The sequence below is a fragment of the Bacillus sp. SIMBA_074 genome (assembly GCF_046534555.1).
Taxonomy (GTDB): Bacteria; Bacillota; Bacilli; order Bacillales; family Bacillaceae_G; genus Bacillus_A; species Bacillus_A mycoides.
The window spans coordinates 1-162373 of record NZ_JAWRYM010000011.1 but is presented as its reverse complement, the minus strand read 5'-3'; the positions used below and the strand labels follow the sequence as shown (position 1 = coordinate 162373).

166 protein-coding genes, 10 pseudogenes and 4 other annotated features are annotated in these 162373 nt (G+C 34.6%); of the genes and pseudogenes, 128 read left to right on the top strand and 48 right to left on the bottom strand.

Features of this window, described 5'->3' with window-relative positions:
* Positions 1-72 precede the first annotated feature (72 nt).
* The 11 genes from SB773_RS14795 to SB773_RS14745 all read left to right on the top strand — a co-directional run bounded on the left by SB773_RS14795 (position 73) and on the right by SB773_RS14745 (position 11182).
* Positions 73-1428 (top strand): glycoside hydrolase family 1 protein, encoded by a 1356-nt coding sequence (locus SB773_RS14795; RefSeq protein ID WP_410590613.1) that lies wholly within the window; start codon positions 73-75, stop codon positions 1426-1428.
* Positions 1429-1686: 258 nt separating this feature from the next.
* Positions 1687-2541, top strand: coding sequence for a 3-hydroxyacyl-CoA dehydrogenase family protein (locus SB773_RS14790; protein WP_410590611.1), 855 nt, complete (start codon positions 1687-1689; stop codon positions 2539-2541).
* Between the two features lie 18 nt (positions 2542-2559).
* Entirely contained in the window at positions 2560-3339 is a 780-nt protein-coding gene (locus tag SB773_RS14785; protein ID WP_410590609.1) for an enoyl-CoA hydratase/isomerase family protein, read from the top strand.
* Between the two features lie 15 nt (positions 3340-3354).
* The gene (locus tag SB773_RS14780) at positions 3355-4533 is read left to right on the top strand and encodes an acetyl-CoA C-acetyltransferase (protein ID WP_410590607.1); all 1179 of its coding nucleotides are present in this window, start codon (positions 3355-3357) and stop codon (positions 4531-4533) included.
* A gap of 108 nt (positions 4534-4641) precedes the next feature.
* Entirely contained in the window at positions 4642-6198 is a 1557-nt protein-coding gene (locus SB773_RS14775) for a class I adenylate-forming enzyme family protein (RefSeq protein WP_410590605.1), read from the top strand.
* A gap of 20 nt (positions 6199-6218) precedes the next feature.
* The gene (locus tag SB773_RS14770) at positions 6219-6635 is read left to right on the top strand and encodes an acyl-CoA thioesterase (protein WP_410590603.1); all 417 of its coding nucleotides are present in this window, start codon (positions 6219-6221) and stop codon (positions 6633-6635) included.
* Between the two features lie 55 nt (positions 6636-6690).
* Positions 6691-7920, top strand: a complete 1230-nt coding sequence (locus SB773_RS14765; RefSeq protein WP_410590601.1) for an FAD-dependent oxidoreductase — start codon at positions 6691-6693, stop codon at positions 7918-7920.
* A 55-nt stretch (positions 7921-7975) separates the two neighbouring features.
* Positions 7976-8533: a hypothetical protein gene (locus SB773_RS14760; protein WP_410590599.1), complete on the top strand. Its 558-nt coding sequence runs from the start codon at positions 7976-7978 to the stop codon at positions 8531-8533.
* An 80-nt stretch (positions 8534-8613) separates the two neighbouring features.
* A complete protein-coding gene (locus tag SB773_RS14755; protein WP_410590596.1) occupies positions 8614-9558 on the top strand; it encodes a fumarylacetoacetate hydrolase family protein in 945 nt (314 codons plus the stop codon).
* Positions 9555-10055, top strand: coding sequence for a DinB family protein (locus SB773_RS14750; protein WP_410590595.1), 501 nt, complete (start codon positions 9555-9557; stop codon positions 10053-10055). The genes SB773_RS14755 and SB773_RS14750 overlap by 4 nt, the downstream gene beginning before the upstream one ends.
* A gap of 14 nt (positions 10056-10069) precedes the next feature.
* A complete protein-coding gene (locus SB773_RS14745) occupies positions 10070-11182 on the top strand; it encodes a cupin domain-containing protein (RefSeq protein WP_410590593.1) in 1113 nt (370 codons plus the stop codon).
* Positions 11183-11256: 74 nt separating this feature from the next.
* On the opposite strand, the gene SB773_RS14740 is transcribed toward SB773_RS14745, so the two are convergent.
* Positions 11257-13200 (bottom strand): GTP-binding protein, encoded by a 1944-nt coding sequence (locus SB773_RS14740; protein WP_410590591.1) that lies wholly within the window; start codon positions 13198-13200, stop codon positions 11257-11259.
* A gap of 264 nt (positions 13201-13464) precedes the next feature.
* On the opposite strand from SB773_RS14740, the gene SB773_RS14735 reads away from it, so the two are divergent.
* From SB773_RS14735 to SB773_RS14725, 3 genes are read left to right on the top strand one after another with little or no spacing between them, the layout of a single operon-like run.
* Complete coding sequence (locus tag SB773_RS14735; RefSeq protein WP_098767572.1) at positions 13465-13893, top strand: MarR family winged helix-turn-helix transcriptional regulator; 429 nt, start codon at positions 13465-13467, stop codon at positions 13891-13893.
* Between the two features lie 18 nt (positions 13894-13911).
* Complete coding sequence (locus SB773_RS14730; RefSeq protein ID WP_410590588.1) at positions 13912-14550, top strand: nitroreductase family protein; 639 nt, start codon at positions 13912-13914, stop codon at positions 14548-14550.
* A 44-nt stretch (positions 14551-14594) separates the two neighbouring features.
* Complete coding sequence (locus SB773_RS14725; protein ID WP_410590586.1) at positions 14595-14888, top strand: putative quinol monooxygenase; 294 nt, start codon at positions 14595-14597, stop codon at positions 14886-14888.
* 140 nt (positions 14889-15028) lie between these two features.
* On the opposite strand, the gene SB773_RS14720 is transcribed toward SB773_RS14725, so the two are convergent.
* Entirely contained in the window at positions 15029-16489 is a 1461-nt protein-coding gene (locus tag SB773_RS14720; RefSeq protein ID WP_410590584.1) for an IS1182 family transposase, read from the bottom strand.
* 304 nt (positions 16490-16793) lie between these two features.
* Here SB773_RS14720 and SB773_RS14715 point away from each other — a divergent pair, with 304 nt between their 5' ends.
* From SB773_RS14715 to colA, 13 genes and pseudogenes are all read left to right on the top strand, one after another.
* On the top strand, positions 16794-17069 hold the full coding sequence (locus SB773_RS14715; protein WP_410590582.1) for a TIGR04197 family type VII secretion effector: 276 nt from the start codon (positions 16794-16796) through the stop codon (positions 17067-17069).
* A gap of 40 nt (positions 17070-17109) precedes the next feature.
* A pseudogene (locus SB773_RS14710) lies at positions 17110-17401 on the top strand (DUF3958 family protein).
* Positions 17398-19164 (top strand): cytoplasmic protein, encoded by a 1767-nt coding sequence (locus SB773_RS14705; protein WP_410590580.1) that lies wholly within the window; start codon positions 17398-17400, stop codon positions 19162-19164. The pseudogene SB773_RS14710 and the gene SB773_RS14705 overlap by 4 nt, the downstream one beginning before the upstream one ends.
* A gap of 28 nt (positions 19165-19192) precedes the next feature.
* Positions 19193-20440, top strand: coding sequence for a PoNi-like cognate immunity protein (locus tag SB773_RS14700; protein WP_410590578.1), 1248 nt, complete (start codon positions 19193-19195; stop codon positions 20438-20440).
* Between the two features lie 195 nt (positions 20441-20635).
* Positions 20636-20899, top strand: a pseudogene (locus SB773_RS14695) (hypothetical protein); the annotation flags it as partial.
* Between the two features lie 341 nt (positions 20900-21240).
* The gene (locus SB773_RS14690) at positions 21241-22173 is read left to right on the top strand and encodes an AAA family ATPase (RefSeq protein WP_410590576.1); all 933 of its coding nucleotides are present in this window, start codon (positions 21241-21243) and stop codon (positions 22171-22173) included.
* On the top strand, positions 22170-23279 hold the full coding sequence (locus tag SB773_RS14685) for a DUF58 domain-containing protein (protein ID WP_410590574.1): 1110 nt from the start codon (positions 22170-22172) through the stop codon (positions 23277-23279). Before SB773_RS14690 ends, SB773_RS14685 begins: the two co-directional genes overlap by 4 nt.
* A gap of 15 nt (positions 23280-23294) precedes the next feature.
* Positions 23295-24029 (top strand): signal peptidase II, encoded by a 735-nt coding sequence (locus tag SB773_RS14680; protein ID WP_410590572.1) that lies wholly within the window; start codon positions 23295-23297, stop codon positions 24027-24029.
* A 329-nt stretch (positions 24030-24358) separates the two neighbouring features.
* Positions 24359-24865: a DUF3902 family protein gene (locus tag SB773_RS14675; RefSeq protein WP_410590570.1), complete on the top strand. Its 507-nt coding sequence runs from the start codon at positions 24359-24361 to the stop codon at positions 24863-24865.
* 424 nt (positions 24866-25289) lie between these two features.
* Positions 25290-26456, top strand: coding sequence for a serine hydrolase domain-containing protein (locus SB773_RS14670; RefSeq protein ID WP_410590568.1), 1167 nt, complete (start codon positions 25290-25292; stop codon positions 26454-26456).
* Positions 26457-26824: 368 nt separating this feature from the next.
* A complete protein-coding gene (locus SB773_RS14665) occupies positions 26825-28579 on the top strand; it encodes an adenine deaminase C-terminal domain-containing protein (RefSeq protein ID WP_410590566.1) in 1755 nt (584 codons plus the stop codon).
* Positions 28580-28692: 113 nt separating this feature from the next.
* Positions 28693-29199, top strand: coding sequence for a hypothetical protein (locus tag SB773_RS14660; RefSeq protein ID WP_410590564.1), 507 nt, complete (start codon positions 28693-28695; stop codon positions 29197-29199).
* A gap of 500 nt (positions 29200-29699) precedes the next feature.
* Positions 29700-32336 (top strand): collagenase ColA, encoded by a 2637-nt coding sequence (gene colA, locus SB773_RS14655; protein WP_410590562.1) that lies wholly within the window; start codon positions 29700-29702, stop codon positions 32334-32336.
* A 217-nt stretch (positions 32337-32553) separates the two neighbouring features.
* Here the strand turns inward: colA and SB773_RS14650 are convergent, their stop codons facing one another.
* Entirely contained in the window at positions 32554-33933 is a 1380-nt protein-coding gene (locus tag SB773_RS14650; RefSeq protein WP_410590560.1) for a catalase, read from the bottom strand.
* Positions 33934-34234: 301 nt separating this feature from the next.
* Here SB773_RS14650 and SB773_RS14645 point away from each other — a divergent pair, with 301 nt between their 5' ends.
* On the top strand, positions 34235-35452 hold the full coding sequence (locus tag SB773_RS14645) for an aspartate aminotransferase family protein (protein ID WP_088292127.1): 1218 nt from the start codon (positions 34235-34237) through the stop codon (positions 35450-35452).
* Between the two features lie 303 nt (positions 35453-35755).
* Positions 35756-37207 carry an MFS transporter gene (locus tag SB773_RS14640; protein ID WP_012261183.1) on the top strand — a complete coding sequence of 484 codons (1452 nt, stop codon included), beginning with the start codon at positions 35756-35758 and terminating at the stop codon, positions 37205-37207.
* 68 nt (positions 37208-37275) lie between these two features.
* On the opposite strand, the gene SB773_RS14635 is transcribed toward SB773_RS14640, so the two are convergent.
* Genes SB773_RS14635 through SB773_RS14625 form a run of 3 tightly spaced genes read right to left on the bottom strand, consistent with a single transcriptional unit; the run spans position 37276 to position 40449 of the window.
* Positions 37276-38385 carry a DUF4018 domain-containing protein gene (locus SB773_RS14635; protein WP_410590558.1) on the bottom strand — a complete coding sequence of 370 codons (1110 nt, stop codon included), beginning with the start codon at positions 38383-38385 and terminating at the stop codon, positions 37276-37278.
* Positions 38357-39523, bottom strand: a complete 1167-nt coding sequence (locus SB773_RS14630) for a DUF58 domain-containing protein (RefSeq protein WP_410590556.1) — start codon at positions 39521-39523, stop codon at positions 38357-38359. Before SB773_RS14630 ends, SB773_RS14635 begins: the two co-directional genes overlap by 29 nt.
* A complete protein-coding gene (locus tag SB773_RS14625; RefSeq protein WP_410590554.1) occupies positions 39520-40449 on the bottom strand; it encodes an AAA family ATPase in 930 nt (309 codons plus the stop codon). Before SB773_RS14625 ends, SB773_RS14630 begins: the two co-directional genes overlap by 4 nt.
* Positions 40450-40653: 204 nt before the next feature.
* On the opposite strand from SB773_RS14625, the gene SB773_RS14620 reads away from it, so the two are divergent.
* Both SB773_RS14620 and SB773_RS14615 read left to right on the top strand, forming a co-directional pair.
* Entirely contained in the window at positions 40654-40971 is a 318-nt protein-coding gene (locus SB773_RS14620; protein ID WP_044438207.1) for a PadR family transcriptional regulator, read from the top strand.
* 7 nt (positions 40972-40978) lie between these two features.
* Entirely contained in the window at positions 40979-41515 is a 537-nt protein-coding gene (locus SB773_RS14615) for a DUF2812 domain-containing protein (RefSeq protein WP_410590552.1), read from the top strand.
* A 104-nt stretch (positions 41516-41619) separates the two neighbouring features.
* Here the strand turns inward: SB773_RS14615 and SB773_RS14610 are convergent.
* Positions 41620-41915: pseudogene (locus SB773_RS14610) on the bottom strand (hypothetical protein).
* Between the two features lie 189 nt (positions 41916-42104).
* On the opposite strand from SB773_RS14610, the gene tnpB (SB773_RS14605) reads away from it, so the two are divergent.
* Entirely contained in the window at positions 42105-43226 is a 1122-nt protein-coding gene (gene tnpB, locus SB773_RS14605) for an IS200/IS605 family element RNA-guided endonuclease TnpB (protein WP_410590550.1), read from the top strand.
* 207 nt (positions 43227-43433) lie between these two features.
* On the opposite strand, the gene SB773_RS14600 is transcribed toward tnpB (SB773_RS14605), so the two are convergent.
* Positions 43434-43682: a hypothetical protein gene (locus tag SB773_RS14600; RefSeq protein WP_000433610.1), complete on the bottom strand. Its 249-nt coding sequence runs from the start codon at positions 43680-43682 to the stop codon at positions 43434-43436.
* A gap of 282 nt (positions 43683-43964) precedes the next feature.
* Here SB773_RS14600 and SB773_RS14595 point away from each other — a divergent pair, with 282 nt between their 5' ends.
* Genes SB773_RS14595 through SB773_RS14580 form a run of 4 tightly spaced genes read left to right on the top strand, consistent with a single transcriptional unit; the run spans position 43965 to position 45842 of the window.
* Positions 43965-44348 carry a VOC family protein gene (locus tag SB773_RS14595; RefSeq protein ID WP_002084828.1) on the top strand — a complete coding sequence of 128 codons (384 nt, stop codon included), beginning with the start codon at positions 43965-43967 and terminating at the stop codon, positions 44346-44348.
* Between the two features lie 15 nt (positions 44349-44363).
* Entirely contained in the window at positions 44364-44906 is a 543-nt protein-coding gene (locus tag SB773_RS14590) for a GNAT family N-acetyltransferase (protein WP_410590547.1), read from the top strand.
* Entirely contained in the window at positions 44906-45490 is a 585-nt protein-coding gene (locus tag SB773_RS14585; protein WP_410590620.1) for a kinase, read from the top strand. The genes SB773_RS14590 and SB773_RS14585 overlap by 1 nt, the downstream gene beginning before the upstream one ends.
* 40 nt (positions 45491-45530) lie before the next feature.
* Positions 45531-45842, top strand: coding sequence for a hypothetical protein (locus tag SB773_RS14580; protein ID WP_002190010.1), 312 nt, complete (start codon positions 45531-45533; stop codon positions 45840-45842).
* Between the two features lie 42 nt (positions 45843-45884).
* Here SB773_RS14580 and SB773_RS14575 read toward each other — a convergent pair whose 3' ends face one another.
* Together SB773_RS14575 and SB773_RS14570 are read right to left on the bottom strand one after the other, a co-directional pair.
* Complete coding sequence (locus SB773_RS14575) at positions 45885-46100, bottom strand: helix-turn-helix domain-containing protein (RefSeq protein WP_000974615.1); 216 nt, start codon at positions 46098-46100, stop codon at positions 45885-45887.
* Positions 46101-46110: 10 nt separating this feature from the next.
* Positions 46111-46593: a DUF2975 domain-containing protein gene (locus tag SB773_RS14570; protein ID WP_289404097.1), complete on the bottom strand. Its 483-nt coding sequence runs from the start codon at positions 46591-46593 to the stop codon at positions 46111-46113.
* Positions 46594-47100: 507 nt separating this feature from the next.
* Here SB773_RS14570 and SB773_RS14565 point away from each other — a divergent pair.
* The 7 genes from SB773_RS14565 (at position 47101) to SB773_RS14535 (ending at position 54498) form a co-directional block, all read left to right on the top strand.
* Positions 47101-47889 carry a DeoR/GlpR family DNA-binding transcription regulator gene (locus SB773_RS14565; protein WP_107886701.1) on the top strand — a complete coding sequence of 263 codons (789 nt, stop codon included), beginning with the start codon at positions 47101-47103 and terminating at the stop codon, positions 47887-47889.
* A 161-nt stretch (positions 47890-48050) separates the two neighbouring features.
* A complete protein-coding gene (locus SB773_RS14560; RefSeq protein WP_002200097.1) occupies positions 48051-48917 on the top strand; it encodes a carbohydrate ABC transporter permease in 867 nt (288 codons plus the stop codon).
* Between the two features lie 10 nt (positions 48918-48927).
* The gene (locus SB773_RS14555) at positions 48928-49746 is read left to right on the top strand and encodes a carbohydrate ABC transporter permease (RefSeq protein WP_002110514.1); all 819 of its coding nucleotides are present in this window, start codon (positions 48928-48930) and stop codon (positions 49744-49746) included.
* Positions 49747-49771: 25 nt separating this feature from the next.
* Entirely contained in the window at positions 49772-51133 is a 1362-nt protein-coding gene (locus tag SB773_RS14550; RefSeq protein WP_131247961.1) for an extracellular solute-binding protein, read from the top strand.
* A 75-nt stretch (positions 51134-51208) separates the two neighbouring features.
* Positions 51209-52636, top strand: coding sequence for a CehA/McbA family metallohydrolase (locus SB773_RS14545; protein ID WP_410590542.1), 1428 nt, complete (start codon positions 51209-51211; stop codon positions 52634-52636).
* Positions 52629-53336 (top strand): HAD family hydrolase, encoded by a 708-nt coding sequence (locus SB773_RS14540; protein ID WP_131247956.1) that lies wholly within the window; start codon positions 52629-52631, stop codon positions 53334-53336. Before SB773_RS14545 ends, SB773_RS14540 begins: the two co-directional genes overlap by 8 nt.
* Positions 53337-53397: 61 nt before the next feature.
* A complete protein-coding gene (locus SB773_RS14535; RefSeq protein ID WP_410590540.1) occupies positions 53398-54498 on the top strand; it encodes an ABC transporter ATP-binding protein in 1101 nt (366 codons plus the stop codon).
* 477 nt (positions 54499-54975) lie between these two features.
* On the opposite strand, the gene SB773_RS14530 is transcribed toward SB773_RS14535, so the two are convergent.
* Positions 54976-55566 carry a hypothetical protein gene (locus SB773_RS14530; RefSeq protein ID WP_410590538.1) on the bottom strand — a complete coding sequence of 197 codons (591 nt, stop codon included), beginning with the start codon at positions 55564-55566 and terminating at the stop codon, positions 54976-54978.
* A 649-nt stretch (positions 55567-56215) separates the two neighbouring features.
* On the opposite strand from SB773_RS14530, the gene desA reads away from it, so the two are divergent.
* Positions 56216-57247 (top strand): Delta(5) desaturase DesA, encoded by a 1032-nt coding sequence (gene desA, locus SB773_RS14525; protein WP_131247950.1) that lies wholly within the window; start codon positions 56216-56218, stop codon positions 57245-57247.
* Positions 57248-57723: 476 nt separating this feature from the next.
* Here desA and proC read toward each other — a convergent pair whose 3' ends face one another.
* Complete coding sequence (gene proC / locus SB773_RS14520) at positions 57724-58542, bottom strand: pyrroline-5-carboxylate reductase (RefSeq protein ID WP_410590535.1); 819 nt, start codon at positions 58540-58542, stop codon at positions 57724-57726.
* 339 nt (positions 58543-58881) lie between these two features.
* Positions 58882-59092: a binding site (T-box leader), on the top strand.
* A gap of 144 nt (positions 59093-59236) precedes the next feature.
* On the opposite strand from proC, the gene proB reads away from it, so the two are divergent.
* Both proB and SB773_RS14510 read left to right on the top strand, forming a co-directional pair.
* Positions 59237-60340 carry a glutamate 5-kinase gene (gene proB, locus SB773_RS14515; protein ID WP_410590533.1) on the top strand — a complete coding sequence of 368 codons (1104 nt, stop codon included), beginning with the start codon at positions 59237-59239 and terminating at the stop codon, positions 60338-60340.
* A 105-nt stretch (positions 60341-60445) separates the two neighbouring features.
* Complete coding sequence (locus tag SB773_RS14510) at positions 60446-61693, top strand: glutamate-5-semialdehyde dehydrogenase (protein ID WP_410590531.1); 1248 nt, start codon at positions 60446-60448, stop codon at positions 61691-61693.
* A gap of 77 nt (positions 61694-61770) precedes the next feature.
* On the opposite strand, the gene SB773_RS14505 is transcribed toward SB773_RS14510, so the two are convergent.
* Positions 61771-62964: a NupC/NupG family nucleoside CNT transporter gene (locus SB773_RS14505; RefSeq protein WP_002084844.1), complete on the bottom strand. Its 1194-nt coding sequence runs from the start codon at positions 62962-62964 to the stop codon at positions 61771-61773.
* 214 nt (positions 62965-63178) lie between these two features.
* Positions 63179-63375, bottom strand: a pseudogene (locus SB773_RS14500) (helix-turn-helix domain-containing protein); the annotation flags it as partial.
* Between SB773_RS14500 and SB773_RS14495 the strand changes: the two are divergent.
* Positions 63332-63481: a hypothetical protein gene (locus SB773_RS14495; RefSeq protein WP_165497923.1), complete on the top strand. Its 150-nt coding sequence runs from the start codon at positions 63332-63334 to the stop codon at positions 63479-63481. The pseudogene SB773_RS14500 and the gene SB773_RS14495 sit on opposite strands and share 44 nt — an antisense overlap.
* 389 nt (positions 63482-63870) lie before the next feature.
* Here SB773_RS14495 and SB773_RS14490 read toward each other — a convergent pair whose 3' ends face one another.
* Positions 63871-64362, bottom strand: coding sequence for a DinB family protein (locus tag SB773_RS14490; RefSeq protein ID WP_410590528.1), 492 nt, complete (start codon positions 64360-64362; stop codon positions 63871-63873).
* A 355-nt stretch (positions 64363-64717) separates the two neighbouring features.
* On the opposite strand from SB773_RS14490, the gene SB773_RS14485 reads away from it, so the two are divergent.
* The 5 genes from SB773_RS14485 to SB773_RS14465 all read left to right on the top strand — a co-directional run bounded on the left by SB773_RS14485 (position 64718) and on the right by SB773_RS14465 (position 68681).
* The gene (locus tag SB773_RS14485) at positions 64718-65761 is read left to right on the top strand and encodes an ArsR/SmtB family transcription factor (protein WP_410590526.1); all 1044 of its coding nucleotides are present in this window, start codon (positions 64718-64720) and stop codon (positions 65759-65761) included.
* A gap of 57 nt (positions 65762-65818) precedes the next feature.
* Positions 65819-67033, top strand: a complete 1215-nt coding sequence (locus SB773_RS14480; RefSeq protein ID WP_410590524.1) for an MFS transporter — start codon at positions 65819-65821, stop codon at positions 67031-67033.
* A gap of 97 nt (positions 67034-67130) precedes the next feature.
* Positions 67131-67457 (top strand): heme-degrading monooxygenase HmoA, encoded by a 327-nt coding sequence (hmoA, locus tag SB773_RS14475; protein ID WP_002084853.1) that lies wholly within the window; start codon positions 67131-67133, stop codon positions 67455-67457.
* A 184-nt stretch (positions 67458-67641) separates the two neighbouring features.
* A complete protein-coding gene (locus SB773_RS14470; RefSeq protein ID WP_002084855.1) occupies positions 67642-68064 on the top strand; it encodes a VOC family protein in 423 nt (140 codons plus the stop codon).
* 197 nt (positions 68065-68261) lie between these two features.
* A complete protein-coding gene (locus SB773_RS14465; protein WP_044438236.1) occupies positions 68262-68681 on the top strand; it encodes a VOC family protein in 420 nt (139 codons plus the stop codon).
* 138 nt (positions 68682-68819) lie between these two features.
* Here the strand turns inward: SB773_RS14465 and SB773_RS14460 are convergent, their stop codons facing one another.
* Positions 68820-69422, bottom strand: coding sequence for a hypothetical protein (locus SB773_RS14460; RefSeq protein ID WP_410590521.1), 603 nt, complete (start codon positions 69420-69422; stop codon positions 68820-68822).
* A gap of 233 nt (positions 69423-69655) precedes the next feature.
* Here SB773_RS14460 and SB773_RS14455 point away from each other — a divergent pair, with 233 nt between their 5' ends.
* On the top strand, positions 69656-70438 hold the full coding sequence (locus SB773_RS14455; protein ID WP_410590519.1) for a class I SAM-dependent methyltransferase: 783 nt from the start codon (positions 69656-69658) through the stop codon (positions 70436-70438).
* 166 nt (positions 70439-70604) lie between these two features.
* Here SB773_RS14455 and lsrF read toward each other — a convergent pair whose 3' ends face one another.
* The 4 genes from lsrF to SB773_RS14435 are packed head-to-tail and all read right to left on the bottom strand — an operon-like array spanning position 70605 to position 74276.
* Entirely contained in the window at positions 70605-71387 is a 783-nt protein-coding gene (gene lsrF, locus SB773_RS14450) for a 3-hydroxy-5-phosphonooxypentane-2,4-dione thiolase (RefSeq protein ID WP_002032842.1), read from the bottom strand.
* A gap of 6 nt (positions 71388-71393) precedes the next feature.
* Positions 71394-71756 (bottom strand): cupin domain-containing protein, encoded by a 363-nt coding sequence (locus SB773_RS14445; RefSeq protein ID WP_410590517.1) that lies wholly within the window; start codon positions 71754-71756, stop codon positions 71394-71396.
* A 25-nt stretch (positions 71757-71781) separates the two neighbouring features.
* Positions 71782-73344: an autoinducer-2 kinase gene (lsrK, locus tag SB773_RS14440; RefSeq protein WP_410590515.1), complete on the bottom strand. Its 1563-nt coding sequence runs from the start codon at positions 73342-73344 to the stop codon at positions 71782-71784.
* A complete protein-coding gene (locus SB773_RS14435) occupies positions 73344-74276 on the bottom strand; it encodes a sugar-binding transcriptional regulator (protein ID WP_410590513.1) in 933 nt (310 codons plus the stop codon). The genes lsrK and SB773_RS14435 overlap by 1 nt, the downstream gene beginning before the upstream one ends.
* Before the next feature lie 197 nt (positions 74277-74473).
* On the opposite strand from SB773_RS14435, the gene SB773_RS14430 reads away from it, so the two are divergent.
* From SB773_RS14430 to lsrB, 4 genes are read left to right on the top strand one after another with little or no spacing between them, the layout of a single operon-like run.
* Positions 74474-75967: a sugar ABC transporter ATP-binding protein gene (locus SB773_RS14430; protein ID WP_002032838.1), complete on the top strand. Its 1494-nt coding sequence runs from the start codon at positions 74474-74476 to the stop codon at positions 75965-75967.
* Positions 75964-76932: an ABC transporter permease subunit gene (locus tag SB773_RS14425; protein WP_113735809.1), complete on the top strand. Its 969-nt coding sequence runs from the start codon at positions 75964-75966 to the stop codon at positions 76930-76932. Before SB773_RS14430 ends, SB773_RS14425 begins: the two co-directional genes overlap by 4 nt.
* Positions 76929-77927, top strand: a complete 999-nt coding sequence (locus SB773_RS14420) for an ABC transporter permease (RefSeq protein WP_410590510.1) — start codon at positions 76929-76931, stop codon at positions 77925-77927. The genes SB773_RS14425 and SB773_RS14420 overlap by 4 nt, the downstream gene beginning before the upstream one ends.
* Positions 77924-78967, top strand: a complete 1044-nt coding sequence (gene lsrB, locus SB773_RS14415) for an autoinducer 2 ABC transporter substrate-binding protein LsrB (RefSeq protein ID WP_410590508.1) — start codon at positions 77924-77926, stop codon at positions 78965-78967. The genes SB773_RS14420 and lsrB overlap by 4 nt, the downstream gene beginning before the upstream one ends.
* Before the next feature lie 63 nt (positions 78968-79030).
* On the opposite strand, the gene SB773_RS14410 is transcribed toward lsrB, so the two are convergent.
* Positions 79031-80533 carry a malate:quinone oxidoreductase gene (locus SB773_RS14410; protein WP_410590506.1) on the bottom strand — a complete coding sequence of 501 codons (1503 nt, stop codon included), beginning with the start codon at positions 80531-80533 and terminating at the stop codon, positions 79031-79033.
* Positions 80534-80953: 420 nt separating this feature from the next.
* Here SB773_RS14410 and SB773_RS14405 point away from each other — a divergent pair.
* Together SB773_RS14405 and SB773_RS14400 are read left to right on the top strand one after the other, a co-directional pair.
* A pseudogene (locus SB773_RS14405) lies at positions 80954-81999 on the top strand (DUF2332 domain-containing protein).
* Positions 82000-82110: 111 nt separating this feature from the next.
* Positions 82111-82647, top strand: coding sequence for a DinB family protein (locus tag SB773_RS14400; protein ID WP_060750451.1), 537 nt, complete (start codon positions 82111-82113; stop codon positions 82645-82647).
* A 263-nt stretch (positions 82648-82910) separates the two neighbouring features.
* Here the strand turns inward: SB773_RS14400 and tnpB (SB773_RS14395) are convergent, their stop codons facing one another.
* Together tnpB (SB773_RS14395) and SB773_RS14390 are read right to left on the bottom strand one after the other, a co-directional pair.
* Complete coding sequence (gene tnpB / locus SB773_RS14395; protein WP_410590503.1) at positions 82911-83039, bottom strand: IS66 family insertion sequence element accessory protein TnpB; 129 nt, start codon at positions 83037-83039, stop codon at positions 82911-82913.
* Positions 83020-83502, bottom strand: a complete 483-nt coding sequence (locus tag SB773_RS14390; protein WP_410590501.1) for a hypothetical protein — start codon at positions 83500-83502, stop codon at positions 83020-83022. Before SB773_RS14390 ends, tnpB (SB773_RS14395) begins: the two co-directional genes overlap by 20 nt.
* A 131-nt stretch (positions 83503-83633) precedes the next feature.
* On the opposite strand from SB773_RS14390, the pseudogene SB773_RS14385 reads away from it, so the two are divergent.
* Both SB773_RS14385 and SB773_RS14380 read left to right on the top strand, forming a co-directional pair.
* Positions 83634-83773: pseudogene (locus SB773_RS14385) on the top strand (sigma-70 family RNA polymerase sigma factor); the annotation flags it as partial.
* 90 nt (positions 83774-83863) lie between these two features.
* On the top strand, positions 83864-84409 hold the full coding sequence (locus SB773_RS14380; RefSeq protein ID WP_410590499.1) for an NADPH-dependent FMN reductase: 546 nt from the start codon (positions 83864-83866) through the stop codon (positions 84407-84409).
* A gap of 100 nt (positions 84410-84509) precedes the next feature.
* On the opposite strand, the gene SB773_RS14375 is transcribed toward SB773_RS14380, so the two are convergent.
* Both SB773_RS14375 and SB773_RS14370 read right to left on the bottom strand, forming a co-directional pair.
* Positions 84510-84995: a GNAT family N-acetyltransferase gene (locus SB773_RS14375; RefSeq protein ID WP_410590497.1), complete on the bottom strand. Its 486-nt coding sequence runs from the start codon at positions 84993-84995 to the stop codon at positions 84510-84512.
* 52 nt (positions 84996-85047) lie between these two features.
* Positions 85048-85428, bottom strand: a complete 381-nt coding sequence (locus SB773_RS14370) for a VOC family protein (protein WP_410590495.1) — start codon at positions 85426-85428, stop codon at positions 85048-85050.
* Between the two features lie 261 nt (positions 85429-85689).
* Between SB773_RS14370 and SB773_RS14365 the strand changes: the two genes are divergently transcribed.
* The 3 genes from SB773_RS14365 (at position 85690) to SB773_RS14355 (ending at position 88966) form a co-directional block, all read left to right on the top strand.
* Positions 85690-86181, top strand: a complete 492-nt coding sequence (locus tag SB773_RS14365; protein WP_002168155.1) for a hypothetical protein — start codon at positions 85690-85692, stop codon at positions 86179-86181.
* 216 nt (positions 86182-86397) lie between these two features.
* Positions 86398-87792: a cell wall-binding protein EntB gene (gene entB / locus SB773_RS14360; RefSeq protein WP_410590492.1), complete on the top strand. Its 1395-nt coding sequence runs from the start codon at positions 86398-86400 to the stop codon at positions 87790-87792.
* A 499-nt stretch (positions 87793-88291) separates the two neighbouring features.
* On the top strand, positions 88292-88966 hold the full coding sequence (locus SB773_RS14355) for a hypothetical protein (RefSeq protein ID WP_060750454.1): 675 nt from the start codon (positions 88292-88294) through the stop codon (positions 88964-88966).
* Positions 88967-88995: 29 nt separating this feature from the next.
* On the opposite strand, the gene SB773_RS14350 is transcribed toward SB773_RS14355, so the two are convergent.
* On the bottom strand, positions 88996-89499 hold the full coding sequence (locus SB773_RS14350; protein ID WP_060750455.1) for a kinase: 504 nt from the start codon (positions 89497-89499) through the stop codon (positions 88996-88998).
* Positions 89500-89719: 220 nt separating this feature from the next.
* Between SB773_RS14350 and SB773_RS14345 the strand changes: the two genes are divergently transcribed.
* A complete protein-coding gene (locus tag SB773_RS14345) occupies positions 89720-90259 on the top strand; it encodes a GNAT family N-acetyltransferase (protein WP_044438253.1) in 540 nt (179 codons plus the stop codon).
* Positions 90260-90301: 42 nt separating this feature from the next.
* Positions 90302-90826: a cysteine hydrolase family protein gene (locus tag SB773_RS14340; RefSeq protein ID WP_410590489.1), complete on the top strand. Its 525-nt coding sequence runs from the start codon at positions 90302-90304 to the stop codon at positions 90824-90826.
* A gap of 245 nt (positions 90827-91071) precedes the next feature.
* Here the strand turns inward: SB773_RS14340 and SB773_RS14335 are convergent, their stop codons facing one another.
* Positions 91072-91509 carry a YndM family protein gene (locus SB773_RS14335; protein ID WP_410590487.1) on the bottom strand — a complete coding sequence of 146 codons (438 nt, stop codon included), beginning with the start codon at positions 91507-91509 and terminating at the stop codon, positions 91072-91074.
* 150 nt (positions 91510-91659) lie between these two features.
* Between SB773_RS14335 and SB773_RS14330 the strand changes: the two genes are divergently transcribed.
* The 11 genes and pseudogenes from SB773_RS14330 (at position 91660) to SB773_RS14280 (ending at position 108701) form a co-directional block, all read left to right on the top strand.
* Entirely contained in the window at positions 91660-95172 is a 3513-nt protein-coding gene (locus SB773_RS14330; RefSeq protein ID WP_410590485.1) for a DUF4020 domain-containing protein, read from the top strand.
* Between the two features lie 108 nt (positions 95173-95280).
* Positions 95281-95517: a binding site (T-box leader), on the top strand.
* Between the two features lie 54 nt (positions 95518-95571).
* Positions 95572-95806: a binding site (T-box leader), on the top strand.
* A 194-nt stretch (positions 95807-96000) separates the two neighbouring features.
* A complete protein-coding gene (locus tag SB773_RS14325) occupies positions 96001-97077 on the top strand; it encodes a bifunctional 3-deoxy-7-phosphoheptulonate synthase/chorismate mutase (protein WP_002013433.1) in 1077 nt (358 codons plus the stop codon).
* 9 nt (positions 97078-97086) lie between these two features.
* Positions 97087-97306 (top strand) — a binding site (T-box leader).
* A 53-nt stretch (positions 97307-97359) separates the two neighbouring features.
* Positions 97360-98532, top strand: a complete 1173-nt coding sequence (aroC, locus tag SB773_RS14320; RefSeq protein WP_410590483.1) for a chorismate synthase — start codon at positions 97360-97362, stop codon at positions 98530-98532.
* An 18-nt stretch (positions 98533-98550) separates the two neighbouring features.
* The gene (hisC, locus tag SB773_RS14315) at positions 98551-99651 is read left to right on the top strand and encodes a histidinol-phosphate transaminase (RefSeq protein ID WP_410590481.1); all 1101 of its coding nucleotides are present in this window, start codon (positions 98551-98553) and stop codon (positions 99649-99651) included.
* Positions 99644-100744 carry a prephenate dehydrogenase gene (gene tyrA, locus SB773_RS14310; RefSeq protein ID WP_002084896.1) on the top strand — a complete coding sequence of 367 codons (1101 nt, stop codon included), beginning with the start codon at positions 99644-99646 and terminating at the stop codon, positions 100742-100744. Before hisC ends, tyrA begins: the two co-directional genes overlap by 8 nt.
* A 16-nt stretch (positions 100745-100760) precedes the next feature.
* Positions 100761-102050: a 3-phosphoshikimate 1-carboxyvinyltransferase gene (gene aroA, locus SB773_RS14305; RefSeq protein ID WP_044438257.1), complete on the top strand. Its 1290-nt coding sequence runs from the start codon at positions 100761-100763 to the stop codon at positions 102048-102050.
* A gap of 17 nt (positions 102051-102067) precedes the next feature.
* Entirely contained in the window at positions 102068-102574 is a 507-nt protein-coding gene (locus tag SB773_RS14300; protein ID WP_410590479.1) for a SpoIIAA family protein, read from the top strand.
* 290 nt (positions 102575-102864) lie between these two features.
* Positions 102865-104028: pseudogene (locus SB773_RS14295) on the top strand (GNAT family N-acetyltransferase).
* A gap of 185 nt (positions 104029-104213) precedes the next feature.
* Positions 104214-104780, top strand: a complete 567-nt coding sequence (locus SB773_RS14290; protein WP_410590477.1) for a TetR/AcrR family transcriptional regulator — start codon at positions 104214-104216, stop codon at positions 104778-104780.
* A gap of 183 nt (positions 104781-104963) precedes the next feature.
* A complete protein-coding gene (locus tag SB773_RS14285; protein WP_410590475.1) occupies positions 104964-108080 on the top strand; it encodes an MMPL family transporter in 3117 nt (1038 codons plus the stop codon).
* A 339-nt stretch (positions 108081-108419) separates the two neighbouring features.
* Positions 108420-108701 carry a hypothetical protein gene (locus SB773_RS14280; protein ID WP_113735837.1) on the top strand — a complete coding sequence of 94 codons (282 nt, stop codon included), beginning with the start codon at positions 108420-108422 and terminating at the stop codon, positions 108699-108701.
* A gap of 399 nt (positions 108702-109100) precedes the next feature.
* Here SB773_RS14280 and SB773_RS14275 read toward each other — a convergent pair whose 3' ends face one another.
* Positions 109101-109595: a tyrosine-type recombinase/integrase gene (locus SB773_RS14275; protein WP_410590473.1), complete on the bottom strand. Its 495-nt coding sequence runs from the start codon at positions 109593-109595 to the stop codon at positions 109101-109103.
* Between SB773_RS14275 and SB773_RS14270 the strand changes: the two genes are divergently transcribed.
* From SB773_RS14270 to ltaS, 10 genes are all read left to right on the top strand, one after another.
* Positions 109572-109823: a hypothetical protein gene (locus SB773_RS14270; RefSeq protein ID WP_410590471.1), complete on the top strand. Its 252-nt coding sequence runs from the start codon at positions 109572-109574 to the stop codon at positions 109821-109823. The two genes, SB773_RS14275 and SB773_RS14270, sit on opposite strands and share 24 nt — an antisense overlap.
* 344 nt (positions 109824-110167) lie before the next feature.
* Positions 110168-110431 (top strand): hypothetical protein, encoded by a 264-nt coding sequence (locus SB773_RS14265; protein ID WP_410590469.1) that lies wholly within the window; start codon positions 110168-110170, stop codon positions 110429-110431.
* Positions 110432-110486: 55 nt separating this feature from the next.
* A complete protein-coding gene (locus SB773_RS14260) occupies positions 110487-110717 on the top strand; it encodes a hypothetical protein (RefSeq protein ID WP_002185618.1) in 231 nt (76 codons plus the stop codon).
* 43 nt (positions 110718-110760) lie between these two features.
* Positions 110761-111054 carry a hypothetical protein gene (locus tag SB773_RS14255; RefSeq protein WP_113735840.1) on the top strand — a complete coding sequence of 98 codons (294 nt, stop codon included), beginning with the start codon at positions 110761-110763 and terminating at the stop codon, positions 111052-111054.
* A gap of 11 nt (positions 111055-111065) precedes the next feature.
* On the top strand, positions 111066-111473 hold the full coding sequence (locus SB773_RS14250; RefSeq protein ID WP_410590466.1) for a hypothetical protein: 408 nt from the start codon (positions 111066-111068) through the stop codon (positions 111471-111473).
* A gap of 32 nt (positions 111474-111505) precedes the next feature.
* The gene (locus tag SB773_RS14245) at positions 111506-111706 is read left to right on the top strand and encodes a hypothetical protein (protein ID WP_002129884.1); all 201 of its coding nucleotides are present in this window, start codon (positions 111506-111508) and stop codon (positions 111704-111706) included.
* 289 nt (positions 111707-111995) lie between these two features.
* Entirely contained in the window at positions 111996-112532 is a 537-nt protein-coding gene (locus tag SB773_RS14240) for a CopG family transcriptional regulator (RefSeq protein ID WP_410590464.1), read from the top strand.
* A 5-nt stretch (positions 112533-112537) separates the two neighbouring features.
* Positions 112538-112666 (top strand): hypothetical protein, encoded by a 129-nt coding sequence (locus tag SB773_RS14235; protein ID WP_410590462.1) that lies wholly within the window; start codon positions 112538-112540, stop codon positions 112664-112666.
* A 211-nt stretch (positions 112667-112877) separates the two neighbouring features.
* Entirely contained in the window at positions 112878-114503 is a 1626-nt protein-coding gene (locus SB773_RS14230) for an ABC-F family ATP-binding cassette domain-containing protein (RefSeq protein WP_131247686.1), read from the top strand.
* 951 nt (positions 114504-115454) lie between these two features.
* A complete protein-coding gene (ltaS, locus tag SB773_RS14225) occupies positions 115455-117428 on the top strand; it encodes a lipoteichoic acid synthase (RefSeq protein WP_289404072.1) in 1974 nt (657 codons plus the stop codon).
* Positions 117429-117475: 47 nt separating this feature from the next.
* Here ltaS and SB773_RS14220 read toward each other — a convergent pair whose 3' ends face one another.
* On the bottom strand, positions 117476-118924 hold the full coding sequence (locus SB773_RS14220; protein WP_113735843.1) for a DHA2 family efflux MFS transporter permease subunit: 1449 nt from the start codon (positions 118922-118924) through the stop codon (positions 117476-117478).
* Positions 118925-119097: 173 nt separating this feature from the next.
* Here SB773_RS14220 and SB773_RS14215 point away from each other — a divergent pair, with 173 nt between their 5' ends.
* Together SB773_RS14215 and SB773_RS14210 are read left to right on the top strand one after the other, a co-directional pair.
* Positions 119098-119643, top strand: coding sequence for a TetR/AcrR family transcriptional regulator (locus tag SB773_RS14215; RefSeq protein WP_113735844.1), 546 nt, complete (start codon positions 119098-119100; stop codon positions 119641-119643).
* Between the two features lie 108 nt (positions 119644-119751).
* The gene (locus SB773_RS14210; protein WP_113735845.1) at positions 119752-120177 is read left to right on the top strand and encodes a WapI family immunity protein; all 426 of its coding nucleotides are present in this window, start codon (positions 119752-119754) and stop codon (positions 120175-120177) included.
* 44 nt (positions 120178-120221) lie between these two features.
* Here SB773_RS14210 and SB773_RS14205 read toward each other — a convergent pair whose 3' ends face one another.
* Positions 120222-121049 carry a peptidoglycan-N-acetylglucosamine deacetylase gene (locus SB773_RS14205; protein ID WP_113735846.1) on the bottom strand — a complete coding sequence of 276 codons (828 nt, stop codon included), beginning with the start codon at positions 121047-121049 and terminating at the stop codon, positions 120222-120224.
* A gap of 218 nt (positions 121050-121267) precedes the next feature.
* Here SB773_RS14205 and SB773_RS14200 point away from each other — a divergent pair, with 218 nt between their 5' ends.
* The 15 genes from SB773_RS14200 to SB773_RS14130 all read left to right on the top strand — a co-directional run bounded on the left by SB773_RS14200 (position 121268) and on the right by SB773_RS14130 (position 132466).
* A complete protein-coding gene (locus tag SB773_RS14200; protein WP_113735847.1) occupies positions 121268-121936 on the top strand; it encodes a hypothetical protein in 669 nt (222 codons plus the stop codon).
* A gap of 148 nt (positions 121937-122084) precedes the next feature.
* Complete coding sequence (locus tag SB773_RS14195; RefSeq protein WP_113735848.1) at positions 122085-122768, top strand: DNA alkylation repair protein; 684 nt, start codon at positions 122085-122087, stop codon at positions 122766-122768.
* A gap of 16 nt (positions 122769-122784) precedes the next feature.
* Entirely contained in the window at positions 122785-123486 is a 702-nt protein-coding gene (locus SB773_RS14190) for a nucleotidyltransferase domain-containing protein (protein ID WP_113735849.1), read from the top strand.
* A gap of 15 nt (positions 123487-123501) precedes the next feature.
* The gene (locus SB773_RS14185; RefSeq protein ID WP_289404069.1) at positions 123502-124047 is read left to right on the top strand and encodes a GNAT family N-acetyltransferase; all 546 of its coding nucleotides are present in this window, start codon (positions 123502-123504) and stop codon (positions 124045-124047) included.
* A 33-nt stretch (positions 124048-124080) separates the two neighbouring features.
* Complete coding sequence (locus tag SB773_RS14180; protein WP_113735851.1) at positions 124081-124581, top strand: GNAT family N-acetyltransferase; 501 nt, start codon at positions 124081-124083, stop codon at positions 124579-124581.
* An 86-nt stretch (positions 124582-124667) separates the two neighbouring features.
* Positions 124668-125606, top strand: a complete 939-nt coding sequence (locus tag SB773_RS14175) for a DMT family transporter (RefSeq protein WP_289404068.1) — start codon at positions 124668-124670, stop codon at positions 125604-125606.
* Positions 125607-125667: 61 nt separating this feature from the next.
* Positions 125668-126093 carry a GNAT family N-acetyltransferase gene (locus SB773_RS14170; RefSeq protein WP_113735875.1) on the top strand — a complete coding sequence of 142 codons (426 nt, stop codon included), beginning with the start codon at positions 125668-125670 and terminating at the stop codon, positions 126091-126093.
* Positions 126094-126192: 99 nt separating this feature from the next.
* The gene (locus tag SB773_RS14165; RefSeq protein ID WP_113735853.1) at positions 126193-126801 is read left to right on the top strand and encodes a hypothetical protein; all 609 of its coding nucleotides are present in this window, start codon (positions 126193-126195) and stop codon (positions 126799-126801) included.
* Positions 126802-126821: 20 nt separating this feature from the next.
* A complete protein-coding gene (locus tag SB773_RS14160; RefSeq protein WP_131247662.1) occupies positions 126822-128069 on the top strand; it encodes a glutathionylspermidine synthase family protein in 1248 nt (415 codons plus the stop codon).
* A gap of 187 nt (positions 128070-128256) precedes the next feature.
* Entirely contained in the window at positions 128257-129057 is an 801-nt protein-coding gene (locus SB773_RS14155; RefSeq protein WP_410590617.1) for an AAC(3) family N-acetyltransferase, read from the top strand.
* 12 nt (positions 129058-129069) lie between these two features.
* Positions 129070-129765 carry a phosphopantothenoylcysteine decarboxylase domain-containing protein gene (locus tag SB773_RS14150; protein ID WP_113735856.1) on the top strand — a complete coding sequence of 232 codons (696 nt, stop codon included), beginning with the start codon at positions 129070-129072 and terminating at the stop codon, positions 129763-129765.
* A gap of 173 nt (positions 129766-129938) precedes the next feature.
* Positions 129939-130412 (top strand): tetratricopeptide repeat protein, encoded by a 474-nt coding sequence (locus SB773_RS14145; protein ID WP_113735857.1) that lies wholly within the window; start codon positions 129939-129941, stop codon positions 130410-130412.
* Between the two features lie 12 nt (positions 130413-130424).
* Entirely contained in the window at positions 130425-131474 is a 1050-nt protein-coding gene (locus SB773_RS14140; protein ID WP_289404067.1) for a hypothetical protein, read from the top strand.
* 231 nt (positions 131475-131705) lie between these two features.
* Complete coding sequence (locus SB773_RS14135) at positions 131706-132233, top strand: ribonuclease FAU-1 family protein (RefSeq protein WP_002013419.1); 528 nt, start codon at positions 131706-131708, stop codon at positions 132231-132233.
* A 140-nt stretch (positions 132234-132373) separates the two neighbouring features.
* Positions 132374-132466 carry a putative holin-like toxin gene (locus tag SB773_RS14130; protein ID WP_001289318.1) on the top strand — a complete coding sequence of 31 codons (93 nt, stop codon included), beginning with the start codon at positions 132374-132376 and terminating at the stop codon, positions 132464-132466.
* Positions 132467-132694: 228 nt separating this feature from the next.
* On the opposite strand, the gene SB773_RS14125 is transcribed toward SB773_RS14130, so the two are convergent.
* Positions 132695-133516 (bottom strand): HNH endonuclease, encoded by an 822-nt coding sequence (locus tag SB773_RS14125; protein WP_060749009.1) that lies wholly within the window; start codon positions 133514-133516, stop codon positions 132695-132697.
* Positions 133517-133665: 149 nt separating this feature from the next.
* Between SB773_RS14125 and SB773_RS14120 the strand changes: the two genes are divergently transcribed.
* A complete protein-coding gene (locus tag SB773_RS14120; RefSeq protein WP_289404066.1) occupies positions 133666-134751 on the top strand; it encodes an AI-2E family transporter in 1086 nt (361 codons plus the stop codon).
* A 394-nt stretch (positions 134752-135145) separates the two neighbouring features.
* Here SB773_RS14120 and SB773_RS14115 read toward each other — a convergent pair whose 3' ends face one another.
* The 7 genes from SB773_RS14115 to SB773_RS14085 are packed head-to-tail and all read right to left on the bottom strand — an operon-like array spanning position 135146 to position 136304.
* Positions 135146-135286, bottom strand: coding sequence for a YrzI family small protein (locus SB773_RS14115; protein ID WP_002013395.1), 141 nt, complete (start codon positions 135284-135286; stop codon positions 135146-135148).
* Positions 135287-135313: 27 nt separating this feature from the next.
* Positions 135314-135454, bottom strand: coding sequence for a YrzI family small protein (locus SB773_RS14110; protein WP_000672237.1), 141 nt, complete (start codon positions 135452-135454; stop codon positions 135314-135316).
* A gap of 26 nt (positions 135455-135480) precedes the next feature.
* Positions 135481-135624, bottom strand: coding sequence for a YrzI family small protein (locus SB773_RS14105; protein WP_002120145.1), 144 nt, complete (start codon positions 135622-135624; stop codon positions 135481-135483).
* Positions 135625-135650: 26 nt separating this feature from the next.
* Complete coding sequence (locus SB773_RS14100; protein WP_002120145.1) at positions 135651-135794, bottom strand: YrzI family small protein; 144 nt, start codon at positions 135792-135794, stop codon at positions 135651-135653.
* A gap of 26 nt (positions 135795-135820) precedes the next feature.
* A complete protein-coding gene (locus SB773_RS14095; RefSeq protein WP_410590452.1) occupies positions 135821-135964 on the bottom strand; it encodes a YrzI family small protein in 144 nt (47 codons plus the stop codon).
* A gap of 28 nt (positions 135965-135992) precedes the next feature.
* Entirely contained in the window at positions 135993-136136 is a 144-nt protein-coding gene (locus tag SB773_RS14090) for a YrzI family small protein (RefSeq protein ID WP_000142704.1), read from the bottom strand.
* A 27-nt stretch (positions 136137-136163) separates the two neighbouring features.
* Positions 136164-136304: a YrzI family small protein gene (locus SB773_RS14085; RefSeq protein ID WP_000156202.1), complete on the bottom strand. Its 141-nt coding sequence runs from the start codon at positions 136302-136304 to the stop codon at positions 136164-136166.
* A gap of 441 nt (positions 136305-136745) precedes the next feature.
* Between SB773_RS14085 and SB773_RS14080 the strand changes: the two genes are divergently transcribed.
* From SB773_RS14080 to SB773_RS14055, 6 genes and pseudogenes are all read left to right on the top strand, one after another.
* Positions 136746-137339 carry a DUF4825 domain-containing protein gene (locus tag SB773_RS14080; protein ID WP_131247646.1) on the top strand — a complete coding sequence of 198 codons (594 nt, stop codon included), beginning with the start codon at positions 136746-136748 and terminating at the stop codon, positions 137337-137339.
* A 170-nt stretch (positions 137340-137509) separates the two neighbouring features.
* Positions 137510-137890: a GntR family transcriptional regulator gene (locus tag SB773_RS14075; protein ID WP_131247644.1), complete on the top strand. Its 381-nt coding sequence runs from the start codon at positions 137510-137512 to the stop codon at positions 137888-137890.
* Positions 137887-138759 (top strand): annotated as a pseudogene (locus SB773_RS14070) (ABC transporter ATP-binding protein). The gene SB773_RS14075 and the pseudogene SB773_RS14070 overlap by 4 nt, the downstream one beginning before the upstream one ends.
* Entirely contained in the window at positions 138756-139427 is a 672-nt protein-coding gene (locus tag SB773_RS14065; protein ID WP_289404063.1) for a DUF4052 family protein, read from the top strand. Before SB773_RS14070 ends, SB773_RS14065 begins: the two are co-directional and overlap by 4 nt.
* Before the next feature lie 35 nt (positions 139428-139462).
* Positions 139463-139942 carry a CcdC family protein gene (locus tag SB773_RS14060; protein WP_410590448.1) on the top strand — a complete coding sequence of 160 codons (480 nt, stop codon included), beginning with the start codon at positions 139463-139465 and terminating at the stop codon, positions 139940-139942.
* A 117-nt stretch (positions 139943-140059) separates the two neighbouring features.
* Positions 140060-140560 (top strand): 2'-5' RNA ligase family protein, encoded by a 501-nt coding sequence (locus tag SB773_RS14055; RefSeq protein WP_410590446.1) that lies wholly within the window; start codon positions 140060-140062, stop codon positions 140558-140560.
* A 24-nt stretch (positions 140561-140584) separates the two neighbouring features.
* On the opposite strand, the gene coaW is transcribed toward SB773_RS14055, so the two are convergent.
* The 8 genes from coaW to SB773_RS14015 all read right to left on the bottom strand — a co-directional run bounded on the left by coaW (position 140585) and on the right by SB773_RS14015 (position 146540).
* Positions 140585-141406 carry a type II pantothenate kinase gene (gene coaW, locus SB773_RS14050; RefSeq protein ID WP_410590444.1) on the bottom strand — a complete coding sequence of 274 codons (822 nt, stop codon included), beginning with the start codon at positions 141404-141406 and terminating at the stop codon, positions 140585-140587.
* Between the two features lie 27 nt (positions 141407-141433).
* Positions 141434-141832: a 3-hydroxyacyl-ACP dehydratase FabZ family protein gene (locus tag SB773_RS14045; RefSeq protein ID WP_372489280.1), complete on the bottom strand. Its 399-nt coding sequence runs from the start codon at positions 141830-141832 to the stop codon at positions 141434-141436.
* Positions 141833-141887: 55 nt separating this feature from the next.
* Positions 141888-143087, bottom strand: coding sequence for an LL-diaminopimelate aminotransferase (locus SB773_RS14040; RefSeq protein ID WP_410590441.1), 1200 nt, complete (start codon positions 143085-143087; stop codon positions 141888-141890).
* A 179-nt stretch (positions 143088-143266) separates the two neighbouring features.
* Positions 143267-143629 carry a hypothetical protein gene (locus SB773_RS14035; protein WP_107886746.1) on the bottom strand — a complete coding sequence of 121 codons (363 nt, stop codon included), beginning with the start codon at positions 143627-143629 and terminating at the stop codon, positions 143267-143269.
* A gap of 179 nt (positions 143630-143808) precedes the next feature.
* Entirely contained in the window at positions 143809-144111 is a 303-nt protein-coding gene (locus SB773_RS14030) for a hypothetical protein (RefSeq protein ID WP_410590439.1), read from the bottom strand.
* Positions 144112-144275: 164 nt separating this feature from the next.
* Positions 144276-145478 carry an MFS transporter gene (locus SB773_RS14025; RefSeq protein ID WP_410590437.1) on the bottom strand — a complete coding sequence of 401 codons (1203 nt, stop codon included), beginning with the start codon at positions 145476-145478 and terminating at the stop codon, positions 144276-144278.
* A gap of 305 nt (positions 145479-145783) precedes the next feature.
* On the bottom strand, positions 145784-146218 hold the full coding sequence (exsC, locus tag SB773_RS14020) for an exosporium protein ExsC (protein WP_113735871.1): 435 nt from the start codon (positions 146216-146218) through the stop codon (positions 145784-145786).
* A 169-nt stretch (positions 146219-146387) separates the two neighbouring features.
* Entirely contained in the window at positions 146388-146540 is a 153-nt protein-coding gene (locus tag SB773_RS14015; RefSeq protein WP_078176551.1) for a YqbF domain-containing protein, read from the bottom strand.
* A gap of 475 nt (positions 146541-147015) precedes the next feature.
* Between SB773_RS14015 and SB773_RS14010 the strand changes: the two are divergent.
* The 10 genes and pseudogenes from SB773_RS14010 to SB773_RS13965 all read left to right on the top strand — a co-directional run bounded on the left by SB773_RS14010 (position 147016) and on the right by SB773_RS13965 (position 153041).
* Positions 147016-147354 (top strand): annotated as a pseudogene (locus SB773_RS14010) (hypothetical protein).
* Positions 147355-147567: 213 nt separating this feature from the next.
* A complete protein-coding gene (locus SB773_RS14005; protein WP_044438130.1) occupies positions 147568-148353 on the top strand; it encodes a class I SAM-dependent methyltransferase in 786 nt (261 codons plus the stop codon).
* Positions 148354-148422: 69 nt separating this feature from the next.
* Positions 148423-148611, top strand: coding sequence for a DUF3970 family protein (locus tag SB773_RS14000; protein ID WP_410590434.1), 189 nt, complete (start codon positions 148423-148425; stop codon positions 148609-148611).
* A gap of 77 nt (positions 148612-148688) precedes the next feature.
* A complete protein-coding gene (locus SB773_RS13995) occupies positions 148689-149654 on the top strand; it encodes a nucleoside hydrolase (RefSeq protein ID WP_410590432.1) in 966 nt (321 codons plus the stop codon).
* A 124-nt stretch (positions 149655-149778) separates the two neighbouring features.
* Positions 149779-150021 carry a GlsB/YeaQ/YmgE family stress response membrane protein gene (locus SB773_RS13990; RefSeq protein ID WP_002013368.1) on the top strand — a complete coding sequence of 81 codons (243 nt, stop codon included), beginning with the start codon at positions 149779-149781 and terminating at the stop codon, positions 150019-150021.
* Positions 150022-150113: 92 nt separating this feature from the next.
* Positions 150114-150509, top strand: a complete 396-nt coding sequence (locus SB773_RS13985) for a hypothetical protein (protein WP_002084959.1) — start codon at positions 150114-150116, stop codon at positions 150507-150509.
* A gap of 151 nt (positions 150510-150660) precedes the next feature.
* Positions 150661-150807, top strand: a complete 147-nt coding sequence (locus SB773_RS13980) for a hypothetical protein (RefSeq protein ID WP_016091580.1) — start codon at positions 150661-150663, stop codon at positions 150805-150807.
* A 46-nt stretch (positions 150808-150853) separates the two neighbouring features.
* Positions 150854-151351, top strand: a complete 498-nt coding sequence (locus SB773_RS13975) for a hypothetical protein (protein ID WP_410590429.1) — start codon at positions 150854-150856, stop codon at positions 151349-151351.
* Between the two features lie 149 nt (positions 151352-151500).
* A pseudogene (locus SB773_RS13970) lies at positions 151501-152345 on the top strand (aminopeptidase).
* Positions 152346-152369: 24 nt separating this feature from the next.
* On the top strand, positions 152370-153041 hold the full coding sequence (locus SB773_RS13965) for a YjgB family protein (RefSeq protein WP_241875642.1): 672 nt from the start codon (positions 152370-152372) through the stop codon (positions 153039-153041).
* Between the two features lie 14 nt (positions 153042-153055).
* Here SB773_RS13965 and SB773_RS13960 read toward each other — a convergent pair whose 3' ends face one another.
* Positions 153056-154261 carry an MDR family MFS transporter gene (locus SB773_RS13960; RefSeq protein WP_002127807.1) on the bottom strand — a complete coding sequence of 402 codons (1206 nt, stop codon included), beginning with the start codon at positions 154259-154261 and terminating at the stop codon, positions 153056-153058.
* 62 nt (positions 154262-154323) lie between these two features.
* Between SB773_RS13960 and SB773_RS13955 the strand changes: the two genes are divergently transcribed.
* The 5 genes from SB773_RS13955 (at position 154324) to SB773_RS13935 (ending at position 159891) form a co-directional block, all read left to right on the top strand.
* A complete protein-coding gene (locus SB773_RS13955) occupies positions 154324-156093 on the top strand; it encodes an SgrR family transcriptional regulator (protein WP_410590615.1) in 1770 nt (589 codons plus the stop codon).
* Positions 156094-156251: 158 nt separating this feature from the next.
* Positions 156252-156875, top strand: coding sequence for a YhbD family protein (locus SB773_RS13950; protein WP_131247618.1), 624 nt, complete (start codon positions 156252-156254; stop codon positions 156873-156875).
* Positions 156876-156888: 13 nt separating this feature from the next.
* Positions 156889-157599, top strand: a complete 711-nt coding sequence (locus tag SB773_RS13945; RefSeq protein WP_131247616.1) for a polymer-forming cytoskeletal protein — start codon at positions 156889-156891, stop codon at positions 157597-157599.
* A gap of 25 nt (positions 157600-157624) precedes the next feature.
* Positions 157625-158332, top strand: a complete 708-nt coding sequence (locus SB773_RS13940; RefSeq protein ID WP_131247614.1) for a polymer-forming cytoskeletal protein — start codon at positions 157625-157627, stop codon at positions 158330-158332.
* Positions 158333-158355: 23 nt separating this feature from the next.
* Entirely contained in the window at positions 158356-159891 is a 1536-nt protein-coding gene (locus SB773_RS13935; RefSeq protein WP_410590425.1) for an MDR family MFS transporter, read from the top strand.
* A gap of 54 nt (positions 159892-159945) precedes the next feature.
* Here SB773_RS13935 and SB773_RS13930 read toward each other — a convergent pair whose 3' ends face one another.
* On the bottom strand, positions 159946-160266 hold the full coding sequence (locus SB773_RS13930; RefSeq protein ID WP_002032538.1) for a hypothetical protein: 321 nt from the start codon (positions 160264-160266) through the stop codon (positions 159946-159948).
* A gap of 255 nt (positions 160267-160521) precedes the next feature.
* Here SB773_RS13930 and SB773_RS13925 point away from each other — a divergent pair, with 255 nt between their 5' ends.
* On the top strand, positions 160522-161301 hold the full coding sequence (locus SB773_RS13925; RefSeq protein ID WP_410590422.1) for a BC_2878 family exosporium-associated protein: 780 nt from the start codon (positions 160522-160524) through the stop codon (positions 161299-161301).
* A gap of 266 nt (positions 161302-161567) precedes the next feature.
* On the top strand, positions 161568-162299 hold the full coding sequence (locus SB773_RS13920) for a GNAT family N-acetyltransferase (protein WP_410590420.1): 732 nt from the start codon (positions 161568-161570) through the stop codon (positions 162297-162299).
* Positions 162300-162373: the final 74 nt, after the last annotated feature.

Below are 162373 nucleotides of genomic sequence, written 5' to 3'. Positions count from 1 at the left end.
CTTTCTCATTAACATAAGAGAATAGTAACGTGCTTTTAAGTTTAAGAATAGTCTAAATCCTTAAGTTGATGGATGTGGGGAGCTTCCACAAGTGCTTACCAAGTAGAAGGGGCCTATAATGAAGATGGAAAAGGCCTTTCTGTTCAAGATGTGAAAGTTATTCCTGAAGGTACGTCAGATTTTACAGTTTGTAGTGATCATTATCATCATTTTAAAGAAGATGTGAAGCTTTTTTCTGAATTAGGGCTAAAAGTATATCGCTTTTCAATAGCTTGGACTCGAATTCTCCCAAATGGTACGGGAGAAGTGAATGAAAAAGGTATTACATTCTATAGCAATCTTATTGATGAATTGCTGAAGCATGATATCGTACCGTTAATAACGATGTATCATTTTGATTTGCCGTATGAATTAGAGAAAAAGGGTGGCTGGAGTAACCGTGCTACTATCGATGCTTTTGTTACATATTGTGAAATCCTTTTTGAACGTTTTGGAGATCGGGTAAAGAATTGGTTAACAATTAATGAACAGAACATGATGATATTACATGGACAGGCTGTTGGGACATCGATAGTATCTCAAAAAGAGCTATATCAGCAAAATCATCATATGCTTTTAGCAGAGGCAAAGGTAACAAACTTATGTCACGAGATGATACGTGATGCGAAAATTGGTCCAGCACCAAATATTAGTTATGTGTATCCGAAAACATGTAAGCCGAATGACATTATTGCAGCTCAAAATTGTAACGCAATTCGTAATTGGTTATATCTAGATATGGCTGTATATGGACGATATAACAACATAGCGTGGAATTTCATGAAAAGCAAAAATATCGAACCAGTTATTCTAGAGGGAGATATGGAGATTCTAGCTAGTTCAAAACCAGATTATATAGCTTTTAACTATTATTCTTCTATTACTGTTAGTGAATATGATGAAAACTTTGTAATTGATGATGCTGGTGATCAACAAATTGAAGTAGGTGAAGAAGGATTCTTCATGGGTGACGATAATGAATTCCTAGAATTAACCGATTTCGGTTGGGAGATTGATCCAATTGGCTTCCGAGCTACATTAAGAGAAGTGAATGATCGTTATCACTTGCCAATTATCATTACAGAGAATGGAATAGGTGCTTACGACAAAGTAGATGAAGATGGATTAGTGAAAGATCATTACCGAATTGATTATTTGAAAAAACATATTGAACAGATGGAATTGGCAATTGCAGATGGAGTGGATGTAATAGGTTACTGCCCTTGGGCCGCAATCGATTTAATTTCTACGCATCAAGGTTTCAGAAAAAGATATGGTTTTATTTATATAAATCGTGATGAAGACGATTTAAAAGATTTAAAAAGAATAAAGAAACAGAGCTTCTATTGGTATAAAGAAGTTATTTCATCAAATGGAAAAGAACGATAACATATAGTTTTGAATTTTACATCATAGAGTGCGTACTTCAAGAAAACATTATTTCTTTTGAAGTGCGCACTTTTTGTATGAAAAATAACTGTACTTCTCACTAAATGGAAGATAAAGCGGTTTGAACCGAAATGAATACCATCAAAATGTACGAAAGAAATATATGTATTTCCTACACTGTGTATATACAAAAACTTTTTGAATATAGATATAATTTATTTACAGAACATTTAAAAATTTATTCAAGGAGGTAGCAAAATGACAATTCAAACAATTGGCATTGTCGGTGCAGGATCTATGGGTTCTGGCATTGCAAATCTAGCTGCATTAAATGGGTTTACAGTTATTTTACATGATATTGAAGAGCGTTATTTAGATAGTGCAATGCAACGTATGAATGGTTTTATGACTAAGAGTGTTACAAGAGGAAAGATGACGGAAGAAGATAAAGAAAAGGCACTTGACCGAATGCGGCTCACTACAACTTTAGAAGATATGAAAGATGCGGATGTAGTTATTGAGGCCGTGTTAGAGAAGTTAGATTTGAAGAGGGAAGTGTTTGCAGCTCTAGATCAAATCGTTCCTGAAGGGGTTATACTTGCAACAAATACTTCATCTATGTCGATAACAGAGATTGCTTCAGCAACGAATCGTCCAGAACGTGTGGCAGGTATGCATTTCTTTAACCCTGCACAACTTATGAAACTTGTAGAAGTTGTTCGCGGCTATAAAACGAGTGATGAAACAGTCGAAGAATTGAAAGCGCTATCTAAAAAACTTTCGAAAGAACCAGTTGAAGTAAAGAAAGATTCACCTGGATTTATTGTAAATCGAATTATGATTCCGCAATTTATTGAAGCAATTAAATTGCTTGAAGATGGAGTTGCATCTGCAGAAGATATCGATAAGGCTGTTACACTTGGCCTCAATTATCCGATGGGGCCGTTTACACTACAAGATTTTGCAGGTGTAGATATTGGGTATCACGTGATGGAGTACTTCAAAGAAGAACTAAATAATGATCAATACGCGCCGCCGCTTCTTTTAAAACAGCTAGTTAGAGCAGGTAGACACGGCAAAAAAACAGGTGCAGGTTTTTATGATTATGAATAAAGAATGGGGGATTAAGTTATGAATTATGAGTTTTTAATTTGTGAAATTGAAAATAGAGTTGCGATCGTTACAATTAATCGACCACCTGTAAATCCATTGAATACACAAGTGTTTCATGAACTTTCCGGTCTATTTGGTGAACTAGAGGCAAATGAAGAAGTACGAGTAATCGTTCTTACAGGAAGCGGAAGGAAGGCATTTGTTGCAGGCGCTGATATTAACGAAATGGCAGCACTTGATCTTGTCGGTGTAACCCAAATGAATAAGACTTCACGAACGGTATTTAGCAAAATTGAAAATATGTCAAAACCAGTTATTGCTGCGATAAATGGATTAGCTCTTGGTGGTGGTTTTGAACTTGCACTCGCATGTGACTTACGCATTTGTTCGGATCAAGCAAAATTCGCCTTTCCAGAAGTAGGACTCGGAATTATTCCTGGGGGCGGAGGTACACAGCGTCTTCAAAAGATTGTCGGCCAAGGTATAGCGAAAGAATTACTTTACTTCGGAGATATGTTTGATGCAGAGCGTGCTTTCGATTTACATATTGTTAACAAAATAGTACCTGCGGAAGAGTTGTTTGAGTTTGTAAAGGAATGGGCGTATAAATTGGCAAAAAAACCACCAGTAGCACTTCAAATGTTAAAAACGGCGGTAAATGTAGGCAGTAATGCTGACCTTGAAACAGGCTTAATAATTGAAAGTACCTGTTTTGGAAATGCGTTCGCAACAGAGGATCGTAAAGAAGGATTACAAGCATTCGTTGAAAAAAGAAAACCAGTTTATTTAGGGAAATAATGAGGTGAATGGGATATGAAAGAGATTGTTTTATTGGAGGGAGCTAGGACTCCATTTGCTGAAATTTCGGGATCGTTCCGAGGCGTGAATGCAACAGATTTAGGGGCGATTGCCGCTAAGGAAGCAATACGAAAAGCTTCTATATCCGCAGAAGATATTAATCAAGTTGTATTTGGTAATGTTCAGCAGTCTAGTAAAGATGCACATTTATTGGCAAGGCATGTTGGATTAAAAGCCGGAGCGCCTATTCATGTTCCCGCTTTGACGATTAATCGTCTTTGCGGAACTGGTGTTGAATCTATTTTAACGGCAGCTCGTTATATTCTATGCGGAGAAGCAGACGTTGCACTTGCCGGAGGAACGGAGAACATGAGCCAAGTTCCACATGTAATACCTGGAATGAGATGGGGAAGTCCACTCGGCGGTCCGGCTATAGAAGATTGGTTATGGGATGGTCTGTATGATACGTATGGTAAATGTACGATGGGAGAAACTGCAGAAAATTTGGCTGCAAAATATAACTTAACGAGAGAAGAAGTAGATCAGCATGCACTCTCTAGCCATGAACGGGCTCTTTTAGCAAGGGAAAAAGGATATTTAAAAGAAGAGATTGTTCCAGTAACAGTGAAAGGAAGAAAAGGAGAACAGCTTATACATGAAGATGAGCATATCCGTCATACGAGTCTAGAAAAATTAGCGAAATTAAAACCCCGTTTTGCTGAAAATGGTGTCGTAACTCCAGGTAGTGCAAGTGGGATGGTGGATGGTGCAGCGGCAGTTGTTTTAGCATCTAGTGATTATGCAAATGATAGAGGATTAAAACCGATTGCTAAGCTCATTTCTTGGGCTGTTGTTGGAGTAGAACCGAAGTATATGGGGATTGGACCGGTTCCAGCTATTCAAAGTGCATTAGAAAAAGCGAATCTAACTTTAGCAGACTTAGACTTAATTGAAATTAATGAAGCATTTTCTGCGCAGTACTTAGCTTGTCAAAAAGAATTAGGATTCGATCTTAATAAAGCGAATGTAAATGGCGGGGCAATTGCGATTGGACATCCACTTGCTGCGAGTGGAACAAGAATTTCTCTATCCTTAATTTATGAATTAAGAAGAAGAAATAAAAAATATGGGGTATCCGCTGTTTGTATTGGCGGAGGGCAAGGAATTGCAGCGATTTGGGAAGCGTTGTACTAGAAAAACCAGGGAGAGTCCTTCCTGGTTTTCCTACATCGTTTGTCCTGCTATAAGTATGGGATAAAAAACGCGAGCTAGTAGGTAAGACGATAGAAAGTGAGTGAGAGAATGAAAAAGAATAGGAACTTATTAGCGGTGTATGAGCTGTTAGAATCTGTTACTTCATCTTATGGTGAAAAAGAAGCGATATATGATTTAACGAGACGAATTACATACAAACAATTGAAAAATGAAGTAGATTGTTTGGCTACTGCATTTAAGAGACTAGGAGTAAGTAAAGGAGACCGTATCGCCGTATCTCTACCAAACTGGTCCGAAACAGTAGTAATTTATTTTGCAGCAGCAAAATTAGGAGCAATAATCGTTCCTTTTAATCCAAAATATAAATCATATGAAATTGAATTTATATTAAAAAGTTCAGCTCCGAAGCTATTAATAGCATCCGGAGAATTTGAAAAGAATGTTGGTTTTGAAAAAGTACTTACTATGGTACAAAAAGCTATTACAGTACGGTTTCCGCAAGAGAATCTCAGTTCGTATGAGCAGTTAATGCGTACAGAAACAATAGATATTGAACAAGTAAATATAAATGTGAATGAAGATTTGTTTTGTATATTATATACGTCAGGAACGACGGGAACCCCAAAAGGTGTAATGGTTACACACCGTGCTGTTGTACAATCTGCACAAACGATAGGAATAGAGCTGCATTGTACACAAGATGATGTATTTATTATTTCAGCACCACTGTTTCATATTTTTGGTATGGCAATTAATATGCTTTGTGCAGTAGCGATGGGAGGACGAATGATACTACAAGAAAAATTCCGTCCGCGAGAAACTTTACAATTAATTGAACAAGAAAAGGTAACCATCCAAAAAGGCGTACCAACAATGTTTATAAAAGAACTAGAATTAGAGGATTTTAATAAATATGATTTATCTTCATTGCGTGCTGGATTAGTTGGAGCTGCACCTATTCCGGCAAAAACAGTGACGGAGATACGAGACCGTATGGGCATTAACCTTTGTCAATCATTTGGGATAACTGAAACGGTTTCTATTACGATGACCTCGTATGGTGATACAAAGCAGAACATAACAGAAACTCTTGGAAAGGCTATCCCAGGAGTAATATTGAAAATTGTCGATGAAAATAGAGTGGCGCTTCCGCCCGGGGAAGTGGGAGAAATCGCAGTTAAGGGATTTGGAGTAATGAAAGGTTATTATAATATGCCTGAACAGACAAAACAGGTTTTGGATAATGAAGATTGGTATTATTCAGGAGATTTAGGTACCCTTGATCATCAAGGATATTTAAGGTTTGTAGGGAGAAAGAAAGAGATGATTATAAGAGGTGGCTTAAACGTTTATCCACAGGAAATTGAAGCAGTCATTATGAAACATCCAAAAGTAATCGAAGCAGCAGTTGTAGGTCTTCCAGATAAAGTGCTTGGGGAAGTTGCGTGTGCGGTCATACGATTAAAAAATGGAGAAGTAAGTTCAGAAGAAGAAATGAAATTCTACCTTAAAGAGAAAATGGCAATTTATAAACTACCAGAGAAAGTGATCTTTACTGATGAATTCCCTGTAACAGCAAGTGGGAAAATTCAAAAGTTGAAATTGAGAGAACAAGTATCTTCAAATATTAGTCCAACAGTTTGATAGATAGGAGGGAAGGCATAATGGAAGAATATACTTTTCAAGTAAGGTGGGGAGACACAGATGCTGCAGGCATTGTGTACTATCCTAATTTTTATAAATGGATGGACGAAGCAACTCATGAATATTTTAAAAAAATTGGTTTTCCTTCCGCCGAACTTTACGAAGAACAACAAATTGGTTTGCCCTTACTAGAAGCAAAATGCCAATTTAAGTCACCTCTCCGTTTTGAAGATCAAGTAGTTGTGAAAAGTACTGTGAACGAATTGCATAATAAAGTTTTTACAATTCAGCATGTTTTTGTAAAAGGGGAACGGGTTGTAGCAGAAGGTTATGAAACTCGTGCATGGACTTCTTTCAAAGAAAAAGCGAAAGCGCATCCAATACCTGAGGATATTCGGAAGAAGATGATGCCGGAGATAAAAACTGTAGAGGGTTAAAGAAGAACGAGTGAGGATAGCGTAATGGGAAATTGTTAATAAAGGGGAGATATTGATGGGAAAAGAAAAAAAATATGATGCCATTGTTGTTGGTGCGGGCCCGGTAGGACTTGTAGCAGGACTTATATTACAAAAGAAGGGGATATCAACTTTAGTAATAGAGGGAGATTCATTTGGAAGACCACGTCCAGGAAGTAGAGCAATTTATTTACACAGTGCTTCGTTAAAACTACTGGAGGAGACTTCAGAAGGCCTCGGTTTCACACTTGCTCATAACGGAATTATTTGGCCTGTAAAACGAACGTTGTATAAAGGAAAAGAAGTATATGTACGAAATTACGGTAAAGATGAAAATCTTAAGTTTAACCGATTGCCTCATTTCACAGCTCTTCATCAAGATGAGATCGAAAAGCATATGTATGAGGCGTGTATAAAAGCGGGCGTTGAATTCCTTTGGGATGCTCCAGTTAAAAATTTACACATTACAGACTCTGGAGTAGAAGTAACAATCACAAATGACGAAATCTTGAAGGCGCAGTATGTAATTGGATGTGATGGAGCTCGTTCAATTGTAAGAGAGCAAGCGGGATTAAAGTTTGAAGGCCCACGCACGGCAGATACTTTTATTGTCGTGGATGCAAAAGAAGATGAAACGGATCCACTTCCTTTAGAAAGAATATTCCATTACCAGCATCCAGCTATGGAGGGAAGAAATGTAATGTTTGTTCCATTTAAAGGCGGATGGCGTATCGATTTACAACTACTTGAGTCAGATAACCCAGACGATTATACAAATATTGAAAGTGTTAAGAAATGGTTGCCAAAAGTAATGGATGCTAAGTACGCAGAGAGGATTACGTGGGTGTCTTCCTACCGTTTCCATCAAGTAGTGGCAAATTCATTTACTGATGCAAAACATCGTATTCTTCTTGCTGGAGAAGCTGCGCATTTATTTGCCCCATTTGGTGCACGGGGATTGAATTCTGGTATTCCAGATGCTGTTCTCGCTGCGAGAGGTATTGAGAAGGCGCTACAATCTAACTCTGAAGAAGAGCGGATAAACGCGATTGAAGCAGCTGCAAACGAACGCCGAATTGCAGCTAAATGGAACCGTGATGCTTCAACTACTGCGCTTCATCACCTTCAGGGGAACTCTCCTGAACTGAACATGAAACGCGACATTGCTGCTTCAATGGTATCTATCGTTCCAAGGCTTGGAAGATGGCTTGATGAGGGGCCATACGGACCGAAATTTGGACCTCCTGAACTGACAACAAAATATTAAAAGTATAAAAATACTTAGATGGGTAACATGAACGATATGAAAGGAGCGATAAGAAATGGCTTTGTCTCAATTCATGAATGAAGAAAAATATGGTTCTCATGCACGTTCTACAAATGGAATGATTGAACGGTTAATGACGATGAACTGGTATTGCAACATTGGACAGCAAAATGTAGAGGCTGAGAAGAAAATTGATCAATTTATGAGTTCTCTAAACATTAGTGAATATGAAATCAAATGGATTTCAAGAAAACAATTAAATGAAACAATTGAGCGGATTTCATTTGAAGATAACGATTTATGGGGGGCACTAGCAGCAGTGCCTGATCAATTGAAAGAAAAAATTGTAAGTGTAGGTAACGAGAAACTTCTTGTAGATGTAGTAGATAAAGTACCAGAAGCAATCTTTCATGGTGTTTATAAAGAAGCTTTCAAGCATGTCGGAGAGGAAAAAACAGTGAAATTTCTCGTTGGGCATGCGATGTACATAAGTGTTGTTGCATGTGCTGCTGAATTAGCTGAAGAAAAAAATGTATTTCTCCCAATTATAGAGTTAATAGAAATGGGACATGTACCACTTGGCCCAGAAGGAAATACTTTTTATCTTTTATAACAAAGAGTAGGGCCGGAAAGTTATACGTTACTATCGTTCAAGGTAGAATTTTCATTCATTTAAAGGAAAGGGAGATTACTATGAAACTTGTTACTTTTACACGTAATGGAGAAACGAGAATTGCTGCGTTAGAGAACGGGAATTTGATTGATTTGCATGCTGCTTTTAAAGCGAAATTGACAAGCGAAGGAAACCTTAGGGCCGCTCAAATTGCAGAGGCGTATATACCAAAGGATATGAATGGATTTCTACAAGGTGGAACAGCGAGTATGAATCTAGCAAAAGATGCTATCACTTATGCACTTATGAAAAAACATGAAGATAAATTGGTATTTGAAGAAGGTGAAGTGAAAATAGAAGCTCCAGTACCTGCGCCAGGAAAAATTATATGTGTAGGTCACAATTATCGTGAACATATTTTGGAAATGAAACGCGAATTACCTGCATTTCCGGTCATCTTTGCGAAGTTTGCCAATACAGTAATCGGTCCAGAAGACGATATTCCGTTTTACCCGATTTCTGAGCAACTAGATTACGAAGCTGAATTTGCTTTTGTAATCGGAAAGCGTGCTCGAAATATTTCAGAAGGAGATGCCCTCCAATATGTAGCTGGTTACACAATTGCGAATGATATTACTTATCGTGATATTCAGCGCCGTACCATTCAATGGCTTCAAGGGAAGACAGTTGAAGGAAGTGCTCCAATGGGACCGTGGTTAATTACATCAGATGAATTAACGAATCCGTCTGGCTTGGATATTGTCTTAACAGTGAATGGAGAGAAACGTCAACAATCTAATACTGCTAATCTAGTATTCTCGGTACAATATCTCGTTTCGTTTTTATCCGGTTTAATGACACTAGAGCCAGGGGATGTCATTTTAACAGGTACGCCAGGTGGTGTAGGTGTTGCACGTAATCCGCAAGTATTTCTTAAAGATGGAGATATCGTTCGTATTGAAGTTGATGGAGTAGGCGTACTTGAAAATAAAGTAAGACAAAAGTTAGAGGTGCCAGTACTATGACGAAAAGCTTGCAAGTCCACGCAGCCGAATCTATTTATGAATCAATCGATAAGATCAAGACTATTGTTAAGTCTTTGCCAGAGGAAATCATCTATTGGAAACCTTCAGAAGATGAATGGTCAATTATGCAAATTATTACACATGTAGCGGAAGCTATTCCGTATTGGGCAAAAGAAATTAACAATATTAAATTAAATCATGAAAACTTATGGGGCCGCGGTTTAACTGATGAAGTGCGCCTACAAGCAGTTTCAGAAGAGAATATAAATGACAAATCTGTAGAAGCAGTCATTCAGCAGATTTCTACTATACCAATCATCATAGAAGATGTACTGAGCACATTAACAGACGAAGAGTTGAAAATTCAGGCTCCAAGTCGCAATCCTCGTTTCAACAATAAGCCAATTGACTTTATCGCTAATCACCTTATCGTAGAACATACAGAAAAGCATTATAAACAAATCGAGCGGAATTTATCTAAATTTAATGAGCAATAAAGGAGGCAAATAAAATGGCGGAAAAAAATGCTTTTTTTGAAAGTACACTCGTACAAGATTTCAATCGTGATATAGAACAATATCATCTCGGACCACTTTGGAGCGCGATCCCAGATTTAATGAAACATACACCTGAGCCTCATGCACAAGCGTACCTTTGGAAAGCGGAATTGCTTCAAAAGAAGTTAACAGAGGCGACGCAAATATTTACACCAGACCGTGGTGGAGAACGCCGGGCCATCTATTTACAAAATCCAGGACTTAATTATAGAAAACCTTGGGGATGGGCATCGACTACACAAACGTTATATGCTGCGGTTCAATTAATACAACCTGGAGAAACTGCTCCGTCACATCGGCATGTTCAAAATGCGTTACGTTTCGTCATGGAAGGAGAAGGGGCTTACTCAATTGTGCAAGGAGAGCGTATTTTCATGGAACGAGGAGACTTCTTAACAACTCCAAATGGACTGTGGCATGGACATGGCCACACTGGTGACAAACCGATGATTTGGATGGATTGCCTTGATATTCCGACTATTTATTATCTGGGTGGTACGTTCTTTGAGCCGTATCCAGAGAAAATTGAACAGCCAAATGTGCCAGATAATTATACTGCTCAGCGTTATGAAGGTGGAATGGTTCGACCGGTTTCGGACCGATATACAAAGAAAGCTCCTCTTAGTTCCTACAAATGGGCAGGAACGGAAGCAGCGCTTAATGGATTAAGTCGTTTTGAGCCAGATGTTTACGATGGTTATGCTGTTGAATATATAAATCCATCAAACGGTGAGACAGCATGTCCAACGATTGCAGCTTGGATGCAGAAGCTACCGAAGGGATTCAGAGGAAAAGCACATCGCCATACACATGCATCAATCTACCATGTGCATGAAGGGGCAGGATATACAATTATTAATGGTATTCGCTTCGACTGGTCTAAAGGAGACTTCTTTGTTGTACCAAACTGGGCATGGCACGAACACGTTGCGCTTGAAACTAGTTATGTATTTTCAACAAATGACCTTCCGATTTTAGAAAAATTCGGGTTAGAGCGGAAACAGGAATATGAGAGCAATAATGGATTTCAAACAATTACAGGAGAGTTTGAACCAGCTTTACCTTAAGATTGTATATAAAAAGGCGCCCTCTAGTAAGGAAAAGTATCATACAAGAGGGCGCTTATTACTAGTTGTTTGGATTAATAAGCCTTCAGTACATGAAGCAAATAATCCTTCCGATTCAGCGGATTAAAGTCAACGCGCTTTCGAGTAGGAAAAGGAGCCGTAAGTTTTGTGAAACCACCTGGCTTCGTTGTGAAGATACCTTCTCCTTCAGTAAATGAATGGAGCATTCGCTTAAAATTCTCTGTTTTCGCAACAGGTAATGACCCTGTTAAATGGTAAGAGTCATTATGCAATGTAGGCTCTGCAAAAGTCGCTGGGATGGCAGCTAGTTTATACATTGCGGTACTAATCGCATGCTCTGGTACAGTTAATTCAAATTCGTTTAATGGCTCATATACATATGTTCCAGCTTGCTTTAAAGCATCCATTAATACGAGCGGTGTTAAGTTTCTAAAGTCACTCGCTGTTGTAACCGGGCTTGCGTATCCGGTATGTGTTAACGTGACGATAATGTCCGTAACTTCCCATCCGTATAAACCTTGTTTTAACGTTTGAAATAAAGTATCTTCAATCGCTTTATGAAATGCTAAAGGTAGTGATCCAAGTTCAACACCTAAGTTGTACGTTATGCCAGAGTTAAGCACGCCACGTTCAACTTTGAACCCAATTGTTGCGTAAAAAGGATTTTCTTTTTCACCCATTACTTCAACGCTATTCCCTAAGTCAATTGGTTTTTCAATACATACAACTCGCGTGTTTGAAAAGGTAACTTGTAGACGGTATTTTTCATAAAGTGTTGTTTCAATAACTTCTTTTTGCACTTCACCGAAAAGGCGAATGTATAGTTCATTATGAACATTGTCTTTCCAAACCTTAATGAGAGGATCTTCTTCGCATAGTTCCATAAGTGCAGCGTATAAATCATGAATTCGCTCTTTTGCTACTACATCAATAGCAGCTTCCATTTGTGGTTCGGCAAAGTGAATGTCTTTTATATAATCCGTCCGTTCACCGATAATATCACCAATTTTAATATCACTCAGTCCCCACACTTTACAAAATTCTCCGTTATGAACGGTAGAAGTTTGTACGGCATCTCCATTATGAAACATGCACATTTTTTTAATCTTTTCTTTATGGGGTAGAGACTTACTACGCTGAATATCAACAAATTTTCTAACGTGTAAACTACCAGAAAAAACTCTTACATAAGCAATTTTTTCTCCGGAGGGTTCACGTTCAATTTTAAAAACAACACCAGATAACGTTTCATCTTCTGCCGATGTATTAGCTAGAATTAGGGATGAAATATTCTCAAGTAGTTTAGTTACTCCTATACCTGTCATTGCTGAACCGAAAAAGATTGGGTACACATTTGCTTGATGTATTTGTTTTTCTAATTCTTTTCTTAAAAATGCGTCTGGTATTATTTCATTATTTACATATGATGCAAGCAATGACTCGTTATATGGTGCTAAAAGTTCCATACAATCGTCATATGATTTATAGTCAATAATACGAGCTTCCTTTGTTCCTTCGTTCTCTACAGAGTAGAAGGGAAAGACTTCATTTGAAAGAATCTCTTTTATTTGCTTTACAACTTTTTCAGTATTTGCGCCACTACGGTCTATTTTATTAACGAATAATATAGTCGGTATGTTTAGTTTCTGTAATGTTCGCATTAAAATTTTTGTTTGTGCTTGCACACCTTCAACGGCAGAGATAACTAAAATTGCACCGTCTAAAACGCGGAATGATCGCTCCACTTCAGCGATAAAATCAGCGTGTCCAGGTGTATCAATGACATTTACTTTTAAGTCATTTATAAAGAAAGAAACGACAGAAGCTTTAATCGTAATTCCGCGTTGTCTTTCCAATTCCATTGAGTCAGTTTGCGTATTACCACTATCTACTCGGCCAATTTCTTTAATCACATTCGTTTCATAAAGAATACGCTCAGTCAAACTCGTCTTGCCAGCGTCTACGTGCGCTACAATCCCTATATTTATTGTTGTCATATATGAATATCCTCATTTCGTTTTCCATTTTTATTTCCTCATTTCTATTTGTGTATTGCCGCATTACAATCACTCTCCAGTCATTTAAATTATTACTATTATAATGTAATTTACATTTTTTGTAACGCTACAAAGCGCCTTAATTTGGAAAAATAGGAATGAAAACAAAATGCTTGCATTCTAAATCGATATAGATTATATTAATTGACATATCAACTATTGATGCATCAAATGTTTTTGATTTGGATGTAAAGGAGGGGTAATTTGACAAGTTCATGCTCAAAAGAAGCGATTATTTTATATAAATTACACTTTCTAAATAAAGAAGTAAGTTCGAAGTTTGAAGGGTGTACGGGTATGAGCCAGTCTCGATTAGAGCTTATACTTCAGTTATTTGAAGTAGGTGAAATTAGTCAAAAAGCACTTCAGCAAGAAGTGAATATTGATAATGCTGCGATTACGAGGCATTTAAAACAGCTAGAAGCAAACGGAATGATTACAAGACGTAAAAATCCAGATGATAACAGAATTACGTTAGTTTCTCTTACTGAAGAGGGGCGAAATAAAATTCAAGCGTTTCAAGAGGAAAAAGAACGTTTTGCAGCATCTGCATTTAAAGGATTAAGTGAGGAAGAACGCGATAATCTTTTAAATATGTTAAATCACATTCAAGAAAATATAAAAGAATTATAAAAAAGGGAGAATACAACTATGACTAACTCAGTAAAAACAAATGATTTTAACGAAATTTTAACAGGACGTCGTTCAATTCGTAAGTACGATCCTTCAGTAAAAATTAGCAAAGAAGAAATGACAGAAATTCTTACAGAAGCAACACTTGCACCATCATCTGTAAACATGCAACCATGGAGATTCCTTGTTATTGAAAGTGACGAAGCAAAAGCAACACTTGCGCCACTTGCGAAATTCAATCAATCTCAAGTAGAAACATCTTCAGCGATGATTGCTGTATTTGGTGACTTAAACAACTTTGATAACGCAGAAGAAATTTACGGTACAGCAGTTGAACGTGGTTTAATGCCAGCTGAAGTAAAAGAAGATCAAATGAAAAAACTTTCAGGTTACTTCTCAATGGTTACACCAGAAGTAATGAAAGATACTGTACTAATTGACGGTGGTCTTGTAGGGATGCAATTTATGTTAGCAGCTCGCGCTCACGGTTATGACACTTGCCCAATTGGTGGATTTGAAAAAGACCAAATCGCAGAAGCATTCGGATTAGATAAAGAACGCCACGTACCAGTTATGTTAATTTCAATCGGAAAAGCTGCTGACAGTGGTTATCCATCAGTACGTCTTCCAATTGAAAAAGTTGCTGAGTGGAAGTAGTTTTATAAAAAAAGAAATAAGTGGAATATGAGAGGGGAAATACCATGATTATTATTCACGCAATATTTCAAGTAAATCCAGAAAAACAAAAATCATTTTTAGAACAAATTCAGCCACTACTTCATGGTTCAAGAGAAGAAAGTGGAAATGTGTCTTATGATTTATATAAAGATACAGAAAAAGAAAGTGTTTATACGATGGTAGAAGTATGGAAAGATGAAGCGGCAGTTGCGAGTCATAATACGAGTGAACACTTCACATCTTTCGTTAGTAAAGCACCACAATTTTTAACTGCTCCGCTTGATATAAAAGTTTATAATGGAGAGTTAGTAAAATAATAAGGTAGAAAAAGATGACTTTAGCGTATGGCGAGGCCACTGAAAAACTTACGTTTTTCAATCCATAAAACATATGTGAAACGAAAAAGGCGACTTTCCGTTCAATTTTGAACGGAAAGTCGCCTTTTTCTTATGCTTTTTTACTTCTTTTCTTTCATTAATGTCATGATTCGTTTTAAATTAACTGCGAATATAGCCATCGCTCCTTGCATTTGCATACCAATCAGACCCGAGGAAGATGCCACATCATACCCGTGTCTATGCTTTAGTTCACTATTTTTTGCCTCGATTTTATAACTCTCTTTTGTTTTTTCTTTAAACAGCTCGCTTTCTTGAAAATCTTTTTGTTTACTATGTTCTGTTGAGTGGATAGTGACTGAATATGTTTTTGATTTTGCGTCATTTTTATAACAGCCTTCTTTGAAAGGGCATCGTTTACATTTTTCTATATCAAAGTAATAGGTATCTCTCTGATTTCCACCTGTATTTTTCTTTCCTTCTCGTGCTTTGCGAATGGCCAAATGCCCAGCTTTACACACGTACATACCAGCGTCCTTATTAAACTCAAATTCATCTTCTTTTTGACGTGTACCTTGTGTAATATTGGGGTTTAATTTCGATACTAATTGTAATTTATGTTCGTTCGCATATTGAATATTTCCCTTCTCTGAATAAGCAGTATCTCCAATAATCGTATCGATTTCCATTCCTGTTTCACGACTTTTCCCAACCAATGTTTGAAGGTATTTTCCATCGCTTTTTTCACCAGTTGTAATCACCGCAGCCGTAATGATACGTTCTTCGTTCATCGCAATATGTGTTTTATATCCAAAGAAAGGGGAATCGGATGTTTTATGCCCAATTCGTGCATCAGGATCTTGTGAAAATTGAAGGTGTTCTTGGTGATCTTCCACAATTTCTTTCAAATAGTTAAGTTTTTCTTTCACATTTGGATAGTTACGGATGATTTCTTCTTTTTCTACCGCTTCAATAACTTTTTGACAGTATTCTAGTTCGTCATCTAAGTCATTCGTTGTTGTTTTAGCAGGGAATTTGTCTTTCATTCCTTCATCAATTCGATAAACCGCTTTACGGAGTAGTTTGGATTTCTCCATTAAAAATTCTTTTGGTGATTTTTGATTGAAGCGTGCTTTTGTATGCGTAGCGTCAACAATAATAGATTTACTTTGAATCAAGTTCTTATCGAGCGCAATTTCCACTGTTTTTTGGATGAGCATGTCAAGCAAACCTACATCTTTTAAACGAAGCTTACGAAATTTCGTTAATGAACTTGGATCAATCACCATATCTTCTGGTGCCATATCTAAGAAATATTTAAAAGACATGTCATATTTTGAGCGTTCTACAACATCTACATCAGATAAATCAAAAATAGATTTTAACAATAAATATTTGAACATACGAACAGGCGGTACTGCATTACGACCGTTATCGAGACAATATTTATCTTTTAACTCTTCAAAAACAAAAGAAAAATCAACCATTTCATTAAATTGACGAAGCATATTGTCTTTTGGCACGACGATATCGTAAATCGCCATGAAAGGGCTAAACTTAAAAGATTGTTGATTTGAAATCATCCGAAACACCACCTAGAATTAGTACAACCATTATTCATAAAAAAAATGAAAATTATACATAAAAAGTGAAAGCTTCTTCGATTTAATCGAAGAAGCTTTCACTTTTTCAGTGGCCTCGCTTATGGCTGAGGTCATCTTTTTTTGTATAAGTGGGATCTACTATCGACACAGTTATATTGAAATATAAGTGTTTCTCTTATTTTCAGTAATAGTAGTGAATTGTATACCGAGTCTAAAAATTCGGTTTATTAGAATATTTTTCCGTGGTATAATTTTGTTGGAAATAAAAGGTAGGTGGTAAGTGATGGGAGAATTTCAAAGTAATTTGCATACGGCAACGCAACTTGCAACGAAAATGAGAAATGCTTCGGATAGAATGCAAAGTGCTACTAGTTGCTCTATAAATAAGGCAACGCGTACTACGCTATCTGTGAACTTCAAAGCACAAGAAGCAAATCAACAAAATTTACACATTACGAAACAATTTTGCGCTGCTTTTCAACAGACGATTGATAATATCCATTCCGTAGCAAATGAATTTGAGAAAATGGATAACGGACTTCAAAAGACTTTTCAATAATGTAACGGCCTACGTAAAGGGGAAAAGGTAGGGAGAAAAGATGAGTCAAGAAATTGAAACGAGAATCAGTCAATGTAATCAAAAATTACGAAGTATATTTGAAGAACAAAATGAAAACCGAATTGAGCTGCAAAATCAAGAACGAGCTGAGGCTAGTTTTCATGAGTGGAAAAATCGAAGCAATCGTTTATTTAACAGAATACTAGAAACTTGGCATGGTGACAAAGAAGTATTTCACCTTTTTACGAATATGCGGCAAGAGATCGGACAGTATGAAAGAAAACGACCTTTCCTATGAACAGCAGCAACTACAAAGGGAGGTCAATACATGAGTTTAAACATGTATTTGGGAGAAGTACAAAGTCAAACTCAAAGTATGAACGCTATATGTAATGCTACGATTCAAAGTATGGAACAAGCTATTCAATCTATTGATGCCTTTGCGATAGATACAGTTTTACAAGGACAAACATACAGTAGTGCAAAAGCCTACCTTGTCCAAACATTTCGGCCATTAGCGCAAGGAATCATATGTTTATGTGAAGAATTAATTCGCCAAAATGATGCATTCCCAAACGAGTTCCAAGCAAAAGTTGCTTCGACAGATGTGATCGAACAAGAAATAAGAGAACAAATACGGGGAATTAATCAATCGATTACAAGTATAGAAGCAATAGAAGTACTTACACCGATGCCCGGAGTAGGTGCAATTGTAACGGTATTAGGTGCAATGAGAAAAAAACTGGAAGAAAAACTAGAACATTTATATGAATTCAATCATACGTCCAGCAACAACTACAGTATCGCCCTTCAATTAGCAGCTAGCATCACAGCCGGTCTCGCTGAAGTGCAGAGCGGGAAAGGATTTAGTCCTATAAGTGGTACGTTTAGTACACAAGGGTTGAATATGGATTGGGTGAGTTCTATTCAGGGGATTATAGAAGAAACAGCCCGAAAAAACGGTCAGTCAATTAAGGATATAGAAACAAATAACATAATTGAGGAGAAATCTCTGGTTAGAAATGCTTGGGACGATACGGCAGACAGTATAGTTGGCATATTTGAAATAGTGAAAAAGATGTGGGAAGGTACTCAAAGAGGATCTGGGAAAGCTATTGGAGATGAAATCGAGTCTGCAGTAGCTTTAAGTAATATGGACATAGGAACTTTTATTAATGTCACCTATGCACTTTTCCATTTGGATGAAACTGCAAAAAATATGTGGCATGCATTTTCAAATAAAATAAAACGAGATATGATAGATGGAGATGCAGAGAGCCGTACTGAATTGTCTACTTATGTATTAACGCAAGTAGCTACCGCATTTTTGGGCGATAAGGGACTAAATAAAATAGGTCATATCGCAACAGGAGCAAAAGCATCAAGTGGAATAAGTACAATTGCTAATGCAGCAAAACTAGCAAAAGAATTGAAGCCTACGCTTGAAATGTTACAATCTTTTAAGAGAGATGCTTCATATGAATTCTCTAGTGTTGGTGGAACAATCATAACCAAAATACCTCAAGGCGAATTGATAGAAGCTTTTTATAAGTTTGCGAAGTCTAAAGATGGGGGTAATGGTAAAGCCAGCAGTAGCAAAAATACAAATATAGCTGATTTTGATGCAAAAACAGCTACAAATAAGCAAAAAGGTAATTATGGTGAAATAAAATCAAGTGACAATTTATTAAATAATGAAAGTTTAAAAGATGCTGGATTTGATCTAAAGCCAGTCGGAAAAAGTGCACCATCAGGCATAAATGATAAAATAGTAAAAGGGATTGATGGATTATATGAAAATACAAATCCAAACTCAAATATTAAATATGTTATTGATGAAGCTAAGTTTGGTAGTTCACAATTAGGAAAAACTAAAGATGGACGACAAATGTCAAATGATTGGTTGAATGGTGCGAAGACCCGAAAAAGTAGGGTATTGAAAGCTGTTGAGGGAGATGCAAAATTAGCATCAAAGATTACGAAAGCATTACAAGATAATGAAGTTGAAAGAGTATTATCAAAAGTCGATAGTAGTGGAAATGTGAAAACATTTAGGATAGATGTAAAGGGAGACATAATTGGAGAATGGCCATAATTTAAGACACTAGGAGGAATTGAATGGTATGAGAGATCATTTATGTATAGAAGAAAAATGTAGAGAAGGAATAGAATATAATAAAGAGTTTATTGAAGAAAATAGAGAGGAGATTAAAAGTTTCGCAGAAGATGAAAGGAATGGTATTCAAAGAAAGCCTAAAGATAATAAAAGCCTTATAGAAGGAAGATATCTATTAAATTTTAATTATGAGTTGGAGGATATTAACGCAAAATACTCCTTAGGAGAAGCTATCCATACAATAGAAGGAGATTTTGACAACGCTCTTATTGATTTGGGGCATATAGGGGAAAGAGAAGTTGGATATTTAAATCTAATTTGGATGATATCTCTAGGAATTTTATTAGAGACGGAGAAAAAGAATCTTCTAAGTTTAGCCAAGCTAGTTGAGAAGGAAAATATGAACGACGCAGTAATTGATTTCCTCTTATGCGCTAGTGATATCGGATACACAAAAATGACGAACAGGTATTATAAAGAAAATCCATATGCAAAAACAAGAGAGATTATAGAACTTGCAGAAACAGATAAGAAAGAAGCATCAAAAAGATTAAAAACATATATGGAGAAAGAATGGTTTAAAGGACATTATGATTATGAATGGAAAAATGCGCATAAAGAACCTGGATATGTAGGGTATTGGAGTTTTGAAACAGCAGCGCTTGCGAAAATTTTGGAACTTGATGATACGAGTTTAAAAGATAATAATCACTATCCTTATGATTTGGCACATTACAAGAATGAAATGAAATTCAAGCATATAGACCTAAGTGAATATCACTATGAGGATGAGACAGAAGAAATCGAGGGAATAGTAGAAGGAATTGAAAATAATCCTGCATTGGAAAACATTATTCCGCCCAAATGGCATTCATTGGTCAATGAATTAATACATGATTATAAGAATATGGATGATGGTAGTTTTTATGAAAAATATAAAAAAACGATAGGAATAGGTCAAGTGTGGTTTTTACCACAAGAGTATGAAGAAGAAAACGAGCAAAAAGATCTCTTAGGAAGTTTAATTGTGTTCGCCCTTACGGTAAGAGATTATATTTTACAATTGGACTATAAAGAGGATTTAGAGGACTACATTGATAATCTTAAAAATTTCTGGAATAGTTCAGAAACAAAGTTAGTTCAATTTATTTTAGAGAATGATCAAAATTATTATGCATGGGTACCGAAAGAAGTAAATATTCCAAATATGTATGAAGTGAAAATAGATAGTGTCGATGTAGAGGAAGTTCTATAACGAACAAATTAAAATATTGTGCATCATGAGTAACGCTGAAAAACTAAATTATACGGAATTTAATGAATTAATAGATTGGAAATAGTGGTAGTTTGGAGAATCCAACTGCCACTATTTTTGTGTTTGCGAATGGTTTTGTAAGTTAAGTAGAGTATTTTAGAGTTTGTATATTATGTAGGAGAAGTAAAAAAGTTAAAGGCACTAAATAAAATAGGTCATATCGCAACAGGAGCAAAAGCATCAAGTGGAATAAGTACAATTGCTAATGCAGCAAAACTAGCAAAAGAATTGAAGCCTACGCTTGAAATGTTACAATCTTTTAAGAGAGATGCTTCATATGCATTCTCTAGTGTTGGTGGAACAATCATAACCAAAATACCTCAAGGCGAATTGATAGAAGCTTTTTATAAGTTTGCGAAGTCTAAAGATGGTGGTAAGGGTACGGATAAAACAATATCTAAAAAGAAATCAATACCCGATTTTGTGAAAAAACAATGGGAAGCAGGAAATAGATTTAATAAGGAAAATCGTCCTCGATATCCTTATAATGAAGTTGATTTAGAGAAATGGGAAATAAATGAAAAAAGATGATGTATTTATATAAGGGATTAAATAGCTAATATGAAAATTCCGGGAGTTAAGCACTTCATTGTCAGCATACGACAATAGGTGCTTTTTTACATGTAGCGAAGAAAAAATATAAGTTTCCTTGTTACTCTATTTCATCTTCACATTACATGTTATAATTTGGAAAATGTATATTTGTAATTTTTAGATAATTAAAAGGTGGTAGATACTAGATGAGTACATTAAAGAAAATCACTAATAATATTTCAAAGGTCATTATAGGAAAAGATGAAGCGATTGAACTCGCAGCAATAGCTCTTATAGCAAGAGGACATATTTTATTAGAAGATGTACCTGGGACCGGAAAAACAACTTTAGCGAAAAGTTTAGCAAAAAGTGTGGACGCTAAGTTTCAAAGAATTCAATTCACAGCTGATACTTTGCCTGGAGATGTCATTGGCCTCGAATATTTTGATGTGAAAGAATCGGAATTTAAAACGAGGTTAGGGCCTATTTTTGCAAATATTGTATTAGTTGATGAAATTAATCGAGCTGTACCGAGAACACAATCTTCGTTACTTGAAGTTATGGAAGAACGTACTGTTACGATTGCGAAACAGACACATTCATTACCAGAACCTTTTTTAGTTATTGCAACGCAAAATCCTCTTGAATCGGCTGGTACATTTCCATTGCCAGATGCTCAATTAGACCGATTTTTACTTACTATACGCCAAGGTTATCCTACGAGAGAAGCAGAAAAGGAAATGATGAATCGGTTCCAAACGAATGATCCGTTAGAAACGTTACACTCTATTATTTCGAGTGAAGAAATTATTACGGTGCAAAAACGTGCAAGAGAAGTGTTAGTAGGGAACGATGTGCAAGAGTATCTACTTGAAATTATTGAGGCAACTCGTAAACATGAGCTAATTGAAATTGGTGTAAGCCCGCGGGGGACATTGGCATTTATGAGGGCGATTCAAGCACGGGCGATATTAAATGAAAGAGATTATTGTACGCCAGATGATATAAAGACGCTTGCTGCAGCTGTGTGTGCTCATCGGTTAACGCTAACGATTGAAGGGGAGATGAAAACGACAAAAGAACAAATCATGAAAGAGATTCTTCATACGATTAGTGTGCCAGTGGAGAATGTACGATGAAGCAACAGTTTGTGTATACACCATTAGCGGATCCTGTCGTAATAGGGGGTATATCAGTTGTAGCCGTTATTTTATGTGTATTTTCAAGTAATCTACTAATTTTATCTCTCGTATTTTTATATTTAATTTTAATGAGTGCTACGCATGTATACATACGGAAAGTATCTCGCGTTAACTGGGAATACGATCAAGGAAATTCGAACGTTTTTATAGGTGAAACGAATACGTGCAAAATAAAAATTTCAAACAACTCGATATTTCCTATTTTCAATATCGTATTTCGATTTAAATGTGAAAATAAGCTAACTTGGAATCATGATGAACTAAACAAAAATCATAGTACTGGTTCAAATTATTATATGAATTTCAATATAAAAGGCGGAGAGACTGTTTCATTTGATTTACAAGCAATAGCGTTAAAAAGAGGCATCGCGAAATGGAAAGAAGTTGAAATTGTTATTGCGGATCCCTTTGGATTCATAACGAACCACATAACATATAGTCATGTTGATACACCGTCCTATTTAGTTTTGCCAGCTGTTCCGAAAATGCTAGTTCCTGAATTACAAGAATGGTCACGCGGATTTCGAAAAGCAATGTCTTCTCCGCTATATGATGAAACGAAAGTAATGGGAGTGAAATCTTATGAAAATGAAGATTTTCGTTCTATCCACTGGAGTGCAACAGCAAAAACAGGGACGATAACCGCGAAAAAATACGAACGAACACAATCGGATAAATACGCGATTTATCTTAATTTACAAAATAAAAGTGGCGTTTCTTTAAGAAATGATATTGAAGAGCTTATTGAATTAACCGCAGGTATATGCAAACAACTGCTTATGCAAAACTGTTCATTTGAAGTATGGATCAATAGCGTAAAAGATAATGGATTGTTGCATATAAAGAACGGCGATAATCGAAAACATTTGCAGAATGTATTAAAGGTACTTGCCTCGATATCGGACCAAGATACCCCTGTATCTTCTTCTTATTTTTACACAGCAGGCTTTCGTCGAAAGGAATTGGATGCGGTTCCTTTAATTCTTGGTACTTCACCAAGGAAATATAGCAGAACGAATAAATGGGTTGTAATTAAAGAATAAGAAAGGGCTTATGTCATGTTGAATAAAAAGCAGCATACGAAAGTGAAGTTTTGGAGTGTAAAAGCTTTAATCATACTTTTCTTTGCGATTAGTGCGATAGCGTTATCACAAGGTGTTGTGCATGTACAAAACATAGTAAAAGAGCGTTTTTTTAGTGAGGAAAAATCTGAAAAAAATTATAAGGAAACAATAAACAATGAAGATAATGAAGATTATGGCACACCTTTGGAAGATACAAAAGTAGGAGATAATGGGAATAGAACGACAACGGGTAAAAAGTTTAAAGGTTTTGAAAGGGAAAGTTCATGGAGTGACGTATTTTCTGTTCTTTCAGATACATGGATTACTATAGTTTTTTATATAGTTATTGCAGTGGTAATTATATACGTTCTTTATAAATCAGTTAGGAAAAAGTTAACGAAATCAGAAATAGAACAGGAGAAACAATCGGTTACAAAAGAGAATTCAGTAAGAAGCGTAAAGAATGAAAAAGTCATTAATCAGTTAGAGCAGTCATTGCCTGCAGATACGATAAGGAAAACGTTAGTTGAATGGGAAAGAACTTTACCATTTCACGAACAGCGAAGGTCTTATGAAACGATGCAACAGTGGTTAAGCAGAATTTGTAGAACGCGAGATATTATTCCGATATATGAGTCTGTTCGTTATGGTGAAAAGACGTATACGGAGTTAGATATTGATAAGACTATGCGGTGGATAGAGCGGGATGGAAAAGGGCTACATGAATAGCAGAATGTACTATATCAAAATAAAAAAGATGGCTGAGTTAATCTGAATATAAAAATTATATAAGTAAATAAAATTAATTGTAAATTAATTTTATTTACTTATATTTAATTGCATGTTAATGTATACTTAATTTTTTAATATCTATACCAGTGGAAAAAGAATATACAAGCTATATGGAACTCTTTGTAGAGTATTGCTTCTTTAATTGTTCATGAGTGTATCTTTGTTTCATTAATATAGAATGAAAAAAGGATACATTAGAGCTAAACGATTAACGGGTAGCATGCTAATAAAAACTTATAATTTATTTTTAAGGGTGTGAAAATATAATGAAACTGGTATTGAAAAGCATACTTATTTCCTTTGCTTTTTCTGCAGTAGGGATGTGTTGGTTGCTGTTCATGTTATTTAGAGGGGGGGGAGACTGGTTATTGTCTTGGGTAGGTGTATTAATGGCATTTTTATCTTTATACACTTTAATAGATTTATATTGTAAGTATACATACGAAAAAACATTAAATAAATTGCTTATAAAATCAACAGTTACTACCTTTAGTTTTGGAGTATTAGGAATCACATTTGGTATAATACACGAGCTATTAACACCATGGAGTCTCAGTTTAATGGTTTGGTATTGGTTGCTAACTCTACTTTTATTTTTAACGACCATAATATTATTAGTTATTTTAGTATTTGTAAATCGTAAAGATCAAAATTTCCCCAGGGTATATAGATTACTTATACTTCTAAATTTACTTCTTACGTTAGGACCAGTATTGTGGTCACTATTTCTTACTATTATTGGAAATGGCATGAACGCTAGTGCAGGATGGTAAAAGTGAATGAAATAAAAAGTTGATATAGGGTTTTAAGTATGTAAGTGAACGTGTTCTGATAAATTGAAAACACGTTCTTTTTTATTGTTAATCTTAATATGAACTCCTTAAATTTATAAGATAATTCGATTGGGAAAAAGATATGTTACTGGAACAAACATATATGTACCTTTGAAACGAACACAATTAATGAATCATCTTAAAAATAATAAAGACGAGGTGAAATGAAAATAAGGGCAGTTAAGTGGCTGTCCTTATTTTATATGCCCTTTTTATTTTCATGCATAGCTCTTTCTCAGTTTATCGTATCAAAATTTGAACGTAAGTATTTCGTAAGGAATGGATAAGAAAAAAGAGAGTTTTATCATATAGGATTAAAGTATAACTTGAATTAATCCTATATTAATAGAGGAGAGGGAGCCTTATGAAAAAATGTAATTCAATTAAGTTAGCAAGTTTGGCAGTTTTATTAGCGGGTACTACTCTATTCACACCAGGTTTTACTGTGAAAGCAGAGTCTGTTCAAAATTTATCTAGTCCGTCACAATCACATGATCAAAAGAATCGGAATGGTTGGAAACAAGTAATGCAGGAAACAGTACAGCTTGGAACCCCAGGAATATTAGCGAAGACGTCTAACAATGGAAAGATTAGTAGTTATACTGCTGGCGTCGCGGATTTAAATACAAAGAAAACAATGAAATCGGATTATCGTTTTCGGATTGGGAGTGTGACGAAGACTTTTACCGCTACGACTGTTCTTCAATTAGTAGGAGAAAATCGCGTGCAACTTGACGATCCAATTGAAAAGTGGCTACCGGGTCTCATTCAAGGTAATGGGTATGATGGCAATCAAATTACGATACGTCAACTTTTGAATCATACGAGTGGTATAGCTGAATACTTAAAGTCAAAAGACGCTGATATTATGAATTCGAAAAAAACGTATACAGCAGAAGAAATAGTGAAAATAGGACTTTCTCTACCCCCAGATTTTTCGCCAGGTAAAGGATGGGCGTATTCAAACACAGGATACGTAATATTGGGAATGCTTATTGAAAAAATAAGTGGCAATAGTTATGCAGAAGAAATTGAAAAACGAATTATTGAACCTTTGGATCTGTCAAATACGTTTTTACCAGGGAATTCACCCGTTATTCCAGGAAAGGATCATGCTCGTGGGTATATGAAAATAGACGGAACAAGCGAGTTGAAAGACATAACGTATTATAATCCGAGTATAGCTAGTTCAGCTGGAGATATGATTTCTAATGCGGACGATTTAAATAAATTCTTTTCATCTTTACTTGGAGGTAAGTTACTGAAGGAAAAGCAGCTAAAAGAAATGCTTACTACAGTTCCTACAGGGATCAAAGAACTTGGCCATGGATATGGTCTTGGAATCTATGAGACTAAGCTTCCAAACGGTGTTTCAGTTTGGGGGCATACAGGAGGGATTCCTGGATTTACCACTTTTGCTGGGGGAGCAATTGGAGGCAAACATACATTGGCTATTAGTATTAACTCTTTAGGTGCGATTGATATTAATACGCAGTTTAATAAAATGATGCAAATTGAATTTAATAAATAGATGAAAAGAAAGCGAATGCGATCCTGCTTTAGTTGTAAATAAAAGAGATGCTTTTTAATTTCGCAGATAAGGACAGTATTAGCATTCATGGTATGGCAGCAATCAAGTATATGTAGAACATAAATACGGATACAAGTGTAATTCAATCTTATAGTTTAGTATAAAAAAGGATGTCGGTTATAAGACATCCTTTTTATTGAGGATCAAAGAGGTATGTTTATAAATTTTGAAAATTGTTATTTTTGTAATCATTCCATATAATAAAGGGTATAGGGGATATACAGGGGAGTTATGAATGGAGAATACTTTAGTTAGTTAATTATTTTTGTTTTAATAAATAAAAGTAAATTGATGTGGAGTGAAATACATTGGGACAAAATCAGTTTAGATGGAGTAACACACAATTACGAGAACATGTTGAAGTAATAGATGGCACAAGAAGCCCGCACATTTTATTCAAGAATGCAACATATTTAAATTCCTATATGCACGAGTGGGTGCAAGCAAATATTTGGATCTATGATGACCGCATTATATATGTAGGAGAAAAACTGCCAGAGCAACTACACGAATGTGAAGTCATTGATTGTGATGGAAAGTATGTAGTTCCTAGTTACATAGAACCGCATGCACATCCATATCAATTATATAATCCTGAAACTTTAGCAAATTATGCGATGCAGTTTGGGACAACGACTTTTATTAATGATAATTTAACTTTGTTTTTCACGTTACAACGTGAAGAAGCATTTCGTTTGTTAGATGAATTTAAAAAGATTCCAGCAAGTATGTATTGGTGGTGTCGTTTTGATGGACAGACTGAACTGCAAAATGGGGAATCTTTATTTAATAGTGAAGAAATAATGGAGTGGCTGAAGCATGAAGATGTTCTTCAGGGCGGCGAGTTAACAGCATGGCCAAAACTATTAAATGGCGATGATGAGATGTTAAATTGGGTACAGGAAACAAAGCGGTTACAGAAAAAAGTAGAAGGTCATTTTCCGGGAGCATCTGAATCAACGTTAGCGAAGTTAAAGTTACTAGGTACGGATTGCGATCATGAAGCGATGACGGGGCAGGAAGCATTAACACGTCTTATGCAAGGTTACACCGTTACTCTTAGAAACTCTTCTATCCGTCCAGATTTAGAAGTTTTACTGAAAGAATTGCTGGAATTAGGTGTCAAGAAATTTGATAGATTCATGTTCACAACAGATGGTTCACATCCGTCATTTTATGAAAACGGAATGACGAATAGGATGATAGAAATCGCGATAAAGCAAGGAATACCAGTAATTGATGCCTATAATATGGCAAGCTATAACATTGCTCGTTATTATAATATGGAGCATTTACACGGCGCGATCGCGACAGGAAGAATTGCAAATATTAATATTTTGGAAAGTAAAGAAAATCCGATTCCAATAAGTGTAATTGCAAAGGGGAAATGGATGAAGCGTGACGGAATAAACAAAAATGCATCATTACATATAGACTGGAGTAAATTCAAAGTAACTCCATTATCATTAGACTGGTCTTTAAAGAAAGAAGATATGATTTTTTCTGAAACAACAGGTATAAAATTATTAAATGATGTTATTTCAAAACCATATGTAACTGAAATCGACTTAAACGGTGAAGAACTTTCTATTGAGCATGATGAATGTTTCCTTATGATGATTGCTCGTGATGGCACTTGGCGAGTGAATACAGTTGTGAAAGGTTTTGCGAATGGATTAGGAGGTCTTGCTAGCTCTTATTCCGGTACAGGTGACATCATTCTTATTGGAAAAAGGAAAGAAGATATGCTTACAGCTTTTCATAGAGTAAAAGAGCTTGGCGGGGGAATGGTAATAGCGGAAAGAAATGAAGTGTTACACGAAATTGCATTACCATTGCTCGGGATTATGTCTAATTTGAAAATGAGTGAATTAATACAGAAAGAGAAAAAAATGGTGGAATTACTACAAGAGCGAGGATACACCTATAATGATCCAGCATTTACGATTTTATTCTTTTCTGCGACGCACTTGCCTTTTATACGGGTAACACCTATAGGATTATATGATGTGAAAAGTAGTAAGGTACTTGCTTCGCCGGAAAATTTAATAAACCAATATTAAAAGGAAAGGTCCTATAAAAAGTATATTTTATAGGACCTTTCACATTACTAGCATAAGAATATCTTAAGCCTCAAATAATATAGTATCTAAATTACTTGAAGTGATGTTTAAATATGAAAAAACTATTGTATGTTTTAAGTATATTTATTTTGTGTGTATCTATTCAACAGGTTGTACATTCTCAAACAGATGTACCAAGGCTTTCTTCGGATTGTCTGGAAGAAAGTAAAATACGTGATGAAAAGTATGTGAGAAATATAATGAAGGATATTCAATCCGCTTTTAATTTGAAGATTGATGAGAGTGGGTTTATGGAAGTCAGTAAAAGAGATTTAGACGCTGCGCACTTCATGTATGGTGGACGGGAAAATGATACTTATTATAATTCGTTAACTAAAGCTTTTGAAAGTGGTGGATATAGAGGAGAGCCTAGGTTGTTTGTAAAGCCGCTTGAAGCATTTTTACTTTATAAAGAAATAGACGATACAAATGTTATGAAACGCTTAAACCTTGAAAAAGGGGAGTGGATCGTTACCGAAACGAAAAAGAAGCCAGGAAAAATAGTGGAATACAAACCGTTACAATGTGAAAAAGATTATCTGAAAAAGAGAAATGAATAACAAAATACTTATTAATGCTGTTTTTATCCAACGATATTTTCTGTTGATTTGAAATAGGAAAAGGTAAATAAACATATTAGCTTTATGTAATATGTTTGTTTACCTTTTTTTGAGAGATTTAAAAATTTGGGATGTTGTTAGTTGAAAATTATTTACTGGCTAATGAACATAACATTCAATGAATTTATTCTTCATAAAAATTAGATTTTGTGTCAAAAGATTTATACAGTGCTGAACCATCTATGTATATTTTATTCTACAGTATTAATAAAAGAATGTTGGCTATTTATAAGAAATAGCATTGGCACAGTTTTTGCTTATATTAAATGTAAGGAAGGGGAATTGTATGTAAGGAATCTGTATTCGTAATAGTATAAAACAAGCTACTATTGCATCATTGATCATACTTGTATTTATAGCGGAACTGTAAATACATACAAATAAGTATGTTCTAGTTTTAATATTCTGAATTTTATTTAAAATAATTAGGGGGCAATGGTATGGTTAAATATTCGAAAATTTCTAAGCTGATTCTTGGTGTGGGACTAGTGACAATATCATGTAATGGTTTGCAAATTCAAGCAGAGACAAAAGAGAAAAATGTGAAGAGCGTATTACAAATGGAGCCGGTAGGAATACAAAAATCTGTTGATGAGTTGGCGCACTCTTCAACAGTACAAGAAAATGCATCTTTTACAAAACGGTTAAAGTTATCGGATTTATCGCAGCGTCCGCTAGCACCAAACAAGGATGTTAAACCGTTAGCTGAAGAAAAAAAGTATTCGATGGCTGAGTTAAATCAATTAAGTAACAAACAATTAACTGATCTTCTTGTGACAATTAATTGGTATCAAATTCCGGAATTATTTCAGTTTAATAGTGATAGTCTCAAATTCTATCAAGATGATAGCCGAATGCAAGCGATTATTAATAAACTAGCAGAACAAGGACAAGCTTATACGAAAGATGATTCAAAAGGGATTGAAACATTAGTAGAAGCTCTACGTGCAGCATTTTATTTAGGTTTTTACCATGATGAATTAAGCAAACTAAATGAGCGTAGCTACCATGATAAATGTTTACCGGCTTTAAAAACAATTGCAAAAAATCCGAATTTCAAACTTGGTACATCAGAACAAAATAAAGTTATTTCATCATATGGAAAATTAATTGGAAATGCATCGGCTGATGTTGAAACGGTTTTATATGCAGGTGAAATTTTTAAACAATATAACGATAATCTTGCAACTTTCATTGAAGACCGAACGAAAGGAGACGCTATTTATGAGTTGATGAAGGGAATTGACTTTGATATTCAGACGGATATGTACACGACTGGAAAAGAGCCAAAAGATACGATGTGGTATCGCAATATTGATAACTTTATTAATGAAGTAAATCGTTTTGCACTAATTGGCACTGTAACAAATAAAAACGGATGGTTAATTAATAATGGAATTTACTATGCTGGTCGATTAGGCAAGCTTTATAGTACACCAACAAAAGGCCAGCAAGTTGTTACAGAAGCGATGCGGATTTATCCACATTTAGGGGAGCAATATTTTGTTGCAGCAGAACAAATTACTACAAATTACGGAGGAGTAGATGCGAACGGAAAAACAATAAGTTTAGATCAAATTCGAGAAGAGGGTAAAAAGAAATATTTACCGAAAACGTATACGTTTGATGATGGAGCTATTGTCTTTAAAACAGGGGATAAAGTTAGCGAAGAGAAAATTAAACGTCTATACTGGGCTGCAAAAGAAGTACGCTCTCAATTTTATCGTACAGTTGGTAGTGATAAACCACTTGAAAGTGGACATGTTGATGATGTGTTAACGATGGTTATTTATAATAGTCCAGATGAATATCAATTTAACCGTCAATTGTATGGATATGAAACGAATAATGGTGGAATGTACATTGAAGGAACGGGAACTTTCTTTACATATGAGCGTACACCAGAGCAAAGTATTTATAGTTTGGAAGAATTGTTCCGCCATGAATTTACGCACTACTTACAGGGAAGATACGAGGTTCAGGGATTATGGGGCCAAGGGGAAATGTATCAAAATGAACGTTTAACATGGTTTGAAGAAGGGAATGCAGAGTTTTTTGCAGGTTCAACGCGATTAGATAGTGTAGTACCACGAAAAAGTATAATTGGTGGATTATCTTATGATCCTGCAAAACGTTATACAGCAGCACAAACATTAAATGCGAAGTATGGAACGTGGGATTTTTATAACTATTCGTTTGCATTGCAATCATATATGTACAATAACCGTCCTGAAATGTTCGATAAAGTGCATGATTTAATTCGTGCAAATGATGTTTCAAGTTACGACGCATATCGTTCTACATTAAGCAAAGATAATAAATTAAATGAAGACTATCAATCTTATATGCAAATGCTTATTGATAATCGCGATAAGTATACAATTCCACAAGTATCAGATGAGTACTTAGCGCAGCATGATCCAAAATCGATTTCGGATGTTACATCAGATATCACAAATGAAGCAAAGTTAAAAAATGTGAAAGTAACAAAAAATAAATCACAATTCTTTAATACATTTACACTACAGGGGACATATACAGGAAGTGCGGCAAAAGGAGAAATTGAGGACTGGAAAGTGATGAACCAAGCAACAAATGATATGTTGAAACGTCTTTCAGGAAAAGAGTGGACTGGTTATAAAACATTGACTGCTTATTTTGTAAATTACCGTGTTAATAATGCTGGACAATTTGAATATGATATTGTATTTAGCGGAGTGAATACGGAAGAAGGTACGGCTGTAGAAAAAGAACCGAATAATTCATTTGATACAGCGAATCCACTATCTTTGAACACTTTATTAAGAGGAAACTTAAGCGATCAAGATCAGGGGGATAAATTTGTTATCGATGTAAAGGATCAAAAAGATTTACAGATTTCTGTTACGAACGAACAAAACCTTGGAATGAACTGGGTATTATATTCTGAATCAGATCTAAATAATTATGTAGCTTATGCAACTAAACGTGATGGAAACAAATTGCTTGGAAATTATAATGCGAAGCCAGGGAAATATTACTTAAGTGTATATAAATATGGCGGGGGAACAGGGAATTATACAGTGGAAGTAAAATAGTTCACTATAGTTGGTTTGAGAGGCTGCTAGTTATATTTTTTAGCGAAGTAAAGTATTTAATGTTAAATATTAAACTACTTCAATATACCCCTGTTCTATAATTAGAACAGGGGTATATTGGTTTTATATTTTTAAATTATATAACCTCATTGGATTTTGACAAGAAAATAATTAATATAGATTTGAATTCTCATTCGTAAAGCATGTTTTAATCTTCTTAATGCTCTTTCATTTTTGTCCCAATGCTTGTTTTCAAATCAGTTGATACTTGATCGAAATACCCCAAAACTATCTTCCTAATATCATCGGATATAACGTTCAAATCACTAGCTAAATTTTCAGCAAGGTGTTCTTTCTCTATTTGTGTTAACTTTTCATAAAATTCACCAGCCTGCCCAAAGTCATCTTGCTTAGTTACAGAAGTTCTTTCAAGTGTGCCCTCAACATATCTTCCGTCACCGCTTGTTACTTGATTAGCAGGTGTCCAATCTTGCTGCTGGTTAATCGTTAATTTACGAAATTCAGGACCAATTCTTCGTCTTTGAGAATCGCTATAAATATTAGCGCGGCCTTGCAACATTTTATCGTCAGATAGTTCTGCACCATCTAGTAAATTAGAAGGAGAGAAGGCGACTTTTTCTACTTGTTCCATATAATTTTCAGGATTTTTATTTAATACCATTTTACCGACTGGTATGAGAGGGTACGCCTTTTCGTCCCATACTTTTGTATCATCTAAAGGATCATAAGAAAGATGTGCTTCATCTTTTGGATCCATGAGCTGGACGTATAAACCATACTCCACTGATTTACCAGCCTCAATTACATCATATAAATCTTTCCCACTATAATCCGGATTTTCAGCAGCTAGTTTATTAGCTTCCTCACTAGTAATGAATTGTACACCTTCAAAAGGATACCAATGATACTTTACGTACTTTCGATTGCCTTCAGCATTTCTCCAAACGTATGTATTTACACTATGTCCTGGAATGTGGCGAAGACTCTTTGCCGTACCGGCATCAGAGTATAAACGGACAACAAAATGAATTGATTCGGGTGCTCTAGCGACAAAACTCCAAAATCTATCCGGATCTATTAAGTTATTTTTAGGTGAAGGCAACAACGCTTTAATCGTTTCAGGGAAACGCATCGGATCACGAACAGAAAAGACAGGAATGTGATTACATAAAAGATCGAAAATGCCTTCTTTTGTATAAAATTTTGTAGAAAAGCCGCGTACATTTCTAGAAGTATCTGGTGTTCCTTTCGTACTAACAGCTAACGAAAACCGTACCATAACAGGAACTTTCTCATTTGAATGTTGTAAAAAACTCAGCTTTGTATGTTCAGACATCGGATATATCGTTTGAAAATAACCGAATGCCCCAAAACCTTTTACATGAACAGGTCTTTCTACAATTTTTTCATGAATAAATTCTTGTAACGTTTCGTGTAGTACACTATCTTGCTTGAGAACAGGTCCACGTGAACCGACAGTTTGAGAGTGAAGTTTAGCTGGTTCATTAAGTTCTCGATGTTTATTTAAGTCTTCTCCTAATAAAGATTGCCTCTGTTTATCATATTTTTCATTCATCGATATAGCCTCCAAATTTTTTTCGTCGATTGTTACTAAATATGATTCTTTAGTCTTGATTATGTATTACATACAAAGTTCAAAGTAGTAACATACCGCTAGATGAAAAAAACGTATATGTAGTGGACCTGTTGAAATAGAAGAAATTATGGAAAAATGAATATCGGAAAGAGAAATAACACGTTTTAGTAAAAAGGTGGAAGAGAACCACTATTAAAATTTCAATCTTAAAATTAATTTAAAAATGACTTTATAGATAATGAACATGAAAAATAGGGAAAATAATTAGGAGGAATTTAACATGTCGGATTGGTTTCAATTAGATAAAGAATATATGATGCCTACGTATTGTCGTACGGAGGTTGCGATAGAAAGAGGAGAAGGTTGTAAACTGTATGATGTGGAGGGTAAAGAGTATTTAGATATGTTTTCTGGTGTAGGGGTAAACGTATTAGGATACAATCATCCTAAAATTGTGCAAACGACCATGGAACAAGTTACGAAATCTCTGCATCTCCCATTTCATTTTTTAAACCCAGTTGCGATTGAGTATGCAAAGAAATTAGTTGATTGCTCTTTAAAAAATGGAAAAGTATTTTTTACAAACTCTGGTACGGAAGCGACAGAAACAACGTTAAAATTAATTGATAAATATAGAGCTAATACGCATGAGGAACGTGAAGGAATCGTAGTGCTGAAGAATAGCTTCCACGGGCGTACTTTAGGGGCACTTCATTTTACGAGACAAGCAAGTGTATATCAAAATTTCCCTAAAACATCGATTCCTGTATATGAAGTAGAGCGCGAGAATATAGAGCAATTAGAAGAAACAATTGTTAAAGAAAATCCAATTGCGATTATGCTAGAGCCTGTATTAGGTAGCGGGGGGATATACCCTTTATCAAGTGAATATTTACATGGTGTTCAAAACTTATGTGATAAATATAATGTCATTCTTATCGTTGATGAAGTACAAAGTGGTATGGGCAGAACTGGAAAACTATTTGCTTATCAAAATTTTAATATTACACCGGATATTATTCAAATAGGTAAAGGAGCAGGAGGCGGGATACCGCTTGGCGGAATTATTGTAGGTGAAAAGTTATGTGATGTATTTGCACCAGGAGATCACGGCACAACGTTTGCTCATTCTTCAATGGGAACGGCTTTAGGGTTAACGGTTTTAAATACATTGATTGACGATGGTTTAATGCAAGAAGCGTATGAAACATCACACTATCTAAATGATAAATTGCAAGAAATTCAGAAAGAAAATTCTTATTATATTCAGGAAGTACGTCATGCTGGAATGATGTTTGGAATTAGTTTGAATGATAAGAATGAAAATGTTAAGAAATTACAGGTGGAGCTAATGGAGAAAGGAATGTTAGTTGATGTTACACAAGGGAACATCATCCGTTTACTTCCTCCATATATAATTACTAAAGAAGAAATTGATGCATTTATTTATGAGTTTATCTCCTGTATTCATAGCTTATCAGCTATAGCGAGTGTTTAAAAAACTTTATAAAAAAGTACCTTATTTTTAATTCAAATAAGAAGAAAATAGGGGTGAAAAAAATAAATTTACGTATTAAAATAAAAAGCTGAAAAAGGTACTCGTATAGCGCCTTCTTCAGCTTTTTAAAATAGTAAATTACTTAACATAGGAAGCATCTCATTGGACAAATAATTAATTATATGAAACAATAATAACAGATAAGGAGACGTTGCTTTTCCTTAAGTGCTTCGTATTGAATTTATTCTAGTAAGAGAAGGTGTGCTTAAAGAAGTTAAATTAAATAAGGAGCTGTTTTACTATATGCAACAAAATAATGATTTAAATTTTGAACCTCAAGACGTTAATATTGTCAATTCTAAACAAGCGAAAAAAGCAGTTATTGCTACTGGCATTGGGAATGCAATGGAGTGGTTTGACTTTGGATTATACGCGTATTTAGCGGTAATTTTAAGTCAATTATTCTTCTCAGGTGTGGATAATAGTGGTTTGCAACTTGTACTTACATTTGGTACATTTGCAGCGGCCTTTCTCGTTCGACCAATCGGAGGTATTTTCTTTGGTAGAATAGGAGATAAGTATGGCCGAAAGATTGTTTTAAGTACAACTATTATTTTAATGGCACTTTCTACATTATTCATCGCATTACTACCAACCTATGAACAAATTGGTGTATGGGCACCAATACTACTTTTAATTGCTCGAATGATTCAAGGCTTCTCTACAGGCGGCGAATATTCAGGAGCGATGGTTTATATCGCAGAATCTTCTCCAGATAAAAAGCGTGGTATACTCGGTAGTGGTCTTGAAATTGGAACACTCTCAGGTTACATTGCTGCCTCGGTAATTGTTACCATTTTGACGTTATTATTAACAGATGAGCAAATGCTCAGCTGGGGATGGCGTATTCCTTTCTTAATTGCTGCACCAATCGGTTTGGTCGGTTTATATTTACGACGTCATTTAGATGAATCTCCAATCTTTCAAGAGATGGAAAAAGCACAAGAGGAATCTGAAGACAACGAACAATTTTCATTTATGGATATATTAAAATATCACAAAAAAGACTTCTTATTAAGCACAGTAATTGTTGCCTTCTTTAACATTACAAACTATATGATCCTTTCGTATATTCCTTCTTATTTAACACAAGTACTAAAAGTCAAAGAAACAACTGGCTTATTAATTATTTCAATCACGATGGCACTTATGATTCCACTGGCACTTTATTTCGGTAAATTAAGTGATAAAGTAGGTAATAAACGCGTAGTGCAAATTGGTTTACTTGGTTTAGCATTATGTTCAATTCCAGCATTTTTATTAATTGGTAACGGACATATTGTAGCCATGTTTGCGGGTATTTTTATTTTAGGTTTCTTCCTTAGTGTATATGAAGGAACATTGCCTTCGTTATTACCAGCACTCTTTTTCACCGATGTACGTTATCGTGCGCTTTCTATCTCCTTTAATATTTCTGTATCTATATTTGGCGGGACGACACCGCTTGTATGTTCATACTTAGTTCATGCTACTGGTAATCCACTGGCACCAGCATTTTATTTAACAGGTGTAAGTGTAATTGGATTAATTGTGTTTAGTGTACTGTTTGTCACAACATCAGGACGTGCACTAAAAGGTTCTTACCCTACTGTAGAATCGAAAAAAGAAGCACATCAAATTGCTAAAGAGGATCCTGAAGAAACACTTTGGTGGCATGAAGAATCTTTAGAAATTGAAGCAGGAAAAAAAGCATAATTTGTGAAAAGCAACGTGGACTTTTACACAAAAAGACTCCTAGTTTAATAGGAGTCTTTTTGTATACATCATTTTCTCTTCTTCTTTAAACTCTTCTGATACGCATAAAGCTTATGAACCTCTTCCTTAAATTCATGCAGAAGTATAGTATCTTCGCGATTTGAATAACGTACTGCATTATACGCATCTATAATAATATGACTCTTAATATTTACATCTTCTTCATGTTTTATTCTTTCTAACCAAGCCTCAACAGTTTCTCCTCGTTCACGGTTTAAAGGAGGGGATAGTTTACTCTCCAGTTTGAAAATTTCTCTTCGAATTTCGTTATGTGGTGGTTTATTCCGCTTCATTCGTTTTTGACTAATTCCTTCTTTATCAGTAATGATTGTAGATTCAAAGACAGGCATATTTGGTAAACTTAAATGTTTTCGTTTTTTTACTATTTTCCAAACGACATAAATAGCGATAGTTGTGCAGACCAATATTGTAATGCTATTTATGAGTATTGGGTCAAAATCAGGAAGTTTTTTCCCGTCTTCAATTCGTGGTTTTAAGAGATGTCCTTTATTTGCCCAAACACCTTCAGTATCTTTTGCTTCCGCTGCTTTAATTAATGGTATTAGAGCATAGCCGACTCCTAATGCGATAACTTCCGTCATAAAACCAAAAATAAGTCGAATAAAAGGAAACACTTGAACAATTAATATACTTATTACGCCAATCGTAATAATAGAAGCAAAACGTAATAGTTGTTGTTTGCGATTTGCCCCGGTTAGCCAAAATGTAATCATAAGATGTAAGGCTAACATTAATAATTTCCATAACGGTGGAAAGGGTGCATAAAATATAGCTGAAACGACAAACCATACAATACCACCTAGCGATTTTTGAACTGGATATCCAGGTCCGACCGCTTGTACGATAAAGAAAAATAGTGGTAATATGATTGTGCCAAAAAGAGAAAAAGGTAGAAATAAAGAAAAACCGACTATTTGAAGAACTAACAGTATTACAAATCCTGTTGTTTTTTTCTTCATTAATTTATGAATAAGAAATACTCCTACATAGCCTGTTGTTAAAAATATAGCAATACCAATTAGTTCATCTCTTTCTGTTAATAATGAAAGCAGGAGGAGCAGAATGAAATCATGAATGTGATATAGCCAAGTTTTCAACTGGTTCCACCATCCCTTCATTATTAATGAGAAACGTAGGTTGTGTTAGAAGAGGAAGCTCATTCTTCTGCAAACCAATGTATATCATTGTAGACGAGCGCTCCCTCTTTCTCGTTACATAGTGAAGAAATCCTTGTTTCGGAAGTAGCGTACTATCATCTGAAATACGTGCCAATTCCTCTAATGCCTTCCCGTAATGCGCTTGTCCTTCGTTTAATGGTAAGTGCAGAGGGCCACCTTCTGCTAATACACTAATAAACAATTCAAACGGTATTTGATGCTTCGTTGCGTATTGGCAAATGTATGTGGTAAATGAAATAAGGTCTTCTATATTCTCTTTCCAACCGAATCCTCGATCAGCAGCTAAAGAAAGACAAATCGTCCAACTATAATTTTTTACAGGCTCATATTGCTTTGCTTGTAATTCCTGCATTTTAGCAGATGCTTTCCAATGGATAGAGCGGAAAGACTCACGTTCATATCTTTTTACACCGATAATAGATGTTTCATCATTGTAAAAAGAGAAATTCGTTCGATAAGAACCGTTTAATAGTTGCTGAAGTTCTTGCAAACCGGCTACCTCTTTAGGTGAAGGATACACAATAATTTCAGTTCTTAATTTATCAAAGACAGGTAAATGTACAGTTAAAAGATGAAAAGGATCTTTTAATACACATTCGAACTGTTCAATTTGAAATACACCACGCTTCGTTGCAGTTAATGTTAAATCCCATTTTTGCGCCGAATGGGCAGGTTGAGAAAATGGGAAAGAAAATAACGTTTTTGATATTTGTTCAATCCCTTGATCCTTATGCGGTATAAGGGACGAATTTAAATGGAAATAACAAACACCATTAACGAGTGGTATATTTGCCCCATTTTTTAAATGAATAAAAAACTGTCCAGATTCATCAGGGAAAAGCCGAGTTGTTTGTTTTTCATTTATAACTTGAAATCTTTTCTCTATGTAAGCGACATATTTATAAATGAAAATCGCAAATAAATAGTAGAAGAAAAAGAGAAACATAATAATTCGTTGCGGCAGAAAAAATGTAAAAAGTAAAGCGATGGGCACAGTTAATTGAATAATATGGAGTTGAAAAAATAAAGGTACAGTTACAACGCGCTGTCCATTCATGCTTGCTCTATCTCCACAGGTACGTCAACTTCTTTTAATATCCTTTGCATTAATTCATTTTTTGTCGTACGTAAAGCTCCTTCCATTGACAAGACGATACGATGATTCCAAATGGAAGGAACTAAAAATTGTATATCTTCAGGCGTGCAATATTCTCTGCCGCGTAAAAAGGCTAGTGCTTGAACTGCGCGTACTAAAGCTAATGTGGCACGCGGGCTTACACCGTTAGCAATGTAATCGTGATTTCGAGTAGCTTGCGCAAGTTTAATAATGTAGTGTTCTAGCGCCTCTGATACAAATACTTCTTTCACTTGTTTCTGCGTCTCTAAAATGTCTTCTAAAGAAATAACAGATTTGACGCTTTCTAGTGGTGCATTGTTACGAAAACGACGCATCATTTTTAACTCATCTTCAGGAGACGGATAGCCAATTGAAATCGTCATTAAAAAGCGATCAAGCTGTGCATCTGGAAGAGGGAAAGTTCCTTGTGATTCAATCGGGTTTTGCGTCGCAATAACAAAAAACGGTTTCGGAAGAGGAGTAGACTGCTTTTCAAGCGTTACTTGCCGTTCTTCCATCGCTTCTAACAAACTAGACTGTGTTCTCGGCATCGCACGGTTAATTTCATCCGCAAGTAATATGTTTGTCACGACTGGTCCAAGCCTTAACTCGAATTCACTAGTTTTCGGATTGAAATATTCAATACCTGTTACATCACTCGGAAGTACATCAGGGGTAAATTGAACGCGAGAAAAATTACCACCAATGCTTTTAGAAATTGTTTTTGCTAGTAATGTTTTTCCAGTACCAGGTACGTCTTCAAGCAGTACATGTCCATCAGCAAGCAGTGAAACGAGGAGTAAATCAATTACATTTTCCTTACCGACAAAAACAGATCCTATGTTTTCTTTTAATTTATTTATCATATGTATCATTCCTTTCAAAATAAAAGTGGATATTTCTATATTTTAACAAATTATTCAGAAAATTGGTATGATTTTTTAATCTGAAGAAATAGATATTTAATTTTAATATTACACTTGTATATTTTGGAATATGATTATACAATATCGTTATACGATGTATCGTAAGTCGATATATCATGAAGCGATGTATCGGAGGTAGTTATAATGAATGCGAAAGCGCAAAAATACATTCCATTAACTGAGGCGACATATTACATATTGTTGTCACTTGTAAAGCCAATGCATGGTTATGGAATTATGCAAATGGTAGGAGAGATGACAAATGGGGAAGTAAAGCTCGGTCCTGGTACTTTATACGGGAATACTACGAAGTTATTAAAAGAGAAATTGATTGTTGAAGTTGCCTCTACAGACAGAAAGAAGTGCTATGAGTTAACACCGTTTGGGAGAGAAGTGTTAGAGCTAGAGTATAACAGGTTACAGAGATCTGTAAGGAATGGAAACAGTATATTAGGGGAGTGAATGGAAGATGGAGACAAAAAGGGTATTTAAATTTTACGCGGGATGGAGTTTAGAAAAAGAAGAAGCGTTTTTAAGAAAAATGCATCAAAAAGGTTGGGCATTACAAAAATATAATATAATGTATACGTTTAAGAAAACTGAGCCGAAAGATGTAATATATAAAGCAGATTTTAGATTGGATTATAAAGATTCAAAAGAAAAACAAAAAGAGTATATTGATATATATGAAATGTGTGGGTGGAAACATGTAACGAGTTTTGCGAAATGGAATTATTTTTGTAAAGAGGTAGAAGATGATAATGAGTTACCTGACATTTACTCAGAAAAAGAGACGAAGGTACAAAAAATGAAGGAATTACTACAATTTTTTGCATTTATTTCAATAACTATATTACCCTCAATGTATAATGCATTTTTAAGTTCAACAGAATCAAGAGTGCCAATTTGGGCGAAAGTTATGCTGGGGTTTGTTGGCTGTATGTATATGTATCTCTTTATAAGGCTCTCTTGGAAAATTAAGAAATTGAAAAACGAAATATTATAACAAAGAGTGGATTTTTAAAGAAGATGATTATTGGAATCATCTTCTTTAATTTTTATGTAATTCTATTTTGTTCGTTCTTTTTTACACAATAAAAAACTATATATTTAAGGCATAGAATTAGCAGTTACAAAGTAATCCCAGTAACAATACCTAAAAAAATCATAAATGAAGAAGAAACGATTAATAATAATGAACTACCTATTAATACAATTTTATTAGTGTTCTGATGTTTAAAGTGGTAATAAAGTAAAAAGCCGCAAACAGTAGAAACAATCCATATAGGTAGATCGTAAGGAGTTGTTATCTTCTTCCAATCGAAAATCCAAAAGTAGAGTATGATCATGTGGCAAACTAATAGTAGTAATGCGGATGGAATCATTAATCTGTTATTAAATATCATTTATCATTTTAGCCAAGAAGACTCCTTCCTCAAGGAACGCGAAGTGAGTAGGTGGGAGATGAATTGGCTTCGGACAAGGGATGGCAGAAAGCCATATTAATTGTTCGACATACATAAACTGTTACTTCACTATCCACCGAATGTATGTTTGTTATATAATAGAACTATATCGAAATGGGGGTGAAATGAATGATGATCAATAAAGCATATAAATTTCGTATCTATCCAAATAAATCACAAGCGACACTAATCAATAAAACGATTGGTTGTTCTCGTTTTGTATTCAATCACTTCCTATCTCTATGGGATCATGCATATAAAGAAACAGGAAAAGGTTTGACATATGGGACATGCTCTGCCAAACTTCCTGCCTTGAAGAAAGAGTTTGTTTGGCTAAAAGAAGTGGATAGTATTGCGATTCAGTCGTCTGTTCGCAACCTTGCGGATGCTTATACACGCTTTTTCAAAAAACAAAACAGTGCCCCGCGTTTCAAATCTAAGAAGAACAACGTACAATCTTACACCACAAAACAAACAAATGAAAACATTGCCGTTGTAGGAAACAAAATGAAATTGCCAAAACTAGGTCTTGTTCGATTTGCCAAAAGTCGTGAAGTAAAGGGACGTATTTTAAATGCTACGGTTAGACGGAACCCTTCTGGTAGATACTTTGTGTCATTGTTAGTTGAAACAGAAGTGCAAGAACTTCCGAAAACAAATTCTTACATTGGAATGGATGTGGGACTAAAAGATTTCGCCATTTTGTCAGATGGAACAACCTATAAAAATCCGAAGTTTTTTCGATCGTTAGAAGAGAAGTTGGCAAAAGCACAGCGTGTTCTTTCTAGAAGAATGAAAGGATCTTCTCGCTGGAATAAACAACGAGTAAAAGTAGCTAGAATTCATGAATACATGGCAAATGCTAGAAAAGATTACTTGGAAAAAATCTCGACTGAAATCATCAAAAACCACGATGTTATTGGTATAGAGGATTTGCAAGTATCGAATATGTTAAAGAATCATAAGTTAGCAAAAGCGATTAGTGAGGTATCATGGTCACAATTTCGAACCATGTTGGAATATAAGGCAAAATGGTACGGCAAACAAATCATTGTCGTATCGAAAACATTTGCTTCAAGCCAATTATGTTCTTGTTGTGGATATCAAAACAAAGACGTTAAAAATCTAAACCTACGTAAATGGGATTGCCCTTCTTGTCATACACATCATGATAGGGATATTAACGCAAGTATCAATCTAAAGAATGAAGCAATAAGGCTTCTAACCGCAAGGACTGCGGGGTTAGCCTAATAAATTAGAGTTCGATAGAACTCTTTACTTAGGAATCCCCCACTTCTAAACGAAGTGAAAGTGGGGGTAGTTCAATTCACCTCTCTTATGTAAATATTACCAGAAGAGTATGGAGTTTAAAATAAGGAAGAAATACGTTTTGTACTACCTCATTAAAAGGAAAAATCCCTTAAAGAAAATCTATTTCTATAAGGGATAGTAATGATTTTATGAGAAAGACTGATTTTGCGCAGGTTTTATAAATTGTTCTGGGTTTTCAACAAGCCCACATACAGCACATTGGACGCGGTAAGTAGGTCCTTGATAAGCCATATGAAAAGCGTTCATCGTTTCATTTGTGTATTCTTCTTCTACTTGACCAGTTTGTGGATTTAACTTTACTGGTTTTACTTGTTGCTCAAGAATATTAAAGCGCGTTCGGTTCGTTTTACAGCTTGGACATAGCATTGGTTCCATATGTATACACCTCCATTTGTAGCATTTCTTAAGCGGTATGATTTTATGCAAGTAAAAAAACTTTCTCAATATAAATAGGTGTTTATTATATTTAAAATTCAGAAAAAATAAAATATAATAAATGTAAGAACTGGTTATGTCCAAACCAAATCTCCTGTTTTATGCCAATAAGCTGGGGGGCCGAGAAATCGGCCTCATTTTTTTGTGCTCATCTCAATAAGGTACAAGGTTTTTAAAAACATTTGTCGAATTTTTAGAGGTGAAGGTAAAGGGGGAATAATTATGAACTTAAAAATGAAATACATTATTTTATATGTAGAAAAGTTTGAGCAATGTCTTCAGTTTTATAAAGAAATTTTAAGATTGCCAATAAGAGCAGAGCACGGTACATATATTGAATTTGAAACAGGAGCAACAATTTTAGCGATGAATACACGAGAGGATGTTAAGGAGTTAACGGGACTACCTCTTACAGAAGGTGTACTACAATCCTCTCATTTTGAGTTAGGGTTTGTTGTAGAGGATGTAAAGGAAACGATTGAGAAATTAAAAGAACAAGGGGTGAAAGTTCTAGTTGAGCCAATCGTAAAACCGTGGGGACAAACAATTGCTTACATTGCCGATCCAGACGGTAATTATATTGAAATTTGTAGTTCATTAGAATAGAAGGAGAAAAAGAGGATGGGGTTTCCAAAATTAGAGACAGAACGTTTACTATTAAGAGAACTTACACTGTTAGATGCAGAAACGATGTTCCATTATTTTTCAAAAGAATCCGTTATTCGTTATTTTGGGATGGATGCTTTCGAAAATATTGAGCAAGCGAAAACGACAATTCAAACGTTTAGAAAGCGTAATGAAGAGGGAAGCGTATTTCGCTGGGGAATAGAGAAGAAAGGAACGGATCAATTAATTGGTACGTGTGGATTTCATTTAATTAACAATCATCATAAACGGGCTGAAATTGGTTATGAGCTAGATGATACATATTGGGGGCAAGGATACGCAACAGAGGCACTGCAAGCAATACTAGCTTACGGATTTGAAACGTTGCACTTTATAAGAATTGCAGCTGTCGTATATATAGAAAATGAAGCTTCCCGTAATTTATTAAAAAAAATCGGATTTCAAGAAGAAGGATTACTTCGGAAATATATGATTCAAAATGATGTTGCTCATGACACGGTCGTTTATTCATTATTAAAAGAAGATTGGCAAAAGTAATGAGCACAAATGAAATAATGAAGGTTATTAAGGGACATAAAGATAAGCAATTTATAATAGGTATAGACGGACTAAGTCGTTCGGGTAAAACAACATTGGTTAAAAAATTAGAAGGAAATATGAAACGAAATGGAATTCCGTTTCATATTTTTCATATTGACGATCATATTACCGAGCGTAACAAGCGATATAATACTGGATTTGAAGAGTGGTATGAGTATTACAACTTTCAATGGGATATCGATTGGTTGCTGCGAAACCTTTTTCAAAAGTTACAAAGCGCTATTGAATTAGAATTACCTTTTTATCATGATGAAACAGACTCATGTGAAATGAAAGAAATACAGCTTCCTTTAGTAGGTGTAATAATTATAGAAGGAGTTTTTCTGCAGCGAAAAGAATGGAGAGATTTTTTTCATTATATGGTGTATTTGGATTGTTCAAGAGAGACAAGGTTTCTACGTGAAAGTCCAGAAACGCAGAAGAATCTTTCAAAATTTCAAAGTAGGTATTGGAAAGCTGAGGAGTATTATTGGGAAGCGGAATCACCGAGGGATAGGGCGGATTTAGTAGTTACAAAATGAAGCTAAGTATAAAGAAGTGCATGAAAAATTTGATAGTAAGATGAAAACCGAAATAGTTCCCAAAAAGAAGTACAGTATAATAAGCTATATATCTTTACTCATCGGAATTATGTGTTTTTTATTCGTTTTTATAACTCCGACGAGAATAGCGAATGCGGGAAATATAGTTGGAGATTATGTAACGATTGCTCTTACAGGTGTAGGTATTATACTTTCAATAATCACAATGACGAAAAAAACAGAGAAGAAGGGGATAGCTATTATTTCATTAGTACTGTCCTCATCATTTTTTATATTTTGGATCATCGCAATTATTTTAGTTTTGACGGGTCAAGTTAGCTTCGCGCCGTAATGAGCAATAAAAAGAGTCCTTCATTAATAGAAGGACTCTTTTTTATTCGGTATCTTCAGGTTGATATTCTAAAATATCCCCAGGTTGGCATTCTAATGCTTTACAAATAGCATCTAAAGTTGTAATTCTAATTGCTTTTGCTTTTCCATTTTTTAATATAGAAAGGTTAGCCATTGTAATTCCAACCTTCTCCGAAAGCTCTGTTACACTCATTTTTCTTTTAGCTAACATTACATCAATATTAATTATTATTGCCATGTTATTCACCTCAGACCGTTAAATCATTTTCTGATTTTATATCTATCGCATCTTTTAAAAGTCTTTGGAGAACGGCAGCAAAGACTGCGATAACCATTGAAGCAAAGATTAGGAGCATGCCAAGTATAATAATACCTGGTGCATCAGCTCTCTCCGCCACAAGATAGAAGAGTGGCATGCCTGCAACATATAAAATACTAATTGTTACTGCGTAGTGTTTTATCTTCTTTAAAGCTCTAACAGATAATTTCGAGAAAGCGTTACCCTTGTCAATGAAGCTTACAAGTTTAAAAGCTTGATACAGAGCAAAATAAAAAGGTAGCACCGTTGCATACAGATTGATTAAAATAAGATATTTTATATATGCAATATCGGGATACAATTCCGCTGCATAATTCCCTATGTTAGGAACTAAAAATATACATAAAGCAAGAACAGGGATTCCAATCAGAATAATAGCTGTCTTTAAAAAGAGTGTTGATCCTTGTTTCATATAAAGCACCTCATTTAAATATTATCTATTTAATCTAACATGAAATTTATCGTTTAACAATAAACTTTTATTTATTTTAATCTTGTTTTTATTGTTAAGTAAATTTAAATTTTAGATGAAAATAAAAAGTACTACTCTTTATAAAAAAGGGCGCCAAACAAATAGACTTCCTGTAATAAAAAAGTATGGTGAATATGGTGATATATATCATTGTTCCTTTGACGAAATATAGTAAAGATAATCGTTCCTTCTTTCTGTAAATGATGTTATGTTAAAAGTAACGATTAAGTCTTTCTTATCCCGCTATTTGTGGGCGGTAAGACTCCCACCTCAAAATTCGGCTGGGCAAAGAAGTTAGGTAGGAATCGGGCTGCTCGTAAAAGCCCGATTGGTGTGGGCTAATAATCAGTGGGGAATGAACAAAACCCCCACTGATTAAAGTTTCACTTTATAATAAGAGTTTTTAGAAAATCAATATTTTACGTAATTTGACGAGGTGTTAATGAAATGAAATCGTACACACAATTTGAACGAAGAAAACACATACTAGATGAGTTAGAAAAGTACAACCGGGTTATGGTGAATGATTTAGCGAAGGTATTAAATGTTACAACAGAAACGATACGAAGAGATTTAGATATGTTGCACAAGGAAGGGCAGCTTACGAAAATACATGGTGGTGCAATTAAGAAAAAAGATCAGACACTAGAATTTCATTTTAATAAGCGCCGAGCTGAAAATATTGAAGAAAAACGAAAAATTGCAATGGAAGCAAGTAAACTCGTAGAAGATAATGATATTATCGCAATTGAAATTGGGACAACCACAATGCAAATTTTGGATTACATACACGATAAAAAGAATTTGACGATTTTAACAAACTCGATACCAGCTGTAAATAAAATTATTGAGCTTAAAGAACAATATGATTCCTTTGATTGCAGGTTAATAGTCATTGGAGGAATATTGAATACAAATTCATTAGCATTGTCTGGAGAAATGACGTTAAACTATCTTGACCATTTCACTGTTAATAAGTTATTTGCTTCGTGTGATGGAATTTCTTTAGAAAAGGAACTAACATGTTCGTATATTGAAGATGCACAAATATATAAGCAGTTAAAGCATAATGCAAAACAAGTTGTAATGATGGTAGATGAGTCAAAGTTTAATTTAACAAAGTTTTATAAAAGCGGGAATTTTAGTGATATAGATGCATTATATACAAACGCTAAGCTCGATGAGGCGTGGCAAAATGTGTTAACAAGTAATGGGGTAGAAGTAATAACAGTATAGAAAAACAAAAAGAAGACTATTTCTTAGTAAGTTGAGAAATAGTCTTCTTTTGTTTATGTGTTGTTTTATTTTGTTTATTTGTTGTTTTTACAATTAGTTAACAAATTAACAACATTGTGTTAATAATATACTCGTACAATATGAATTAGGAGGTGGCAAGAATGCAAATAAAACTATCAAAAGCTGTGTTCTTTTTGATACCAGTTGGAATACCTCTAATATTATTTTGGATTATTCCGAATTTCATTAGTTTAGGTATTAGTTTTACTGATTGGGATTTTATGACGAATGATTTTAATTTTGTTGGTTTAGAAAACTATTTCAATTTATTTACACAAGATTCTTTTATGCAAGCATTGCTAAATACGTTTTATTTCGGAATTGGAACAGTGATTCCAACGATTGCATTAGGTTTAGGATTCGCATTATTCTTCCGAAAAAAATTCAAAGGTTCTGCATTGTACCAATTAATGATCTTTTCACCTTGGGTAACGCCAACAATAGCTGTATCCATTGTGTGGTCACTCTTATATGAACCTCAATTTGGAGTTATTAATAAAGTTCTAAACTTTTTCGGGATACCAGGTTTGGACTGGCTTCAAAGTAGTCAAACAGCGATGTTAGCAGTCATTATTGTGACAGTTTGGAAATTAGTTGGTTGGACGATGATCTTCTATATCGGCGCATTAGAGAAAGTTCCAGATAGTTTATATGAAGCAGCTAGTATTGATGGAGCAAATTCATGGCAGAAATTTCGATATGTAACACTGCCTATGGTTTCATCAACAACGTTCTTCTTAGTTGTTGTCAATACAATTTCTTCAGTGCAGGCTTACGATCAAATAAAAATTTTAACACAAGGTGGACCTAGTGGTTCGACGCGTACGTTACTTTATTTATTCTTCCAACAAGGGTTTGAACAATTTGATATGGGATCTGCAACAGCAATCGCATTTATCATACTAATCATTACAATACTACTATCTGTTATAAACAAAATAATAGGTGACAAGTGGGTGAACTATTAAGGTGAATAATATGAAAAAAGGTCCATTAATCGTAAAGCATCTCTTTCTAGCATTATCAAGTATACTATTTATTTTTCCATTCATATGGATGGTGCTTGGTTCGTTTAAAACATCTAGTGAAGTATTACAAGGAGGTTTTTGGCCTAAAGAATTTCACTGGGAAAATTATCAGCAAGTATTAGATATACTTCCATTTAGCACATATTTATTTAATAGTTTCTATACTTCTTTCATCATTACTATATATGTACTTGTTTCGTCAGCGCTTTTTGCTTATATGTTGGCATTTTATAAGTTTAAAGGCAAGAATATTACGTTTAGTGTTGTGATGGCAACCTATATGATCCCTGGAGCTGTATCGTATGTTCCTGTATATGTAATGTTAGGGAAATTTGGTTTGCTTGATTCACATTTTGGATACATGATTTCTATGGCTGTTAGCGTATTCGGTATTTTCTATTTGAAACAAACGTTCCACAAAGTTGGTTTTGAAATAGTAGAAGCAGCCAAAATTGATGGAGCGAGTGATTGGCGTATTCTTTGGAAGATTATTTTTCCAATGACACGATCATCATTTGTAACATTAGGATTGGTCACATTTATTGGTAACTATAATAATTACATTTGGCCAGCTCTTATTTTGAAAGATAATACACAAAAGTTAATTACGAATGGAATTGCTGATTATTTCATTAATAGTTCTTTAGGACGAGATTGGTCACACATTATGGTTGCAAGTACAATCGCAACGGTGCCGCTCTTAATCGTATTTTTAATTCTACAAAAATGGTTCTTATCTGGTGTTACTGATTCAGGAATAAAGGGGTAATTAAATATTAAAGGAGATATGTGGGATGAAAAAACTATTCATGCTTCTAACAGTTTTAACATTGTTTGTTAGTGCACTTGCGGGTTGTTCAGGTGGAAAAGGAAGTACGGTTAAAGCAAGTAAAGAAGGCGAGAAGGTTGTTGTTCCATTCATAAATGGAGTGGGTGGTTCTCTTGCAGATCGTGTAGACAAGATCGTGGAAGAATACAATAAAAGTCAGGACAAATATGTAGTGAAAACGACGAAAGCGGGTAACTACGATGAGTCTTATCAAAAGCTACAAAGTGGATTTGCAGCGAATAACCAAGAAGCAATCGCATTACTAGGTTCAGACGTCATTCAAGAATATGTTAAAAAACAGTTAATCGTACCTTTAGATGAATCTGTTAAAAATGATAATAATTTCAAAAAAGAAGATTACGGAAAAGGTTTTATGGAGCAAGCAACAATTGACGGAAAGTTATATGGAATTCCGTTTTACGGTACAACACAAATCTTTTATTACAATAAAAAAGCATTAGCGGAAAATGGCTTTACAAAAGAGGATTTAAAGACGTGGGAAGGTGTAGAAAAGGTAGCAAAAACAGTCGCAAAACGTGGTGAAAACGGAAATGTTTCATATGCTGGCTGGATGCCAATGTGGGGGACATCAAACTTAATTGATGTAGTCCGTAGTGCTGGTGGCAATGTATTAAGTGAAGATGGTAAAAAAGTATTAATTAACGATGATACTTGGGTTACGGTATGGGAGAAATTCCGCACATGGCTTCATGAAGATAAAATTATGAAAATACATTCAGGTGGTACTGGATGGGAATATTGGGATAAAACGGTAATTGATTTAGTAGAAGGCAGAACATTAGGGTTTACAGGATCATCTGGTGACCAAGGATTTGTTTTCAAATCATTAGGTAAAGGAATGACGGAAGAAGAACGTCTTAACACGTTTGACGCATTGCCACAACCAGCTTGGGATAATAATAAACCAGCACCAAAATTAGAAACATATTTATTCACATTAACGAGAAATATTGATCCAGAAGTAGCAAAAGGTGCATATGACTTTATGAAATTTGCGACAAGTACGGAGAAAACGGCTGAATGGTCAATGGCAACAGGCTATATTCCTGTTCGTAACAATGTAACAGAGTACGGTCCATATGCTGAATTTGTTAAAAAACAACCACAAGCATTAGTTCCGTTAGAACAAGCCAACAATAATGGAGTGGGACCATTTGTAGATCCAACGGGCGGAAAAATCAATGACGCTTTAAATGTAGCAAAAGATAAAGTAGAGATTGAAGGGGTTCCAGCAAAGAAAGCATTAGATGAAGCAGCTAAAGTTGCGCAAGAAGAATTAGATAAAGTTCTGAAAAAGAAGAAATAAACCTGTTTGTAGTATGAACGTGAGGTGCTTTTGAAGGAAGTGCCTCTAAAATTCACTTAAAAAGGTGTGAGAACTATGATCGAAATAACAAGTACGATAACACTTTCTCCATTCGTAAAAAATAAACACTGTTTCCAAATGGATGAAACTAATATTGCAAACTTTACATTAACAATTGATCAAGGGGATAGCCGGAAAATTCCGCTTTTACTAATCTTGAGAGATCCTAACGGTTGTGTGCGCATACAATATCAAACTCCAATTGTAAATGAAAAACTAGTCATTTCGAAAGATTCAAAGTTTTGTTCTGCTGGTTGTATTGGAGGAGACATGCAGTCAGGTAATTGGGAATTAGAAGTCGTATATATCCCTCATTGTGCAAAGAAAGTAGTGAAATTTACTGGGGAAAAAGTTGACTATACAGTAAATATAGAAGTGAATGATCAGTTGGAACGAAAGTATAATAGAGAGCATTTTTGTAAGGGCAATGTTTTTATCGATGAAGACCGTTTTAATAAGGTAGTAAATGAAGAGCATCGCTGGTACAAAGGGGATTTTCATGAACATACAGATTTAACAGATGGCGAGATAGATGATGAACTTGGAATGCAAGTATGTGAAAAACAAGAATTAGATTTTTTATATGCGACGGAACACAATATTGTTATGCCATCTTATGAAAAAGGAAACACATTAATTATACCATCTATGGAACTTACAACTCCTTACGGCCATTACAATATATTTGGTATAAGAGAATTCATTGATTTTACAGAGTATGTAGATGAATCATTTAGTGCTGAAAAAATGAATGCATTATTTTCACTCATGAAAGAAAAAGGTTATTTAGTGAGTGTGAATCATCCATTTATGAAGCCTTGGGCGAACCAAGTTAATATTAACCTAGAAAATGTTCATACGATGGAGATTATGTGTGATCCAACTTATAAAAAAAGTAAATCATCTACTTTAGAAGCTTTGCGTTGTTTCGATCAAATGTGGTCAAATGGTCTTAAAATCTGGGGAATAGGAGGAAGTGATTCTCATTTACATCCATCTAAAACATTCCCAGGATCAAAAGACCCATCCATTTACGGTGATCCAGGAACATATGTATTATGTAACGGTTTATCAATTAAAAACTTGAAATTTGCGATCAAAAACGGAAGAATTTATTTCTCTCGATTTAGAAAACTAACGATAGATATTCAAAACGAAGGTGAAACGATTGCTGTCGGAGATGAGGCTAAAGGAAATATTATTTATAACGTTCAAGCAGATAAACCGTGTGAGTGGAGATTACTTATAAATGGAAGAACGATTGAAAAAGAATACGGAAGCGATGTAACCTTTGCATTCTCTTTAAATGAAGGGGCGTACGCTAGAGTTGAGGGATGGGAAGAGGACGAATTAGTAGTATTTATTAATCCTATTCATAATAAAGTTCAGAATAAAAATATAAAAACATGGAATGAAGTTATAGGGGGAATAAAAGGTGAATAAAGCGATTATTTTTGATAAAGATGGAACATTAATACAGTTAGATTCAGTTTGGTACAAAATTGTGCATCGTGTGTTAGATGATATATTTCAAACGTATCCAAATGAAAAAAGTAAACGAGATGACTACTTAACGATTATTGGTATGAATGATAACGATTTTGAGAGTACGAGTTTACTAGCTTGTCGCACAAATTACTTTATTGCGGCTGCATGGTATTCGTTGTTAGAAAATCAACATGTGAATAAAGAGGATTTTATTCAAAATGTATGTCTTCTATTCAAAAAGTACTCTACTGCAGATGATCTTGTATTTACAGAAGTGGAAGGTGCAAAGGAAACGTTACGATATTTAAAAGACAATGAATATATTATTGGGGTTGTTACGGCAGACGATGTTGATGCAGCTATTCATTCTCTGAAAATGACTGAGTTATATGATTATGTAGATTTTTTAGGTGCAGATGATGGTGTGAATAGGACAAAACCTGAAAGTGACTTTTATCATATGTTTAAAGAAAAATTTTCACTAACTGAAGAAGATGTGCTTATGGTAGGTGATACATTAACAGACGTTACATTTGCGAGAAATAGTAACATTAAAGTAGTGGGCGTTTTATCGGGTGCGAGCAGGAAGGAAGATTTAGAAGGAAAAGCGGATTATATTTTAAACAGTATGAAGGATATTTCGAAGATTTTATAATTCATGTCATCATAATTTTTAACAATATCTATAAATATAGCTCGAATTCTAGGAGGATATTATGGCTCAACTATCATTCAAAAACATTTACAAAAAATATGATCATGATGTGACAATCGTAAAAGATTTTAACCTAGAAGTAAATGATGGAGAATTTATCGTTTTGGTTGGCCCTTCAGGGTGTGGGAAATCTACAACATTACGTATGATTGCAGGACTTGAGGAGATTTCAGAGGGCGATTTTTATATTGACGGAAAACGTGTAAATGATATTACACCGAAAGATAGAGACATTGCAATGGTATTTCAAAACTATGCACTTTATCCGCATATGAGTGTGTATGAAAACATGGCATTTGGATTAAAACTACGAAAGTATAGTAAAGAAGAAATTGACCAGCGTGTGCAACATGCAGCAAAAATTCTTGGACTTGAGCAGTATTTAAGCCGGAAGCCAAAAGCACTTTCAGGTGGGCAGCGCCAGCGTGTTGCCTTAGGCCGAGCGATTGTTCGAAATGCAAAAGTATTTTTAATGGACGAGCCTTTATCAAACTTAGATGCGAAATTACGCGTTCAAATGCGTGCTGAGATTACAAAATTACACAAGCAGCTGGAAACAACAACTGTGTATGTTACACACGATCAAATAGAAGCGATGACGATGGCAACGCGATTAGTTGTATTAAAAGACGGGATTGTACAACAAGTCGGTACACCGAAAGAAGTGTATGATAATCCAGAGAATGTATTTGTCGGAGGATTCATTGGTTCTCCTGGAATGAATTTTTTCAAAGGAGTATTAATAGATAATGCAGTTATGATTGATAAGTGGAAAATTGAAGTGTCAGAAGAGAAGAGGAAAGGCTTGCGAAATAAGGGATATACGAATAAAGAAATCATAATAGGAATACGTCCAGAAGACTTTTATTATGGAAAAGAAATCGAGGATTTACCATATAACACAAAAGTAACAGTACCGATTGATGTAGCAGAATTAATGGGAGCAGAAACATATCTATATTCTAATATTAATGGACAATCCTTTGTTGCACGTGTGGACACATCTTTAGATGTGCAAAGTCAATCTAATATAGATCTAGTTTTGAATATGGATAAAGTTCATTATTTCGACTCTAAAACTGAGAAGCGAATTGTTTTATAGATAATAATTAATATGATTATACCTTTAGAATTTCTTCAACTACTACAAATAAATGAATAGTAACACGGCCGATTATCCTTTAGATTACAGGAAATCGGTTTTTTTATATAAAAGATCGCTTAGCGTACGAAAATCGCTTTTTGTTGGCAGTGCCCTGTCACAATCAAGCTGAGAAAAACAAATAATCCAAAACGAGAAAATTCTTAAGTTGATGGATGTGTTATGCTACTCCTATGTTAAGGTTCAAGTCATTTGAAACAGCAACCTCTATATTGAGTGGCGTTAAAGCGATCTATATGATAAAAAAGATGTATCGCTTGTAAAAAAATTGCATCACCTTGAATGAGCTAATACGACAAGAATTCGTGTCGGGCCTAATTAGGGAATACAGTACAGATCAGTATATAGTATACAAGCATTCCCTTTCTATAAATACGGTATGTTTTTAATATAATTAAAAGAAAATCTTTGTGTTCTTTAATATGATGTGACATAATACCAGCTTTTTTCTATTTTTGTGATTTCTTTATATTCATTATTAAAGTCGTATTTGTTTGGTCTAGTATCATTTGGTGTGTAAATAAATCCTGAAAAATTATCTAATATACCACGATAAGTAAAAAAGAAAACAGAAATACCATTTTTATTTTGTTGAATAATTACATCCCCACCGTTTTTGGAAGTGGATGCAAACTGTTTAGGTAAATGAATTTGTTTACTATCATAATGAACATTAGGAGTTAACTCTTTATGTTCTATAAGTGCTATAACTTTTTCACGATCTTCTTTATAGATAATAAAATCTAAATTTATATAAATCTCATTAAATGGTATACATATCCAAGTAATTACTATGATTAGTTGAATAATTAACGATTTCCAATTTTTGTATTTAATGAGATGTATGATTGTGAAAATTAATATTAAGAAAAACAATCCATGAACTATTATTGAAAGAAATGGCATAACAAATGGGGTAAGGAATTCAACTAAATACCATTTAAAAAAATGATAAAGTATAAGAGCGATACCGTTTATTAATGTAATTTTGGTTAAATTCTTATTCAAATTTTGAATCTCCTTTCTATACTAAAAACTATGTGATTTTAGTATGAATATAAAATATGTTTTTTCATAAATTTCCCTTGTTTTCATTTTATTAACTTTGTGTGATTAATATTTTGAATATATCATAGATTTGAAATTAAATAAACGGACGTTAAATTTTTATATTTTATATAGAATAACAGTTAAATAAAAGTGAGGGAAGTTTTCAAAATAGACTAGTTTTTTATTTTAAAAGTAATTTGATTTGTTCATGAAATAGATCCAGTTCCGGTAAAATCAGTTGCAACAAGTGAACATTACGTATATCGATAGAATAAGGTGAAACTAAGAGGAGCATATCAAAGTCGGTGACACCGACTTATGGGACAGTTCACTTCTGATTGTGGAAACGGGGCAGTACAGAAGTGAAAAAAATTCTGTGTTTCTTTTTAATTAATATATTTATTGGGAAAAACTTCGGAATTTCCGGCACAAATGCTCTTTCTTTCCTATAATAGAAGCTATTCTGGACGTAAGCAATTTGTAAGGAATGAGTAAGAAAAAAGAGATTTTCATAGTATAAAATATTTATTATACCTGCGTATAACACCTACTACTAATAATGTGTTATAATACGAATTAGCAACATAAAGGAAAGGAATTAGAAAAAATGACCTTACAAAATACTAAAAATTTAAAAAAACAAGTTGCTCCTTTTGAAAAATCAACGGCAAAAAAAAGTGTTTGGCAAATCATCAATACGGTAGTGCCATTTATTATCTTATGGTACCTTGCTTATAAAAGTTTGTCCGTTTCTTATTGGTTAGCATTAGTTCCAGCTGTGTTAGCCGCTGGATTTATGACACGGGTTTTCATTATTTTTCATGATTGTACCCATCATTCTTTCTTTAAAAGTCGTCGTGTAAATAGAATAGTAGGGACATGTATGGGTGTTTTAACTTTATTCCCGTTTGATCAATGGGGGCATGAGCATTCCGTTCATCACGCTACAAGTGGTAATTTGGATAAGCGAGGTACAGGAGATATTTGGACCCTTACAGTGAATGAATATTTGGCAGCGCCATTTAGACTCCGTTTAGCATATCGTTTATATCGCAATCCATTGGTTATGTTTGGGTTAGGTCCGATTTATGTTTTCCTACTTAAAAATAGATTTAACAGAAAAGGTGCTAGAAAGAAGGAACGCATGAATACCTATTTGACGAATGTTTTAATTGTTGCTTTAGTAGGATTACTTTGCTGGGCAATCGGATGGCAATCGTTTCTTTTAGTACATGGTTTCATATTCTTAATAGCAGGTTCAATAGGTATTTGGCTGTTTTACGTACAGCACACATTCGAGGATTCTTATTTTGAAGAAGATAAAGAGTGGGAATATGTGAAAGCAGCAGTGGAAGGAAGTTCTTTTTATAAACTTCCCAAAATCCTGCAATTTCTAACTGGTAATATTGGGTATCATCATGTTCACCATTTAAGTCCAAGAGTACCTAATTATAAATTAGAAGAGGCACACAATAATACGCTTCCTTTAAAGAATGTACCAACGATTACTCTTGCTACAAGTTTGCGATCACTCCGTTTCCGTCTTTGGGATGAGCAAAACAACAATTTTGTTAGCTTTAAAGAAGTTAAAAATTTAGTGAAAAATAATGTTTCTATTCCAGTGAAATCAGAACTATAACTTCATCAAATATGACTGACTCCCCTTAATCATTTTCGATTTAAGGGGAGTTTTTGTTTAACTAGTAGATGCACGGTATGGAGAAAACTTAAATGATTTAAATTGTAATGGAGGTGGATTAGGAAATAGTAGGTATTAATATAAGGAGACGATAAATTATTATGTTAACAATTTGAGGCGATTGATACCACAACCTTTTTTAATGGATATTATGCTTAGTCCCTGAGAATATTTCAATAGACATGAAAATGATGTTACCTTAATAATAAAAGGGCATTACGCTATGAAATAAATGATAATAAGAACAGGGGAATTATTTTAGGATAACAAAATACGAAACGGACAAACTCAATTATTCATGAATTTGTCCGTTTATCTTTTAGTGGAAACAGGGGAGTATGTAAATCACATGTGCATAAAGTGTAAAGCTGTTTAAAGATTTGTGTATTCAGCTAATCTGGTCTTTTTTGCAGTTGTTACTTTTTAGTTTGACCGGATAGTTCAACAGACTTTTGCGTACAACGCTGCATAGCTGAAATGATGGCTGTTCGTAAGCCTTTTTCCTCTAATGTTGCTACAGCTTCTATTGTTGTTCCGCCTGGAGAACAAACCATATCTTTCAATGCACCTGGATGTATTCCTGTTTCTAGTACCATTTTTGCAGAGCCTAATACAGCTTGAGCTGCGAATTTATATGCTTGATTTCTTGGCATACCATCTAGTACGGCAGCATCTGCCATCGCTTCTATAATCATATATACGTATGCTGGCGAAGAACCACTTACAGATGTTACAACATCCATTAATTTTTCACTTACTATTTCTGTTTGACCAAAACTATTGAAAATGTTTAGTACATCTTCTAAATCCCTTTCTGTCACCATTTCATTAGGACATAACGCAGACATTCCTTCTCCAACAAGAGCAGGTGTATTAGGCATTACTCTTACAACCCTTAACTTTTTATGAAAAGCATCCTCAGTACTTTTAATGCTTTTTCCTGCAGCGATCGTTACGACGATAACATCGTTTTTTATCACTTCTTTTATTTCGTTAATTATTGATGCGTATAGGTCTGGTTTAATTGATAAAATTAAAATATCAGCATTTTTAGCTACTTCATTGTTGTCAGTAGTTGTAGTAAGTCCATATTTTTCACTAGCATTTTTTAAATTCGTAGTGTTTAAATCTGAACAAATGATTTTATTTGAAGACACTATATTTTTGTTTATCATCCCGCCAATCATAGCCATTCCCATATTTCCGCATCCGATGAATCCAATTTGTTTGTCCATAATAACTCAATCTGGCTCCTTTTATCATAAATTATATCGGTCTGATATTATTATTTTAAAATAATAATGATATCTCCATGCAATATAAAGAAACATTCTAAGAGAATATATTCCTTTTTGCAACACCAAAAGTTGAAAATCAATTATATTCGACATTATGTAAATATATACACTTTAATTTTAGGTTTTATGTTGATGAATATGAGTTAAACTTATATCGATTTGTATTTTCATTCAGTAGGGTAATAATTTCATACAAGTAACTTGCCGCTCTATTTATTTTTAAAAATACTTCTTGACACCAAATCACATTATATCGCATAATATAAAAAATTAAATTGAAAATCGTTGAAGGGAACTAGTACATATGTCTTCTTACGAAAGAGAGTGGAATTCACCGGCTGAAAGATTCCTCGTATAGAATGTATCGAACCTATCCCCGAGTCTTAAATGAAAGTTTAGGCGTACGCCTGCGTTATAGGCGCCAAGTGGATATCTATGTATATCAATTAAGGTGGTACCGCGGAACAATGACCGTTTCGTCCTTTTTATTTTATTAAGGGCGAAGCGGTCATTTTTATTTTGCCCTTTAGTACTATAGGTGCAGCATTGATGAGGATAGACATAGCTGCAAACTGTATAAATAAAAGTGTAATTTATTAAAACTTTGATTTTAGACTTGGGGGATAAAAAAGTGAAAAAACAACGAATTATTGTAAAGATTGGGAGTAGTTCCTTGGCAGCGAGTCATGGAGGCATCTGTAAAGAACAACTTTCAGATCACGTTGCCGCATTGGCACGAATGAAAGAGGAAGGGCATGAAGTTTTACTAATTACATCTGGGGCCGTCGCTGCAGGTTTTTCTGCTCTAGGGTATCCTAGCAGACCTGTGACAATTAAAGGGAAACAGGCTGCTGCCGCTGTCGGGCAAAGTTTATTAATGCAGGCATACACGGAGGAATTCCGTAAATATGGTATCGTTACTGCACAACTTTTACTAACGAGAAGTGATTTTTCTAGAAAAGAACAATACAGTAACGCTTACGCTACTTTAGGAGAGCTACTAAACCGTTCTGCTCTTCCTATAATCAATGAAAATGATTCCATTTCTTTAGAAGAGCTAACGTTCGGTGATAATGATATGCTGTCAGCTTTAGTAAGCGGACTTGTGTCGGCAGATATGCTTATGATTTTTACCGATGTGAATGGCTTATATGACAAAAATCCTCAAAAAAATACGGATGCGAAAAAATATTATTTTCTTCCTGAAGTTACGGAAGAAATCGCTTCTCTTGCTGGAGATGCTGGCTCAAAACTTGGGACTGGCGGTATGAAATCAAAAATCGATGCCGCAAAGACGGCACTATCTCTTGGGGTGAGTGTATTTATCGGAACAGGACGTGGACAGGAGAAGTTTTTAGATGTTTTGAAGGGCAAAGGTGATGGAACGTATATCGGGAATGCTCCTCAAAAAGTGATTAAGATGAACAAGCAATGGATCGCCTTGCATTCGCTTGTTAGCGGACAAATTGAAGTAGATGCCGGGGCAGTTACTGCCATCATTCAGCATGGAAAGAGCCTACTTCCTGCTGGCGTTACAAATGTGACAGGATTTTTCCAAGCGGGCGAAGTCGTAGAAGTAATCACGCAACAAGGACACGTAATAGGAAAAGGACAATGCACATATAGTGCAGAGGAACTAAAGGGTCTAAAAGGTATGCAGAGCCATGATATTCAAGCAAGAGGCGAAAGGCATAATTATGAAGTCATCCATAGAGATCATTGGGTTTCATTTTAAGAAAAGAGAGCACGCAAATTTTAATGGGCAGGAAAGATTTAGATACTCGTGTTAAATGGTCCTCAAATAATAAACTGATTAACCTTTAAAAAGGAGGAAATGAAAATGAATGAAGTGTTGGTAAAGGGACAAAAAGCGAAAAAAATCGCTAGAGAACTTGTGCTTAAATCTACAAATCAAAAAAACGAAGCACTTGCTGCGATTGCTGATCAGCTGATAGTAGAAAAAGCTTATATTTTAGAGGAAAACAAACAGGATATCGAAGAAGGGAAGGCAAAAGGGTTTTCTGATTCTCTTCTTGATCGTCTTATGCTGAATGAACAGCGTATCATTGATATGACTGAGGGAATTAAGCAGCTAATTGATTTACGTGATCCTGTTGGAGAGCGTGTTAGTGCATGGGAACGACCAAATGGATTATCTATTCAGGAGATGCGCGTACCACTTGGTGTTGTCGGAATGATTTACGAGGCAAGGCCGAATGTGACAGTGGATGCTGCTACAATTTGCTTAAAAACAGGAAATGCAGTAATACTACGTGGTAGTTCTTCTGCTATTCATTCTAACAAAGCCATCGTTAGCGTTATTCACAGGGCGCTCAAACAAACAAGTTTGCCTCCAGAAAGCGTACAGCTCATAGAAGATACAACGCGCGATAGTGCAAAGCAGTTGTTTACATTGAATGAGTACTTGGATGTTCTTATCCCAAGAGGCGGCAAGCAGTTAATAGATACTGTAGTGAGAGAAGCATCTGTTCCAGTACTTGAAACAGGTGCGGGGAATTGTCATATTTTCATTGATGAAACAGCGGATAAACAAATGGCATTTAATATTATTATAAACGCAAAAACGCAGCGTCCATCTGTATGTAATGCAATTGAAACGATTATACTTCATGAGAATTGGGCGCAGCAATTTGGTAGCGAGCTGTTTTCTTCCTTGAAGGAAAGAGGCGTGGAGCTACGTGGTGATAATAAAGCATTGGCAATTGATTCTTCTATTGCATTAGCTTCAGAAGAAGACTGGGAAACAGAGTTTTTATCTCTCACACTGGCAGTTAAAGTGGTTTCCACTACGGAAGAAGCGATTCATCATATAAATACGTATGGATCCATGCATTCCGAAGCGATTATTACAGAGAACGAGGAAAACGTCAGCAAATTTTTCACATCTGTTGATGCCGCGGCACTTTATCATAATGCATCGACTCGTTTTACGGATGGATCTGAATTCGGATTCGGCGCAGAAATTGGCATCAGTACACAAAAGCTACACGTAAGGGGACCTATGGGGCTACCTGCATTGACTTCCACAAAATATGTGATTCGTGGAAATGGACAGATTCGGAGATAAGAATTATAAAAGAACAAGTAATAAGATGAAGACACCCAATTCAGTTTAAGTGTCTTCATCTTATTACAATTATTCATTTACCATACAAAAAGCCCCACAAGCATAGCACTTAATAAGGAAACAGCCATTCCGCTAACAAGAAGCTTCCAAACATTTTTACCGATTATTGATGATTTTTCCCCGCCAAATAATGAATTGTAAGTTCCATAAATCATACCTACTGTACTAAAGTTAGCAAAAGAAGCTAGAAATGTAGTTGCAACCGCAATCGTATGCGGCTGTAAAGACTTTAGGTTTGATTTTAAATCCATCATTGCAACAAATTCATTCGTTGTTATTTTTATCCCCATTAATTCAGCTACATACATAGCATCTTTTCCTGATAAACCGAGTAAAAAAGCAAAGGGGCTAAAGATAATAGAGAAGATTTTTTGAATTGTTAAGCCTGTTACAAAAAAGCTCAAAATACCATTTAAACATGCTGTTAATGCTACATACCCAATTACCATCGCTAAAATAACAATAACCATATTCATCCCAACTAACATACTGTTTGAAATAGTAGAAAAGAAATCTTTTTTTTCATTTTTTGAAGGTGAATAAATAACATCCTCTTCTTTAGTAACTTCTACAGGATTTAAAACATTAGCCAAGATTAATGCGTTAATACAGTTTAAAGGAATAGCGCTGAAAATATATGTTGCTGGAACCATTGATAGATAAGCACCAAGAATGGATCCGCTGACGCTACTCATACTCATAATTCCAAAAGTCAACAAACGATTTTCTTTTAACACAGATAATTGATCACGAACAACTGCAAGTGCTTCCGTATTTCCTAAAAACATCATTTGAATGGAAAAGAAGCTTTCTAACTTTGGTAAACGAGAAATCTTTGAAATGATTGCACCAACTTTATCAATAATCCAAGTTAAGATTCCAAAATACGAAAGAATATCAAAGAAAGTGATAACAAAAATGATAGGAAGTAAGGCGCTAAAGAAGAAATCAACTGTTTGATTTTCCATAGCTGAAGGAAATACAAATCGAATTCCTTCATTCGCACATGATAGTAGCCAACTGAAAAATGACGCAATTTTATTAATGATAATACTGCCCAATTTCGTGCCTAACATAAACCACGTAATAAAAAGCTCCAATATTATTAGAATAACAATTGGTCTCCATTTTATTTTTCTTTTATTAGGCGAACATAGGAAAACGATTAATATTACAACGAAAATCCCTAACATATTTAATATGAAATGCATGTCAACAACTCCTTGAGGCTTATTATTTGTATATAAAAAAGCCTCTATTCTTCCAAATTTGGATTATGATCAGAAGTTATGAAGAATTTAAATTATGTTTGGGATTAGTCTATTTCAATTTATGTACTAAAAATTAATGTTTTTTCGCTTTATAAAGGATATGTATAAATAAGGTAAAGCAACAAAATAAATCTATTGGTAGAACGAAGGACAATTAATAGCTGCATCCATTTTTAAATTGTTTAGGTGAAATACCAGTATATTTTTTAAAGATCTTTGTAAAATGACTTTGGCACGCTGAATATATTGATTTAGAGAAATTCTAACTTCCTTTTTGAAAAGGGAAGATAGATAACTAAGGTTTAATGTGACTATTTCTGCTAGATGGGATAGTGATGCTTCTGAAATGATGGATGATATGCCATTACGAGCATTAGTGAACTTTAGCGCAGGTGCTTTTACAGAAGAAATGTTGAGTGAAATAATTGGGCTATTGAACGATGCACAAATGAATTAATAAGCGGTGAATGCAAGGAAGTAAGGCGGGAGATAATGGCCCGTAAATGCCTAATTAAAGTTTTACTTTATCCATTGAACATTCTTTGTTGAATTTTAATTAAGCTTAATAAATCATTGCAGGACGTTTCTCCAGCATGCAAAAAGGCAAATGAGAGTTAGAATCTCATTTGCTTTTTTTGTACTTATTCTGCTAAATGTAGAATCATATGCTTGTCTATCATCTTTAATCATTGCTTATCCCACTATTTGTGGGCAGTAAAACTCCCACCTCAAAATTCAGGTGGAGCAAAGAAGTTAGGTGGGAGATCAACTCTCCGTAAACGCCCGATTGGTGAGGGCTAATAATCAGTGGGTATGGAAAAAACCCCCACTGATTAAAGTTTCACTTTATAAATATGAACGATGAGATGGCCATGAACCTTGGAGTTTACGAAGTTGTATAATTTGACCTGTATGATATGCATCGTGCAATAGGATATTCATATATTGTTGCCAAACTGGTAGAGACGGACTTGGTTGATCCAGTTCTGCTTCTTGAAGGGATGTTAATGAAGATTGTAAGGCATCATGTACTTGGAGCGTTCGCTTCACTGTTTGTTGCCAAGCATCATCATCATTAGGTCCATCTTGGACAAACGTGTCATCATTATTTTGTGGAGCAACAAATGTGTCATCTTGATGTAAGCGGGACAGTAAGCGTTCTTTAAAGGTTAGTAAATGGTTTGCATTTTCCCAAATCGTATTACTGGCCTTTCCTTCTGGGTGCCAACATGCTTGTGCAGCAGTAAGATTCTTTAACGCTTCTGATATCGGTGGATACCATTCTTCTTCGTAAAAAACTTGCTTGACCCCATTTTGTAATATTTCTTTTTTACCCATTCGTATAGCCTCCTTAACTATGAGATAGACCAACAATAAGTGTTAGATAAATTAGGTAGAAACGTACCTACTTATCATCTGATTGATGTTTGGAAGTTTCTAAAAGAACAATACGGCGCCGTTGTAGTAATTGCAGAAATAAACCTATGCTTTCCAAATCATTTTTATAAACGTAATAAATTCTCCTTTCTCTTCAATAAACCTGCCTCATAGTTGAACAAGAAAATTAACTGCAGCTTAAATTTAAAAACTTGTAGCAATATAAAGTTTCAGAAAGTTTTAAAATTCTAAAAAAATAGAAGGTATAATTCGATAAATATAGAATTTAATACATAGCAAATAAGGAGGGGATAAAATGGAAGTCTTTCACGTGACGAGTAGAAAAAGGGAAACATACAACGTTCAAATGAAGTATTCGATACTTTTCGAATGCGCACTTGGCATTGCGGCAATTACTCATAAGAGGTTAATCGATACTCTTGAAAAGACTCAAAGTGAATGGGAAGAAATAAGAGAATCATTATCGGTAGAGATGAGAGAGCATTTACAGTTTGTAGAAGAAAATAATACATGGAAAGCATTGCTTCAGTTATTGTATGAGGGAGATTTTCAGGATCTATCACAGTTTATTGCAAATATCGATTCATTTTCAGAAGAAGATTTAAAGTATATATGTTTACCGTTTTTAGGAGAAGTGTATCAAGCGAAAAGACGTTTAGCCGCAAGCGGAGAAGCATCTGTAATACACGAACTAAAGGAACTGACACATGATCACCAGTTTTTCTCTACTTATATTGGCTTTATATGTGATGCAGATGTACAAGAACTAAAGGGTCATTTAATCGCGGTTATGACAGGGTGGTATGAGGGTGTTATTAAGAAAGAAGAGGAGCAACTGCTCTCTATATTAAAGCGAGATTATGAAGCGAAAAATGAAATGAATAAAAAGATGAAACCGGAAGAGTTTGTCGAGTGGGCTACAGGTGGCGTTATATATATGCCAGAGCCAAGTGTTCATCACGTACTTCTTATCCCACAAATTACGTACAGACCGTGGAACATAGAAGCTGATATTGAAGATACGAAAGTGTTTCATTATCCGGTCGCAAATGAAAGTATACATCCGGAAGATCCATATGAGCCGAGTTATTTTTTAGTTCATAAACATAAGGCGCTCGGGGATGAGGCAAGATTGCGTATTGTAAAACTACTATTTGAACAAGAGCGTACACTGCAAGATATAACGGAAAGATTACAACTAGGAAAATCGACAGTACATCATCATTTGAAACTGTTACGTGCAGCGAAGTTAGTTGATATACATGACGGAAAGTATGTATTGAGGAAGAAAGCAGTGCAGTCTTTAGCGAAAGAATTAGATGCATTTTTGAATAGATAATATACAACGAGAATGTACATAAAGGGAGGAATTTAATAGAAAAGTTGGTGAGCTATAGTGAATAGTGTATTGAAAAATCGTTCATTCTTTTTTATGTGGATTGGCAGTGCAATTTCAGAATTAGGCGGGGCTTTCGGGACGTTATGTAATTCAATTCTCGTTTATGAATTAACAGGATCAAAAACAGCATTAAGTAGCATGTGGCTATTATATTTTATCCCGTCACTCATGCTGCAACTAATAAGCGGACCATTTATTGATAAATGGAACCGAAAGTGGATTATGATTTTTTCGCAATGGATGCGGGCCTCTGTTTTCTTACTACCTTTAGTCATGTTAGTTACTAGTAGTATAGAAGTTTGGCACGTGTATGTCGTTCAAATTATAATTGGGCTCATCACGCCGCTTTATACACCTGCAAGTCAAGCAATTATACCGAGCATTGTAAGTAAAGAGCACCTTCAAGATGCAAATGGATATATTGATGGGATGACTCGTCTTATGATGTTTCTTGCGCCAGTATTAGGTGGTATCGTTATTAAATTCATTGGAATCAAATTAACAATGTTGTTCGTATGTGTTTGTCTATTTATTAGTGGAGGATTCTTACTTTTCATAAAAGAGGAAAGGGTAAAACAAGAACTTCGAAAAACGTGGCTACAACAGTTCCTTCACGGTTTTACATACTTTTTCACAAAACCAGTTATCGTTTGGCTTGGTATCTTTCTAACATTCGTTCAATTTGGAGTAGGAGTAACGATGGTTACGAATCTTCCTTATATTAAAGATGAACTATCGGCAGGGTATGCTGAATACGGTTATTTTATGGCAGGATTCCCACTTGGCTATGTAGTTGGTTCCATGTTAGTTGGGAAAGTGAAGTATAGAAGCCGTAGATTACTTATGCTTGGGGGATTATTCGTAGGGGGCCTTACTTACATTTCACTAGGTTTAAATAATAGTATTATTATTGCGATTGTAATCGAGGTAATTGCTGGTATATGTATTGCATTTTTCAATGTTCATAACACGACGATATGCCAACAAACTGTCCCAAATAATATGATAGGAAAAGTATTTTCAGTGCGATTATTTTTCATACGATCGGCAATGCCATTAGGTGTGTTTCTTGGGGGAATACTGAGTGAAATGTGGGGAGTGAGAGTATTATACTTTATCATCGGTTCGATTATATGTGTTACTTCTTTAATAGGAATATTGCTTCCGTATTTCAAATTTTTAGATGAGGCGATTGAGGAGAAGTCAGCATAATTATAAAGATTTGAAACTTTATAATTGAAAATAATTATCATAATCAATTATAATAGAAGAATACTAGCATTCGTATTACAAAGAGGGAGTGGAATATATGTTTATCGAAACGAAGACATTTACAGTAAAAGAAGGTACATCAGATATAGTTGTAGAGCGTTTCACAGGAGAAGGAATTATTGAAAAATTTGAAGGATTCATCGACTTAAGTGTTCTCGTTAAAAAAGTAAGACGCGGAGACGAAGAAGTTGTAGTTATGATTCGGTGGGAATCAGAAGAAGCATGGAAGAACTGGGAAACGAGTGAAGAGCACTTAGCTGGACATAGAGCGGGCCGCGGTAAGCCAAAACCAGATCATATCATTAAGGTTGAGCACGGAGTTTATTATGTGAAATCATCGAAATCGGCTTATCAACAGTCGTAAAAATACATTTGTTTAATTATATTCTTTCGAATAAATAACCATCTATCTGCTTACTGATAGATGGTTATTTATATTGAATAAAGAGAATGATTCGCATGTGATGTAAGAAGAATTAACGGACAGGTTAAAACTAGAAATGTTATAATATAAACTCGATCAGTGAGTAAGATTAGGAGGGACAATAATGGTTCAATCGATAGTTCATATTGCATTAGTAGTAAAAGACTATGACGAGGCAATAGAGTTTTATACAAAGAAACTAAATTTCACATTAGTTGAAGATATTTATCAGCCAGAAGAAAACAAACGGTGGGTAGTGGTATCTCCTCCAGGTTCAGTCGGCACAACAATATTACTAGCCAGGGCATCTAAACCTGAGCAAGAGCCCTTTATTGGTAACCAATCAGGCGGTAGAGTATTTCTTTTCTTAAATACTGACGATTTTTGGAGAGATTATAATGAAATGATTTCAAGAGGAATAGAATTTGTGAGAGAACCGAAAGAGCAATCATACGGAATTGTTGCAGTATTTAAGGACTTATACGGGAATTTATGGGATCTGTTGCAACTAAAAGATGATCACCCAATTGCACAAAGAATTAAGTAGATTACTACGATTGACAGCCTTTATCGGTAAATCGAGATTCCGTGTCGAATCGTTCATATAATTTCATTCATTGTATTCCAAATGTTGCATTTTAAAAAACGTTCTAGACTATACGGAACACTTGAATATCTTTCCTTACATATGTAAGTGTTATTAATATGAGTATATATACCCTCTGCTTAAAAGGAGATGAGTGAATGAAGTTGAATCATTTAAATCTATGTGTTGATGATTTATCAGAAGCTAGACATTTCTTTGAAACATTTTTTGATTTTCAATTTTTGGAGCAAAAGGGAAAGGCACTTGTAGTAATGAGTGATGAGAGTGGATTTATACTTGTGCTAAGTGATCCAAAAGCATTTAAGGGGAATAAGGAAGTTATGTATCCTGAAGCTTTTCATATTGGTTTTTTAGTGGAAACTTCAAGTGAAGTTGATCAATCATATAATCGTTTAGTAGCTGGTGGCATTGAAATAGACAAGAAACCGTATTCAATGAGAGGTAGTAGTTATGGTTTTTATTTTACAATGTTTAATGGATTGTTAATTGAAGTATCTTGCCTTGACTATAGAGATGGTAAGAAAGTCTCAAAACTGAATGGCACTCATCAAGAATAATTCTTTGAAGGTGTATATATAGCCCCTTATCCAGTTTGGAAAGGGGCTTGATCATTTTATTCGCTTATTTAATGGAACACCAAAGTAAAAAATAAGCATCTTTTAGTCAAAAGCCCGATTGATTAAAGTTTCACTTTATTAATCTAACCGAATTTCAAATTCAAGCATAGCTTGATCTTTCATAAATGGCATACTTTGTTCTTTAAATAATAAGCTAATTTCAGAGAGATTATTAGGAAGAGTAGGGGAAACTACAAATTGGTAGCTCACATGTCCATCTGTTCCAGTCCAACCTTCTGGCCAGCAATCATATGTATCATTTATCGATAATTCAACAAGGCTATGTGTATTATTCTCATTAAGTGTATTGTTTTTCGGATCCCATTCCTTATATAAATTAATTACACTAGCATTAGAATATTGACGAATAAAGGTTACAGTATACACAGTTTCTTTATGTTCATAAGTTTTTAAAACGGGTATATGTTTTTTAAACTTAGTCGGTTCGACGCGAGGTTTAAACTCATCTTCGTCCATCATAGATGAGAATAATGAATTTAAATAATCGGGATATAATCCGTTCTGCTTTGCCCAATTAGAAATGGCTTCATCTGGTGGGAAACCCGGATTCCCATTCGAAAGTTCTTTCCGTTCTTTTAATAAAGAGCAAATTTTTTCATCAATAGAAGATAATCGTTCATCATAATGATCAGTAGGGCGTTCAAAAGGCATTCGTTGCATAATCATTCCTCTTTTCCTTTATTTTGTTTTCATATTTTATTATAACTGAAACAATTATCATTTTTTACAATACAATCAATTAATTTAAATATTTAGAAAAACAGGATGTTTATGTGTTAAAATAAATATAGAAAACCATTTATTAACTATCGGCAGGTTAATAGAAAAAGGGTGTAAATAGTTAATAATGTCACAATTAAAATGCAACTAGATAGTTAGGAGGAATGATTATAATGGATACTACACAACAAAACAGTAATGCATGGGATAAGAAGGTTGAAGAAGGTTCTAGATACACTCAACCTGTAAGTAGTGAGGTTATTGAAAAAAGTAAATCAGGTGAATGGGAAATCACAGTCACCACAGAAAAATCAGTTCCTAGAGATTGGTTTCCAAAGTCATTAGAGGGATTAAAGATACTTTGTTTAGCATCAGGTGGAGGGCAACAAGCACCAGTACTGGCTGCTGCTGAAGCAGATGTAACAGTTACTGATATATCTAAGAAGCAATTGGAACAAGATGAAATGGTAGCGGAACGGGATGGATTAACTTTAAAAACAGTACAAGGAGATATGTCAGACCTTAGTGATTTTGAAGATGAATATTTTGATATTGTCGTAAATCCTGTTTCTAATTTGTTTGTAAAAGATGTTCATCTTGTATGGAATGAGATTTCAAGGGTTTTAAAGAATAAAGGTATTCTTATTTCTGGATTTACAAATCCTTTACTATGGATTTTTGATGACAACCAAGAACAAAAAGGTATTTTGGATGTTAAACATTCAATACCTTCATCAACATTGGATTATTTACCAGAGGATGAAGTTCAAGATTATATTAATTTAAATCAAACAATAGAATACGCACATACTCTAGAAGATCAAATCCAAGGTCAAGTTGAAGCTGGTTTTGTTATAACGGGTTTTTACGAGGATGATTTTGGTGGAACAAGGATATTAGATAAGCATATTAAAACTTTTATTGCTACAAAAGCTATAAAGTTAAAGGTTGATTAAAATTTTTGGCTCGTTAGTCGAAGAAGGAAACTTGAAAACAGTAAAAGTTCAATGTATGTCAAAAAGGATGGCACTTGCCATCCTTTTCCTTGTGTAGTTTGAGTGTCAAAACAAGTTTTACTCCTCTTAACTGAACCCGTTATAATAAATAGTCCATCTTTTTACATTAATTTTTCACATCATTATATAATTCCAGCGCCTCTTTCACATTCAATCTATTTTTTACAATGCCATGAATCGCTTGAATCATCGCAGTTGGATGTTCGGATTGCCATATGTTTCGGCCCATGTCTACTCCGATTGCGCCTTCTTGCAGCGCATTGTACGTAATGTTTAATGCGTCTTCGATTGAATCTAGTTTCGGTCCTCCCGCGATTACGACTGGAGCAGGGCATGTGCTTGTGATTTTTTCGAATCCTTCGCAGTAGTACGTTTTAATAATATCAGCTCCCATTTCAACACATACGCGGGAGGCGAGTGCTAGAAAGCGAGCTTCACGTTTTTGTAGTTCTTTCGCAACGGCGGTAATACCGAGTACTGGCAGGCCGTAATCGTGAGCTTCAGAGACTACGTTTGCGAGATTTGAAACAGTTTGTGTTTCATAGTCTGATCCAACAAAGACAGAAACGCCGACGCCAATTGCGTTTTGTTTTACTGCTTCTTTCACAGGTGTAACAATTGTTTCATTCGCTAAATCTTTGCCTACTACAGTTGCCCCGCCTGATACACGCATAACCATCGGTGTGTTGCAGTTTTCAGGAATACAGGAACTTAATACGCCTCGTGTTAAAAAGAGGGAATCAGTATATGGGAGCAAGTTTTTAACTGTTTCTAACGGTTGTTCAAGTCCATGAATTGGCCCTAAAAAGTAGCCGTGATCTATCGCTAACATAACCGCTCTGCCGTCAGGTAAAATTGTGTTTAATCGATTTTTAAATCCCCAAGTCATTAGGAATCACTCCTTCGTTAATGTTGGATTTTCAGTTTGTACAGTATCTTTATTTGGTAAATGTGGTGACTTTATAAAAACAGCTTTAAAAGGCTTATCAGAATGGTTAATAAGATAATGGGATTCATGAGGTCGAACTTGCAAGACATCACCTTGTTTGATCGGAACTCTCTCGTTATTCACATAGAAATCTATTTCGCCTTCTAACGCATAGAAGACTTCTTCGCACGTTGTATGATAGTGATTTTGAAAATCTTGCCCAGGCTGAATGACGACAAGCCCAAGATCAATATTCGGACCTTGTATTAAATATTTCGGGCCGTTATCACCGAAGCGATAGGAGAAATCATTTTCATTCGCTTTTAACATACATTTCACTCCTTTATGTAATGTGTTACAGAGCACCGGGTGCAATCCACATATGTGAGGTGAGCCCTTTATCGGCTAAAGCGAGCTGACTGTTATACACAGTTTTCCATGTTTCATAGAATTCCTTATATAGTTCATGATTTTCAGTGACTGGCTCAAATGTTTTTTCCCACTGTACAAACTGTTCGGCAGTCGCTGCCATAGATGAATATATGCCAGCACCAACCCCAGCAGCAATTGCAGTTCCTAAAGCTGCCGCTTCTTTTACAACTGGTACTTTCACTGGGATTCCAAGAACGTCTGAAAGAATTTGCGGCCAAAGTTTTCCTTTAGCAGCGCCGCCAGCAAAAATCACTTCAGAAGGAAAGTTACCTGTGAGAGCCTCTATTAATTTCAAGTTGCCGAATGTAACGAAGGCGGCATTTTCTTCTATTGCCCGGAACATTTCTTTCTTCCCACATTTATCAGCATCTAAGCTCAAATTTAAAAAGGATGGTGCAGCATGTCGCCAAGAAATATAATTCATTACATTTGAAAAAGTGGGGATTATGCCATGTGAGCCTACAGGAACTTCTTTCGCTTGTTCTTCTAGTAATTCATAAGCATCTACACCGAGTTTTTCAGCGAGCCGTTTTTCTTCATGGCAAAAGGCATCTCGAAACCACCTCATAACAAGGCCAGGGAAGAAAGCGATTGTTTCGTATTGCCATAGGTTAGGAATGACGTGGCAATTAACACGAATCGCCGCATTTGGATCAGTTTCTGGTTTTGTTATATTTACTTCTTGTTGCCAAAAACTGCCTCCGCATATAAATGTTTGTTCAGGCTTTACAACTCCAGTTCCAAGCGATGCCATTTGTGCATCTCCGCCGCCAGCAACGACCGGTGTTCCTTCATGTAATCCTGTTAACTCAGCACTTCGTTTTGTGATATTCCCGATAACTGTACCAGCTTCATTTACTTTTGGAGAAAAGGCTAGAGTAAGACCGCATTGCTCAGCAACCCAGTTATCCCAAGCTCTATTTTGTAAATCAAATATACCGGACGTACATCCATTTGAAGAATCAATTTGCAGTACGCCGCACAATTTATATAAAATCCAATCGTTTAACATCGTGAAAGAATGAATGTTTCTGTACACGTCTGGTTCATGCTTTTTTATCCAAAGTAAGCGAGGTAAAGCACCTAACGAAAAAGTTTGACCGGATTTTTTATATAAATCTTCTTCAATTTCGGAACGAATTTGTTTTAGTTCACTAACTTCCGCTGACGCGCGACCATCAACATTTGCACAAGCCCATATTTCCTGCCCGTTTTTATCGTATAAAACAAAGCCTTCACGCATACTCGTTGCACTAATACCTTTAATAGAAGAGGAGGACGTATTACTTTTTTGAAGAACCTCTTTCGTACATTGTTGAACGAGCTGCCAGTTTTCAGTTACATCAAAATTCATAGAACCAGGGTAACGACTATCTGATTTATGAATCCATTCTTTTTGACTAACAGCAAGTTGATTACCGTTTAAACCAAAAAGAACTGCTCGAATGCTCCCTGTACCAGCGTCGTAAGCTAATAGAGTAGACATTAAGAGTCACCTTCCTTTCTTGATAAGGAGAGGGCAGTTTCTTCATCCGTAATTAATGTATGAATGAACTTTCCTTTTAAGGCGCCGTAAATTGCATCTATCTTTTCCGTACCGCCAGCTACACCAACGACATGTTTCATATTTTGAAGAACAGAGAGTGGTGTGCCGATAAGACGATTATGATGAGGAAGTTCTAATTGTTTTCCGTTAGTATTATAAAATTGCCCTAAAATATCTCCGGCCCCGTTTTGACTACGTATATAAGTCATTTCACGTAGCGTTAGTTTTTCTTCTTTCACAATTGTGGCGTCTTGAGATAAGCTTCCAATGCCAACTACTGCTGTATGAGCGAGTGAAGCGACGTGAAGCATATCTTTCACGCTTGGTTCGGATAGAATAATTTGCGTCATTTCGTTTGTAGATGTAAGAAAAGGGGTAGGAATAATATGGAGGTCACCTTGCATGTAGTTTAAATAGCTTTGATTTCTTGGAATATAGTGATTTACGCCTCCTGTAAGAGTAACGATTGAAAGATTCATAGAGCTATCAAAATGAATGTTTTCTAGCATTTTACTTATCGTCTCTCCCCAGCCAATCCCAAGTAAATCTCCTTGTTGCAGATGAGTTTCTAAATATTGTGCGGCAGCTTTTCCGAGTGAAAATGCATAATCCTCAGTTGGCGTTGGAATAACGAAAGCATCTTTTAGATGGAATTTTTTCATAAGGTCACGTTCAATGCTTAAACAGTGCAATCCAGTACCTTTTACGTGAAATGTGACGACACCTTCCGTCCGTGCTTTATCTAACAACCGAACGACTTTATTTCTTGAAATGTGAAGAAGTGAAGCGATTTCTTGCTGGGTTAATTGATCTTTATAATAGTACCAAGCTACTTTTGTTAACAAATTGTCTTCAAAGTTCAGCTGTGACATGCTCTTCATCCCTTTCAACAATTGACCACTGCTTAAACATATGTGCTCGTTATTTTGTTTATTCCAGTTGAGGCGATAAATAGCCCAGTGAAAAAAGTGTTCTAGATATGAAAAAAGAAATATACAATGCTACAAAACAAGTAGAACAAAAAATCATTTTCTCAAAAAATGTTCTGCATAAAGGCAGGTGACAACATGTGGAGAGCGTGCCCTTATTACAAGTTACAAAGATGAGTAAATCATTTGCAGATCAACTCGTATTAAAAGAAGTCAATTTACAATTAGAGCGTGGAGATATATACGCTTTAGTTGGAGGAAATGGTGCCGGGAAATCAACGTTAATGAAAATATTAACGGGTTTGTATTCATACGATGCTGGCAAAATGTATGTGAAGGGGGAAATACAAAAGTTTTCAAACACAGCAGAGGCGCATCAACATGGTATTTACTTAATACCACAAGAGCCGCTCATCTTTCCTCATATGACAATTGAAGAGAACATTTGTATCGGAATGAAAGCGAAAAAGAAAGAGCTTCGAAATAAAATTAAAAAGTTGCTAGAAGACTTAGGGTGGAACATTCAACTTCGAGAGCTAGGGGTATCGTTATCCATCGCCCAGCAACAATTAGTAGAAATATTGAGGGGATTAATAAGAGAAGCTGAGATTCTTATTTTAGATGAGCCAACATCGACATTAACAACTCACGAAATTAAGAGTCTTTTTGTGTTGATGAAAAGTTTAAGAGAAAAAGGAATTGGCATGATTTATATTACGCATCGTTTTCCAGAAATCTTTGAAATTGCGAATAAAGTAGCAATTTTACGTGACGGAATGATTGTAAGTCAAGGTGATGTATCAAGGTATACATATGACATGCTAATGGAGGGGTTATTACCGAAAGGATATAAATTTGAGGAGAAAAAAGAGATCATACAAGAGGAAACAGAGCATTCGGAAAAACTATTAGATGTCACGAATGCGTCAAGCTATGCGTTTCAAAATGTATCATTTACTGTACACGCTGGAGAAGTTGTTGGGATTGCTGGAATCGTTGGATCAGGTAGGACTGAACTAGCTGAATCGTTATGTGGATTAAAGCCTTTGAAATCAGGTTCTGTTTTATTAGATGGGAAATCCATTACAAAGTATTCGGTACATAAGCGAATAAAGGAAGGTATGGTGTATGTACCGGAGGATCGAGCAGGGAATGGTATTTTTTCAATTGCGTCTGTTAAGGAAAATATAACATCTGCATCTTTAAACAGTATGAGTAGCTTCTTTTTAAATAGCAAAAAAGAAAGCGCTTTATCCGAATTGTATATAAAACAGTTTAGAATTGTTGTCCCTCATATGAATGAAGAGCTGACGTCTTTATCAGGTGGAAATCAACAGAAGGTCGTGTTAGCGAAATATCTTGCCTGTAATCCGAAAGTGATTATTCTTGATGAACCGACCCGCGGTATTGATGCGAAAGCAAGATTAGAAGTATACGAAACGATACAAAGTTTGAAGAGAAAGGGACTTGCGCTCATATTAATTTCTTCAGATATGGAAGAAATCGCTCAATTAGCGAATCGTGTTTATGTGATGAGAAACGGAGGATTCGTCTCTCATTTGGAGAAGAAGGAAATTTGTATTGATGAAGTTACACGCCTTGCGTACGGAGGAAAGGGAGGTGTAACGGAGTGAACCGTTTATTTAAAATGCATGAGACGTCTATTATTATTTTATTACTTCTTTACATAGCCTTCGTTGGAGTAATGAATCCTAGTTTTGTTCAGTTTAGCTCTTTATCTTTAATTATGAAATCAAGCGTTATTTTAGTTATTTTGGCAATTGGTCAATCTTTCGTATTGTTTACGAAAAATATAGATGTATCAGTAGGATCTATTATGGGATTAAGCGCTGCGGTTTGCGGGATGTTGTTAACAGATGGATACAGTGCCTTTATTTCAATATTTGCGGCAATTATACTTGGTGCTCTTATTGGTATGGTAAATGGAATTGGCGTTACGAAATTTCGAGTGCCAGCTATCATTATGACATTAGGAATGCTCGGTATTATTAGAGGTGCAATGTTACTATTCACAGGCGGAAAGTGGATTGAAGATATTCCGAATGAGTATAAACAAATTTCTTCTATTATGATGTTAGGCATTCCGGTAACGGTATGGACCGTTCTTATCATATTACTACTACTATATTTCTTTTTAATGAAAGTACAAATTGGAAGATATTTTTATGCTGTCGGTGATAATGAAGATGGTGCAAGGCTTATTGGAATACATGTAGATAAAGTGAAAATATACGCGTTTATCATATCAGGCATAAGCGCTGGGCTCGCTGGATGTATATTCGTAATGAATATTGGATTCGTTCCAAATCAAACAGGTACAGGGATAGAATTGCAAGTTATCGCCGCTGCTGTTTTAGGTGGTATACATTTAAAAGGAGGAACAGGTTCTATATTTGGAGCGGCATTAGGTGCATTTTTTTTAGAAGTTATAAGCAGTTCACTCGTCTTTTTAAAAATACCTGCATTTTGGAATAGTGCTATTTCAGGATTTTTACTTTTACTCATCATCATATTAGATAGTGTCTTAAAAAAATGGAAGAAACTCCGGCAACTAGAAGAAAGAAGGGTGAATCTATGAGGGGAATACGTAGTTTGTATAGATGGGAAGGGATTCTTTTCTTATTGCTTCTCGGAGAATTCATTTTCTTTAGTTTCATAAATAGTGATTTCTTAAACATTAGTAACCTCCTTTTTAGCATGAACGATTTCCTCATTATTTCAATTGCGGCTATTCCGATGACATTTGTCATTGTAACTGGCGGAATTGATGTATCAGTAGGATCTATTATGGGGCTTACTTCGATTCTTATCGGCGTACTTTGGATGAATGGTATGCCTATACTGTTGGCAGTTATCATTGTGCTCGTAGTAAGTTGTATAGCCGGCGGATTAAATGGACTTATTATAAAAATGACAGATGTAGAACCTCTTGTTGTTACACTTGGAACGATGTTCTTATATGCAGGAATCGCCCTTGTTATTTCAGGTGGTTCGGGGGCAGCGGGTTATGAAGGAATTAGTGGTTTACCAGATTCGTATGTGCAATTGGCAAATGGTAGTTTTATCGGTATACCTAATTTATTATGGCTCCTTGTCATTTTAACGATAGTATTTACGATATTGTTTCACCATACAACATACGGTCGTCACGCAAAACTAACTGGCGCAAATGAAAGTACGGCGAAATACTCCGGGATTCGAACGAAGAAAGTAGTGATTATTGCATACGTACTTTCTGGGTTAGGAGGTGGATTAGGAGGAGCTTTCTTAACAGCGTATTTCGGTTCAGCTCGTGCAGATATTGGAAGTGAAACGATTTTGCCAGTAATTACGGCAGTTGTATTAGGCGGCACACTTATTACAGGCGGAAAAGGGAGTATTATTGGGACAGTACTAGCGAGTATTTTTATAGGACTCATGCAGTACGGTTTACAAATGACGGGCTTAACGAATGAACAATCTAATGTAGTAATAGGTATTATCCTTATTGTTTCTGTTATTATGAGACATTTCAAATTACAACGATTCACTACGGGGAAAAGAAGGAATTTGCATAAGGGGGAAATGTCATGAAGAGAAAACTGGGGATTGTTATTATTATGTGTATTTGTTTAATCGGTTTAATTGCTTGTTCTAGCCAAACAGCGGACAAGAAAAAAGCAGATGATGTGAAATTTGCATTCATTCCGAAATTAACGGGAGTTGGCTTCTTTACATCAGGCGGTGAAGGTGCAAAAGAGATGGGAGATAAGTTAGGGGTACAAGTGAAGTACGATGGACCGTCTGAGGCAAGTGTATCAGGGCAAGTAAAATATATAAACAATTTTATTAACCAAAACTACGATGCAATTATGGTTTCATCTACGTCAGTTGATGGTCTCTCGCAATCATTACAACGTGCAAAGAAAAAGGGGACGACTGTATTAACGTGGGATTCTGATGTAAATCCGAAAGACCGTTCATTTTATATTAGCCAAGGTACACCAGACCAACTTGCAAATTTATTAATTGAAATGACTTCTAAGCAAATTGGGGATAAAGGAAAAGTAGCATTCTTTTATTCAAGTCCGACTGTAACAGATCAAAATCAATGGGTAACGAAGGCGAAAGAAATTATTAAAGAGAAATATCCGAATTGGGAAATTGTAACGACGCAATATGGTGAAAATAATGCACAAAAATCTTTATCAGTAGGGGAGAGTATTTTAAAAACGTATCCGGATATTAACGCAGTAATATGTCCAGATGCAACGGCACTTCCAGCGATGGCGCAAGCGGCTGAGAACTTAAAAATGGATAAAAAAGTAGTCGTAACTGGGTTTTCAACGCCGAACGTTATGCGTGATTATGTAAAACGAGGAACAGTAGAGCAATTTGGTTTATGGGATGTTAAACAACAAGGTGCACTCGCAACGTTTGTCGCAAATGAAATTGTTGTAAAAGGGAAGAAGTTAAAAGTAGGGGATAGCTTTGAAGTAAAAGGGATCGGAAAAGTGAAAGTAGAACCAAACTCTATTCAAGGGTATGACTATGAGGCAGAAGGAAATGGTATTATCGTATTGCCAGAACGAGTTGTATTTACGAAGGATAATATTGATAAGTATAATTTCTAGTAGAAAATAAAAACGTCCGAATATATCGGACGTTTTTATTATGTCGTTTTTTTAGTCTATTCATTAATTGTGAACAGCTTCTTTTTCATTTAACCCAAGTGTGCGTCCTGTTGAAGCGTGAAGCTCTTGGAACAGTCTTGGATTTTCCGTAAGTGACACGCCGTAAGAAGGGACCATTTCTTTTATCTTTGGCTCCCATTCTAGTATACGTTCTGGGAAGCATTTTTCTAATACTTCAAGCATAACGTGAACCGCAGTAGAAGCACCTGGAGAAGCACCAAGTAACGCAGCGATTGATCCGTCATTTGCACTAACAACTTCTGTACCAAATTGAAGTGTTCCTTTACCACCTGCATCAGTATCTTTAATTACCTGCACACGTTGTCCAGCAACGACAGTATCCCAATCTTCACTTTTAGCGTTCGGAATAAACTCACGTAATTCTTCCATACGCTTTTCATGTGATAACATAACTTGTTGGATTAAGTATTTTGTTAATCCCATTTCTTTTACACCGGCTGCTAACATCGTTAAGACGTTATTCGGTTTTACAGAACCAATTAAATCAAGGTTTGAGCCAGTTTTTAAGAATTTAGGTGAGAAGCCTGCAAATGGTCCAAACAGTAAAGCTTTTTTATTGTCTATATATCTCGTATCAAGGTGAGGTACAGACATTGGTGGAGCACCAACTTTAGCTTTTCCGTATACTTTTGCATGATGCTGCTCTACAATTTTTTGGTTTTTACATACCATAAATAGTCCACTTACTGGGAATCCTCCAATATGTTTTGACTCAGGAATACCAGTCTTTTGAAGTAGAGGTAGACTACCGCCACCGCCGCCGATAAAGACGAATTTTGCAGTATGATGTTCGATTTTGCCACTATTCATATCATGTACTTTTACTTCCCACAAACCATTCTTCGTGCGTTTAATATTTTCAACACTATGTTTGTAGTTTAGCTCAACATTTTTAGTTTTTAAGTAATCAAATAACATGCGCGTTAACGCACCGAAGTTAACATCTGTTCCAGAGTCAATTTTCGTTGCAGCCATCGGTTCATTAGAGTTACGGCCTTCCATAATGAGTGGAAGCCATTTTTTTAATGTTTCAGGAGCATCAGAAAATTCCATTCCTTGGAATAGCGGATTTTTTGAAAGCGCTTCAAAACGATTTTTTAGAAACTCTACATTTTTTTCCCCTTGCACTAAACTCATATGAGGTAGTGGCATAATAAAATCTTGTGGATTACGAATTAAGTTTTTCTTTACAAGATACGCCCAAAATTGTCTTGAAAGTTGAAATTGTTCATTAACTTTTACAGCTTTACCAATATCTATAGACCCGTCAGATTTTTCGGATGTATAGTTAAGCTCACATAGCGCAGAATGTCCTGTACCGGCATTATTCCATTCGTTAGAACTTTCTTCTCCGGCATTTGCGAGTTTTTCAAATACTTTAATTTCCCATTCAGGTGCCAATTCTTTCAGTAATGATCCTAACGTTGCGCTCATAATTCCTGCGCCAATTAAGATAACGTCTGTTTTTTGCTGCATGTTGCTCATGATAATCTCTCCATCCCCTATATTGGCAAAAAAGAGTAGGTGTTTTTATATCTAAGCCGTAAAAAGAAAACACCGCCTAGGCCCCACCTAGGTACTTACCTTTTTTGTCTCAATTATATAACCATCTCATAGTCTATTATAATAATTAATAGACTAAAATATCTAGTGTTATCTGATAATTTTAAACTATTTAACGTTTTATTTCATAGAATTCTTCTGTCATAAGGGTAAAAAGCATAGTAGTAAAGCGGGATTTGGAGAAGAATTCCAGTTTGATGTTATGTCAAAAAAACTTCTATTTTTATGTTTTATCTTTGGAAACTAGTAAAATTCTATTTTCGTGACATCTAATTTGAAAAAATAGAGTAAATAACAAATAAATGATAAGATTATTCTGAAAATAATTAAGGAGGGATACCAATGCTTACAAAAGAACAAGTCGCAAACTTATTTCGAAACTTTTCTGTGAATGAATGTAAAGGATCTAGTGACTTATACGAATATTTATCAATAAAAATTTCTGAAGATGAGGAAGTTCTTACGTTAGCTTCCTACGCACAACCTGGTCAACCAGTCCCAAACTTATTATTAGGTGCAGTCCATTATTTATTGTTAAAAGGAAAAGAGCACAGTTTAAAAAACTATTATCAAAGTTTAGTTGAAAATGCTGATATAAATTTTGAAAATGCCTTTTACCAATTTAAAGATTTTTGCCATGTATATCGAGAAGAAATTATCTCTTTATTACAAACGAAACTTGTTCAAACGAATGAAGTAAGACGATGTGCCTATTTATATCCAAGTTTCTGTTACATATTTAATAAAGTGAACAAACCATTGGCGTTAATAGAAATTGGTACAAGTGCGGGATTACAACTATTTTGGGATCAATATCGTTATTCATATGGAACGGAAGAAATGTATGGAAATAGACAATCAAATGTTCATTTACAATCAGAAATAAAAGGGGAGAAGAAGCCCTCCTTTTTAAAACAAAGTCCACCTGTTATGGAAAGAATCGGACTAGATTTACATGTGAATAATTTAAATGATGAAGAAGATTATTTATGGTTACGCGCGCTTATTTGGCCAGAACATAAAGAAAGACTTGAACTATTCGATCAAGCAGCAACGCTTGTAAAAGAAAAATCAGTACAATTAATTGAAGGGGACGGTGTAGCACTTTTTCCAGCCATGCAAATCAAATAAGGGAAGATGCTGTAATCTGCATTTTCCATACACACGTCGCAAATCAAATACCTGAAAATGTAAAACATAAGCTAGAAAAAGAAATTAAAGAAATAGGTGCAAAACGTGATGTATTCCACCTATATAACAACATGTGGGACCGGGACCTTCATATTGATTATTATATTAACGGAAACGAATATTGTGAAACTGTTGGGGAAACGGAAGGGCATGGGAGATGGTTTAGTTGGAAGCTGGGAGATAAGCCGCTTTGTTAATGTAATCCTATAGGATGGGGACATTTTGTTTTAAAATTAATTTTTTTTGATTAATATGATAATAATTTATGATAAGTTGTATATAAGGATAAAATAAAAAGGATGATAAGCATGCAAAAGAGACCAGAGGCAAATGAATATAACCCGTATTATTCAACGTACATAAACTTAATACCAGATGGAGATATCATACATATTCTAGAGCAACAAATGAAGGAAACGAATCTTTTATTGAAGGATATTTCTGATAGTGAGGGACATTTTAGATATGCTCCTAATAAATGGAGTATAAAAGAAGTAATCGGTCATATTGCGGATACTGAACGTATCATGGCGTATCGATTGCTTTCCATAGCAAGAGGCGAGACAGCAGAACTTCCTGGATATAACGATGATATGTATGTTCTTAGAGCAGCTTTTGATAAGCAATCTATGCAAGATCTTCTTGAGAATTTAATAGTTGTTCGCCAATCTACTATGCATTTGCTTAAAAGTTTAGATAAAGAAGCTTGGTTACAAAGGGGAATTGCGAACAATTCTGAAGTCACGGTTCTTGCATTAGCAAACATTATTGCTGGTCATGAGCTTCATCATCGTCAACTTATAAAAGAACGTTATTTGGGTTCTAATGCATATCCAGCATGTTAAAATATGAAAATAAAAAGAGAATGATTCATAGGGAATTTCTGAATTATTCTCTTTTTATTTTTCTGCGTATCAGTGGAATTATAAATGTTTTTTTACAAGGTCTATTCCTTCTCGTTGATGCTAATAGGGGGCACTATACATGCCCATCAAGTTAAGAGTGGGTATTGGGGTTTGTGTAGCAATGAAACCAAATCACGCAATAAGCATTAGCGAACATTAGAAATAGTAAAAATGCCACTTTTTCCTGTTAAAACAGGGTGATTTTAAATTTCAAATTCTTTTTTTACAACAGTCGCTAGTCCATCAATTGATTTACGTAAATCTGTTTCCCCTTGTGCAAGATATACTTTTTCTATTGTGATTTCTGACGGCTTATTTATTAGTAAATTCATCAGGAGTCCAAGTAGCGATTTTATTACCAGGTGCAGCAACTACTAGCCAATCCTCAAATTGGACCCCAGCTTGCCAGCATTCATAATAGTCATGAAAACCATTTACAAACATGATTTGCCCGTTCTCAAATGTTATAAATAAATGCGGAGATTCATTAGCAAGTTGTATGTTTGTAACTTTTTGTCTTCTTACATCAAAAATTCTCTTATATTCTTCCTCCTCAGTATAATCGTCAAATTCATCCTCATTAGAAGGGTACTTTTCTGGTGGAGTATTAAATAAAAACCATTTCGATTCGATGTTGACATATAATTGCCCATCATAATCAACTGCAGCTTCAAAATTTGTAAAATGAATTTTTATAGTTGTTGGAGAAATACCAAATTGCAATCCATCAACTTGTGCTCCTATGAAGAGATGTTTTAATACATTTTCAGCATAAAGTTTGTCTTCTTTGTTCATTATACGAATCCTCCTTTCTGTAAAATATATAGTATGTCTTTATTGTAATAAATAAATTTTTTATGTAAAATGAACCTTTTGTGAGAAACGGGCGAATATAGTGTGAAAGCTCATGAGAGGGGAACGTAATTTTGGATGAAGTAGAATTAAAAGAATGGCTGTATAAAATGGAGTCTGGGGACCAAGAAGCCTTTCGAGTTATTTATAAATTAACAAGTAAAGATATTTATAGACAGTAGTATTTTTATTAGGGAATCAAAAGCAAGATGTCAAAATTGATGAATGTACAGCTTGTTAAATAGTTCAATATTTTTGATTTTTCTCTGACTGCATAAGTATGATGTTTGTAGGAGGGGATCATATGAGTATACACAAAAAAATCATAGCGATTTCAGGAAGTATTAGGGAAGGATCATTCAACACAAACATATTAAAAACTTTAGCAGCATTTATTCCAGAAGGTATAGATTACACTATTTATAATGGGATAGAGGAACTACCTCATTTTAATCCGGATGTAGATCGAGTTGGAGCACCGGTTGTTGTTGAAGAATTTCGAAAGACATTAAGTGAAGCACATGCACTTATTATTTGTACGCCAGAGTATGCAAAAGGTATTCCAGGAGTTTTAAAAAATGCGTTAGAATGGCTTGTTTCATCAGCGGAACTATATAAAAAACCAGTGGCTATCATAACAGCTTCTCCGTCGATTGCTGGAGGGGATAAAGCCCATGAATCTTTATTGCTTACACTAGGTATGCTAGATACAATTGTCGTTCAAAATGGCTCGCTATTAATCCCATCTGTGCGCACTAAATTTGGTGATGATGCAAAAGTAACAGATGAGGATACAAAGAAAGCTCTTATCTCTTTAGTTCAAAGTGTAGTAGACGAGATAAAGAAATAATGATTTAGTTCGTATTAAAGTGAAAATGGGACTTTTATAATAAAAAAAGATAAAAGCAATGCTACGGTTAGTTCAAATGTAGCATCGCCTTTTTATATAGTTAAATATATTTACTCAAAATCTCCCCAGGTAATCCATCAATCTCACAAACTTTATCTGATGTAAAACCAACGTTTATTAAAATTTTTCGAGAGGGGATATTGTTTGGGTCAATGATTGCTTTTAGTACTTTTATATCTGTTTGCTTCGCTATATCCATTAATTCTTCTGCAATCCCGCTACCGTATCTTTTTCCCCAGTGCTCCGGCAATATCATATAACCAAGTTCAGCTTCGTTTGTAGCATCCTCATTTACTGTTACATGTCCAAGTCCGATAAATTCATTTGTAATAGAGTCATACACTTTGTAGGAGCCGAATAATCTATGTTTTTTATTACGCTTTAACAATTTTTTATAGTCGTTTTGCGCCTCGCCTAACGGAATGGTACGTTCCGTAATTTGTGCCATCACTTTTTCATTTGATACGAGCTGAAAGTATTGATCGAAATCTGTTGCTTCAAATTTTTTGAAATGTAGCTTATGCATAGTATTCCTCCAAACTAATTTTCATTTGTTCTTCAGAAAAGATAAACGATAGTTAAATCGTGATCTCTATTTGATTGCCTTCTGGATCGCTTATTACACTTTCGTAATAGCCATCTCCAGTGAAACGTGGTCCATTTAATAAAGAATGGCCTGCTTCTTTTAACGTTTTTGTTAGTTCATTTACACGTTCTTCATTACCAACAGAGAAAGCCATATGTGCATAGCCAGTGATATTTAGGTTAGGCTCGTTTTCTATGCCTTTCTTACGCATAATTTCAAGGCGCGCTCCAGATTCGAACGTAATAAAATAAGATTCAAAGTGTTTCGCTTCATTATGATATAAAGAGTTTGCTTTACCGTTAAAGTACTTTGTATAGAAAGTACGCATTAATTCTAAATCATTTACCCAAATTGCTATATGTTCGATTTTCATTCGTTTCACCAATCCATTCTTTATGTAAATTTAAAAATATGTACTCTGTAATAATTAGCGAAATTCAACAACACTAATTAGATGTTCACTTTATTAAATTTGCATGCATATTGCAAGAAATAAGAATGGACGTTAGGAAAAAGCGGATTGTAATGAAAAAATTTTATTAATGGTATTAGATAATTTTTAAGTCATAACATGCATATAATGTCTAATTAAGTGAATTACGTACGTCAAAATTTCAAATAAGGAGGGACATTTGTGGGGCAATTTGAACAAATGGTGATTGTCGGTATTTCCATGTCTTTTATACTGTCTATTATGATATTAGGGTCTACATATTATAATCCTCGCCTTTGGTTAAATGATTATCCGAAAGATATTCAAAAAGTAGTTTTGCCAAAATCGATAAATGAAAAAAAACAAACATTTTATTTCGGAATTATTTACAATATTATTCTCTTCGGAACGCCTTTAGTTTCTACATATATACTACATCACCATGGAAAATTATTGTATATTGAGGCCTATTTACATACTTTTGGGATTGTAATGATTTTCAATTTAGTAGATTTATTAATAATCGATTGGCTTATATTTTGCTGGATTACTCCAAGATTTGTTGTTATTCCTAGTACTGAGGAAATGAAAGGATATAAAGACTATAAGTTTCACTTAAGAGGTGCAATAGCTGGAACGCCATTTTTAGCAATTGTAAGTTTATTTTTGGCAGGAATTGCGACAACTATCTAGTGTGAAGTAGAAGGTCATGAAGAGTTTATAGAAGATAAGTAGATTTATAATGTATAGAATTAGAAATGAAAATTTGATAATATTGGAGTAGAAAGTTTTAAAAACAGTATATTAAGTGGTATTAATATACTGTTACAAATGTTTTGATACTCTGTGGAATTCCCTAATTTTATGGAAGCATTTGATAGAACTCAAAAAAACGCAATGGAGGCTAATATGAAAAAAATAATTGGCGCAGCAACAGCAACAGTTCTTGGATTGGGGGCTTTTACCACATCTGCTATCGCAGAAACTATCGTAACAGCGGATGTACTCAACGTACGTGAAAAGCCAACTACGGAATCAAAAGTTGTCGAAAAAGTAAAAGAAGGACAAAAGTTAAAGGTCATACATACTGAAGAAGGATGGTCAAAAATTGATTTAAATGGTAAAGAATTGTTTGTAAGTTCGGAGTATACAAAAGATATTTATCATGTAACAGCAAACCTATTAAATGTACGTACTGAAGCAAACACAGAATCAGAAATTCTTGGCAGACTGAAACAAGATGATGTAATTGAATCAACACATCAAGTAAAAGATGGATGGCTGCAATTTGAGTATAAAGGAAAAACAGCCTATGCAAATGTTTCTTTCCTATCAAGTACAGCACCAATTGAAAAGAAAGTTGAAGAGAAAACGAAGCGAGTAGCGAAAGTACAAAAAGCAGTTAAAGCAAAGGAAGAAGTAAAAACGCAGAAAGAAGAAAAAGTACAAGAAATAGCAAAAGCGAAAGAAACAACAAAAGAGCAGAAAGAAACGAAAGCAGAAGAAATAGCAAAGCCTAAAGAAGAAGCGAAAGTAACAGAGAGAGTAAAAGTTAAGGAAGAAACGAAAGCAGAAGAAATAGTAAAGCCTAAAGAAGAAGCGAAAGTAACAGAGAGAGTAAAAGTTAAGGAAGAAACGAAAGCAGAAGAAATAGCAAAGACCAAGGAAGAAGCAAAAGTACAAGAAATAGAAAAAGAAATAGAAATAGAAAAAGTAAAAGAAGAAGAGAAAGCGCAAGAAATAGCAAAGGCTAAGGAAGAAGCAAAAGTACAAGAAATAGCAAAGACCAAGGAAGAAGCAAAAGTACAAGAAATAGAAAAAGTAAAAGAAGAAGAGAAAGCGCAAGAAATAGCAAAGGCTAAGGAAGAAGCAAAAGCACAAGAAATAGCAAAAGCTAAGGAAGAAGCAAAAGCACGAGAAATAGCAAAAGCAAAAGAAGAAGCAAAAGCAAAAGAAGCAACAAAGACACAAGAAGTATCTAAAAATAACACACAGTCTGCTAAACGTGAATTAACGGTAGTAGCGACAGCATATACTGCTGATCCAAGTGAAAATGGTACATATGGTGGACGCGTTTTAACTGCGATGGGTCATGATTTAACGGCAAATCCTAATATGAGAATTATCGCAGTGGATCCGAAGGTAATCCCATTAGGATCTAAAGTATGGGTAGAAGGTTATGGAGAAGCTATTGCTGGTGATACTGGTAGTGCTATTAAAGGAAATCGTATTGATGTTTTAATGGATTCAAAAAGTAAAGCTATGAACTGGGGAAGACAAACTGTTAAAGTAAAAGTTTTATAATAATGGTTATCCAAATAGAAGTCAGTTCTCTTTATTGAGACTGGCTTTTATTTTTTACCTTAATGTGATTTATTGGAAAAATTTGAATGATATATAAAATAATAAAACCTTAATTTTGCTGCTGAGTACCGTGAGCAGTAAAAGTAACCCTATTGAATTATATAATCCTTATTTGTATTTCTGACAACCATATTGTTCTTCTATCACTATTAAAATACAATTAGATAAATAGGAAAAAATATTCATAAAATAGTAATTGTTTTATTTAGTCTTATACTAGGGTTTATAACGTTCCAAATCCCTATAGTGTCAGAATGGATACAGAACTCAGTCTTCTTGTAAATTGTTATTATTTTATTATCGTATTCATACCAAAAAGATAACGGTGATAAGAATGAGAAAAATGATGATTAGCAACAATAAAAAATGTTTTATGTACCGAAAGTTATTAAAAGATTAGTATCGAGGATTACCTTTATAAGCGAGAAGAGGATAGAATATGACAATGGAATTATATGGCGAACATTGGGATGGAATAAAAGGGTATAGAGTAATGGAAGGGAAAGATTCATATAATCATTATTTCGGTGGTCAAGATTGTGAAGTACCATTGTGTAAGTTATGCGGTGAGAAAATGCATCAAATTTTTTGTTTTGATTTGAAAGATGAGAAACTTGCTGAACTTAAAAATGATGAATTGATTGTATTACCATTCATCTCTTGCTTGAATTGTGCGATGGTGTGGGAGCCGCAATATTTTCAATTAAGTAATGGGGGCAAAACGGTACAAATAATAAAACAAGACAATACGGAAGAGTGGATTATGGAAGCTGAGTATAAGCTACCGGTCAATCTTCCAAAAACTAATGTAAAGCTAACGAATATGAAAAAAGAAGATATACCTACTGATGAAGATAGTTACTGGGAAGCTTTTGACTTATTCGGTTCGGAATATGTATGTAGATTGTTAGGAGCGCCCCTATACGATGATGTTCCAGAAGATTTAGGATGTCCAACTTGTTCGAAAGAGATGAAATATGTTGCTACAATTACACAAGATCTTGAAGAACGGGAACTTATTTCAGTAGTTGATTTTCTGTTCGGTGAGATGAATATATATTATTACTTATGTAAAGATTGTTCCGTTATGAAAACTGAAATACAAGGAACATAATAAAATAAGACTGACAAAAAGAGTCAGTCTTATTTTTGTATCGTAATATCAGTAATAATCGCATGAAATATATCTTTTTGCGTGAAATCATCTGTAAAAACAGTCTCTCTATTAACCTCAATTGTATCGTGTGGGTTATACCATTTACTCAATAAATCTTTTCCAAATTCAAGTCGTTTTTCTCTAGTATTATGCCGTCTAATCGTTTCTTCAAGTGATAAGTCAAAATAATATGTATAAGCGTTTCCTTCGAAATAATGTATTAATTCTCTTAACATTTCACCGTACCTACGACTGTTTAGTATTCCTTCTAAAATAACAAATTCACATTTTCCTTTTCCGTACTTCGTAATTTCAAATAGTAAATCATGAGATAAGTTACCCATTGTATCGTGAACTTTTAGCATATCTCTGCGCACAACGTCTTGTGAGACTAGAAGTGTTCCTTGCCCGAAATGCTCTTGCAGTTCTTTTGCGATAGTTGTCTTGCCGCTTGCGGAGTTTCCTCGAAGAATAATTAATGTTGATTTCAAAGTCTCATCTCCAAATTGTTTTAGTTTTTTAGGTCCTGTTACAAAAGAACTTCATTATGGGAAACATTCTTTTAGTTAGTTAAATAATAGTTTATGATACTCAGTGTAGGTTGAACAGAATAATTTCTTATTGTGGGATTATGCAAGTAAAGCTGTTTGAAAAATTTACTATCCGCATATAGAAAAGTTATTATAAGAGTAACTAATAAGGAGGTGACCTATGTTATTCCAAAAGGGACAATTATTAGTTAGATACGTAATAAAAAACGATGCACCTATCATTTCAAAATGGCTAACAGATCCAGAAGTCCTGCAGTATTACGAAGGACGAGATAATCCGCAACCTGTAGAAAAGGTACTTAATCATTTTATACATCATCCAAACGGTCATGAAAAAAGATGTTTAATAGAATTTGATGCCGTTCCAATCGGTTACATTCAAATGTATCCAGTTGATTCTGAATGGAAAGCGTTATATGGATATGAAGAATCACAAAATGTATGGGGAATGGACCAATTTATCGGTGAACCGATCTTTTGGGGAAAAGGAATTGGAACAAAACTTGTTCAAGCAGCTATTACATACATTATGGAGAAATTGGGTGCGGAAGCAATCGCGATGGATCCTAGAGTAAATAATGAACGTGCGATAAGCTGTTATGAAAAATGCGGATTTAAAAAGGTGAAGATATTAAAGAAACATGAACTGCATGAGGGGAAATTAGAAGATTGTTGGATGGTAGAATATAAACAATTATAATAAATATGCAGGGGCTTATAAAAATAAAGGGAGCTGTGTGAAATGAAAAAGGCATTACTAGTTATTGATGTGCAAGCGGGTATGTATACAGCAGGAATCCCAGTACATAATGGGGAAAAGTTTTTAGAAACGTTGCAAGAGCTCATTGGGGAATGTCGTTCAAATGGTATTCCGGTTATTTATGTACAACATAACGGGCCAAAAGATCATCCGTTAGAAAAAGGTACAGATGGCTGGAAAGTGCATGCGGCGATTGCTCCGCAAGAAGGGGACAATATCGTTGAAAAGACGACGCCAGATTCATTCCATGAGACGAACTTAAACGAAGTGTTACAAGAAAAAGGCATTGAACACGTTATTATTTCAGGAATGCAAACAGAGTACTGTGTTGATACGACAACGCGAAGAGCGTTTAGTGAAGGGTATAAAGTAACATTAGTAAGTGATGCACATAGCACATTTGACACAGATGTATTACGCGCTGAAGATATTGTAAAACATCATAATGTTGTATTTGGATCATTTGCAGATGTTATTACGTTAAAAGATTTAAAAGTAAAAGCGTAATTACAGAAGTTGCTGTCTCTTAATGGGGCAGATTTTTTATTTGAAGATAGGCTATCAAACGTTGTCGATAAATCGATATTTCTTGTCGAATCGTTGATATAATTAGAGTTACGATAGATATATTTCCAAAATCGTTGATATAATTTCATTCACCGTATTGATAGTACAAAAAACAAAAAGGAGCGCCACATCGTCAAAAATTCGACTGATGAGACAGCTACTTTTTTGCACCAGTAATTATGGTTTTATTTCTTCTTATCTTTATCCAACACATTCTGTTCTTCAGCAAACTCCGTGCCATATGCAAACCGGCGATTAATTCGAATGTTATCATTGCTGTGCCTTGTGTGGGAATTAGAAAAGCGATGGACGATTACTTCTGATAATGTAAAGACGATGGCAGAAAGGATACTGCCCCATGCAATTTGCATGTAGTTGTCTAATAAAATATTACCGAAAATCCAAACACTTAAATACGTAAGTAAGAAATCCGTCATAATGGCAGCGGAATTGCCAATTCGATTTAAAATAATTTTATCAACAAACATATAAGAAACGATTGTGACGAAGAGACTAAAAGAAATGATTTGGACGAGCGTTGCTGGGAAAAATAGAGCTAGTCCGATACTAAAAGCGATGATGCATGATATAAATTTGATAAGTATTATAGTAATATCACTCAATATTTACACCTCCCATTTATACATAGTTTTACAATAAATTCAGGAGTTCATACATTGGAACGGTTTAATTTATATAAAACTTTATCATGCTGGAATTTTATCTAAATATTAAAAAAACAATTAAAAAATGTTATAGTGAAATGAGAGCGTATGACATTTTTAGGTAAGGGGGAATCCGGGATGTGGATAACTTCAGAAGTAGAAATTCCAGATGAGTTAATCGATCACCTTGAACAAGGTAAGTTAGTATTATTCGTTGGAGCAGGAGTTTCTATGAAGGGGAAATCAAACTTACCGAATTTCGATGATTTAGTTGATGAAATTTCGAAAGCTTTATATGTCGAAAGGCGTGAGATGACAGAACCCCACGATTATTATCTCGGTAAAATTGCGAAAACGAAAGATGTGCATCAAGTTGCAAGAGACCTCGTTAATATAGAAAAATCAAAACCAAATCCATTACACTATGCGATTCCAAGGCTGTTTCCGTTAGATACGGATGTTCGAATTGTAACGACAAACTTTGATCAACATTTTACGTCTGTAATTACAGAAATGAATAAAGAGCTGAATATTTATTATGCACCTGCTTTACCGACAGGGAGAGCGTTTAAAGGGTTGGCTTACATACATGGGAATGTAGAACAAGAGAAAGAAGCTTTAATTTTAACGGATGGTGATTTTGGAAGGGCTTACTTAACAGAAGGATGGGCGAGACGATTTTTAGTTGATTTATTTTCAAATTACACTGTTTTATTCGTTGGGTATAGTCATAATGATCCTGTAATGAAATATTTAGCAACAGGCTTACCACCGAGTACAAGGCGTTATGCTTTCGTCGCACAAGGTGATAATACATATCATTGGGAGCATTTAGGGATAAGACCGATTGTGTATCCGAATAAAGCAAATAATCATCAGGCACTTGTGAAAGCGGTGAAGCGGTGGGCGGAATTAATGGGGGATAATTATATTACGAAAAGAATGCGTATTCGTGATATTGTAACCGTTCCTCCATCAGTAGAGCAGGAGCAATTATCCTATATAAAACAGTCAATAAAAAAAATTGAAACCGTTCGGTACTTCGTTGAATTTGCTCGTGATTATGAATGGGTGGAATGGCTTGAAGCAGAAGGGAAACTAAGAAATTTATTTCTGCTTACAGCAAATTATGATGAAGTAGATGAATTGCTTGCGGAATGGTTAGTGGAGCAATTTCTATTTAGTCATCAAAAAGAACTATTTCAATTGATTTTTAAAAATCATTCTAAAATATCCCCGTTATGGTGGCGAATAATTTGTACTTACTTGAACGATACGAAAGAAACGATGGATCCTTTGTTGTTTGCAAAATGGACATTGCTTATATTAGAAACGGCAGAAAAAGATAGTAGCTCTATTGAAATGATTTCATACTTACTGCAAAAATGTTCTTTCCCAGAGCATAAAGAAATTGCTTTATTGTTACTAACGTTTATTTTAGATGGAAAACTAAAATTGAAGCGTGTAAGAAAATGGGGAAATGATACGCAAGAGTCGATTGAACTCGAGGAATCGAGTCGTATACCGATGCCTATTTTTTCTCATGTGGAGCGAATTTGGAAAGAGAAAATGAGGCCACATATTACTTACTACGCAAATCCGATTATGGTTACGGGGTTAGAAAAAATACAACTATTGTCATTAAGACAAAATGCACTGAAAAAAAGAGATAGAGAAATTTCAGAGCAGGAGTTACAGCAAAATGATTTTACATTTTTAATTCAAATTGTAAAAGAGTGTCTTACATATTTATGTGAAAACAATGAGAAAAAAGCAAATCATTATATTACAGAAATGATAGAAACTGATAGTGTACTTCAAAAGCGAATTGCAATTGAAGCAATGATTAATAATGTATTCGTTACAGCGGATGACAAACTGAAGTGGTTGTTACATGTAGATGTTCTGTTAGATTTCACATGTAAACATGAAGTGTTTCAACTTTTAAAGAATTATTACGCAGATGCTTTAGAGGAAACGAAAGAAGAAGTAATTCAACATGTATTAGAGTATCTTGCAGAAGAGAGGGCGTTTGATGCTTGTCTTGTATTAGACTTACTATTCACGTGTGATTCGAATAGTAAGTGTACGGCGGAAGGATACGAGCTAATGAAACAGAAACACCCCCATTTTTCTTCAGATTTATACAGTGTTCCAAAGAAAGAGGCAAATGAACAACGTATTACATGCAATGTAACAGCTGATGGATTACTGCAGCTGAAAGACGATGAAATAATGGAGCAAGTTCGGCAATTTTCAAGAGACGGTGTTTTTGAACAACGCCATTTTTTAGAGATGTTATCAAAAGCGTGTAAATTGAATGTAGAGTGGAGTATTTCGTTTGCTTATCAACTAGTAGGCGTGCACGAAATTAGTAATGAAGTATGGTTTGTGTGTATAAGAGAGTGGCGAAATAACCGGAATTTGACGAATGAACAAATTCAAAAAATCATTCCGTTATTGCAGAAGTTTGTTAGAAATACTGCTTTTCATTGGTTAATTAGTAGTTTTTTATATGAAATTAGTAATCGATTAGAAGAGTTAGATGAAAATAGTATACGGATTGTAAAACGCTTTGCCTTTTCTGTACTTCCACAAGTTATGAGAGGGGAATCGGATTTTAAAATTGGAAAACAAGAGTTTTACAATGAATCCATTCAGCACCCTGTTGGGAAGATGACCGCTGTATTACTAAAACTGCTAGCATATGATCATTTATACGATCGCAACGTGTATGAATATTTATTTTCATTTGAGGAGCAGGTAAGGGTTACTTCGGAAAGAACGAACTTCATGTTTGCGCGTTTAACAGCAGATATTACGTTTTTATACCATATTGAGAAGCAATGGTGTCGGAAAAATGTACTACCTTACTTAGATTTAAAGAAAGAAAGTGAGCTTACGAAATATGCGTGGGCGGGATTATGTTATACGCAAATTAATCTACCTTTGTTTACAGAAATAAGACGATATATTAAGTATGCAGTAGAACATTTAGATGCACTACATCCATATACGAGAGAAGCATTTTTAAAATGGCTTAGCTTTGTATTTATTAAATGCGTATTATATTGGGAGCAAAAAACAGATTGGTTATATCCACTTTTGATGCAAGAAAACGAAGAGAATAAAATTAAGTTTATGCAGTATTTATGCTACTACGTAAAAACGTTAAGTGGTAAGGAACAACAAAAATTTTGGACAGCGTGGCTTATTGTGTTTTTAAGAGAACGTCCGAAAATGGGCGTAATAACAACGAGAGAATATATGATGCTTTTACGTATTGTTTTATGCATGGATGAGGTTTTAGAAAAAGGATTAAATATTATTTCTAGTAAATTTCAAGGTGTGGAGGGACAATCTAATCAAGAAGAAATGAAACAGTTGTTTATAGAGATACTTGAAAAGAAAGAGCGTATGAAAGCGTATAAAGAATTGTATGCAAATGTGTTTTTCACTTTACTGCAGACGTGTCAAGAAGCCGATTTACTTGAAAGTGAGATCATACAAATAAAAGAACTATTAACCAGGTATGAAGTAGAAAGACATGTATTAAATTTAATAGAAAATGAAATAATTCGCATCGGAATCGTAACGGAGAATTTACAAGAGGAATCATAGGGCGGAAGTGGAATTTTTAAAAAATATATAAAAAGTTATTGACAGTGTTTTGAAAAGCGTTCTATAATACGAATCATACTTATTCAATTTCAAAAACATTTGAATAAACAAAGTGCAATGAAGAGATCACAGTAGTGGTTAGTCTTACTGTAACAGAGAGCTGGTGGTTGGTGTGAACCAGTACAGGGATAATCATGAATTACAGTCTTGGAGCATCTTTTTCGTAGTAAAGATACTATTGTCTTTATGAAGGAAAAGCGGTCAAATGATCGTTAACAGTGAAGAGAGGTAGACGGAAAATTAGTCTACAACTAGGGTGGTACCGCGATAAATATCGTCCCTACTGATTTATTCAGTAGGGACTTTTTGTATTTTAGTGGTCCAACTTGAAAATAAAATAGTCATGCATTGAAAGGAAAAGCAGTAGTTGTTGTTTCCCTGTAACAGAGAGCTGGTGGTTGGTGCGAACCAGTACAAAAACAAGAGCGAATTACAGTCCTGGAGCATCTTTTTCGTAGTAAAGATATGTATCTTTATGAAGGGAAAGACGGTCACATTGATCGTTAACAATGAAGAGAGGTAGGCGAAATAAGTCTACAACTAGGGTGGTACCGCGATAAATATCGTCCCTACTGATTGAATCAGTAGGGCTTTTTTGTACAAAAAAGTGGCTTATTAACTAGTAGTAAGTGTCTTTATGGTAATTATTAGTTTAAAATAAGAAGAGGTATCGATTCCACTTTAAATTTGTATAATTAACCAGTTCAGAAAATAGAGAATTTTTTATTCTCTTACTATACTTTTAAAACATTAGAGGAGGATTTCCAAATGGCAAATCACGAATTAGATCAATTACGTAAACAGGTAGATGAAATTAACTTACAATTATTACACCTATTAAACAAACGCGGTGAAATCGTTCAAAAGATTGGGGAGCAAAAACAAGTACAAGGTACGAAACGCTTTGATCCAGTACGTGAGCGTGAAGTACTTGATATGCTTGCAGAGCATAACGAAGGACCATTCGAAACGTCAACGATTCAACATATTTTCAAAACGATTTTCAAAGCAAGCTTAGAATTACAAGAAGATGATAACCGTAAAGCATTACTAGTTTCACGTAAAAAGAAAAAAGAAAATACAATTGTTAATGTGAAAGGTGAATTGATTGGAAACGGAACACAAACGTTCATCATGGGACCTTGTGCGGTAGAAAGTTTAGAGCAAGTTCGCCAAGTAGGGCAAGCGATGAAAGATCAAGGACTTAAATTAATGCGCGGCGGTGCTTTCAAACCGAGAACATCTCCATACGATTTCCAAGGTTTAGGAGTAGAAGGTTTACAAATTTTACGACAAGTAGCAGATGAGTTCGACTTAGCGATTATTAGTGAAATTTTAAATCCGAATGACGTAGAAATGGCGCTAGAATACGTTGATGTAATTCAAGTTGGAGCACGTAACATGCAAAACTTCGATTTACTACGAGCTGTAGGTAAAGTTAATAAGCCAGTATTATTAAAACGTGGTTTAGCAGCAACGATTGATGAGTTCATTAATGCAGCGGAATACATTATTGCACAAGGTAATGACCAAATTATTCTTTGTGAGCGCGGTATTCGCACATACGAGAGAGCGACACGTAACACATTAGATATTTCAGCAGTACCGATTTTAAAGAAAGAAACACATTTACCAGTTATCGTTGACGTAACACATTCAACAGGACGTAGAGATTTATTATTACCAACAGCGAAAGCGGCACTTGCTATTGGAGCAGATGCAGTAATGGCTGAAGTTCATCCAGACCCAGCAGTTGCGTTATCAGATTCTGCGCAACAAATGGATATTCCAGAATTCCATAGATTCATGGATGAGTTAAAAGGTTTCAAAAATAAATTATCTTAATTCCATATCATAAATGCACTGAAGAGGAAACAGTAGTGCTTATCTCACTGTTAAAGAGAGCTGATGGCCGGTGTGAATCAGTACAAAGGTAAGCATGAATTACAGCCTTGGAGCATCTTTCCCGCCAACTTTTGGAGAGAAAGACGGTCAAACGATCGTTAAAGAAGAAGAGAGGTAGACGAAAGAAGTCTACAACTAGGGTGGTACCGCGATAAACATCGTCCCTACTGAGCGCTCAGTAGGGACTTTTTTGTACAAAAAAATAGTAAAGGGGCAAGAGAAATGAGATATATTACAGCTGGAGAATCACATGGGCCGCAGTTAACAGTTATTTTAGAAGGTGTACCAGCAGGTTTAACATTAACAGCGGAACATATTAATAAAGAATTATTAAGAAGACAAAAAGGGCATGGGCGCGGAAGACGCATGCAAATTGAAACAGATACAGTTGAAATTGCAAGTGGTGTACGTCACGGAATGACACTTGGTTCACCAATTACGTTAATCGTAAAAAATGATGATTTCAAACATTGGACGAAAGTAATGGGTGCTGAACCAATTTCGGAGCAAGAAAGTAAAGAAATGAAACGTACTATAACGAAACCACGTCCAGGACATGCGGATTTAAACGGGGCAATTAAATACGGTCATCGTGATATAAGAAACGTATTAGAGCGCTCTTCTGCAAGAGAAACGACAGTTCGTGTTGCTGCTGGTGCAGTTGCGAAACAAATTTTGAAAGAATTAGGCGTGGAAATTGCAGGGCATGTTCTTGAAATTGGTGGGGTACAAGCGAAGGGTATTTCAAACTTACCAATTGAAGAAATTCAAACGATAACTGAAAATTCACCAGTTCGATGTTTAGATAAAGAAGTAGAACAAGAGATGATGAATGCGATTGATGATGCGAAAAGTAGCGGAGATTCTATAGGCGGTATTGTCGAAGTCATTGCAGAAGGAATGCCAATTGGAGTTGGTAGCTACGTTCATTACGACCGCAAATTAGATGCAAAACTTGCCGGTGCTATTATGAGCGTGAATGCGTTTAAAGGTGCTGAAATCGGAATTGGTTTTGAAGCGGCAAGACAGCCGGGAAGTAAAGTGCACGATGAAATTTTATGGGATGAAGAAAAAGGATACACGAGAAATACGAATAATGCCGGCGGTTTAGAAGGCGGTATGACAACAGGTATGCCAATTGTCGTAAGAGGAGTAATGAAGCCAATTCCTACATTATATAAACCGTTAGCAAGCGTAGATATTGATACGAAAGAAGCGTTCCAAGCGAGTATTGAGAGATCTGATAGCTGTGCAGTACCAGCAGCAGGTGTTGTAGCTGAAGCTGTCGTTGCATGGGAACTTGCCGGTGCACTAGTCGAGCAATTCGGAAAAGATCGCATGGAATTACTAAAACAAAATATTTCGCAACATAACAAATACGCAAAAGAATTTTAATGAAAAGGTGGATTTAACATGCGAGTAAAAGATCAACTATCATCATTACAACCGTATAAACCAGGTAAATCACCAGAGCAAATGAAAGAAGTATACGGGAATCATTCATTTGTTAAGTTAGCATCAAATGAAAATCCATTTGGCTGTTCACCTCGTGTTTTAGGAGAATTACAAAAATCGTGGCAGGAACATGCTTTATATCCTGACGGAGGTGCTGAAGTACTCCGTCAAACAATTGCAGAGAAATTACAAGTGCAAATGGAACAAGTGCTTTGTGGTAGTGGACTTGATGAAGTCATTCAAATTATAAGTCGTGCAGTGCTCTGTAAAGGAGATAATATCGTAACTGCTGGCGCGACATTCCCTCAGTACCGTCATCATGCAATTATTGAAGGTTGTGAAGTGAAAGAAATTGCTTTAAAGAACGGTGTATATGATCTAGATGAAATTTCTTCAGCAGTTGATGAACATACAAAAATCGTATGGATTTGTAATCCGAACAACCCGACAGGCACATATGTGAATGAGCGAAAATTGACTCAATTCATTGAAAGCATTAGTGAAAATACGTTAATTGTCATTGATGAAGCGTACTATGAATACGTAACAGCAAAAGATTTCCCTGAGACATTACCGCTTCTAGAAAAACATAACAACATTCTTGTACTTAGAACGTTTTCTAAAGCTTACGGATTAGCTTCTTTCCGCGTTGGTTATGCGATTGGGCAGGAAGAGTTAATCGAGAAATTAAATGTCGTACGTTTGCCATTTAACGTATCTTCATTAGCGCAAAAAGCAGCGACGATTGCTTTTAACGATGAAGCGTTTATTGAAGAAATAGTTCGTGTTAATACAGAAGGATTACAACAATACGAAAGTTTTTGTACAGAAAATGAAATTCCATTTTATCCGTCGCAAACGAACTTTATCTTCTTGCCGGTAGATGATGCTGGGGAAATTTATGAAGCTTGTGCGCATGCAGGGTTTATTATTCGTCCGTTCCCAAATGGTGTCCGTATTACAATCGGAATTAGGGAACAAAATGAAGGAGTGATTTCAGTGTTAAAACAACACTTTGAAAATAAAAAAGGTAAGTCTCGAGATGAGGCAAATGTGTAAAAAGGTAGTATTAATCGGTACTGGATTAATAGGAGGCTCTCTTGCATTAGCGATTAAAAAAGAGCACGATGTAACGATTATCGGTTATGACATATTTAAAGAGCAAGTAGAGCGCGCAAAAGAATTACATGTAGTTGATGAAGTAGCAGTAGATTTACAGCGTGCATGTGAGGAGGCAAATTTAATTGTATTTGCCTCTCCAGTTGAAGAAACGAAAAAGTTGTTACACAAACTTGCATCATTTCATTTACGAGAAGATGTCATTGTTACCGATGTAGGAAGTACGAAAGGGACAATCATGAATGAAGCGGAAGCTTTATTAACAAAGAAAGTTTCATTTATCGGCGGTCATCCGATGGCAGGTTCTCACAAAACAGGAGTTGAAAGTGCAAAGGCACACCTTTTTGAAAACGCATTTTACATTTTAACGCCAATGAATCACGTGCAGGCGGATCAAGTAGACGAGCTAAAAGAATGGTTAAAAGGAACAGGCTCTCATTTTCTTGTATTAAATACAAAAGAACATGATTATATAACAGGAATAGTTAGTCATTTCCCACATTTAATTGCAGCAGGATTAGTAAAACAAGTTGAGAAACATGCTGGTGATAATCCGCTTATTCATCAACTAGCGGCAGGCGGATTTAAAGATATAACACGTATTGCATCAAGTAGTCCGAAAATGTGGAGTGATATCGTAAAGCAAAATCGCGGGCATTTATTGGAACTATTAGAAGAATGGATTTCAGAAATGGAAGAGCTATATAAGACGGTTTCTAAAGGAGATGCAGGAGAAATACAAAGTTATTTTGCAGATGCGAAAGAATATCGTGACTCTTTACCAGTTCGAAAAAGAGGGGCGATTCCTGCCTATCACGACTTATACGTCGATGTTTTAGATAAAGTAGGGGCATTAGCCCATATCACAAGCATTCTAGCAGAAGAAGAAATTAGTATTACGAACTTGCAAATATTAGAAGCGCGAGAAGGATTGCTCGGAGTTTTACGAATTAGTTTCCAAAGAGAAGAGGATCGAACGCAGGCAAAAATTGCGCTCGGAAAAGAAGAATACCAAACGTATGAAACAATTTAATGAGGAGGGTGACAACGTGAAAGAAAAAACAGTACAAACTGTAAATAACGGATTGAATGGCACAATTACAATCCCTGGAGATAAATCAATTTCCCATCGCGCTGTCATGTTTGGCGCAATCGCGGAAGGTAAAACAACAATTAAAGGATTTCTTCCTGGTGCGGATTGTTTAAGTACTATTTCTTGTTTTAAAGAAATGGGAGTAGAGATTACACAAAATAGAGACGAAGTTACGGTAATTGGAACAGGATTAGAAGGTTTACAAGAGCCAAAAGCTGTATTAGATGTTGGTAATTCTGGTACAACGATTCGATTAATGTCAGGAATACTTGCAAACACACCATTCTTTTCTTGCGTGCAAGGTGATGCTTCAATTGCGAAGAGACCGATGCAACGTGTAACAAATCCACTAAAGCAAATGGGTGCAAAAATTGATGGCCGAAAAGAAGGAACGTTTACGCCGCTCACAATACGAGGCGGGAATTTAAAGGCGATTGAATATACTTCACCGGTAGCAAGTGCGCAAGTGAAATCAGCTATTTTACTTGCAGGCCTTCGCGCAGAAGGTGTAACAACTGTTACAGAACCTCATATTTCCCGCGATCATACAGAAAGAATGCTTGAGGCGTTTGGCGTTACAGTAACTCGCGTGGGGAAAACAGTGAAACTAGCAGGAGGACAGAAGTTAACCGCAACAGATGTTCAAGTGCCAGGTGATGTATCATCAGCGGCATTTTTCTTAGTAGCAGGTGCAATTATTCCAAATAGTAAACTACTATTACAAAATGTGGGAATGAATCCGACTCGTACAGGTATTATTGATGTTCTTGAGAAAATGGGCGCTACGTTTACTGTAGAGCAGATTAACGAAGGAGCATCAGAACCTGCTGCAAATATTACAATTGAAACATCGCCGCTGAAAGGAATCGAAATCGGTGGAGATATCATTCCACGACTGATTGATGAAATCCCAATTATCGCTTTAGCGGCAACACAAGCAGATGGAATTACAGTCATTAAAGATGCACACGAGCTAAAAGTGAAAGAAACGAATCGTATCGATACAGTCGTTGCTGAACTAACGAAACTAGGAGCTCGTATTGAAGCGACCGACGACGGAATGATTATTTACGGTAAATGTAAGCTAAAAGGAAATACAGTACATAGTCACGGTGATCACCGCATTGGAATGATGCTTGCGATTGCCGGCTGTATAGCTGAAGGAGAAACAACAATTGAAGATGCAGAAGCAGTAGGTGTATCGTATCCTACATTTTTTGAAGAACTGCAAACGTTAGCTAAATAAAGTGATGAGAAGCAGATATGCAATGTATCTGCTTTTTTATGTTGGCTTTTTTCGTAAATAATGTTGCTTTATTGCGTAAGAATTTTATCCTTATTGATTTTATGAGATTTTTACGCATAAATGTAACTAAGGGAGATGGTTCCAAGTTGAGTAAACAGAATATCAGCACAACAGTTTCAGGGGATTTAATTGTTACTCATCTAATTGGCAAGATTAATACAGCTGATGTTTATAAATGGTTTAATGGCTTCGAGCAGGTTTGTCAGCAATTCATTTCCGAGGGTCGGAAATACAAATTGTTGGTGGATAGAAAAGGATACACGCCAGATCATTTTTCTGTTCAAAAAGCATGGAAAGATAAGTTCTTCAATGAAACCATTTTGAATCACAGTAAGGCAATTGCGTTTCTCCTTGAAGAAGGGGAGATAATGAATTATTTACAACAATCCAATACAAAAGAATCCGTGAAATTTTTCAATGATTATGAACAAGCATTAATTTGGTTGAATGAATATCCAATATAAAACCTTTATTGAACCAGTTTCTCTCAATCAACTGGTTTTTTTTATGCCCGTAATGTTGCCGTTGTCATAAGTTTCATCACTTTCAATGGGACCTCTTAGCTTCGCAAACCCAAGAGAACGCAAGGCTTTTAATATTCTTATGCCCCCAATAGAAAGCAGTTGAAAAGAGCCTTTATGTTAGATTGTTTCTAAATCGATATCTTTTGTTGAAACATCCTCGTAATTTCACTTACCGAACTATAATAGTTTGAATTATGATATAATTCAAACGAGGAATGGAGGAGAAATATATGAACGTTATACAATTAAAAGAAGATAAGTTTAGAGAAGCATTACGTTTATCAGAATATGCTTTTCAATATAAAGCAAATGAAGAATGGATAGAGCAGAAAATTGCAAGAATGAAGGAAAGCCATCAAATATACGGTATTATGGAAGGAGAAGAGTTAGCTGCAAAGTTGCACTTAATTCCTTTTCATATTTACATAGGAAAAGAAAAGTTTAAAATGGGCGGCGTTGCGGGGGTAGCGACGTATCCGGAATATAGAAGAAGTGGATATGTAAAAGAGTTACTTCAGCATTCACTGCAAACTATGAAAAGAGATGGATATAGTGTATCGATGTTACATCCATTTGCCGTTTCATTTTATCGTAAATATGGCTGGGAACTTTGTGCGAATCGAATCGTATGTCAGATGACAAAGAGCGATTTAATAATTAAAAAACAAGTGAATGGTACAGTGAAACGTTTTAGTAAAGATAATCATCCAGAAGAAGTAGAGAATCTATATGAAACATTTGCAGAACGATTTTCTGGTATGTTAGTTCGCGGACGTAAATGATGGTTACAAGCGGTGTATCATGATTTAACACTGGCAGTTTACTATGATGAAAATAAAACGGCGGCTGGTTACATTTTATACAAAATAGAGAATTCTAAAATGAAAGTAGAAGAATTTGTCCCATTACATAATGAAGCAAGAATTGGTCTTTGGAACTTCATCTGCCAACATGATTCTATGATTAAAAATCTAGAAATGATACTAAGTGAGACAGAACCACTTCTTTACACATTACAAGAACCACGAGTAAAAGCAGAAGTAACTCCATATTTCATGGGAAGAATTGTAGATGTAGAACAGTTTTTCAAACAATATGAATGGAACTGGAACAACGAAGAGCAAGAAGTAATTTTACATATTACAGATTCATTTGCACCGTGGAATAACGTAACGGTTCAACTTAAAAATAATGAAATAACAATCGTTAAAGAAGAAACAGCAAAAGAAAATGGAATTCAAATCGATATTAATGCGTTATCTACTATTATGTTTGGTTACAAGCGACCGCTAGAATTAAATGAAATAGACTTAATAATCGGTAGCGAAGAGGAGATACGTGCATTTGAGAATGTAGTGCCGGTGCGTAAGCCGTTTATTTATGATTTCTTTTAATTTTGTAAAGCTTTGTGCGGCATACTAATGTGTAAATAGCAATGTACTATAATTAAACATAATTAGTTATAGTACATTGCTGCTTTTAACGAAGCATTATGAATGTAACCCCTTGACTTTTAATTCATGTAATTTATAATTAAAAACGGAATGAATTTTCATTCCTGGAAATTGAGGTGAGAAAAATGGCTAAAAATAAACAAGAAGACATTTTTGAAGCGGCTATACAATTATTCGCAGAGCGTGGTTACGATGGTACGACAATTCCGATGATCGCTGAAAAAGCAAAAGTTGGCGCGGGTACTATTTATCGCTATTTTGAAAATAAAGAGGCACTCGTTAACTCATTATTTACCAAAAGTATGCTACAGCTATCTGAAACAATAAAAACTGATTTTCCTGTTGAAGCAAATATTCGTGAACAGTTTAGTCATACGTATAACCGTTTATTTGAATTTGCGAGAAACAATGTGCATGCTTTTCTTTTTACAAATTCTCACTGTGATAGTTATTTTCTTGATGAACAGAGTAAGAAAATATTTGACGATTTTATAGGCTTCTTTATGAATATTATTGAAGATGGAATCGAAAAAGGTTTTCTTCGTCCATTGCCTATAATTGCTTTAATTATTATTGTATATCAACCACTTGAAAAATTAATAAAAGTAATGGCGACAGGGCAGTTAGAATACTCAAAAGAATTAGTAAAAGAATTGGAAGAAAGCTCTTGGAATGCTATTAGAATCATTTGATTCTATAGCTTTATAAGGACAGGAATGAATATTCATTCCGTGGGTAGTGATTTGATAGAATTGAAAAATAATTTAATAGGATAATAGGAATGAACGTTCATTCCTAAATGATATTTTCAAAAACAGGGAATGAATATTCATTCTCTATGCACCATGAAACTCTAATAACAGGAGATGATTCAAATGAGCAAGCTAAAAAGTTGGAGAAGTTTATCTTTTCTATTATGGATAGTTATTACTATTGCAATGATCGTAACGATGCCTAATATGGATCAGTTAGTGAAGGAAAAAGGGCAAATCACGATTCCTAATACAGAACAAAGCAGTATTGCTGACAAGATGATAAAGGGGATGGATAAAGAAGGGGGTGAAAAGTATGAAATTATAACTGTCTTTAATAGTGGAAGTAAGAAGGCTTTAACAAATGAGCAAAAAGAGGAAATAACGAAAACGATCAATGCCCTGCAAAATGAAAAAGAGCAATTAGGAATTAAGGAAGTCGTTTCACATTTAGATAATAAAGAACTGGAGAAACAATTAGTTTCTAAAGATAATACGACTATTTTAACGCAAATATCGGTAGATAAAAAACATGGTAAAATATCAAAAGTTGTAAATAATCTTCATAAAAAAGTACAAATGAAAGGAGTTAAAACGTACTTAACAGGAAGTGATTTAATAGCGGGTGATTTTCTTACATCCTCTCAAGAGGGCGTGAAAAAGACAGAAGTTATTTCGATCATTTTTATTCTTGTAGTATTAATCATTGTATTCCGTTCACCAGTTGTTCCAATTATTTCTCTTCTTACAGTTGGTGTTTCGTATTTAATTTCAATGGGGATTATTGCCCATCTTGTAGATCAATTTAATTTTCCGTTTTCAAACTTTACGCAAGTGTTTGTAGTAGTCGTCCTGTTTGGAGTGGGAACAGACTATAACATTTTATTATATACAAGATTTAAAGAAGAATTAAGTAAACAAGAAAATGCATTTTTGGCTACGAAAGAAACGTTTAAATCGGCAGGTAAAACCGTTTTATATAGCGGGATAGCAGTACTAATTGGCTTTGCATCTCTTGCTTTAGCGAGTTTTAAATTATATCAATCTACTTCAGCAGTAGCAATTGGTGTTGCAGTATTACTACTCGTATTAACTACTTTAAATCCATTTTTCATGGTGCTATTAGGAAAAGGAATGTTTTATCCAGTTAAAACATTTAAAGGACATGAGGATAGTCGTTTATGGGGATTCTTTGCGAAAAATTCAGTAGCAAGACCATTTATCGCTTTAATTATCGTATTCGTGATATCGATTCCATTCGTATTAAAATATTCTAACACGCTTAATTACAATGATTTATTTGAAGTGGATAATAAATATGAATCAAAAATGGGGATTAACGTAATAGAAGAGCATTTTTCGCCTGGTTTCTCTTCACCAAGTACGTTAGTCATTCAATCGGATAAAAAGTTAGATGAGGCGACTTCTTTACAAACTTTAGATGAACTTACTGATAAAATCTCGAAAGTTAAAGGAGTCTCAGAAGTATATTCACCGACGCGTCCAACTGGAGATAAGATTAAAGAATTATATATAAATAAACAAGCCGGAGAATTGAATACAGGCTTAGGAGATGCAAATGGTGGCATAAAAGAAATTAATGAAGGATTAACTGATGCGAAAGATAAAATGGGTAGTAATGACTCAAATAGTCTTGCAAATGTTCAAAAGTTAATTGATGGAACAAATGAAGCGAAAAATGGCGTATCAGCATTAGGGACAGCTTTAAATCAATTATCGAATGGAATAAACAATGGAGCACAAGGAGCGAAGCAAATAGAGGATGGGCTAGCATCATTAAACGGAAATATCAATGCCCTGTCAAATGCAACTTCGCAGCTTCATGCTGGTTATGCTCAGTTAGAAAAAGGTTTAAGTTCGTACGATCAATATTTCGGAAGTATTTCTCAAGCGATTGATGGTGCGAAAAAAGGATATGAACAAATTGAAACGCTAATGAACAATTTCATTCAAACAAAACCAGAATTAGCAAATGATCCTAATGTGCAGCAAACATTAGGAATTGCAAAAGAGGCTCAGAAGCAATTGAGTGGGCTTTCCAACGAATTAAATCAATTAGCAACGCAGCACAAAGCAGCGATGAGTTCATTTAAAGAAGCAAATCAATCATTATTAAAAGTAGATAATGGTTTAAAGGAAATGAACAATGGAGTAACGCAACTACAAAAAGGAGCTGCTGAACTGAAAAATGGATTGAACGAAGGAGCTACAGGTTCAAAACAAATTTCGAACAAATCGGCTGACTTACAATCTGGATTAACGAAAATAAACGATGGACAAGGACAGTTATTAACTGGACTGAAAGATTTGCAAGAAAAGATGGGGCAATTACAATCAGGCTTATCTAAAAGTACAGAAGGGCTTGGAAAAGTAAGTAATGGCCTAGGGGATGCTCAAAAATATTTAGGAGAGCTAAATGAGTCGAAAAGCTCTGAGAAATTTTATATTCCGAAAGAAGTTTTAGAAGGAGAAGATTTCCAAAAAGCATTGAATACGTACATGTCACATGATAGAAAAACTGCTAAAATGACAATTATTTTAGACGTAAACCCGTATTCAAAAGAAGCGATGCCTATCATTCAAGAAATTAATAAAACGATAGATGGTACGTTAAAGGGAACAGAACTAAATGATGCGAAAAAAGCAATTGGCGGGACAACAGCTAGAAACGTTGATTTAAAAGAAGTAACCGGGCAAGATTTCCTACGTACTGCTACGATTATGTTATTAGGGATTTCGCTTGTATTAATCGTGATTACACGCTCATTCTTAAACTCAATCTTTATTATTGGGTCGTTAATTTTAGCGTACTTTGCATCACTTGGTATAAGTGAACAAATTAGTGCACATGTATTAAACGTAGAGTCATTAAGCTGGAATGTTCCATTCTTTAGCTTCATTATGATTGTCGCTTTAGGAGTGGATTATAGCATCTTCGTTATGATGCGATACAATGAGCTAGAAGGGGATTCAGTAACGAAAATTGTAAATGCATCTCGTCACATAGGAGGAGTCGTATTATCAGCGGCACTTATTTTAGGAGGGACATTTGCAGCGTTAATTCCTTCAGGAGTATTGACACTTATACAAGTAGCATCCGTTGTTGGCGTTGCTCTTTTACTATTAGCTTTAATTGTAATGCCGATATTGTTACCTGCTTTAATAGGATTGACGAGTAAATTGAAGAGTTATAAAGAGAAAATAATAAATACGAAATAAGAAAAACCTGTAGGGAATGTTTTCTCTACAGTTTTTTGTATATAAAATATGAAATGAAAAAATACGACGGGCTTTTTTCGTATATTCGTATTATAACCTATCTTGGTTATAGATTCCAAAAGTTATTTTCTATACATATATCTTGTGTTTTATTTTGAAACTATTAAGGATAAATCTAAAGTAATCATGACTTACTATGTTTTGAAGTGTGCGAAATGATTGATACGTATGAGAGCGTACGTTTATCTAAGTCTATCGTGTAATTGTTAATTCTTATGCAACAAAAAATAATTATTGTTTACTCCTTAAAATGGTAAAATCATATTTGGAGGTATAATTATGAAAAAATTTAGTATATTGTCAATAGTTTTGATTTTCATAGGACTATTATTATTCGGATTAAATTGGATAATAGATGGCTATTCTGAACCGATTGTCCTTTTTAGTTTTATTTCTTTTTTAGTTGGAATTGTACTAAGTTTTATAGCAGTTGCTAAACGGGAAAAAGGAACATTAAAATTCATATCACTTATTTCTTTCTTCGTTGTGATGTTTTTAATTACTTGGTTTGAACCATTTCAGGTACTTCGAATTATTACTTGGCTAAAAAATGTTTCTTAACAGCGAAAAAGTCGAAAGTATAAAAACGGGAAACCCAAATATAAGGGTTTCCCTCTAATTTACTCAATTATCAATATTAAAATTTAACAGAGCCTATTTATAAACTATATCGTATAATTCGAATGTAAGTATTGATGTAAACTCTTGTAATATTTCCGATGAAACGGCGAATCCCTTGCGGCTCTAAGGGTTTACAATGATTAATATGTAACTAAGTAGGTTACATCTGTTTGCGTATACGGGAATTAACCGAGGGATATGCGTATGAATTACGATAGGCCTACGTTGAGTTATCGCCTTTATACTAGCTGGAAAGGCCGTGAGAAAGACCGATCTCCTAAACCAATGGGTCGCATGATAAATAAAAAGACCGACCAAAAGCGGCCGATCCTTCACGCATTATAATACGAATTCGTTTAAACTGTTTTCGATTTCTTCGCTAGTAATTCCGATATATGTCAATGTAACGTGCGGGTGTGAATGGTTTAATATCGTTTGAAGTTTCGCAACGTCCTTCGTTTGCTTATAGAACCAATAACCGAACGTTTTTCTCATCGTATGGGTTCCAATGCTTTCTACTTCTGCGAAGTCTGCGGCTTTTTGTAACTGTAGATATGCCTGCGTTGTCGTAATCGGCTTATCACCTTTTCTTGACGGAAATAACCATTCACTATCGTTAGATTTCGCATAGGCTTGTATTTCTTCGTATATGTTTAATAGATTAACTTCACGGACTTTCTTTGTTTTTCCCTCTGAAACTTTTACGATCTTTTTACGAATAACATCCGATGTTTTTAACTTCAAAAGATCTCCGACACGTAATCCTATATTAATACCGATAAGGAATAATATGTAATCTCTTTCAGAACAATGACGTTTCAAAGCCCACTTCATATCCTCTATTTGTTCTTTACTGAGGATCTTATCCAACTTCGCGGAAATATTATGTTTGGAGCGACACCAGAACGATCTGCGGAAAACCTGGTGAAATTAGTCGAAAAGGCGTCAGTACATCCGAACCTAGCGAAGCAAGTGCAAGAAGAATACCTTTCATTAGGCGCAGCGATCGCGCAACGTGTAGGCAATACCGAACAAGGCTTAATTTACGCCACTCTTTACTAAATGGCCATAACAATCTAAACAAGGCAACAAAGTCAGACGGATACGAAGAAGCAAACCAAATCCTGGCGGCTATTTCCGAAGCGGAAAAAGCGCAGTTTTTCAGCGGTGCAAAGTATGATCAAGTATTCTCGGAGATCAGCGGCGATACTATCTTAAAACAATTCGCAAATGATAGCGAAAGATATTTCGATGTGCATCGCGAAAGAGTGTTACGAGTACAGATGCAGAACTCAGACATGCAGAACGCGGCAATCACTGAATGATAGCGTTAATATATTTGTGTCACGTGCTGGCGGTGGCGGCTTTTATCGCTGCTGCTGCGCTTGATCACGTAGAACATAAACATGCAGAACAAAACCAACCGCACAAAGTCAAAACAGGCGATCAAAAAACAAGGGAAATCAAAGGGGAAATCGATACATAATGTAGTAGCGGCCGCACGCGTAAGGTTTGGCGGCAATTATCTTGTAATGAATACGCAAACGTACAACGATCCGCACTGGAAAGCGATCTATAACACGGCGAAAGGCGACGCGGGCATGTCTTCACACGAACGAAGAAAACAAGCGCCACAAAGTCTATCAGAAGGCGGGAAAAATCTAATGTAAAAATAATTTCACATATCAGATTATAAAACAAAATAAAGAAAAGGAAGCGATAACTATGAACGGAGTAAAGAAAACGTTTTTAAGTTTAGAGAATGCGGTGATTGTCGAGGAAATCGGCCGTAAATTATTTAATAATGAAGAGATAATGCCAAATGATTATTCAAAGTTGGCGAGGATCACAGAAGATGACGAAGGGGCAACGATTACTGAAACGGCACTATTAAATGCGGTTTGGAATGCGCGAGAACTACAAAAAGAGATTTCGAGACTGAAAGGCGATGCTTAACGGTGTCGCTCTTTTTATTTAATTAACGAAGGAGTTGCGACATATGCAACTTAGATATCACGGCCAACACGTAACGATCACGGGTGACGAAGATATATTACAACGCGCAGGAGTCGAAATAGGAGCGACACCACTACGAAAAGGTGAAATGCCGACAACATACGAAGAATTGCGCTATTTCTATGAACAGGCATATCGGAAATCAACAAGAAATCACGCAATTCTGTACGCTATTGCACGGGTGAATTATATTGTGCAGAACGATTACAGGGATAAAACGAAGATAGATAAGCAAGAAACGAAAACAAATAACTGGAGAAAGGAAGCGAAAGCATGAGAAACGATAATATGAAAGATACACATAGTATCGAAGCAGCGAACGCTCATATCGATGCCTACGTGATCAGCAACGAGGACTGGCACGACGCGGACGACGCGAAAAAGATTCGTTTGATGAATGCAGCAGGGCGAACGCTATCGACAAAATTCAAGGGCGTAACGATCCCCAATAATGCTATTTATGAATTTTCTGCGTATCTCGCTATTGTATACAACGACACGAATCGAATGCAGCAGCAGGGAATCGCATCTTTCAGCATTACGGGCGTCGGCTCATTCACATTCAAAGAAAATAACGTTTCTAGTGCGATTGGGCAACCGTTATCGGAACTTATCCCCGACAGTGTGTTACAATTAATCGAAGCGGAAAGCGAGGATCTCCAATTGACTGGACGTGTGATCGGTTGGACAGTTTAAGAGGGTTGTATAAAAAGGGAGATGGCGCAAAGATGGTGAGATCAAAAGAGAATGATTTAACGGAGAAATTGGCAGAAGGTCACCGAGAATATGGTGACGGCAACTTTACAGTACAGAACATCGGTGATGAAACTAACCCGAATTGGACTGTCGTAAAAAATGTGAGGAAGGGATCGGCGGGCATCCGTGAAGGCGAAGATATATTTAGCCTGCGATCAAAATATATAAAATAGTGCGGAGATGGGCGGGCATCACTTCGCCTGTCTTTATTTTTATAGACTATATGCGAAAAGTAAGATGCTGAGATTAAAGAATCTAGGCTATTAACTTTGCTCCATGGATATAGTACCGTTTAACTGCGTACTACTTCGTTTTAAGTAGATTAAGAGACGGGCGAAAGTATGATGAACGGCAGATTTGCTACACCTTTTTTATTTTTCATGTGATATATTTAAAAATAATATTGTAAAAATCAAATAAAACAATATTAAGCAAGTTGCGTAATAAAAGGGAGAGGATCATGTGAAAATTGAACAAGTACTAGCGTTGTTGAAAAAAAGTAACGCTAAGGAAGCTGGAAAAGAAATTGGCATGTGTGATAAAAGGTTGTTAAGGGGGTTAAAAAACGCGGGGTATGAATATAGTAAAAAAGGCGATATAGGTTGGTATTTTACAGGAGAAGGAGAGGCTCCTTTAAAAACGGATATTCGAGAATTTATAGCGGTCGCGGATGATACGAAGCTGGAAACTACAAACACTACCTTTACGCAAAAAGACATAAATACCTTACGAAAAATGTTAGGGGAATGGGGTCCGATTAAAAACGCAGTTAATGAGATCATACAAGAAAAGGATTTGGCGCAGAAAAATACAAGTCCGATTCATTCGTTGCATGAGCGCATTAGAGAAAGTGGGTCGAAAGAAAAGGTTAGCAGGACGGTGAACCTTGACAAGGGGACATGTTCGAAATTAGGTAGAGTCGAAGATAAGCATCGTTTAAATCGTGATGAAATTGTAGAGATTGCGCTCTATGAATTCTTCGAGAAGTATAAGGTGTAATAGCGGTGAGAGGGACGTGGGATTTGTTATCTACATCTTTTTTCGGCTATAATTGCGGAAAAATCCGCTGGGAAATTACGTTGTTAGATACTTTAATAGTAGCAATTCTTGTGATTATATTGCTAGGTGTTTAGCGTATTAAATTATTAATGGATTTTAGAGGAGATTTTTAAATAATTCTTTAAAAAAAGTAATAAAACAACTTATATCATAATTATAAGTTGTAATGATAAGCATGTTCTAGTAGAATTGTTTACAGATGAAAATAAAGGAATCGTAAATTACGGATTTCTGTTAAAATTGGAGAAGGGTTGAGAAACCCTAGGTATTAGTAGGAGGACACAAATGATTACAGTAAGTAACGTTAGTTTGCGTTTCGCAGATCGCAAATTATTTGAAGATGTTAACATAAAATTCACGCCAGGTAATTGCTATGGTTTAATTGGAGCAAACGGTGCTGGTAAATCAACATTTCTAAAGATTTTATCTGGAGAAATTGACCAATCAACGGGTGACATACATATTACGCCAGGTGAGCGTCTAGCAGTATTAAAACAGAATCACTTCGAATATGAAGAGTTCCCTGCACTAGAAACAGTAATGATGGGTCACACACGTCTTTATAAAGTAATGCAAGAGAAAAATGCAATTTACATGAAAGAAGACTTTAGTGATGAAGATGGCATGCGTGCTGCAGAACTTGAAGGTGAGTTCGCTGAGCTAAACGGTTGGGAAGCTGAGTCAGAAGCTGCAATCCTTCTAAAAGGGTTAGGTATTGGTGAAGATATTCATGATAAAAAGATGTCTGAATTAACAGGGGCAGAGAAAGTAAAAGTATTACTTGCTCAAGCTTTATTCGGTCAACCTGACATTCTATTACTAGATGAGCCTACCAACCATTTGGACTTAAAAGCGATTCAATGGTTAGAAAACTTCTTAATGAACTTTGAAAATACAGTTATCGTTGTATCCCATGACCGTCACTTCTTAAATAAAGTATGTACGCACATGGCTGACCTTGATTTCGGTAAAATTCAATTATACGTTGGTAACTATGACTTCTGGTATGAATCAAGCCAATTAGCATTAAAACTAACGCAAGATTCTAACAAGAAAAAAGAAGAAAAAGTAAAAGAGTTACAAAACTTTATTGCACGCTTTAGCTCAAATGCATCTAAAGCGAAACAGGCAACTTCTCGTAAAAAATTGTTAGATAAAATTACATTAGATGATATTAGACCATCATCACGTCGTTATCCGTTCGTTGGTTTCACACCAGAACGTGAAGTAGGAAATGACCTATTAACAGTTGAAGGTATTTCGAAAACGATTGATGGCGAAAAAATATTAGATAATGTGAACTTCACTTTAAATAAAGGTGATAAAGTTGCATTTATCGGACGTAACGATATTGCGATGACAACATTATTTAAAATTCTTATGGGTGAAATGGAGCCAGATAGCGGTTCATTCAAATGGGGTGTAACAACATCTCAAGCTCATTTCCCAAGAGATAACTCTGAGTACTTCGAGAACAGTGATTACACTTTAATTGATTGGTTACGTCAGTTCTCTCCACAAGATGAATCAGAAAGTTTCTTACGTGGTTTCTTAGGCCGTATGCTATTCTCTGGTGAAGAAGTAAAGAAAAACGTTTCTGTTTTATCTGGAGGAGAAAAAGTTCGCTGTATGTTATCTAAAATGATGTTAAGCGGTGCAAACGTATTAACACTTGATGATCCGACGAACCATTTAGACCTTGAGTCTATTACAGCATTAAACAACGGTTTAATCACATTTAAAGGAACATTACTATTCACTTCTCATGACCATCAGTTCGTACAAACAATTGCAAACCGTATTATCGAAGTAACGCCAAACGGTGTAGTTGATAAGGTAGCAACGTATGATGAGTTCTTAGAAAATGAAGAACTTCAAAAACAAGTTGATGCAATGTACAAAGGTCAATAATAAATGATTAAAACCCTCGCTTTCTTTTATGAGAGCGGGGGTTTTGTTGAAAAGAAATACTATTTTTTGATTTAAATATAGGATGGTACTAAAATGAATAATTATTCAAGAATAACATTAATGATGGTGAAGGATTTTGATGTTGCACTTGAAAAAGATTTGAAGCATGGATAAACCCAAAACTGATGAAGAAATGATTTTTTACGTTGGAAGGAACAAATAAAGTAACAAAAAATACTTCTTGTTGATCATCGTGGCGGAAAAGATTATCGAGCAATTGGGGAATATATCGAAATGAATCGTCCTAAAAAAAATTAGTATTTACATTAAAAACGCCGCAGTTTAGTGAATTATTAGATAAAAACACAGTTGAAATAAAAGAGAAACAACAAGGATCTGAAATGATATTTTCACAAAATATAATCGTTGCTCATGAAAAAGATTTGACAAAATATGATGTTGAAAAAGCTTTAAAGGGGTGTCATGATGGCTCTGAACATAGTTGGAATTAATATTCATGGGACTGAAAGAATTGTTTAAAGAAGAGGGAATAGCTACAAAGGATGATAAACGGTAGTAGAAAAAGTGTAGTTTGAGCAAATTGCCCAAACTACACTTTTTATTTTATGAAATTGGGTAGTTTACATGAATGTACCAAAATTGGAGATAGATTAGTTTGCAAATGAGGAAATAAAGGATTATAGTTTGTGGAGTCATAATTAGTGGATGAGCCCCTGGGAGAAAACAGGAAATGTTACAAATGTGTTTTGTTAAATAGAAACCAAGGTCAAAATGTTTAAAAAGAAATAGTTGAATAAATAAAAGCTACAAATTATAATTACTAATATTCTTCATATAGTTAAACAAATAAAATCTATTTGAAGAAGAAAAATTGAATAGAGAGACAGACTTATATAAAATAAGCCTTGGATGATCAAAAGAGGTGGAGAGATGCAACAATTTTTATTGAAGAGTAAACGAGTATTAAGTAATCATTTTGGATTTTTCGTATTTGCCGTTATTTTACTTTGGTTAAAAACATATGCCGCATATGTGACAGAATTTAATTTAGGGATATCGAACACAATCCAAAAGTTCTTACTGTTTTTCAACCCGTTAAGCTCAGCAGTTCTATTTTTAGGGCTCGCATTATTCGCAAAAGGGAAACGAGCTTACATTTGGTTAATTATTATTAATTTGCTAATGTCTATACTTTTATACGCAAACGTAGTATATTATCGCTTTTTCAGCGACTTTATTACGTTCCCGACATTAACACAATCGAATAACTTTGGAGATTTAGGTGGTAGTATTTTTGCATTGCTACACTTATATGATCCACTATATTTCTTAGATACAATCATTTTAATTGTTTTAGTCGCAACGAAATTTGTAAATCCTAAACCAATCCGTGTTGCGAAGCATAAATTATCTCTAGTATTTGTAGCAGGTATTTTATTCTTTAGCGCTAACTTAGGTCTGGCAGAATCTGACCGTCCTGAGTTATTAACTAGAACATTTGACCGCAATTATATCGTGAAATATTTAGGGGCGTACAACTTTACGATTTATGATGGTATTCAAAGTGCGAAAGCATCAACAGAACGAGCATTAGCGGATGGAGATAATATGACAGAAGTTAGAAACTATCTTACATCAACTTATGCAAGTCCAAATCCTGAGTATTTCGGTAAAGGAAAAGGAATGAACGTAATTTATATTCATTTAGAGTCATTCCAAAACTTTTTACTAAACTATAAACTAAATGGTCAAGAGGTTACACCATTCTTAAACTCATTTACAAAAGATGCGAATACGTTATACTTTGATAACTTCTTCCATCAAACAGGACAGGGTAAAACATCTGATGCGGAGTTCATGTTAGAGAACTCAATGTTTGGATTACCACAAGGATCTGTTTTTACAAATAAAGCTCATAACACGTATCAATCAGCACCAGCTATTTTAGGTCAACAAGGATACACATCAGCAGTGTTCCACGGTAACTACAAAACATTCTGGAACCGTGATGAAATTTATAAATCATTTGGTTTTAATAAATTCTTTGATGCGTCATACTACGATATGAATGAAAAAGATGTAGTAAACTATGGCTTAAAAGATAAACCGTTCTTTAATGAATCAATTCCGTTATTACAAACGTTGAAACAACCGTTCTATACGAAGTTCATTACGTTATCGAACCATTTCCCTTATCCGATTGATAAAGCGGAAGCAACGATTGAACCAGCTAAAACAGGTGATTCATCAGTAGATACGTACTTCCAAACAGCACGCTATTTAGATGAATCTGTAAAAGGATTCATTGATTACTTGAAACAATCTGGTTTATACGATAACTCAATTATCGTTATGTACGGTGATCATTACGGTATTTCAGATAATCATAGTGCAGCAATGTCTCAAATAATGGGTAAAGAAATGAACGCATTTGAAAATGCTCAATTACAACGTGTACCATTAATCATTCGCGTACCAGGAATGGAAGGCGGCGTACAACATCAATACGGCGGAGAAATTGACGTTCTTCCAACGTTATTACACTTACTAGGTACAGATACGAAAAATTATGTCCAATTCGGATCAGATTTATTATCACCAGAGCATAAACAAGTCGTTCCGTTCCGTAACGGTAACTACGTAAGCCCAACAGTTACTGCACTTAACGGCAAATACTATGATACAGCGACTGGGAAACCAGTAGAATTTACAGATGAAATAAAACAAAATGAACAAATGGTTCAAAAATCACTAAAATACTCCGACCAAGTTGTTAACGGTGACTTATTACGATTCTACACACCAGAAGGATTTACACCGGTAGAACCTTCTAAATATAACTATAACAATCGTGATAAAGATAAAACGAAGGTGAAGACGACTGAAGACGGGGAAACGAAATAAATAATAAAAAATCCTACTCGTATAGAAAACGAGTAGGATTTTTTGTTTTAAGATTTACTTTCGGATTTTTGGAGTGCTACTTTTTTAGGCATAAAACATGCAAATATAAGTGCTACAAAAGAAAAGACTAACATAAATACGTAGGCATCACTTGAGCTGAAGATAGAAGCTAATTTCGTTACTTGCATAGCTGATATGCTTCCGTTCTCACTAGATAACTGTGAAGTATGTGAAGTGGATTGAATTGTATACACAGTGATAATGACTGCTGTTCCTATAGCACCTGCTAATTGACGTACGGTATTATTCACTGCGGAACCATGTGAACCCAGTTCTCTTGGTAAAGCGTTTAAACCTGCTGTATTTAAAGGCATCGAAATGAAACTTAGTCCAATGCGTAGAATAATGGTACGAACCATTAAATACATATAAGTGGTGGATTCGGTCAAATCAATTACACCCCATATCGATATAATGATACATATTAAACCTATAATAAAGAGTGGTTTTGCCCCATATTTATCAAACATTTTACCCGTTATAGGTGATAAGAATGCATTAATTACAGCTCCAGGTAATAGAAGTAAACCTGATTCAAAAGCAGTAAAACCTCGTCCGTTTTGCAAGTAAATCGGTAAAAGAATTAAATCAGCATACATAATCATCGTAATGAGTACGTTAATGACTGATGTAAGAGTGAAAATTTTATACTTAAATACGGATAAATTTAATAGTGGATCGCTAGACTTTATTTGACGTAAACAGAATAGAGTTGTAACAATTATTCCGATGATAATTGTAGTAATAACAACTGGATGATCCCATCCTTTACTTCCTGCACTACTAAATCCGAATATAATACAACCAAAGCCAATCGTTGATAAAATGACACTTACGATATCTAATTTTGCTTTTGTTGTCTCAGCGACATTCATTAAATATTTTAGCGCGAGAATAATAACGATTAATACAAATGGAGCGAATCCAATAAATAACCATCTCCATGATACATATTCAATAATAAAGCCAGATAATGTTGGAGCGATCGCTGGCGCAAAAATTATGGCGAAACCGATGGTTCCCATAATACTGCCACGCTTTTCACTAGGGTATAAATATAAAATAACTGTCATCATTAGTGGCATAATAATTCCTGCCCCAACTGCTTGAATCATTCTTCCTGTTAACAAAATGCCAAAATTCATGGCACATGCACAAAGAACAGTCCCAATTAACAAGGAGAGCATTGAGCTAATAAACAGCTGCCTTGTTGTAAATCGTTTCATTAAAAATGCAGTAATTGGCACTAGAACGCCATTTATGAGCATAAAGCCTGTTGATAGCCATTGTACGGTTGCAGCTGTAACATCAAATACTTCCATTAAATTACTCATCGCTACATTTAATAGCGTCTGATTTAATGTTGATAAAAAACAACCGGAAATGAGCACAATTAATATAATTTTTTTATTTCTTTCTGATATTTCCTTTTGCATTGGTAAACTCCTTCATTGTTGTCTTGATTTATCGACATTGTGTCGATAAAATTAATGGTAACAAAATAAATTTTCTTTGACCATGAACAGTTTTATTGAAAATGTTCACTACTCGACATAGAAGGTATGCACTGTCGATAAAGTAAAGAGAAAATCTATAAAGGAGTTTCAAAATGTCTACACCTAAAAAAGAAGATCCTCGTACAGTTCGTTCAAGAGAAATGTTTAAAAATGCTGTTATTTCACTCTTATGTGAGAATTCTAGTATTTCAAGTTTAACGATTCAGAAAGTCGCAACAAAAGCAGGATTAAATCGAACAACATTTTACTTACACTATCAAGATATTCAAGATTTACTAGAACAAATTACGAATGAGATTTTAAATGAGCTGTCTAATAAAATTGTTGATTTAATGCATGCAAAAGATTTATCAGAAAAACAAAAGCTAACACAATTACTTGATTATTTATATCTCCACCGAAATTATTTATTTATATTATTTAAAACGAATCAATTTGAGGAGCAACTATTTTTATTTTTAAAAGAGTTAATAGAAACGAGAAGAGAGAATACGAAAAAGGATTTGCCAGATGATTATGTTGCGGTTGATATTAAAACAGCTTCATTGGTAGGTATTATCATGTGGTGGATAAGGAATGGACTTCACTTTAGTTCAGATTATATTGCAAATCAAATTTATTTTATGTACAAAGGGTAATAAATTTAAACCATTCATCCGTATTAAAAAACAATTAGTATAATTTTAAGTATCGGGATTAATAAAACTTTATAAAACAAAAGATCCAGAGATAGAAGGGGGATATTCATGAATTTTCAAAATGAAAAAATATCATTACATTTAGAGGTTGTAAATTACCAATATGCAGATGCAAAAGACGAGTGTGATAGAAATTGGTTAAGAGTAAAAGCGAGACTGTCAGAAGAAAATAAAGTTTTTGAAACGATGGATCCATTTTTACAAACTTTCGACTTACAGTACATGATAAAATGGTTTGAATCTTTACCAAACCCTACATATAACGAACTAGATTTCATCGAACCAAATTTAGCGTTTGAATTTATGGGAGAAAAAGAAGGGGAGTTTCATATTGTTATTCGCTTATCGCTGGAACTTAATCCTTCATGGTGTGAGGAAGAGGAGTACGAATTTTCTATCAGTATCACTCAAGATGATAGGGAGAATATTCTTCGTTCTATTGAAGAGCAGCGAAAGAAATTTCCAAAACGATAATAAAAAGACTTGATAACCTACTAGAGGAAATCAAGTCTTTTTTATTAAATACGATTATCATGCCAGAAGTTTAATGGGAAGTGTTCGTTCTCATGATAGCTTTCTAATTCATATCCTCTTTCTTTCAGCCCTTTAATAATTCCAGGTACTGCTTTAACTGATTGTGGATGAATATCGTGCATAAGGATAACTTCTGTTGGGTTTGTAGCACCATGTAGAACGTTTTCTACGATTTTAGCAGATGCAGCGTCTACTGGCATTTTGTTGTATTTCCAGTCTAATGAATCAATTGTCCAATCCCAAACTTTTAAACCATTTTCAACAGCTTTGTTGCGAAGCGCTTCATTTAACCCTGGCATTGAGCCGTAAGCTGGACGAGTTAATACTGGTGATTTGCCTAGAACGCCGGCGATTAAGCCTTGGTCTTCTTTCATTTCATCAACGTAATGACCTTCTGTGTAAAGCTTCTTGTAGTTATGAGTCATACTGTGCATCCCAACATAGTGGCCTTCAGCATCTTCACGTTTTACAAGATCAGGGAAAGCTTTTACGTTTGAACCAATTAGGAAGAATGTTGCTTTTGCATTTTCACTCTTTAACATATCTAAAAGCTCAGCTGTGTATTTTCCAGGACCATCGTCAAATGTTAAGTAAGCGACTTTTCTAACTTGCCCGTTATAGTGCTTTGGAGCTTCTTTCGGAGCAAGGGACGTTTGAATTTCACTTACAAGTTGAACAGATTTCGCTTCATCCTCTGTACTTGCTAGAGCGATATGTGTTGATCCGTAAGCAGCTTCGTATGTAAATAATACCCCAGCGCAAATCAACAGAGCCCTTTTCACTAAAGTTGTCATCCGAATTCCATTGTGCATAATTTTCCTACTCTCTATAAAAGTTCTACTCTACTATATTAGCAATTTTAGAGGGGGAAATGCAAAAAAACTTTTTTACAAGCGCAAAAAAGTTTGTTAAAAAGTATGTAAGATTTCACTGTTTTGCAGGTTTGAAAAAATGAAACAAGAATTAAATGAATGGAACTGTATGTAAAATGGTTTATTCATGTTTTTTGCTTTAGAAAGGAAGGATAAGTATGGAAAAACTAGCTTGTTTACATGCTCATCATTCAAATATTGAATACATTGACCGAGCATTGCAATCTTTTGGAATCGAAATACTCCATTTTGTAGATCCCATCTTATCATGCATATTAAAAAAAGATTGTGATTTTGAAAAAGAACAAGCACGAAATAATTTAAAAGATATTATAAAGTATATAGCCAAAAGTGATGTAGATACACTTTTATTAACTTGTACAGATTATATTACGCTATTAGATGAGAATTTCAAAATAGACATACCTATATTGAAAATTGATGAACCATTCTTTGAAATGATTTGTCAGGTTGAAGAGCCACAGACAATACTATTTACAAATAACCGTACTGTTTCAGGAACGATGGAACGTTTAAGACTATACGCTCAGCAGAATAATAAATCCATACAAGTAAAAGTAGAAGTGATAGAAGGGATATTTGAGTTAATTATGCAAGGTCGTAAAGAAGAGCATGATGCTAAATTAGAAAAGTATTTATATGAAATTATGAAAGATAGAAACGAAATGCTTTCAGTTGCACAATTATCTATGGTAGACGCTGCTACAAGGGTAGAAAATATAATAGGAAGGAACATAATAAACCCGTTGAATGCGTTAGAGGAGTATTGTATACAGAGCGTGAATGAACAACCGTGTGAAAAATAAGGAAGAGGATGTTTGTTGTTTTAAAATACATCAATAAAAATTTCACATACCGTATTAAAAAAATAAATATAGGAAAACCAAAAAGTAATGTAGAATATATCGTACATACATATATGAAGTCAACATAAAACATAAAAGAGGTGGATATATGTTACTTGAAGAAGTAATGCAGCAACTAGAGGAATATGGAACAGAGCAAAATCGTAAAACGTATAAAAACCATGGGGCGAAAGAGCCACTATTCGGAGTTAGTTTTGCAAATTTAAAATTGTTAAAAAAGAATATAAAAAAAGATCATGATTTAGCAATTTCATTATGGGAAACGAAAAATATGGATGCAATGACTTTAGCAACAATGATTTTAGATCCGAAGAAACTAACGTCAGATCAGCTAAATGAATGGGTTGGAGAAGTCGATTATTATTGTTTAATGGACGTTCTTATGACAGCTATATGTACGTCGCCAATCGCGATAGAAAGAATGGAAGAATGGACGAAGTCTGATGATGAATGGATTGGAAGAGCAGGTTGGTCATTATTAGCGAATATCGCTATAAAAAATAAAACGTTAGACGATGACTTTTTCTTACCGTATTTAGAAGAGATTAAAGTTCATATACATAATGAAAAAAATCGAAAAAGAGAAGCGATGAATAGAGCTTTAATTGCGATAGGGATTCGAAATGAAGCTTTAGAACAACAAGCAATTGAAATTGCACGCGAAATTGGAAAAGTAGAAGTTGATCATGGTGCGACGTCATGTAAAACACCAGATGCAGAATCCTATATGAAAAAGACAAGAGAAAGAGCTGAAAAAAAGAAAGTGAAATAAGAAAAGAGGAAAGGCTATGAAACCAATTGAAGCGGCACAAAGCATAATCACATCACAATTTCCGAATTGTGATGTTGCTTTACTAGGGGGAAGTGTTGCTAGAGGAGAGGCTACGAAAACATCTGACCTTGATATTGTAATATTCGACCAAAGTTTGTCATCTTGTTATAGAGAATCTTTCTATAGTAATGGGTGGCCTGTTGAAGTATTTGTACATAATTTTGAAACGTATAAAACCTTCTTTAAAAGTGATTGTGAGCGCGGGCGACCTTCATTACCTCAATTAGTTTCAGAAGGTATTGTGCTAAAAGGAAAAGATGAAATTGTAGAAATACTCAAAAGAGAAGCGAATGATTTATTAAATAAAGGACCAAAAAAATGGACAGAAGAAACGATGAAGCAGAAGCGTTATTTTATTACGGATACTTTGGATGACTTCATTGGTGCAACAAAGAGAGAAGAGGAATTGTTCATCGCGAATTTATTAGCTGATTTAGTACATGAATATGTTTTAAGGATAAATGGCCAATGGCTTGGAAATTCAAAATGGTTTATTAGAGTGTTAAGAAGGTATGACGAGCAATATGCAGAACATTTTGTAGCGGCTTTTGATCATTTTTATAAAACAGAGAAGAAAAATGAATTAATTAGTTTTATAGAAAATACGTTAGAGCAGTATGGAGGAAGAGTTTTTGAAGGGTTTTCTATCGGGAAATGAAAAGGGGATAGCAAAATGAATGTACCATTCGTTCAATTAAGAGAATTGACACAAGACGATGTAGAAGATCGATATAAATGGTCATTAGATACAGAAGTAACAAAGCATTTAGTTGTACCAGATCAATATCCACCGTTCACTCGTGAAGATACGAGAAGGTGGATTGAAATGTGTATAAGTCGAGAGAATGGTTATGAACAACGAGCTATCGTTACAAAGGAAGGTATACACATTGGATGGATAGACCTAAAAAACTTTGATAATACAAATAAAAATGCTGAACTAGGAATTGCAATTGGAAATAAAGAATATTGGGGTAAAGGGTATGGAATGGCAGCTCTATACAGTATGTTACAAATTGGCTTTTCTGAATTCGAATTAGAAAAAACTTGGCTACGAGTAGACGAAGATAATTTACAAGCTAGAAAGAGTTATGAAAACGCTGGATTTGTTTGCGAAGGACTAATGAGAAATGATCGATTACGTCAAGGTAAGTTCATACATCGCTATCGTTATAGTATGTTAAGAGAAGAATATCAATCTTTATTTAATAGTCTATAAAAATATTATGTAAACTTAAAGGGGGTAGGGAAAATGATTCGATTACTTTCTAAAGTAGATGCGGAGCAATATTGGGAGTTACGTTTACAGGCATTGCAAGTAAATCCAGAGGCATTTATAACAACTTATGAAGAAGCGGTGAGCCAGGAGAATCCTCTTGAGCGAGTTGCTAGTAATTTATCATCTAATAGTAGTTGTACATTTGGTGCTTTTAATGAAGAAAATCAATTAATTGGAGTTGTTACTTTATTAACGGAAGAGAAGCAGGCGTATAAACATAAAGGACATATTGTTGCAATGTATGTAGATGCACAAAACAGACGTAACGGACTGGCACGTGAGTTAATTGCAAATGCAATTCAAAGAGCGAGAGTAATAGAACTAGAGCAATTGAACTTAGGTGTTGTATCCACAAACGAACCAGCAAAAAAATTATACGAATCAATGGGCTTTAAAACTTATGGAATTGAAAAAAGAGCTATAAAGATAAATGGTGTGTATAGTGATGATGAATATATGGTGTTGTTTCTTTAAAGACCACATGTATAATGAAAATTAAGAATTTTAATTATATTCATTGTGTTATATAGTAGAAGAAAAATTATACAAGGGGTTTTACGATGAAAGCTATTGCAATAGGGATATTGGCATCGTTTTTCTTTGCCTTTACCTTTGTGTTAAACCGATCGATGGACTTAGAAGGCGGAAGTTGGATTTGGAGTGCATCATTACGGTATTACTTTATGGTTCCCATGCTATTACTAATTGTCATGTATAGAGGGAATTTAAAACAACTCTTTCAATACATGAAAAAAAATCCGAAAGAATGGTTGTTATGGAGTATTGTTGGATTTGGTCTCTTTTATGCACCGCTTAGTTTCGCAGGTGCGTTTGGGCCCGGGTGGCTTGTCGCTTCAACTTGGCAAATTACGATAGTTGCAGGGATTTTGTTAACACCATTTTTCGCGGTTGACCCATTACATAAAAAACTTCCAATGAAGGAATTAGTAATGTCAGGCATTATTTTATTCGGTGTTGTTCTCATGCAAGTAGAACACGCTTCTTCTTTAGGGATTCGTGAAACCGTTTTATGTGTAGTTCCTGTACTCATTGCAGCGTTTGCGTATCCACTTGGAAATAGAAAGATGATGCAAGTATGTAAGGGCGAATTAGATGTCTTCCAACGAGTTCTCGGTATGACATTAGCAAGTTTACCATTTTGGTTTTTACTATCTGGTTACGAAGTATCTACTAACGGATTACCGTCAAGTAGCCAAGTTATCCAATGTTTTATCGTAGCAATTAGTTCTGGATTAATTGCGACAGTATTATTTTTCTTTGCGACAGATCTTGTAAAAGACGATCCGCAAAAACTAGCAACCGTTGAAGCGACACAGTCTGGTGAAGTTTTATTTGCATTAGTAGGAGAGCTCATCTGGCTATCTGCCCCAATTCCGTCATCATTATCTTGGGTTGGAATGAGTCTCGTTATTGTCGGCATGATATTGCATAGTTATGTAGCTGTAGTTGTAAAAAAAGCGGAAAAAATAACGGCGTAAAAAGATTAGCTCTTTTTCATAAAGAGCTAATCTTTTTTCATAGAAAGGATATGGAAGTATGATGTTACAGCGTGTAGAGCATTTAGAAATAGATCCAATTAAGAGGGTATTAAAGTATGCGACCGGTCCGAGTGAAGTAAGCTTAATTAAAGCCGTTTTATTGTATGAAAACGATCATGCAGTACTATATAAATATGGGAATATGGGGTGCATAGGTATTGTATTAATTGATACAAATAGAGCGAGAATGTGTCACATAGCTGTTGATGAAATATATCGTCATCAAGGAATTGCACTTCAAATGATAAGAGAAATAATTAGGAAGTATGAGTTGACATATATAGAGGCAGAGACAGACGAAGAGGCAGTCGAATTTTATAAAAAGTGTAGGTTTAAGATTAAAAGTCTGGGAGAAAAATATCCGGGGGTGGAAAGATTTCATTGCTATCTCGAGAATGAACAGTTTAAAAGTATGCGAAATATGTAATTTTACATATTTAGTTTAGTTTGAAAAAAATGATGATTACATTATATAATAAAGGTAATTGGTAAAATATAGATAAACAAGAAATTAGGTGTATAACACATGAGAATGGATAAAAGCAAATTTGTGAAAATTGCAGCTTCAATAGGAGTGTCATCTTTTTTATTAACAGGATGTGCTGATAATGATGAAGAGAGCGCACAAAAAGAAAGTAGTGCGGTAAAAACAGATGGTACGAAGCAAGAAAGCAAACAAGAAGCATTAAATTGTGATGATAAAGCGCCAACGATAGAAAATATAGAAAAAGAAGAATTATGCAGAGATAATAATTCACCTGCTTCATTTAATAATGAGAGCTCCCATCTGCCAATACTTCCGTTCGTTGCTGGCTATTTACTAGCAAGTAAGACGTCGAATATGTATAGTAATGCGAAACCAAATCTTATAAAGAAACCATATGCAAATAATATTATTCCATACCGTGAAAAAGATGAACGGAGAACTGGTGGCAGCGGTGGTGGTGGGTATTACGGCGGAACTAGTAGCAACAATGATTCTTCAAAAAAAGTAGATTTAAATAAAGAACAACCGAATAGTTCAAATAAAGTAACAACAGATTCAAACACGTCAAAATCATCTACTACGCAAACGCCGAAAGTGAATTCTGGTTCAAGTGGAATTGGAAACGCAAAAGCACCAGCTGGATCCTAATTTGAAAGGATAATGGAGAAATGTATACAGAACAAGAACAGGAAGCGTATATGAAAGTATGGTTTTCTCTTGCAGAAGAGGCTAGTAGAAATGGATTTACGTGGCCAAGTCTTTTAGAGAATGAAGAATGGAATCAATATATGGCAACTGGTATGTACCGGATGCCAGTACGTACATATACTGCAATTTCTAAAGCGACGGAAGAAATTATGTATGTGTTATATAGAACGTATCAATATATTGTAAATACGACTGAAGATTTTCAAAAACTTGGATTCCCGCCTGAAACGTGGGAAATTGCGAGAATGAAACATACTGGTTTATTTTCATATTTTACAAGGTTTGACTTTATCGTAAATGGTGATGATATTAAATTAATAGAAGTAAATTGTGATACACCAACAGGTTATTTAGAACCGTCTGTCGCAAATGAAGTGTTGTGCCGTTATCACGATGTGAATCATCCGAATCACATTGAGGAGCATATTGTGCAGGCATGGGAACAAATTAAACATGATTACAAAATAAGTCCTGACGAAACGATTTATTTTACAAGCTACGATTGGCATGATGAAGATCATCAAACAGTTCAATTTTTAAGAAGTTATTGCTTAGATCAGTCCACGGAATATGTTGGCATACAAGATATCGTCGTTGCAGATGATGGTATATATACGCCAAGTGGTGAGCGAATCCATTATTTATATCGACTGTATCCAATTGAATATTTAGTTTCAGATATTGATAAAAATGGAAAAAGAATTGGTCTGCAATTTTTAAATCATATAGCGCAAGGAAGAGTGCGAATTATCAATCCACCGGCTGCTTTTGTTATGCAAAACAAAAGTGTACTCGCATTAATTTGGAAGCTTTATGAAGAAGTGGTTTTCTTTGAAGAAGAAGAGCGTAATATTATTAATAAATACTTCCTACCAACATATTTTACAAATAAGCCATTTTTAGAAAGAAATGAATCATATGTTTCTAAACCTTTATATGGCCGTGAAGGTGGAGGAGTATCTATATACGAAAATGATGAACTATTAGCTGAAGATCAAACAGAGTATTATTTTGAACAACGAAAAATATATCAGCAATACGTAGATATGCCTGATTATACAATTGATACATGGGATGGACCGTATACTGGTAAACTTCTTATCGGTTCTCATTGTATTAGCGGAAGAGCAGCAGGACTGTTTTTACGAGTAGGAGAAAGAATAACCGGGAATTTATCAATGTTTACTGGGGTTACGATTGAAGGGTAGCAACAGTTGAATTAAAAAGTAATTAACAAAGAGCCCATCATTTGTGAGGGGCTCTTTCATATGAGTATAAAGTTTAAATTAAGAGTGTAGGTGTATAGTAATCTAAATGATTATGTTAAAAATTAAGAAAAATATGATAATATATTTATGTATTAGTTTAAAGCAAAATGGGGGAACCATCGTGAAAATGAATGAAATAGTGGCGAGTACACAATTTCCAAATACAATTGAAACAATTACAAACGATTTAAAAGCATTAGGAGTAGAAAAAGGAATGACAATTATTGTTCATTCATCATTAAGTTCTCTCGGTTGGATATCCGGTGGGTCGGTGGCCGTAGTAGAGGCATTAATGAAGGTTGTTACGGAAGAGGGAACAATAATTATGCCAACACAATCTTCGGATTTATCCGATCCGAAACATTGGGGAAGACCACCTGTACCAGAAGAATGGTGGCAAGTTATTAGAGATAGCGTTCCGGCATTCAACCCAAATACAACACCAACAAGGGCAATGGGGAAAATAGTTGAGTGTTTTCGTACATATCCGAATGTATCGCGCAGCAATCATCCGCTAGGAAGTTTTGCCGCATGGGGGAAACATGCAGAGGAAATTACAATGAATCACTCGCTATCAATTAGCTTGGGAGAAGAATCACCATTAAGAAAAATATATGATTTAAATGGATACATATTATTAATTGGAGTCGGATATGATTCCAATACGTCTATGCACCTATCTGAAGTACGTACAGGTGCACGGGAATTAATAAAAGTAGGTGCACCTATTATAGAAAATGGTGTAAGAGTATGGAAAGAGTTTGTTGAAATGGACTACGAGTCTGATACGTTTGTAGAAATTGGAGTAGAGTTCGAACGGAAAGGAACTGTTACTCTTGGGAAGATAGGAAATGCAACGTGCCGCTTTATGAAGCAACGTGATGTAGTTGATTTTGGTGTAGAGTGGTTTCGTACGAAAAATCAGTAAGGGATGGTTATGATGAAGGGGAAAAAGATATTAATTACGAGTGGTGGCTGCCTAGAAAAATGGGATCAAGTACGCGGACATACAAATTTAGCAAAAGGTACGATTGGGAGAATTATGGCGGAAGAGCTTATGGCAAAAGGAGCACATGTTATATATTTACACGGTTATTTTGCGGAGAAGCCAAGTGATGTAAATAACCAATTAGAATTGCACCCATTTGAGGGGATTATTGATTTACAAGATAAGATGAAAAGTATTATCACACATGAAAAAGTAGATGCAGTTATTATGGCTGCTGCTGGTTCAGATTGGGTTGTCGAAAAGATTTGTGACCAAGATGGAACTGTTCTTAATATGAACGGAAAGATTTCAAGTGATATCGCACCGATTATTCATTTTCAAAAAGCACCAAAAGTATTAAAACAAATAAAGAATTGGGATCCAGAAACGATACTCGTCGGCTTTAAACTTGAAAGTGATGTAAATGAAGCAGAACTTATTGAAAGAGCAAGCAAAAGGATGGAAGATGCAAAAGCAAGTGTAATGGTAGCGAACTCACCGCATTCTTTATATTCTCGCGGGGCTGTGCATCACGTTATTGGACAAGATGGTACTGTGAAGTTATGTAATGGGAAAGATGAAACTGCAAAAGAAATTGTCAATATGTTAGAGCATTTATGCAATCTTATTACTGCTATGGAAATTTAAGCTTTTAGAAAGAGCTGTAGTCGCATAGTATATAATGGAGTTAATATTAAATTAGTGGGGGAACGTATCCCTCACTAATTATTAAATTGAATCAATAGAATAGGCCATTAGCTGCTCGTAAATGTGTAATACATGATATATACATAATGAACAATTTGTGAGGAGTGGATCCTATGGAACATTTATTAAAGCAAGCTATTAAACTTAGAAATGAAAAGAAATATGCGCAATCAAGAGATATACTAATTGGACTAACAAACTTTACGAGGGATGCAGAAGTGCTATATCAATGCGCTTGGATACATGATGCCATGGGTCTTGAAATGGAGGCGGTTCCGTATTATGAACAGGCAATTGCGAACGGACTTGATGGTGAATCCCTTCGCGGTGCGTATATCGGTCTTGGCAGTACGTATCGTTGTATAGGGGAATATGATAAAGCGATTACTGTATTAGAAGCAGGGATAAAGAAGTTCCCGGAAAATGATGTGATGAAAGTGTTTTTATCACTAGCAAAATACAATGTGAAAAATCATGAAGAAGCGATGAAATTATTGCTTGAAACGGTCGTAAAAATAGATGAGGTAAAAGAATTTGAACGTGCTATCTCATTTTATAAAGATAATTTAAATGAGGTCTTTAAATAAAGGAGAGAAGGAATGAATTCTTCAATTTCACGAAGGCGAAAAGGTGTGTGGATAGGGCTCGTAGCTGTAATTATGTTGTCGAATTATTTAGTATATTCTCTTCCGATTACACCAGCTGTACCAGAGGAAGTAGCGCTCGGTTCATTATTGGATTTTCTGTTTGTAATTCCGGTTATTACATATTTTCTAATTATCCGAAAGAGATATTCGTTAACGTACATCTTTCCTGTCGTAATTGCTGGATACATATTCGCAAGATTTATAATTCCTAGTGATTATTTACAAGCTTTTTCATTTGTTTCGTATGTAATAGTTGCTGGAGAAATTGTGTTCGTATGTTTTGAACTGTTTCTTATATATAAAATTATAAGAGTACTTCCTAAAATAATAAAACGATATAAAGAATATAGAAGTGAGTATTCTTCATTTTCTTATGCGATTGATGCAGCGTTTGATGCTAATATGAAGAGAAGTAAGACAGTAAATATCATTCTAACAGAGTGTAAATTACTCTATTATGCTTTTTTATCGTGGCGTGTAAAAGTACTAGAAAATGAATTCATATATTCATATCATAAAAAGACCGGTGCAATAGGTGTTTATATCATGATTATTCATGCAACATTAATTGAAAGTATCGGTTTTCATTATTTACTTCATCAATGGAATCCAGTTATAGCTTGGATTTTACTCATCTTGAACATATATGCGATGTTTTATTTTTTAGCCGAAATCCAAGCAATGCGTAAAAATCCAATTATCGTTGCGGAAGAAAAAGTGATTATTCAAATTGGATTAGGAAAGAAAATCGTTATATCATTTACACAAATTGATAACATTGCGTTTTATAAAGGCGAACCTTTAAAGAAAGAAGAAGAAAAAGAGGTTCTTGACGCAACTGTTATGGAATTTATAAAGGAACCTCCAACTTTTGAAATAACGTTAAAAGAGCCAATTAAAGCGCAGTTGTTATATGGATTTTCTAAAACAGTAAGTCGTGTCCATTTAAATGTTGATAATGAACGGGAATTTTATGCTGCGGTTATGGAGAAGTTGAAATAGGAGTAAAATGCTAAAGTATCACCGTGCGTTTGGTGTATATGGAGTTTGTATTGAAAAAAATAAAAGACCATATATGAATTGTGGTTAATAAAATAGTAGTAGTTCATTAACTCCTTCCATTATAGAAGGAGTTTTTATGATGCGGAATACGGTATATGGTATACTTTCTTAATCAGGAGCGTAAAGGATATAATTAAAAACGGACTATATGATAAAAGGGGTAACTAAAAAATGAATTGTTTACGTACATCAAGGATTGAAATTATAGAAAGAAAAATACGTTATGATTCTACAACTGTAGATCACGTTTGTTTATTAGTAGAAGCACAACCGAAGAGAATCGTACTATTTCATGAGGTACAGTACCCTTTTACTATGACAGCAAACGAAATAAAATTAACTATTCCTAAAGGTAGTTATACAACCGCATATTATTGGGAAGATCGTCCGTATAACCTATACATATGGAGAGATGATGCTGGGCACTATTTAGGGTCATATTTTAATATCATAAAAAACACACATGTAGGAAATGAGTTAGTAACATTTGAAGATTTAATCATTGATATTATGGTTCTTCCTAATGGTGAGTATTTCATATTAGATGAAGTCGAATTACCTGAGTCATTAGATCAATTTGAAAATGGTTATGTGAAAGAAGCTCTTAACGTATTAACGGATACAATTCATGTCTTCTTACCTCAAATGATTTTAGAAACGGAGACTATATTTAAACAGAAAGAGATTTTTTCTACATGAAAAATAAAAAACTCGCAACTTAATAGCTTGCGGGTTTTCGTCGTAAACAATTAAAAAATATGATAAAATTAAGAGGTAACTTATGGTACGGTTGGTTGTTCAATTATCACTTCTCCAAAGTAGGAGGGGGGTGATAATAAGTGAGTGAAATTGCGTTGTTATTGCAAGGTGGACTGTTTCTCATTGCATTGTTAACGTTTATTGTCGTCTTAATTGACAAGCTCAAAAAATAACAACCCACCTATGCCTATAGAATGTGGGTTGTTGTGTTTGTACGAAACAAATAGGATAAATGAACAATCCAATCTGCTAAGTTACGTGGACTAGTGTGTAGCCGCACACTAGTCTTTTTTATTTATATACAGGTTTTAATTGTTTTATGTGATTGTATTGTTCTTTTCACACTCATTATAACACAGTGTCTTTTCATGAAGAAAGGAGACCGTATGTTCCTATATGGATTAAATAGAACGTGTAGTTTCTTTAAATAGCCCATCCATATACTGTTTTAAACTTTCCACAAAAAATCCTTTTTTGTCTACATTATTTACGCCGACAATTGGTGATGGAAGATTGTATCTTTTTTCTGATAAATGAACAACAACATCAAAAATATCAAATAGGCGAATGAAGCAGAACAGACCGTCTTTATCACTAAGTAAAATAAAGTAATGGTTTTCGCTCGTTGTATTTAATGTATTCCATAAAGAGCTTTTGCTTAAGTCACGAACGATACTCTTTTCCTTTAATTCCATGAAATCGGCATTTAATAGAATGGTAGAAATATCGATCGCATCTGGATCGTCAAAGTAGCCATCAATTGTTTGTACAGCAAAAGTATAAGCCATTTTTAATACACTCATTTTATATTTACGGTTATCTAAAAGCAATTCACGTTGAATAGAACTAGCTACTTTTGTTACACGCTCTTCTTTCCAAATTTCATTATGTAATGAAATATCGTGCTTTTTACATAGTTTCATAATTAATGCATTGGAATAAAGTATCTCATCACTTACTTCGACTACATCTGTCTCAGCGGCCGCCAGTTCCTCACCATGTTCATTCGTATAGAGAGGGGAGTCGATTTGTTTTTTCATTTGCTCAATCTTATATTGACTTAATTTATGTCTAATTAAAGGACGGTCGATATTTGTTGTCATATGTTCATGACAGGAATCACAAATTGAGTTTGTGAAATAATATCCACATAATATCTCTGGAATGACATATTGTTCACTAAGTTCTTTCGTATCTTTTCTGCAAATGACGCATTGTGTCATATTTATCACCTTTACCTGCAAATTTGTCTGTAATCTCATTGTAGTGTATTTAATAGGATTTTGGAACATTGTAAAGGAAAATATTATGTGAAATCTAAGTTTAATTTGGTACAATGAAGAGAAGTGCTAGTTTAAAGGAGGACGTTTTTTTGAAATCGAAAGTGCACTTTTGGACATTAGAAGTGCTAATGGTTGTAGGAATTATATTTATTTGCACAAAAATATCGTTTCTATTTCAACCGATTGGTATCTTCATATCAACATTATTTTTCCCAATTTTAATCGCATTATTTTTATACTTCATATTTAACCCATTGTTAGTCTTTTTGGAGAATAAAAAAGTACCTAGAGGTTTAGCGATTTTACTACTGTATCTTTTTATCATTACATTAACTGGAGTTGCTATTGGAGTAGTTGTTCCAACCATCTCACAACAGCTAATGGATTTAGTGAAAAACATGCCGACTTATATAAAAGAGGGAAAAGTATACATACAAGATTTATCCCATCATAGGTTATTTGAATGGTTATCTACACAAAACTACGTTTCCATTGAAACAATTGAGAAAAATGCGATTGAATACTTAAAGGATATACCAAACACAATTACGTCGAGTGCAACGGCTTTATTTGGTATTATCACGAACGTGGCGTTAGTTATCTTTACAGTACCGTTCATTTTATTTTATATGTTTAAAGATGGACATGCATTTCCAGGAAAAGCTGTTAGTGTATTACCAGAGTCTTACCGTGTAGAAGGACTTCGTATCATAAAGGAAACGAACGAAACATTATCTGCATATATTCAAGGTCAAGCGCTCGTTTGTTTATTTATAGGTGCTTTTACATTTACTGGTTATTTAATCATCGGTTTACCGTATGCTTTCGTTTTAGGAATTATCGCAGCATTTACAAATATAATTCCGAACTTAGGTCCATTTATCGGAGCAGCACCAGCTGTCATTATAGGTCTGTTCGTATCTCCGATGCAAGCTCTGTACGTAATTATTATAGTAACAATCGTACAACAGTTTGAAAGTAACATCATTTCACCGCGTATTATGAGTTCAAAATTAAATATCCATCCGTTGACAATTATCATCCTTATTTTAGGGGTAGGTAATTTCGCGGGAATTATCGGAATGATTTTAGCAGTACCAGCTTATGCGGTAACAAAAACAGTTGTTTCGAACTTAGTGAGATTGTTTAAGACGAAACGAAGTAAACGGAAATAGAATATGTTGAGAAAGATACACCGCTTAATAAAAAGGGGTGTATCTTTTATTTTTTTAGTGTATGAAATACATATTATTATTATTATATATTTTTACACATCAAATCAGGCGGTGAATTTTTGTTAAATAAACTTTATCCCGCTATTTGTGGGCAGTAAAACTCCCACCTCAAAATTCAGGTGAAGAAAAAAAGAAGTTAGGTGGGAGATCAACTGCGCGTAAACGCCCGATTGGTGAGAGCTAATAATCAGTGGGGGATGAACAAAACCCCCACTGATTAAAGTTTCACTTTATAAACTACGTGGAATCCCTCTGAACTATCCAAATCATTTCTTTACACCGCGTTATTAACATCATAATCGACTCCTTTCATTTCTAATATAAGTTCAAACAATTATAGGTGAGTGTAGTACTTGCTTCTACGATCACGAATTTCATCTATAATCTTTTTATACTGTTCCTCTTGTTTTACTTCATTTGCAGATATAGTTTCTTTTTGAATCGTAATGGTTAAAAAGAAAAGGTGAAACCTCATACATGAATTCCTCCTTTCGAATAGGAATTACAGGTGACTACAATAATGACTTTGTCGTTCTTTTACGTTGTACATAGCCTGCTCAATTTGTCGGTCATGAAGCATATCAGACTCAGACAGTTTATTTTTTTGAATGGTAATCGTTAAAAATAATACTCTGAATTTCATTGGATTTTTACCCCTTTATAATGTATTTAGTAAAGACGATTGTAATAAGAGGACTGGCGCTCTTTCACATCATCCATAATGTTTTTAATTTGTTGTTCACGAGAAATTTCATCTCTTGAAAGTTTACGCTTTTGAATGGTAATCGTTAAAAAGAAAGCTTTAAATTTCATTAGGATAGTACCCCTTTATAATGTATTTAGTAAAGACGATTGTAATAAGAGGACTGGCGCTCTTTCACATCATCCATAATGTTTTTAATTTGTTGCTCACGAGAAATTTCATCTCTTGAAAGTTTACGCTTTTGAATGGTAATCGTTAAAAAGAAAGCTTTAAATTTCATTAGGATAGTACCCCTTTATAATTTATTTAGTAAAGACGATTGTAATAAGAGGACTGGCGCTCTTTCACATCATCCATAATGTTTTTAATTTGTTGTTCACGAGAAATTTCATCTTTTGAAATTTTGCGTTTTTGAATGGTAATCGTTAAAAAGAAAGCTTTGAATTTCATTAGGATATTGCCCCTTTAGAAAATATTTTTAATACATTTGTGTATAATACGAACTTTTAATGTCCGTTATTTTATCCATAGTTTGTTTTAATTGTTGTTTACGAAAGATTTCAGCTTCAGATAACGTTTTTTTCTGAAGTGCTGTCGTAAAAAAGAAAATATGAAAAGTCATAGACGAATTCCTCCTTTCGAAAAGGAATTACAGGTGATCGCAATAAAGCACTTGGCGCTCCTTAACATCATTCATAGCTTTTGTAATTTGCTCATTATGAAGAATTTCAGCTTTGGAAAGTGTATTTCTTTGAATCGTAATACTTAAAAACAATACGCTAATAGTCATCGAATGTTGCTCCTTTCTTTAAAAAATAATGTATGAGACTAAAAAATCGCACAAAAAAGCCACAGGAAGATATCGTTTTCCTATGGCTGGGCGTGAAGAAGCCACAGGAAAGTATACGACCTCCTGTGGCGAATTTATGAATTAAAAGAAATAAAGTACGATTTTTAATTCTCCATTAGGGTGGTCGAATTCATATTTAATTGTCCGAAAAACACAGATGCAGTTAACGCTAAAGTTAAAGCATGTAATTGTAATTTCATCATTTCCTTCGACCTCCTTTTAGAATATTTTTCTTACGTTAGTAATTATATACAATTAATGGATAATTGTAAACATAAAAATTGAAAATTTTTAATTTTGATTAAAATGCGTATATTTAAAAGGGCTTTTTAAAGGATACATTGTATAGATTGGATAATAAATAGAACTTGGGGGTGTCTAATGAACTATATGAATAGAATAGCAGGTGTTATGCTAACAATTTTTTTATTTGTTACTGCTTGTTCTAATGGAGAACAAATAAAAGAAATATCACATATTGAACCTGGGGCTTTTAAAAAATATACGGGGACATACGTTGGAAATAATTCCGACGTTATTGCGATTGTTACAAACTTACCTGGTGGTGAAACAGTTCAAAGTTTAAATTTAGAAAATGAAAATATTAAAGTGGAGTATGGTGCAAAAGAGAATGGAAATCTTACAGAAGAAATGATTGAGACGTATTGGTTTGATGGGAAGGATACGATGAAGAAGAATTTACTCTTTAATGCTATTTATCTTGCAGTTTTAGTACCGAATGCGAAAGGGTATGAGTTTCAGATTGAAAATCAAAGTTTTGCATTAAAAAGAGAAGAACTTTTACCCATACTGTATAAAGAATTTAATGATTTGCCAAAGGATGATCTTATATGGAATAAGGGAGTCGTAATGAATTTCTTTTACGGTAATCAAGAAAAAATAGAAAAGCTAGTTAATAATAAAGATTTTCGAAAGCAATTTTTTAATGAACATCCTGTGCGGGAATCTAAGTGATATGGAGGAAGATGTGGTTATTTTACGATTGAAAATACGGACATTTTTTAAAGGGAGTCATTCAGTATCGAATGATTCTTTTTTTCGATGAAAATTATGGAAAAAAATATAACGTTGTGCTATGGTTAATTATATAAGTAATGAACCTATGAACCTAAGGTGGTGAAATCGTGAAACCTACTCTAGAACAAAATAAGTTAATATACATACAAATTGCAGAAACAATTGAATCTGATATTTTAAAAGACATATTACTTGAAGAAGAACAAGTTCCGTCGACAAATCAATTTGCGAAGATGTTACAAATTAATCCGGCTACAGCTGCAAAAGGAGTAAATCTACTAGTAGATGAGGGGATTTTATATAAAAAGAGAGGGATCGGGATGTTTGTTACAAAGGGAGCAAAAGAAGTCGTACTAAAAAAAAGACAGCATGTTTTTATGACCGAGTATTTACCTAAAGTGTGGGAAGAAGCAAAAGTACTAGAAATATCAAAAGACGAATTGATGGACATGATACACAAAATTACGAAGGAGAGGAAAGAGGGATGATTGCACTTGAAACGAAAAACTTGTCTAAAAAATATAAAAAGAAATTAGCTGTTAACGAAGTAACTATTTCATTGGAAGAGCATAAAATATATGGTTTGCTTGGAAGAAACGGAGCGGGGAAAACGACATTATTAAACATACTTGCTGGTCAAATTATTTCAAGTAGTGGAAGCGTAGCTGTATTTGGTGAGAATGTTTTTGAAAATAGTAAAGCGATGCAAAATATTTGTTTCGTTAGAGTGAAAGAAGAAGCTCATCTAAGTTATAAAGTAAAAGAAATCTTTAAGATGTGTAGCATGTTTTATAAAAATTGGGATGGAAAGTATGCTAAAGAACTTGCAGATAAATTTCAGCTTAATATGACAGAGAAATACCATAAGCTATCACATGGCATGCAAACCGTCGTAGGAATTATTCAAGGATTAGCAAGTAGGGCACCAATTACAATTTTTGATGAACCAACTACTGGTTTAGACGCAGCACATCGCGAGTTATTTTATAGTTTACTATTAGAAGATTACGGTGAGTATCCTCGAACAATTATATTATCAACACATTTAGTAGAAGAAGTAACCCATGTTATTGAAGATGTAGTTATCATAAAAGAAGGAAGACTAGTTGTTCAATCATCGGTGGAAGATTTATTACAGCAGGGGCATATAATTTCAGGAAAAAAAGATAAAGTAGATGCGTTTTCGATTAATAAAAAAGTTATAAATCGAGAAGTTTATGGAAATAAGGGCATTGCTGTTATATGGGAATAATTTACTAATGAAGATTATTACTCTCTTGAAAAAGAAGGATTAGCAGTTGATGAAATTACATTACAAAAACTATTTATTCACATAACTGGTGGTGAAGTGAAATGACGATGTTAATGAAACAGTTGAAGTTACATATAAATTTTCATTATAAGGCAATTTTAATATTTTGGATCGCAGCTTTATTAATAAAAGGGGCTATGAATGCTGTTAATTTATATGGAATGAAAATTGGTTATTTACCTGAATTTATCAATAATCCTTCTATAGCAATTATGATGTTTATAATAGGGAGTACTTTCATCATACAAGATGATTTATTTCGTTTAGCCATTTCATTTGGTGTGACAAGGATACAATATTTTATCGGAGCGATTTGTTATATTGTACTGCAATCCGGACTATTTTCATTACTTCAAGTAATGTTTTTACAAGATATAAAATATAATATGGGGAATGCTAGTTTTGGAGAACTATTAGCACAACAGTTTATTTTACAATTTTTATTTTATGTTACGACAGCATGTTTCTTTCAAGTAGTAGTAGTTTTTAAACAACGATTTAAGTGGATCGGTCTTATGATTGGTGGAACACTTTTTTTAACAACAAACAGTGTGCTTTATGGTGAGGTAGGAATAAAAGGTTTATTATTTACAAGCGATCTATCTTTAATAGATATTCCCTATTTTACTGTGATTTCAATTGGATTAACCATTCTATATATCATAACCAGTAGTATATTTATTCGTAAAGTTTCATTTGAGCAAACGGTTTGAAATATTGTTAGATTATTATAGAAAGAGGGAAGACAATGGGAGATACTTCTTCACTAATAACCGTCTTTTTATGCGTAGCACTGCTAATTTTTTGGCGACGATATCGTTCTATGTATAAGCCGATAAAGGGAACGGGAAAACGTATTTTGTGGCCATTACTATTTTTAACACCGGGTATTTTATTGTTTTTTGGTCCAGTACATCCAGCTATAGTACAAGTGACTATAGCAGCATCCATTGGGGTGATTTTCGCAATCCCACTTATATTTCTAACAAACTATGAGCGAAGAGAAGACGGAAACATTTATACGAAAAAAAGTGCTGCCTTTTTAATTACTTTTATCGGAATTGTTATTTTAAGATATGGTTCAAGACAATATATTGTTGACTTAGATCAGCAAACAATAGGTTTATTATTTTACGTAGTTGCAGTATCGTATATTATTCCGTGGAGAATTGCTTGTTATATAAAATTCAGGAAAGTTTGGCGGGAAAATAATAATCATGCTATATGAAAACTTCTCATTTGAGAAGTTTTTTATTTTTCTATGTAAGTGAAATAACTTGTTGAAGTGCAAGCTACCATGCAATATGATAAATATAAAAAATTGAGGAGAGTGGGGGATATAAAAATGCGTACAATTTTACTTTTTCTAAATAACATGTCTACTGATGAGATAGAAAGTATTCGAGAAATACACGATCCTTTATTTGGTTTAATTCCTCCCCACATAACAATTGTATTTCCTTTTGAAGGTAATATTTCAAATGATGAATTGAAATCGCATATTTCGAATATGGCAAAAGGGATAGGTACAATTGAGATTAAGTTTGCAAGTGGTGTAACTAGTATAGGAGACTATTTATTTTTAGAAATTGAGCAAGGAAAAGAACAAATAGAAAAACTACATGATAAATTGTATACAGGCCCCTTATTACGATTTTTGAAAAGAGACATTCCGTACATACCGCATGTAACAGTCGGAAGAGAAAGTAGCCCTGAGTTAGCAACTAAAGTAGTAAAGGATATTCCTAGTTTTCATGAGAAGTTAAATTGTGTAATTGATAGAATTAGCGTGGAGCGAATTGGAAAGAATGGAGAATCAATTATTGAATTTGAAGTACCATTGTAAAAAAGCTGACAAAAGTCAGCTTTTTTATTTCGAACTATGAAGTAAAGCACCAATTGCACCACTATAACCGCCGTCTTGTAAAAAGACTGGTATTTTGTTTTGATATTCTGTATAGCTACTAATAATATTTTGAAGATGTACGTTATTACATAGAGTAGAACCGATGTAAATGATATGGTCAATATTTTTTGCTTCGGCGAATTGAAGACTTAATGCTGTGACGACTTCACCGACAAGTCCTTGAACGGTAGCTAGTATATCTGAACTACTATAATTTGAGTCTGTAATGGCCGCTTTTCCGAAATTACTAGCAGTTAAGTTATTATCAAGAGGGGAGAGAATCCCGCCATAAATATCTCCAACTGTAATATCTAGACTGTTTCTTGAACCAATTTTCGTAAGCGGAATCACGTCTCCAAAATGATCTATATTTGTTAATAGTTTTGAAAGACCCATAATAGTACCACCGCCAACTCCAGTTCCACCAGCGCGAACATATTGCTTGTCGTGAACATAGTGAATGGAAGTACCTGTACCGATATTTGTTAATACAAAGCTGTTTATAGCACGTTTTTCTTCTTTTAGTATGTAGCGTACTCCTAATAAAGTTGCTTCAAACTCGTTTAACTCTACTATTTTATATGAACCTGAAAGTAGTTCTTCTAACTGTTTAGCTTTACCACCTGTAATGCATAATTGTGTAATTGAATTATGCTTTTGAAGCCATTCTTTAATTCTTTCTTGTTCATATGAATAAAATTTTTCAAAAACTAATTTGTTCATTTCGTTAAAGTAAGCAATCTTTGTTAATGTTCCCCCAGCATCAATACCAACAACATTCCGCATTTCCCTACCCCTTACTATGTAATCTGTTTAATCAGCTTGATATATTAATAGCTTTTCAATGGTAACGATTGATTGACCGTTTACAGAGGCAATTCCTTTCCCAAGAACAAAACCTCGTCTGTTACGTGTTAATTCATAATGTAATTCAAGTTTATCACCGGGATACGCATTTTCATGAAATTCCACCCCATCTAAAGAGGAGAGGAAACCAAGTCCTTCAGATTCACCTGTACTTACAAAAGCACTAAGTTGAGCGAGTGCTTCTACAATTAGCATATGAGGCATATAGTTTTGATTTTCATTAATAAACCACTCGTTATTTGTGATCAGTTTGTATCCTGTAGCCGATTGAGATTCTTTAACGTTTGTAATTTTATCAATCATTAAAAATGGATAGCGATGGGGAAGAGTATCTTTAATATTCATATCGTACCTCCAGGAATAATAATACCCCTGCTAAAGTTAAGCAGGGGGGTTATTATTAATTCTTAACTAATTCTTCTGTTTTTTCAATAGAGAAAATACCGCTGTTTTTAATGTTTTCAACTACTTCTTGTAATACTACTTTATCTTGAACAAGTGCAATACGAACAAAACCTTCGCCATGAGGACCAAATGCATGGCCTGGTGTGACAACGACATTTGCACGATCCATAAGTGCATAAGCGAACTCTAGCGAAGTCCATCCTTTCGGAATTTCAGCCCAAACGAACATACTTCCAGCTGGTTTATCGACATTCCAACCGAATTTGCGGAATCCGTCCACTAAAGTATCTCTACGTTCTTGGTAAATTCCACGGTTTTTTTCGCAAAATGCAGCGCCGTGTCGTAATGCAGCGGATGCAGCTTTTTGAATTGGTAAAAACACACCGTAATCTGTATTAGACTTAAATTGCGTAAGCGCGCCGACAATTTCTTCGTTACCAATCATATAACCAATACGGCTACCAGCTAAACTATAACTTTTAGATAAAGAATTAATTTCAACGCCAACTTCTTTTGCACCAGGTACAGATAAGAAGCTAATTGGCTTTTGACCATCAAAATAAAATTCAGCATAAGCAAAATCATGGACAACGATAATATTATGTTTTTTCGCGAATGCGATTACATCTTTAAAGAAATCTTCATGTGCCATTGCTGGAACTGGATTTCCTGGGAAGTTCAAAATCATCATCTTTGCTTTATTGGCGATTTCTTCAGGGATAACTTCTAAGTTAGGTAAGAAATCATTTTCTTTTTTTAATGGCATGTAGTAAGATGTTGCACCGGCCATTTGAATTCCTGTTTCATAAGCTGTATATCCTGGATCAGGAACTAGTATTATATCTCCCGGATTTGCAAAAACCATAGGTAAATGAACGAGTCCGTCTTGTGAACCCATTAATAATAAAACTTCTTTTTCAGCATTTAATATAACGTTATGAGTGTTGTTGTAATATTCAGTTACAGCTTCGTGAAATTCTTGAATACCAGATAATGTATATCCGTAACTTTCTTTTGCACTTGCCGTATGTACCATTTCTTCTCTTACAAAATCAGCAGGAGGCATATCAGGATTCCCGATACTTAAATCGATCATTTTATGACCTGCTGCAATTTTCTCTTTTTTATAGGCCCCTAATTCACTAAATATAGAAGATTGGAATGCTTTCATTCTAGTTGCTAAAGTGTAAGTCATCAAAACCCCTCCTAAAAACAGTGTTTTCTTTCTGTATTTTTAATTATTCTGAAAACACATGTTTACATTTTATCATTTTTTTATGAAAATTAAAACGATTGACAAATTTAGAGGGAGGATAATAAGGAGGAACACAAAATAACGCAGAAAATATTTTCTGCGTTTTATATGAAGTCTAATCATTTCTTTTTATATGTACATAATTTTTCCACTGCATAAAAGTATACATTTAATTTGCCATCGACAACTTTTAAAGTTTGATCCGATGTAAATGAGTTACCATAATCAATGTGATATACATTAGAATCCTTTACAAATGAACCTTTGTATAAATCTTCTTTTTTCTTTGATGTTTGCATCTCCACTAAATATTGAACAATTTTTTCTTTCTTTTCTTCTTTTACAACTGTTTCAAATTTATAAGATGTAGGGCAAAGACCATTTTTGTTGTCAACGACTTCCCAAGAACCGTATATATCATTATTGCTACATCCACTAAGTAGAACGATTAATATAGGGAAAATAAATAGAAACTTTTTCATTGTGTACTCCTTTCTTATTCGTTTTTATAAACGTGCGAATACGATAGGAATATTGTAAAAAATAAAGTTTAAATTTTCATAAAGAATTTTTAAATTTCACATAAAAATTTGGGGAAAGGTGAGATTTTTAAAATAAAAAGGCATGAATCTAGTGTAATGCTAGATTCATGCCTAGTACTCTATCTTATGTTATGTTTTTTGAGGATAAATGAAGCGGAAAGAAGAATGACAATTCCATTTACAATATATAAATTTAAAATAACGAAGACTAGGTTAGCTACTCCCAAACCACCTTTATCGAATATGGAAGCGAATGCTGTAGTAGTCAAAAAGATAATGGGAGTTAACAATAAAAATAGGAAACCTGCAACAATCCTTCTTTTAAAGTTATTTTGAGATAAGGAAATGGCTAAAAAATTAAGGACGCCAAACATGACCAATGAAAAAAGAAGGATAATTAATAATTGGATGCCATAAGACATTTCCACAGCTCCTTTTTGAAAAACTATAATTTATTTTATTCGAAAGTAGTAGGGGATACTCCTTTAAATATTTAAACTACATAAAGAAAATAGATTTTAATCCTTGAAATTCAAAAAGAATGGACCCAGTAAAATACGGGATCCATTCTTAAGAAGTATTAGTTTTATATATTCGCAGATTGTGACGTTTGTTTTTTAAATTGTTTCTGCTTAGATAAGGAAATAAAAATAATCAACAACGAAATAACTCCGAAGATGAGAACCATATATTGTAATCCAATCGTATCTAAGAAGAAGCCGGTGCCGAGTAAGACAATTTGGAACATAACTCTTTCAAACATATTACGGAATGAGAATAGACGTCCGTGATAGCTTTTTTCGACTTTCGTTTGGAAAATTGTCGACATAATAGGGAAGAAGCAGCCTACACTAAATCCAAACAAACCAAATGAGGCAAGTGCCATCCATTTAATATCGCTAAAGAACAACGAAAGGTGTGCAAAAGCGGTACAAATTGCGAAGAAGTATAGTAACTTTTCAGGTTTGAAATGATCAGATAAACGTTTAATAACGAAGGCACCTAACATAAATGCTACACCTTCAATTGTATATATGAATCCTTTAATCGTTGGGTCATGTTGCATTTCGCTAATGTTAATAACCATTAAATTGAATCCAGCTATAAATAATAGAGGGATAATACTTAATATAAGTGCTGTAAAAGCAATAGGAATTCCTTTTAAAATACGAAATACTTCCATAAAACTATTATCTTTAGCTGATTGTTTACTTGATGTAGCGGATTTTTTATCTTCAAATTGTAGGAAGAAAGTTGAGAGGAATAATAAAGCGTATGCTGCCATTGAGAAGGCATACATATACTGTAAACTCATTACAACTAAAAGAATGCCACCTAGTGAAGTACCTGCAATACGAGCGATTGTACCGATATTCATATGTACACCGTTCATTTGTAATAGCTCATGTTCATTAACGATGAGTGGAATTACAGATTGTAATGCAGGGAAATAAAATGCTGCTGAAATTTGAAGTGCAATCATAAAAGCAACCATAAAGGCGATACTTTCATATTGAATAGCGAAAAACATGAAAATAACACTAATAACACGACCAAATCCAGCGTAAAGAAGAACTTTCTTTTTTTCATATTGATCAATGACACGCCCAGCCATTGGACCAACTAGAACGCCAGCTAACAGTCCGATAAATAATATAACGGATTTCATAAAATCAGAAGGGACGTATTTTTGCATAAATTCAAGATTACCAAGAATACCAAGCCATAACCCTAGACCAGCAATAAACTCCCCAATTAACACAATCCAAACATTTTTATTACGCCACATAATGTAAAACCTCTCCGTCTTTTAAAATGAAAAACTCGTATATAAAACCTCCTTATTTTATGTATTATTTTTAACGAACTTTTTTAGAGTCAGAGTCTATATTACGTGTTTCATTAGTGAATTTCAATTTTTTTGATTTGTTGGAAATTTGATTTATTAAGTGGTGAAATAAGTAATTCAAAATGAAAAAAATGTATGATTGAATACAAATTTAAAGTAATGAAAAACAAGGAGAAAATAAAAAAGCAAGAACGTAGGTACTACGTCTCACTTCTCTCAAATGTAAAATAAAACGATAGATTCTCTTAGCAACACTTATGATCTTGTCCAATAGCTAAACCGCTAAAAGACAGAGGACCAACAATGTCTGCACTTGCACCACTAGTAAGGTTTTCTACAGTTAATGAATACTCGTGAGTCCCGCAGCTAACATTTTGATCTATAGCTTGAAATGTTTGCACGTAAAATTGCTCAGAATCTGTAGATTCAATCCCTACTTGAGCGTTGAAGATTTCTGTATTGTCACGGAAAATTCTAAATAATATTTGTGCTATGTCAGTTATACCTTTAACCCCAACTGTAGCAATTAATTCTACTCGATTATCACGTGAATCTTTTCTTGAAATTTTCAATTTAATATTTGCTAGAATTGCTTTGTTTGGGGAATGGGGAATTACAAAAGTTGTTTCACCCGTTTTATTTATTGGTTGAGTAGCTTGGTAATCAATGATATGAGTCATATTCGTCACCTCCTTATATACTAAAATATGAAAGTAACGATAAATTAGCTTGGACATATACTAGAAGATGTTAATAGAATTGAGAATAAAGTTGAATATGGGGCGATAATATAAAAGCATCAAGAAAGAGTCACAATACTGTGAGTTGTTTCTCGATGCTGTTTGTACATTAGGCAGAGTATTCCTCTTTACGTACTTCGAAGAATTCATTCCGGCGTAAGTAATTAAAAATTTTCTCTGAAACCTCTTTTTCTTCGGATATTAAGAAACGATGATCAAAAGCATAGAAAGATTGACCTTTAATTAGTTTTACGTAGTATATTTTACACGCCTCCTTTAAATTAGGATTCTTAAATACTTTATATTATGATGACCTATCTGGTTGTTAATAATACTTAAAGTTTCAAAGGGGAGAAGTATAAATTCAAAAAAACATTGAAATAGCTTACAAATCTGTAATGTTTTTGTCACCTTTGCCGATAGTTAAAATTAACCAGTATCTTCTATACTACAAATAGGTTCCATAAAACAAGGGGGTAGAAAGATGGAGGAAGTAATTGGAGAAGTTGTAGCAGGGATTTGTGAATTTGTAGTTGAAGTTACGGTGGATGTTTTAGGAGATTTAGTTTCCGGAAATGACGAAGAGAAAGAAACATTATAAAATTTGTAAAAAGTTTAAAGATAAACAATGTGTAAAAGCTGATTTCTAAAGGGAAGTCAGCTTTTACATTATATTAATGATATCTAAATATTAATCTGTTGCGATATTAATGAAATCAATAAAGGAGCTGACCGATATGAATATGCCGAATTCTAGATGTGATGTACCTGATTCTAATACGATTGTAGCGAATATAAATGAAAAAGAATATCACTTTATAGTTCGTATACATCCACTTGCAGGAAAGATGATAGCGCTATTTGAAAATGGGAAAGAATATGGCTTGCTTGATAAGTAAATCGCTAGTAGGGATAAATTTATTAGGTCAGAGCTTACTAAGTTGAAGCATTTCAACATAGACATTCTTTATGATAGTCCTGGGTGGATATGGATTGGCATGGACCAATATGGATTGCATGCAAGAGAGGCTACTAATAGCGAAGTAGAAGTTATTGTGAAGTTACAGGGGGATTAGACGTGTAAGAAGATCCTCAAATATAAGAGATACTTTGTGGGGGTGTGGGATAATTCCCCATAACCTTTTTTGTTTCGTGCTTAAAAATAAAAGAGTTAAATTTTTTTGATAGAAGGTCTCTAATACAAGAGACGAGACTAAAAGAGGATTTGAAATTATATAAAGAGAACTTATAAATTAAATATAATACTTTATAGAAAGAAGATGATAAAAGTGAGTAAAGAAGAACTTGTGAAACAACAATTTGGTAGTAATGCAGAGAAGTATGTGAAAAGTAAAATTCATGCAAAAGGACTGGATTTACAATATGTAGTTAAGCAAGTTGAAACTCGTCATAATACTCGTCTTCTTGATATTGCTACTGGTGGCGGACATGTTGCTAATTTGTTAGCCCCAATGTTCAAAGAGGTAGTCGCTCTTGATTTAACAGAAAAAATGTTAGAAAAAGCAAAAGGTTTTATAGAAGGGAACGGACATGAAAATGTATCATTTGTAGCAGGACATGCAGAAAGGTTACCATTTGCTGATGAATCCTTTGATACAATTACATGCCGAATTGCAGCACATCACTTTGTTGATCCTTTGCAATTTATTTTTGAAGTAAATCGAACGTTAGAAGATAATGGGTTATTTATATTAATTGATAACGTTTCACCAGAAAATAATGAGTTTGATACATTTTATAACTTTATCGAAAAGAAGAGAGATCCAAGCCATGAACGAGCTTTGAAAAAAACAGAATGGATTACTTTATTAGAAAAACATGGTTTGCAAATGCAGTCATGTCATACTTTTGAAAAGAAGTTCGATTTTGATTGGTGGTGCGATATGATGGATGTTCCTATGCAAAAACGTGTAAAGTTAACAGAGTGTATGATGAAAACATCAAATGAAATGCAAGAATTTTTCAAAATTCAATTTGAAAACAATAAAATAGAATCGTTTTATACTGAAATGGCACTATTCGTCTGTAAAAAAAGTTCAACATTAAAAAGATAAATTTCTTGCAGTCTTTCTGATGTACGATATACTTAGTACAGAGAAAATGAGAATTGAGGAATAGTAATAATGATTCGTGTACGTATTGAGGGAACTGAGGAAGAGATGCTTGAATTTTTAGAGAAAATGCCGGACATTTCTGGGTTTGAAAAAACACATATAAGAGAACCGAGAAAAGGGAATAATCCGAAATATGATTCAAGCAAAAATGTACTAGCATATTTATCTTATAAGAAGATTGAAGTCGCCAATAAATAGGCGGCTTTTTTAATTATCTCCGTTTCACCACCTTGTCTTTTTCGCATAATAATGATAGTAGATTATGCTGGAGAGGGGTGAGGAATGTTAATAAAAAAATAATCTTTTTCGGAGATTTTGGTATTGATGATGCAGTAACGTTAATTTATGCGAATAAAACATGCAAATTAGATATTATAGGTATCGTTGCAGAGTATGGAAATGTATCAAGAGAAATTGTTACGGAAAATGTTTATTTTTTAGAAAGATACTATGCTACAAAAGTAAAGATTATCGAAGGTGCCAGTAGACCAATGACAGCTGAAGAACCTTTGTTTTTCCCTGAAATTCATGGGGATCACGGTTTAGGTCCAATTATCCCACCGAAAATGAGAATTTGTGACAGAGAAAATTTTTGTGAATTGATTAAATTAATTGAGCCTTGTCCAGAAGATATTATTATAGTGGCGACGGGACGATTAACAACACTTGCAACATTATTTTTATTGTACCCCAATTTAATGAATCGAGTATGTTCTTATTATATAATGGGCGGTGCTTTTCTATTTCCGGGAAACGTTACACCTGTATCAGAAGCTAATTTTTACGGCGATCCAATTGCCGCGAATATCGTTATGAAATATGTGCAGAATGCTACTATATATCCATTAAATGTAACGCAGCGTGCTCTTATTACCCCTGAAATGGTCGATATTATTGATAAAGAAGGAACAGGGCAAGCGAAACTTATAAAGCCAATGATCGATTTTTATTACGAGAACTTTTACAAAAAAGAATATCCAGGTATTGCTGGGAGTCCGATTCACGATTTACTTCCGTTCATTTCATTTATAAATGATGATATTTTTGAATATAAAAAATCAGCAGTTTGGATAAGTACGACAAATGATGTAACGAGAGGTCAAAGTGTTGCAGATTTTAGAAAAATAGCTGAGCCGACGAGGTTTGATGATCGTCCTATACAAAGAATTGCCGTTGAATTCAATTATCAAGCGTTTAAAGACGAATTTATGAGAACAATATTGAAGCCAGATTGTCCTTAAAAGGTTGAGCAGATTTGAATGATTTTCATAAGACGAATAACTTACGAAAAATGAAACATAACTAATGGTAAGCAATTGTTTCTGATTATAATTTTTATCTTTCAAAAATAAAGGAGGTAATGATATGATTTGGTCTTTAATCGTTGGTGGTATATTAGGATGGTTTGCAAGTTTAATTACTGGGAAGGATGTACCTGGCGGTGTAATCGGTAATATTATTGCAGGTATTGTCGGTTCTTGGCTTGGTACAGCGTTACTTGGTAAATTCGGACCTGTTATAGGCGGATATGCGATTGTTCCGGCTTTAATAGGCGCGATTGTTTTGATTTTCATCGTAAGCTTTATATTCCGTGCAATGCGGAAATGAATACAGGGGACTGTTTACATTTGTAAGCAGTCCCTTTGTATTATGTTGTCTAATCTGTTATGCTACTGTTATACAATCAGGAGGTGTCAGCATTGAAATCATTTACAGTAAATTTTCATCAAGAGGATAATGCAAAGGCAACAACAGTACATAAATTAAGTGAAGAGGACTTCGAGAAAGCAACAGAAAAAGGTACTCGTCATCTATTTGATTTAGATACAAACGTTGGTTTCTTCGTATTCTTTGATGCTGAAGATACAGAAGGAAACGAGCAATACTTAATGTTACAATATGAAGGAGATCATGAAGAACCAAGTGCTTGCTACGGATTTGATTTGAAATTGTTCTATCAATTTTTAGCACTATACTTAAATGATCTTGAATTCCAAGGTGAGACAAATGAAGAAGAGGAAGAAAATGGTCCAATTCATCATTTAGCGCACTTACTTTACCATATCGTTGAAGACGGTAAATCTATCGAAGTGTAAAAATACATATTTGAAGCTGTCCTTTAATAGGGCAGCTTTTTTAATTATATAAATAGTTAATCTTAGTAGGTGTAGTTTTATATTTCTTCCATGTTTCACCCGCAACATTTCAGTTATAATTGGCGTAACTAAATTCATGGAGGCTATTTCTGTGCTCGTAGATGTAAAACATTTTATAAAAGCAGTAGGATTAACTGTTATCACATCGTTAAGTGGGGACAATACATTTGCTCACAATTTTAAAACTGTAAAAAGCACTTTCACTACATACATAAAGAAGTTAAGATTAACCTTTTAATTTTATTTTTATAATTTAAATAGACACATTACTTAGGGGAGATAATTTGTTTACAATAGAAAATTACACAAATTCTTTAAAAAAAGGCCTCGAAGAAAAATCGGAGGATTTGATTCGAAATATAAAAGAGACACTTCAGTTTAATTATTATGAAGGGATAGATATATTAGATTTCACAGCTTTTGTTCAGTCATTTGAAATGTCCGTTGTCATGTTTTCGATGGATAGAGGAGCAAATGAAGTTTTTTATGAAGGAAAGGATAGCAGTGTCTTTTCTGGTAGTCACGATTTGATAGATGATGTAGAATATTATAAATTCCATGATGACGAAGCAGACGAATTTTGGGAGTTTTATGAAGAAAACGATGAAGCATTATCTGAAATTGAAACGAAAGCTATAGTGGAATGGTTTGCGATGTGCTGGAATAAAGCAGGTGGTACGAGCGTTAAATTACCGTCTTACTTTAGTTTTCATGATTATGATGAATGCTTTGATTTACATAACAGCAAATGGATTTCTGACGGCGACAAATGGTTTGATTAAATTTCAGAAACCCCAAAAATATTAAACCAGCAGGGAATGATTATTCACTCCCTGCTGGTTTTTTGCATTTAAAGGAGCCTTTGTGACAGTGTATTTTAAGTTATAGAAAAAGGATATAACGAGTAAGGAGAGAAGGTGTAAATAAGGAGATGAATAAGATGATTAACAATACAATTCCAAGCTTTTGGAAAGCAATGATATAGGATTACATGACTTGAACAAATATTATGATATGCACCCAGAGGCATTCGAAGAGTATTTTAAGTTTCACTGTCCTAAGACAGAAGAACGTCTCTCTAGTGCGATTGAAAAGTATCCTGCAAAACTAGAAGACATTCGTATTATTTCAGAAATTTTACCATCAATTATTCAAGAAGTTAGTAAGGACTATCGCATTCAATTTGGTAGTAATATAGATGTAACTTTTCATATATTTGTAGGTGGATTTGGTTCTAATGCATTTGTGGAAAGGGAGATTATTGGGGATATATTTTTTGCGGCTGAGAAATTATCTCCTGTAAGGGAGCACCTCCGTGTTATCGTTGCTCATGAAATCGGACATATATATCATAATGTAGCATTACAAGAGAATGGAATGGATTGGACTAAAGCAGAATGGAATGATGCCCCGGTAAGTTTATATCGTGAAGGGGTCGCGACCTATTTATCACAACTAATAGTTAAAGGTTTAAGTGAGTCCGTTTACTATTCATATAGTAGTAATGGTGATTCATCGTTACAATATTATAAAGAAATTGAAGAGAACATTAAGAAACGTTTTTTACAGGATTATGTTGAAGGATGGACAGTTGAAAAAGAGAAAGAATGGTTCCGTCTATCAGGAGGGACTTATTTCGGATACAACCGACTCGGTTATTTTTTAGGAAAATCATATATAGAGTATATGGTCCGTACTTTCGGAGAAACGGAAGCACTTACTTTTTGGGGGGGAAATAATTTGAGGAGTAGTGTTATGGAATGGTTACAAAAGTGAATATATTGAAGAGGGAGGTTGAAAATGATGAAAGTATATATGAAAGTGCTTATATTGTTCCTAACTTTAACGTGTGTAGTGGCTTTAACCGCGTGTAATAACGCTGAGGAAAAGAAACAAACTAATTCAACATCAGAAAATAGTAAAAAGAATGAAGAGACTGCTCCCAAAAAAGAGAAAGAACCTGTGGAAAAACCAAAAGGTCAAGAATCGGTAAAACCTTCAACGGAGTCTAATACGAAAAATACAGTGCTTAATCAAAAATCAATTAACCATGTAAAAGATTTATTTGAGCAAGCGAAAGAAGGTAAAGTACCTAACGTACCATATGCAGCACATACAGGAGATATTGAAGAAATAGAGAAGGCATGGGGAAAGGCAGATAAGACTGAGCAAGCAGGAAACGGGATGTATGCAACTTTTACAAGTAAAAATGTAGCATTTGGCTTTAATAAAGGATCACAAGTCTTTGACGTACGCTCTTACCATTCAGAGCTCAAATCGATTACGTTACAAGAAATCGAAAAGGCTTTAGGAAAACCAGCGTCTGTTAAAGAAAATGGTAATGATAAAATTTATGTTTATAAAGTAAATGAACAGTTTGAATTGAAATTCGTAATTCCAAAATCGACTGGTAAAGTGCATCATATTTCTGTGTTCTCACCGGAGGATAGTATTAATAAAATGGCAGGTTAAATGAAGAGCTGTTCCTATAGGGACAGCTCTTTTGTTTTGTTTCTTTCTAACGATTGAACAAAAAAAGCTTGAATGATACCACCGATTATTAATAAGAAGGCACAAATATAAAATAGAGTACTACCGCTTAATTTACTTAATAACAATGCACCTACAAAAGGCCCACAAGTTCTTGAAATATCCCAATGTATACCGTATATAGAAAAATATAATCCGCGTCTATGACTTGGAGCGATTTGTGAAACGAATCGTAGTAAGTGATTCAAAGCTATACTTTGCCCAATTACTAAAAAGAGCAATGTGAAGAATAATGACCATATTGTTGTGGAATAACCGTAGCCAATCGCAGCTAACGTATAGCAAGTATAGGAAATAACAATGATTTTAGGCATAGAAAACTGTTCAGACCATTTCACAAGGGAAATTTGGAGAATCACTTCCATGACAGCTTTACAAGTTGAGATAAACACGAGTACAAATAGAAAATTTGGAAATACACTTTCGGCGAATATACGATAATTTGATTCGGTTTGGGCGTAGAAAAAACTAATCGGTAGCGTAGAAACCATAAGTCCAAACACAGCGTAATGCTTTGAAATAAATTGTTTTGGCGAATATACTTCTTTAGTTTTATTAACGTTTTTCATGAGTGGAGCTGTTTCAGGAAGCTGCGTCCAAACGAGAATAGCATATAGCGTAAGGGCTACACCTTGCAAAATAAATAAATACTCAGGGTGACTAGTATAGAAAAAGGCGCCGATTAATGGGCCAATTACAGAGCCGATTGCTCCAGTAGTATGCAGAACAGCAAATATTTCTGCCTGTTGTTCTTCCTTCGTTAAGTCAGCGATTTGTGCTCGCTGTGCCGGAATATATAAAGAGCGTCCAATACCATTTACTACATACAATAAGGCGAAAAAGGCGACCGATTCAGCAAAAACGAAGCCGCTTACGGCAAAAGCTTGTAAAAGTAATCCGAGTAACATTATTTTCTTTCGGCCGTATTTATCTGTTACACCCCCAGCGATTAATGTAAACACAATATCAGCGAGAGGCTGTAATCCGAAAAGAAGCATTGTAACGATGACATTACCATTTAACGCTTTATTAACATGAACAATAAAAATGATAGCTAACATCGCTTCAGTCGTTCGGACTAACAATTCACCGAACAATCGAATGAGAATAGGCTTATTATAACGTTTTAAAAGATACTTCATTTTTATTTCCTCCTTTCTATATTGAAATGATAAGATGGAAGCCAGAAATGAAAAAGGGTAGAATGAAAGAGGAAGATTTTTCATCTTTTAGGGGGCGTTTTATGATTATTTTGGAGCAATATATGCACCTGTGGCTCCAGTATGGAAATGGGAGAGCAGAGGGAGAACAATTAGAAATAACAATACAAAATATATCTGAAACTTTATTTTGTACAGAGCGAAATAGTAGATTAATCATAAAAAAATTAGAAGAATTTAATTGGATTATGTGGTTTCCAGGCCGAGGGAGAGGAAATCGTTCAAAGTTGTTATTTCAAAAACATCCACTTTCTTTAATTTTAGAAAGAGGAAAAGAAATAACGAAACAAGGGGACGTAAAAAGTGGAAGTGCATTTATTGAAAGATATAGCTCGTATTTTCCATCACTTCAAACGCAATTTCAAACGTGGATTGATTCGATATTCGGTTATCAAGTCGAAAGGACATCTAAAGGGAGAAGAGATGTGCTACGTTTGCAAGTCCAAATGAATCTAGATATTGCATTAGATCCTGTATACGCTACGATGCGTTCGGAATGTCATATGGTAAAACATATATACGACACGTTAGTGTATATAGACGGAAATACAAACAGTGTAGAGCCAAGGCTTGCGTTTTATTGGGAATATGATGACCAGAAATATATATGGACCTTCTACTTACGAAAAGGTGTTCAGTTTCATAACAGGAAAGAATTTACTGCTTATGACGTTGTACATACATTTAAACGATTCTTGAAAGCGAAAAATAATCCGCATGCGTGGATGTTACAGCACGTTGAAAGTTTACATATTCTTGATGACTACATTGTGCAGATTCGTTTATCTACAGATAATAAGTTGTTTTTACATGCTTTAAGTACAGAACAGTGTTCTATTGTAAATGAAGATGGAAGGTTAATCGGTACTGGACCGTTTCGATTATGTGAAAAGAATGAGGATGTATTCGTATTAGAAGCAAATGATTTATATTTTCGCGAGCGACCATTTCTCGATCGAATTGAATTATGGAATGTAGAGCATAGCGTAAATACGTGCGATATATTAGCGAAAGCACACTATAACAATATAGAAAAGCATCATAAAGAACTAACTAGACTTGAGTCGAATGTAACATACATTACATTAAATACCGCAAAAGAAGGACCTATGCAAAACACGATGTTTCGGAAAGCTCTATATAAAATCATTCATAGCAATGCACTTATCGAGGAATTGCAAGGAGCGCGCGGAGAAATAGCAGAAGAATTGGTTCTAACAAAGGGTGGCACTATACATATAAATGAGGACATATATACGCTTATTAAAGAGAGCTCTTACCGTAATGAAACACTGCGACTATATACATTTACAGAACAAGATCATGTTGAAGACTCATATTGGATACAAAAAGAGTGTGCGAAGTATGGCGTCACTATTGAAGTCGTTTTTCTTGAAACAAAAGAGTTATTGCAAGCAAGTACGATACAAAAGGCTGATATAATACATGATAGTGCGACAATTAGTGAGCGTATTGAAGAAAGTTTACTATATATGTTTCTTACAAAAAACAGCTTTATTCATCAACATAGCAATATAAAATTTAACGAAGTATTGCAGTCTTATTTTATAGAGAATCAATTAGAGAAACGGATGACACTGTTACACGATATTGAAGACACATTGTTACGTCAAATTCATATTATTCCTTTATATCGTAACAAACAGCAAGTAAGTTCACACGAAAAGGTGCAAAATATAATGATTAATCCACAAGGTTGGATTGATTTTTATCAAATATGGTTTAAGGCTTGATATATAAAGGTTCTTATGCATTTTAGTAAGATGTGTAAGAATCTTTTTTGTATGGAAATGAAGTTTGTTTTGGACATTGTTACGCTACATGTTATAAAAGTCCATTTACAGCGTAACAGTGTTATGTTACATTGTTATTAGGAAGGAGTGATATACAGTTGATTACAGATTTAATTTCAAAAAAAGATTTATTAGAGTTAACTGGTATTTCATACGGACAGTTATATAGGTGGAAGAGAAAAAATTTAATACCGGAAGATTGGTTTGTACGAAAGTCAACGTTCACAGGTCAGGAAACATTTTTTCCGAAAGAAAAGATATTAGAGCGTATTGATAAAATTCAAACGATGAAAGAGGATCTATCGCTTGATGAATTGGCAAATATGTTTTCACCAAGCGTAACAGAGATTCTTTTAGCAAAGGAAGATCTCATTCGTAAAGAAATTACATCAGAACCTGTTTTACAATTTTTCATGGAGCAAACGAACAAAACGGCAGATTTTCAATTTGCAGATATTCTTTATGTATACGTGTTAGAAGAACTTCTTCAATCAGGAGACGTTAGCTTAGAAGAAGGGAAAATGGTTTTACAAGTTTTACTTGAAAATTATGAAGCGATTAAACATAAAAATTGTGACTTAGTTATTATTCGGAAGTTAGGGATTTCTACATGCTTCTTAGTATCAAGCGTTGAGGATTTAATTTTTGAAAAGGGAACAAAGATTGTTTTACGTGTAGCAATCATGAAATATACCGAAGCATTAAAAACTAAACTGTTGTAGTGGAGGAGAAATAATGCGTACAGAAAATTTAATTATAAACGGATATGGTTCATCAAACGGTGGAGAGTTTCATAAAGTGCAACTAAATGGAAAAGGAACTGTTAATGGAAACGTTGAGTGCGACCAATTTGAATGTAATGGTTACGGAATTGTTACTGGTGATTTGAAAAGTAGCGATGCGAGAATTAGCGGATCAGGTAAAGTTGAGGGTACAGTTAGTGCAGAAATGATGCGAATCGATGGGAAAGGGACAATTACACAAGATGTAAAGGCGACCACTTTAAAAATTGCAGGAAAAGGGACGATAGGTGGTAATGTAACTGGTGAAGAATTTAAAGTCAATGGTCAAGCGACGATTGATGGTAATTGTGAAGTTGATATTTTTTCTTCAGAAGGGCAATTTACAGTTGGTGGATTATTAAGCGCAGATGAAATTAATATAAATATTCATGGTACATGTAGAGCGAAAGAAATTGGTGGCCAAACCATTAAAGTAAAACATAGATTGAGTGCTTTTAGTAGACTATTTAAAACAGTATTTGGCTTACAGTTAGAAGCTGAACTGCTAGAAGGTGACAATATCGATATTGATTATGCTCACATTAAAACAGTAAGGGGAAACAATGTTACTGTAGGGCCGAACTGTGAGATTGAACTAATTGAATATACTGGGGTTCTTACTGTTGATAAAAGTGCAAATGTAAAAGAAATTAAGCAAGTTTAAGTTTAAAAGGGAGAGAGGAATCGGTATGGAAAATCAACATAGTCTTACTGTAAATGGATCAGGTAGCTCAGCAGGTGGAGATTATAACAAAGTAAAGATACGCGGCGAAGGAACAATCTCTAATCATATGAGTTGTAATGATTTTAAAACGTATGGTACGAGTGAAGTACGTGGCAATATGAAAGCGAAAAATTATGTCGTGTATGGAGATAGTGAAGTACAGGGGAATATGGAGGCGGAATATGTAAAAGTATATGGCAATGCCCAAGTACAAGGCGACGGACAAATTAATAAAACAAAAGTTAGAGGTATGATAGAATTTAAAGGGAAGCTATCCGGTGATTTCGTAGATGTGAAAGGCGCTTTAAATGTAATGGGAGATATAGAAGTAGAGGAATTATTACTAACTGGTGGTCTTGAAAGTGATGGTTTGCTTAATGCTGAAAATATTGAAATCTCACTTCGTTATGAAGGAAGTAAAGTGAGAGAAATCGGTGGGAAAAAGATTACAGTACGTAAAAAAGCGAGATTTATTCCTTTTACAGGTCATGCAGGAAGCCTTCAAACATCAATTATTGAAGGGGATGATATTTATTTAGAACATACAATAGCAGACGTAGTAAGAGGAAATCATGTTATAATTGGCCCTGGCTGTGAAATTAGTGTAGTAGAATATCACACTAGTTTTAATCAGAAAGGTAATGCAGTCGTAAAAGAACATAAACAAATATAAGTAGTATGAGGGAGAGCAAGGTTATGGTTGAGAAGAATAATAAGCACGGTTTTGTTGTGGCGGGCTTATTGCTAGGGATTTTAATGGCATCAATGGATAATACCATTGTCGTAACAGCGATGGGAACAATCGTTGGTGATTTAGGAGGCCTTGAAAACTTTGTATGGGTCGTTTCTGCCTATATGGTCGCAGAAATGGCAGGTATGCCGATTTTCGGTAAACTATCAGATATGTATGGTAGAAAGAGATTCTTTATTTTCGGTTTAATCGTCTTTATGATTGGTTCGGCACTTTGTGGAACTGCTGAAAATATTACACAGTTAGGTATTTATCGTGCCATTCAAGGTATTGGTGGCGGGGCACTAGTGCCGATCGCATTTACTATCGTTTTTGATATTTTCCCTCCAGAAAAGCGCGGGAAAATGGGTGGTTTATTCGGAGCAGTATTTGGTTTATCAAGTATTTTCGGGCCATTACTTGGCGCATATATTACGGATTATATTAGCTGGCACTGGGTGTTTTATATTAACTTACCACTTGGAATTTTAGCACTTATTTTTATTACATTATTTTATAAAGAGTCACGAGTTCATAGAGAACAAAAGATTGATTGGTTTGGTGCAATTACTTTAGTTGGTGCAGTAGTTTGTTTAATGTTCGCCTTAGAATTAGGCGGACAAAAGTATGATTGGGATTCTAGCTTTATTTTAAGTTTATTTGCTGGGTTCGCTATTTTAGTAATTGCTTTTATTGTTATTGAACGAAAAGTAGAAGAACCAATCATTTCATTTGAGATGTTTAAACAACGTCTATTCGGAATGAGTACAATCATTGCCTTATGTTACGGGGCGGCATTTATGTCAGCAACTGTGTACATTCCGTTATTTATTCAAGGTGTATACGGTGGTACGGCAACAAACTCAGGATTATTGTTATTACCAATGATGTTAGGATCAGTAGTTACAGCGCAGTTAGGTGGATTTTTAACATCGAAACTTAGCTACCGAAACATTATGATTATTTCTGCTGTAATTATGCTAATCGGATTATTCTTATTAAGTACATTAACGCCAGAAACAAGTCGTATATTATTAACAATTTATATGGTTATTATCGGTTTTGGAGTTGGTTTCTCATTCTCTGTACTAAGTATGGCTGCTATTCATAACTTCGGTATGGAGCAACGCGGTTCTGCGACTTCAACGAGTAACTTCATTCGTTCATTAGGTATGACACTTGGTATTACAATCTTCGGAATGATTCAAAGAACTGGTTTCCAGGATCAATTAGAAGAATCGTTTAAAGGTATGAGCGGGGGAATGAATACAAACGCTTTAGGAGATTCAAGAGCTATTCTATCAGAATCGGCAAGATCTCAAATTCCGCCGCAAATATTAGATAAAATTATTGAAGCTCTCTCTAGTTCAATCGTTCAGACATTTATGTGGGCGTTAGTCCCCGCAAGTTTAGCGTTCGTATTCGTTTTCTTTATGGGAAATGAGCGCATGGTATATAAAAAAGAACAAAACAAGGTGAAAAGTGAAACATCAAAAGCGTAAAGAAAAAGCTCCTTTCAATTTTGAAAGGAGCTTTTTCTTATGTACGGAGTCGAATTAGCCTTCGATAATCTCGTATTCTTCGTCTGCTAATAATAAAATTTGTGTTTTCTTACCTTTGTTTTGAACTTCGATTACATCATATGTACCTAAGTCTCTTAGCTTGCTTTGAGAAGCGTTAACCATAACTTCCATAGAATCAATTAAGATATCTTCTTCAACGTATGATTCAGGTAATGCCATATCTTCAGTATCTAATACACATGTATATAGATTTTGTAAGTTCTCAGCAGTTGGGTTTTGTTCCTCAACATCAATGATGTTTTTTACTGCTTCCATATTTTCTTCTTTTACTTGATATACTTTAATTTTAGTCATTGTTTTAATCTCCTTTATTACGTAATCTTAGAGGCTGCACCTCATTATAACGCTTTTTCATTGAAAGATGAAATTGTTATATGTATTTATAGTAAAAATTATGTGTTATTACTTATTATTGGTGTAATTTCCATATTGATGTTAGGCGTAACTAATTATATCCTTACGTTAAAATTATATTGTCCAAGCTTTTCATATATCCCGCTCATATTATGTGTATTAGATAAAAACATAAAGGGAAGGGATTGAATGTAAGTGGATTGCGAACCGAAACGAAATTTTCAATGTTGTCAAAATAGTATATGTGAATTTTTACAAAGTCTAGAACCTTTTACTAAGGTTGAGAGTATCGTAATAGCCGGAAAGGAAATTTTTGTATCCTATTTTCTTGCATTTAACAAGATGAAAGGTATCGTGTCATTTGTACAAGAGGACAATGATGTTATTTTTGTAGATTGTTCAAAGATTGATGCGATTCGAATAGGAAAAGTGTGTAGTTGTAAAGCGAAAGTTAAATTTATTGAAGAGGATTTTAGTCTCCTTGGAAATGTTTGTCCACAGTGTTTAACGGAGGGAAGTACACTCTTTTTCGACTTTTATAATTCTGAATTGAATTTATCTCTACAAGCAAAAACAATTGATGCGCCTAGATGTATTGAATTTACAGATGAACTTGGGAATGTAGTAAAGCAAATTACAATAGTAGGTGAAGCGATAGTTTCTAAAGATTTTGTTCAAGTGCCAGAACTATTAGATTTTCGATTGGTATTATCGGATACGGCTTCAAATCCTTTGAACTTCGGATTACTGTTCATTAATTTTCCTGATATTACGTTTATTATTCTTTTCGCATCAAGTGGATACCTCAACATTTCGAACTGTTTAAAAATAGAGAGTGGAACTGGTAATGCTGAAATAGAAGAGATGAAAAAGATGGTAACGAATGACAATAATACGTACAAGTCAATTGTTAAATTGACTAAAGTATATAAAAATGGAGGAACAGAATTATTTGTTTATAAGAATGAGTTATAACATATATATTTAAATGAACCCTTAAACCAATGTTGAGGGTTTTTACATAATAAAAGATTATAGATTGCGAATTATTATTAAGTATATTATCTGTTAACCTTTATACTGGGCAGTCATTTACTAATTATTAGATGTTATAATAATTTTATATTTATGAATAATTTATAATTATATGGAGTTTAGTAGACGTTTGCTTATACGTAGAATAAAAGGACTTATGAAAAAAAAGTAGAAGTACATTGATTCTAACGAAAGCAGGAATGTAAATGATATATGAAGCGAATATACATACAAGAGAAAAATTAGTATCTATGTTTAAGGATTTTAATAATGTTGTTTTACTGTCTTATATACAAGGACATATGGGAGAGGCTTGGGTAAACGATCTTGAAAATCCAACAGTAGCGCAAGTTACGGTAGGGATTTTCACATTTTACACTGGGGATTCGAATGCGAAAGAAACAGAAGAATTATTACGTAATATTCCTGATAGAATGTTAGTAATCGTAAATGGTGATGAGTGGAAAAAGCGTTTAGAAACATTTTATGAAAGAAAAATAGATAAGTTTTTACGCTATAAATTCAAACGGAATTCGGAAGTTTTTGATCGTTCAAAATTACAATCTTTTATATCAGCGCTTCCAAAAGGATACGAATTACGAAGAATAGATGAACACATCGCAAATAATTATACACTACATAAGCTTTCTGAAGATTTTACAAGTCAATTTCAATCGGTAGAAGATTATATAAACCGAGGTATAGGTTATAGTATTTTGTACAAAGGAGAAGTTGTATGCGGTGCATCATCGTATAGCATTTATGATAATGGCATTGAAATTGAACTTACGACTGATCACAATCATAGAAGAAAAGGATTAGCAACTATAGTTAGTGCAGCGTTAATCTTGGACTGTTTAGAAAAAGGGATATATCCAAACTGGGATGCAGCGAATACTACATCTGCTAAACTAGCAGAAAAGCTAGGGTATGTTTGAAGTGACCCCCGAAAGTTAGACAGGTCGTTTCATTAGGCAGCCTCTAGGGTATGAGCCCGGTATTGTACCGGGCT

Coding starts and splice junctions, on each gene's coding strand:
- lsrK (WP_410590515.1), bottom strand. CDS start 73,344: ATGTCTACTCTATTAGCTTACGACGCTGGTACAGGGAGCATTCGAGCA.
- SB773_RS14030 (WP_410590439.1), bottom strand. CDS start 144,111: ATGTCTTATGGCATCCAATTATTAATTATCCTTCTTTTTTCATTGGTC.
- SB773_RS14765 (WP_410590601.1), top strand. CDS start 6,691: ATGGGAAAAGAAAAAAAATATGATGCCATTGTTGTTGGTGCGGGCCCG.
- tyrA (WP_002084896.1), top strand. CDS start 99,644: ATGTGTAAAAAGGTAGTATTAATCGGTACTGGATTAATAGGAGGCTCT.
- SB773_RS14250 (WP_410590466.1), top strand. CDS start 111,066: ATGAAAGATACACATAGTATCGAAGCAGCGAACGCTCATATCGATGCC.
- SB773_RS14380 (WP_410590499.1), top strand. CDS start 83,864: ATGAGTATACACAAAAAAATCATAGCGATTTCAGGAAGTATTAGGGAA.
- SB773_RS14165 (WP_113735853.1), top strand. CDS start 126,193: ATGAGAATGGATAAAAGCAAATTTGTGAAAATTGCAGCTTCAATAGGA.
- SB773_RS14055 (WP_410590446.1), top strand. CDS start 140,060: ATGCGTACAATTTTACTTTTTCTAAATAACATGTCTACTGATGAGATA.
- SB773_RS14465 (WP_044438236.1), top strand. CDS start 68,262: ATGAAGTTGAATCATTTAAATCTATGTGTTGATGATTTATCAGAAGCT.
- aroC (WP_410590483.1), top strand. CDS start 97,360: ATGAGATATATTACAGCTGGAGAATCACATGGGCCGCAGTTAACAGTT.
- SB773_RS14260 (WP_002185618.1), top strand. CDS start 110,487: ATGAACGGAGTAAAGAAAACGTTTTTAAGTTTAGAGAATGCGGTGATT.
- SB773_RS14200 (WP_113735847.1), top strand. CDS start 121,268: ATGGAAAAACTAGCTTGTTTACATGCTCATCATTCAAATATTGAATAC.
- SB773_RS14340 (WP_410590489.1), top strand. CDS start 90,302: ATGAAAAAGGCATTACTAGTTATTGATGTGCAAGCGGGTATGTATACA.
- SB773_RS14680 (WP_410590572.1), top strand. CDS start 23,295: ATGTTGAATAAAAAGCAGCATACGAAAGTGAAGTTTTGGAGTGTAAAA.
- SB773_RS14345 (WP_044438253.1), top strand. CDS start 89,720: ATGTTATTCCAAAAGGGACAATTATTAGTTAGATACGTAATAAAAAAC.
- coaW (WP_410590444.1), bottom strand. CDS start 141,406: ATGCGGAATGTTGTTGGTATTGATGCTGGGGGAACATTAACAAAGATT.
- SB773_RS14445 (WP_410590517.1), bottom strand. CDS start 71,756: ATGTTAAAAGCGAATGAAAATGATTTCTCCTATCGCTTCGGTGATAAC.
- SB773_RS14570 (WP_289404097.1), bottom strand. CDS start 46,593: ATGAAACAAGGATCAACACTCTTTTTAAAGACAGCTATTATTCTGATT.
- SB773_RS14565 (WP_107886701.1), top strand. CDS start 47,101: ATGAAATCGTACACACAATTTGAACGAAGAAAACACATACTAGATGAG.
- SB773_RS14690 (WP_410590576.1), top strand. CDS start 21,241: ATGAGTACATTAAAGAAAATCACTAATAATATTTCAAAGGTCATTATA.
- tnpB (WP_410590503.1), bottom strand. CDS start 83,039: ATGAATTTACTAATAAATAAGCCGTCAGAAATCACAATAGAAAAAGTA.
- SB773_RS14325 (WP_002013433.1), top strand. CDS start 96,001: ATGGCAAATCACGAATTAGATCAATTACGTAAACAGGTAGATGAAATT.
- SB773_RS14755 (WP_410590596.1), top strand. CDS start 8,614: ATGAAACTTGTTACTTTTACACGTAATGGAGAAACGAGAATTGCTGCG.
- SB773_RS14210 (WP_113735845.1), top strand. CDS start 119,752: ATGAATTTTCAAAATGAAAAAATATCATTACATTTAGAGGTTGTAAAT.
- SB773_RS14490 (WP_410590528.1), bottom strand. CDS start 64,362: ATGGGTAAAAAAGAAATATTACAAAATGGGGTCAAGCAAGTTTTTTAC.
- tnpB (WP_410590550.1), top strand. CDS start 42,105: ATGATGATCAATAAAGCATATAAATTTCGTATCTATCCAAATAAATCA.
- SB773_RS14485 (WP_410590526.1), top strand. CDS start 64,718: ATGGAAGTCTTTCACGTGACGAGTAGAAAAAGGGAAACATACAACGTT.
- SB773_RS14585 (WP_410590620.1), top strand. CDS start 44,906: ATGAGCACAAATGAAATAATGAAGGTTATTAAGGGACATAAAGATAAG.
- SB773_RS14420 (WP_410590510.1), top strand. CDS start 76,929: ATGAGGGGAATACGTAGTTTGTATAGATGGGAAGGGATTCTTTTCTTA.
- SB773_RS14060 (WP_410590448.1), top strand. CDS start 139,463: ATGGGAGATACTTCTTCACTAATAACCGTCTTTTTATGCGTAGCACTG.
- SB773_RS13920 (WP_410590420.1), top strand. CDS start 161,568: ATGATATATGAAGCGAATATACATACAAGAGAAAAATTAGTATCTATG.
- SB773_RS14790 (WP_410590611.1), top strand. CDS start 1,687: ATGACAATTCAAACAATTGGCATTGTCGGTGCAGGATCTATGGGTTCT.
- SB773_RS14095 (WP_410590452.1), bottom strand. CDS start 135,964: ATGAAATTCAAAGCTTTCTTTTTAACGATTACCATTCAAAAACGCAAA.
- SB773_RS14155 (WP_410590617.1), top strand. CDS start 128,257: ATGAATGAAATAGTGGCGAGTACACAATTTCCAAATACAATTGAAACA.
- SB773_RS14230 (WP_131247686.1), top strand. CDS start 112,878: ATGATTACAGTAAGTAACGTTAGTTTGCGTTTCGCAGATCGCAAATTA.
- SB773_RS14555 (WP_002110514.1), top strand. CDS start 48,928: ATGAAAAAAGGTCCATTAATCGTAAAGCATCTCTTTCTAGCATTATCA.
- SB773_RS14775 (WP_410590605.1), top strand. CDS start 4,642: ATGAAAAAGAATAGGAACTTATTAGCGGTGTATGAGCTGTTAGAATCT.
- SB773_RS14140 (WP_289404067.1), top strand. CDS start 130,425: ATGAATTCTTCAATTTCACGAAGGCGAAAAGGTGTGTGGATAGGGCTC.
- exsC (WP_113735871.1), bottom strand. CDS start 146,218: ATGACTCATATCATTGATTACCAAGCTACTCAACCAATAAATAAAACG.
- entB (WP_410590492.1), top strand. CDS start 86,398: ATGAAAAAAATAATTGGCGCAGCAACAGCAACAGTTCTTGGATTGGGG.
- SB773_RS14300 (WP_410590479.1), top strand. CDS start 102,068: ATGCAATGTATCTGCTTTTTTATGTTGGCTTTTTTCGTAAATAATGTT.
- SB773_RS13955 (WP_410590615.1), top strand. CDS start 154,324: ATGAAAGAGGAAGATTTTTCATCTTTTAGGGGGCGTTTTATGATTATT.
- SB773_RS14780 (WP_410590607.1), top strand. CDS start 3,355: ATGAAAGAGATTGTTTTATTGGAGGGAGCTAGGACTCCATTTGCTGAA.
- SB773_RS13965 (WP_241875642.1), top strand. CDS start 152,370: ATGATGAAAGTATATATGAAAGTGCTTATATTGTTCCTAACTTTAACG.
- SB773_RS14150 (WP_113735856.1), top strand. CDS start 129,070: ATGAAGGGGAAAAAGATATTAATTACGAGTGGTGGCTGCCTAGAAAAA.
- SB773_RS14245 (WP_002129884.1), top strand. CDS start 111,506: ATGGTGAGATCAAAAGAGAATGATTTAACGGAGAAATTGGCAGAAGGT.
- SB773_RS14720 (WP_410590584.1), bottom strand. CDS start 16,489: ATGATTTCAAATCAACAATCTTTTAAGTTTAGCCCTTTCATGGCGATT.
- SB773_RS14645 (WP_088292127.1), top strand. CDS start 34,235: ATGTCGGATTGGTTTCAATTAGATAAAGAATATATGATGCCTACGTAT.
- SB773_RS14615 (WP_410590552.1), top strand. CDS start 40,979: ATGGAGACAAAAAGGGTATTTAAATTTTACGCGGGATGGAGTTTAGAA.
- SB773_RS14505 (WP_002084844.1), bottom strand. CDS start 62,964: ATGCATTTCATATTAAATATGTTAGGGATTTTCGTTGTAATATTAATC.
- SB773_RS14675 (WP_410590570.1), top strand. CDS start 24,359: ATGAAACTGGTATTGAAAAGCATACTTATTTCCTTTGCTTTTTCTGCA.
- ltaS (WP_289404072.1), top strand. CDS start 115,455: ATGCAACAATTTTTATTGAAGAGTAAACGAGTATTAAGTAATCATTTT.
- SB773_RS14160 (WP_131247662.1), top strand. CDS start 126,822: ATGTATACAGAACAAGAACAGGAAGCGTATATGAAAGTATGGTTTTCT.
- SB773_RS13940 (WP_131247614.1), top strand. CDS start 157,625: ATGGAAAATCAACATAGTCTTACTGTAAATGGATCAGGTAGCTCAGCA.
- SB773_RS14760 (WP_410590599.1), top strand. CDS start 7,976: ATGGCTTTGTCTCAATTCATGAATGAAGAAAAATATGGTTCTCATGCA.
- hisC (WP_410590481.1), top strand. CDS start 98,551: ATGCGAGTAAAAGATCAACTATCATCATTACAACCGTATAAACCAGGT.
- SB773_RS14215 (WP_113735844.1), top strand. CDS start 119,098: ATGTCTACACCTAAAAAAGAAGATCCTCGTACAGTTCGTTCAAGAGAA.
- SB773_RS14455 (WP_410590519.1), top strand. CDS start 69,656: ATGGATACTACACAACAAAACAGTAATGCATGGGATAAGAAGGTTGAA.
- SB773_RS14470 (WP_002084855.1), top strand. CDS start 67,642: ATGGTTCAATCGATAGTTCATATTGCATTAGTAGTAAAAGACTATGAC.
- SB773_RS14035 (WP_107886746.1), bottom strand. CDS start 143,629: ATGAAAAAGTTTCTATTTATTTTCCCTATATTAATCGTTCTACTTAGT.
- SB773_RS14770 (WP_410590603.1), top strand. CDS start 6,219: ATGGAAGAATATACTTTTCAAGTAAGGTGGGGAGACACAGATGCTGCA.
- SB773_RS14640 (WP_012261183.1), top strand. CDS start 35,756: ATGCAACAAAATAATGATTTAAATTTTGAACCTCAAGACGTTAATATT.
- SB773_RS14135 (WP_002013419.1), top strand. CDS start 131,706: ATGAATTGTTTACGTACATCAAGGATTGAAATTATAGAAAGAAAAATA.
- SB773_RS14375 (WP_410590497.1), bottom strand. CDS start 84,995: ATGCATAAGCTACATTTCAAAAAATTTGAAGCAACAGATTTCGATCAA.
- SB773_RS13990 (WP_002013368.1), top strand. CDS start 149,779: ATGATTTGGTCTTTAATCGTTGGTGGTATATTAGGATGGTTTGCAAGT.
- SB773_RS14410 (WP_410590506.1), bottom strand. CDS start 80,533: ATGAGCAACATGCAGCAAAAAACAGACGTTATCTTAATTGGCGCAGGA.
- SB773_RS14110 (WP_000672237.1), bottom strand. CDS start 135,454: ATGAAATTCAGAGTATTATTTTTAACGATTACCATTCAAAAAAATAAA.
- SB773_RS14700 (WP_410590578.1), top strand. CDS start 19,193: ATGAGAGATCATTTATGTATAGAAGAAAAATGTAGAGAAGGAATAGAA.
- SB773_RS14600 (WP_000433610.1), bottom strand. CDS start 43,682: ATGGAACCAATGCTATGTCCAAGCTGTAAAACGAACCGAACGCGCTTT.
- SB773_RS14745 (WP_410590593.1), top strand. CDS start 10,070: ATGGCGGAAAAAAATGCTTTTTTTGAAAGTACACTCGTACAAGATTTC.
- SB773_RS14175 (WP_289404068.1), top strand. CDS start 124,668: ATGAAAGCTATTGCAATAGGGATATTGGCATCGTTTTTCTTTGCCTTT.
- SB773_RS14195 (WP_113735848.1), top strand. CDS start 122,085: ATGTTACTTGAAGAAGTAATGCAGCAACTAGAGGAATATGGAACAGAG.
- proC (WP_410590535.1), bottom strand. CDS start 58,542: ATGGACAAACAAATTGGATTCATCGGATGCGGAAATATGGGAATGGCT.
- SB773_RS14080 (WP_131247646.1), top strand. CDS start 136,746: ATGAACTATATGAATAGAATAGCAGGTGTTATGCTAACAATTTTTTTA.
- SB773_RS14740 (WP_410590591.1), bottom strand. CDS start 13,200: ATGACAACAATAAATATAGGGATTGTAGCGCACGTAGACGCTGGCAAG.
- desA (WP_131247950.1), top strand. CDS start 56,216: ATGACCTTACAAAATACTAAAAATTTAAAAAAACAAGTTGCTCCTTTT.
- SB773_RS14390 (WP_410590501.1), bottom strand. CDS start 83,502: ATGAACAAAGAAGACAAACTTTATGCTGAAAATGTATTAAAACATCTC.
- SB773_RS14670 (WP_410590568.1), top strand. CDS start 25,290: ATGAAAAAATGTAATTCAATTAAGTTAGCAAGTTTGGCAGTTTTATTA.
- SB773_RS14045 (WP_372489280.1), bottom strand. CDS start 141,832: ATGAATATTAAAGATACTCTTCCCCATCGCTATCCATTTTTAATGATT.
- SB773_RS14170 (WP_113735875.1), top strand. CDS start 125,668: ATGTTACAGCGTGTAGAGCATTTAGAAATAGATCCAATTAAGAGGGTA.
- SB773_RS14100 (WP_002120145.1), bottom strand. CDS start 135,794: ATGAAATTTAAAGCTTTCTTTTTAACGATTACCATTCAAAAGCGTAAA.
- SB773_RS14255 (WP_113735840.1), top strand. CDS start 110,761: ATGCAACTTAGATATCACGGCCAACACGTAACGATCACGGGTGACGAA.
- SB773_RS14685 (WP_410590574.1), top strand. CDS start 22,170: ATGAAGCAACAGTTTGTGTATACACCATTAGCGGATCCTGTCGTAATA.
- SB773_RS14145 (WP_113735857.1), top strand. CDS start 129,939: ATGGAACATTTATTAAAGCAAGCTATTAAACTTAGAAATGAAAAGAAA.
- SB773_RS14400 (WP_060750451.1), top strand. CDS start 82,111: ATGCAAAAGAGACCAGAGGCAAATGAATATAACCCGTATTATTCAACG.
- SB773_RS14785 (WP_410590609.1), top strand. CDS start 2,560: ATGAATTATGAGTTTTTAATTTGTGAAATTGAAAATAGAGTTGCGATC.
- SB773_RS14355 (WP_060750454.1), top strand. CDS start 88,292: ATGACAATGGAATTATATGGCGAACATTGGGATGGAATAAAAGGGTAT.
- SB773_RS14650 (WP_410590560.1), bottom strand. CDS start 33,933: ATGAATGAAAAATATGATAAACAGAGGCAATCTTTATTAGGAGAAGAC.
- SB773_RS14000 (WP_410590434.1), top strand. CDS start 148,423: ATGATTCGTGTACGTATTGAGGGAACTGAGGAAGAGATGCTTGAATTT.
- SB773_RS14545 (WP_410590542.1), top strand. CDS start 51,209: ATGATCGAAATAACAAGTACGATAACACTTTCTCCATTCGTAAAAAAT.
- colA (WP_410590562.1), top strand. CDS start 29,700: ATGGTTAAATATTCGAAAATTTCTAAGCTGATTCTTGGTGTGGGACTA.
- SB773_RS14105 (WP_002120145.1), bottom strand. CDS start 135,624: ATGAAATTTAAAGCTTTCTTTTTAACGATTACCATTCAAAAGCGTAAA.
- SB773_RS14330 (WP_410590485.1), top strand. CDS start 91,660: ATGACATTTTTAGGTAAGGGGGAATCCGGGATGTGGATAACTTCAGAA.
- SB773_RS14205 (WP_113735846.1), bottom strand. CDS start 121,049: ATGCACAATGGAATTCGGATGACAACTTTAGTGAAAAGGGCTCTGTTG.
- SB773_RS13945 (WP_131247616.1), top strand. CDS start 156,889: ATGCGTACAGAAAATTTAATTATAAACGGATATGGTTCATCAAACGGT.
- SB773_RS14535 (WP_410590540.1), top strand. CDS start 53,398: ATGGCTCAACTATCATTCAAAAACATTTACAAAAAATATGATCATGAT.
- SB773_RS14280 (WP_113735837.1), top strand. CDS start 108,420: ATGAAAAAATTTAGTATATTGTCAATAGTTTTGATTTTCATAGGACTA.
- SB773_RS14065 (WP_289404063.1), top strand. CDS start 138,756: ATGACGATGTTAATGAAACAGTTGAAGTTACATATAAATTTTCATTAT.
- SB773_RS14370 (WP_410590495.1), bottom strand. CDS start 85,428: ATGAAAATCGAACATATAGCAATTTGGGTAAATGATTTAGAATTAATG.
- SB773_RS14730 (WP_410590588.1), top strand. CDS start 13,912: ATGACTAACTCAGTAAAAACAAATGATTTTAACGAAATTTTAACAGGA.
- SB773_RS14625 (WP_410590554.1), bottom strand. CDS start 40,449: ATGATAAATAAATTAAAAGAAAACATAGGATCTGTTTTTGTCGGTAAG.
- SB773_RS14265 (WP_410590469.1), top strand. CDS start 110,168: ATGCAGAACAAAACCAACCGCACAAAGTCAAAACAGGCGATCAAAAAA.
- SB773_RS13930 (WP_002032538.1), bottom strand. CDS start 160,266: ATGACTAAAATTAAAGTATATCAAGTAAAAGAAGAAAATATGGAAGCA.
- SB773_RS14220 (WP_113735843.1), bottom strand. CDS start 118,924: ATGCAAAAGGAAATATCAGAAAGAAATAAAAAAATTATATTAATTGTG.
- SB773_RS14285 (WP_410590475.1), top strand. CDS start 104,964: ATGAGCAAGCTAAAAAGTTGGAGAAGTTTATCTTTTCTATTATGGATA.
- SB773_RS14715 (WP_410590582.1), top strand. CDS start 16,794: ATGGGAGAATTTCAAAGTAATTTGCATACGGCAACGCAACTTGCAACG.
- SB773_RS14575 (WP_000974615.1), bottom strand. CDS start 46,100: ATGGCAATAATAATTAATATTGATGTAATGTTAGCTAAAAGAAAAATG.
- SB773_RS14190 (WP_113735849.1), top strand. CDS start 122,785: ATGAAACCAATTGAAGCGGCACAAAGCATAATCACATCACAATTTCCG.
- SB773_RS14180 (WP_113735851.1), top strand. CDS start 124,081: ATGATTCGATTACTTTCTAAAGTAGATGCGGAGCAATATTGGGAGTTA.
- SB773_RS14595 (WP_002084828.1), top strand. CDS start 43,965: ATGAACTTAAAAATGAAATACATTATTTTATATGTAGAAAAGTTTGAG.
- SB773_RS14510 (WP_410590531.1), top strand. CDS start 60,446: ATGAATGAAGTGTTGGTAAAGGGACAAAAAGCGAAAAAAATCGCTAGA.
- SB773_RS14115 (WP_002013395.1), bottom strand. CDS start 135,286: ATGAGGTTTCACCTTTTCTTTTTAACCATTACGATTCAAAAAGAAACT.
- SB773_RS14750 (WP_410590595.1), top strand. CDS start 9,555: ATGACGAAAAGCTTGCAAGTCCACGCAGCCGAATCTATTTATGAATCA.
- SB773_RS14795 (WP_410590613.1), top strand. CDS start 73: ATGTGGGGAGCTTCCACAAGTGCTTACCAAGTAGAAGGGGCCTATAAT.
- lsrB (WP_410590508.1), top strand. CDS start 77,924: ATGAAGAGAAAACTGGGGATTGTTATTATTATGTGTATTTGTTTAATC.
- SB773_RS14560 (WP_002200097.1), top strand. CDS start 48,051: ATGCAAATAAAACTATCAAAAGCTGTGTTCTTTTTGATACCAGTTGGA.
- SB773_RS14435 (WP_410590513.1), bottom strand. CDS start 74,276: ATGTCACAGCTGAACTTTGAAGACAATTTGTTAACAAAAGTAGCTTGG.
- SB773_RS14270 (WP_410590471.1), top strand. CDS start 109,572: ATGACGTTTCAAAGCCCACTTCATATCCTCTATTTGTTCTTTACTGAG.
- SB773_RS14275 (WP_410590473.1), bottom strand. CDS start 109,595: ATGAAGTGGGCTTTGAAACGTCATTGTTCTGAAAGAGATTACATATTA.
- SB773_RS14125 (WP_060749009.1), bottom strand. CDS start 133,516: ATGACACAATGCGTCATTTGCAGAAAAGATACGAAAGAACTTAGTGAA.
- SB773_RS14290 (WP_410590477.1), top strand. CDS start 104,214: ATGGCTAAAAATAAACAAGAAGACATTTTTGAAGCGGCTATACAATTA.
- SB773_RS14090 (WP_000142704.1), bottom strand. CDS start 136,136: ATGACTTTTCATATTTTCTTTTTTACGACAGCACTTCAGAAAAAAACG.
- SB773_RS14580 (WP_002190010.1), top strand. CDS start 45,531: ATGAAAACCGAAATAGTTCCCAAAAAGAAGTACAGTATAATAAGCTAT.
- SB773_RS14620 (WP_044438207.1), top strand. CDS start 40,654: ATGAATGCGAAAGCGCAAAAATACATTCCATTAACTGAGGCGACATAT.
- SB773_RS14660 (WP_410590564.1), top strand. CDS start 28,693: ATGAAAAAACTATTGTATGTTTTAAGTATATTTATTTTGTGTGTATCT.
- lsrF (WP_002032842.1), bottom strand. CDS start 71,387: ATGACTTGGGGATTTAAAAATCGATTAAACACAATTTTACCTGACGGC.
- SB773_RS14040 (WP_410590441.1), bottom strand. CDS start 143,087: ATGACTTACACTTTAGCAACTAGAATGAAAGCATTCCAATCTTCTATA.
- hmoA (WP_002084853.1), top strand. CDS start 67,131: ATGTTTATCGAAACGAAGACATTTACAGTAAAAGAAGGTACATCAGAT.
- SB773_RS14550 (WP_131247961.1), top strand. CDS start 49,772: ATGAAAAAACTATTCATGCTTCTAACAGTTTTAACATTGTTTGTTAGT.
- SB773_RS13935 (WP_410590425.1), top strand. CDS start 158,356: ATGGTTGAGAAGAATAATAAGCACGGTTTTGTTGTGGCGGGCTTATTG.
- SB773_RS13960 (WP_002127807.1), bottom strand. CDS start 154,261: ATGAAGTATCTTTTAAAACGTTATAATAAGCCTATTCTCATTCGATTG.
- SB773_RS14085 (WP_000156202.1), bottom strand. CDS start 136,304: ATGACTATTAGCGTATTGTTTTTAAGTATTACGATTCAAAGAAATACA.
- SB773_RS14705 (WP_410590580.1), top strand. CDS start 17,398: ATGAGTTTAAACATGTATTTGGGAGAAGTACAAAGTCAAACTCAAAGT.
- SB773_RS14025 (WP_410590437.1), bottom strand. CDS start 145,478: ATGTGGCGTAATAAAAATGTTTGGATTGTGTTAATTGGGGAGTTTATT.
- SB773_RS14725 (WP_410590586.1), top strand. CDS start 14,595: ATGATTATTATTCACGCAATATTTCAAGTAAATCCAGAAAAACAAAAA.
- SB773_RS14590 (WP_410590547.1), top strand. CDS start 44,364: ATGGGGTTTCCAAAATTAGAGACAGAACGTTTACTATTAAGAGAACTT.
- SB773_RS14460 (WP_410590521.1), bottom strand. CDS start 69,422: ATGCAACGAATGCCTTTTGAACGCCCTACTGATCATTATGATGAACGA.
- SB773_RS14185 (WP_289404069.1), top strand. CDS start 123,502: ATGAATGTACCATTCGTTCAATTAAGAGAATTGACACAAGACGATGTA.
- SB773_RS14630 (WP_410590556.1), bottom strand. CDS start 39,523: ATGAATGGACAGCGCGTTGTAACTGTACCTTTATTTTTTCAACTCCAT.